Genomic DNA, 230,686 nt, shown 5'->3' on the forward strand with positions numbered 1-230,686 from the left:
GATTTCTAGCTTAGGTGATTTAGGTAAAATTGGTCGAATTGGCGTTAAGACATTGGTTTATTTTGAAGTATTATCAACAATTGCCTTTATTTTAGGGTTAGTTGTTGCTAATATCATCAACTTAGGTTCAATGCTTAACTTGCACCAATTAAGTCATGCAGATATTTCCACTTATATCAAAACTGCTCAAAGCACTAAAGAAAGTGGTCCTATGGCAGAGATTCTTTCAATCATTCCAGCTAATGTTTTTAAAGCACTAACTGATGGAAAAATGATACCAATTGTCTTTTTCTCTGCATTATTTGGTGTAGGGGTTGCTTCAGTTGGAAAAGAAGGTGAAATCATCACCAAATTTTTAAAAGCTGTAGCTAATGTCATGTTCCGTATTACAGGTTGGGTTATGCAGCTATCTCCTATTGGAGTTGCTGGCTTAATTGGCTCAACTATTGCCACTTTAGGATTAGGTTCACTGCGTCCTTTAGCATTATTTATCTTATTAGCTTATGCGACAATGATTGCCTTTGTTTTAGTAATCTTAGGGATCACATCTAAGATCTTTGGTTTTGATATTTTTGACCAACTAAAGGCTGTGAAGCATGAATTAGTCTTAGCTTTTACAACTGCAAGCTCTGAAGTGACACTTCCATTATTGATTAAAAAAACTCAAAAATTAGGAGTATCACCTGCAATTAGTTCTTTTGTAATTCCAACTGGTTACACTTTTAACTTAGATGGTTCTGCTATTTACCAATCACTTGCAATTATTTTTTTGGCGCAAGCTTATCACATTAACTTATCTATCAGCCAGCAAGTAATGCTGTTATTAGTTTTAATGCTGACATCTAAAGGAACAGCTGGAGTGCCTGGTGCTTCATTTGTTGTATTGCTTGCAACAATTTCCACAATTGGAATTCCACCTGCAGGAATTGCTATTATCGCAGGGATCGATCGTTTAGTTGACATGGGACGCACAACAGTTAATGTTATTGGCAATGTAACTGCAACCTTAGTTATCGCCAAAAGCGAAAAAGAATTCAGTCAAACAACTCATGATAAATATTTAAAACAACTAGACTAAGCTTTTGGGGCTTTATCTGACTTCATTGGTAATTTGATAATAAAACTTGTCAGCTTGGGGGTTGATTCGCATGTAATTTCTCCACCATGCCTTTCAACGACACCTTTTACAATTGCAAGTCCCAATCCGGTTCCACCAGTTTTAACATTACGAGAAGTTTCTACACGATAAAAACGACCAAAGATTTTTTCCTTTGCTTGTTTTGGGATTGGTGCCCCATTATTTTCAACTCGCAATTCAACTTCATCATTTTCTATTTTTTTGGCACTTAATCTAATGAAAGTCGCTCCTGTACCATATTTTAAGGCATTAGTGATCAAGTTATTAAACACTCTAACTAATTTTTCTGCATCAGCTACAATTGTTAAGTCTTTAGGAGTTGTTTGAATTTGAAACTTAATGCCTTTTTGTTCAGCTTCTAATTCAAATCCAGCTTCAATTTGCTCTAACATCGAATTTAAATGCAGAGGTGTGAACTTTAGTTTTGTTTTAGTTGAGTTTAAAGTTGTATATTCAAATAAATCATCAGCTAATAACTTCATCTGCTCTGATTTGTTATAAGCAATATTAATATACTTTTGTCTTTCGTCTTCTGGAATATCTTGATTAGTTTTTAATAAGCCCAGATAGCCAATAATTGACGTCAGAGGCGTTCTAATATCATGAGAGACATTAGTCACCAATTCATCTTTTGACTTTTCAATTTGGCGTTCCTCATTCATTGCACGCACTGTACTATCAACTAATGAATTAATTGAATCAACAACTTTTTGCAGGTCTGATTTAACCACAAAATTAATTCGATGATCAAAATGCCCTTCGGCTATATAATGTAGTGCCCTAATCACATGCCGCAATTGCATTTGGTGATATCGCCTGATTAATCGCCAATATACTACAATTACATCAGCGATCGCCATTAATACAATAAATGTGCGCTGCCACGACCAAAGGTGTTGTCCATTTACAAAGGTTAAGTTGCTTTTTAAAAAATAAATTCCATTTTCTAGATTTTTATCATTTAAAATCGCTAAATTTAACAAAATTACTATTGACAAATTTAACAACAAAAGCAAGATAACTGTAATAACACCTTCACCAATTAGCTCACTTTTTTCGCGACCTGTTAATTTAACACGTTGTTTTTTCATATTATGCCTCGACCTTATAGCCGACGCCCCATACAGTTTGGATTACTTCCTCGCCTTCAGTTGCCTTTTGGATCTTATCACGCAAGTGTGATACATGGACCATTACAGTTTTAGCAGAAACAACTGATTCTTGTTGCCAAACTCGTTCAAAAATTTCATCTGCACTAAAGACGCGATTTGGATGACTCGCTAGCAAATATAAAATACCAAATTCCAATGCTGTTAACTGAATGTCTTTACCAGCTAAAGTTTTTACTTCATGTGAATCACGATTGATAACTAATGGTCCGATTTCTAGGACATCTGGTTTATCACTAGTTACTTGCTTTTGGCTGCGGCGCAATAATGAGCGCACTCTAGCCATTACTTCTAGTGGATTAAATGGTTTTGATACATAGTCATCAGCACCAGTGATTAGGCCTTGGATCTTGTCCATATCACCAGTTTTGGCAGAAACCACAATAATTGGAATATCAGAATCTTTTCTAATTTCTTTGATTACATCAATTCCTGACATATGAGGCATCATGATATCTAAGATCATTAAGTCAATATTTGGATTAGTTGATAGCTTAGTTAAGGCCTCTTTGCCACTATAAGCATCAATTGGTTCATAGCCTTCGTTTTTTAAATAGATATTCAATAATTCAACAATTTCTTTATCATCATCAACAACTAGGATTTTCATATAATATATCGTCCTTTATTAAAATCTTATTTTTGTTTACTAAGTATATTGTATCTAATAATACAAAAAGTGCATGTATTGAATACATGCACTTTTAATTTTCTTAAAATTATTCCAATTCTTTTTTGCCAGTATATAGTTCGTAATAGTAACCTTTTTTGGCAAGTAATTGTTCATGATTACCAGATTCAATAATTTGTCCATGATCTAATACTAAGATCAAATCTGAATTAACAATTGTTGAAAGTCTGTGAGCAATTACAAAACTAGTTCTACCAGCAAGTAAATTATCCATCCCCGCTTGAACCATACGCTCAGTTCTAGTGTCAATGCTTGAAGTAGCTTCATCTAGGATCATTACTGGCTTATCTGCAATCATTGCTCGAGCAATTGAGATTAGTTGCATTTGACCTTGAGATAAATCTCCACCTGCACCATCAATTTGAGTGTCATAGCCATCATCTAGTTCATGAATGAATTCATCAGCATGGGCTAATCTTGCTGCTTGATATACATCATCATCACTTGCTTGCAAATTACCAAAACGAATATTTTCCATAATGGTTCCTGTAAACAAATGAGTATCTTGCAAAACTACTGATACAGATTCACGCAGAGAATCTTTTGCAATGTTATCGATATTTATACCATCGTAAATAATTTTTCCTGAACTAATATCATAAAAGCGATTAATCATACTTGAAATTGTCGTTTTACCAGCACCAGTTTCACCAACTAATGCAACTTTCATCCCAGGCTTGGCATCTAAACTAATATTATGTAAGATCTGTTGACCAGGAACATAACCGAAGTTAACATTTTCAAATTGAATATGTCCTTTAACAGGAACTTTGTTAACCTGACCATCTTTAGTTGGTTCAAGCCATAACCAGCTGCCCTTTACACTAGAATCTTTTTCAATGGTAACTATTCCTTGGTCGATCTCTTTTGCTTGATCAAGTAAATTGAAGATTCTGTTTGCCCCAGCTAAAGCTAAAACAATTGAGTTTAATTGTTGTGAAATTTGGGCAATTGGTTGTGAAAATGATTTTGACAATTGCAAAAATGATGCCACAGCACCTAATGTTAATGCAAGTGGAGCCATGAACATACCACCAACTAAGGCAATTAAAACATATAACAAGTTACCCATATTACCCATAATTGGGAACAAGATAGTTGCAAAGGTGTTAGCTTTACCAGAAGCTATCCTTAATTCTTCATTATATTTTTCAAAGCCCTCTTTAGTTTCAGGTTCATGGGAAAAGACCTTGATGACTTTTAGTCCACTTAGCATTTCTTCATTATAACCATTCATTTCACCTAGTTTTTGCTGTTGCAAGTTAAAGTACTTACCAGATTGTGTAGTCAAATAACGCACAATCCCTCCAGATAAAGCAAAAATGATGAATGAAAATAAAGTTAATTGCCAGCTCAAACTAAACATAGCAACCACAACAAATACCAAGCTTAATGTTGAATTGACAAAGTTGGGAATTGATTGTGAGATCATCTGCATTAATGTATCAATATCATTAGTATAGCGACTCATAATATCACCATATTCATTATTGTCAAAATATGATATTGGTAAATGTTGCATGTGGATAAACATATCATTTCTGATATTACGCTGCACTTTTTGAGATAAAATCATCATCAAAATAGTAAATAAATAATTAGCTATAACCCCAATTAAATAAATTCCTGCCATAAACAAGATTGCATGAATTAATGGTGCAAAATTGGTGCTATGTGCTTTAACCATTGGAGTGATATAGCGGTCAATTAATTGTTCAATAAATAATGACCCATAAACTGCAGCCCCTGCACTTAAAATAATAGCCAACATTGAGATAGGAAAAGCAACAGGTCCTGTCTTCATAACATATTTCAATAATCGACTTAAAGTTCGCCCATTAAATTTCTTTGGAGCGATATTTTTTGATTGATCCATTACTTTTCACCTACTTTCTGTTTTCTTCTTGGAACTTAGCAATTGAACTATATAATTCATTGCGTTTCATTAATTCATCATGAGTGCCAATGTCTTGAATCTTACCATGATCCATAACAATGATTCTGTCAGCATCTTTAATTGACACAATTCTTTGCGAAATAATGATCTTAGTAGTGTCTGGCATATCATGTGATAATGAAGCTCTAATTTCACTTTCAGTCTTGGTATCAACTGCAGAAGTAGAATCATCTAAGATCAAGATCTTAGGGTCTTTTAATAAGGCTCTAGCAATTGTGATTCTTTGCTTTTGACCACCTGATAGACTAGTACCACCTTGGGCAATCATAGTGTCATAACCATCTTGCATTTCACTAATAAAACCATCTGCGTGAGCTACTTTTGCTGCAGCAATGATTTGTTCATCAGTTGCGTTTTCATTCCCCCATTTCAAGTTATCTTTAATAGTTCCTGAAAACAGTACGTTCTTTTGTAAAACCATCGCAACTTTGTCACGTAGTGCTTTTAGATCATAACTTTTTACATTATGGCCAGCTACTCGAACAGCACCACCTGTAACGTCATATAATCTTGGAATCATTGAAACTAAAGTTGATTTTGATGAACCAGTTTCACCAATAATACCAATTGTTTCACCAGATTTAATGCGTAAGTTAATGTCATTTAAGGCATTATAGTGTGCTGCTTTTTCATATTTGAAGTAAACATGGTCAAAGACAATTTCACCATTATTAACTTCCATAACCGGCTCTTTTGGATCGCTAATTGTTGGCTTTTCTGCGATAACTGCAGCCACACGCTTAGCTGAAGCTTGTGAAATAGTCAATTGAGTAAAGATCATTGCTAAAATACTCAATCCAAACAATACTGAATTAGAATATGAAAACATTGATACTAATTGACCAGTTTGCATTGTGCCACCGATAATAAATTTGGCACCAAACCATGAAATCAGTAACATTGATGTATCAATCACTAACATCATTACAGGTCCATTTAATGCCATAATTTTTAATGCTTTAGTAAATAACTTATAGATGTGATTTGAAGCTTTTTCAAATACTCCAATTTGTTCTTTTTCATGAACATAAGTTTTAACTTCGCGAATTCCACGAACATTTTCACGGACAACCTGATTTAATCGGTCATATCCTTTAAAAATTCTTGGGAAATAAGGAAAAGCATTTCTAATTATAGTAATAAATATTACTGCTAAAATAGGTGCTAAAATTACGAAAATCAATGCTAATTTAGCATTTACAATAAATGACATGATGATTGAGAATATCAACATTAACGGTGCTCTTACCGCAATTCTGATACTCATTTGATATGCATTTTGGATATTGGCAACATCAGTAGTCAGTCTAGTTACTAAACTTGAACTAGAAAATTTATCAATGTTTTCAAACGAGAAGTCTTGCATGTGATTAAACATATCTTTACGCAAATTAGCCGCAAAACCAGCTGCTGCCATTGATGATACATAACTTGCTGAAGCTCCTAATATTAATGAGATGACTGTCATTACAAGTAAAAACGAACCTATTTTAACAATGTAATGCATGTCTTGTTTCATGATTCCATTATCAATCAAAATACCCATTAAGTAAGGAATGAACATTTCAATGAACACTTCTACTGCTACTAATAATGGTGACAATAATGTGAATCCTTTATATTGTCTTACAGACTTTAAAAGACTTTTTACCATATGAGCCCCCTTCTATAATTAACCAAAATAAAATAGACGTTCTATATTGATCGTCTATTTATATAATGTTATTCCAACTATTCTACTACTTTTTTGTAAGTTAATCACGTGTTTTATTTTGCAATCCTGGATTTAATGCAGAAGTTGTTACATGATAATACCCTCTAAACCAGTGTCTGAATGCAAATGCAACCGCTGCAATAACTAATTCAGCCCATGCTGGCAATACTGGATTTACTGGTGCCATGATTTTTAGTGACAATAATGTAATCCAACCAAATAATGCGGCTACTATAACAACTCCTCCTAAGATTATTAATAGTAGTGATGGGCGCTGTCCGTTCATTAATAAGTCATTATAGTAAGTCATTAATACTCCAAAGATTGCCCCTACTGAAAACAATGTCAAAATTCCCATCTGGCTATTATTTTTTTGATTAGTAAATAAAGTAGTGATCCCAACAATCGCAGTAAAAATCGCTAAATATAATAATGCATTATCAACTGCTCTTTGCCAAAACTTAGTTGGTTCTACCTTTTTAACTGGATTTAACATAGTGTCAGCTTTTTCTAGTGGTGACATCTTATATAAAGTACTTGCTGGAATCCCTTTGCTTTGAGCAATCATAATTTCAACTAATAATGAATCAACCATTTCTTTTGCTTTTGCAGGAGATTCTTTTTCTTGCAAAGCTTTTTCTAAGCGAAAAATATAATCATTATTTTTATTGCTCAAATTAGAACGCAAAGATTTACTATCTTGGCTTTCAATTTCTGAAACTTTTGCTTCCTGATCAGTTTGCTTTTTTAATTTTTCCTGTTGCTTTTTGCTTACTTGTTTATTTTTTTCTTGTGGATCCATTTAATAGCTCCTAAACATTAAATCTAAATTCAATAATATCGCCATCTTGAACTACATAATCTTTTCCTTCAAGACGCAAACGACCAGCTTCTTTAACTTTTTGTAAGGTTTCATATTTGTCTAAATCATCAAATGAAACAACTTCTGCACGAATAAATCCACGCTCAAAATCAGAGTGAATTACACCTGCAACTTGTGGAGCCTTCATCCCTTCATGGAATGTCCATGCTCTTGTTTCAGGTCCACCTGCTGTAAAGAATGTTCTAAGTCCCAAGATATGGTAAGCAGCTTTAATCAAGCGATCTAGTCCTGATTCTTCTACCCCTTCCATTTCTAAGAATTCTTTTCTTTCATCTTCATCCATTGAAGCAATTTCTTCTTCAGTTGCGGCACTAATACCTAAGGCTTCTGCACCTTCTGCTTGCGCATGTTTTTTTACAATTTGATAATATTTATCACTTTCTGGATCAGCCATAGAGCTTTCTGCGATATTTGCAACATAGATTACTGGCTTAGAAGTTAATAAAAATAACCCTTTAACTATTTTTTGTTCATCTTCATTGAAGTCAATTGATCTAGCAGATCCACCTTCTTCAAGCACTGGTTGCAATTTTTCCAAAACTGCCATTTCTGCTTTAGCTTCTTTATCACCTTGTTGGGCTACTTTTTTAACCTTATTAATTCGGCGATTAACTGCATCTAAATCTGCAATCGCTAATTCTAAATTAATTGTATTGATATCTTCTTCTGGATCGACTTTTCCTGTAACAGAAGTAATATTGTCATCATCAAAGGCACGTACAACGTGGATAATAGCGTCTGTTTGGCGGATGTTTTCCAAGAATTTATTTCCTAATCCTTCACCTTTTGATGCACCTTTAACTAATCCTGCAATATCAGTAAATTCAAAAGTAGTATGTACAATTTTTTTAGCAGGGATTAATTCTTGAATTCTTGCTAATCTGCTATCAGGGACTTCTACCATCCCTACATTAGGCTCAATTGTCGCAAATGGATAATTTGCCATCTCAGCTCCTGCCTTTGTGATTGCGTTAAATAACGTGGATTTACCAACATTTGGTAATCCAACAATTCCTGCAGTTAATGCCATTAAAAAACTCTCCTTTTGTTATTCAAAATTTGGTCGAGCAATTTGATCTACTGGAACATAATACTCCAATTTTTTATTAGCTGGATCATTTGCTTTGGTCAAAACTTTTTTTAGTTTTTTGTTAAATTCTGCTCTGGGCATCATGATTAAATGGTTGCAACCCATGCACTTTAACTTAATATCAGCCCCAACTCTCATGACTTCCCAGTCATTTGTTTTACAAGCATGGGGCTTTTTCATCAAGACAGTATCTCCTAAAGATACTTGCTTTTGATTATTAATCATCTAAATCAATTCCCAACAATTCTAATATTCTATTCAGATCTTGAACATTCATAAAGTCAATTGCCAAATGACCCTTGCCTTTTTTGTTTTCCATAATTGAAACAGAAGTGCCAAACTTGTCAGCTAATTTATTTTCACTCGCCTTGATAAATGGTGATTTATTGTTAGTTTTTACAGAAGAATTATTATTATGGTTGTTCATTTGATTAACCATCTCTTCTAGCTTTCTAACTGGGATATTTTCTTTAACTACTTTTTTGGCTAAAGGGTCAATCTTGTCTTTATCTTTTAATCCAAGTAGCGTTCTTGCTTGTCCCATTGATAAATCACCATGTTGCAACAAACGCTTAGTTTTTTGAGGTAGAGTCAATAATCTTAGATAGTTAGCAATATATGGGCGAGATTTTCCCATGCGCTTAGCAACTTCTTCTTGGGTAATACCGAGGTTTTTTTGGAGCATTTCATATGCTTGTGCTTCTTCTAGTGGAGATAAATCTTCACGTTGCAAGTTTTCAAGCACTGCAACTTCCATCATTTGAGCTTCGTCGAATTTTCTAACGATTGCCGGAATAGATTGCTTTTTAGCTAATTTAGAAGCACGAAAACGCCGCTCCCCTGCAATAATTTCATAGCCATTGACAGATTTTCTAACGATGATTGGCTGAAAGACTCCATTTTCTTTAATTGATTCGGATAATTCTTTTAAGCTTTTATCATCAAAGGACTTTCTTGGTTGATAAGGATTAGGGCGAATATCTTTTAAATCTAATTCTTCGATTTCTTCAGTCTGTTCAACTGGAGAATCATCAAATAAGGCTTCAATTCCACGACCTAACCCGCCTTTTTTTCTTAATTCGTTATTTTTTGAGTCTCTTGCCATGGTTTTTAAGCACCTCTTTAGCTAAATCATCATATACTTTTGCACCACGAGAATTAGGTGCATATTCACTAATTGGTTGTCCATAACTTGGAGCTTCTGCCAATTTGGTAATTCTAGGAATGATTGTCTTGTATACTTTCTTTGCAAAATATGATTGAACTTCCTTAACAACTTCAGCTCCTAGATTAGTTCTTGCATCTAGCATTGTTAATAACACCCCTTCAACACCTAAATTGGTGTTAAAGTGCTTTTGCACTAATCTAATTGTATTGAGCAATTGACTAAGCCCTTCCATTGCATAGTATTCACTTTGGACCGGAATCAAAATTGAATTAGAAGCAGTAAATGCATTAATTGAAAGCTGTCCTAAAGAGGGTGGACAATCAATAAATATGAAATCATAATCTTTTTCTACTTCTTGCAAGGCTAGTTTTAACCTAGTTTCACGAGCCATCATACTGATAAGCTCAGTTTCAGCACCAGATAGATTAATTGTTGCTGGAACCATGTCTAATCTTTTAGTTGAAGTATGATGAATTGTTGCCTTGATTGGAATTTCATCAACCAAAACATTATAAATATCTTTGTTAATTGAAGATTTTTCAATCCCCAACCCAGATGTCGCATTTCCTTGCGGATCAATATCTACTATTAAGACCTTATATCCGCGATTAGCAATGCTTGCTGCTAAGTTAATGGTGGTAGTTGTTTTACCAACGCCACCTTTTTGATTAGCAACAGAAATAATATCAACCATTAACAAAACCGTCTACTTTCTGTGTAACTCAATCGTAATCTTATATTCATCAGGACTGTTGTCTTCTTGATATTTGACTTGAATGCCTGAATCTTTTGCCAATTTAATTGCTTTTTTTATAGTATTAATTTGGACTTTTAGATCACCTGAGGTTTTTGCTAGAGCCTTTTTAGTTGTTGGCTTAGCATATTTTTTCTTCAAATATTCATCAAAATTCTGAACCATGTCTTCTGTTTGCTTAACATTTAACTTATCATCCAGAATCTCTTTTAATGCTAATTCTTGCTTTTCAATGGGCAAACTGAGCAGCGCTCTACCATGGCGCGGCGTGATTTCACCACTAACTAGATAGCTTTGCACACTAGGGCTTAGTTTTAATAAGCGCAATTTATTTGCGACATAAGGTTGAGATTTCCCTACGCTTTTGGCAAGAGTTTTTTGAGTTAGATTATTTAACTTCATTAAATTAGCATAAGCATTTGCTTCATCGATGGGGTTAAGATTTTCTCGTTGCAAGTTTTCAATTAATGCTAGACTTGCTGCTTTATTGTCATCAATTTTTTGCACAATTGCAGGGATTGTGTCGTGCCCCAATGACTCAACTGCGCGATACCTACGCTCTCCTGCAACGATTTCATATTTATCATCGACTTCACGCAAGACAATTGGCTGTAATAAGCCATCATTATCAATAGTTCGAGCTAATTCTTGGATCGATTGGTCAGTAAACTTTCTTCTTGGCTGATTTTTGTTTGGGACAATTTCAGATAATGGAATATCTTGAATTTGTTTATCCTTAGGGATTTCTGGTCGGCGACTAAAAAAGAATGCCACGATAATTCACCTCTAATTATTCAATTGGTTGTTTTTTGGGAGTGCCCGCTTGACGGGGGTATTTTTTAGGAGTGGGCTTTATTTTCGTAATTAACACTAATGTCCTTAACTCATCACTTTCAGGTAGCTCCAATTCTTTAACATCATCTATTTGCCCACCTAATGTCGTAATGGCTTTTTTAGCATCTACTAACTCTTGACCTGCCTTTGGACCTTTTAATGCAAAAAAATGTCCATCTTGTCTAACTAATGGCAAGCAATATTCACTTAGAGTTGGCATTGGTGCAACTGCACGAGCAGTAACTAAGTCGAATTGTTCGCGATAGTCAGAAGTTTGCCCAATATCTTCTACTCGACCATGGACTAGTTCTAAATCATCCATACCAAGCTTAGATGTTAAATCTAATAAAAACTTCAATCTCTTATTTAGTGAATCTACAATTGTGACTTTTAAATCTGGCAATAAGATCTTAATAGGAAGAGATGGAAATCCAGCCCCTGCTCCAACATCACAGAGAGTCTTTACATTTGTGAAGATATCTCTGAAATATAATAATGGAGTCAAACTATCATAAAAATGCTTTAAATATACATCACTTTCGCTTGTAATTCTAGTTAAGTTAGTATACTTATTAGCAGTAACTAACTCATGATAATATACTTTAAATTGGTTAAGTTGTTTTTCAGATAAAGAAAAACCATTCTGTGCTAATAATTTAGCGAAAAAAATTGGATCCATATTTTCACCCGTGAAACCTTGTTTCACACTATACAATACCTTAAACTAACTTTATTAGCAAAGGTTTACTGACACTTATTTATACTTAATTTATTATGAAATATTTTTAGACAATCGTCAAAAACAAAGGAAGTTTCATCCATGATCGTATCAATCTTAGTTTTATTATACTTAGGTATGCAAACATATAAAGGCTTTAATACAGGCTTTACGCGCAAGATAGTTAATTTGATTTTATCAGCTATTATCTTTGTAATTGCTATTATTTTTCAAAATCCATTGGGTAATTTTTTATACACACAATTCACTGGTCAGCCTGCAGTAAATACCGCAGCAAATGTCGCAAATGCAGCAGTTAATCAAGGAGAGATGATTGCATATAAGTTCGCAGCATTTTTCATAATCTTTTTCATAGGCCGCTTTGTTATTAAGATCTTCAAGCGTTGGATTCCAGAAAAAAAGCGCGACCAATCTTTTTCTAGTATCTTGGACAGCGTATTAGGAGCAATTATTTCATTTTTTGCAGCGTATTTTTTTGCCTTTGTAATTTTATCAATGCTTAATGCTCTGCAGATTCCTTGGTTTATCCAGCAGACTATTAATTCACATTTTATTCACTTTATCATCTACAGCACCCCTGGGCTTTCTAATGGAATCTTCAATAATATCTTCAGCATTAGCCGTACTGCTGGATAAGGTTAGTAGCTATCTTTTAGATAGCTATTTTTTTGACCTTTGGGGAAGTTAGTGAAGACTAATAATAAACTCATAATTAACGTTAAATAGCAATACCACACCCACGGCATGATTGCTACAGGTGACACATGAGCCATACCAGCCGCCACTAATAATTGACCTGCATATGGAATTGCTCCTTGCACGTTAGTCGCATACATTGAAAGAATAGTTGCTACACGAGTTCTAGATAAGTTGAATTTTTGACCAATATCTGTCGCAAGTGGTCCTACAGTAATAATAGCAATAGTGTTATTGGTTGTTGCCAGACACAATAAAATAATTAATAATCCAATCGAAAACTCAGCGCCATGTTTAGTCTTAGTTTTCTTACTCAGTGTATCTAACAACCACTGAATCCCTCCTAAATAATCCATCATCCCAACAACTCCACCTACAAAAATCGCAATAATTGCCATATCTTCCATATTGCCCATGCCTTTTTGCAAATAAGTCATTGAACTAATCAATGTAAAATTACCTTGCATTATACCAATTATGATCCCTGTCGCAACTCCAATTAACAATACTGGCATCACATTCATCCCAATCAGTGATAAAACAATAACCACTAAATAAGGCAAAATATCAATCAAGTTAAATGAATAATTAGTGTTTAGTGCTAGTCCTTTAATTGGATACAGCGATAATAAAACGCAGTTAATCACAATTGCTGGTAGATCATAAATCATATTCAAGATAAATTTTTTGCGCATTAATACATCTTGAGTCTGCACTGCCGCAATTGCTGAAGCTGAAATAAATGAGTTATTATCGCCAAACATCGCTCCACCAACTACTATTCCTGCAAGTAGTGCTGGATTAATCTGCAACTTAAGTGCCACATCAACTGCCACTGGCATTAATGCAGCTATTGTCCCCATAGATGTCCCCATCGCAAAGCTTAAACAGCACGCAATAATAAAGACACCTGGCAAAATTAAGTTTTGCGGCAGAAGAGATAATCCAATATTAGTAATTGATGATACAGCACCCATTTTGGTCGCAATTCCCTGAAATGCCCCAGCCAAAATAAAGATAACTACCATCATCATTAAGTTAGCATCCCCTGCATTTTTGCAAAAAATCATTACCTTTTCTTGCAGAGTTTTTTGTCCATTGGGGCTAGGCAATGTAAATGAAATAATTGCCGCAATAATCATCCCAACTAATAAAGGCATTGAGTCAAAGCTCTTACTAATAATTGAGCTAATCACATATAACACTAAAAATCCAAGTAGTGGAATTAATCCTATAAAGGAACTTTTCTTTTTTTGGTTTTCCATAATCAGTCTTCTTTCACTTCATTAAGTTTAACTGATTATTGACCATAAAAAAACACTCCTTGTTATAAAGCGCGTCAAGTTTTATTTAAGCTGTTTTTTGTAATTTTAAAAAAAGTAATGCAAAACACAACAATGACAGAATGTATACGGTAGTAATACTACCTACATTTCATTTCTGTTATAGTTTCCATTTAAAAGTCTCAAAAAAGAGATAAATTTAGGTGCAAGGTTATCTATTACAATATCATTACCAATATAGATTTTCCTTCTTTTTTTAAAATGCAAAATTCTTAATGAAGGATTTATTTTATATTCATTCATAATACTAAACTCCTCCTTAATTAAAAAATTAGAGCCAAAAGAAATTACAAAAGCTACCACAATACTTAGCTCTATTGGCCAAAAGCTGTGTTTAGCAGGGCTTTTTCATCAATTCTTTAAAAGTTGCTGCCCCAAATTGAATAATTATTGAAATTGCACCAACTATTGTCAAGACCAGCCAGTTAATTTGCGAGTTACTCGTAACTATTAACGCGCCTATAATTAACAATGGAATACTTATTAACAATCCCAAATTAGACAGCTTAGAATTTTTAGTTATTAAATTTGTCATTTTCTTTCCCACTTTTTCTCTTATAATAGTGCTTGTATTATGCAAATCATAAACTGTAAGTAGGTTGTTTACTAAAGATTAGCTTTTATATCAAAAAATCCAGAAATCACAACGACTTCTGGATTATTTATTATTTAACTTGATAAGTATCCTTATCAACATCAAGTAATGGGCTCATCTGACCACTATAAATGATGTCTAGTTTATACATTGCTCTAGATGTAATTGTATAAACTAATTGAGTTTCATCTAGTCGATGATAATTTTTCTTATCACCATTCCACATCACTACCGCATCAAATTCTAATCCTTTAGCTAGATATGATGGTACTACAATCGTCCCTGGTACTAGTCGCTGGTTTACACTACCGATCAAGGTAGCTTTCATCTCGTGTTTTTCCATATAATCAAACACATCACGCGCCTGCTCTAAATCCTTAGTAATGATCGCAGTAGTTAACTTTTTATCATTATTGACATCAAGGATTCGCTGCAATTTTTCATAGCTTTGTTTTTCATTAGCTGCCTTCCAAATCGTTGGCTTTGGGCCTTGGCGGTTAAATGATTCGATCTTTTCGCCTTGGCGCAAGATCTGCTTAGTAAAGTCAGTTAACTGCTTAGTTGAACGATATGACTTAGTTAATTGCACCACAGAAGTTTTTTCTGGATCAAATAAGGTTGATATCTGCTTTAACAAGTCATGGCTTTGATCTTTAGTAAAAATTGACTGATTCAAATCCCCTAACATAGTAAAGCGAGCTCTAGGAAAATTATATTGCAAATAAGCTATCTGAAATGGTGTATAGTCTTGAATTTCATCAATAAAAGCATACCTCATCTCGATATTAGTCCGTCTACCAGTAATTAAGTCATACAAGTATAGATACGCTGAAACGTCCTCAAAATCGATTTTATGAGTAATGAAATTTTGCTTCACATGTTCAATATTTTCTTGCCAATCAACTTCATCAATTCCATATTTTGATAAGTCAACAATCTTAGGCATTGCTCGCAATAAATTTAAATATTGCGCACGTAAATTCAAGAATTGGTTGCGATTAATTCTACGTCCAATTGGCTTTAAATGCTTAACCACAATTTTTTTAGCCAAGAAGTGCTCTTCTTTTGCACTAGAAGCGAATTCTTGATCTGGACGATCATATAACTCATTTAGCTGTTCTTGGCTCATCCCTTCAATCAATTTTGATACCCATGCTTTACGAGTTTCAGGTTCAATCTTATGATTTAAAGAATCAATTAGAGCTTGCTTAGTTGCATCAATTCGATTTGCCAAAGAATAATTTTGATTAAATGAATAATAGATATCCTTAATCTTTTCTTTAGTAAAAAACGGTTTCTTAGGATCTCTGAAGTAGATATTTTTAAATAAAACTCCAGTCTTTGATAAATGCTTAGCATACTTAGTTACTGCATTAAAAAATGCCAAAGAATTCTTAAATTCACTTACCTTTGATGGTGTTTGGTCTTTTTCAAATTGCTCAACTAAGTTTTCGACTTGCATCTTAGGTACTCTGCGAGCAACGAATTGCCAATAAGTCATCTGTACCATGTTTTGTTCGCCCATTTCAGGCAAGACATTTTTGATATAGTCATTAAACAATTGGTTAGGACTGAACATAATCACATCACTGCTATTTAAGTTGCCACGATATCTATATAATAAATATGCAATCCTTTGCAAAATTGCCGAAGTCTTACCAGAACCTGCTGCTCCTTGAACAAACAACAAATCATCTTTAGTATTTCTAATGATTTTATTTTGTTCACGCTGGATTGTAGTCACAATGGACTTCATTTGAGTACTGGATTTTTCACCAAGTACTTCTAATAACATCTGGTCACCAATTGATTCATTAGTATCAAACATGTTGACAATCTTACCATTTTTAATATCAAACTGGCGCTTTTTAGTCATATCAACTTCGCGCTCACCATCTGGTGCATTATAAGTGACTTTACCTAGTTTTCCATCATAATAAATTGATGAAATTGGTGCACGCCAATCATAAATCAAAAAATGATCATCTTTATCAGCAAAAGATCCTAATCCAATATAGATGGTTTCTGGTTGTTCATCTTTTTCTTGAAAATCAACTCGAGCAAAATAAGGACGGCTTTTTAGACGCTTTATTGTCGATAACTGTCTTGCGGCATGTTGCCAAGCATTTTGTCTTTCAGCAAGTAATTGTTGCTGCTGGCGAATAGACAGTGCAGTTTCCATTGAAGTTGAATATCCATCAAAATCTAACTTAACATCATCAAAAAAGTGTGCATTTAAGTTTCTTGCTTCACCTTTAGCAGATTTAATTGATTTAGTTAGTTCAGCTTCTTTGGTTGTAATTAAGTCCAAAACATTATTCAAATGTTTTTGTTCATCTTTTTTTTGTTCTTCAAAATCGGCCAAAAACTATTCCCCCTATAAAAATCTTGGATACTATTTTAGCATATTTTGAAACAACTATCTTATAATTAATTTAAGAAAAGGAGTTAATTATATGAAAAGAATTTACATTGTTCGACATGGACGCACTTATATCAACCGTTACAACAAGATGCAGGGCTGGTGTGATACACCATTAACTGAAGAAGGAATAGATGGTGCAAAAAAAGTTGCGTCTGTTTTAAAAGATGTTCCATTTGATATTGCATTATCTAGTGATACTAAGCGCGCAAGTGATACATGTGATTACATTATTAATCAAAATGTCAATAAAGATATCTTGCAACATCTAACTTCTCCATTTTTTAGAGAACAATTTTATGGATATTTTGAAGGTATGGATTCTGCGATGGCTTGGCGCATGATTGCAGGACCTGTAGGATATAACAACTTGCAAGAATTATTAGCGCATTACACCATGGATGAAATTAAAGACCTAATCAAAGACGCTGATCCTTATCATCAAGCAGAAAATGCTGAACAATATTGGGACAGAATTAATAAGGGCTTTGATATGATCAAGCAAATGGATGGTGCAGAAAATATTTTATTAGTAACCCATGGTTTCACAATTAGAAGCTTAGTTGCCAGATATGGTAATGGAGAATTCGATATTAAAGTTAGTCCAAGAAATAGTTCAATTACCATGATGAATTTGGGTGAAAAGATGAGAATCACTAGTTATAACAAGTTACATCTATAATTAAAAAAGCCGATAACGCAAATTGCGTTATCAGCTTATTTTTTTGCTTTTATCTAACTCCAGCCATTAATTTATTAATTTTTGGAACTAAGAATAATAATAAGATTCCAAATACTACTGTCATTGCCCCAATAACTCCATAATACATAACTTCATTATTTTGAGTATATAATCTAACAAGTTGTGCATTGAAAGCTTGAGACACTGCATCACTCAAAAACCACAAACTCATCATTTGGGATTGGAAAGCTTTAGGAGCAAGCTTAGTTGTGACAGACAGACCAATTGGAGAGATCAACATTTCCCCTACAATTACTAATGCCCAGCTACTAATTAACCACCATGGACTAACACGAGTATTTACTCCATGCATGATCCCAGGAAGCATCATAATCAAAAATGAAGCCCCTGCAAAAAACAATCCAAATGAAAATTTCATTGGTGAACTTGGCTGTCTGCGTCCCATCTTAGTCCAAATCCAGGCAAAAATAGGAACATAAGCCATAATAAACAATGGGTTAACACTTTGGAACCAACTTGCAGGAATGCTGTAGCCAAATAATGATAATCTGGTTTGATTTTCTGCAAATAATGCTAGAACCACTGACCCCTGCTCTTCGATTGACCAAAATAAAACTGCCGCAATAAACAATGGAATATAAGCCACAACTCTAGAGCGTTCTATCTTAGTGGTCTTATCACTATGCAAGAACTTAACAAAATATGCAATAGGAATTGCAACAGAAACAATTGTAATTAATAAAATAAAGTTTTCTACAGTCAAAACTTTAAATAAATACATTAATCCTAAAACTACTACAGTAGCTAGAATGCCCCATAGAGTTTTTCGAATGATATCTTTTTTCTCATCAGGCTTCAATGGATCAATTGGATGTAAGCTATCTTCTGGCAAATACTTTCTACCATCGATTACATATTGCAATAAACCAAAAAACATCCCAATAGCTGCTAATGAAAAGCCTAAGTGAAAGTTAACTTTTTGTCCTAAATATCCAACAGCAAGCGGCGCAATAAAGGCACCTAAGTTAACCCCAAAAACAAAAATGTTGAAACCTGAATCACGTCTAGGGTCATTTTTACCATATAGTGAACCAACCATTTGAGATACATTAGGCTTTAATAATCCAGTACCTAAAACAATTAGCGCAATTGAAGCAAACAAAGCTGTAGGACCAAATGGAGTTGCTAGTACGATATGTCCTAACATAATTAACACTCCACCTACAAAGACAGTCTTGCGACTTCCCCAAATACGGTCACTAACAAAACCACCCAAAACGCCTGATAAGAATACCATAGCACCATAAATGGCCATAATTGATGCGGCTGTAGTTTGTGAAAATCCTAAGCCGCCTTTTTCAATGCTAAAGTACATATAGTACAGCAAGATAGCTCGCATACCATAGTAACTAAAGCGTTCCCACATTTCAGTGAAAAACAGCGTTGACAACCCTCTAGGTTGTCCTAAAAATGAAGTATCCTTATCCTTTTGATGACCCAATAGGTATCACTCCTTCTAACTTATAAAAAGATTAACACAAATTAATTGAAAATTTAGGTTAACAACTAGTATACCTTATTATAAGATTATTTTGAAGTATTGCATTCTTAAAACTATAATTATTATTTTTTAATAGTTACTAATATTGCACTATTGTTAATGCTTAAAATACATATTGACAAATAAAAAAAGCGACCTTAGCCGCTCTCTTATAATTTTGTTATTATTCTGGATATAATTCATTAATTCTATTATCGTCAACTCCCCAAAACCAAGTTACGATAAATCCACCTATATAAGATATTAATAATGCTAATAAAAACTGTAATTGTTGACCAGGTTGCATAATTAACAATCCGAATAATCCAGATACACCTTGTGATACTGCACCTAAGTGAAATAGCGATGCTGTAACTCCACCAAATCCAGCTCCCACACATGCTGTTACAAACGCTCTACCTAATGGAAGAGTTACTGCATACATTAATGGCTCACCAACTCCTAAGATTGCAACAGGAATTGAACTCATTACAATTTTTTTGAAGCGCTTATTTTTACTCTTTAAAAATAATGCTAAGCCAGCCCCTACTTGGCCACCTCCTGCCATCATTAAAATTGGCAATAAGTAGTTAATCCCATGAGTTGGACCCATTGGATCATTAAGCATAACATGAATTGGAGTTAGGGCTTGGTGCAATCCTACTGAAACTAAAGCTAAGAATGTTGATGATAAAATATATCCACCAAACCAGCTTAATTTTGAATAGAAAAAGTCCATCACTACATAAATTATATTGGTCAACCATGCTCCTACTGGTTGCAAAAATACTACCGCAATTAACATACAGATAATTAATGTTAATAAAGGAGTGATAAAAGTATCTAAGATATTTGGCATCCAGCTTCTAATCCAGCGTTCCATATAAGCAATAAAGATTCCAACAAATAATGCTGTTAATAACCCTCCAATACCTGGAGTATATGGTTTATTAGTTAGTGGCATAGATAATGCAAGAGACGATAATGGAAAGCCAACTACACCAGTTAAGTTTAGACAAAAGACTCCACCAATTCCACCTAAAATTGGACTACCTTTGAATTCTTTAGTTGCATTCATCCCTACAAATACAGGCAAAAATGCAAATAGTCCCCAGCCAATGGTCTTAATAGTTGCATACCACCAGTCATTGGCAAACATATTACTAGTTTGGAAGTCAATTACATTAGTAATTCCGTTAACTAATCCTGCAGCAATAATTCCAGGCAATAATGGAATAAAGACATTTGCAATATGTTGCAACCCTCTTTGCAAAGGTTTATCATGTTTTTTCTTATTTGCTTGTTTATTTTTTTTAGCCGTTTGCTTAACTGATTCAAGTGTATCTGCCTCATCTTCTGGGACATTTTTTAATCCAGTTAAATTAGCAAATGCTTGGGCTACTTTAGTAACCTTCCCAGGCCCTAAAACTATCTGGAGTGAATCTGCATCAACTACTCCTAACACACCATCTAATTTTTTCAAATCATCCATGTCAACTAATTTTTGATCTTTAATATCTAATCTAAGTCTAGTCATACAAGAGATATTTGCCTTAACATTGTTTTTGCCACCAACTAGTTGCAAAATCTTTTCAGCAAGTTCTTTATCATTCATTTTGGTTCACTTCCTAATTCAATTCATTTAGTGCCCATGCATATGCTGTTGGTGCAACTTTGCCCCAATAAGTCCAGTTATGATTATCACCAGTGTCTTTGATATATTTCACACTAATATCTTTTGAGCGTAATTCTTTTACGAATCTGTTTACATCAGATATTGGCACTGTTGTGTCAGAACTGGTAGTTTCTACGAAGAACTTCACATGTTCAGACTTTTTATTAATATAATTAGTTGGGAATAAGCTATTGTAGATTTGATCTGACCAATTAGTTTTTCCATCAGTAAAGGCATGACTATTCATTCTAATTTGATTATTTTTAGGTAAGTTGTACCAGACAGAAGGCGATATTAAGACCGCTCTTCCAAATTGGTTGGGATATTTTAATGCTAATCTAGCAGCACCATATCCACCCATTGAGATACCACCTATACCGCGATGATTTGGATTAGTTGATACCTTATAAGTTTTATTAATTTGTGGAACTAAATCTTTAATAATAGCAGTTTCTACCTGCATCCCACCTTTTTGGTTAATATAAAAGCTATTAAACCCATCTACAAACACTACAATCATCTTCTTATGAGTGCGGTGAATTAATCCATCTAGGATTTGTTGTGAATTAAATCGCTCTAACAAATTACGATGATTACCATAAATACCATGTAACATGTATAAGACAGGATATTTTGAAGTTGATTTAGGATTATATCCTGCAGGTAAATATACATCATAATTCCAATCCATCTTCAGATGCTTAGAATACATGGTTGTCGTTACTACACTACTTTGATTTGAAATATTAGGTTTTGGTTGAGCTTTTGGTTTTTGCTTATTTTGGCTGCAGCCCGCTAATACAAAACAAAGTAAGATTAATACAATTGTTGTAATAATTCGCTTATGTTTCATTTTCTTTTTCCTCCATAAAAGAACTTTTATGTCTATATAATAAACTTTACCAATAACATATTCAATAGCTTATGAAATCGATATCAATGTATATAAACACGCAAATTATTAGCATGTATTGTATTTAGACCAAATATTAAAATCAAATTAAACGATCATGTAAACTAACATATTTTTTTATTACTAACTGTCACATATGTCATGTTACTTAATATAGTTGTAAAGTCCCAGTTGCACTTTTGTAACTTAATTGAAATATTCACCCTGTATTATAGAAACTGTCAATCAGATAAGATTAACTTTTTGTAGCTATAAGCTACATCTATTTATAAAAGGGGAAATTTATTTTGAATAAAGTTAAATCAACCTTGATTAAAGTCTTTGCTGCTATATCAATGGCAGTTATCGGCTTAGTTACATTGAATACAACTACTAATCAAGTACAAGCTGCTACACCTAGTGTAGTCACAATTAATTATGTTCCAGGTTACTCAATTGCAGTTTGGAACAGTCCATCAAATCCACATATGACTGGACAATTATTAAAACACAACAGTTCATGGAAAGTTATCAAAACCACCTACGTAAATGGTGAAACTTGGTATGACCTAGGATTAAACCAATGGATTGAAGCTAAATACACTGTTGCAGGTCAACAAAACTTAGTAAAACCTGCTAGTCAAGCTCCAGTTTCAACAGTTTCTGGTAGTGAAGCTGCTGCTAAAGCATGGATTGCAAACCGTGAATCAGGTGGCAATTACAATGCAAGAAATGGTATCTACATTGGTAAATATCAATTAACTGCAAGCTATTTACATGGTGACTATTCACCAGCTAACCAAGAAAGAACTGCAGATGCTTATGTAAAAGGCCGTTATGGTTCATGGGTTAATGCAAAGAACTTTTGGGTAAGTCATGGATGGTATTAAAACCAATTAAAAATAACCTTCGCAAAATCGCGAAGGTTATTTTTTTGCACTTATTAAACTTTTTTGATTACTCGATAAATTGCAATAACTAATACAATTAATGAACATCCCATTGCCACATATGCCGCAGATCCAATACTAAATGCACTACCTGCGACATTAGCTGGCATTTGATTATCTATTGCATATTGAATGACTAAATGCTTCATTACTATTGGAGTAAGAAATAAAGTAATAGTTGATATAATAGATCCAATTAAACTAGCGTTTCTTGAATAAGGTTCTTTAAAAAATTCTGACAATACACAAATTGCAGGAGCAATCATAAGCAACAATATCCAACTAATAATTAATAAACCTGAGGTATCATTCATCATCTGGGCACTACTTGTTGCATAGCGATATGATCCCCAAAACGATCCACCTGTTAAAGTATTTAATAATCCTAAAATGTATGAACTTTGTTGGCCATATTTACCAGTATTTGATAATAATCCTTGCACTAATTGCAAGCTATCTTGGGTTCCAGCCGCATTGAAGTTAATATTGACAACTTTACGCATATAAGTCGCTAAAAACATTAAAATTGAGGCTCCTAGCTGCATTGCTTTTAACATACTTACTTGTCTAGAAGCTTTTAATTTAAATCCAATGCTTAGAGTTCGATTAGGATGGTGGCTATGTCCAATGACAATAATTCCCACTGAAGTTAATACTACTAGTGCAATTAATCCAGCCCATGTTCCAGTCATAATACATAAAATAGCAACCACAACAATTGATACTGCAATATAAGGTCTATCTGCCCAGATATTCCAAAAATTCAATTTAACTTTATGGGCTTCTTGTTGTTTTTCACGATATTGCTGACGAGTGATATGTTTATTTTCATGATCCATAGGCAATTTCTCCTTTTAGGACTTATATCCTAGCACAGAACAGATTTTATAGAAACTATTTTAAGATTTCTTGATGAAAAATTTATTCATCTAACCTTATGATACAATTGTAAGTAATTATTTTTTGGGGGCGTTTATTTTTGGCAAAGATTGAAGACATGCCAAAAGGCTGGCATAAGTCATTTTATACATTATGGATCGGATGTTTTATTACAGGATTAGGATATTCAATGACAATGCCTTTTGTATCATTATTTATGGCAGAGCTTGGTAATTATTCAAAGCTACAATTGAACTTATATTCTGGACTTGCATTTGCGATGACTTTTATTGCTCAAGCAATTATTTCACCTTATTGGGGTAATTTAGCTGACCGCAAAGGACGCAAACTAATGTGTTTAAGAGCATCTGGAGTTATGGCTATCACTATTGCAGTAACTGGATTTGCGACCAATGCATATTTCATTATTGGAATGCGCTTTTTACAAGGATTGTTTTCTGGATATATTAACAACGCAACTGCACTAATGGCTGGAGAAACTCCCCATAGAAGAAGTGGCTGGGTCATGAGCCAGATGTTAACTGCTGGAACTGCTGGCAACTTAGTGGGACCGCTACTTGGTGGGGCATTATCTAGTGCATTTGGCTATAGAATTCCATTTTTTATTACTGGATTTTTGATGTTTTTGGTTTTCCTAACTACTAAATATTTAGTCCATGAAGAATTCACTCCTATTTCTAGGGAAAAAATGCAGCCAATGAACAAAATTATGCATAACTTGCCTGATTTAAAGCTGATTATCATTATGTTTGTGACAACTTTAATTGTGCAATCTTCAACTATGTCAATTGATCCAATAGTTTCATTGTATGTAAAAGATATGATGCACAATAGTGGCAATATTTCATTTGTGGCTGGGATTGTTGCGGCAACCCCTGGACTTGGAACACTAATTGCAGCATCTAGAGTTGGGCATTTGATGGATAATATTGGACCATTAAAGGTATTAAGAGCTGGACTTGTTTTTGCATTTGTATTATTTGTACCTATGGCATTAACTAACTCACCTTGGATTTTAGCAGGATTAAGGTTTTTCTTAGGGATTGCCAGTGCTGGGATGTTACCAGCAGCCCAAACTGTATTAACTTTAAACACTCCACCTGAATCTTTTGGTAGGATATTTTCATATAATCAGTCCTTCCAAGCAGTTGGCGCAGTCGCAGGTTCATTAATGGGATCTACGATTTCTGGATATTTCACATATTCAAGTGTATTTTGGGCAACTGGTGCTACATTGTTAATCAACTTTATTTTGGTTCTAATTTTTGCTTGGGGTAAATCATATAGTAAATAAAAAAATCGTCTAGTATATTGTACTAAGACGATTTTTAGTTAATTTTTTATTATTTATCAATACTGAACAACAAAAGATATCTCCTTGGTTTACCATTGTATTTCATTACCTTTCGCTGTTCCCCAATCCAATTCATGATCACGGATCCCATCATATTTCCATCCTTCAAATAGATCATGTATATATCCCAAGTATATCTATTTTAGCAAACTTTTGCTTATTCTCTCCTACAATTCAATCAATTGTTCACGTTTATTAAAGTAATCAGAATACGACATATACACTGCAATAATTGATGCTAAACTCGTTGCAGACAATAACATAAATGTAACCATAATTTGATATTTAATTGCTCTCAATGGATCTACTCCAGCAAAAATCAGCCCAGACATCATCCCAGGTAGTGATACAATTCCGATGGTTCTTGCAGAATCGATCGTTGGCTGCATCCCAGTTTTAATGCTTTCTCGAATTAAATTCTGAACAGTTTGAAAAGGAGTTGCACCTAAAGCTAATTTTTCAGTTAATTGTTCACGCTCTTCTTTAAAGCGAGTGTACATATCTCTATAACATAATCCAACAGCCACCATTGAGTTACCAGCAATCATTCCTCCAATAGGAATTACTTGTGCTGGGATTGCCTTAATTGAACCAGATACTATCAACACTCCCATAGTGAACATTGTGCTTACAAAAATTGCGGTCAATGATTTTATAAAGCTCTTGCTATCTTGTTTTAATCTATCACGCTTCATTGCGTTCCAAGAAGCATTAAAGATGATGATAAACAGCAATACTAAAGTTAAGATCCAATTATCAATTCTAAATACATAGCGTAAAATATATCCAACTATAAACAATTGGACAACTGCTCTAATAACACTAATAATTATTTCTTTATTTAATCCTAAATGTTGCTGCTGGCTAATAGCTAAAGATACTATAACTAATACTGTTGACAAAAATAATGTCCAATTAGAAACTGTGAGATTCATTTTGATCGATACTTCCTTTGCTAATAATCATCAAATGCTGAGCTTTTTTTATTTGATCATCATCATGAGTTATCTCAATAATCGTTGTACCTGCTTTACGCTTTTGTTCAATTAAGTTCAACACAATATCTCTTGAAATATTATCAAGTCCTGTTGTAACTTCATCTAATAATAAAGCATTAGGATTGAACAAGATATTTCTAATCATCGCAACACGCTCACGCTCACCACCAGAAATGTCGCCTATTTTTCGATCTAAATAGCTTTTATCTAACGAAACATAGTCCAATGCAGCTAATATCTGTTTTTCATCAACAGTTTGTTTTCTAATTTGATATGGAAAAACTAAATTATCTCTTACAGTTTCTCCAAACAATTGTGGCTGTTGAACACAATATGAAACCTCACGACGATACTTAGTAGGAGCAATATCTAAAGTGTTTTTCCCCTTATATAAAACTTTCCCTGAAGTTTGAGTAAGTAGCGATGCAATAATTTTTAACAAAGTACTTTTCCCAGATCCAGATGGACCTGCAATTGTTAATTCTTCACCTACACTAACTTGAAAGTTGATATTACTTAAAATCTGAAGCTTATCCACTTTATATGACAGATTTTCAACTTGGATAATAGGTTCCATTTATTTTTACGCTTTCTTAATTTTTCATACTTAAGATTTCTCTGATTTTATCTGCGTCTTGGACTTTCCCTGTATAAATTATTTCATCACCAGGTTCAATAATTGTAGTCCCATGTGGTGCAAGCCAATCATTATTTCGTCTGATTCGACTAATTGTAATTTGATCAATAAAAGGCAAATCCATTAACTGACGTCCAGTATAGCGCCTATTTCTGACGACAACATCATATAGCATCGAATCTGTATCAGTAATTACTTGATATAATGCAGGCGATTCAATTAAAGCACGCATTACAGCACCACGGACAGCGAAGTAGTTATATATTTCAACTCCCATATCTTTTAAGTCGTTCAACATCTTAGATGAAGGCTGCTTTAATCTTACAATAATACGTTTGACTTGGTGTTTCTTACCTAGAACTGCTAATTGATAGTTAATTTCATCGTTATCAAAGGCAGCAATAAAGACATCTTTATCAAATGCTCCTATTTTTTCTAAACTAGTTTCAGAAACATCTGGAATTAAATCTAGCTTTTTGAATCGACTTTTATAAGTATCATATTGCTTTTGACTTCTAGTAATTAAAGTCACATCATACCATTTATCATGCAATTCTTGAGCCACAGTAATTGTAAATAAGTTGACCCCAATGACTGCCAAAGTTTCTTTAATCTTATCTTCAGGAGTTAATTCAAAGCATGAATTAAAGACAATTGGTGACACAACGCAGACAATTACTGCCGCTAAAACAAAGGCATCAGATTGGGTATTATCAATTGCATGCAAATTGCGCGCAACTTGCAAAGCTGGCAATACGATAGTAATTGTAGTTGCCGTTAAAAAGCTTCCTGCGAATGCGTTTTTTTGTGTAAAGTGCTTTAAATAAACTAATAATGCAGGTAATTTAGCAATTAATAAACAAAATACTAATACAGGCAATAACATCAAGGCGCGAGGATTAGTAAATAATGTTCTCAAATTTAATTTAACTCCAGTCATAATGAAGAAAATTGGAATAAAAAATCCATAACCAATTGATGTTAACTTATCTTTAGTAGTGTCGCTAGGCTCTAATAACTTCATCACCATCCCAGCTAAGAATGCTCCTAAAATATTTTCTGCACCAACTGTTTCAGCGATTGTAACCAAAGCAAAAATTAGAAAAAATGCTAAACGAATATCTAATTGAGTAGTTGCTTTAGTAATTTTGGCAAACCATAAATATGGTCGTTTAAATCTTCGAAGCAAAATAATTGCAGCAATAAATAATAATACAATTAACCATAATTGCTCAGCATTTCCCCCATTAATTGATGCATAAATAGTTAAACACAATAAAGGAATTACTTCACCTAATACCGCAGTAAGCAAGATCGTCTGCCCAATTGGTCGACTTAAGATTTCTTTTTCTTTTAGTGTGGCAATAACTACACCTAATGCTACAGTCATGAAGATAATTCCTGCTAGCATAGTATCTTTGAATAATCCTACTATATGAACAACTATTGCTAAAATAATTGCAGCGATTGCGATTCCCCCAAAAGCAGCAATTGCAATTGGTAATGGTTTTATTTTTGCCATTTTATTGGATTCTTGTTTTTTGAATAAATCAAAATTAATCTCCATTCCAGACAAAAACATTAGTAAGATAACTCCTAGATCAGATAAAAATTTTAGTTGCACAGTTTGCATGATTACATTAAAACCACTAGCCCCTAAAATAATTCCCACTACAATTTCTGCAACTGCTGTAGGTACGCTAGTTACTTGCAGTCTTGCCATTAATATAGGGATGACAAGGGCTGCTAAAATAACCAAAAACATTGATAATTGTTCCATACTGCCCCTTCTTTCTATTATTGATTATACAAAAAAATAACTCCTTTCGTTCATGAAAGAAGTTATTTTTCAATTATAATTTTATTCAATTACAAGATATTGACCGTCAATCCATTGGTCTCCACCTAAATTGTACCAAACAGATCCATTAGGTAAAGTTGTCTTCTTATATACTTGCCAACGAGATCCTGTTGGTAAATATCTATCTAGCGCACCAGAAGCTGGGTTCTTCCAAATCATAATTCCGTAGCCAGGAACATAATTTACTCGGCCGACACCTCTAAAGTTTTCAGTACTTTGAGTTCCTGTTGAAGGTTTTGAAGCACTAGAAGTATTAGATGACGAAACATTCTTTGATGGAATGCTGCTAAAGCCAGTAACTGATACATACTTGCCAGGAATCCATTGATCGCCACCTAAGTTGTACCACCATTCACCATTATATTGAGTTTTACCTAAAACTCTCCAGTTTGAACCATGTGGTAAATATTTATCTAATGGTTTGGCACCAGGTGTTTCCCAAACTACAATATTTCCATTATATTGAACTGTCGCAATTGGGCTACCATTGTTTGAAGTAGATCCTGCGGCAGCATTATTTGTAGGAGCTTGAGTAGATCCACCATAGTAGTGTTGCACTAATTCAAAGAATTGAGACATTGAATAGCCCCATTTATTGAAATAACCTACTGGGTCAGTATGATCTGTACCACCTAAATATTTAGATACAGCATTATGTGACCAGATTGTTCCAGAACCTGTTCCATCTGCAAGTGATGGTTTCAAACCATATTGTTTTAATAAATTAGCAACATAAATTGCATCGTTATTTACTGATTTAGCAAAAGCATATTGAGTTGGTTCTTCACATAATTCAACTTGAATAAACTTACCATTGGCAACAGGACCTGCACCCCATACACCACGATTAGTTGGATGAATTTGTTGGACACCATATTGGTCAACAAATGCATGAACATAAGCATAAATAGTTTGCCAATTATTTCTAAAATATGATGCTTCATTTGCTGCAGTTGCACCTGGATCGGCAGTTTCGTGAATAACAATTCCTTCTGGGTAGCCTTTATTATATGCAAAGTCTTCAGTAAAGGTTGAAGGCAATACATTTACACCAGAATATTTAAAGCCTTGACTTAAAATATAATTATTCATCGTAGAAGCTGCTTTTACTTCAGTTGGATGAGTTGCTGTTTTTGCTGTTACAACAGTTGCACTAAGTGCAGTTGCACAAGCTAATGCACTAATAAATTTTTTATTTAATTTCATTCATATACCTCGATTATTTAACTTTAATATATTGAGCAGGTACCCATTGATTGCCACCCAGATTGTACCAGGTTTGTCCTTTGTACTCAGTTTTTGCATAAAACTTCCAATTAGTTCCTGTCTTTAAGTATTTACCTAATGGATCAGAACCAGGCTTGCCCCACATCACAATTGAGTAGCCAGGAATATAATTAATAGTTAAAACACCACTAGTTTTTTCAATGTTATCATTTGAAGAACTATTAGTTGAGGCATTAGAACTAGTTGTTTCTCCATCTTCTTTAGCATATTGGCTATCAATCCATTGGTTGCCACCTAAGTTATACCATTTATGCCCATTTACCATAGTGTAGCCCATTGTCTTCCAACGTGATGAATCAGGCAAGTATTTACCAGTTACACCTTGTGCTGGTTTTTGCCATACAGCAATTCCATAACCTGGAACGTAGTTAATTGTAACTACACTTTCATGTTTAGTCATTGATACAGCAGTATTTGATTGTGCTTGACTTGAAGTAGATGGCTTTGAAGTATTTTCAGTTGTATATTGTGCATCAATCCATTGATTGGTTCCTACACGATACCACTTTTTACCATTAACTGTTGCATATCCAGTAATTTTCCAGTTGGTGCCATCTTTTAAATATTGACCAGTAGTATGACCATTAGGAGAGTTCCATACAGCAATTGAGTAACCTGCTACATATTTAATTTGTACAACACCACTAATTGGAGTTACAGAATAATCTGTACTTGAATTACTTGGCTTTGATGGAGCTTGACTTGATGAGCCATTAATCACAGAACCATCAACCCAGCCAGCAGTTGTATGTACACGGCTAGTTCCATCTGTATAAGTAATAGTTTTATCTACTTTAATTGATTGACCTGCAGAAATTGTGCCTGTTTTTTTAGCAAAGCTTGGATCTGCTGGGCTATCATAAGATGTACTAGTTTGACTAACAGTTACAGTTTTAGTAGTTGTTGAAATTTTAGGATCGTATTTTGTTAAATTATTAGTTGCAATACATGAATTTAAGCTAGTTGCATAAGTATGTGAAGTTGCATATCCTCCATCTACCAATCCTTGAGTTGCATCAGTATAAGAATTACAATTTTCAAGCCAAGTTTCAGAATATCTACTTGGTTTGTCTGAAGTTCCAGTACGTAATTTCAATCCATTATCTGCAAATGATGCACTCCAAGATGGATACATTCTAAATGCTGCATCGATATAGTATGAATTACCATTAGAATCTTCTTCGCGAGTACTTACAGTATAAGAGTTACCATTATACGAACCCTTGATACCAAATAAATTATTTGCTTGAGTTGCTAAGGTAGATTGTCCCCAACCTGATTCAACTATAGCTTGTGATAACATAACTGATGGATACACTCCATAATATTTAGCAGCTTGTGCTGCATATGGAGCAGCTACATTCAAAAAGTTACTTTGAGTTGTAGATTCAGCAGAAACCTTTTTAGTAGCAATCGGATTAGTTATATTTGAATGGTTAGCAAAAGGAACAGCCACGGATGACAGTAATACTGCGGTAGCAACACCAGCGAATGTTCTTGTCTTCATAAAATAAAATCCTCCTTAAAATAATACCTAAATGTATTATAAAGGGAGGATTTTTTTCTTTCAATAAATAATAGATTTTGTATCACAATTATAATATTGGAAAGGTTTTCGTAATTGCAAAAAATTATTCAGGAGCGCTAATTTGCCATGGAATTGCTGAAATAATAAACACTACAACACCAACAATTACCGCCTCTAAAAAGATTCCACTAGCTAGCTCCATCCAATAAGCAAATGCTTTTAGTGGCAAAGCTTCCATGTTAATAATAACAGGAACCATCGCTAATGCTCCATAAAAAATCATCATCATAACTCCAGTCCGCATTCCTGCCGCAAAAACGTCATGAATAAGTAGCTTTTTATCAGAACGATTATTCATTTGCTCAATAATTGTATAAAGAGATAATAAACACACAACCACAATGACTATATTAATAAAGAAAAATAATGTTACTATGTTAGCTTCTAGTGTCAAATCAGTTAAGTTAAATGCGTCAATTACAATATATTCTGCATTTTTTGATTGTTTAGCTAATTGATCACGAATATCTTGGGCATTACTTGCTGAATCATCATCTACTGCAGTATTGATAATTCCTAAAATATCTTTAGCAATTCCTAAGTCACTGTTTTTGAACCAGTGAATTCCTAAACTATAGTCATACATTGCATTAGCAATAGGTTGAGTTTGTTTTTGAGTTAATAAATTAGAATTACCGACACTTTTTCCACCAACTAAGGTAGCTAATCGATCAAATTTTTCATTAATTTGTTTTTGAATAATTACTTGACCACTACTTGTTTGAGCTTGTTTTTTCATAAAAGATGGATTCATAAAAGTCGACATAGAAAAAACTAAAGTAATAATAGTAAAAAATATCCAAGTAAGTGATCTTTTATAATTCTTGTTTTGTTCTTGATCAATACGTCGATATTCTGAACGGGCTATAGCCATCCACTACTCACACTCCTTGAATATATTTATTATTTTTATCAAAAAGATGATCAATTGAATAGCGGATACTTATAATATCTACTTTTTCAATAAGGGTATGTGCATGACTTAAGACTTTATCAATCTCTTGTGTATCACATTGCATAAAAGTCGACATTAATGTTGTAGTCATAATATCTGCTATTTGCTCAATATCTAAATTAAGATCTTGTTTGCGCACATATAAACGCCCTCCACCAGTTGTCATAAATGAAATTGCAACTGGCATCATCTTTTTTTGTTGTTCATCTAAATTATCTAAAACATCATGATCAACTAACCATGAATTAACCATATCAGCCCAATAATTTAAAGTTTTATTATTAGTAAATGCATGACGAATTAACCCATCTAATCCTTCATCTGATTGTCCTAATGCTTCAATCACATAAATAAATACCTTAGTTTTTACATAAGTAGTTTCATCTGGTGCAACAACTTTGGCATTGATTTGATCCCATAACAAGTTAAATAAGCTATGCATAATTGCTGCAGTCAAACTTTGCTTATGTGGATAATAAGATTGCAATAATGATTTAGAAATATTTGATTTTTCAGCAATCATTTTTAAAGAAACATTGCTCATTCCATTTTTTCGAATCAGATTAAATGTATTGTCTAAAATAACTCGTCTTCTAGTTATATTCTTACGCCTTGGCATAGATACTCCTCCATTAATTATTACCCAATATAATTAATTCCAAATTATAGCAAATAAAGTTTTTATTATCCAAAAGCATGCAAAAAGCTCATCCTTCAAATTACAGAAGAATAAGCTAACAACACACAATATACTAAGTTAAATTAAACGATTCTGCTCATCAAAAATTTTATGAATTGAACGGTCATTATATACATAATCAATTCCGCGTGCTAATAATTGGTCAACTGAAACGCGAACAATTCTATCTGGATATTTTTCATGTTTAATAGTATCTGTTACCACAATTTGTTCAATCGGTAATTTGTTTAAAGTAGCAGTAGCATTTTGAGATAATAATGCATGAGTTGCTGCTACATAGACTTTTTTAGCACCTGCAGCTAATACTGAATTAGTTGAAGAAGCAATTCTTGTACCAGTATCTATCAAATCATCTACAATAATACATTTCTTACCTTCTACATCACCAATCATGTCATGAACTGAATCATCATAACGAGCTCCGCGCTGATCAACAATTGCAATAGGAGCATTAAAATATTGACCGAATGTTCTAGCAAGCTTAGTTCCACTATGGTCTGGAGATACTACAACAACATTGTCATCATCTTTTGAAGCAATACCATTATCTAAGAAATATTGAGCAATTAATGGCATAGCATGTAAATGGTCAACAGGAATGTTGTAAAATCCTTGAATTTGGGATGCATGTAAGTCAAGGGCAATCAAGCTATCAATTCCAGTTAATTCTAATAAATTAGCAATTAACTTAGCAGTAATTGGTTCTCTTGATCTAGTTTTTGTATCAGAGCGTGAATATGCCAAGTAAGGAATCACACAATTTACAGTATGAGCTGAAGCTCTATGCAACGCATCCAAAACTATCTCTAGTTCCATAAAGTTTTCGTTAACTGGATCTTGAATTGATTGAATAACATATACATCACAACCACGAACAGTTTTATTAATATTTACTTGAATTTCACCATCACTGAAATGATGTACTGCTGTTTCTAGTAATGGTTGGTGTAAAATTGCAGCGATTTTTTCATTAAGAACTTGGTTTCCTCCAAGTCCAATTAACTTCATAGGATGTAACAAGCTGTGAATTTCTTCTTTATTCATTTTTCCTTCTCATCTCTAAATTACGTAACTTTGTAACACAAGTATTCTACCCGTATTTAATAATATTAGCAATTATTATTTAAAGTAGTCTTTTAACACATCAAGCATCTTAAAGCTATGAACTGTATAGCTATCATGGGTTTGTCTTGGCATAATAATTAATCTTCCATGCGCTAAAATTTGACTATACCAGCGTACGTGTTCTACTTTAACCCAATCTTTTTCACCAACAATACATAAAGTTGGTGTCGTTATCTTGGCTAATTTATCTGGTTCAATTAAAGTTTCAGTTAATTCAACTTCACTATCACGGCTACGATTGATAAATCGTTTAACCCCTTCTGTTACATAATGATATGGGCGAATTCCTGCACCATTGACAAAGACACCTGCAACAATCATTTTTTTTATTAAATCAGGCTCTTGACTAGCTAATAACATCGCAACTACTCCACCTGCATCAAAACCATATATATAAGGATGTTCAATGTTTAATTGTTTAATAAATGCTGCTAGATCATCAACTTCTGTTTGATAGTGCTGTGCAGATTGTCCCGTACTCAATCCATGACCTCGCATATCAGGTATATATACTGTGTAATATAGTGATAATGGTGAGATTAATTTATCAAACATCGCCCCATCAAGATGATGTCCATGCATCAAAATTAACGGTTCGCCTTGACCCAATTTTTGATAATATAGCTTAACTCCATTTACTGAAATTTTCATTGATTAGTCCTTTTTATAATCTGTTTACATAAGTTGCAATTGCAACTTTTATCTTATTAACGATTATATCATCATGTGCAAGCAATTTCTTTTTTGTTAGAATTTAAGTAAATGATAAATTTATACAACTTATTTACTTAAGTTTCGTGATTTTATCTCGACTAGGTTATATTATACTAGATATAAAAAGGAGAAAAATCTTATGAAAAAAATTCTAACTCTTTTGTCAGTAGCACTCATTACCTTAGGTACATTTATGATTTCTAATAAAGCAGTTAAAGCCGATGATAACACTCCTGTTGTTACATTAGGGACATCTTTAACAAGTGATCAAAAACAAGGTACAATCAATGCACTAGTTGCTCCATTAAATGGCGCAAACTATCAAACTATTACTATAACTGGTAATGACTTAGTGAAATATTTAAATCCATCTGGTTCTAACTTCAATTCAAACTCTGGAGTATGGTCTAGTGCCATGATCCAAAAAACCACTAGTGGTTCTGGAATTAATGTAAAAATCTTACCCTATGATGGAAAAAACAACATAACAACAATTACTTCTAACCAATATAAAAATGCTGCACTAACTGCAGGAATCAGTGATGCTAATATTTATGTAACAAGTGCTATTCCAATTGATGGATCTGGAGCTTTAGCTGGGGTTTATGCAGCTTATGCACAAAATGGTAATGCATTAAACCAGGCTCAAGTTAATGCAGCTCAAAATGAAATGGGTACTTTAAGCCAAATTACTCAACAAAATAAAAATAAAGATGGATATAGTGATGCACAATTGAACAATGCAATTGCAGGTGCTAAAAGTGAAATGGCTAAAATAGGCCCTAATATATCAAACAACCAAATTCAAAGTATCGTTAATAATCAATTGAACATTAACCATTTGAATAATGTAATTAACAATAATCAAAAGCAACAAATCATTAATATTTTAATTGAAATTCGTGATTCTGGAGCCTTGAAAAATGGTAACTTCAAGCAACAAGCTCAAGCATTATCTGATCAAATCCAACAAAATGCTAAGAATATTTTTTCAAAATTAAATACCCCACAAAATCGTAACTGGCTTCAAAAAATTATTGATAGTATAGTTGCTTGGTTCCGCGGTATATTTGGTGGAACAATAGTTTTATCGAGATAATAAAAATGCACTTCTTTTCAGAAGTGCTATTTTTTTTACATTTGATCCATATATTTGTTCAATTCACTGTCAACAAAATTATTACCATAGTTATTTGCATGACCTTTAGTCCAATCAAACTGTGTATCCGAAAATTGATGCAATAAGTGATACATTTCTTTCCATTGTTTTGCATTTTTTAATGGGCCACTTTTTTTCTTCCAGCCTAATTTATGCCAAGAATCAAGCCAGTGTTTATTAATTGCATTTAATACATATTGAGAATCTAAAACAAAACGTAATTTTTTATCATTATAATTAAGTTCAATTAATTTTTTTAGAGCTTCAATTAAAGCGGTTTGTTCCATTTTATTATTTGTTGCACCAAACTCACCACCTGCTTGATGTATTTTGTTTTGCCCTTGAACAATTAAATATGCCCACGCTGCTTTATCTGTTTTATTCACATGTCCGCCTTTATGTACACCAGTGTTGCGAGAGCCACCATCAGTATAGATAGTTGCATAGTAATTTAAATCAAATTCAACTGACTTAGTAGATTTTTGCTTTAAAGTTTTTGAAGTTTGTTTAATTTTTTTGATTGCATCATCAATATTACTTGGTTTAGTTTCAATTTCAGCAAATTTAATAGCGTCTACAACATTATCAAAAGACTTATGTTCAGCACCGCTAAACCCATCTACTTGTTTTTTAGCTTCATCCCATGTTTTATAGACGCCCTTTTTGCGTCCATTTTTGACTGCATAATATTTCATACTTAATCCTTTATTTTTACTACTTAATGTTAGAATATATAACATAGTAACACGAATTATTGGAAGTGATCTATTGTTTTTCAATTCAAAAAAGTATAAGCAAGAAACAGAAAAAAATATTGATAAAAAAGAACTTGAACAAGAACCTTCAATGTTCAATATGATATCTTTAGCACTACTTGCATCATTTGCTCCAACAAGAATTTTTTTGCGTATGCATCGCAGAAAGATCATCGATCATTCGACCATAGAAAATACTTCACTAGTCCAAGAACCTGTAATCTATATTCATGGTTTCAGAGGTGGGGACTATACTACGCGTATTATGGTTAAACGAGCTTGTGAAGATAAAGGAACAACTAAGTTTTTAAAAGTCACAGTTGATTTATTAGGTAACTTCAAATTTGAAGGCACTTGGACTAATGATAAACATCCAATTGTTCAACTGGTATTTCGCCAAAAAATAGCTGGTATTAACTGCATCAATTACTATCTGAAAATGACCCTACCATTTTTAGCAAAGAAATATAATTTTAAACACTATAACGCTGTTGCTCACTCGTTAGGTGCTCCATGTATTGTTTGGACGCAGATGCGTTATGCAAAAAATAAAAAATTTCCACAATTAAAAAAATGCGCTCTAATTGCAGGACCATTTGATGGAGTGATGTATTTAGGAGATATTCCAAATATTAATCATCTAACTGAAAAAGGACGCCCTGCATTAATGAGTTGGCATTATATTTCTTTATTGCTTTATCGAAAACGCATGGATCCTAATATTCGAATTTTAAATGTTTATGGAAATATTTTAGATGAAACTAATACAGACAGATTTATTTCAGTAGTTTCTGCTAAAAGCATTCGCTACATTCTAGCACCTACTGTACGCTTTTATCGAGAAGTTGAAATCAGAGGAAAAAACGCAGAGCACAGTCAGATGCATGATGATCCCTTTGTAATTAATCTTTTAAGTCACTTTTTGCAACTCAACAAACGCAGGCATCAAGCTGATTTATGATACACTCTTTATTAATAAATTATGTAAAGGAGTAAATTTTATGTTTTTCCCATTCTTTTTTGATCCATATTTTTGGATGATTATTTTAGGTGTAATTATTACAGGTTGGGCATCTTGGAATGTCAATTCGACTTTTAGCCGTTATGATCAAATCGAAAACCATAATGGATACACTGGCAGACAAGCCGCAGAAATTATTTTGAACCAAGCTGGATTAAACAATGTTACCATCCAAGAAGTATCTGGTAGATTAACTGACTTTTATGATCCAAGAAATAAAACCTTGAATTTATCAACTGCTGTCTATAATTCAACTAGTGTGGCGGCAGTTGGAGTTGCTGCACATGAATGTGGACATGCAATTCAAGATGCTAAATCATATTTACCAATGACTATTAGAGCTGGATTAGTACCATTAGTTAATTTAGGATCTAATTTATCAATGCCTCTAATTTTATTAGGAATAATATTTGGGATGAACCAAACTTTAATTAAAGCAGGAATTATCTGCTTTGCTGCAATTGTGTTATTCCAGATTGTGACTTTGCCTGTAGAATTTAATGCATCTCATCGCGCTATGGGTGAATTGAAGTTAACTGGAATTTTAGATAATTCTGAGATCCCAATGGGCAGAAAAGTTTTATTTGCTGCTGCTTTAACTTATGTAGCTGCTGCCTTGAGTACATTTTTACAACTGATCCGTTTAATTTTATTATTTGGAAATAACGACAATCGTTAAAAGGAGGAGCCAAGCATGTCATGGCTAGGAGCTTTATTGCGAATCATTTTAATATTAAATGCCATATCTGCGATTTATGTAGTCTTTCATAGACATCGTTCAGTTGGAACTACATGGGCTTGGCTATTAGTTTTGCTAGTTTTTCCTGTAATTGGCTTCATTATTTATGGATTTTTTGGACGTGGATTATCAGAAGAAAATCTATTTGCAATTAATAAACAAAAACACGTAGGCTTGCGTAATGTACAAAAAATGATTCCCAAAACGCCAAAATTAGCTGGCAATAGTGACACTTCCAAAAAGGCCGATGTGGTTATTGACTATTTCAATGAAAACCATGATGCACCAGTTTCTAAAAATAATAAAATAAGTATTTATACCGATGGTTCTGATCAATTTCTCCATATTTTTGAAGATATTGAAAATGCCAAAGAAACTATAAATATTGAGTATTATTCATTCATGAATGATGATATTGGTAATCAATTTTTAGATTTATTAATCAAAAAGGCAAAATTAGGCATAAAAATACGCTTGCTATATGATCCATGGGGGTCACCTGGTGCCAAACTATCTTGGTTTCGACCATTAATTGATGAAGGTGGCCAAGTATTACCTTTCATCACATCTCGTAATATGATTACCAAATACCGTCTAAACTATCACTTACACAGAAAAGTAATCGTCATTGATGGGCGAATTTCTTGGACTGGCGGTTTTAACGTCGGAGATCAATATTTAGGACGCAAAAAGCGTTTTGGCTATTGGCGTGATACTCAAGTTAGAATAGTTGGATCTGCATCATTATTATTGCAAGAGCGCTTCATTATGGATTGGAATGCTTCTATCACTAAAAAAGAGCAATTGGTAACTTTTGATCATCGATTATTTCCTTATTTAGATGAAGATTCATTAACTAGTGATGATGTAGCCACACAAATAGTTTCAGATGGGCCTGATCGATATTTACCATACATGCGTAATGGGATGATTAGATTAATGATGCTTGCACGCAAAAGATTGTGGATTCAAACACCTTATTTAATTCCAGATGAACCTATGCTTGCAACTTGGGAAATCATTGTTAATTCAGGTGTTGATGTAAGAATTATGATTCCAAGCAAGCCAGATCACCCTTTCATTTATCGCGCCACACAATGGTACGCTAATGAATTAACTAGATTAGGAGTTAAAATATATAGCTATGAAAATGGATTTTTACATGCGAAGACTATTATCGTTGATGATAATTTTGCAACTATTGGTTCAATGAACCAAGATTATCGATCATACAGCTTAAATTTTGAAGCTAATGCTGTCTTTTATGATTCCAAAGTCACTAAAGAAATGGAAAAGATATTCTTAGAGGATGTTAAACAATGCCACTTAATAACTATTCAGGATATTCAAAATCAATCAAGATATATTAGATCATTGCAGAGATTCTCAAGACTGTTATCACCAATTTTATAGCAAAAAATGCGTCAGATTAATTTCTGGCGTTTTTGTTTGTTAATTTTGCTAAATTCTCTAAATTCTCATTCATCCAAGCTAGATATGAAGTATTGTTTGGCATAGTTTCTCGAACATTTAAGATAGGAATATCATATTTTTGTGCTAGACTTACGAAATTATTAACGGTAGAGCTTGAAGCTTGAGTATTATTTACAAAAAATGCGATTTTATGATTAATAATCTTTTGATTCATTTCTTGAATAATTTTTGCACTTGGATCTGTTTCATTTTCTACAGCGTCTTCAAACGCTTTATCATCAATTTGGTAGTCAGTACTTTTTAGCATATAGTCAAATACTGGTTCACTTACAAAAACTGGTTTTGTATGCTTATAGTCTAAAGTCTTTTCTAACTGCTCTAATTTAGCGATGCGTTTTAAATAATTACGTGCATTTTGTTCAAATTGTTTTTTATGCTTTGGATCTAATTTATCTAATCTTCTAACTAAGTAATTAACATATATTCTAGGCATTTTTAAATCATACCAGATATGAGGATTATCCCCAGTCTTTAAGTCCATTAAGTTGTTGCCTACTTTTACAACTTTTTTATTATTAGCATCAGCTAAGCGATCAATCCAGTCATCATAACCTAATCCATTAGCTACTAAAATATTACTTTTGGCAACTAATCTTGCTGTTTCAACAGTTGGTTCAAAATCATGAGGGTCAGTGTCACCATTAGCAATTAATGGAGTTACTTTAGCATATTTACCAGCAACTTGTTTAGCAATGTTAGCATAAATATTTGTACTAGTTACAATATTTATTTGCTTTTGATATGTTGTGGTTTGTTTTTTAGCGCAACCTGCAATTGTAAGTGCAAATATTAATAAAAGAATAGTTGTTAGTATTTTTGTTGTTGTTTTCATTTGTTTGATTCTCCAAAAAACATCATAAACTAAACAACAATTTTTTGCATAAAAAAATAGTCCACATAGTGTGAACTATAATTTTTATTATTTAACAGTTTGCTCATCTTGATGTTTTTTGATCATTGGCAATATCATCCCTAATGCAATCAACACAATAGGTGTCAAAATATTCAAAATCAAAGTAAATGGATCAGGTGAATAAATACCAATTAAACAACAAACCGCTGTTACTGCAAAACACCAAATTCCTGCAATATATGATAGCCATTTTTTCTTGGTCATTTCATAACCGCCTTTGAACTTGTTGCGTTGCTTTCTTAATGCTAGATATGCCGCAAATACCCATAAGTAACGCAGTGGCATTGTAGTTGAATTTAACTTAACTAATTGCGCCATAACATCAGTAGCATTTGGCACTACTACTTGAGCTAATGTTAAGCCACCTGATAAAAAGACCACCATCCAAATACCATTGGTGAAGGCTCCTTTACTATTAGTTTTAAGTAAAGCCTTTGGAATATATTCTTTAGCGATTTTACTACCTAACATCATGCGCAATGGAGCATCAATACTAATAATTAAAGTTGAAAACTGCCCTATCGTATTACACCATGCATAAATATACATTAGAGTATTGCCCATATGATAGTAATTACCTAGTTTTTGAAAGGCCCAGAACTGCCCATTAGCAATGTAATTATTCAAATCAGAATTTACATCTTTAACATTAAACATCATCGCTAATGCAACTGTTCCTAAAATTGCAGAAACAATAACCATCCCTGCAAGCAAATACATAGCTTTAGGAAAGCCTCTTGCAGGGTCTTTTACTTTATTTACATAAGGGGAAATCTTTTCAGCACCACCTACCGCAAACACTAAGATTGATAATGATGTAAAGTATTTAACATTAAAAGTAGGCATTAAGCTCTTCCAATTCCAGCTAATTGAACTAAAACCAGCATGAGGATTAATTGCAGGCGCCGCAAACATCATCACAATAAATAAAATAGACATGATGAACATTGAACCACCAGCAATTGTAGCAACACTTTTTAACACATTGATTCCTCTTGATGCCATCCAACAAAAGACTAAAAAGATCAATAATGTTGCAAATTGCACTTCCCAAGTAGGTAAATGGTCAAATTTAGTAATACTGCCCCAAATTCCCCAGGCCATTGATCTTAATCCACCAGTACCTTTACTTGAAATATACACAATATGACAAGCCCAATAAGTCCAGCCAGCATAATATGCTAGTTTTGATCCCATAGTATATTCTACCCAGGAACTAACACCACCTTCGCTTTCTTTAAATACTGAACCTAATTCTCCCACCATCAATGCATATGGTACAAAATATAAGGCGAACATTAAAATCCAGCTGAAGATAACTTTGGTTCCATCGAAGTAAACATACCCATTTACAACGTTCCCAAAACTCCATACTGTTGAAAATGCCATGACAGCTAATTTCGACCACAACATTTTATTTTTGGTCTTGGTTTGTTCGACCATGCAAAAACCTCCTTGCGAAAATATTAACAATAAATACTATTATACTCGAAAAATTCGGCTATCAATAATCTTTTTTAAATTTTTCTTATGAAAAAACATCCTATGGTATTCCACAAGATGTTTTGACAAAATTATATTTAATTTTCGTAACCATTTGGATGGTTTTTATGCCACTTCCAGGCACTTTGAATAATATCATCTACATTTTCATGTTGAGGTTGCCAATTTAGAACTTTTCTTGCCTTAGTTGAATCAGCAACTAATGTATCTGGATCTCCAGCTCTTCTATCCCCAATAACATAAGCGATATCTTGACCTGTTACTTTCATAGCTGATTTTAAGATCTCAAGGTTTGAATATCCATGAGCAGATCCTAAGTTAAAGACATCACTTGTTTGATTTTTAAGCAGATATTTTAATGCCAAAATATGTGCATCAATTAAATCAACTACATCTACATAATCACGGACATTAGTTCCATCTGGAGTATTATAATCATCCCCAAAAATTGTAAAAGTGCGATCAGGATTTAATACTGATTTCAAAATATTAGGAATTAAATGAGTTTCTGGTTGATGATCTTCGCCAATATTACCATCTACACTAGCCCCTGCTACATTAAAATAGCGTAATGCAACATACTTAATACCATCAGCAATATCTGCGTCATGCATAATTCTTTCCATCATCATCTTAGTTGCACCATATGGGTTGATTGGGTTAAGTGGCGTTTTTTCATCAATAGGTGACACTTTGGGCACACCGTAAGTTGCAGCACTTGAAGAAAAGATAATGTCTTTAACATCATGTTCTTTCATTGCCTTAAGCAAAGATATCATCCCTGAAACATTATTTTGATAGTACTTTAATGGTTTTTGAACGGATTCTCCAACTAATGAATAAGCGGCAAAATGCATTACTGCATCAATATTTTGCTTACTAAATACTTTATCCAAAAATTCCGAGTCTAAAATATCACCTTGATAAAACTTTGCTCTTTTATCAACTGCTGCTTGATGTCCAGTAAATAATGAATCAGCAACTACTACTTCATAATTTTGATCAAGTAATTGTTTTACTGCATTAGAGCCGATATATCCAGCCCCACCTACTACAAGAATTTTCATAACATAACTTCCCCTATTAATTAAGTTAATACTAATTATAAAGCAAATTAATGCATTTTGACCAACTGAATAGGATTTGTTATAATTTTTTTGTCATTAAAAGCCAATTTAGCTCAGTTGGTAGAGCATCTCCCTCGTAAAGAGAAGGTCGTTGGTTCGATCCCAATAATTGGCATTTTTATAGATTTATTGAGTTTTAAGAGTGCTAAAGACGTTGGTTTTACGGCATTCTTATTTTTTTGTAAATGCTATAAAACGCATTTAATTTAAAGTTTGACGCAAAATTGACGCAAAAATTAAAGATTGGGGAGCGTGATAAAATCACTGGTTACAGTGATTTTTTTATTGCTGTCATCTGATAAATTGACGCAATCACAAGACCAAACTTTTAAGATAAAATAGTATCAAAGGGGGATGTATTATATATGGATGATGACAAATCAAATGAAATTATGAACGAGATTAAAGTTTTAGAAGCAATGATTGTAGCTTCATCAATAGGTGTAGTTATTGCAGTAGCAATTTTATTAGCAAGGGTGTAACACGTGTTTGATATTGATTTAGCAAAAACCAGAATTAAAGTGGCTTCTTTTTTTAATCATGATTTAGATAAATTTATGACCATATGCGGTAACTCGGATATAAGTTCAATGAATTTTGATAATACACCAGATAAAAACAGCCGATATACGAATAATTTACCAGATAGATATATTATCATGTTAGAAGCTAAAAGCCTGCTAGCGTGCGTAAATAATGCAATTAACAGGTGCTCAGATAAACCAAAGAAGCCATACAAAAAAATAATTATTGAAAGCATGGTCAACCATAAATTAAGGTGGCAAGTAGCCCAGCTGGTTGGTTATAGTGTTTCAAGGTATGATGACTTAAAGCAAGGCGCACTTGAAGAGTTCGCGGACTTATTCTTATATGAACAATTAGAACACAAAATTACTAAGATTTATGATTTACATGTATACAAATAGGGGTATCCAAAACGGAGACCCCTTTTATTGGTTTTGACCTGAAGTCCCAATTTGGGACTCAAATAGGTGCTACCAATTCGTTACCCCCTTTTATTATGTAATTGCATCCCATTGGAGAACTAACCACCTTTAACCAGTCCATGCAACTGGTTTGGTGGTTTATTACTGGCTCGGCAATTTATCGACTTAGATCCCATTTTGGGATTTCAGGTAGTCGCAATTCGCGACACCCTAATTTCAACTTAGATCGTCTTTTAAGTTAGTTAATAGTTGACCACGGTCAAATGTTACCACCCCCATATCAAAAAGTTAGTAAGATATTGCCCCTCAAAAACGGATACCATATGTGCGCTCTCCCTTTTTGTAAGTCGTGCGGGGGGATGTTTTATTAAAAAGTGGTTATAATCCCACTTTAAAAATCTTTTGTCGCACTTTTTTAAACTTGCTAGCTTTACAGCGCCAAGGCTTTTCCCAATTACCCCAGTTTTTCCAGTTTTTTTTTACCTTACGTTTGTATATGTATATATATACTGTGTGTATATATCTCTCTATATATATTTTTTAAAATTAATAAAAAAACTGGGATAACTGGGATATACCTTGCGAGAGTAAGCATTAACTATTTTTAAAATTGGTGCAAAAACAGAAAGAAGTGGTTACTATCTCGTAAACCCTTGCTACTGTATTAATCTCAAACTTAAAAACTGGGATGTGGTCTACTATCAATAAAAAAAGACAGGTTAAACCTGTCTAACTATTTTCATTATATTATTTTTGTCGTTTGGATTTAAACTCAATCCTTCGGGCATTTTTCATTAATTTTATTTGATAAGTCAATTAAATACTTTAGTCTTGCTTCAATATCATTTGAGTCCGCTATACCAACCATGGAAACACGAAAACCAATAATATAGTTAACTCGTTCTTTAATATTTAAAACCTGTTTATATGTAATGATTGCTAATTCTGATACTTCCGTTAACCATTCATTTAGTTTTGAAATTGAATTGAACCTTACAAATTGTTCTGTATACTTCTTCATATTAAAACCTTTCTATATATTGCTTATTATCAGTTAGTTATATTCGACCACGCATATAGGAGGGACAGGAGGGACACCATAAGAAACTACTGTATCGCCCTCTAATCCCTTGTGGCTCTAAGGATAAGACAGGAGGGACACCACTTTCAAACATTCTATAGACACACACACTATATATATCACTATAAAAAAAGTTTATATAAATATGGTGTCCCTCCGTCCCTCCTATGGTCTAACCTCAATAGTGCCAAGGGGTTTAGGGAGGGACACCAAAGTGGCTTTACTGTCCCTCCTGTCCCTCCTATGGTCTATAAAAACCCCGACTACTTTTATTTTTTCCATTACTTCGTTTACCTAATTTATAACCCAAGTTTTGCATGTAATAACGGATTTTACTAGCCCCTTTAGGGTTTTTAATAAATGCGTCTTGGTCGCCCAATACCGCTAATGCTAATTCTGAGTTAGTGATAAAATCTTTATCTTTAAAATTATTATCTAAAGCATCCATTAAAGTGTCTTCCAAAGCGGTGGTATAATTAAAGTTATACCGAGCTTTGTTTAATAAACCTTCTTGGCGTTTGGTCAACAAAAACGGATCTTTAGCATTTTTATATAACCATACTGCTTCGCCCCATAACTGTTTAACATATTTAGGCGTTAAATCAATTACGGGGTCTTTTTTTCGCTTGTTTTTATCCGCAAGTAGAGGTATAAAACGCCTTGCTCCAGTCTTATCTTTTAGATAATACAAATCGTTTGTTGTTCTTGCAACAATGAACTTTTTAAAATGAGTTTCCATATTGCGCCCATATGGTACGCGATATTGAAGCTTTGTTAAACTCATGAACTTTTTAACCTCTTCAAAAGAAACTTTATCACTTGCATTCATTTCATCATCATTAACAATGAATGCTCCTAGCATTAAAGAATAATCGTCTTTTTCTGCAAAACTATTAACTTGATCAGTATATAAACCAAGTGGGGCGATTTTTTGTAATAGTGTAGTTTTACCAACGCCTTGTGAACCTACTAAATCTAAACAATAGTCAAATTTAATTGTAGGATCATAAACCTTTGCTACCCCACCCATAAACCATAAGCGAGTTATTAAGATTGAAGCTTCATTTTTTTCAACGCCTAAAAACGTTGGAAAAAAATTATCTAACCTGCGTTTTTTATCCCACTTATCATAGGCTTCATCCATATAATCTCTTAAGGGATTGTATGAATTTAAATCCGCAACTTGCATAATTGCAGATAATACATTTTTTTCGCTGAATAAAATATGGTCATATTCATATCTAGTTTCGATATATTGCGCAATATAACTAATATATTTATCTTTAAATTGTCCTTTTTGAATTGAGAAATCTTTGAAGTCTTTCAATACATCAATTTTCTCAGTAAATTCATTAAACTTGAATAAGCCTTTCAAATTAGGATCATTTTCTAATATTTTAATTACATTTAAAACCGAATTTTGCTTTAAATATCCTTTAGAAGTTAAATTAAAATTTAACCTATTTTCTTTAGCTTTTTGCTGTAATTTTTTTACATTTTCAGCGGTTTTTTTATTTAAATGTATCACTGTTTTTGTTTTAGCCAAAATATCACTACCTTTCATGGCTATGGTTATCAATATTATCTGTAATTTTTTTGCCCAATGTTACAAGGTCAAAATTGATATATAAAAGCCGTTTAGCAATGATAGCTAATAATTTGTTAGTATCATTGCTTTCTGTTTTGCATTCTGTTAAAACATCATTTAAAAAATTTTCAAAATTCATTTGAGTTTTTGTATTACTTGGGTCATCTAACAAAAATAAATCTTTATAATATTGCTTTTCTTTGTTTGTCATCATTATTTATTTACCTCATTATTCAATTCTTGGCTAACCTTATCAGCTACTATTACTAGTGAACTGATAACGCCTTGAAGCTGATTAATCTGCTCTTGAGTGTTTTCATTAACTTGTAATTGATATGCCAATCTTTCAGCAACCTGTAAAGTAGCTTGTAAAGTTGCATAATTCATTTTTAAATTATCCATGGTTGTATCTCCTTTCCATAATTGAGATTATTTAATCCCATTACATTAACCATGCTCCCCGCGCGTGGTTATTTTGCTTGCTGTAACATCCAATTATCTAGGGATGTTTTCTTATATCTCTTGACACCATCGACCACAAGGACAGGAAAGTTACTATATTTTTGTTCCCATTTAATTATTGTTGCTGGTGCTACATGTAAATAAGTAGCTGCAATCCTTTGGTTCATGTAAGGCGGAAACTGGTTAGCCTTAGCATTTTCTTTAATGCAAGTATCAAGTGCTCGCCTAACTGTTTCAGTGATTGTATTATTGAGTTCACTAGGCAACTCCATCTTTATAGCATCCATTATTTAGATACCTCGCTATTGATAACCATATGATTAAGCATAAATTTATCAATTTCATCTTTAGTAAATCGTTTTTGTTTTCCAAACAGCACGTATGGCATTCCTGCATTTACTAATTTAGTAAAAGTTGTATAAGTTCTAATATTTAAATAAAGCATAGCTTCTTGTTGCGTTAAATATTTGTTTTCCATGTTTAAATCCTTTCTTTAAATTCTCATATTTGATTATAATTATATAATACTCTCGTTTTTGAGTAAAATCAATTCATTTTATTCATTTGGCAAAAAATATGTTAAAATGCTAAAAGAGAGGTATTACAATAATGAACAATAGAATTAAAGAATTAAGAAAAAAGAAGGGATTAACACTCACCAAATTAAGTAAAGTTGTTGGTATTCCAAGTAATACTATTAACCAATATGAAAATGCAAAAAGACAGGCTCCTATTTCAGCCTTGAAAGCGTTAGCTAACTTCTTTAATGTATCAGTACCATATTTACAAGGTGCATACAGCCAAGATGAAATTTTAGAGATTTTACAGCAATGGTATTTAAATTTATATTCAGATAATAAAAACAAAGATTTACCACCCTTTTTAGCATTAAAACAGCAACTAAGCATAGTGGATGACTACTTAATTACTAGAGGTGTCATCCCTTGGGATGTTAAAAAAAATAGTATTCTAATATCTAGAAAGAATGCTAATGATTTTAATTTTTGGAAAGCTAATTTTAAAGATTTATTTTTTTATAGCATTGCGTTGCAATGGTTAGTAAAAAAGCCAATGGATGTAACCATTGACGACATAAAAAAAGCCCTATTAGACGCTTTAAATGGTGCCTTAGGTGCTTATATGATAGATGTAACAAAAACCGCTACAGATACGCATATTAAACAGGACAATCTACTAGTTAAAAGATATGAGTTTCTAGAAGACCATACACTTAATGTAAAAGCTAGGTATATAGATGGCTACTTAATTATTAACCGTAATTTTGACTGGGATAAGTAACTAACATCCCATTACTAAATAAATATTTATTCTCATTACATTAACCACGCTCCCCAATGGTACAAATTGAAAGAGGTAAATAATTTATGAGTTATACAAAGAAAACAAGTAATGGATACTATGGTTATGCTTATTACTATGATAAAGACGGCAATAGACATCAAAAATCAGCAGGTAAATTTAAACTGAAACGAGATGCACTAAAAGCCTCAGATAAGCTTGAAAGAGAATTAAATAAACTCAATATTGATTTAAAAGATATTAGCTTGGTTGATTATTATAAGCGATGGTATGAAACCTATAAGGGCAATAGCTCGCTTTCTGATGTTACTAAACATAGATATTTAATTATTTATCGAGTAATACAAAATTACTTCAAAGATACTAAAATTAGGACTATCAAAAGGCTAGACTATCAGAAATTTATTAACTGGTATGGTAAAGACCATGCTTTTATAAGTGTTCAGAAGCTAAATGGTGCAATCCGTAAATGCGTTAGCTATGCGATTGATGATGACATACTAACCAAAAATTTTACGCACAATGTACAACTAACACATAACAAAGATAAAGAAGTTAAAGTTGAATATCCAAATATTAGTGAAATTAAGACATTAAAAAAAGCCTTGATTAAAGGCTTAAATCCGAGTAATACGAGCCGATACATGATATTAACAGCAATCTATACAGGAATGCGTAAAGAAGAGATACAGGCGCTCACATGGAACGATATAGACGAAATACACGGACTTATTAATATTAATAGATCTTGGGATGATAAAAAAAAGGCTTTCAAACCAACCAAGACCGTTTCTAGTAAAAGAAGTATTTCAGTTAATCCCGAATTACTTCATTGCTTGGATGATTTAAAAGCTAATAATTCAATTATGATATTTAGAAATGCACTAGGAACTATACCAACTAGCAACGCCCTTAATAAGTGCTTACATCATATTATGGAACAAAAACATATTAGTAAGCAAGGGTTTCACTTTCATTCATTAAGACATGTACACGTTGCATATCTGATAAGTAAGGGCGTTGATATTTATGCAATTAGCAAAAGGTTAGGACATTCTAACGTTTCAATCACATTGAATACTTATTCTTATTTGATTGATGAATACAAGGCAAAAAATGACAGCTTGATAACTGATAAATTGAGTGAGTTATGATATTGACGCAAGTTTGACGCAAAAAGTACTATAAAGCTTGATATACCAATAAGTATGCGCGCCAATAATTGGCATTTTTTATATATAATTAATTATGTATCTATTTTTAATAGATACATTTTTTGTTACTAGTGAAAGCAATTTCATTTAGTGTTATATTAATAGTGTAAATATTCACAAACAATATTATTTTTAAACCTACTGGTTTTATTTTAAGAAAAGAGACGATTTAAAATGCCAGAATTAAAGATAAAAGTTCTCAAACAAATGAGAGATGAGTTTGTTAATAACTCACACAAACAGGCTGTACAAAATGCTGTGATGAAAAACGGTTTGAAAAAATCTGTTACTAATCAAACTTTAATTGATAGTAAACCTTTTATTTTTTCAATTGATGTTGATTCAGATAAAGTCTTAGACCAAAAGAAATCTGGACGTTGCTGGATCTTTTCAGCACTTAACTTTTTACGCTACCATATCGAAAAAGACTTTAATATTAAAAACATGGAGTTATCTCCAAACTATGTTTTCTTTTATGACAAATTAGAAAAATCAAACTACTTCTATCAAAATATTATTGATACTGCAAAAAAGCCCTTATCTAACCGCAGAGTCAATTGGTTATTAACCACTCCTGAACAAGATGGTGGTGATTGGTATCAATTAGTTAGTTTGTTTGAAAAATATGGTGTGGTTCCAAAAGCGTTAATGGACGAAACTTCAGTTAGTGTTAATACTTCTGAACTAAACTTTGTCTTAACTCGCAAGTTGCAAACAGACGCTATCAAGTTGCGTAAAATGGTCAATAACGACGCTTCAAAAGACGATATTAAGAGTACTGTAAAACAAATGAATGCAGAAAACTACAATATTATTTCTGCATCACTAGGTACTCCACCTGAAACATTCAATTATAAATATCGTGATAAAGATAATAAATTTCACTCAACAGGTGCAATTACTCCACAAGAATTTTTTAAAAAATTCGTTAAGATTAATCTAGATGATTATGTAGAGATCTTGAACTTGCCAGGTAAAAATTATCCATTTAATCAAACTTACTTTATTGAATTTGCTGATAATATGGTTAAAGGTGTTCACAATCGTTACTTGAACTTGCCCATGGATACACTTAATGAGTTATCGATTAAGCAATTGAAAGATAACGAACCTGTGTGGTTTGAATGCGATGTATTGCAAGAAGGCTATGGTGAACAGCAAGGCGTTTTAGCTCCAGGAGTATATGATTGGAAGAATGCCTTAGGAATTGACTTAAATGATGACAAGACTAGCAGATTTGAATACCATGAGAGTCTACCATCACATGCAATGTTAATTTGCGGAGTCGATTTAGAAGATGGTAAGCCAATCAATTGGAAGATTCAAAACTCTTGGGGTTCAAAAGTTGGTCATGATGGTTACTTCATGATGTCTAATGAATGGAACAATGCATATACTTATGAAGTAGTAGTCAATAAAAAGTACTTGAATGATACTCAACTTGCTGCACTTGACAAAGAGCCAATTGTTTTACCATATTGGAACAAGATTAATCCAAACTAAAATATACTTGTTTATACGAAAAAATCGGAGCTTATTTAAAAGTTCCGATTTTTGTTTGCGATTTTTTACTTTTCGACATTTGCTCCAGTTAAACACTGCTCCATCAAAATTTTAATTTGTTTGATTTTTGGAGCTACTGGGTTAGTCACAGTATTTTGATCACCATAAGCTTCAATAGCCAAAGTATCAGCTTGTTTTTCAAAACTATCTTCATCAACACCATATTCTGAATATGCTAATTTAATATCCATCGCATGAGCTAAATCAATAATTTTTTGAACTAATCCCTCAATTAATTGTTCTTTAGTTCCGATTAAACCAAGAGATCTGGCAATTGAAGCATAATCTTCATCTGCACGATATACAGAATAATGTGGCCACATTGCTAATTTCAATGGCTTTTGTGCATTAAACCTAATGACTTGAGGTAGTGCAATCGCATCAGTAATTCCACTTGGTACATTAAATGCAGCGCCAACGCTATGTGCAATTGAGTGTTCTACTCCTAAAAATGCATTTGCATAAGCCATTCCGGCAACAGTTGCGGCATCATGCATTCTGTTTCTTGCTTGTAAATCACCGTTATAAGACTTTTCTAAGTTATCAAAAATCAACTTAATAGCCTCTAATGACCACCCACGAGTAAAGTCTGTGGCCATTGTTGAAACATAACTTTCAATTGCATGCCCTAATGCTTCAAAACCAGATTGAGCAATCAAATTTTTAGGCAAAGTCTGGACAAATTGATCATCTACAATTGATACATCTGGGCTTAATGCATAATCACATAATGTGTGTTTAATTCCAGTTGTTGCATCTTGAATAATTGCGACTGGTGATACTTCAGATCCAGATCCTGAAGTAGTTGGGATACATACTAATTTAATTTCATTTTCTTTTGGAAATCTGACCGTTCTTTTGCGAATATCTAGGAATTTTTGATATGCTTCTTCAAAACTCATATCAGGATTCTCATAAAACAGACGCATTGCCTTTGCTGCATCCATCACAGCGCCACCACCTAATGCAATTACAACATCAGGTTTAAAGATCTGCATTCTATGTACACCGTCAGCAACTACATTAGTTGTCGGACCAGTTAATTTGAAGACCTCATATTCTTTATTGTCACGACGTTTACTGATAATATCAGTAATTTCATCTGCAAAGCCTTGTTTTGTAACCCCTTCATCTGTCACAATAAAGAATCGACCCACATTTGGCATGTGTCGTAAGTAATTTGCGGCGTTTTTTTCAAAGTAAGTCTTTGCAGGCACCTTGATCCATTGCATATTGTCACGGCGCATTGCAACAACTTTAATATTTAATAAATCTTGTGCTGAAATGTTATGTGATAAAGAATTAGCTCCATAAGATCCTGTCCCCAACGTCAAAGATGGTGTCATGTTGTTGTACAAATCACCTACACCACCTAAGGCTGTTGGTGAGTTAACAATAATTCGGCAAGCAGACATTGCAAGTGAGAACTTCTTGATCAAAGCTTGGTCGCTAGTATGAATTCCAGCAGTATGGCCACGTCCACCATAATTTAATAAATCTGTACAAATCTTAAAGGCATCTTGTTGACTCTTAGCGCTATATAGTGAAAAGACTGGTGATAGTTTTTCAGCAGATAATGGATAGTTTTTACCTACACCATCTAACTCAGCAATCAAAATCTTAGTGTCTTTTGGCACATCAATATTGCACATTTTAGCAATTTCATATGCTGATTTACCAGCAATTGGCCCACGAACTGTGCCACGCTTTGGATCAATAAATCCATCAGAGAATTTCTTTAACTCATTTGGCTTAATGAAGTAACAATTCCATGATTTAAATAAATCTTTTACTTGATCATAGATTTCATGATCCACAACAACTGAGTTTTCAGAAGCACAAATCATACCATTATCAAACGTCTTTGATAAAACAATGTCATATACAGATTCTGGAATATTAGCTGTCTTTTCAATATAAGATGGACCATTACCAGGTCCTACTCCTAAGGCAGGTTTACCAGATGAATAAGCTGCTTTTACCATACCAGGTCCACCAGTTGCTAAAATAGTTTGGACTCCAGGATTAGTCATTAATGCATTAGTTGCTTCAATGCTTGGATATTCGATCCATTGAATACTATTTTTAGGAGCACCTGCTTTTTCTGCTGCAGCTTCCAATATTTCAGCAGTTTTTACGCAGCATTTTTGAGCTTGTGGGTGAAAGCCAAAGATAATTGTATTGCGAGTTTTTAAAGCAATCATTGATTTAAAAATTACAGTTGAAGTTGGATTAGTCACAGGTGTTACTCCTGCAATAACACCAACTGGTTCTGCAATCTTAATTAATTGCTTTTCTTTATCTTCTTCAATAATTCCAACAGTTTTTTCATGACGCAATGAATTCCAAATGTTTTCACTTGCAAACATATTTTTAATAGCCTTGTCTTCTACAACACCACGACCAGTTTCTTCAACTGCCATTTGGGCAAGCATTAGATTGTTTTGTTCACCTGCTGTTGCAATTGCTTCACAGATTTTATCTACTTGCTGCTGAGTGAAGTTTGCCATTTGATTTAGAGCAACATGAGATTTTTTAACTAGCTCGTCAACCATTTGATTAACATCAACTTGTTTTTTAGGTTGCATTGTTTTTGCTGTCATTGTCCATACCCCTTAAGTTTTATTAATTGTGAAATATTTTACAATGTTTAGTATAACTCATATTTTTTAAAAATAAAGAGAATAACTTCACATATTTTCATTGCACAAACTTTGCAGAAGCATCATGCATTCTGATATATTTAAAATGAAAACGCTATTATTTTTCATATATTGTGAAAAATATAACTTTATTTAAAGCAAATAAGTGGAAAAGTATTAAAGTTCAAGGTGGAAAAATTTTTAAAATATAAAATAACTGTCCATGTAATCCAACTTGCAGCACTTAGTTTGTAATATTGCTAAGCGTTTCACTTAGACTGTGGTATTATTAAAGGGAGAGAAACGGCATATATAAAAAAGTTATGAGGTGAACTGCTATGAAAAATAGCTTATCTAAGCCTAAGAAACTTTCATTTTCGGCGATGTTCTTTCTTGGGATCAACGGGATCATAGGTTCCGGAGCTTTTCTATTGCCACAAGTTATTTATAAAGATATGAACTTACTTAGTGTATTAGTTCTAATTTGTTGCGCAATCACAGTTAGTATGATTGCGTTATGTTATGCCGATTTAGCCAGCAGATTTTCTGCATCTGGGGCCGCTTGGATTTATTCTTATAATGCTTTTGGTAGATTCACAGGCTATGAATTAGGCGTGTTTACCTGGTTCTTAGGCTGTTGTACTATGTCCGCCGAAATCGTGGCGTTATTAACCACGCTAAAAAGCTTTATCCCAATATTTAATAATAATATTGTTTATTATTCATCAGTATTTGGATTAATCATTATTTTTTCAATTATTAATTTCTTTGGTCGAACTTTAGTAAAGATCATTGATAATATTTCTTCAATAGCTAAATTAGCTACTATTTTGTTATTTATTGTTGTAGGTGTATTTTTCATTCACTTTTCAAACTTCACACCAGTAGTTCCTGCAAGTGCAATGAGTGGAGCTGGTCCATTTTTCAAACATTTCGGTAATGCATTTAGTGTAGTATTTTATTTGTTTAGTGGGTTTTCATTTATACCTATTGCAGCTGCACAAATGGTAGATCCCGAAAAAAATATCCCTAGAATTTTAATCAGTGTTATGGCTTGCGTGAGTGTATTGTATTCAATCATGATGCTAGTAGTGATTGGTATTTTAGGTAGTAAAACAGGTAATTTTCCCACTCCTATTGCTAATGCTGCAAAAGTTTTTGCGGGTAAATGGGGGTTTGGGTTCATTATCACAGGTACTTTATTAAGTATCTTAGGTGTGGCGTTCACAACGTCATTTAATACCCCTGTGTTATTATCATCACTTGCAACAGAACATAGAATGCTTCCTAAATGGATTGGTAAAAAGAACAAATATCAAGCTTCTTGGGTAGCAATTATTATGACTGCTGTAGTTTGTGCATTTTTAGTAACTCAATCATATATATTCTTAGTGTCATGTATTGTACTTGCTTCATTTATTCAATATGTCCCATCAATTATTGCGGTAATCAAGTTTAAACACACTGGAGAATTTCCAAACCATGGCTTTAGCTTACCTGGTGGATACACAATTCCAATCTTAGCATTGTTGATATCTACTTACATGGTTACTAACTTCACCTGGAAGACTTTAGTTGTTGGGTTTGGTGCTGCATTAACTGCTGCGGTATTATATATTTTTATAGGGCATCCTAAGATAACTCGTTTAGAAGACGAGGAGCGCATAATTGAAGACAAGCTATTAGATAAACATAGAGAAAAATAATATTTCTAAAAATGTTATATAAAGAAAAAAGAACATCATTCAGTTTTAAACTGTTTGATGTTCTTTTAATACAAAAAATTTTCAGTGTCAGCTTTTTTACGTAACCATTTAACTGATATACTTATTAAATCGACTATTATACCTCCAATTGAAAGGAGGTGAGTTTTATGATAACAATCATTTTCTCAACAGTCATTGCACCACTTTATTGTGGGAATAACTTTAAGGTTATTTGATTATTGGCTGGATAATCACCACAATGATCGTTGACTAATAGTCGACTCCCAGCACTCACGCTTAAATTATAAGAAGTGAAAAGAAAAACCTTATCGTCTCAGGATAAGGTTTTTTGAGTCCTATGATAACAATCATTTTTTGCTTGACGCACATTTAGTATACCATACTTAATGTGCTTTGGAACATTATTTTTCTTTAAGGATAAGCATCAATCCTAGAACTTAATCTTATTATTGATTAGTAAATATATTGATACTAAAGCCAAAACACAAATTGCAATAGCTAATATCAATTCCCATTTAGTAAATATTTTCTCATTAGCTTTTTTATGTTCTTTTCGTGCTAAATAGAAGAAAATTATACCAACAGCATAAATTATAGTTGATATTAACAAATAATTTAGTCCTGCTGCATATAATAACCACAAGCAATAAACTGTTGATGCAATACCTATAAGCATCCCTTTAATACGTTTAGAATCATCATTTTGGTATATCTCTTTATTTTGAGCAGCTTTCCATAAATACATAGAACTTAATAAATACGATGGCAGCAAAATTACACCAGTAATATCAATTGTTGCTAGATATACATTCTTTGCAGTAACAACTACAAACATGAACAATGACATCAGAATACTTGATATATAAAGAGAAGTTGTTGGAACTTTCTTTTTATTTTCTTTGCCAAAAAATTCTGGCAAAACATTACCCTTAGCGGCAGCGTAAGGTAATTGCGCCATCATTAAAGTCCAAGCAACCCATGAACCACCAACTGATATAATTACCGAAATTGTGACAAAGTCAATAAACCAAGAACCTAATAGATTCTTTAATATATATCCAGTTGAAGGATCTGTTAGAGTCGCTAATTGAGGTTGCTTATATATACCATAAGCTAAAATACTAAGTAAGACATAGGCAATTAGCGCTGTAAAGTAACCAATAACCGTTGCTTTACCAACATCTTGAGGGTGTTTGGCGTGATTAGAAATATCTACCGCACCTTCAATACCAATAAATGCCCACAAAGTAACAAGCATTGGTGCCTTAATTTGTGCTCCTAAATTACCTAAATGTAATCCCTGTCCCCAAAAACTTGTAAAAAATGTTGGGAAACGGAAAAAGATCGCCATACAAACTAAGATCGTTACTATACTTACAGCTTTAATTAAGACTGTAATACTATTTACGATAGTAGCTTCTTTAATACCATTTAATACTAAAAAATTATAAAACCATATTAATACAAGACCTAAAATAACAGTTGGCAGTTGGTGTTTCAATAATACTGGAAAATAGCGCCCTAATGAGTCATTTAACATAACTGCAAAGGCAACATTACCAGTTGCACTTGATATCCAATATCCCCATGCAGAATTAAATCCTACATAACGGCCAAAACCTTGACGAGCATAAGAATAAATACCAATATTCAAGTCTGGCTTTTCTTCAGCTAATATCTTAAAAGTATATGCCAAAAATAGCATTCCAATACCAGTAATTACCCAAGCAATTATTACTGCACCTAGTGATGATGAAGCAGCCATATTTTGTGGAATATCAAATAAAGCACCACCAAGGATCGCACCAATAACCATGCCAACTAGCCCTAATAGGCCAATTTTTCTGTTTGAATTAGTTTTAGAATTTGACATATTTCCACCTGACTTTCTAGCTAGAAATATGCATTAATTAACTCGTGCAATTTCATCTTTAACTTTGATGTTGTGTGTATCAAGTCCTGCATTTTGACCATGTAAATTGAATTCTACATTAACTTCAGGTCTGAACAATAAAACATGTGTTGACCCACCAAAGTGGAACATCCCTAATTGATCACCTTTATTCACATGTTGACCCACCAAAGTGGAACATCCCTAATTGATCACCTTTATTCACATGTTGACCAACTTTAACAGTTATTTCATTTCCTGATACTTCAGACATTCCCACTGCAACAAAACACATCAAGCCAATCTTTGGGTTATCAGCTTTAATAAAGATTACAGCTCTTGTAGCAGTTGAAGTCAAAAATGCTTGTGAGTCATTTGCGGCAACTGGTCTAATACCTTGATTGAATTCACGAGTGAAGAAGTCATCCCAAGAAGTAAAGCCAAATTTTTTATCAACGCTTGGATCTTTTAACTTTAATAATCAACTACTTCTCTTCACTATATTGTGCATCAGGCTTATAAGGTCTCTTAATTGGCAATCCCATAGGGTCTTGTCCTTTAGACATTACACTACTTGGCACATTTGAAGTTACTTTTTGTGGTTTATTTAAGCCTTCAATCTCCCAAGTAAATGGGGCAAACTTATTGTTTTTATCAACCCATTCCTTGTGTTTTTTAGAAGCTTGATACATACCAAAACAAATCAAAAGAATAATTGCAACTAAAGCAATAATTGTTACAACGTAAACTATAGGAGATCCAACTTCTGCTTTAACTTGTGCAGGTGGATAAATTGCTAGTGCAATTCCAAAGAAACTTGAAATTAATCCAATTCCTGCAACTAACCATGCACCAAATTCTCCCCAAGGAATTCTGAATGTTCTTGGGCGATTTGGTTGATCATGACGCAACTTCAAAAATGTAGTAAACATCAATACATAATAAAACATGTACAAAATAGTGATAGTTTGTGTTACTAAAACAACGAATCCTTCGACATTAGGGATCAACTTAACTAGATATGCAATAATTGTCATTCCTGCCATTTGCGTAAACATTAAGTGTGATGGCATACCATGTGCATTTTTTCTTTGGAACCAATTTGGTAAAAATCCACTACCACCAGCTTGACCTAACATAAACGAAGGACCTGATAAATTAGTAATGACTAAAGCGACCATACTACATAAGTTAGTCCAAGTTAAAACCATATATAACCAAGGAATACCAATTGTTGCACCTAATTCTCTGAAAACAGATGCTAGAGTATACAGCAAGTTAATCTGCTTTTCTGGAATTATAATTGCAATAATCAATGTACCTACTACGAAGATTAAGAACGCTACAATAATTGAAATAAACATTGCACCAGCGAAGTCTTTTGCAGGACGCTTTAATTTCTTAATATAAGCAGCATTTTCATCAATACCAGTATACGAGAAAAAGACCCCTGCAGCTAATGCTAGTGTCCCCATTCCATTCCATTTAGGAATTAATCCTTTAGGAGTTATTGGAATAGCTGGTTGATGACCTTGAGCTACCCACACAATTGTCAATATGATCATTAATGCAAGTGGAATTAGTGTCCCGATGATAACACCATACTTTGCGATCTTAGAAAATACCTTAATTCCTCGTGTGGCAAAGTAAGCTAAAATCCAATACAAAATAATAAATGCAGTCATTATTAATATTTCATGACTTGGGTGCTGCGCAAATTTCACAGCAGCATTATAGTTTGGTGTAAAAAATAAGATGGTCGCAGCATAACTTGGCATTCCCATACCAAAGTTCAGCATCGTCTGAAACCATAATATTAACAAACAAGTAAAAGCCCAGCCTTTACCTAATCCTTCACCAACCCAGCGAAAGATACCACCACGCTGTCCCCATCCACTAGCAAGTTCAGCAGCAACTAATGCTGTTGGAATAAAGAAACAAATTGCACCTATAGCAAAATATGTAACTGATGACAAACCATAAAATGCTTGTTGAACATCGTTACCTAATCCTGCTACTACTGCAACATTCATTAGCGCTAGTGTGAAAACAGAAACATAGCTTTTAGAAGCTTTACTATCTTCCATAATTATTCACCTCGTTCAATAAGAAAATAACACTAGTTATTTTTGCCTAATCAAGCTCATTAAATCACAAATAATTATATATGTTAAATATAAATACAATATTTGTTATATGAATATTATTTAAAAGCTAGCTTATTGTTGTTTTGACAACATTTGTTTACATAAATGTGCATATTATCATTAATTAACAGGTGTATTTATTATTTTTACTAGCATTGTTTTAGCTTTTAAGTAACATTAGGAATATTTATAGTGCGGTCATTAGCTAAAAATGTTTGTTGTTTGGTTATTTGTTTGAAATATTGACTAATAACACCGATTTTACCAGCTATATATATTTAAAGAATATTATAATTTTCGAATAATTTTTATCATCCAATTTTTAGTCAAGTTTTTTTGCAAAATATTGATGCTTTATTTTAAAAAAGATCCTTAAAAAAGCTATGCTTGTGCTTTATTTCACTTTTGTTTTACTATACACTTTTTTGATTTATATATATTCTTAAAATTAGTAATCGTTAACATTAATAAATAATATAACTATTTTTGTCACATTTTTAATAATCATCATCAAAAAATATGTGCTATATTATCAGTGTAAATATTCCTTTATTTCAAAAATGGGGGGGTGAAATAAATGACATTTTTAAATAAGATATTCTCTAAGTATTTGGTATATACCCTATTTGCCTATGTCATTAGACCGCCAATTATTTAACTATAAATTCATTATAGTTATAACTTATCAAATATTTATGGAAAAGGAGGTTATTTCCATGGACAAAGACGTAGATTTTAAATCACTTTTTATTGGTGATAAATCAGAAAATGGTGATAATTATACAAAAGAGTTAAATCGTTTAATAGTTAGTCACTTAGGTTGGAGAAAAAATTATATTCCAGAAGATGTTGCTGCTATCTCTGATGATGAAAAATCATCAGATAACTATAAAGCTTCCCTAGAAAAGCAACATCAAGTATTAGATGAAATGGATCATCGCTTACGTGCAGGCAGTGTTCCTTGGATGTCAGCTGGTAGATATTGGGGACAAATGCTTTCCGATACTTTGACACCTGCTATGCTTGCATATTCTCAAGCAATGCTTTGGAATGCTAATAATGTAACTTTAGAGTGTTCTATGGCTACTTCTAAGATGGAAGCAGAAGTTGGTGAAGATTTAGCTGGTTTATTAGGATTCAAAAATGGATGGGCACATTTAACCCACGATGGATCTATTGCCAACCTAGAAGGGATATGGTACATGCGTCAATTTAAATCCATGCCATTAGCCTTCAGAGAGGTTGTTCCAGAAAAAGTAAAAGGCTTAAGTGACTGGGAACTTCTTAACATGTCTGTCGAAAAGGTTCTTCAAATCTTGAAAGAACTTACTCCAGATCAAATTGATAAAATCAAAGCACATTCTTCCAGAAGTGGTAAAAACATTCCTAAGTTAGGTAAAGTATTAGTTCCATATACTAAGCACTATTCATGGTTAAAAGCACTTGATATTTCTGGTATTGGATTAGACCAAATGGTTCAAATCCCTGTAAAAAGTGATTATAGAATGGATGTTGATTTCTTAGAAAAAACTATAAAGAAATTAACTGATGAAAAGACTCCTATTTTAGGTGTTGTAGCTGTAGTAGGTACCACTGAGGAAGGACAAATTGATGAAGTTGATAGAATTGTAAAATTCAGAAATGAAATGGAAAAGAAAGGAATTTATTTCTACCTTCATGTTGATGCAGCATATGGTGGCTATGGACGTGCGCTATTTCGTGATGAAAATGGTAATTTTGTTGAATACAGCCAATTAAGTGAAATGCTTAAAAAACATAACGTATTCCATTACCCAATAAAGATTTCAGAACATGTTTATAATAGTTACAAAGCAATCAAAGATGCTGAATCATGTACTATTGATCCTCACAAGATGGGTTATGTTCCTTATGATGCTGGTGGTATTGCTATTAAATATCAAAGTATGCGTAATGTAATTTCTTACTTTGCACCTTATGTATTTGAAAAGAAAACTGCCGAAGCTCCTGATATGTTGGGATCTTACATTATCGGTGGTTCAAAAGGTGGCGCCACTGCAGCTGCTGTATGGGCAGCTCATCGTACTTTACCTCTTAATGTAACAGGGTACGGTCGTTTAATTGGTGCTTCTATTGAAGCAGCACAACGCTTCCGTGACTTCTTGAAAGATCTTAAATTTGAAGTTAAAGGAAAAACTGTTAGAGCATATCCTTTAGATAATCCTGATTTTAACATGGTTGATTGGGTTCTGAAAATTGATGGCGAAACCAGTTTAGAAAAAACTAATGGACTTAATGAAAAGATATTTGACTTATCATCATTCTATGACAGTCATGTATACTCAAACTTATTCTTAACCTCACATACTATTTTTGATAAAAATACTTATGGTGATTCCCCAGTACCTTTTATTGAAAAGATAGGCTTCAAGAAGAGTGATTGGGAAAATGTTGGTTCAGTAACTTTATTAAGAGCTGCAATTATGACACCATTCTTAAACGATACAAAATTATTTAAGAAATATACTGATGGCATTAGTGCTTCAATGAAAGAAAAGCTAAACCAAATTTTATAATTTTAGTACAAATATGAATAAATTTACTAAATTATAAAGGAGGTTGTCTTAAAATGTCGAGCAAAACTTCAAAAGTATCTCAGGTTGGACTAGGTACATTTATTGGAATGACGATTGCTTTAGCAGCAAGTATACGTAATATTCCTGATGTAGCCGGATCTGGCTGGCCTATGATTTTCTTCATGTTTGTAGCTGCATTTTTATTTGCTTTACCAGTTTGTTTGATAGCCGGTGAATTCGGTAGTACTTTCCCCGAAAAAGGTGGTCCTGAACTCTGGGTTAATAAAACTCTAGGTGAAGATTTTGGATTTGCTACATCATGGTTACTATGGGCAATCATGTTTCCTGGTATGGTAATGGTAGCCTCTGCACTTCCACCACTTTTAGCAACAGCTATTAACAGAATTGATTTGGGTAAAAGTAATATATTTACTTTAATTGTAATTCTTGTTGTTTTTTGGACAATGACATTCCTAAATATGCATTTCGATATGGCAAAAATAACTGGTCGAATAGGTGCATGGATAGGTATTTACATTCCGTTAATAATTATGACTGGTTTAGGTATATGGACCGTTATTAAGACAGGTATTCATCCTAACTCTATTTTGGGAAGTTTTTCACCTAATAAATTACTTCCTAATGCTGGGAATATGAAATCATTAGCATTCTTTTCACCAATAATCTTTATATTTACAGGAATAGAAATATCTTCTGTGTATATAACTAGATTGAAAAAGGTAACTTATTATCCTGTTGGTGTCATAGCAACATTAATATTCATGTTTGCTATTAACTTAGTCAATGGTTTCTTAGAAGCATCTGTTGTATCATCATCTGAAATAAATCTTAATAATATTGTGCAACCAGTTATTATTTATAATAGAATATTAGGAATGCCTTCATGGATTAATAATGTCTTTAGTATTTTGGTCTTTATAGGTGTCTGTGTTCAGTTATCTGCATGGATTTCTGGTCCTGGAAAGACTATTATACCTAGCGCTAGAGAAGGTATTTTTCCACCAAAATTCAAATTCTGGAAAACTGATAAATATGGTGATTCAAAGTCAGTATTATATACTCAAGCAATAGTTATTTCAGTATTTGCTTTTGTATATTTGTTAGTACCAGGCATCAATCAAGCCTTCTTAAACTTAGTTAACGCCACAAATGTACTATATTGTACAGTTTATGTATTTATGGCTATCGGCTTTGTTAAGATGCGTGTGAAAATGCCACAGCTAACTAGCCGTTTCACAGTAGGAAATGATTTTACTGCATGGCTTATCTCTATTGTGCTTATTTTGACAATATGTATAACATTAATAGCAACATTTGCTGTTGGTACTTTATCTGACTTCTTCATTGTTGCAATTGTAAGTATTGTGCTTATACTCTTACCATTCTGGATATTCAGAAGAAAAAAGAGCGATTGGATTACAGATATACAAGATGATTTGAAATCAACTAATTAACCCATATTATATTTAAAAAGGTTGATATATCAGCGTTCAAATAGAACGAGGATTATCAACCTTTTTATTATGCATACCTAATATTAAAAGATCTATTATCAAAACTCCTACAATCAGCCATTAGATAATTTCACTATAATAAATCAACTAATTTTATAATAAATTCACTATAGCTCTTACAATTAATTAGTTGTGTAACATTGTTTATATCAGTAACTATATCAGAAAGTTCATCAAAAACATTCCTAAATAATTGCTTGTTCAGTGGGTCAATTGCTAATGCTATTACCAAATATACTTCTTTACCATCACTCCATTTAATGCCCCTGGGATTAATTAATATAAAACCTTGGCTTTTTCTTGATGTCATATCTAAAGAATGTGGGATTGCTATTCTACCAAAAGCTGTACTTGACATCTTTTCACGTTGATAAAGTAGTTTTTTAAAATCAGATTTTACTATACTTTGTTTTTCAAATTTTTTAGAAATTATATTAAATGCCTGCTTATAATTATTAATTTTAGTGGTTTTAATAAAGTTACTACTATCAAAAAATTGTAATAATTGCGCTTGAAATCTTGCCTTCTTTAGTTGATGTTGCTTAGTAGTAATAGCGATGTATAACTTTTGAATATCAGCTGTTACAAAAAACTGGGATATGCCTACAGTACTAATGCTATTATCATTATAGTTAGAATTTACCGCTACAAGAAGATCAATTTTATGACTATAATTTTTTATTTGACTTGGATCATTGATTATTCCTTTTATATTTATTGAACTAAAAAATTCTTTTTCTAACTTCTTTGAAAGAATTGCTGAATTATCATAATACTGTGGAATTAATATCAATACTGATATTTTTTGTTTATCAACTAATTGTTCTGCAATTTCATTACCTATATGTAAAGCTATATATGCAATTTCACTATCTTCAATTTTTATATTTATTTTTTCACTAATCCTATGTGCTATAATTACAGCACATTCATAAATAGTAGGTGAAGAAATTTTGATATTACTAGTTATCGGATTATGTTCGGGTCTTTTATTTTTTGCTCGGTCTATTAATCTATCCAAATGCAAAGAAAATCTATCACGAAAACTGCTACTTTCTAAATTGATACTATAGTTTTTCCAAACATAAGATATTAAATCATTAACAAGTTCCTTTGCTTCTTTACTAATCTTATTTTCAATTTTATTACTTTTAGATATTGAAGACTGTAGAATTAAAGCGAGTTCAATCTGATCAGGTATTTCAATATTTACTGCAAGTTTTTCTTCTACTTTCTGGATTATCTGTGAGGACAATTCATCAATATATTGTTTGTTTTTTATATGTTGTGATACATTGTTTACTTTAATTGTATAACCACTTTTTAATCTGCTAATAACTATAGAAAAATGTAATAATACATTATTTAGGTCAAAAGTATTCAAAAAAATATTATTATCATTACAAATTTTTATAATGATAGTTTTTAATTCATTAACGTTAATATTGGGAAAATTACTTTGAATAATACTTCTATTCATAAAAGTCCCATTTGTTTCTTCATAAATTAATGAACTTAATAATCGTCTTTTTTCTCGTTCATCACCGAATAAATACCAATAGTCACCACCTCTATTTAATTGTATATTAAAGCGATTCACTTTTTTAGCAACTAATTTTAAATCTTGTAAAATTGTAGATTCACTGACAAATAACTTAAGTGCTAAGTCATAAGAATTCAACTTAGAAGACTTATTAATTAAGTGATTAATAATGAAATTAACTCTTTCATTTTGTGTATTTGGTAAACTTTTGAAAGGATTAGTATTGGTTCCTTTTATTACTAATCGGTATCCTTTAGAACTTGATTCAATTTTAAAATTACTATGCTTTAGATCTGAAATATAATTTTTTATTGTCCGTTTTGAAACTCCAAATTGAATAGCAAGATTTTGAGATGTATGCCAACTGGTATTTTTTTGTAAATAATTTAAAAGCATATTCCTTTTAGACATCGACAATCACCTCATTTTCAGTTTTAAATTTGTGAACCATTTGATGCGATTACATTTTTATACCAATAATAACTGTCTTTTAAATATCTATTACCACTTCCATGTCCTACATCATCAAGATCAACATAAATAAAGCCATATCTTTTGGACATTTGCTGAGATGAACAAGAAACTATATCGATTGGACCCCATGCACAATATGCAATTACATCAGCACCATCATGAATTGCTCTACTTACTTGTTCAATATGTGTTGATAAATAATCCATCCTATATGTATCATGAACATGATGATTTTTATCCAACTGATCATATGCGCCTATTCCATTTTCCGCAATAATAATTGGCTTTTGATATCTATCCCAGTATTGTGACAAAGTATTATACAAACCCTGTGGATCGACTGCCCAGCCCCAATCACTTTTCTTTAAATTCGGATTATCACTTGTGTCATTTACAATATATTTATTTTTATTAGAATCTACCATTTTAGAGAAATAATAAGATATTGCCAAGAAATCCATTGGATTATCTTTAACAAGATTCATTTCATCTTTATTGATATTTAAGTGAATATTATTATCTTCAAAATAGTTTTTAGCAAATTTCGGATAATTTCCTCTAAACTGGACATCTGTAACAAAATATTGCATTCTATTTTGTTGCATGGCCAAAACAACATCATCTGACTTACTACTTGCAGGATAAACAGTTCCATCCGCAACCATGGTTCCAACATGAAGATTAGAATTATTTAAAGATTTTGCATACTTTTGAATACCAGCTGCCGCGACAATTTGATTATGCATTGCTTGATATAATGCTTCTTCTTCATTTTTATACTGATCGGAAGCAACACCGACTGACAACCAAGGTTCAATTTGAACCATATTAATTTGATTTACAACTATCCAGTATTTTACTTTATTAGAAAAGCGATCTAATAAAGTTCGACCAAATTTTTCAAACATAGGTATAACTTTCTTATTCGGCCACCCGCCATATTTCAATGTAATATTTATTGGAGTTTCATAGTGATTCATTGTTATAATTGGCTCAATTCCAAGTTCCAACATATAATTGATCATTCTATCATAATGCCGTAAGGCCAATTCATTTGGTTTTTCATCATCACCATTTGGAAATATTCTCGACCAATCTAAAGATGTTCTAAAAGTTTTAAATCCAGCATCTGCTAATAATTTTAAATCTTCTTTATAAGTATGATAAAAATCGATTCCATTCCTTTTAGGATAATACCTATCTTTATCTAAACTATTTTTTCTGACTTCATTTAATGTCATTCCATTCTTTTCTATTTCTTGAATTTCTATATTTGATAACCCTTTTAAAAATGGCTGAACATCAGAAGAGTTTAGTCCTTTACCATCTAATGCATATGCTCCATCAGCTTGACTAGCAGCTTGAGCTCCTCCCCACAAAAACGACTTTGGAAAACATGGATATTTATTTTTTCGCATTTTATTTGGCATCTTTTCTTTCATCTCTTTTCTTAAATACTTCAATTAAGTGAGCTGACAATTTATACTCGCTATTAATTGTCATTAGCGTATCTTGGGCATGAGTAAAAAGAACTGAATACTCTATTTCTTTACCTTCAGCCTCTTCTTGAAGTTTAGCAGTTTGCAATCTATGAGCCATTAATAACTTTTCTTTTGCTTTTTCCATATTTTTTTGAGCATCTTTATAGTTAAAATCAGCAACATTGTCTAAAGCTTTTGAAATCAATTCTCTGGCATCCCCTGCATTGATAATTATATCCATCGTATCTTTAACGGATTTATCTTCATTCATATTTTTCTCCTTATTTTTAAGCATCTTTAACCTCTTCTTTTACCAAACTATTGTCATATACCTTAAGAAATGGATACCAAATTGCTGCGCTAATCACAAACAAGATCACTATTAAAATCATTGAACTTATAGCTGGGCTAACTATCCATGTTACAAATGGGAATGGAATATACCACATTTGCATTAATGAGTGCGGTATTGGCGATAAGCCTGCCTTGAACCAAAATACTGTAATTAATGGTAATACTATTCCATTAAGCCAAAGAGGAATCATCAAATATGGGTTCCATACTACAGTACCAAAAATAACAGGTTCATTAATATTAAAGATAGATGGTAAAATACATGCTTTTCCTAGAGCCTTCATTCTCTTTGATTTAGTTGCAAATAACATCAATAAAACCAATGGCAATGTACATCCTACCCCACCAATCCAAGGAAAACTATAAACTAACTCACTAGTAAATATATGTGTAGCAGCATTTCCTGCTGCAAATTGTCTAGCATTTGCAGCAATTCCTGCTAACATTACTGGTTGATCAATTGCCGCTAAAACCCAACCTGAGATACCCATAGAATAAATAAAACAATCAAAGAATAGAAATAATGTAAATCCCCACCAGGTATCTAAAGAATTAGCTAATGGAGCGAAGACTGTAATTATTAATTGGTAAAAATTAAAATGTAAAATATCCGCTAATAACCAACCTGTAGCTACAACTATAGTAATTGGGAGCATTGAATCAAACCAAGCAATTACAAAATCAGGCATCGATGTTTCATCACTAAAAAATGAAAACTTTCCAAAAAGCTCCATAATTAAGGCAGTATATATCCCCACTATTAGTGCTACAAACATTCCCCCCGCACCAAGTTCAGAAAATTGATAAGAAATAATTGAACCAGTTTTATCCCAAGTTGGATTAGCTAACATCAAAAACAAAGCAACCGATGATAGTCCTGCAATTATTCTCTGTTTTTTTAATTTCTTATGTTCCATAAAATTAAATGGAAACAAAAATGCAATAAATATTGAAACTAGCCCAAAAGTAAAATTACTAATAGGTGATAAATCAGGCCACCATTTCCAAAAATTCAATGGAATATTTAATAAAGTTATGAATGATCCAACAAAAATAAATGGTAATACTTCAAGAATTGAATTTTTTATAGTAACAATCCATCCATTATTCGCAATTTTTTGCGCTTTGGGCGCAAATTTTATATTTAAAAAATTCATAAAACTATTCATTTTTCTACCTCAAAAAAGTTTTAATCTTCAAGTTGTGCTTTTAAATCAGCAATAGCAGATTTTCCATCTAAAACAGAATAATAATCTGGTTTCATTAAAATCACTTTTACTTCAGTTGGGACTTGGGTTTTAATTGCATCAAATTCTGCTTTCAAGTGTGGGCCAACCATTAAGGCATCTATAGAATCTGCATAATCACCCAATTCTGCTTCACTACGTGCTTTAATCTTATAATCAAGACCTGCTTTTTTTGCAGCTTTTCTCATGTTAGCTGCCATAAAACCTGATGAAGCACCTGATCCACAAATTAGCAAAATATTCTTAGTCATTTTAAAAATCCTCCTTATAATTTTTTACTTCTTTACACTTACATATTCTCAAAATACGCTAATACATTACATTTTTGTTTTGCACTACACCGGTGCAAAACAAATTTAAATAAAAAAATATTGAGTTATGAATTATCTCTCCATGACTCAATATTATGTTAATTGTGAGCAACATATTATACTTTAAAATGCAATATTAAATTTTATCATTTCTTGATAAAACCTATTTACTCACATATTTATCTTCACAAGTTTTATAACCATCAATTAATGATAAGCCCTTAAAAATCGCCTGCTTATATGCAATTTCGGCATTCCATTCACTGGTTTCCAATGTCATTGCGGCTCTATGCAAGTCATTAGATGTAATTAGAACACCATGACTATTAAGCAAAAATATATTATCAATTTGTCCATTGCGTTTTTTCAATTCTTCATAGACAATATCGGCTAAATCTTTCGTGCAAGCTTCACGATAAGGTAAACATATAATCTTTCCTAATCCTAGCTGAACTTTAGTAATTTCAGTCACATTTGGATCAGCTCTATATGCCTCTTCATGTAGATTTGTTTCACGTGTCAATCGACCAGATCCATCCATTTTACCTGTTACAAAATCCACAACCAATATTTGTGCCGCTTCTAATTTTCCAAACCAAGCTTCTGACATCATTGTTGGTGTCATAATAATATATGGATGTCCAGCTTCAATATGAGTTTCTCCATAACTAAAATTTTTTTAGGGACAATTTTTTTTGATATATTTCCGCCAGCAATATTTGTTCTATTTCTTTCAAATAACAAATGTGCTACTCGTGCCATATCACGTCTTTTATCTTCGAATATGAATTTTTCAGTTATTTATATTTTCCTTCTTTGCATTTATGTAATTTTATGATTCGTTCTCTATATGCTTTTATTTGAGCTTTGTGCTCACGATCAAACTTTCCGAACATTGTTTCACTACCTTTAAGATGAATTATCGTTGCCAAAATTATTATTAAAATCATAATTGGAATATTAGGAACATATATCATCGCATAAAAGCCTAATAAAGCCGCAGTAAACAATAAAAACCATAAATATTTTTGTAACCTTTTATTCATTGTTAAACGCCTTACGCTAAACTATTTTTTACGATTGCTCAAATTTAGCCCATCTAAGTCATTTAATGATATTTCTTTATAATTATCGTTTTGTAAATTCAAAGACTTTTTATTTGATACTTTACATTTAGATTTTTGTGCAAAATTTTTATCATTTAGTTCATTAAGTGATATCTTTTTATAATTGTCGTCTATAGTATCAGAACCAGTTAAGTGAGAATTATTGGATTTATTATTAATAATATTAGGTTGCAAATATCTTTGACTTGGTAATTTTTCTTTTCTTTCTGTTCTATATAACCAAATGAAGCCAAAAACCAAAAAAATTGTCAAACCTATTGCCACCAAGTTCCTGTAAAAGCCTGACCAAAAAACAACCTGAAATCTGGTCCTTCAAAAGTTGACCAATATAAATTTCACGATCTTTAAAGTGACGTTTCATGAGATCTCCCATAGCAGTTGCAATAGGATTTAGAGCCTCCATAAACAACTTAGAAATCATCGGGAAAAGCACCACTTCTACACCAAGAGTCAATGATTTAGATACTCCATACCCAGCTCCTCCGCCTAATAAAATTCCAATAATAAATCCCATTGTGTCATTACGACCCCAAATACCCAATTTTTTTTGAATTGCATCAGAATTAAATGGTTTATTAAAGATAGGTATAAAGTCTAATAGTTTATCAAGTGGATTTATAAGAACTGCAAATAGTGTAATAAAGTGAGGCACTGTAATTCCTGGTATACCGGTCATATCTTCAATATACCTTTGCCACATGTCACCAGCTTTTAATTCAAAAATAATTTGAATTGTTGAAACAATAAATCCAAAAAGCATGTTACCTGTCATGTAGTAGACTAAAACAAAAGTAAAAATTTTGTTCCAAACATTCCACATATCAACATTTAAAGTCTTGGTTCAATTAAGTGCTAGCATAATAAAGTTAACTATTAATAACAATGGGAAAAATAGAAAGACAACTTTTGATGTCCACGTTATAGTTGCAACACCTGTCCATCCTAAATCGGTAGCAGTTAAAGATACATGCAATGCCTTGGACATTGCCTTACCTGCTGGTGTTATGATACTAGTCATATAATTAACAACTAATGTCATCCCCGCAAAAGCTACACCTAAAGTTAAAGCAGCTACAAAGTTTTTTTGAATTTTAAACCTGCGATCATCCCAATAATAAACATGACCAAAGGAACAAATACACTTGACCCCAAAGTTAATACCCATTGAACGATTGATTGTAAGACCTGCATTTAATTTTACCCTACTTTCTTTAACTCAATTTTTTTAATCCCCATAAAATTTTTTTATAAGAGTCTTCTGCATCATTTCCTGTTAAGATATTGACATCGCTTACATCAATAATTCCATTATCTTTACAAATGTTTTCAATTTCTTGTGTTGGTTTTGCAATCCAAACATAAATATCATACTTTGGTAATACATCGGCCAATTGTTTAAAATCGGTTGTCTCCACATCAACACCACTAAATTTATGCTGTTCCAAAAAAGCTTTTTATTGTACCTACAACTGTTTCATTAGTAGCAACTCCGCTACCACAAGCGACTACAATACTTGCCATTTTTTGTACCCCCATTTAATTTAAAAATTCTTTTGTCATAAATTTATACATAATTTCTTGATCTGTTTGATTTGTTAAATCATCTACAAATTTTTTGTTTTGTAAAAGTTGCATAAATTTTTGTAATAATACAACTTGATATGATGAATCTGTAATACCTAAAAAGAAAAAATATTTAACTTTCATATCTTCATTACTGCCCATTTGCAACATATGAATTGGTTTTGAATTTATTATTGTGGCGATAAAAGGTTTATTTATATGTTCTGGATCCACATGAGATAAAGCAATTGATAAGAATTTTGTTTGTAATCCTGTAGAAAATTCCTTCTCTCTTAACTTTAATGCTCTTACATAAGAATTTTTTACATATCCAAAGTTCATCAACTTACTTGCAACTTGTTCAAATAATTCATCACTATTGTTAGCATCAATGTCTAAAAATATCGTTTCTTGATGCAACATATTTGAATAATTGATTTTTCCCATAACTTTTCTCCCCTCGTATTATTGAAATAGAGTTCTTTTTCTTCCATACTTAAGATATCAAGTTTTTAGCTAAACGCTTTAAAGAATCAACTTTTTTGATAAACATTCAAAATATTGGTCTAAATTTGTTCAAATATTCAAAAAATATTATCATTATATTTGTTAATTACAACTTTTAAGAGAGTTCTATGGTTAAAAAAGATATACGTCTCAGATCAATTCTTTCTATTCTTGAATCTCACCCAATTATTCACATAAATACACTTCAGCAAGCAACAACCTATTCTGTATCTGCATTGCGCAGAGATTTGGTTGATCTAGAAAAAATAGGGCTTATTCAGCGAACATTTGGTACTATTAAATTACCTAATCAAGAAAATTTAGAATACACATGGGGATATCGCAATGAACAAAAGATATTAGAAAAGGAAAAAATTTGTAAAATTGCAGCTCATCTTATTAAAGACAATGATGCACTTTTTATTGACTCATCTACAACTAGCGTAAAAATACTTAATTATTTAGAAAATTTATCAGGTATTAAAGTTATAACTAATAATTTAAAAGCCGCAGAAAAAGCTTCTAATAATAGTCATATCACTACATTTATAAGTAGTGGAGAATGTAAGCCATTATCACAATCAGTTATGGGAATAGACGCAAATAACTATTTAAGCCAGTTTCATGCTCGCCTTGCATTTATTTCTTCAAGTACAATTGATGAATCTAGTCTATATATGACAGATATTACTCAAACACAAATCAAACGTACAATGATTACTAACGCAGATATTGTAATAGCTTTAATTGATCACACAAAATTTACTAATCATAATGATTTTATTAAGTTATGCAAACTAAACAATTTGGATTATCTAGTAACTGATCAAGTTATTCCTAACAAAATGATTCAACGATCACTAAAACAAAATAATGTTAACGTTATTTACAGAAAATTTTTATTAAGCTAAATATTTACGGCTTAATCTTTAATGTTTGTTCCAAAAATTTACAACAAAAAAACAATCTGTCTGATATTAAATCTTGATTTTTCAAAATTCCTATCATTCAGATTGTTATTACCTTTTTGGCTAACTCTTAAATTCTATACTCACTAAATAGTTCTTTAACTTCTTCAGGTGTTGAAGCTTTTTGAAGTCTTTGAATGAAATCTGCATGAGTCAATAACTTAGCTGTATTAGATAAGTATTTCAAGTGATTATTAGAATCAATTTGAGGAATCAAGAATGAAATTACTATATTAATCTTCTTACCATCTAAAGAATTCCATTCAATACCTTTATCTAATTTCAAGATCAGCATAGCAGATTTATTGATCGTGGCAGACTGTGCATGGGGGATTGCAATACCGTCTGTCATTCCAGTAGATCCTTCTTCTTCGCGATTCTTGTAACTATCCAATACTTTTTGTGCATTATTGGCTATCTTATTTTTTACTGCTAAGTTAGCCAAATATTGTAGTGCTTCTTTTTTAGTTGATACATCAACATTCATCTTGATATTTTTCACATCCAAGATTTGATTGGGATTATGAGAATCATTAGTTGTACTTGATACTTCAGATTCTTTTTCATTTGATTGAACATTAGTATCATCGTCAATACCTAAAATATCAACTTTAGTGCCAGAATGATCTTTTGCAGATCTACCTGCAATAATAGCTAGAAGGATTCCAGATACTATTGACCCCAGCAAAATGTAAAAGACCCATAAAAACGGTTTATTCACTAAAGGTAAAATTATGAAACCACCATGTGGTGCTGGCACCTGAATCTTTGATACATATGATAAAGCAGCTGCAATTGATGAGCCAATCATGAATGCTGGAATATTAAGGAATGGGTTCATAGCTGCAAAAGGAATAGCTCCTTCAGTAATATGAGTTGAACCTAACAAGAAGTTTACATATCCTGCAGATCTTTCACTCTTTGTATAGGCTTTTTTGTTTAATAAGACTGCAAATCCTGTTGCTAATGGAGGTGCAATACATGCTGCAGATACTCCTGCCATGAAAAAGTAATTTCCTTGAGCCAATAATGCTGTACCTGTTAGATAGGCAGCTTTATTAACTGGTCCACCAAAGTCAAACGCACACATACAACCAACTATAATGCCTAAAACTACTGGGTTAGAATTTTCTACAGATTTTAACCAGCTCATCATTCCCAAATTTATGCCTTTGATAGGAGTATTCAACAAATACATAATTGCACCTGCTATGAATACACCTAATACTGGATAAAGGAAGATTGCTTTCAACCCTCTAAATTCTTTATCAGGCATAAATTTTAAAACTTTCTGTAATATTAAAATCACTACTCCAGCTAAATAACCAGCAATAATGGCTCCTAAAAATCCGCCACCACCATTAAAAGTTATCATACCCGCAGCAAAACCCACAATTAAACCAGAACGCTTAGCCAGCGCTTCAGCAATATATGCAGCTAAGATTGGAACCATTAATCCCATAGTGGTTCCACCGATCGTATTCAACATTGCTGCAAATTGATTGTATTCTGGGCTCTTAGGATCTGCTGAATAAATTCCCCAGAAAAATGAAATAGCAATTAATACACCACCAGCCACAACAACTGGCAACATATGTGAAACCCCGTTCATTAAAGAAGTATAAATAGTTGTTCCAATTTTCTTTTTATCACCCGTTGGTTCGCTTTCATTTGAAGTGCGGGGCCTTAAGTTTGGCTTATAAACTGTTTTTTCTGCTAACGCTTCTTCAATAAGCTTTTCAGGTTCTTTTATTCCTTTGGTAACAGGAACAATTACTACTTTTTTCCCTGCAAATCTATCACTATCAACATCAACATCAGAAGCTACTACAACAGCTTTTGCATCTTTTATTTCTTCTGGAGTTAATGCATGCTCAACACCTGTTTGCCCATGAGTTTCGATTTTTATCGAATAACCCAATTTTTTAGCAGCTTTTTCTAAAGCTTCTTCTGCCATAAATGTATGTGCTATTCCTGTAGCACATCCCGTGGCTCCAACAATATCATATTTTGTCATTTTTTCTCACTCCTTATATTTATTTGATTCATTAATTCATCTAAATTATCCAAATCACTTAGGCCTACTCCACTAGCTGTATCACTTCCTGCCGCCAATGCATATTTAAGTGCTTCTTTATAAGAATGATTTTTTTTAAGCATCCCTATAAAAGTTGCAAGCATTGTATCACCGGCACCAGCTGTATTTACAGCTGATACTTTAGGTGCATTTCCAATAAATGTACATTCTTTATTTACTAAAACTGCCCCTTTTGATCCTCTTGAAACTAAGATATTTGATGCACCTTGCTCAATTAATTTTTGAGAATAATCTATAATTTCTTTTTCGGACAATTTTTTTGAAATATTAAACCAACTTGCAAGTTCTGATTCATTTGGCTTTAACAAAAATGGATTATATTTCAAAGTTTTCATTGCTTCAGAATAACTTGTATCAATAATTAATTTTCCTTGTTTTTCTGATACAATTTTTGCAATTTCTTTAAGATATAAAGGATTTATACCTTTGGAAAAACTTCCTGAGACAACAATATAATCATCTGGTTCTATTGTAGTTTGCAAATATGTTAAATATTCTTTTTGTACCTCTATATTTATTATTGGTCCTGGATTAACTTCTTTGTATTCTTTGTTTTCAGATATTACCCGCGTAAAAACATTCACTCTTGTAGGTTGCTTGACTTTTAAAAACTTAGTATTTATCTTTTTATTTTTTAATCCTTGACAAACATAATCTAATGTAAAACCACCACCTATTCCTGTAGCAATACTATCAATATTCATCTTTTTCAACATAAATGAAACATTTACGCCTTTACCATTGGGTTGAAGTTCAAAGCTTTTAGTTCTATTAACTACATCTGGCTTTAGTTCATTAGTTAAAATAACTAAATCTATAGCTGGATTTAAAGTCACTGTATATATCATTGTCTCTCCTCCATTTCTGCTTATATTGTAAAGACTTCTATATGAATCTATTTTCTATTTTCTTAAAAATCTGATTATTTTCTGTAAATGTCTTACAATTGACTCATAATCATTAACAAAAGGAGCTCATATGGCAACAAAAGATCTTACATCATCACAATTATATTTATGGTCGTATATTCAAGAACACCAAGAACAAATCTCTAAAATGTCTATTGTTCAATTAAGTCAGCAAACGAATGTATCTACTGCAACAATTGTCAGAACTCTACAAAAAATGGGTTATAGTGGCTTTGCAAGTTTTAAAGATACTTTAGACCATAAAAGTTCTCATTTTGAGATTTTTAATCAAGCTGATGACGCTATAAAAGAAGTTATCAACAAAAATGAAATTGAAATGAATAATACTTTACATAACTTAGATTTTTCCACAATTGAAAAAAGCATTTTTCTAACGAAAAGTGCTCATCTCATATATATTTTTGCACGAGGTCTATCAGAATCCATTGCAGAAGAAATAATGGTTAAACTGCAGCTAGCAGGAAAGTATGTAGAATTTCATTCTGATCCTAATATAATTACTACAATGTCAAAAAAAAATATACATAATAATTGTTTAGTTATCTTTGTTTCACTTAATGGTGAAACTCTTGAATTAGTCAATGCAGCAAAGATTCTTTCTAAAAATAATATAAACTCTATTACTTTTACTACTAATCCTTCAGGAACATTACTTAAATACTCAAGCTTGACATATATTGGTTATAAATCCAAAACAAATTACTTCCCCGATTATGAAGTACGCTCTCGCTTACCACTGCAGATAATGGCTCGAATTTTTTGTGATGCATATTCTGTAAGATCTGGATTTGCAAAAAATTAATACTATATTCCATCAACTGAATTTGGTGTGCTATCTACTTCAAGATTAGATAAATCTAATTTTTGTGTACCAAGTTTTGAGATATTTACTAAATCATCAACATATGACTCTATAGAATCATACTCTTTATAAATAGTTTCTAAAATAGATGCTAGATTACATCCCGCTACAACATATACATTTTTACTATCAAATGCTATCTTAGCCGCTTCTTTATACGGTGTTCCACCCACTAAATCAGTAAAAACAACAGTTGGATTATCTTCTAACAGTGCATTTTCCAACTTTTGATGCAATACTTTTTCATCTATATCTTCTGAAAAGTTGACATACTTAATATTTTCTTGCTTTCCAGCTAATAATTCTATTGCACTTTGCATACCAGTAGCAAAATGACCGTGTCCAGTAACTAATAAATTACATTTTTTCATAAATTCTCCTATTTTCTACATAATGCCAAAGTATGAACAAACGATACATAAAACAAATACTATAACAATAAGCAAAATAGGTGAAACTCTTTTCTTTTTTAATAACCAATATAAAAAGAAAGTAAATGAAAGGGGCAATATATTAGGAAAAATTTTATCCAAAAAGTCTTTTTGTAATGAAACAGATCCTATTTTAACCTTCAAAGATAATGAAACATATGAACTAATTAAGGCACCAATTACAGTAAGTCCCATTATTGTAGCTGTTCTAGCAATGATTTCAGAGTTATCCTGAATAACATCTATTGCTTTTGTACCTAATCCATATCCTAAATGTGCAAATGGTATTCTACAAATGAAGATACCTAAATATACTAGGAAAAAGATAATAGGTCCTAAAATATTACCTTTGGTAGCAAATGAAGCAGCAATACCACCGACAATTGGCATAATCGTGAACCAATAAATTGCATCACCAATGCCTGCCATTGGCCCAAATAATCCGTTTTTTAGTCCTTTGACAGTTTCGCGATTAACATGCTTTTCTTCCAGACTCATTAAAAGACCCATCAAAATTGACACTAATGGCGGTGAAGTATTTATAAATTCTAAGTTGTCTTTCATAGTTTCAGACAACGCTTTTTTATCATCGCCATATATTTTCTTCCAGAATGGCAATTGAGCCCATGTCCATCCACCAGCTTGCATTCTTTCATATGAAAATGATGCTTGTAATAAAGCTGAACGAACGCCTAACATAGTAATGTCGCGATTCTTAAGCTTCTTTTGAGTGTCTTGTTTAGATTCCATCTTCTTCATCTCCAGTGTTGCTACTATTCCTTAGTTCATTAATTTCATCTTGTAATTTCTTATTCTTCTTATCATGGAAGAATTCAATCATAGCAAATACAACACCAATTACGGCTGCTGGTAAAACATTACTATAGTTAATAAATGATGAAACAACAAAGCCTAATAACAAGAATGGTAAATAATTTATCCTTAATAACACTTTTAATAGCATGGCAAAACCAACTGCTGGTAAAGCTGCTCCTGATAATTCAAATCCATGAATTAACCATTTTGGCATTGAACTTACTAAAGCCTTCATAGGTGCTTGTGCGGCATATGCTGACAAAAAAATTACAACGAAGAAAGCTACAGCAACAATTAACATCGTTAAATAATTAACCATTGCAAATTTCTTTGTATCAGATTCATCTGCAGCTTTATCAAGCATTGGCATAAAAAATGAAAATGCTGAATAAAATATAAGCAATATGTATTGCATTAACATTGCAAAAGGCAATGATAAAGACATCGCAGTTGTAGGTGCAACATTGGTAGTATGCGCAATAACAACTGTCATTATCCCACATACTGCAGGATTAGGTGGCTGTGTACCTCCTGCAGGAGTTAAACCCGCAAAAGCCAATTCAGTAATACCACCTGCAATAATACCTAAACGTATATCCCCTAAAATTATTCCTGCAATAGTACAAGAAAGAATAGGTCTAAAAATGTAAAGCACTTCTAGCCAAGAATCTAGACCTGCTATTATTGCAAAAGCACTCAGAAGAATACCTTGTATAAGCGTTATAGCCATTTTGGTAACCTCCAAAAAATAATATTAAAAATCTATATTTGTTTTATGATCTCCTGGGACATCTTGAATATATACATCAATACCCATTTTCACTAACTCATTCAAAGCATTTTTATCGTTTTGATCTACATATACTTTTTTAGTCACTTCTTCTTTGCCTGGAGCAAAATGCATGTTACCAACATTGATTTCTTTTATTGGTACATTACCTTTTACTAAAACTAAAGCATCTGCAGGTGTTTTTACTACAATGAAAATTTTTTGCCTATCAGCTGCTTTATGAATTATGTCAATAGTTTTTTGAAGCGTAAAAAATCTAATTTGTACTCCTGATGAATCAGCAGTTGATTTCATTAATTTTTGTTGTAATGGATCAGAAGCAGCCTGATCATTCGCAACTAAAATTAAATTTGCACTTAAAGTTTTCGTCCATGTAACACCAACTTGTCCATGAACTAGTCTATTATCAATCCTTGTTAACAAAATATGTGGATTAGACATTTTCTTACTCTCCTTATTTTTTACTAAAAAAACTCCTGATCTTGCAGGTGTAACAGCTGTACTCAAGTATGTTACCTTATCATTTTCATCTACATAGGTTGTGGTAGCTTTTATCATAGATTTTCTAGGGGTAGCAGTTAAAAAGTTTTTTAATTCAGATGGAATTAAGTTAACCTGATTAGTTAATGAATGGTGCAGCATCGCTGGAGAAAGTCCATAATGATGCGCAAGATATGGAATAAGTTCAATACCTTGTATTGACTTCACATTTATCATTGGAAATGCATCAAAAGAAATAAATGTAGTTCTTTTAATCAAGGGCTGTCGATCACATATATAAATTTGAACAATCTTATATAAATAATCACTTAAATCCAACTTCATCATTTCTCTAATAGAAGGTTCCTCTCCATCAGCAAAAATAGAAAATTCATGCAATTCTATGTAAACATATCTTCCTTGTGCTTGAAGTGCGTACCCTGGAGTATCTACAAGACCTATTTCTTGATCTGAATTAAGTCTATCTTTGATAAAACTGCCCTGTCCTTGATGTTTTTCAATAAAGTTTCGTTCCTCTAATTCTGATAAAGCTTTTCTAACCGTTATCCTACTAACGTTAAATATGTCACACAATTCTTTTTCTGATGGTAACTTTTGCCCTATTTTAAGTTCACCTGTATTAATTTGACGAATTATTTCAGCTGAAATTTGTTCGTATTGCCACAATGGTTGTCGCATTTTATATACACCTACTTATCATATTCATATGACAACCACGGCTTTAATATATCAGTCATGTTTTTTGTTGTCAACGCTTACATAAAAATACTAATAAGGATTAAAATCTTTGTCAAGCTTTGATTTTATAAGCATCGTAAGATTTATCATATAACATAACAAGTATAGGTAATATGTTTGCATAACTCTCACACTTTCATAACCACTTAGATAAATGAATATAACAAGTTGATTTTTAAAAAATAATTCTGATATTTTTTTATTTTAAATTGTTAGTAAGATTACAAATATAATTATGCATGGCATTTTGATATTCGTGATAATCGCTCAAGCAGAATATATGTTATATTAGTTATATAGATATTAATATATTTATGTATTTTTTAACGCTAATCAGCTAGTGTTATTACTAAATTATTTAATATCTACTAACAATGAAATCCCTACTATAGATCCTCAATAGGTTAGATAGATCTAAAATTATTTTTAGAAAGGATTACTACTATGTCAGAATTAAATATCGATTCACTAAATGAATACAGAACAGAATTTTTAAGCAGCGATCGTAATCATGCAACTCAAGAAGCTGTTATGAAAAACGGTATTAAAAAGTCAATCACCAATCAAAATATTATTGATAATCATCCATTCGTATTTTCTGTAGATGTTGACTCAGATAAAGTTTTGGATCAAAAACAATCTGGTCGTTGCTGGATGTTTGCAGCACTTAACTTCATTCGTCATCACATCGAAAAAGAACACCACATCAAGAATATGGAATTATCTCCTGCATACAATTTCTTTTATGACAAGATGGAAAAATCAAACTACTTCTATCAAAACATTATTAATACAGCTGATAAACCACTATCAGACCGCAAGGTTAACTGGTTATTATCAACTCCACAACAAGATGGTGGTGACTGGAATTTAGTAATTAGCTTGGTTAAAAAATATGGTGTTGTTCCAAAGGAATTCATGGATGAAGATGCAGTAAGTGCAAATACTACTGAATTAAACTTCATGTTAAACCGTAAATTACAAAAAGACGCTATGAAGTTACGTGATTTAGTAAATGGTGATGCTTCACAAGAAAAGATCAACGCTACTTTGCACAGAATGAATGAAGAAAACTACCGTATCGTTTCAATTTCACTAGGTACCCCTCCAAAGGAATTTACTTATGAATACCGTGATGAAAATAATAATTACCACACAACAGGTCCTGTAACTCCTGTAGAATTTTATAATAAGTTCGTAAGTATTGATCCTGATGACTATGTTGAAATTATGAACTTACCTGGTGAAGATTATCCATTCTATCAATCATATGGTATTGAGCTTTCAGATAATATGGTAGGTGGCGCTCCCAACCGTTATGTAAACTTACCAATGAATGAGTTAAATGACTTAATGATCAAGCAATTAAAAGATGATGATCCTGTATGGTTCGGCTGTGACGTATTGCAAGAAGGTTATGGCGAACCTCAAGGCTTACTTGACTTACAAGTCTATGACTGGAAGCGTGCATTTGGCGTTACATTAGGTAATGACAAGACTAATAGATTTGAATATAAGGAAAGCCTCCCTACTCACGCAATGTTAATTTGCGGAGTTGACTTAAAAGACAATAAGCCTATTCGTTGGAAGATTCAAAACAGTTGGGGCACAAAAGTTGGTCATAACGGCTACTTCATGATGACTAATGATTGGAACAATGAATATACTTATGAAATCGTTATCAATAAGAAGTTCTTATCAGATAAGCAAATGAAGGGCTACAACAAAGAACCTATCGTTTTGCCTTACTGGAACGCAATGAACCCTATTTAGTGAAAAGAAGGCAATAGTTATGGCATGTACTACAGTTATTGTTGGTAAAAAAGCAAGCATCAACGGCTCGACCTTTATTGCAAGAGACGCTGATGCAGAAGTTACTAGTGTGCCTGATAAATTCGTCGTAGTTCCTGCAAAAAATGAAAAACAAACCTTCCATTCTTATGTCACTGGATTAGACATTGAACTTCCAGAAACTGCAATGCGGTATCAGATGGCTCCATTTGTAGATTATAAAATCCATGGGCAATTTGGTGAATGCGGTATTAATAGCGATAATGTCGCAATGAGTTCAACTGAAAGTATCTATGGTAATTCTCAAGTTTTAGCACTAGATCCATATGTAGATAAGGGTATTGCAGAAGATGCTTTATTAAGTATCGTTTTGCCTTATATTCATTCAGCTCGCCAAGGCGTTGAATATTTAGGCAAATTAATCAAAAAATATGGTTCTCATGAAGGTAATGCGATTGCCTTTAGTGATAAAGACGAAGTCTGGTATATGGAAATCTCAACTGGTCATTGGTGGGTAGCAGCCAAGCTAGATGATGATAAAGCAGCAGTCTTTGCCAATCAAGTATCACTACAAGAAATTGACTTCGATGATACTAGTCGATTCATGTGGGCGGATGGAATTCAAGAATTTGTAAATGACAATCATTTAAGTCCTGATGAAACTGGTTTTAATTATAGACATATCTTTGGCACTGATAACTCAAGAGATCACGTATATAACACTCCCCGTGTCTGGTTTGCTCAAAATTATCTAGGCAATTATGTAAGTGATCCCGAATCAAATGATATGGACTACAGCTTTAAGCCTAACCGCAAATTAAAGCTAGAAGACATCAGTTATGTATTGTCATCACACTATAATGAAACCAAATATGATCCATTGTCTGATGAAAATGATGAAGATGACCGCATTAAATATCGTCCAATTTCAATGGCAAGATGTATGGAATCACATATTCTTGAAATTAGAAATAATGTTCCTGCACAGATGTCTGGTATTGCATGGTTCACATTTGCACCAACTGCGTTCAATCCTTATGTACCATTTTATTCAAACGCTAATGACACAGCCAAAAGCTACAATAGTACTACTGATGAGTTCAATATTGACGAAGCTTATTGGACACAAAGAACTATTTCTAGCTTAGTTGAACCAAGTTACAATGAGTTAAAGAGCTTATTAATTGGCTTAGGTGGTTATTTACCTGAAGCTGACCAATTGGCTAACCAATTAGTACATAATACTGATGAAAAGGCTAAAAGTTTAAGTGGCGATAAACTAACTGAATTTTTGACAAAGGCTAATGAAGAAAATGCAGGTAAAATGCAAAAATTAGCTTTGAGTACTGTAGGAGAACTAGTTAAGGCACAATTAACTCATTCAAAACTATCGTTTTCGATTAATACTGATCGTACACAATAAAAAGCTGTCATTTAAAAATGCTCTGGAATAATTCCAGGGCATTTTTTCGGTTCTATACTTTATTCTGTTGATGACTTGCATCTTGCGTCACATGCTGCAATTATTGTTCTAACAATTTATCATAATAAATCAATCTTGCAATATTATCTCTAATCTCAAACTTCATTAAGGCACTATTATGCACTTGTTGGAATAATTCCATATTACCATTACTCAAAAAATGTGCTGCCATCATTCTTGAAATTGCTCCATGACATACTACCAGGATTTTTCCATTTTCGTGTTTTTTAATCACATCATCAAAAAATGCAGCTACTCGTTTTTCCAAGTCTTCAAAACTTTCCGCATTTTTTGCATATTTAATATAATTAGGTGAAATTAACCCCCATGGATCAAATGCATCTGGATGTTCTTTCATCAATGGTCTTGGATCTTTTCCTTCCCATGATCCAAAGTCCATTTCATGAATTCTAGGATCCACAATTATTTCTTGCTTGCCTTTAACAAAAATCTCCGCTGTTTGTCTTGCACGTGTCAAAGGGCTTACATAAACTGCATCAAATTGCGTTGGATCAAAATTCATTGCAGCTTTTTTGGAAGTTGTAATACCTATTTCATTTAATGGAGCATCCCCCTTTGCCCCTTGAATCTTAAATTGCTTATTTAAATCTGTTTGACCATGTCTTAATATAACTATTTCCATTTTTACCCTCTCATAAAAGCGATTACATTAAACATTATAGCTAAAATCTACTTCTTTTTGAAACTAAAATCAGTCTTAAACACAAATTCATTATCATTACTTAAATCTTGGTTAAACTTATATCCAAATTCATTAAAGTTTTTTAAATCTTGATAGTCTTCAATTTGGTTTTCACTAACATATCTAATCATACTGCCACGTGCAATTTTTGAATAAGTTCCAATTACTCGGTATTTTGACTGATATTTATTTAAAAACTTAACAGTAATAAACTTTTGATCTTTTTGGACATACTTTTTTATCAATCTTGAATATTCACTAGAGGCTAAGTTAATTATTGCATCATTATTTTGATATAGACTCTGATAAACTTGATCGCCCCAATAACTATATAATGAGCCAAAACTGCTGGGCATCTTGCTTCCAAGCTCTAATCTATATGGTTTAATCCCATCAAATGGCTTCAGTGATCCATATAAACCAGATAAGATCCTAACATGATCTTGTACATATCTTAATGCCTGTTTACTAAACACATCTGGTGCCATATATTGATATTGCAAACCACTAAAAGCAATAATTGCAGGGGTTGTTTGCTTTATTAGATCTTGATTTTTTAGTTGCAATTTATTTTGTTCAAATAATTTATTTTTAGTGTTAAAGATCATTTGCAAAGTCGCATCATCTTGTTGTTGCAAATAAGCTACTAACTCTTGTGCTTTATCAATAAATTCAGGAGTTGATTTGACAGGAAAGCTTTCAAAATCTTCTTTCATGATTTTTGCTGGAGAAATAATTAATCGCATTTTTTTGCCTCGACTAAATAATAAGGTAAACTAGATAAGAATAAATGGAGGAATTTTATGTCCAAAACTGGAATTATTTTAAACTTTAAAATTGAAAATGCTAGCGAAACTAATCCTGATCAATTAGTTAAACTTGCACGCAATATCGGCATTAGACAAGTAAGTGTTGAAAGTAATAACAAAATATTTATCAGTAATTTTCAAAAGGCTTGTCTAATCTATTCACTTGAGTTTGATCCTAAAACAGGTGGCATTATCCCTAAAAAAGAAACTATTATTGATACTATTTTAGAAAATAAACACAACAATGCAGAAACCATCTTACAGATCCCTGTTTTAGAAACTGGAAATATTGAACCTACAATCTTGGATAACTTAGATACTTTTAATCAATGGATGCACTGGTATGGTCATGCTTTTGATGAGGGGGTTAATTCAGATTTAGGTATTGATAATAAGCAAGCCTTAATTTTTGTTAATAAAGTTGCTAGTTATCAAATCTATGTCTTTTTGAAACAGCCTTATCAAAGCAAAATCCAAATCTCGAAAATTACCACTGAACCAAGTTTAGTTGACTGGATTGACAGTCGTGAAGAATTAAAATATGAATTAAATGATCAAATTTTAACTGTCAATTTAACTGAAACTAAAGAAAAATTTAATTGGCGTGGATTAAGAATAATGCTTCACAGACCAGAAGATGATTTACCTACTACTAAATTCTAATAATCTCACTAACAAGTCCATGGTGCTTTAATAGCAACTCTTGGGCTTGTTTTTTATTTACTTGCATTTTGGACATAATGATTGCAGTAGGTACATTATTATCAGCTTGTTTTAAAATGTCACTAGCAATTGTTTGATTAACATTACTTATCGACATAATAATTCTTTGTGCTCGATTGACGAGTTTTTCATTAGTTGGCAGCACATCAATCATAATATTTTGATAGACTTTGCCGTTTTTGATCATGATGCCTGTTGATATCATATTCAAAATCATCTTTTGAGCAGTTCCTGCCTTCATCCTAGTAGATCCAGTTACTACTTCAGGTCCTACAATTGCTTCAATTGCAACTTGTGCTAATTTGCCTATCTCACTATCTTTAGTGCAGGCAATAGATATTGTTAGTGCACCCAATGAATTTGCATAACTCAACCCACCAATCACATAAGGAGTGCGTCCGCTTGCTGCAATGCCAATAACTATATCATTATTAGCTAAATTCAAACCCATTAAGTCTTTTCTACCTAATTTTTCTGAATCTTCTGCACCTTCAACTGCTTTATAAATTGCACTATTGCCTCCTGCAATTAACCCAATTGCTTGATTTGGGTTAATTCCATAAGTTGGCACTAACTCAACCGCATCTAATATGCCTAACCTGCCACTTGTGCCAGCTCCCATATAAATTAATCTGCCACCTTTTTTAAATTTCGAGCTAGCTAAATCAATTGCTTTTGCAATATTATTTACTTGTTTACTAACTGCAATTGCGACTTTTTGGTCTTCTTGATTTATTGTTTTAACCATTTCTAAAGTCGACATTTTATCTAAATTCATTGTATTGGGATTTCTTTGTTCAGTTGTTAAATCTTTTATTGCCATTTTTATTTCTCTTTTTTATTCTTATCATACTATTTTAGGCATAATAAAAGAACCAAGTTTTACCTTGATTCTTTAAAGTTCAGAGTTTTATTTACTTACTTTATCAATTGCAGCAACTACTGCTGATTTTTCAGATTCAATTAATGAAACTCTGGTTTCAATGACATTAATATCCATCTTAATTTCACGAGTTAATCCTGGAGTATTAATTTTTGGTTCAAAGAAAGCTTTAAATTCTTCCAATCGCTCAGGTGTATGGAAGATCTGCGCAGTTACAGTAATAAATGTCGCAAATTCCATATCTCCACCAACAGTCTTATTCAACCAGTCCCATTCATCTCTGATCCAATTCCAGCCAGCTTGTTGTCCTTCTTCATTAACTAATAATCCACGATACCATGCACGCAAGTCTTGAGGTTTGATAATTGAAGCATCTTCTAGTGAATCAACAATTTTCTTGATTTGCTTTTCATCTGGTGTTTGAGTTACTGCAACACTAATATCTCTCTTGAAACTTGCATCAGATGTTTTAACATATGCAGTTAATAATTGGTCAAAGACTTTTTCGCTATTAAAGTTTACAATTTCATTTCTTAACACAAAGCTTCTGATATCTGCAGACAATTGTTCCAACTTGTCAGCATTTCCGACAAATATTTTATGTAAACCATTTTCAGTGTCTTTATTTTCTGCATACAGTGATGCATTAATCACATATGGTCTAGTTAATTGATCTTGAGGTGTATCACTAGATTTTGGCAATACGCCTAGTCTTGTCACTTGATCACTACTTAATTTATTGACTAAATGCTTTAGAGCTTTTTGGTCAGATGTTTTTGGTAAAACAAAATTTTTCAAATTGTTAACTACATGATACATCGCATCATTAACAATATTTGAATAACTACCCGCAAATTGCTCAAGTAATGGCACAATTGATGCATAAGAAATTTGGCTACCATCTGCTAATAAACGCAAATCTTGCAACAGCTGGAGTTGACTTATGTGATCTAATTTTTCAACATCTGCCAAAATATCATTCATCAAAGTTTCATCATACTTAACAATAAAGTGTGAATTATTGCCAATATTTAATCTAAATGGTTTTTGTTCACGTTCGTGCAATTGAGCATAATCGCCTAATTCAAGAGTCTTTGACTCCATAATTTGAGGAGCAGCACTATAATTAGAATTCAAGGGAATATCCCATAGACGTCCTTTATCTACTCCTTGCCCAATAAAGAATTGCTTTTGGCTCAAAACTAGCTTTCCATCAATTACTGATGCAGAAACTACAGGATAGCCTGGTTGATCAAGCCAAGTCGACATAATCTTTCCAATATCTAAGTCAGTTGTAGTGCTTAATGCATCCCACAAGTCATTTCCTGTAGCATTACTATATTTATGTTGAGCAAAATAATACTTCAAGCCTTTACGTAAATTCTCATCGCCAATTAATGATCTAACCATTACCAACATTCTAGAGCCTTTGGCGTAAACAATAGCTCCATCAAATAATGCATCAATTTCTGCTGGGTTATTAACTTGGACGTGGACTGATTGAACTCCATCAGTTGCATCACGCTGCAAGGCTTGTGGGACCTCAGACGTTTGGAATAATTCCCAAATATGCCAATCTGGTTCAATTGCATCAATTGCTACATATTCCATCATATTAGCAAAACTTTCATTCAACCATAAATCATCCCACCAGCGCATAGTTACTAAATCTCCAAACCATTGGTGAGCTAATTCATGGGCAATAACTGTTGCAACTAGTTGTTTAGTAGCTAATGAAGTATTATCTGGATCAAGTAATAGATATGCTTCACGATAAGTTACTAATCCCCAGTTTTCCATAGCACCTGCAGAAAAGTCAGGTAAAGCTAATTGCCATGAATGTGGCAATGGATATGGAGTTTGGTAATATTCTTCATAAAATTCAATTGAACGTTTTGCAATATCTAAAGCAAAGTCTAATTCTTTTGCTTTATGAGCATTTGTAGCAAAAACTCCAACCTTAACTCCTGATTTAGTTGTAGTTTGCTTTGATTGTAATTCTCCAAAGGCAAATGCAATTAAGTATGTTGACATGCGAACAGTTTCTTCAAAATAATGAACTCCATCTGTTACATGGTCTTCAGGCATATTAGCTAAAGTTGTTTCACCTTCATGTTCATCATATTTTAAAGCAAGTGAAAAAGTGGCTTTGGCCTCTGGTTCATCAACTGAAGGAAAAGCTTGTCTAGCAAAAGTAGTTTCAAATTGAGTACCAATGATTTCTTTTTTGACCCCATCAACTTCATAATATGAGGGATATATTCCCATCATTGTGTCTGTTAATGGTGCACTATAGGTAATTGCTAAAGTAGTTTTTCCAGTTTTAGCTAATGCAATTTCAATTGCGTCATTATCATTATCAAGTTTAAAGTCAACTTTTTGACCATCTGCTAAAACCTGATCAATTTTCATATATTTTTGGTGAATTAAGACTTCTGGTTCAATCGCTTCACCAGTAATTGTTGAGACACCATTAATAGTTTTATTTTTACGATTTACATCGATATATAAATCATAATGTTCTGGATGAAATGTACTATAAAAACGTTTAATACTTGGCATAATATCCCCCTCAATTTTTATTAAATATTTACCTTTATGATACCAAAAAAATGCATAACTAAGTGTAGAATACATTTCATTTGATAAAATATAATCAACATAAAATTAATTGGGTGATTGAAAAATGCAAGGCAAACATATTAGCAAAAATCAGTATAGACACAGAAGAATAGTCGCTATCAGTTTAATTGTAATTATTTTGGGCTTAGTAGTAGCTTTTTTTGTTAGACAACAAGTTCAAGCAAAAAACCAGGCTATTATGCAATATACTAGCAAGCATTTTAATAAAAATATTAAAATCTATGGTGTTAATGTAGGTCATATGACTATTGACCAAGCAACCAAAAAAGTTAATGATAATGCACAAAACATGGCTAGTTTACAAGAAAACGAAATTACTACTAGTAAAAATAGTAATGTAACTACTATAAATCAAAAACAAGTCAAGCAATTTTTTGATCAGCAACATACTAATTTTCCAAGTAAAAAAAGCTGGACATTTAAAAATACACCCCTGCAAAATGCTAAAGACAAGTTAAGCCAAATTCAAAATCAAACTGTAATTTATGAACTAGCTAACAAGAAATATAATTTTGTAGCTAATCAAATGTTTGACAAGATAGAATATTACAATAATCAATTTCATTTCATTAATGATATGCCTTTAACTAATAAGCTAAACGAAATTGATAAAAAAGTAGCTACTCTTAAAAAGTCTTACCAATTTAAAACACCTGATAATAAATTAATCACCATTAAAAATGAAAGCTATGGCTGGGCAATTAATGTGCCCAAAACAACCACCGCTATCAAACAAGCACTAATTGATGGAAAAGACATAGTTAATGGCAATCACTTGATTTATGGCGAAGGATACACTACTGGTGGAACTGGTTTTACTACAGTTAATCATGGATTAGGTGAAAATTATGTAGTTGTATCATTAGCTGCTCAAAAACTATGGATTTATAAAAATGGTAAAAATGTTGTAACGATTGATAATGTTGTTACTGGAACTGCTCATGATAATAAAAATAACCAAACACCTCCTGGTGTCTGGTATATCATGTATAAAGAATCTCCTAGTGTTTTGCGTGGATATAATAATGATGGATCAAAATATGCATCCAAAGTCCAATACTGGATGCCATTTACTCTATCTGGATGTGGATTACATGACGCAAGTTGGAGAAACGATTGGAGCAAAACAGCGTATTTAAAAGGTGGCTCGCATGGCTGTGTGAATATTAAGCCAAGTGAAATCAAAAAAGTCTGGGATGCAGTGATAAAAGATGAACCTGTAATTGTTTATTAAAAACTCTAGACCAGCATAATATTGGTTAATACCTGCTTAGAATAGTAAAATTAATATTGCATTGTAATCGATTACATTATTTGAGGTATTTTATGTCTTATTACTATTCTTTACGCTATATGCTTGATCCAAAAACTAACACACAAATTCAAAATGAAAAACTACTAAATTTTGTCAAACAAGCACAAATTGATAATGTAGCTTTTTTTATCAATGGAGAAGAGCTAAATCACAGCCATTTAGATTCTGATGAAGTTGATGTATGGCTTGATACAATTAAACCTATCCAAAAAAGTTTAACAAAAATCAAGGTTTCAACTAGTCTTAATCCTTGGACTACTATCATGCATTCTGATCGTGGCTATCATATAAATCCTGAACTTAAATTTGACACCTTTGTCGATATGGACGGACATAAGGCGCATGACATGGCATGTCCTGCAGATCCCAAATGGCAAAAATATATCAGTGATACTTATGCACATTATGCATCTATTCATCCAAAAGAATTATGGCTAGAAGATGATTTTAGACACTATAATCATTCCCCCTTAAAAATGATGTGTTTTTGTGATCGTCATATGAAAATTTATAATGAAAAACTTGGCAAAAAAGAATCACGAAAAGAGTTTGTGCAAAATCTATTAAGACCTGGTACTCCAAGCATTGAACGGCTAATTTATTTAGAGCAAGCTCGAAAAGAAATGATTGAAGTCGCACACAAAATTGAACAAGCTGTACACAAAATTTCACCACAAACTAATCTTGCATTAATGACTTCTTTTCCTGATTGGCATGCAACTGAAGCTCGCGATTGGCAAACTTTAGTTAAAACTCTAGCCGGAAAAAATCATCCAATCATTGCTAGACCTCATTTGCCTGCTTATAACGAAGTTTCACCTTTAAAATATGGCCGTGATTTTGAAAAATATACTAGAATTACTGCTGCATATCTAGGCAAAGATGCAATTTTATATCCAGAATTAGAAAACTACATGTATTCTCCATTAGTTAAGTCAAATTCGTTTATTAAATTCCAACTAGTAACAACTGCATTAGTTGGAGCAAAAGGAATCTTTTTAAACTTATTTGATATGGCAGGAAATGGAATCAATGAAACTTGGGGTTATGCAAAATTGCTTAAAAATATTAAACCATTTTTGAGTGAACTTGTAGACACACCACTTCATTTAAGCGAAGCATCTGGAATCCAAGTTTTGGTTGATCAGGATTCAAGTTTTTCACTTAAAACAATAGAGGGAATAGGTGCTAAAGAGTTGCTCCCACATGATCAAAATTGGACGTTATTTGCAAGTTTGGGCTTTGCGACTACAATTACACCTGTTAATCAAAAGACTGCGTTTAAAGACAAAATATTGGCAATTAGTGGACAATTGCTGCGCAATTTTAACAATGCACAGATCACAGAATTATTTGCTAATAACTATGTGATTTTGGATGGAGAAAGCATCCAGGTATTAATTGATAAACACTTGGATGATTTATTGCATATTAAAAATGCCAAGTGGCATCCCTACCGTACAGGATATCAATCATATGAACGAGCTGATAATTATACAGTAGAAGGAATCAAAAACCCAAGAATTACTATGTTGCAACACACTGGAAACTATTTACAGCTTGAATATAAAAATAATGCAGACATCAAAATAATATCTTCTGCTTATAATTCTTTGTCTGAAAAATTAGGCAATGTAATGTCGCTAATTGACAAACATATCTTAGTTATGCCCATGGATCAAGATCCAAAATATGGCTGGGAATCTCAGTTTACAACGTATAAACAGGGACTTTACCAGCAAATCCTGCCAGTTAGCTATTTAATTAATATGCCTGGTGTCAAATTAAACATTAAAAATAATATTTTATGGATCAGTAGCTTCACACTTGATTCATATGATCAAATTACACTTGTTTTACATGATCAAAAATATAGTAGTTGCATTTTAACTGCTCAAAGCAAAAATGGATTAACTGAAAAAGTATTACCAATTGATAATTCAAATAATATTTCAACTATTGACTATAAACTACATGGATTAGAAACAGTTCGAATAGAACTACAATAAAATTTATAATGCATAAGAAAAACCAGATCTCAACTTTCGAGATCTGGTTTTTTTAGGATATTAGATTAAATACAGCTTATTTCTTCATACTTGAAAGAGCTTGGTTAACATCAACAATGCCAGCCTTAGCCATTGTAATGTAGTCAGATGGATTGTCGATCATCTTAGAGTTTACCCATTCGATAACCATTGCTAAATTCATACCTGCAATCAAGTGAATGTTGCGACCTGTCATAATTTGTTTTGCAATAGTATTTGCAGGAGTTCCACCCATCAAATCAGCAAACACAATCAACTCATCAGGATCAATGCCATTTACTACTTCATCAAATTTTTTCAAAAATGATTCTTGGCCATCTTCTGGAAGAAGGCTCACAGTGTGAATATGCTCCTGGGGACCCATGATCATTTCACAGCTCTTCTTCATTTCCACACTCAAATTGCCATGACTTATTAAAACTAATTCTGATTCTGCCATTTATATTATCCTTCTTCCAAAAAATTTACTCTTTTAATTCTAAATTATTAAGCTTTCATAAACAAGTATACTGGAGCGCCATTAGCAAAACCAACTTGAATACCACCTAAGATTACGCAAATTACGATAACAATTACGATAGCCTTAGTTGAAGTCATGCCTTTCTTACCTAATAACCAGTAAACAAAACCTACTAGTAATGCAGGCAATAGCTTAGGCAAGATCATATCTAAGTTGTTTTGTAAATCCATTGGAACTTTACCAATCTTAGGAGCCCAACCAATCTTAATGTTAATCATAGTGGCAACTAAAGCACCAACCATGAACACACCTAATACAGTTGCGGCATCAGTTAAAGCATTCAATTGATCACGCATTTCAGAAACTAATGAAGTACCACGCTTGTAAGCAAATCTCAATTGCTTCCAACGGAAGACCATAATTACGATTTGAGCTGCGATCCATAAAAAGATACCCGCTGGGTTACCAACCGCAGCTAGTGATGCTGCGATAGCTCCAAAGATAGCAGGAATTAAAGCGGCAAAGATTGAGTCACCAATTGCGGCAAAGGCACCCATCAAACCAACTTTCAAACCACTAACAGTTTCTTCGCCTTCTACTCCTTCTTGCTCTTCAATAGCTAAATCAATACCAGTAATAATGGTGTTGAAAAATGGTGAAGTGTTGAAAAACTGTGCTTGAGTTTTCATCATTTCTTTTAATTCAGGAGTATTATCACCATAAATCTTACGCAATTGTGGCAAGATAGTCCATAAATATCCTGAACCTTGCATTCTTTCATAGTTCCATCCTAATTGGAATCCAAACAAAGAACGTCTGTTAATTTGATTAAAATCTTTATCTGTTAATTTGTAGTTTGGCTTAGAGTTCGTCATCAGTAATCTCCCCCTCATTGCTTTGGCTTGCAGTTGAGTTGTTAGTTGTTACGGCTGCAGCCTTTGGCTTTGAAATAACACCCTTGTAATGCAAAATAGCTAATGCTAAACCGATGAAGGCAATTGCAAGCATAGGCATTGCATTGAACTTAGTAGCAAAAGTCTTGTTTACAGCAACTAAACCTGTACCCAAAGCTTGAATGTTACCAAATAATACTGTGAATAAAGTAGTAATAGTAAATCCTAAGATCAAGTAAGCGATATGCTTTTTGACTGGTAAGTAGCGAAGCAAAATTGCAAAACCAACTGCAGGTAATGCAGCACCAGCAAATGTTAATCCACTACCAAGCCATGCTAAAGGACCTGTTAAAACTTTAACGATTCTTTGAACTACGCCACCACCAAATGCTAAAGCTAAGAATACTGGCAAGCAGCGTGATAATGCCCAAGGAAGAGCACCATACAAGAAGTTTCTATGAATTCCTCTATAGTTGAATTCATCAATCATCTTGTCAATTCTGTGTGCAAAATAAGTGTTAGCAAATCTTGCTAAAACATCCAATTGAACCATAACTGCAGCTACAGGAACAGCAATTGTTGAAATAGCTAGTTTTGGATCCATATGTAAACCTACTGAAAATGCAGTAGCTAAAACAGTACCAGTAGTTGCATCAATTCTTGAAGCACCACCAAAAGTACCAACACCTAAGATCATTAATTGAAGACTAGCACCGATAACTAAACCAGCTTTCAAATCTCCCATTACTAATCCTGCAATTAAACCAGCTGCAACAGGCTGACTCAATGATGAATAAATTGTCAATTCATCAAGAATTTCATATGCAGCATAAGCAGTTAAAAGAAGTATTTGCCACCATGCAATCATTGTTATATCCCCCTATTTTATCTTCTCATCCATTAATTTCATAAAGTCGCGTGAATCATCACTAGGAGTTAATTGGGCAGTTAATTTAATGCCCTTATCATTTAACTCTTTAAATGTATCAACATCTTGTTTTTCAACGTTGATCTGATTAGTGATTGCTGTAGTATTTTCGCTTTGAGACATAGTCCCAACATTGATAGTACCAAGCTTCACACCATCATTAATCATTTCTAACAAAATTTCAGGTTTTTTAGCAACGATTAACAATCTTTGGTTACCATAACGATCATTTTTCAAATGATCAGCTGCAACTTTTTCAGATAAAACACTTAACCTTGTTGTTGCAGGGGCTGCCATACGCAAACCACTTTTTTCAATATCACTCTTAGCTGCGTTTTCGTCAACCACAATAATGCGGTCAGCTTGCAACTTAGGAGTCCACAGATTGGCAACTTGGCCATGCACCAAGCGTCCATCAATTCTTACACCAACGATATTCATAACTCTCTCCCCCTCAGGAAATTAAACACTATCGCTTTACCAATTTTTTATCATTGGAAAAGTTTGACAAACTCTTCCAAGTTGATAACTTTATTAAGCTTTATATCTTGAAACACCATTTAAATAAGTTTCACTTAAAGTTAGATCTGGGTTCAAAATTAAGAAGTCAGCATCTCGATCTGGCATGATTGAGCCACAACGATCTGCAATATGAGCACTTCTTGCGGCATTGTAGCTAGCCATCATAATAGCTTTTTCTGGAGTAACTATATTCCAGTCAACTATATTTTTAACAGCTTGTTTCAAAAGTAAAATACTTCCAGCCAAATTATTAGTACCTTTTAATCTAGCCATGCCATCTTTTACATATACTGGCAATTCACCTAGCATATAGTCACCATCTGGCATCATCCCAGCTTGCATACAATCAGTGATCAAAACTATATGTTCTGCACCTTTTGTTTCAACTAAAGCCTTAACTACAGGCTCTTGGACGTGGTGGCCGTCGCAGATTAATTCATCATCTACTAAGTTCATTGCCATTGCTGCACCTATAATGTTAGGTGCATGCTGTGACAATCCATTCATCCCATTAAAAGTATGGGTAAACATGCTTGCTCCAGCTTCAACTGCTCTTGCAGCTTCATCAAAGTTTGCACTTGAGTGACCTAGTGAAATAACTACGCCTTCTCTAACTGCTTGCCGAATAAATTCTCTACTACCTTTTCTTTCAGGTGCCATTGAGATTTTAATCAGCAAGTTGTCAGATGCTTTTCTCCACTTGTCTAATAACTTGATATCTGGATCAACCATATATTTAGGATTTTCTGCTCCACCATGTTCTTCAGTGAAGAATGGTCCTTCAAAATGAATCCCTTGAATTTTGGCACCAGTTTCTTGACCTTTATGGGCGGCCAATTTTTCACAAGTCGCAGTCAATTCTTCATCACTTGATGTTAAAGTTGTTGGAAGCCATGAAGTAACTCCAGCTTTTAATAAAGCCTCAGAGATCTTATTCACTCCATTCCAATCACTTTTCATTGTGTCTTCATCAACTAGCCCATGGATGTGAGTGTCAACGTAACCTGGTGCTACCCACTTACCAGAATAATCTAAAATTTTTCCAGCAGGTTTTTCATCTTCAGCATAATAAAAGCCAAACTTACCATTATCTTGGACTTCTAAATATCCTCTACGTTCAGTACGGTTTTTTAAAAAGAACTTGTCTGCATGAATGAAATAAGTCATATTCTAGCCTTCTTACTTTTGAAACTCGTGGATTGTTACACCCTTAACAACACGGTTAACAGTGCCAGAAGGTGAAGGTGTATCTGGAGTGTTACCAATTTTGACAGATGTCATTAATGCAATAGTTTGTGCAAACATAACATCTGGTAATGCTAGATATGCATCTGGTAATAAATCTGCACCTTCAAATGCAAAGAACTTACCGTCAAAGTTTTGACCTTGCTTTGGTTGACCAATTCCCATTACTAATGGAACAATGTCATCATCTTTAATTTCATCTAAGATATCTAAGTCATATTGACGTGTGTAAGTTTCATTAGATACAAAGTCAAATGCCAAAGTCTTAGAATCCAAAAATGACTTAGGACCATGTCTAAATCCCATTGAAGTATCAAAGATTGTGGCAATTTTTCCTGCAGTTAACTCCAAGATCTTCAATTGAGCTTCTTGAGTTAAACCACCTAAACTACCTGATCCTAAATATGCAATACGATCAAAGTTAAGATCAACAATTGATTGCAATTGCTCTTCACGATCAATTACACTATGACCAAAATCAGTAATTGTATCTACATACTTCTTTTTATCTTCATCTGATCTTTCATCAAATACAAACAACGTTGCAAGTGACATACATGAAAATGAACCAGTCATTGCAAAGCCTTTATCTAATGATCTAATAGGCATTAATAATACAAGAGCATTTGGATCATCTTTCAAATCAACTGCTAAATGACCTTGTGGTGCACAAGTAATTGCAATTTGGTATAAGTTCTTAACTAATTTTTGAGCTAATTGCACTGCAGCGACTGATTCTGGTGAATTACCACTACGAGCAAATGATACTAAGATTGTTGGAGTATCTTCTTCTAAATAATCTAATGGACTTGAAACAATCTTAGTTGTATCAATAGCTTCAAACGTAAATTTTGATCTATCACCATGACGGCTTAAGTAAGGAGCTACAGTATTTCCAACATATGCACTAGTTCCAGCTCCTGTAAAAATCACACGAGCTTTTCCCCATTTTTCAATAATTTTATTTAAAAATGAAACAATTTTGGATTTATTTTCTTGATAAATTGACCATGTTTCTTGCCATAATTCTGGTTGTTGTTGAATTTCACGAGTGGTAATAATTGCACCCATTTTTGTTAATTCAGCATCACTTTTTGAATACATTACTTTTTCCCTTTCCTCACTGTTACAGATCATTATATTTACGTGATCGGTAAACAAATTTATCAGCACGAGCTAGCGTTTTTGTAAACTCTATAGCTACGTTTTTGTCGTTAATAGTTCGTCTGATGATTTCTAAACTAGCTGCATTTGGATGAACACTTAAGATTTTTGCTTGCTTATCAGTTAGGTTTTTGGCCATTACATCTTCAAAAGCAATTATTGTCTGTTGGTGATATTTTATTTTTAAAACATCATATAAATTATGATGTTCTAATTCATCTTTAGTTAAGCTAGCAAACAACTTTACTGGCAGATAACTCGTACCATACATCATCGGCTCATCATCAGCTAAACGAAGTCTCACCATGCGGTAGACTTGATCTCCTTGATCTAAATTTAATTGTTTGGCAACTTCATGTTGTGCGGAAATAATTTTGAAGTCCAAATATTTAGTTGAGGGAATCATACCTGCTGCTGTTATCTGATCACTAAACGAGTACATTGAACTTAAATCTGTTTCATTAACAAAGATTGGAGCTACAAAAGTTCCTTTTCCATGAACTCGATATATTAATCCTCTTTCCTCTAATTGATTCAGAGCTATACGAACAGTATTACGGCTAACGTGGTATATCTTCGTCAGTTCTCTTTCAGAAGGCAGTCGATCGTTTGAATGATACGAAGTTAAACTTTGTTTTAAATCAGCGACCAGTTGCTGATACAATGGTGTATCTATCTTCAACTTCTCCTTTATTAAAACTGGTTGGTACCACCTAACAAAATAATAACATGAAACCGCTTTAAGTCAATAGTAAAAAATAAAAAAATATCATCTTTTTTTGGTTATAATATAAGTATTAGGATTTTTTAGAAACTAGAGATGAAGAAAATGACAGAAAATATGCAGCCTGGCAAACACCAATTGGGTCGTTTGACCGGCGTTACAAAAGCAAATAATTATTATGAATTACATTTTTTAACAGGTGAAGTTGCACGTTTATTCATTTTAGATGATGGCATTTTTCGCTTTTATTTAGACCCTACTGGCCGATTTAATGAATCTAATCCTATTATTTCTGATATAAGTAAATTTAACAATGATCTATTCAAAAAAACTACTGCTCAAGCAACAGATGGTGCGTTTATTGTGCATAGCCAAAATATTCGAATTGTTTTTCAAAAAGATCCTGTGTTAATTAGCATCTTTGATGAACAAATTCATCGCTATCGCATGAAAGAAAAAAGTCCTATTGAATTAGGTCTTGGTCAAACTACAGAAATTTTAAACCAACAAGAAAATGAGTTTTATTATGGTGGTGGTCTGCAAGGTGGGCAATTTAGCCATAAAAACAAAAAAATCTTAATCAAAAACACTAATATTGTTGGTGCAGGTGGTGTCATTAATCCTATTCCATTTGTTTGGTCAAATGCTGGATTTGGGATCTTGAACAATACTTATAATCCTGGAGTCTATGATTTTAAATCGGATCACGGGCATGCAGCAACACTAACTCATAGTAGCGAATGTTTTGATGCATTTTATTTAATTGGAGATTCTCCATCACAAATTATTGAGAAGTTTTACACCTTAACTGGAAAGCCCGTAATGCTTCCAAATTATGCATTGAAGTTAGGATTTTTAGGCAATTTTATAGATACTAGTTGGGAAGATAGTAAGCCAAAATTGCGCTCTGCAATTAAATTTGAAGACAATAATTATTATCAAAAAACAATTAATGGACAATATCTATCAAGTCTAAATGGAAAAGATAATTATAATTTTTCTGCAAGGGCTATGATCGATCGTTTCCAAAACTTCCGCTTTAATTTGGGCTGGATTGTGCCCAATTATAATGCCGCTAATAATTCTGATGAATGGCAAGACTTCAATGATTATGCAATTGGTCGAGGAGTAGTGCCTGGAATATATAAAACAGATGATACTGATTTTTTCCAAAATACTGGATTAGTTGCAACTAACCAAGCAGATATTGAATTAGAAGCTAAACTGCTTAAAGCTTCACTTGCTAATAAGCGAGCATTTGTTTTTGCTAATAATGGAAAAACTGGCTCTCAAAATCAAGCTGCTCTGCTTTTTGGTTCAAATGGTGGTGAATGGGACAGCATCCCAGATCAAATTGCAGGATTATTAGGTATTAGTTTATCTGGTCAACCAATAATTGGTGCTAGTGTTGATGGGAATGCTGGAGGTGGCAACGCCCAAGTTAATGTACGTGATTTAGAATGGAAAGCATTTACTCCTATCTTTTTTGAAAACGATACTTCTAGTGAGTATAGTAAAACTCCATTTGCTTTTAATAATAAGATTTCTCGCATCAATCGTGCTTATATCAACTTGCGTGATCAATTCAATGCTTATATTTATGATCTAATTTATCAAGCACAATTTGGCAATCCTGTCATGAGAGCATTATTTGTAGAATTTCCTCATGAAAAAATTAACTACACTGAACAAGTTAGTGATGAATTTTTATTAGGATCAAATATTTTAGTTGCTCCAATTACTAATGGACGCGAAAATCAAGCAGGTATGTCAATTAAAGATAAATTATACTTGCCTGATCACAATACTTTTTGGGTTGATTTATTTACTGGTCAAAAATTCACTGGTGGTCGTGTATATAACAATCTTGAATATTCATTGTGGCATTTACCTGTCTTTATTCGCAGTGGAGCTATTTTGAACCAAGGATCACGTATTTTTACTATTTATCCTCATGGGCACACTTCAACTACTACATACACTGACAGCAGTCAGATCAGCTATAGCAAGCAACATCTAGAAACAAAAATTACTAGTGATTATCTTGAATCTAATTTACATATCATAATTGAAAAAACAGCTGGTACTTTAGCTGGAAATAAAGAAATGCAAGGTACATGGTTGAATTTATTATGTGATGCTTATCCAGGAAGTTTAGAATTGAAAATTAATGATGAAGTAGTTCCATTTGAGGAATTTGGTTCTCCAGAATCATTTGCTCAATCAAAAGAAGGTTATTACTTCAATCCTGAATTTAATCCAACACCTTCGTTTAATTTTTATAAAACTAATAATCAACCTGCCTTGCAAGTTAAGCTTGCTCCAAGAAATATTTTTGAAAACAAAATCGAAATTACAATCAAAAACTTCTCTTATGCAAATTTAGCACATAGTCATGCAATCATTGATTCTGCATTAAAAACTCCTCAGCAAGCAACTATTCTCAAAGAAAAAACTACTGCTCATAGCCTAACTGTTGCTTGGCCACATACATTTGATCGTGTTCAAATTGAAGTAAATGGAATTATCTATGATGGAATCAGTGGAGATAACTTCACCTTCCATGAATTAACCCCTAATACTCGCTACACAATGAGATTGCGCTATATTTATGGCAGTAAAGTATCTGAATGGTCTGATTTTTTTGGTGGAATTACTAAACCTGACCAATTAGATTATGCAGTTGAAAATGTACACTTAATAACCCAACTATCAAGTAAGCCAAATCATCCAAGTTCATATGCGACTGATTTATTGCTTGCTAGTGAATGGATTACAAATGATGAAATCAACGAAGAAAATAATTCTCTGACTTTTGTTTTCCCAGAAGTTGAAGATTTAAGCAGATTAGTTTATATTCCAAGAAGCATTGATGAAACTGGACGTATTTTAAAAGCAAAAGTTAGTGTTTCATTAGATGGAATTAATTTTGAACCACATGGAGATATTATTTCTTGGTCAAATGATGCCAAAAACAAGGTAGTTGGATTAAGAGATGTTCATGCAAAAGCTATTAAACTAGAAGTTTTGCAAACTAGTGATAACTTAGTTGCCGCAAAAGAATTTTATTTCTTTAGACCAAAGAATTAATTAATACAAAAAAGAGGTTCGAGCAAAATCGAATCTCTTTTTTAATGCACCTGTTTTATAAAATATGGTTTAACCATTCAACACTTAACCCAAACCAATGAGCTACATGCGGATTATCTTGCCATTCATTTTCTTTAGTAACTAATTCTTTAGTTGCAAGAGAATAACCATGTCCTCCGCGATCAAATAAATGCGCTTCAAACTTTACATGCTTTGCATTCAATGCCTGAATATATTCAATACTGTTAGCAATTTTTAATGTAGGATCATCCCATGCTTGGAAAATAAAAGTAGGACTTGTCTTACTAGTAACTCCTAAACTTGTATTGCAGATATATTTTTCTTTTGGAAAAGCAGCTTTTTGTTCTGCAGTTAAAGGAAAACCAACTTGCATTACATCAATCAATGGATAACCTAAAATTTCTGCATTAGGGGCAACGTCTGATTCTTTATAATTAAATGCTTTAGCAAAATCACTATTATGTGCAAACAAGTCAATTGCACTGGCTACATGCCCTCCTGCAGAAAAGCCACATACAACGATCTTGTTTAGATCAATATGGTATTTTTCAGCGTTTTGGCGATAATAACTAATTAATGACAATCCACTCAATGCAGCATCTGGATAAACCTTACCAGGATCTTGAACTAAATTGTAATACATTACGGCACAATTATAGCCTTTGCTTGCATATGCAAGAGCTACTGGTTCACCTTCTCTTTTAGCATAATGGTTAAAACTGCCACCTGGCAAAACAATCATTAAGGGGTGTTTTGTTTCAACCAAATCATCATTTTGTTCTTGGGTATAAGTTTCAACTTTAAATTCACGATTATTAAAATTAGTTAGTGTTAAATTTTCAACTTTCATAATTATGCCTTCTTTTCAAGTTTATGTGCTAGTAAAACTGTGGTTAATGGTATTGTCAAAAGTACCGCAATTAATGAATATATGATTATTAACGCTTCATTTACAAACAACTTATCATTCAAGATTGCTCCTAGTGAATAATGAAGTCTAAAGTACCAAATAAACAGGGGTAAAAAACTGCCAAACATCCCAAATAAAATAGTATTCATTGCAGTCCCTAAAATATCACTACCAATTTCATTACCAGTTTCAATTAATCTATCATGTGTTAATACCTTGTGTTTGCTCAATTCTAACAAGCCAGAGCTCATTGCGACTGACGCTTCTGCAATTGCACCTAAAGTACTGAACAATGCTACAGTAACGCTAATTAATGGATAACTCAACCCTGGTAGATCCGACAAGCCAACTAACTCCTCTCCAGCTTCTGAACCAAATCCTGCAGCTTGTGCTAAATACTGCATAAGACCAATAATTACACCTGTGATTAAACATACAATTAGCGCACTTATAAAAGAATTTTTGGCTACTTTATAATCATGTGTTCCTAAAAAAATTATTGTTGCTAATTTTAATGGTACAAACAAAATGGTTAACGCTAAAATATTAATTCCCCAAGAAATTAATATCGCAACCAAAATTAATAATGCAGTATTTATAATCACACTTAAATAGCTACGAAAGCCAGTTTTTCCACCAACTATGATCATCAAAATAAACAAAATTATACATAAGACTATTAATGTACTCATTGTTTCACCTCATTTTTGTGCAAGAAAATAAAACTGCATAAGGTCGCAAATATCACAGTTAATACAATTCCAATAGCAGAGATTACACTCTGGACTGCACCTAATGACAAAGTAAATTGGAAAGTAGAACTTAATGTATTATTATCTCTTAAATATAAAATTGACATCGGCAATGCTTCTGCCATAAAAATTAATACCAGGACATTGATTAATGGTCCCATGATTTCTTGCCCCATGGTTCTACCACTGTTCCATAATTGCTTATAAGTCAGATCAGTTTTTGTTTTAGCAAGCATGGCTAAACTCGACACAATATCCGTTGCTTCATCCATAACTGCACCTAAGACCCCTAAAATACTTTGTGCTAAAAATAATGAACGCGGATTTTGGGTGGCATAGTCAACAGTTTCATATTTCATTCCACTTTCATGAGTTAAATGCATTACTAAATAGCATAAGCCAAATGAAACAAACACTCCTAAGATAGTCGCTATAAATGTCGCAAGCATTTTTTTATTAAATCCTTGAACTATTAATAAAGATATAAAGGCAAAGACAAAGGCAGCTAAACCATAAATTAAGAAAGTCTGGGTTCCATTTTCTTTTACGTCAAAGTAAATTACCATGAAAAATAAAAGCCAATTAAGAATCATTGATAAAATCAAAAAGACTGAATGTTTACCAGTAACTGTGAACATTAATGCCAATAATATTGTCAAAGCTAAAATTAATACCCAATCTCTTTTTGGACTAATTAGATTTGGCTGATTTTTATTAAATGAAACTAGCACTCTTTCATGTGCGCGATATTTTTGTGTAGTTAATTGAGATGGAGAATAGTAATTGTTGACTGTATAAGTTTTATTTTTGTGCTTTCCTGACAAAATTTTTAGATGAATTGTTTGGATCCTTTTTTGGTCATGATTTTGATATGCATCTTCAACTTTAGTATCTAATCTATCTACAATATTGCCTGTAATTGTTGCTACATCATAAGCTCCTTTAGTATTAAAATAAGTAATTGCTGTAGCAACTAATCCTAATATAACAGTAAAAAATATTATCCAAGTTTTAGTTTTTTTTAGGTGCATCATTTCATTATCGCCTTCTTTTCTTCTCTCTATATTTTATAGTCTAAAATAAAAAGGCACCTCAACTAAAGGCACCTTTAAATATTCTTAATTAGTGAAAAAAGATATCCCACCAATGTTTTTTCTTGGGAATCTGCATATCAGCTAAAGTTCGATGTACATTTTCACGTGCTCTTTTAGCTGCATTTTCTTGAGATCTTTGCAGGATCTCTCCTCTAACTTGATCTTCACTTTTATCAAAATCTTTTTGAACTTCTGCACGTTTTTGTTCTTTAGATTTTGGTTCTTTCAGCTCTGTTGCATCAACTATTCCTGAAATATCAGGTAGTTCAGGAGCCGCAAGCTTTTTTTGTTCATCAAGTAAAGTCTTATTTTGATTTTGGATAGCATTTAATTGATTTTGCAATTTAGCAATTGCTTGGTTTTGATTAGCAATTGTTTGCTGCAGTGCTGTTAATAACTTAACTACTTGATGAGTATCAAGCAAAGCTTCTGCTTGTTTTTTTTCAGCAGCAACTTGTTTTTTTTGATCTTCTTGTTTTTTATCAGTAATTCCAAAAATTTGCTGAGCCGCTTCTTTTAAAGTCAATCCACTAGTATGTGATAAGTTGTGAAAAGCCTTTAAATCATCAATATTTTTTTGACTATATAGACGCGCTTTTTGCTTGGTGCGTTCATAGTAATTTGAGTTATTCGCAATTTTTTCTACAATTAGAGAATATTTACGCAGTGTTGCAACACTAATTTTTAATTCTTTAGCAGCAGCAGATGGCGCTAGTAATTCATTATCTTTATTCAATATTATCACTCTTTATTCTGGCTTATGTAGCAAGGTTTTTTTGTGGGCATAACGGGATTGAGCTAGTTCAATCAACTTAGTAATCAGATCTTGATAGCTAATGCCAGCTTGTTCAAATAATTTAGGATACATACTAATATTAGTAAATCCAGGTAAAGCATTTAGTTCATTGAAGATTACTTTATTATCCTTTGTAAGCATTGAGTCGATTCTAGCCATACCGCTACATTCGGTTATTTGGTAAATCTTTAATGCATTATTGCGCACAGTTTGCACTACATCTTCTGGTAAATCTGCAGGGATTTGCAACTTAGTAGTTGATGAAGCATCATATTTGTTTTTGTAAGTATAAAATGTTCCTACTTCATTGATAATCTGACCGACACCCGATACGATTGGCTTATCATTGCCTAAAACTGCAGTTTCTACTTCAGTTCCATCAATTGCTTGTTCAACTAAGACTTTGTCATCATATTTAAAGGCTTCTTGCAAGGCAGGTAAATATTCTTCTTGTTTTTGAACATGACTAATACCAACAGAAGAGCCTTGGTTAGATGGTTTCACAAAAATATTACTGCCTAATTGTTCAACAATATAGTTATAATTAAGCTTTTGATTTGCTTTATCATCAAATTCTGGGCGCTTGATTGCAACCCAATCAGCAACAGGAACGCCTACGCGTTGTGCTAGAATTTTGGTGAATTCCTTATCCATTGTAACGGCAGCAGCTAACACATCATCTCCTACAAAAGGTTTATCAATCAATCTAAATAAGCCTTGCAATGATCCATCTTCGCCCAAATTACCATGAACTATAGGAAAAATCACATCTAATTCTGGTAATTTAGCCATGTTAGCTAAGTTAGAGATATTAGGTTTGTTATGAGGATTTTCTATTGTGTATGATGGATCACTTAATACTCTAAGTGAATCAGCTTCATTTGCTAAATAATTATCATTAGTTAACCACATTGGGTGGACATCATATTTGTTTTTATCGATTTCTTTATAAATATTACGGCCAGAAATAATTGAAACTTCATATTCTGAAGAATTACCGCCAAAAATTAAACCAATTTGGGTTTTTTCAGTCATCTTTTTACTCCTTTAAGTGTTCAACCCCTATATTATACGCAAAGTTTGAATTAATAGCTTCATTAATTTGAAATTCATTGATAAATTTTTAATTTTTATTGATATCAAAAACTAACACAGATAATCTGCTAAAATATTTAATAAGGGGGATTACAATTATGAAAATAAAAAAATCCTTATTGACTATATTAGCTAGTGTTTCTATATTAGCTTCAAGTAGTATTTTATCAACTAATCAACAGCTTATACAAGCTGCAACTTTCACACCTAGTGAAGTTAATTCAATACACCAATTTCAAAATAATTATGCTGCATTAGATAAAACTCCCTATTCTAGCCAAAACTTATATCAAATAAAACCACACTTATCCGCCCCATTTAGTTCAGGCGTTTTAAAGCCAGCTTATATTGATAGTCAATTAGCTTATATTAATTATTACCGCAGCTTATTTAATTTACCCGCAATTGCTGCAGACAAAGTATCTAATGATAACGCCCAAGTCGCAGCCAGCGTTATGGCGTCAATGAACGCTAATCCATTTGTAAATTTGCATGGATTACCTGACCAAAAACAACCTACATGGATTTCTGATTTAAATTGGAATATTGCAAAAGATGCGACTGCTAATTCTAACTTAAACTTTAATGTATCAAATGAATCTGCTGGAGATGTAATTACAGACCTATTAACTGATAGTTATAATTTATCTGGACAAGATACTGGACATAGAGCTTGGTTATTATCGCCTTTTCTTACTACAACTGGGATTGGTGCTGCCTATGGAACTAATGGGTATCGCTATTCAGTCCAGCGCGTTATCAACATCACCGACGCTTTACGTGCTCCTGCAAAGACTACTGTCACATATCCAAGTAATGGATTATTCCCAATTGAGTTGTTGCAAGGATCTAATATTGCATGGTCGTTATATCTAGTCGATCAAGTAATTACCACTACCCCTCAAATTACCATTACCGATTTAGATACTGGGCAAAAGAGTTTTGCAACTAATGTTCAAAACTACAATAAAGAAGGCTTTGGTAATTTTGCAACGATATTAACATATTATCCTGGAAATATTGCCTTAATTTCTGGACATCAATATCAAGTAAATATCAATAATATCTACCAGTATAGCTTTAAATTATTTAATGAAGTTGCACGCAAACAACCTGCCATAACTACACAAATACCAGATAATACTAGGCAAAAAAATGCCACAACACCAACTAACCCTAATCCATTACCAGTAAAGCCTGACTTGCCCAATATAACTGTTCCTAACACTGATATCCCTATATATCAAGCAAATGCTTTGCCTACTGATAGAAAAGACGGGATCATTAAATCAGCTTTATTATTATCTGCAGAACACCTCAGTGACCCACTTAAAAACAGAAAACTATATAATGCATCAGTTTTTGGTAGATCATATCAAGACGGATCATATGTATATAACTTAGGACGCAACCAATGGTTTGCAAGTTTTTATCAAGTAGATAATCCTGACATTCATGCTGGAATTTTAAATGTAGATAATACTATGTTAGACAAGCGCATCTACACAAGTCCATATTGGTACTTGCAAAAACCTACCCCAACTTATCTAGCAAGTAGACATGCATATCCATACGGTCAAAGCATTAAGATTGGTTCAATTACTTGGTATTATTTGGGACACAATCAATGGGTAAAAACATTAAATAAATAATTTGACCAAAGCAAAAAGCCATTTCACAATGAAATGGCTTTTTATTATATAGTTAACCTTTATAATCGTTGCTAGGTCGCTCATCAATTCTAATCATCTTTTTAGTATCTTGGAGCTTTTTTTGCTTGTGTTCAGCTAACAAACTATTAAATACCATTTTCAATATAGTATAGTTAGCTTTAAAATTATCAGGCACCATCTTCAAATTAAAATTATGTACCATGCTATCATCTCGCTGCCAGTAGTGATATCGCGGCTTACTATCGCAATAAAAGCCATCAGTTAAAGATAGATATTTGATATTAAAAATTTGGTCTTCCATAAATGCTAACTTTTCAACGAATTTCAAGTTATACTTTTTCACCACTGAAGTTTTGTACCCTTTATTCCAGGTATAACCTTTTACTGGAGAAACAAAGGCCTTATTCATACACATTGAACCTAGGCCATTGATAATTGAACGATATGTTTCTAACTTTGAAAACATTTGATTTACTAACTTTTTAGAGGCAGGGATAGATTTTTTGCTATTCTTATAATCAATCCAAAAACCACAACAAACCATTGCTGCTTCAGGATTATCATGAAATGCTTGCACAAAAAATTGGGTATAGTCAGGATCAGTCCAATCATCTCCATCATGAAAGGTAAAATATGGAGTTTGAACATTAGCCATACCTACATTTCGAGTATCTGATAAGCCACTATTTTCTTTATTGATTATTCTAAAATGTTTAAATTTATCACGATAACTTTCAGCGATTTCGCGAGTTTTATCTTTTGAGCCGTCATTAACAATTAATAATTCAAAATTGGAATCTGTTTGTTGAGCCAAGTGATCTAGGGCTCTTCCCAGGTATTTTTCCATATTATAAACCGGCATAATTACAGTTAATTCAGGTTGATTTAACATACAATTTTCCCCCATAGCATAATACATTATACCATCTTAACGAACTTGATTGTAATAATTGCCAAGGTTTAGTATATATCAAGATTTTTCATTTTTTATCTATACAGCAACTGTATGTTCCTGCATGATTAAATAGTCATGATATGATGGTGGCAACTTTTTCTTATCTTTGAAAGGGGTTGGTGCTTATGTCTATTCATTCGCCGAATTCTTTTAGAAAGGAGGTTGCCCGTTATCATGTACTTTTGAGGCATTATCGGTTTTCTTGGATTAGACCTTTTGCTGGCAATAAACTTTAGGATTATCAAGAAATCACTAAATAGTTTGATTTCTACAGTTAATCAAATAACTAAATTATATTTAGCTATTCATTTATTGCATAAAGCAAAAAAATTACTTGAATCAGCTGAGAAAAAAGATTCAAGTAAATCCAATAAAAAACACCATCGTTGATGGATGGTGTTTCTTAACTAAACAAATTATCTAAATGCCACCATCATTTAGTGACACGACAAACGTGCGACCATACGGTTGTTTTTATATGCTTATTATACAAATTTTTTGACTACCCTACAATAGTTTTAATTCAATGGTAAAAGTTTACGGTAATTCATAAATAAATAAAACCTCCTTAAAAAGCTGATTTATCAACAGTTATAGGAGGTTTTTTTCAAAAAGTGTCAAATATTTAAAGCATAAACAATTTCAAGTACGCATTTTAAATGTGCTTTATTAATACCTATATGATTTTTCAACACGCGATAACCTCCCACCCACCCAACTATGCTTCAGGCGTGAGCCTGTACAGCATGCTAGATGTTCAGCAAAGAATTACTACCTCGTCAGTCTTATAAGCTGACGTATCTTTGCTCCAATATCTTTGTACATTATGGGCTTATATCTTTTGGAGCCTTATGTCCTATTACATTTTTTATTACACAAGGAGGAAAAGACCACATGAAGAAAAATTTGAAATTCGTTAGCGCTGCTGCTGCTGCTTTACTTACTGTCGCTCCTGTAGTTGCTACCGCAGTGACCCCTGCAGCTACTGTATTCGCAAAAGGTGATAATTCTGGTAAAGATGCTGACAATGCTATTAATGTAAATGTAAGTGCACCTGCAAGCACAACTGTAGATGTTACTGCTAAAGTTGCTGATTACTTAAACAGCTCATCATTCCCAGTAGCTACAAGTTTGGGTACTGCAAACGTATCAAAGGTTACACTTACTCAAAATGATGCTAAGAAAACTCCAGTAGCTCCTACTGATAGTTTCCACAATACATGGATTTACAACCAATCAGCTACTGTTCAATTAAGTGGATTACAAGCTGGTGATTACTACAACATTAATGGTCAAGTAATTGAAGCTAATGCACAAGGTGTTGCTGAATCTCCTGTAACTGTTACAAGACAATTAACAGCTATTGATTCAGCTTTACCAGGCAACCCTTACTTCACTAATAAGCATAACCAAGTTGTTTACTCAGGTATTGTTTCAGTTCCTGGTGATGGTGTAGTAATAGATGGTAGCAAGGGTACTTTAACTCTTGATCAAGTTTTAAATGAAGCTAAGAATCAAGTTAACTTCGTTCCAAACTCTGCAAAAAACCAAAATGGTTGGATTACAACAACAACTGCTGATGTTAAAACCCAATTAGAAAACCAAGGTATTAAAGTTGCTGCAAATGGTAGCTTTTCTGCACCAGAAAATGGTTTCTATGTAAGCTTAACTGGTTACAACCAAGCAAATGGTAAGACAGCTTCTGTTAAGGTTCCATTTGCACCAAGCAATGCTGATTACTCAAGTTACCCATTAATTACAATTGGTGAGGCAGCTGTTGAAGGTAAAAAAGTAGTAAAAGGTAAGATTTCAACACAAACTGTTAAAGTTGGTGACAAGGCCTTTACTGGTACTGAAGGTGTTAAAGCTCAAGTTAACGCCAATAACTCAGATGCTTTGTCAATCTTTGTTACAAGCAACAATGTAAACGTAAATGTACCTGGTACTTACTCAGTTACATTAAGTGCTACTAACCCAGCAGGTTTAACAACTACTGTTACTCGTACAGTTGTAGTTACTGCTTCAGGTCTTAATGGAACAATTAACTATGTACCTGGCTACGCAGTTAACGTTTGGAACGTTTACGGTAACCAAGTAGCTTATGCTAATAAGAAGCTTGCCACTGGTACAGCAGTTAAGACTTTTGATACTAAGACTGTTGATGGTGTATCTTACACTAGACTTAACTCAAAAGATTCTAATGAATGGGTTCAAACCCAATACTTAGATGGTTCATGGAGCCAAAACTCAAACACTTCTTCAAACTCATCAGCACAAGCTGGTCAAGAAGAAGCAATGAGTGGTGTAATCGTTGTTAAGTACAATGGTATGGGTGGCGTAAACTTGTTAAACAACAAGGGTCAATACCAAGACCAATACGTAAAGAACGGTAGTGCATTCAAGGTATTTGGTAAGATGACATTAAACGGTAAGACATACTACCGTTTAGGTACACAAAATCAATGGATCCCAGCACAATACGCTGTAATTCGTTAATTAGACTGAATAAGTCAAAGCAAAAAGACGATGCAAACGCATCGCCTTTTTTGTATGCTCAAGTAAATTATTTATCTTCAATACAATATGACTCTATTGGAGAAATCGATATTTGTAAAAATATTAATTTGCCTGAAATTGTTTTTAGGTTCTGGTTGATTTTATCAAATAAAACTTGAGCTAAGTTTTCAACAGTTGGCTTTTTACCAGCAAATTCTGTCATCCTATTCAAATATTGATTGTCAAATTTTGAAGTTACTTCTTGTATTTTGGAAGTTAATACACTAAATTCTACAAAATCTTTAGTTTGAATCCTGCAGATCACTTCATAAGTATGAGTCTTTTTCTTTCCAAGCATATAACCGACTGAAATAGCAGAAGATGAATTTATAAATGTGATTATTCTATAACTTTTAGTTATCATGATTTAATTTCCTAAATTTATGAAATATCTTTTTAAAAGTAGCTTTTACTTGTTTCATCTCATCAGAAAATGAAGTAGTTGTCCATTGTGCTGATGAATTCATTGAATTTATAATACCAATACTTTGAATGAAGTTGCAAAGAATGTAATACAAAGGTAATGTTGCTAAAATGTACCAGTTCTTCAAATAATACTTACGATTATCAGGGAAATTCTTCAGAAAATGTGCAATATTGATGTAATTAAGTGCAGATAATCCTACATAAAATAAGTAAAGAACTACAAAGGAGATTAACAATACATACCATGAATATCCATAACTTAACATCAAAATAAGCGCAAATAACCAGATCAATCTAATTAATAAGATGGTGTGATCAATCAATAATCTTCTAACTACGAAGTTTTTGAAAAACATATGGATTCCAATAGATTTCTTAGTCATAAATGAACTTAGAGCTTCTAATTCTCCACGTTCCCATCTTTGCCTTTGTGTATATAACTTATTCATATCATCTAAAGGATATACATAAAATAATGCTTGTGGGCACAAGTATACATTACCCTTTAACTGATATCGAATTTGAAAGGTCATGTCGATATCTTCACCAACAGTGCTGATATTATACATTTTAGTTTGAAACAATTTTTCTTTTCTAAAAGCAGAGAAGGCTCCAGACATTGTAAATAAATGATCATTTTGAGATTCTGTTGCTCTTCCTGCAAGAAATGACTGGGCATACTCAAAAAATTCATTTTTTCTAATAAATTTTAAGAATTTACCTTTTGTGGTATCAATCAATTCTTTTTGAGTGAGAATAGTACCAGTTAAAGCATCAATAGATGGATCGTTCTCAAATTCAACTATCATGTTCATTAAAGCATCTTTGTGCAACACACCATCACTATCAATGTGAATTACATATTTACCAATAGAATTATAGATAGCACTATTTAAAGCACGTGCTTTTCCCTTATCAGTAGACAACCACTGCATATTTAGAGTAGAGAATTTTTCTCGAGTCCCTTTATATACTGCTAGACTTGAATCACTACTTTGATTATCAACCACTAGAACTTTTATTAATTTATTAGGATAAGATGACTTATCAATTGAAGCAATACAGTTAAAAATAGTATCTTCAGAATTATAAACAGGAATTATTAAGGTAATAAACGGTAATTTAATTGGTTTAATCAGGTTTTTAAAATGAATATTAGCTGTTAATAAAGTAACGAAGCTATAACAAGCAGGTAAAAATTCAAAAATTATTGGCACAATCAACCATGATATCCAAAAGCTAACTTCAATTAATTCAGTATGCATTAGACTTTACCTCGAATAATTTGTTGCTTAGTAAATATCTCATAAAATAAGCAAATAACTAAGCAATAATATAATAAACGACCAATAATTGCATATGAAATAAAGAATCCTTGCTGACCAATATAGTTTAGAACTAACATAACTTCTATTATTCTGATAAAGTTGAATAGCTCTATTAATAAGATTCCTATTATACTTAAGCTGATTTTTTCAAGAGTGGTAAACAACGGGTAATATACCATAATGCTTACATATGCTAGTGATTCTAAAAATCCAGAACATTCATATTCAAAAAATTGGCTTTGAGAGCCAGAAAACATTAACCTTTGCATAATATTATAACCATTAGGAAGCCAAAATCTATTGAAGCTGAATATTTGTTGTAAGAAATTATGAACAGTACTTTTATTAATTAAATATAGTTTTTGTAAAATAGCTCCAGCTAATAAAAATAGTCCAATACTACCTATCCAAAAATATATACCATTGATAGCTGATTGTTTAAAAAGCACTAATAATCCTATCCAACACACTACTAGTATTACCCAAACTAATAAATCCAATTTACTCCACCATTAATAATGAAACTTTTTCATAAAAAAAGGCGATGCGTTTGCATCGTCTTTTTGCTTTGACTTATTCAGTCTAATTAACGAATTACAGCGTATTGTGCTGGGATCCATTGATTTTGTGTACCTAAACGGTAGTATGTCTTACCGTTTAATGTCATCTTACCAAATACCTTGAATGCACTACCGTTCTTTACGTATTGGTCTTGGTATTGACCCTTGTTGTTTAACAAGTTTACGCCACCCATACCATTGTACTTAACAACGATTACACCACTCATTGCTTCTTCTTGACCAGCTTGTGCTGATGAGTTTGAAGAAGTGTTTGAGTTTTGGCTCCATGAACCATCTAAGTATTGAGTTTGAATCCAAGTGTTAGCAGTCTTTGAACCAACTCTAGTGTAAGATACGCCATCGATCATCTTAGTATCAAAAGTCTTAACTTGAGTACCAGCCAGTTGTTTTGAGTAACCGTTTTTGTTGTAAGCAACTTTGTCACCGTAAATGTTCCATACTAATACTGAGTAACCAGGTACGTAGTTAACAGTTTGGTAGATACCTTGACCGTTAGTTACGTATACAGGGAATGTAAATGAAGTAGTCTTACCTGCTGGGTTAGTTGCCTTAACAGTTACACTGTACATACCTGGAACATCAGTATTTACGTTGTTTGAAGTAACTAAGATGTCAGTGAAGCTGCTCTTGTATTGAGAACTTACTTCAGCTTTGAACAACTTAACTGGGTTGTAATTCTTAGTACCTTGTGCAACTTGTTGTACAGGGTAAGTACCTAAAGTCTTGTCACCTTGTTGTAATGGTGCAAATACTTTACCACTTTGAGCCATGTAACCAATGATTGGGTAATCATCGTTTGAGATAGCTGTGTTGAATGCAATAACAACAGTAGCAGTCTTACCACTAGTGTAGTTCTTAGCAGTCAAAGTAATGTAGTAAGGTGCAGTTGCGTTAAAGCCACCACCATTGTTTACGCTGATACCTTCATTAGCTAATTGAGCCTTGATGTCAGCAGTAGTTGTGATAATTTGACCATTGTTTGCTTTAACAACTTTTTCAGCTTCAGCTAATACAGAGTTAACTGAGTGAATAGCGGTCTTGTTGCCCTTGTCATCGTATGTATTGTTTACGACAGCTGAAGCTTGTCCACCATTAGTAATAGTGTTGTTTGAGCTTGCATTAGTAAAGAATGGCATATCTGCAGCATTTGAGTCATATGCATTAACATTAATCACTACGTAAACAGCACCAATAACACCATCAGATGAAGCTTGTTTAGTAGTCTCTTCTAATTGCTTAGTAGTTGAGTTGTAAGTAGTGTATTTATATGTTTGACCTGGCTTTAAGCCACTAACAGCAACAACAGCACCGATAGAATATGAACTACCTGCTTCTAAAGTATCTGTTAATTCAACAGGACCACCAGCATTGCCTGCAGGTGATGAAGCTTTAATAACTTTAGTAGTACCAGGAACAACAGAACCAACAGTCATAGTTGGAGTTACTTGTACTGAGTTAACTGCAGCACCAGCTTTAACCCATTGGGTAGCGTTAGTAGCTTCCAATTGAATAGATTGTGTAGTTTCTTGTGTAGCAGGTGCATCAGCAGCAAAAACTGGAGCAGTAGTAGAAGCAACTACAGGAGCGACAGTAAGTAAAGCAGCAGCAGCAGCGCTAACGAATTTCAAATTTTTCTTCATGTGGTCTTTTCCTCCTTGTGTAATAAAAAATGTAATAGGACATAAGGCTCCAAAAGATATAAGCCCATAATGTACAAAGATATTGGAGCAAAGATACGTCAGCTTATAAGACTGACGAGGTAGTAATTCTTTGCTGAACATCTAGCATGCTGTACAGGCTCACGCCTGAAGCATAGTCTTATTACTTACCACGTCTTAAATTATACAATGACTTTTTATAAAATCAAAGCTTTTATACGCTTTTTTTGAATTTGTAATATAATTTTTTCGGCTATAAGTTTTTATAAACAATTTTTTGTAATTTTATAAGTGCGTTGGAACCTTATATGCTCTTAGTCTCACAAAGACATTCATTTTTTGTTAATATGCAAGTTCAAACATAAGTTTTCAGTTTTGTAACATATTTGTAACAATATTGTTTAATTATAAGTAACTTTTTATATTAAAAAAGCCACCTTCTTACAGATGACTTTGTCTTATAAAAATTAATTACCAAATTACTACTCGTTTATCAGGATCTAGATACATCCCATCACTTGGTTTAACATCAAATGTCTCATAGAATTTTTCTTGGCATTGTGATTGAACATTGGCACGCAATGGACCTGGCGCATGAACATCAACTGCAACTTGTGTCTTAATTGAATCAGTTAATTGCTTTGTTGCCCATACTCTGGCGAAGTTTTCAAATAATTCTTTGAAATCTCCATCCCCTTCATCAGTTAGCGCTTGAATTGCAGCAGTTAATCCACCTTGGTCAGCAATATTTTCTGACACAATTTGTTTACCATTTAACTTAACTGGACCATATTGAATGCCATTAAACAAATCAATTTCAGCTTGGATTCTCTTTTTAAACTCTGCATAATCTGCCTTAGTCCACCAGTTCTTCATATTTCCATATTCATCAAATTGAGAACCATTATTGTCAAAGGCATGTGAAATTTCATGTGCAATAACTACTCCAATACCACCATAGTTTTCACTACGGGTTTGCTTGAAATCATAAAATGGCTTTTGCAAGATTGCTGCTGGGAATGTTAGATCGTTTCTTGATGGATCATAACATGCATTAACTAAATTACCTGGCATTGCCCAAATAGTGCGATCAACTTCTTTATGCAATTGTTCTAAGTTATATTTAATTGCTTCTATTCCAGCTGCGCGCAAATTGCTATATAGCGTGCCACCTTCTAGTTCTGGAGTTATCTTGTAGCGTTTATAAATTTCTTCAACTTTTTCTGGATAGCCAACTTTTAATACCATTGCTTCTAATTTAACAACGGCTTGTTTTTTAGTAGCCTCTGATAACCAATCATTGTTCATAATACGTTGTTTATAAACTTTGATCATCTTATCAATCATTTCTAAGACATCTTTTTTAGCATCACTGCCAAAATATGTCTTACCATAATAGATCCCAACTACTTCACTAAAGACACTATTTGCAATATGGTAAGCTTGCTTGTCACCGCTACTTAATTCAGGTTGACCTGACAGAGCTTGAGCAAATGGAAATCCAGCTTCACGGAATTTTTGTGAAAGTTTACTTGCTACTGCATTAATGAACTTCACAATCATCCAGCCTTTAATCTCATTAAAGCTAGCTTCATTCAACATACTGTCTGCATTATCTAAGTATCTAGGATCTGCAACGATTACTTTTTCTGGTTGCTTGCCGAATAGTTCATCTAAGAAATAATCCATCTTGAATTCTTTGAACTTAGCTTTAAAGTCTTCAATCTTATATGGATTATAAGCTGCGGGATAGTCTGCCCATTCTTCAGAAGATTTAACAACCTTGGCAATTCTTTGGTCATATTTCAAAGCATCAGACACATATTTTTGTGCTTTTTTAGAATCTACTCCTGCCATTTCTAGCAAGTTAACAGATTGCTTTTGCAAGACACCTAATAATTTTTCGCTAGCTTCTTTATTTTTGTAAGTTGTTGTATCTGGCAAAAATACCGATGGACCTGATGTATTTACAACATTAACCTTAGTATTTTTCATATCAGGTTCTACATCAAAGTCAATTGGAATAGCAAAGCCAGCTTTTGCTAAATCGGGTGCCTTTAAATTAAAGTCGCTAAAATCACGTAGTCCTTCAAGTAATGCAAGATCTGCTTGAATTGGCTTAGCTCCATCTTCATTACGCTTTTTGAAATTACGAGCGATCTTATATAACTCAACACTATTAGCAAGTTCTGCATTATCAGCAGTTTTTTTACCATCGGCAAAATCGGCAAAATCTTGCATCATGTGCTTTTCAACATTTTGATCAATTGTATCAAATGAGCTTGTTCTAGAGCGATCTGATGGGATCTTTGCTTGCTCTAGCCATTTTGAGTTAACAGCTAAATATAAATTATCTTGGATACGAGCAGAAGTATTTGGTTCAATAATATTACCTGCTCCACCACGAACTGTAGGGTTTTGCATCTATAAATCCTCCCTTTATCTATTAATAAAACTGCTTTCATAATAGCATTTTACGAAAATTATAGCTATTCAAAAAATCTGACATAATTTTACAATTACATCAGATTTTAAAAAAGTATTATTAATTCATGTCTTTTTGAAGTTTGTTAATAAACTTGTTGTCTTTATCTATCTCTATTTTACCATTCATAAGATCGATCCCTTGAAGTGCTTATCTAGCTTAGCATGCTTTTGAGTTTCAAAGTCCATATACACAATCCCTAACTTAGGGAAAATTGCCTGCAATAAATGCAAGCAATTATCACCTTTTTCGATAACATTGCGAAATAACAAGTCATCCGTAATACGCGGATTTTCAATCTGTCTTGAAAAAATCTCATTCATTTCCATGAGGTTTCCTCCTAATTATAAAGTAAGGCAAAAATCAAATTTGCCCTCTAAATAATAAGTACGCAAAAAATCTATTTTCAGACCAAATATTTTTGTCAGTTTAGAAAATCTTAATAATCAAAAATTATTGTCTTTATTCCACATTCCACTCACGCATAAATTCATCCACAAAGTCTTTCATATATTGAGTTCTACTATTAGCTAATTTCTTTGCTGAAGGTGTGTTCATCAGTTTTTCTAATCTAAATAACTTTTCATAAAAGTGATTAATTGTAGTTTCTTTATGATGACGATATTGCTGCTTATCAACAAGTTGCACAACAGGCACATTAGGATCATATATACGATCTTGATGACGTCCACTATACACAAATGCCCTAGCAATCCCCATAGCTCCCAATGACTCAATTCTATCAGCATCCTGAACATATTGTCCTTCAATAGATAATTTATGGTGTTTTTCAATATTATGTGAAAATGACATATTTTGAATTGTATATAAAATATTTTCAATATCTGCCATTTCAAAGTTAACTTCTTTTAGTAACTTATTAATTGCAATTAATACTTTTCGAGGATTGTCACAGACTTTTTCATCAATGGTGTCATGAATAAATCCTGCTGTATAAATAATATCGAGTTGTTTTTGTGTATAAGTTTTAATATCTTCCAAAAATAATTTTTGTGCTAATTTTGCAACTCGCATCCCATGCCAATAATCATGTCCTGTCATTTCGTCAGACAGCTGCATTTTTACAAATTCAGAAATTTTCTTACGATCCATTTTATATCCTTTCATCTCAATTAAGTTGATTGAATTATAGCACTTTATTTTTTTAATTTATCCATCAAAAAACATCCCCAAGCTATTTCACTCAAGGATGTCTTATTAATTATGTAACTTTAAAGCAATTATCTCATACAGTTTAACTGTTAATAAATAATACAAAGCATACAGCACTACAAAAATAGTAAAAGGAATCCACAGATTGTGATATGGATTAGGCAAAATCGATTTAAATAATTGTAATCCAAATCCTACATCTATCATTCCTAAAATAGCAGGAGTCGCAAACAAAATTAACAACTCTTTTCTAATTGATCGTTTTAATACTTTAGTTCTGGTACCTAATTTATAAAGCATTTTATAGCGTCTTTGATCACTAGGTGCTCCGCTTAACACTTTAAACATTAAAGTAGAAGCAAGCATTGCCAAAAATGCAAGACTTAAGAAAAATCCCATAAATTCAAAACCAGACACCATACTTGAAACCAGCTCATAACTACTTGCTTTAGTTGTACTCAGCTGCATTTGAAGGCTAGGATTTTTAGCTATTTGGAGTTTATTTAATTTTGATATAGCTTGATAATGTTGTTTAAAATTATTAATTGTGAGCAACTGCAATTGTTTAGTATGCATATTTATTTTAGAAAATTCTGCTTCATTTACTAAATGCAATTTAGTATTTGGTGTGCCATTTTCTATATACTGGTCAAAAAACTTGTAAGCTGTTGAACCTTTTTTAGGAATATCATTAATATTTAAAGTAATAGTTTTATAAGAGATACTGTTATCATTTTTTACATTAAATAGTTGATACTTGACAGGCTGTTTTTTTAATTCAGGTTTTAAAAAGTATGCATCATGACCATTAGTTTTATAAGAATAAGTATTAGTTTTAGTAACTGGAAGTTTATTTATTTGTTGATCAATTTTTTTATCATGAGTTAATACTACTGCATCATAATATTCGGCTTTTAATACTTGATCACGTATACCATTGAAGTTAAGTCCAACTGTTAAAGCACCTAATGCTAGTGCATACATAATTGAAATAATTGACAAAATTCTAGTATAATCATGCAATCTAAACTTTAATTGCCCTAATGTAAAACTACGTAATCCTTTATACAGATAAGCATGCTTTTGACGTAGCCAGTCAATTATTATGACAAACAAAGAATCAAAGATAAAATATGACCCTATAACTATTGTAATTAAAGCAATCCATACACTATTTAATAGTAATAATTTTACCTGCCCCATAGCTATATAGCCACTAACTAACAAAACAATTCCTAATAGCCCTTCAATTATGCGCCATTTTTTATTTTTGATGATTGAGATAGGACGGGAATCTTCGTGAATTAAGTCAATTACATTACTTTTAGTTAATTTTATCGCATTAAAAATTGCGGCTAGTAAAAACAAAATCACAAAAAATAATAGGGTTGCTAAGATGGCTTTTGAAAAAATCGGATTAAAATGAGCAACTGGTAGATTTAATTGTTTAATAATCAAGGTGGCAACTAATTGAGTTAAGAAAAATCCAATTACTATTCCAGCAGCTGTAGCCAATGTACCAACAACTAGAGTTTCTAAAAAGATTAATAATCTAATTTTGGAGCTTTTTGCACCTAACATCATATACATTCCATAATCTTTTTGTCTCATACTAAGCAAGAAGTTATTAGCATATATAACATAGACTAATGTAATAATTGATAGTAACACTTCCCCCATAACAAATATAAATGAAGTAAAGCTAAATTTCATATTCACATCATTTTGTAAAAAGCTAGAATTCATAGCTAATGTTGAAAACATATAAAAAATACTACTAGTGATTACCAAGCCAGAAAATAAGACTAAATAATCTTTAAATCTGCTTTTTAATCCAGTTAAAGATAATTTCCATATCATATTACTTGCACCTACCTTATTCTACAAAGTTACCAAGGTGAGTAATTAATTCTTGATAAAATTGCGCTCTAGATTTTTCGCCTTTAACTAATTGAGAATCAATTTTTCCATCTTTAATAAACAATATTCTATGTGCAAAACTTGCTGAAAATGGGTCATGAGTAACCATTAAAGTAGTAACTTGATCTTCTTTATTTAAAGTTGACATTGTATCTAATAAGCTGCGTGCACTTTTTGAATCTAAAGCTCCTGTTGGCTCATCTGCCATTAAAATTGCAGGATCATGAACTAAAGCTCGTGCTGATGCGACACGTTGTTTTTGTCCACCAGAAATTTGAGCTGGATAATTATCTAAAAGATCAAAAATATTTAATTTTTTGGCAATTTGATCTACTGCAGCGTCTATTTTTTTGGCATTAATATTTCTTAAACTTAATGGTAAAGCAATATTTTCTCTATTAGAGAGGTTTTCTAATAAGTTAAAGTCTTGAAAAATAAAACCAATTTCTTGCCCTCTAAAATCAGCCATCTTATCTTTAGATAAGTCTGCAATGTTTTGTCCATTTACAATAACTTCACCACTTGTAGGTTTATCTAAAGTTGATAAAATATTCAATAATGTAGTTTTTCCAGAACCAGAAGCCCCCATAATCCCAACGAATTCACCTTTATTAATAGTAAAAGAAATTCCTTTTAAAGCTTGATATTGTTTTTGCCCTTTTTTTCCATAAGTTTTAGTGATGTTTCTTACATCTAAAATGCTGTTCATCATTTAGCGCTCCTTTTTCTGCTGTTATATTTCAATAATACAGTAAAACTAAAACAAATGCAAAATAAAACGCATTGCTATCTGCAACACGGTTTACAACTAACTTAAATTTTAATTATCACTGTCATCGCTACTTTCATCAATATGTAGCTTGTTTGATCATTTTCCCAACACCAATAGTTTTAATTTTATCACCATCAGATTTAGAGTATTTGATAATTCCACCTTTGAATTCCATGATCTGAGTCTTTCCTCCGTCATTATTATTAAATGTGTAAGTAACTTTATAGTTTACTTGACTCAAATCATCTCCTGCTGGAAGAATAGATTCAATTTCAACTTTTACTTTATAATCAGAAATATTATCATTATCATTCCAACCATCAGTTAATTTTTTTAAATCACCATAGTCTTTATTTGTTCCTCCATCGACAAAATTCGATGTTATAGGAGATTGAATATTATTTTCTAAAAGACTTCTAGCATTATCTTTGCTGACAAGATTTTTCCATTGAGGAATTACTACATAGTCACCATCTTTTTTTACAACATCTGCACTATCTTGTGCATCAGAGCTATCTAGTACAGGGATCTCATCATTCAATGCATCAGCTAAATCAGTAACTTTTTCAGAATGTTCTTTATTACCATTAAAGATGCCTTCTATATATAAAGTCATATTTCCGATAATTGGATAATCTTTGAATGTCTTTTCTCCCTTGTCATTCAAGGTTCCTACATATTTATTATTAATGTAGACTTTGCTATTTGGAGCAGATTGCACTTTGAAAGTACCAGTTTTAATATTCATATTAACTGTTTTTGATGACCAAATATTTTGGTTTACGTCTGCTTCTAGATTTCTACCAGACACCTTTGATTTAACCTTTAATGAATATTCGCCTGGGAAAATTGTACCCATTTTTAGATAATAATTATTATCATCACCTTTAGCTATACCAACCGACTTTCCATTTATATAAATATTAGATCCAGCGTGGTTAGTCTTAATTTGAGGAGTAACAGCTTTTAACTTCAATTGATATTTAGGAAAAACTAATAAATAATGACCATTTTGCACTAAAGTAACATCTTCATTGCCATCTCTATATTTTAAAGTAGCTCTTAAATCATCAGCTTTAGATGGATTATTTTTATAATACATTTGAGTTGGCTTTAACAATTCATCTGTAGGCTTCACATTTTGATCATCAGTAACTAATTTAGCCATACCTTTTTTGTTTGGATCTTGCAGAGTAGTCATAATTTTATTGACTTGATTATCGCGACTATACACTTTATTTCCAATCACAAAAAATGCAGCAACAACTACAATTATCGCGACAATAGATGCAATAATGGTTTTTTGCTTTTTCGACATTGGCTTTTTAGGTGCTTTTTGGGGCGCTATTGGTCGTTGCATTTGACCCATAAGTGGTACATTTCGCATATCAGTACCATCATTGGGACAAAAGCTTTCAGTTGCAGGTATTTTTTTCCCACACTTAGGACATATCTTCATTTTCTTATTCCCTCCAAAATAACAAAATTACATTTACATTATTCTTACTTCTTTGTATTATAAATTTTAGTTACCTGGCACGCAATACATTTTTATATACTTGCATATTTACTATTTAACTTAAGGGAATTTATTATGTCAAAAAAGCAATTAATCTTTTTATTACTTATTATTTTTGTTTTATCTGGCTGCTCTATCAATAAAAAAGTACACAATAATAGTGCACATAGATCTTCATCTAAAATCATCAAGAAAAAACAGACCAATATTATTGATACCAAAATCAAACACATGTCACTTGATCAAAAAATTGGTCAATTATATCTTTCACCTGTAACTAGCTCTACTAAAATAGATCTTAAAACCTATCATCTAGGTGGTATTTGCTTATTTGCACAAGATTTTGAAAGCCAAACAAAACCGCAATTTATTCAAAAAATAAATTCTTTTCAAAATGATTCAGATAATGGCTTGTTCATTGCTACTGATCAAGAAGGTGGTAGCGTTTCTCGACTAAGTGCAAATCGTGCATTAACTAATAATCGCAATTTTTTAAGTCCATTAGATATTTACAACAAATTTGGTCTTGCAGGAATCAAAAAAGAAGACATAGAAGTTGCACAAATCTTGCATAATTTAGGTATTAATTGGAACTTTGCTCCAGTAGCTGATGTTAGTTTAAACAAAAACAGTTTTATCTATTCTAGAACTATTGGTCAAAATTATGCAGTTACATCAAAATATATCAAAACTGCAATCGAATCCTACCAAAATAATAATATTGCTTGTTCGCTAAAACATTTTCCTGGATATGGAGATTCAGCTGACACTCATAATGACTTTGCGATAAATCAAAAACCATTAAAGCAATATGAAACACAAGACTTATTACCATTTAAAGCAGGAATTGAAGCAAGGGTTGATTCAATTATGGTTTCACACATTATTATTTCTACTATTGATAACAAAAATCCTGCTTCATTATCACCTGCCGTGCATAAGCTATTAACCAAAAAACTGCATTATCATGGAATCATCATCACAGATGATTTACAAATGGGCGCTATTACTAAATTTGCATCCCAAAGCAAAATCAATCCTGATGTATTAGCTCTGCAAGCTGGAAATGACATCTTATTAAGCGACAGCTATAAAACAGGAATTCCCGCTATTAAAAAAGCTATTGTCTCAAATCAATTAAGCATGTCTCAAATCAATCAAAGTGTTAAAAAAGTGCTATTATTGAAGCAAAAATTGGGGATTTTAAAATAAAATTGGCAAAAAGCTTATCCTGATAGCATTTTCATAGCATACTTACTAAATAATAGTTGTATAATGAAAAATGTTAAATTTTTTATTACAAAGGAGTTTTCATCGTGATGAACGAAGCAAAACGAAAACCAATCAGCTGGCCAGTAATCGCCTTGATGGATTTTGTTACTGTTATTGGATTTGATGACATTATCTACAACTTCCAAAATCAAGGTTTAGCTGTTGTTTCAGATTGGGTAATGTTGTTAATCTTATTTGTTATTCCATATGAGATGATGGTTGGACATTTAGGATCAGTCTTTTCAAGTGAAGGTGGAGGTTTAACTTCTTGGATTAGGCATACTTCTGGCGACAAAATGGGTTATATTGCAGCCTGGTCATACTGGGTAGTTTCTTTGCCTTACTTAGTTGATGTCGCAAACACTACAGTAGTATCTTTTGGCTGGCTGATTAATGGTAATAACTCAATGGAAGACCACATGAGTAACCAAATGTTTGCACTGTTAACTGCAGTAATATTTGTAATCTTTATTTTTTTCCAGCACCATTTTACTAACTCACTTCAAGTTTTATCCATCTTAGGTGGGGGAGCTATGTTCATAATGACAATTTTATTTGTGATTATGACAGTTGTATATTTAGGACAAGGGCGTCCCATTGCTACTCAACCTTTTAATTTCAAAAACTTTTTGCCTACTTTTGATATGAAGTTTTTGATGTCACTTGGATTATTAATTTTTGCAATGAATGGTAGTGAATTTATTGCACCTTATGTTAATGAGATGAAAGATGGTAAGCGTAACTTCCCTAAAGCTATGTATATGTTAGCTATTATGACTGGATTTTTGACTATCTTTGGTTCATTTGCATTAGGAGTATTTTTCAATGCACATCACTTACCAAACGACTTAAAAATGAATGGTTCATACTATGCCTTCCAAGCTATGGGTTCAAAATTTGGTATGGGCAATTTCTTTTTATACACATTTACCATTACTCAAGCAATCTATATGATGGCACAACTAGCAGTGTTAGTTGATGGTGGTGCAAGAATTTTCTTATCAGACACTGCTAAAAAGTATCTACCAAAGCAATTAACTAAGTTAGATAAAAATGGTCTTCCTATTAATGGATACTGGTTAACTACATTTATCTGTACTGTAATCTTATTATTAAGTGCAACACTGCCAAGCATGAATGATATTTTTAATCAATTACTTAATTTGAATGGAATTATATCTCCATATGTGACAGGATTAATCTTCTGGGCATTTATTAAAGTTCGCAAAAACCAAGAAAAATTTCCTTCTGAATATGTATTTATTAAAAATAGACATTTTGCGATTTTTGTTGGTTGGTGGTGCTTCATCTTAACTATGGGTGCAGCAACCTTTGGAATCTTGCCTATTGATGCAAAATATGGAACTTCAACTTGGTGGCAAATGTTAATCCTTAACATTGTTGAACCAGTATTTTTGATTGTGTTAGGAATCATTTTACCTTTAATTGCCCGCTGGCAAAAAAATCGTGCAAAATAAATAATCTAAAGCAATTATTTGATCTAATGAGGCGCTGTACAATAATGTTTGCCAAGCATAAACTTATCTTTGACAGTTTTGAAATAAAAAAGCCTACTATCTTTGTTATATCAACGATAATAGGCTTTTTATTTTTTTAAAAGCTGTTTCTATTCTTTTTGCTTTTAATATTTAAACCTTACAAATTTAATTCTTATTGAGATACCATATTAATAGTACGTAAAATCTCGGCCAAAGTTCGTTTTGGAGAATATACTTTAATAGTATTTCCTTTATAGGTTAATGTTATAGCTTGAGGCATTATTGCAAAAACCTTTTTGATCTTAAAAACAATATGATGGAGAAAAGCTTTTTTTTTTATAAAATAGATATGATACACAGAAAGTAGGTGTAAACAATATGATTGATAATCAACCTAAAAAAATAAAAGCCTTCATAGCTGGCGTGAACTTAGATGATAGCAACTTTGACTATCATATGACTGAATTGCGCAACTTAGCTGAGGCAAATAACATGGAAGTTGTTGGTCAAGCTACTCAAAAAGCTGATAAATTAGTTGCTGGAACTTATTTTGGAACTGGTAAAGTTAATGAAATAAAAGCTATGGCACATGGCTTAAAAGCACAAGCTTTGATAATTAACGATGAATTAACCCCTATTCAAATTCGTAACTTAGAAAAAATGACTAAATTACAAGTTATCGATCGAACTGAATTAATTCTTGAAATTTTTGCCAGTCGCGCCAGAACAAAACAAGCAAAATTGCAAGTCCAACTAGCTCGTCTACAATATGAATTACCTAGATTGCATCCTTCTGAAAACAATCTAGATCAACAACGTGGTAATGGTGGTTCAACTGGTGGAGGTTTTGCAAACCGTGGTTCTGGTGAATCCAAGCTTGAAATGAACCGTAGAACCATTGGTAAAGAAATCAGCTCAATTAAAAAGCAATTAAAAGAAATTACTAGCCAAGAAGAAATAAAATCAAAGCAGCGTAATCAATCTCGTCTTCCTAAAGTTGCACTAGTTGGCTACACAAATGCTGGTAAATCTACTACTATGAATGGTTTACTAGATGTTTATAGTGATGAAGCAAATAAAAAATCTGTCTTTGTAAAAAATATGCTATTTGCAACACTAGATACAAGTGTGAGAAGAATCGATTTAAACAATAATTTTAGTTTTATTTTATCTGACACTGTAGGATTTATTTCTAAATTGCCACATAATTTAATTGAATCATTTAAAGCAACTTTGCAAGAAGTTAAAGATGCTGATTTATTAGTTAATGTAGTTGATAGCTCAGATCCTAATATGAATCAAATGATTAGAACTACACAAAATGTCTTAAAAGAAATTGGTGTTGATAATATTCCAATGATTACTGCATATAATAAAGCTGATTTAACTAATCGCAACTATCCACAAATCGAAGGTAATGATATCTTATATTCCGCTTTAGATCGCAAATCAATTAACGAATTAGCTGATTTAATTGTGAAAAGAACCTTTTCATCATATCAACAATATAAACTAGTAATCCCATTATCTGCTGGAAAACAACTTGCATACTTGCATGAAAATGCACAAGTAACACAAGAAAACTATGAAGATGATGGTGTACATGTAACTGCACTACTTGCGCCAAATGATGAACAAAAATACAAGCAATATCAAATTTAAAATTAGCCCTAAAAAGGCTTTTTTTATTATAATAAATGTCTCTGCCATAATTATTAAGTTATAATTAAAGCATAGGAGGGAAAACACCATGAAGTTTCGCAAAAAAATTACATTGCTTTGTGCAAGTGTTTTGTTAACATTACCTGTTGTTAGTTCAACTTCTGTTGAAGCAGCTACTTTTACTAAAAGTGAGCAAGACCAAGTCAAAAACTATCAACAAGACTACGCAAAGCTTGATAAAACACAATATAATAAAAATACTTTATATCAAACAAAGCCTAATTTCGCTGATCCATATAATTCAGGACAGCTTAATCCTCAATTTGTTCAATCAGCTATAGATTATATAAATTATTATCGCAAATTAGCGGGTCTTAATCCTGAAATTACAACTGATCAAGCTAACCAAGATGCCCAAACAGCTGCAGGAGCACTAGCTGCCACTGATGCACCTGCTAGTTTAAAAGATCATGGACTTCAAGGAATTCAAAAACCTGACTATATTGATCAAGCTACTTGGGAACAAGCAGAATTAATTACTTTTGGCAATCTAGCTTTTGATACAAATCAGACTTTTTCGCCTGGTCAAATAATTACTGATCTAGTCCAAGATAATACCAATATCGCTGGTTCAACTAATACTGGACACCGTGATTTAATCTTATCTGCACGAGCAACTAAGTCAGGAATTGGAGCTGCAGTTGGCAATAATGGAACTTTATATGCTGTACAAAATGGTGTTTTTGCTGACGATATTACGCAAACAAATATTTGGGCAAATACCGCATTTCCAAATGCTGGAGTATTTCCAATTGAGCTAATTCAGAATAAAACTGTGCCTTGGTCTTTGTATCTTGGCAATAAAGAAATTGCTGGAACTCCAAATATTACTATCACAGATAACGATACTGGTAGAGTTGTATATGCAACTGATGTCAATAATCGTGGACGTTGCAATTATGCATACGGATATTTATCAACCATAACTTATCTACCAGGTAATGTTAACTTGCTTGTAGGACATCAATACACTGTTAATGTTGGCAATGAATATCAATATTCATTTAAGCTATTTAGTTTAAATCCTGATAATTCTGAAAATTCAGATCCTGTTAATACAAATAAAATTGGAAATACAACTATGATCATTAACAATAAAAAAGATCCAAGTAAATCAAAAGTTGTAGTGTTGCCTACTATGAATTCACAAAACATAAGTCATGCTATCAGTACCCAGGTAACTCATAGTCAAAACAAATTACCAGATACTGGCATTAAACATGACAATCTTTCAATTTTTGGAATGATTGCCTTAGCATTTTCAAGCATTTTATTATTTGTAAAAAAAGAAGAACATTAAAAAAAGGCTCTTGTTAAATTTTAACAAGAGTTTTTTATTGTATTAAAAAAGATAGACCTTGCGATCTATCTTTTAGTTTAGTTGTTTTTCTAATTATTAAAGTACACGCTTTGCAACTGATGGGTAGAAGTAACTAGAAATAGTTTGCTTGATAACACCTTGACTTGGGTTAGCTGCGTGGATGTATTGGTTGTTACCAATGTAGATACCTACGTGGTAAGGAGCAGATGCTGAACCCCAGAATAATAAGTCACCTGGTTGTAAGTTATTCATTGATACAGTAGTTCCGTGAGTTACTTGAGTGTAAGTAGTACGTCCTAAGTTAACGCCAGCATTTGAATATACGTAGTTAACTAAACCTGAGCAATCAAAACCAGGATTCCCATTTCCACCCCATACGTATGATTTACCTAATTGAGCAGAAGCTAATGAAATAATGCTTGATACTTGTGATGAAGCAGTTTTAGTAGCAGGAGCTCCAGATACAGGTTGACCTGCAGCTACAGTATATTTGGCTTCAACCCATTGGTTAGCACCTAAATCATACCAAGTAGCTCCTTTTGAATCAGTAGCTGTTCTAATAACTTTCCAAGAAGTACCATGTGCTAGGAATTGACCAGTTGGAGTGCCGTTGTTGTAGTTGTTCCAAACTGCAATACCATAACCTGGTACGTAGTTTACTTTAACTACTTGAGTTGCAGCTTGTACTTGTTGTACAGGCTTCATGTGGTGAGTAGTTGCAACACCAGTAATTGTTAATGCTGCAGCTGCGGTTAATTTCAATAAGTTACGTTTAATAGTTTTCAAAGTTATATTTCTCCTTAATTTTCGGTAGCGGATGTTAATTGCTACGAGATGTGTTCTCTTATTCAATTGACATGGTCTATACTACCTGTTTTATATTACAAAACTGTTACAAAAAAAATACTATCCTTTTAAAATATCAAACTTTACTTTTCATTTCTGTAAAAAATGTAATGTATGTCATCTTTTCAATTGTGCAACGATGTTATCCACTTTTTGCTTAGTAGTATTCCAGTCATCACTTACTATTATATGAGCATATTTTTTTAATTCAGGAGATAATGTTAAATCACGCAAAAACTCTTTGCTGTGCATTCTAACATCTACTTCTTTTTTACTATCCCCTCTTTTTAAGAGTCGGTTTTTTAAAATTTCTAGATTAGATACAGTCAAATAAATAAAATAAACTTGTGAATGTAATGCGTTAATATATGACTGTGCGCCTTCTGTTTCAACGATTAGTGAAACTAACTTGCTTTTTGCCCAAGCTTTTTGTAAAGCTTCATGACTTGATCCATATTGATATTTATCATATTTCACTTTTTCAAAGAAATGCAATTTTTGAAAACTTTCATTTGTTTCAAAATAATATGCTTCATCTGCCTTTTCACCTGTTCTAATCGGCCTAGTTGTATGAGTAATTACTCTAGGAATATTGAATTTTTCTTGCAGATAATTGGTTAACGTAGTCTTCCCAGCACCACTAGGTCCTGCTATGATAATAATTTTATTCAAAAAACCAAGCCTCCTGCTTGAAATAAAGTTACTTATATAATAATATTTCACTATTGTCAAAAACAAGAATAAATAATACGAGGGAGATTTTTTATGAAAAAATCAGAAGTAAAATTAGGAGCTATTGTTGAAGCTAAATCTGAAGAAGAATTAAAGCATCCCTTCCAAGGCAAGGTAGAAAAGATTTATGAAAATTCTGCTCTTTTAGCAATTACTTCATACAATCCTGAAGATGAGGCAGCTATTGGAGATTTAAATAATAAAATGGTAGTCAACTTTAAAAAATTAAAGGCTATCAAAGCACCTAAAAAAATCAAGACCGCTTCAACTAATAATGTTAAAATATCAAAAATTGATAGTGAGCCTGCTTCAACTAAGAGTGACAAAAAATAATTCTAATATTATTCAAAAAAAGAGTAAATTATTTAAATCTACTCTTTTTTTATATGTTCTTTTTGGTTAAGATAAATACTGAATATTATAGAAACAAATGGAAGGTCTCATCTTGAAAGAAAAAATACGTACCAGTCTTTACTGGTTCATTTTATTACAACCATTTATGGATTTATATTGGTTTTATAATCCTCCTTTATCGACAATGATGCCATTCACAATCCCAACTATTTTAAGAATAGTTGCAGTCATTGCGTTGGTTGGCATGTATTTCAGTCAAAAACAAAGTTGGTTGCAACTAAAAAAACAATGGTGGGTTATTGTTTATATTATTGTTTTAGCTGCATATAGTGCACTGCATTTGTGGCATGTTAAAACTTTTAATTCTGTCGATCCAACAGGATATAACTATTCAACAATGGGAGAATTGTTTTATTTAGTTAGAATGGCAATGCCAATAGCTATTTTATATATAACTAGATATGTTCATATTACCAAAAAGCAATTTACAATTACCATTCAAGCACTAGTAGGAATTATGTCCACGGTGATTGTAGTGTCCAATTTATTGGTAAAATCATTGATGTCTTATGGTAATGAGTTAATTAAAGCTAATATTTTTTCATGGTTCACAAATACTAAATATAGCTATTTTTATTTAGCTTCTAAGGGCTTTTTCAACTTTGCAAATACTACTTCTGCTGTAATGTTCATGTTAATTCCGCTAATGGCATATATTGTGTTTAAATATTTCAACTGGCTAAATGTAACATTATTAGCTATGCAAGCACTAGCTATGTTAATGTTAGGGACTAAAGTTGCAGCATTTGGATTAATTATTGGTTTTGTTAGTTTCTTAATTATCTATTTAATTCATACTTTTATTTTAAAAAATATTTCTTTCAACAAAAAAGCCTTCATTGCTTTTATAGCTATCTTTTTAGTAGCTGGAGCTATTTTGCCTTATGGTCCTGCTATGAGACGGGGAAATTTTGAAGCAAAGGTAAGCCAAGAGCGAAGTAAGAAACAAAGCAAAAAACATGCTAAAGAGCAAAAGAAATTAAATAGACAATTAGCTGCAGGGCTTAAGAAATATCCAAAAGGCTCTAAGCGTGAAGCATTTTTGCGTAACTTCATTAGAAAGCATGCTGATTTTTATTCATTAAATGGGCGTTTTGTATCAAAAAGCTATTCTTATAAATATGACCCTGAATTTTGGTTAAATGTCATGGGCTTGCCTGTAACTACTAAGATGAATAATCGTTATATTGAAACTTTAATGTTAAATAAAGTTGTCGCTAACAATCATAATAAATTAGATAAATACTTAGGTATCTCATATATCCGTGAATCAAATATCTTTAATTTGGAACGAGACTTTATTTCACAAAAATACTCTTTAGGATGGATTGGAATGATTTTATTTTTAGGAGTATATGTAATTAGTCTAATATATGCGGGCTATGAATGGTTGCGTTATCGAGCAAATAAAACATTTTTGACATCTAGTTTGATTTTATCAAGTGGATTTTTAATTGTTGCTGGATTTTATTCAGGTAATGTAATGGACTTTTTGACAGCTAACTTGATACTAGGATTTGTCTTAGGATATTTATTAGAACAAATTAATGAAAATAAAAAACAAAAAATATAGATTCAAAAAAGAGATTCACTACAATGCGATGTGAATCTCTTTTTTATATATAAAATGTCTTTTTAGCACTTGACGCACCATAACCAAATGTTTGAATCACGTGCTTTTGCAAATCTACATTCACAATATAACCACATGCTTCATTCAAATGATCAATTTTACGGTTCCAATTTTTATTATATTTAGTAGTTAATGCATGCTTTTCACCCATAAGAGCTGAACAATTGAATAAGATATATTGAATCCCATTAATTTTAAATCGATCTTCAGCATGACGATGACCGCAAAAATAAGCAACAATTTTGGCGTTCTTAACTTTTGTAAAATCAAACTCATTATTCAACATAAATTCTGCTGGCACATTATGCGAATGCATTTTACCCTTTTCTTTTTGGTTAAATGCCACTAATAATTCATGCAATGAACGTCCATTATATTTTATTGCACTAGTTCCTTTGCGATTAATTGGATTTCCATGGCTCATAAAAATTATTTGCTTATTGCTTGAATCTTGCAGTATTTCAATGATCTCTTCAATTTGATCTTCACGCAAAGCCAATGTCAATTTTACATCATATTTTTTCTTGCCATGACCATCTAAAACATATGGTACATCTGATGTATTGATAAAAATCAATCTCAAATCATCTTTATCATAGTAAGCAACTCCATGTTGTTTAGAAATATAATGTAATTGTTTTTGGGCATACATAGTTGGCCACATTATTTTCCCAAACTCATTTTCTGGAAAAGAAGCTTTTAACTTATGATGTTCATCGAATTTATCATTTTCATCATGGTTGCCTTTGACTATAGCAAAAGGTATCTTAGCTGATTTAAATGCATTTCTTAATTCAATTAGCTCGCTTTCACCCATTAATCCAGGATCAGAGCCATCAATCCAATCACCTAGATGAGCTTTTATATCAAGTAAGCCAGTCTTTTCTAATTCTGAAAATTCCTTAACATGAACTAAACCATTCCAACCATAAAAATCAATGCTATCAGCATCTTTATAATGCGTATCTGTTAAAAGCCCAATATTTACAGAATCCTTACCATTTCTGACTTGAGTTTTAACTTGTTTAGCAAAATGATCAAGATACTGGAGCACTAAATAGCGCTCACCAGTCTTTTTATCTTGAAATGCTCTAAAACACTTAAGCCTTGAATCATATCTTCTTACATATTCAGGAGATAATTCTTCTTTATCATTAGATCGCAATGCTTGGTGCAAGATCCCCCCATTATCTTTATATACTATTAAGGTATAATCTTTATTATTTGGAGTTTTTTCCTGTTTTCCAACTTGATATTCACCTATTTCAGTATATTTTTGCATTGGATCATAGTCTAAGTTATTGACAGGTGATTCTTTTTTATTAAACAGCTGATTTACTATAGCTTGTACTGCTTTTGAAAAAATAAAAGGCATTTTTAAATCCCCATACACAAAAAGAGCCCTACAGGCTCTTTATAAACTATACATTTTGTTTCAATGCATAAGTTGCAAGACCCAGTGATAAAACTGCATCTTTTGATAAAACCTTTTGCAAGTCTTGTGATGCAATTGCTTGAACTGCACCAATTACTTTTAAACTATATGTTAATACATGATAGTCTGTATTTTTGTCATATGAACCATCTTCATAAGGATCTTCATGATTATAAGTTAGATTGATTTCGTCTTTATCAACATATCCATCTACATGATTAGTCAAAATTCTATCATGCAATTGGGTTAGCTTTTGATCCAAGTTCAATAAAGTCAATAGATGATCACTTTCTGTTTGGTAATATTCATCTTCACTCATCGAAAAATAATCTTTAATTGGCTTTTGCAACACGTGCAATGAATCAATCGCCTGATAAATTTGCTTATCGTCTAAGCTTTGTTGACCTTGCAATATTTGATCTTGAGATAAGGCTAGATCGTCAGCAAGTGTCATAATATCAATTTGAGCCATTAATAAAATCCTCCTTGAAATTCATTCTATATTATAGCAAAAATGGGCAGGTATGTATGAATTTTAATTTTTTATTATTACTTTTTTCTACAAAAAAACTACACATTATTTTTCAAATGTGTAGCAAATTTTTATAAAGAGTTAATTTATACTAATTGTTTACGGATCCATCCAGAAATAAAGTCAATGATAACAACCATAACTACTATTCCGATTAATATAATTCCTACGCGGCTCCATTGACGATATTGCAATGCAATAATCAAAGGATATCCAATACCACCAGCTCCTACTAATCCTAATACTGAAGCTGATCTAACCGAAACGTCAAATCTATATAAAGTATTAGAAATCAATTCAGGCATTAAATTAGGTAATGTAGCAAAGGAAATTACATTCATCTTAGATCCACCTGTCGCAATAACTGCTTCATTAGGGCCATCATCTAAGTTTTCAATCGCCTCAGAAAATAGTTTAGCAAGCATTCCTATTGAGTGAAATCCTAATGCCAATACACCAGCTGCAGAACCAGGTCCTACTGCTTTGATAAACATCAAGGCTAAGATGATTTCTGGAAAACTTCTGATAAAAGTTAAAACAAACTTACCGCTGCGAGATGCATACCATTTCTTATGGCGAGTATTAGCTGCCCAAAAAGCAAATGGTAAGGATAATACTGCAGAAATAAACGTACCCAAAAATGCGATACAGATCGTCTGCCACAACTGGGAAATTAAATCTTCACCATTTCCTTGCCATACATATCCCCAGTCAGGGTGCAATAGTCCATTGAAAATTGCTCCAGCAATTGTTGCAGCAGAAGCTTTGATCCCTGTAAAATTAATACCTGTAAATGACCAAGCAACTAATATTATGACAAAAATACTAATACTCCAATAAATCACTTTTTGGCGCATAGTGATGTGTTTTGAAGGTAATTTTGTATTATCCATTATCGCATCAACGCCTCCCTTGACTTAGTAGATACATAATCAATTAACAATACTACAGCAAAGATAACTATAATAATGGTTCCAGTTTTGGCATAATCAAATACTTGCAAGGTTTGTTGTAAGTATAATCCAATACCACCAGCTCCAATATAACCTAAGACTGTAGATGCTCTAACATTAATTTCAAATGCATACAAAACATAAGAAATGAAATATGTTATTACTTGTGGAATTACCGCAAACCAAATTATCTGCAATTTATTAGCTCCAACAGCTACCATTGCATCAATAGGTCCTTGGTCAATAGTTTCAATTGCTTCATAAAACAATTTAACAACTACCCCAAAAGTAAAGATTGATAAAGCTAAAATACCAGCAACAGGTCCAATACCTACGATTGCTACGAAAACAGCACCTAGCAACAAGTCAGGAATAGTTCTAATGATATTCATGATAAACCGTAAAACGCCAGTTACTAGTCTGTTTTTTACAATATTACGGGCAATCAATAAAGCATAAATAAATGCTAGAATTGAACCAATAATTGTTCCAATAACAGCCATTTTAATAGTTTCAAGTAGCAAAGGAAAAGCAATTGCTGCATAACTCCAGTCAGGTTGCGCCATTTCTACAAAAATTTGTGAAAATTGACTAAAGTTTGTAAACAAGACTGAAATATGAGTATTAGTTTCTTGAATAGAAATAAATAACCCAGCAATAATAACTATTATCCAAACAAGGTTCATTATTTTAAATTGCTTTTTTGGCAAATTCATTAAATCTGGTTCGGTCTTATTCATTGCTTGAACCTTTTCCTTTATAAATATCATCAAAGATCACTTTAGGAGTATCTTTCATCAATCCATCATAAACAACTTGTCCAGCACTAATACCTATCACACGTTTTCCATATTTTCTAGCTAATTCAACTGAGTGCAAGTTAGCTACAACAGTCATACCAAATTCTTCATTTAGCATCTTCAAATCATTCATAACTCTAATAGAAGTCTGTGGATCAAGTGATGCAGTAGGTTCATCAGCCAAGATAATCTTAGGATTCTGCATTAAAACTCGAGCAATTGATACACGCTGTTGCTGCCCACCTGATAATTCATCAGCACGAGCATAAACTTTATCAGCTAGATTTACTCGTTGCAAAGCTTCATATGCTTTTTGTTTATCTTGTTTAGAAAACATATTGAAAATAGTTTTAATTGTAGGGTAATATGCTACCCTACCAGTCAAAACATTTCTTAATACGCTTGAACGCTTTACCAAATTAAAGTTTTGGAAAATCATCCCAATATCTCGACGAATCATTCTCAATTCTTTACCGCGTGCTGCAGTAATTGAATTTCCATCAATGATAATTTCGCCCTTTGAAATATTATGCAAACGATTAATCGAACGCATCAAAGTAGATTTTCCAGCGCCAGACAAACCAACAACCACGACGAATTCGCCCTGGTTGATAGTTAAGTTAATATTTTTTAATCCGACGGTGCCATTATCATATATCTTTGACACATTCTTTAATTGAATCATTGGCTTTCCTGTGGAATCTGCCATTAATTATTAACCCCTTAATTATTATTTTTTATCGCTTTCGACAGTTTTGTCATATTGACGAACAATATTAAAGTCGCTGTCTTTAGTAGTTACATATCCTTCATGGTTGTAGACACTTTCGATAACTTTTTTACCTTGTGGTGTTTTAGCAATTGAAATAAAAGCATCTGCTAATTTCTTACGGAATTTCTTAGACATATCACTACGTACAGAAATTGTGTCGTTAGGAATTGGCTTAGTAAAGTAAATAGGTACAACTTGATCCATTATCTTAGGATTATCTTTTTTAACTGTATTACGTGCATCTTCAAATACAAATGCTGCATCAGTATCGCCGTTTAAAACATTTAAAACAGCTTGGTCATGTCCTGTAACTGTAACTAATTTACAATCTTTTGGTACATTTAGACCCTTTTTCTTTAATTCAGCAATTGGGAAAATGTATCCAGCAGAAGAAGTTGGGTTTTGTACAGAAATACTCTTACCCTTCAAATCTTTCCAAGACTTAATCTTTGAACCTTTCTTTACTAAAATTTCTGAACGATAGTCATTGACTAATTTATTAGTCATCTTGCCACCTGGTTGAGAAATTCCAAAACGTTGAGCTTGTAATAATACATCAGCTACTCCACGCTTATGTGCTAAAACATAACCATCAGGTGGTAAAAAGCCAACATCTACCTTCTTTGAAGCCATTGCTTCAACAACAGTATTATAGTCAGTTGACATTGAAACATGAACTGGGATTCCCAATTTCTTTGATAGCATCTTTTCTAGTGGCTTTGCCTTAGCTTCTAGCTTAGTAGCTTGCTGACTAGGTACGAATTGCACTGTCAAAGACTTTGGTGTATATCCATCTTTGGAATTGCTTGCTGACTTGTTATTTGAACAAGCAGTAGCTAAAAATGCCATTCCGACTGCAAAAAGTCCGATCAATACTTTTTTGAACTTTTTCATCTTGCCCTCCTAATACGACAATGAAAAAACAATACTAAACATCAAAAAAGACCTAATACAATATCGAAGATGATATTAATATCAAGCCTTAATTAGTGTTCGATGAAACAAATAGCGAGCTGGAAAAAAAGCACCAATAATCCAATCAATACTTGAAGAAATCATTTTATTAATAATGATTACCAGTTTGTGCATATCAGTACTCCTTACTCCATAAATATGTTCGCTTGAGAGTATTATACAAGAAATATCAACACATTAACAAGTATTGTCATCTGAATGTAAAAATTATTTTTTCACATACATTTGGTTTATACCAATGTTTTTTAGCTAATATATTAAATTTTAAAAGCTATTTATTCTATTTTTTGCTTTTTGGAACCTTTTTATTTTCTAAATCAGTTCTGACAATTAACACATCAGACAATGCATGTTGGTTAACATATTCAGTAACTGACCCCATTAATACTCTTTCAACTGCATTTAATCCAGTTGCTCCCATGACAATTAAATCTTCATCATGGTCTTTGAAAAAGTCATAAGAAATTATTCTCTTTGGACTGCCATAACGGATATGATAGTCAATTTTATCAAATTTATATGTATCTATAGCCCATTTTTTTAGACTCTTGAGGTAATCTTCAGCATCTTGGGTCATTTGATAAATTGTATCGCCTGAAATAAGAGTATCTTGCATTTCTCCCATAAATTGACGTGTATCAATAATATTTAAAATATCAACATGACCTTCATCATCCATTGCAATTTTTACTGCTTTATCATAGGCCAATTCTGCAGATTTTGATCCATCTACTGGCACTAATAAGTTTTTATATTCTTCAGCCATATTTGTCATCCCCCTGTATTGTCTTTGTTAATATTATTTTAACATATATCCTGATAGCCAAACGGCATTTTCTTGTTACTGTAAAAAAATGCTGCTAAAATTAAAGACCACAGCTATTATTAATTTATATAACATAAGGAGAATTTCAGTGACAGAACTTAAGAATCAACTAATTGGTATTAATAGCGGCCGCAATTTTCGTGAATTAGGCGGTTATAAAACTTTAAGTGGGAAAACAATCAAGTATCATAAATTATTAAGAACAGCTATGCTTGCAACTTTAGATGACAATGATTTAGATTTTTTGAAAAACTACGGTGTTAAATATGACATTGATTTTCGCTCTAAACAAGAAGTTACTAAGCACCCTGATCGAGTTCCTGCTGGTGCAAAATATGAATTTGATCCTGTATTTAGTGAAGATTTAACTAACTCTTCTAAAAGCTTAGATGACTTAGAAATTGCAGCAAAAGATAACCCTAACTTTGGTTTTGATCATATGTTATTTGCTTATGAAGATATGGTCAAAAGTGACAGTGCAAAAAAAGCATATCGAAAATTTTTTGATTATTTATTGCAAAATACCAAAGCAGATAATGTTGTTTTATTTCATTGCACTGCTGGAAAAGATCGAACTGGCTTTGCAGCTATCTTGCTTTTAACTGCTCTAGGTGTATCATTAAGGCAAATCAAAAAAGACTATTTATTGACTAATATTACAACAAAAAATTTTGTTAATAATATGATCGAACGTGAAAAAAAGCGTGGATTATCTAAAAATGTTTTGCAATCAATTTATGATATTCAAACTGTCCAACCTGAATATTTTGATCATGTAATCAAAGTAATGAATGATGAATATGGATCAGTTAATAATTACTTGCGTGAAGTGATGAAGTTATCAGGTAGCGACATCATGAAATTGCGTAGTATATATTTAGAGTAAAAATTATTCTTGCATAAATTCATATTCTTTTAAAACGTATTCTTTAAAAAATGGTAATGTAAATGCCACTTCACCATAATCAGTTGACTTGATAACTTGATCATCTAATAATCGTCTGCGATAATTAGCAACAATATTACTTGGGCGATTCATTTTTTCTCTAATGTCTTTGATTGCAACTACATCTTTTTTGCTTTGTGCCATTATAAAGACAAACTTCTTGTCTTGCTTAGATAAGCTTTCAAAAATTTTAGTATATGCGTTTTGAAATAACTCAACTAAATATTCAGGCTTAATTTGATCAATTAATTTTTGATCAATTAGGCCTGTTTTTTTTGCTGCATTCCAAACTAAATATCCTAAAAGTTGAAAAGCATAAGAATATCCGCCTGTCATACGAGTTAGTTCTTTTAGAATTTTATATTCAACTTTATAATTTGCTTGTTTAAATACATTTGCATAGCTATATTCAATTTGTACCAAATTCAATGATGATAATGCTATTCTCTTTCCTCTTAACAAAAAAGTCATTACATCTGAATTTTGTAATTTTGATATATGCTCTGGTAATCCTGTCATCATTAGTGCAACTGGATAATCCTCACGATTTAAGATTTGATAGTATGATGCAAAATTTCTAAGTTCCTTACTACTTTTCACTTCATCAATAGTTATTAAAACTTTCTTTCTGTTGCTTCTTAATTTATCAAACATATTAGTTAAAATTCCTTGATATGTTGACATAGTTTTATTAATATCTGCTGATAGCTGTAAACCAAATGCAGAAAAAGTTAGACCATGAATTGATTCAAAGGCTTTTTTTATTCTAGAATCTGATTTCATGTATAAATTATCAATCAAGGTTGCTAATAAGTCTGATTCCATAGCAAGATTGACCACTATCCAATCAGGCTCCTTTTTAATTTTTCTTCCTACTTCAGTCAAAAAAGTTGTCTTTCCAACACCCCGCATCCCATAAACCATTGAAATTTTATATGGACTATTAGGATTGTTCAATTCATGAATAACATCTTCAACTAATTGCCCACGATTTAAAAAAATTTCTGGAATTCTACCAAAACTTGGATTAAATGGATTATTCATACTTGTTTTACCTATATCTGTATCTCTGTGTATCTTTTACTACAAAAAAGATCTAAGCTTTTACACTTAGACCAAATTCATTATTTTTATTTATTTAAAGGTTTGCCTCGCCAATCGTAATATTTACGACTTAAGCGATTCTTTTTATTATCATAAACGACTAATTGATACAATACATACACCGTTCCAATTCCCGCAAGTGCTTGTGTAAACCAATTTTTAAATAAAATTTGTAGTAAATTAATAATAATTACCACTACTGTCCAAAATAATATTCGTTTACGACGTGCTTTTTCTTTTTGTGTGATTGTATTTTTATCAGTCATTTTGATTCACCTTTATTTCTTTGCTTCAGCTGCCTTGTATGCAGCGTTACGCTTCTTCATTTCACCTGCGTACCAGAAGAAGATCAATAAGTATGCAGCAATTGCTAAGATTGCATACAAGATAAACATACCTTGTTGTTTCCATGCATTACCAACTAAGTAAGCGATGAATTTTTCAATAGGTCCTTCCATAGTGGTGTGTGAAATTAATGTATGTGCTGGAATGCCAGCTGCACCTACTTGGTGTGCAACAGATGTAACAAATGGAGCAACTAGTGTACCTGCCCATAGGAATAATGGTAATTCAATAGCACCAATAATAATCATTCTGATGATCTTACCACGTGTAACAACTAACAACGCAGGTGTTACACCCATAGCGATAATACCACCTAAAGGCATTAATCTATTACCTGGTAATACGATAGCTTCTAACATCATAATAGGAGCTAAGATATTAGCTGCAGCCCAGATTTCTGAACGACCAGCAATAAATGGCCAGTCAAGTCCGATGTTAAATGTACGTCCTTGAAATTTCTTTGTAGCAAAATCTGCGATACCTTGTGATAAAGGTTCAACAGATGCAATAAACCACGCACCAATAACTGAGAACAATTCAATACATGAACCACCAATAAATGATAGTGTCAACATATCTTTCCAGCCTTGTTCAGTAGCAAAGTTATTTCCTGCAAGTAGTGATACGAATACTCCCAAGTAAACACCAATCGCAAATCTTGATCCCCAGAAACCGATTTTTTCGTTTAATTTAGCTGAGTCAAAGTCATATTTATCAAGTCCTGATAAAAATTTATCAAAGAACTTGTCAAAGACCATGATTATCGGATTCATCATGTAATTCATATGCGTCGTCGTCATTGGGTTGGTATCTGGCGCATCTAGCAAATCATTGAACGTAGGCTTCATTAAGTCAGAGTTCATAATCTTCAGCCAACCAATCATGATTACTAATAATACTGATAACCATAATGGTGCGCCACAATACATTGCAAACAATCCAACAAATGACAAATGCCATACATCAAAGATATCGACATCCAATGTGTTAGTTACTTTCAAAACTAACATAATAATGTTCAAAATAACTAAGATTAATAGGAAAAACAAAGTATAAGGAGAACCCCAAGTAATGGTAGCAAGTGGAGCCCAACCCATATCTTGTTCATCCATATGAATTCCAGTATGTGCAACGAATTGCATCATTGGTTTTTGGAAGGCTGTGGTCAACCATCCCATAATATTTCCGATAGCAGTGATCGCAATCGCTAATTTCAAACCACCTTCTAGAGCTTTAGAAAACTTAACTCTAAATAATACAGCAATCAATGTTAAAACAATTAACATGATGCCAGGTGCACCCATATCAATTATTGGTTTGAAAAACGCGTTAGCAACTTGAATTATTCCATTCATCTTTTTACTCCCCTAAGAAAATGAATTCTTTAAGCCTCGTCTTTTACAACAACTTTTTCTATATTGTCATATACTGGCTTTGCCATTGCAGGTATACGATATAAGATTGCTCCAGCATCAATTATAGGAACCTTAGGCGTAAAGGCTAAATCTGTTTTTGCGATGGTTAAATATCCATCATATTTAGACATTAAATCTTCATTAACATCCTTAATCATATATGCATCAACTTTTACATTGTGCCCACGTTTTTTCATTTCTTCTTCAACAGCATCCTTAATTTGGTGTGATGAGTTTACTCCTGCACCACATGCTGCTAAGAATTTAACTTCTTTTGCCATAACAATACCCTCCTATTAGTTTTGAACAAAATTCTCACTTAAAAATTGATAAATTTTTTCATTATCAGTGAGACTAAATAAATAATTAAGCTTATCAACTGGAGTTTTTGCCATGAAATCCATAATCATAGCTAACATATTAGCTTGACCTTCGGGATCGTTATTTAAAATCATGAACAAAAACTTCACCTTAAATTCATGGGAAGGATTTATCATATCATTGAAAACAACAGGTGTCTTCAAAGCAATTGGTACTATCAATCTTGCATTCACAAACTCGCCTTCAGTATGTGGAATAGCAATATTAGGCAACTCTTTTGAAATTGGAGCTGTGCTAAGTCCAGTAGGATATGAATCTTCTCGTTTAATAATTTCTTTTAAGAAATCCCCTTTAACATACCCTTCATCAAGTAATTTTTGGTAGACTTCTTTGAAAATATCATTGCGCTTTGCATCATTTGCAACAAAAACTGCATCTGGTGCAAAAAGGCTTTGAGTTTTCAACATTATGTATTCCTCCCTTTGTCAAGCTATGTTTTATTATGTTTCTTTTTGTTTTTTTGCTTGACTTACTTATATTATATAAAAGCGTTTTCACAAAATCAAGGCTATATTAACATTAAAAATTCACATATTTTAGAGGCTTGTACATTACTTTTTTCGATTTTTGGCCTATTTTATCAAATCGAACATTTTCTAACAAATATATCTTTATAAATTTAGCTGAATTTTTATGTATTATTTGTTAAAGTTATAAGTAACAAAAATAGAAAGGAATTACTAAAATGTCAAAAACAAAAACGTTATATTTTGGAGCTGGCTGGTTTAATGATGAGCAAAATAAAGCTTATGATGAGGCTATGGAAGCATTAAAACTCAATCCAACTATTGATTTAGAAAATAGTTATGTTCCTTTGCAAAACCAATACAAAGGCATCAGAATCGATGAACATCCCGAATACTTACATGATAAAGAATGGTCACAAGCTACATATAACAATGATTTAACTGGAATTAAAACTAGCGATATTATGCTTGGAGTATATTTGCCTAAGCAAGAAGATGTTGGTCTAGGTATGGAATTAGGCTATGCTCAAGGGCAGGGAAAATATATTTTACTAGTAATTCCTGATGAATATTATGGCGAACCTATTAATCTAATGAGTTGGGGAGTTGCTGATAGTGTTATTAAAATGAGTGAATTAAAAGACTTTGATTTTAATAAACCAAGATTTACTTTTTATGATGGTGCTGTATATTAAATTTTTGCGTTAGCTATAAGCTAGCGCTTTTTTGTACACAAAAATACTCAGGTTCTAACAAAACCTGAGTTAATTATTATTTCAAATTATCTAAATGTTCTTTGATCTTATCTGCAGAACTATCTAACTTTTGTCTTTCATCTTCAGTTAAATCTAACTCATATACTTTTTCAATACCATCTTTACCAACAATTGCTGGATAACCAATATAAGTTCCTTCAAATGAAACATAAGTTGACACTGGTGCATATAATTTTGCATCACTAAAGACAGCTTGAGCTAGTCTTACAGCACATGTTGCAATTGCATAGCTAGTATATCCTTTGCCTTGTGCTACTTTAATAGAATTTTTATTAGGTTGTGCACTTAATTGCTCGCGTTCTTGTTCATTAAATAATTCTACTGAAGATTTATTATTTACATAAACTGTTGACCATGCAGTAAATTGAGATGATCCATGTTCGCCTAATACATATCCTTCAACATTACGTGGATCTTGGTTTAATTTTTCACCAACAATTCTTTGCATTCTAGCAGTGTCCAGAAATGTTCCTGTACCAAATATTTTGTTTTGAGCAATTCCACTATATTCTTTTAACAACATAGTAATTGCATCACATGGATTAGAAATATTAATCAAAATACCATCAAACCCAGAATCTTTGATTTGTTTACCCACCTCTTTAGCATTTTTGGCATTAATTTTAAATTCACCAAATCTATCACCAGTATCAACTGTAGATGCAATATCGCCAAATGCAGTAATTAAGACATCTACATTTTTTAATTCATCCCAATCTTGCATTTTGACATCAACATGGTAATCATTTCTAGCTAGTGTATCTCTTAAATCATTGTATTCTGCTTCGCATTTTTTCTGATTTTTATCAATTAATACTAACTCATCTACAATCCCATGAGTAAACAATGTATATGCAACAGTTGAACCTACATGGCCCATCCCAATAATACCTACTTTACGCATTTTTAATCCTCCTTAATAAATTTTTGATATAAATCATAAGTGTACTTATCATATGCACACAAGATTACTTCAATTGGATAATTGTTGTTTTTTAGCCAACTTTTAACCGCACTAACTGCTAAGTTTGCAGCATCAACACTTGGATAACCATATGCTCCCGTTGATATTGCAGGAAAAGCAATTGAATGTAAATCATATTTTTTGGCTAAATCAAGCGAGTACACATAACTTGATTGCAATAATTTAGCATCCATTGATCTGCCTGAATAAATAGGGCCTACCGTATGAATTACATACTTAGCTGGTAAGTTATAACCCTTAGTAATCTTGGCAAAGCCAGTTTTACATTCCTTCAAAGTTATACATTCTGCTAATAACTCAGGACCTGCTGCTCGATGGATTGCGCCATCTACCCCTTCGCCTCCCAGCAAAGAATTATTTGCGGCATTAACAATCGCATCAACATTTAATTTGGTAATATCTCCTTGAATACTTTTTAAACTCATAACAGTGTCATCTTCTTTACCCTAACTTTACAGTTTTATAATATCACAATTGTGATTTTTATCACTATTAAAAAAGCGCCCATTTTAAAATGAACGCTCTATAATTTACTCTATCCTTTATCAGCACCTGCTGTAATTCCATTAACATAAAATTTCTGCATTACTATAAATAGGATAGTAATAGGAATAGCTATAATTACACATCCAGCAATAAATTGCGTGAAGTATGCGGTCGAATTTCCTTTAGCTGAGTGAACCATGTTGTATAGCCCATATGCAACAGTATAATTCTTGGCATTACCTGAAGTTGATAAAATAATTCCTGAAAAAATGAAGTCCACCCAAGGTCCAATGAATGCAGTTAAAGCAGTATATACAATCATCGGCTTTGATAATGGTAAACCAATTTTAGTAAATACCTGCCACTCAGTAGCTCCATCAATTTCTGCAGCTTCGTCAATGGCTCGTGGGATAGTATCAAAGAATCCTTTTGCAACATAAAATCCTAAACCTGCACCACCTACATAAACTAAGAATAAGCCAAACAAGTTTAACATATTCAAGCCTTTTAAGATGTAATACAAAGCAATCATTGCCATAAATCCTGGGAACATTCCCAAAACTAATGCAATTTGTAAAAATGGCTTTCTAAACTTAAAGCGTAATCTAGATAATACATAAGCTACCGAAATTGTAATAAAAGTTGACACTATTGCCGAAGCAATAGATAAGACCAATGTATTAATAATCCAATTGGTGAATGGAAATTGTTGATTATTAAAAATACCAATATAATTAGAAAGCGTAAATTTATCTGGCCAAAATGTAGATACAAAGCCAGTGTTGTTATACGAAAGACTAGCTAACACTATCCAAATAATTGGCAAAATCCATAAAATCGCTAATATTGTTAGCAAAATATACCTAAAGATTAATGCAAGTCGTCTTTGGTTTTTATATGACTTCATTTTTATCCCTCCTTAAAGGCATTCGTACGTCTATATGCAATTAACGATACAGTTGCACTGATAATGAAGATCAAGATACCTAAAACAGCTGATGCATTATAACGTTGCTCTTGACCAAATGTTAAATTATATAGCCACGTTACCAATAAGTCAGTTGACCCTGCACCATTATAGTTATTATTAAATGGTGCACCACCAGTCAACAAGAAGATAACATTGAAATTATTAATATTACCAATAAACTGTTGAATCAAAGCTGGCGCCATTACAAATAAAATTTGTGGGAAAGTGATTGATCTAAAAATTTGTACTGAATTAGCACCATCAATTTTGGCAGCTTCAATTTGATCAGTTGGTAAGTTTTGAATAATAGCAGTTGATATCAACATTGATACTGGGATACCAATCCACATATTAACCGTAATAACTGATAAGCGCGCTATCAATGGTGACGCTTGGTTATCAATAAAGTGAATTGGGTGTGCTATTAAATGCAAGTTCATTAATATGTCATTTAATGGACCTTGATAGTCTAAAAATTGTGCCATCATCAACAATGAAACAAATGATGGAACAGCATAAACAATTACAAAGATTGTTCTCCAGAAATTTTTATGTTTAATTCCTTTCGATTCAATTAGCATTGCAAGTAACACTCCAAAAAAGAATGTTGTTGCAGTGGCAGCCACTGCCCATACTAGGGTCCAACCTAATACTGGGAAAAATGTTCCTGCTAAGTCACCACTTAAGACATTCCCAAAGGCTTGAAATCCAGTCCATGAAAATCCTATTGGGTGCTGGCGATCATAATTAGTAAAGGCCATTGAAATCATGAACACTGTTGGCAAAACTGTAAAGAATAAAATACCTAATAATGGGATAACCATTAGTGTTGCATGCAATCTTGAATCAAGTAAGGATGCAAGTTCTTCTTTATTGGTTGGAATATGTTCACCATCACGCTTCAAAATATAGTTGTGACGTGTTGAACGTAAATTAACTATATATAAATACATCATTCCAATAATCAACAATACTGCCAGTAATCCAAATAATAGAATCAAAACTGAATTATCTGGTTGTTTAGTAACATACACACCTTGTGCTTTATCAAAAACTACTTTTTTGGTTTTTAAAGATCCAAGTGTAGTTAACATATTTAATGCACTAATACCACTGAAGAAAAACCAAAATAAGAAAATAACTTCTGAAATTAAAAGTGATAATCCCTTAACCCATTGCTTATTTGCTAGGGCATTACTACCCATCAAGAAAAACGATAATTTTGTTGCAATATCGCCTTTTGACCATACTTCTCGATAAGTTGCTGTAGGAGATACATGATATTTTCGTTTAAACATAGTTGCTCCTTTTTAAGCCAAAAGGTTGGGATTATCCAACCTTCGCTTTACAAATTAATTATTTCTTTTCAATAGATTTAGCAAATTTTGCAAGTTGTGGTTTGTATTGATCAGGCTTAACCTTGCCATCATATGAACCACTAATTAATGGTGCAGCTCCTTGCCAGAATGCAGCCATTTGTGGAACCTTAGGCATTAATACTGAGTTGCCTTTTTGTGACATTTCGATAACTGCTTCAGCAACCGGATCACTCTTAACTGCCGGATCGTTAATTGCACTCTTAATTACAGGAATTTGGCCTGCTTTTTCATGAACAATTAATTGAGCTTTTTTATTTGTTACATAAGCAGCCAATTCAGCAGCAGCTTTAGCATTCGAAGTATGAGCATTTACGGCAAATCCTTCAATACCTAAGAATGCCTCCATTTGAACTGACTTGCCACCAACCATAATCATTGGGTATTTGGCAACAGCAAAGTCTTTTCCTAAGATACTTTTAATATTTGCAGCATCCCAAGGTCCATCCATAATTGCACTGGCATTACCTTTCTTTAATTGATTTAAAGCATTTGAAGTTTGCATAACACCTTTATTATTCTTTTGTTCAGCAAACCACTTCAACGCATTAACACCATTTTCTGAGTTAAAAGTTGAACCCTTTAAGTCTTCACCATTATTGCCATACAATTTAGTTCCTGCTGAGAAAAATACTGGCCACATAGTGTAGGCATTAGTAAAGTCAGTGGCAACTACACCTTTTTTAGTCATTGTATCCCAGTCTTTTACATCTTCTGGAGATAATTTTGACTTATTGTAATAAATTGTGTCTGCTTGTTGAGCATATGGATATGCATATACCTTGCCTTTCCAAGTAACACCTTCAGCAGCTTCTGGAGTATAGTTATCTTTAATATTTTTTGAATCATCTGGTGATAATGGATTAATGTATCCCGCATCGGCCATTTGTCCTAATTGGTCATTAGGAACTTCAAAAACATCCGCTGCCTTGGTTGCATCTTTACCAACATCAGTTTTGGCATTTGCGGAACCATTAGGGCTTTGAGTTACACGAACGCTAATACCTTTATGAGTCTTTTCAAAATCTTTAGCAATTTGCTTATAATATGGAACTTGTTGAGTATCTACCCATAGAGTAAGTTTTTTGCCATTATTTGCAGAATTTGAGTTACTGCTTCCATTATTCGAACAAGCTGATAATGAAGCTACTGCTAATAAAGCTGCACTTCCTAAAGCTACTTTTTTCCAAAGTTTCATGTTTTTTTCCTCCTAAAAACATATTTAAATTGATAAATTATTTTTTAACAACTGCAACAAACGCTGCATATGGTTGTAAACTTAGTGAATTTAATGATTTGGGTGCTTGATAGTTTGATATAAGCACTTCATCAATCTTATCTGGTAAAGTGATTTCTTGCTTGATACCAGATAAATTAGCTACTATAAGCCATTTTTGCTTATCTAAAATGCGATAATAAGCAAAAACTTCATCTGGTAGATTTTGAATTGCTTTAAAATCACCATTAACCACAATGTCATTTTCATGACGTAATTTAATCAATTTTTGATAAGTATAAAAAATTGATTGTGGATCCTTTAATGCTTGTTTTACATTAATCTTTTGATAATTTGGATTAATATGAAGCCATGGCTTAGCAGAGCTAAAACCTGCATTAGTGAAATCGTTCCATTGCATTGGTGTACGAGCGTTATCTCGACCTTTAATATTAATTGCATTAATTAAAGTTTGCTTATCATAGCCTTTTGCAAGACGCTCATGATACATTCCGACACTTTCAATATCATCTACTTCGCTAATATCCTTAACTTTATAATTAGTCATGCCGATTTCCTCGCCATTATAAATATATGGAGTGCCACGAAGTAAATGGAGTACTATGGCAAACATCTTAGCACTTTGAACACGATATTTAGTATCATTACCCCAACGAGAAACGATTCTTGGTAAATCATGATTATTCCAAAATAAGCTATTCCAGCTTTTTGAAAAATCTAATTGTGTTTGCCACTTTATTAATACTCGTTTCAGATCTCCTAAATTCAATGGCTTCAAATCCCATTTCTCACCATCTTTTTGTTGATCTAAAAGCATTGATTCAAATTGAAAGACCATTGATAATTCATGTCTTGTAGGATTGCTATATAATGCAGCTCGTTCAGGGTTAGCACTCCATGTTTCTCCTACAGTCATAAGATCTGTTTTACCAAATGTATTTTTATTCATTTCCTGTAAATATGGATGAAGCATTGGACCATTTTCACGTATTTTTTTATCAGGATCTTTGCCAATTAAATCAATGACATCCATCCTAAAACCGCCAATGCCTTTATCAATCCAAAAATTCATCATTTGATAAATTTGCTCTCGCAACTTAGGATTTTTCCAATTCAAATCTGGTTGTTTATCTGCAAATAAGTGTAAATAATATTGCTTAGTATTTTTATCAAATTTCCAAGCAGAGCCTGAAAATGCAGACTTGAAATCACTGGGCTCATGCCCATCAACTGGATCTCTCCAAATATAAAAATCACGATAAGAATTGACTTTATTTTTTTTGGATTCAATAAACCAATGATGTTCATCAGATGTATGATTTACAACCAAGTCCATCACAATTCGAATATTGCGCTTTTTTGCTTTAGAAATTAACATTTTCATATCAGCCATTGTGCCATATTCTGGATTAATTGCTTCATAATCAGAGATATCATATCCATTATCTTCACCAGGTGATTTATAAACTGGACAAAGCCAAATTGCATCGATACCTAATTTTTGCAGATAATCTAAACGTTTAATAATTCCTTGTAAATCACCTATTCCATCACCATTACTATCTTGAAATGAACGTGGATAAATTTGATAAACAACTGCTTTTTTCCACCAAGGTATTGCCATAGCATCACTTCCTCGTATTTGTTCAACTTATTTTTCTGCATTAAGAATTGTTACTTTAGTATCTTTATCGAAAAAGTGTGCCTTATTGACATCAAAGCCCATTTTCACTTTATCGCCAGGCTTATGATAATCACGTGCATTAACAATTGCGACAAATTCTGTACCATCAACTTTTTGATATAGTTGACTTGTAGCTCCTAATAACTCAGACACATCAACAGTTGATTCAACAACTGCATTGGGCCAAGTTTCTAAAAATGCTTGCTCACTATGAATGTCTTCTGGGCGAATACCAAAGATTATTTCTTTTCCGTTATAACCTTTTGATTCTAATAATTTTGAGCGACCTTCAGGTACTTTTAGTGTCAATCCTTTATTATCAGTGATCTCGCCATCATGGTATGTCATATTAAAGAAATTCATTTGTGGAGATCCAATAAATCCAGCTACAAATTGATTAGCAGGAGCATTATAGACTTCTTTTGGAGTACCAATTTGTTGGATACGCCCATCATTCATAATGACTATTCTATTTGCCAAAGTCATTGCTTCTGTTTGGTCATGAGTAACATAAATTGTTGTAGTCTTTAAACGTTGATGAATTTTGGCTATTTCAGCGCGCATTGAGACACGTAATTTAGCATCTAAGTTAGATAATGGTTCATCCATTAAAAAGATTGGTGCATCTCGAACAATCGCACGACCTAATGCCACACGTTGTCTTTGACCACCAGATAATGCGGCAGGCCTTCGATCTAATAACTTGTCTAATCCTAGAGTCTTAGCGGCGTTATGCACGCGTTTATCAATATCAGCTTTATTATAGTGACGCAATTTTAGTCCAAACGCCATATTGTCATAAACTGACATATGAGGATATAATGCATAGTTTTGGAAAACCATCGCAATATCACGATCTTTTGGAGCAACATCATTCATAACTTTATGATCAATCTCAAATTCACCTTTAGTAATATCTTCTAGACCAGCAATCATTCTAAGAGTAGTTGATTTTCCACAACCAGAAGGTCCTACAAATACAATAAATTCTTGATCTTTAATATGTAAATCAAAATCAGAGACCGAATAATTTTCAGCTTCAGGATATTTTTTATAAATATGGTTTAAATCAAGTTCTACCATGTTTTTACCTACTTCCTACTTTTTTAAGAAAAATTGTTTCTACTTTATCTAATGATATGTCAGCAGTTGTTGGAACAATATAATCAGCTTCTTTTAACACTTTTTTATTGCCAATTCCTACCGCAAACTGATGAGCCGCTTTAATTGCAGCTACTCCAGATGCTGCATCTTCAAAACTGATTATTTCATTTGCTTTTAGTCTTAATAATTCTTGAGCTTTTACATAAATTTCTGGATCAGGTTTACCTTTATGTAGCGTTGTTGGATCAACAATCGCATCAAACTCATTAATTATCTGAAGTTGGTGTAAAATCTTTGGTGCATTCAGCGAAGCTGACGCTACTGCCATTTTTAAATTTTGTTTTCTAGCCTCTAATAAAAGCTTTGATATCCCAGGTAATAAATCATTGGGTGTCATTTTTTTAATCGATTTTAGATACATAGCATTCTTTTCTGCTGCAAACTTTTGCTTTTCAGTTTCGCTATAACGATCTTGTTGATTACCATATTTTAAAATCAAATTTAAAGAATCCATCCTAGATAATCCCTTTAAAGTATCTTTTGCTTTTGAAGGAAGTTGAATGTCTAATTTTTGTGCTAAGGTATTCCATGCGATCCAATGATATTTTGCAGAATCTGTGATGACTCCATCAAGATCAAAAATTAACCCTTTAAGCATTAGCTTCACCTGATTTCAAATGAAGTATTTTGTCATTTAACTTGATATCAATATCTGGTCCACTAAGTAAAATTATCTTAGTTTTAGATCCAACTTCAACGGCTAACAATCGACCTCTATAGTTGATTTTGAAGCTATATTTTTTCCAACTGTCTGGTAAAAATGGTTTAAAACTAAGTTGATTATTTTCATAACGCATCCCTGCAAAACCTTGAACAATTGCAAGCCAGCTACCACTCATAGAAGTTATATGTAATCCATCACTAGTGTCATTATTATAATTATCTAAATCTAAGCGAGCTGTGCGTTGATACAATTCAACCGCTTTTTCTTTTCTACCAAGATCAGCTGCAATAATGGCATGAATTGATGGACTGAGTGAACTTTCATGAACTGTCATTGGTTCATAAAAATCAAAGTTTTTTTCAACTTGTTCTTTACTAAATTTATCTTTGAAGAAATAAATCCCTTGCATAACATCGGCTTGCTTAATAAATGGTGATCTTAAAATCTTATCCCATGACCAATGTTGATTAATTGGACGTTGATTTTCGGGAATTGCACTAGCAGGCCGTAAGTCTTTATTTAAAAAGTTATCTTGTTGTAAAAATATCCCTAAGTCCTTATCTTTAGGAAAGTACATATTATCAATAATATTTTGCCAATTGTTTTTTTCTTCTTGACTCACTGCAACCCTTGCTTGGGCTTGTTTAGTTGCTTTTGGTAAATGCTCTAGTGTATATTTCAAAACCCAAGTTGCCATTAAATTAGTGAACCAATTGTTATTGACATTATTTTCATATTCATTAGGACCAGTAACGCCCAATATCATATATTTACCAGCGCGTTTTGAAAAACTAACTCGATCAGCCCAAAATCTTGCAGTGCCAACTAAGACATCCATGCCTTGGTCTTTAACATAAGAATCATCGCCTGTATAAGCAGTATATTGTTCAATTGCAAATGGAATATCGCCATTGCGATGAATTTCCTCAAATGTAATTTCCCATTCGTTATGACACTCAATCCCGTTAAATGTAACCATTGGGAATAATGCACCCTTTAGACCTTGTTGTTTAGCATTATGATATGCGCCTGGCAATTGATCATGTCGATATTCAAGCAATGCTTTTGTAACTTGTGGTTTAGTTACTGCTAAATACATTGGTACAATAAATGCTTCGGTATCCCAATAAGTAGCGCCACCATATTTTTCTCCAGTAAAGCCTTTAGGACCAATATTGAGACGTTTATCTTCACCATAATAAGTCATAAATAATTGTAAAATATTATAGCGAATTCCTTGTTGAGCGCTATCGTCGCCTGCAATAATTACATCACTTTGTTGCCAGCGTTTTTGCCATACTTTTTCATGTAACTCAAGGTTTTCATTAAAAGTATGCTGCAATAATTCATCCATTAATTGAGTTGCTTTTGCTTTTTGCTCATCTGGCTTTACATCACGGCTAGTAACTACAATGATATCTTTTTCAAAATTAAGAGTATCTCCTGGATCCATTTCAAAGCTAAATGTTTCAGTTAACTTACCAGGTTTTGTTTTTACATCACCAGTAATAATTTCGTCATTAACTCTAATATCTTGTTTTAACAAAACAGTGAACTGAGGAACATTATACGGATTAGGTTTAGTAATTAATTGAATAGTTCTTTCAATTTTATCTTCTTCAATAGGTTTCCAAAAATGTTCTTCATAATTACTATCTTCATTAACAATTGTTCCATCTAAAGTATTATCAAATTGAATTGTTGCATGACCATGCAATACTTCAATTTCTACTTTGATCAAAGCAGCTTCTTTAATGACATTACTTAAAAATCGCTTAAAGGTGAATTTCACTTCTGCTTCTTTACCATGATAAATAAAACTTCTTGTTAATAATCCTTGATGCATATCAAGTGATAAATAAAAATCACTAAAGTTTACTTTAGCCAAATCAATTTTTTCATTATTAACAGTTATCCCAATTCCAATGAAATTAGGAGCATTTAAAGTTTTACCAAAATATTTAGGATAACCATTTTTCCACCAACCTACACGAGTTTTGTCAGGAAACCAAACTCCTGCAAAATATGTCCCTTGCAGGCTATCACCTGAATAACCTTCTTCAAAATTGCCACGCATCCCCATATAATCATTTCCAATTGCAGTCATACTTTCTTGCAATCGTTTATCTTCTTGTTTGAATTGATGCGTTGTAATTTTCCAAGGATCTATTTCAAAAATTCTTTTCATGTTTTCACTCCCACCTAATAGGGTTGCTTTTTGTTTACAGATCTATAATGCATTATTTGAAAACGCTTTACAATACAACTTTTGATGTTATCGGTATCAAGATTTTAGATTGTCACAACATATCCTTTAGGTAATATCTCTTCATCACAATAACGATGTCCAAAAATAGGATTTATATTTAACTTTATAGGTTTATCTGTTGTATTAAAATATGCAATTAGTGTTTCTTTCCTTGTTCGTTTAACTTTAATTAATCCCGAATCAGTTACTTGAAAATCAGTTTTTCCACGACTCAAAACATCACTATGGTTTCTTCTAAAATGAATAATATCTTTAACTAATTGCCAAATTTCACTACCTTTTTTATCCCAATCCATTGGCTTACGATTATCTGGGTCTTGTTTCCCATTCATTCCCATCTCTGTACCATAGTAGATACATGGAGATCCTGTCTGCATAAACATGAAAAATAATGTTTGCAATGCTAAATCTTTATCATCATGTGCTTCAGTCAATAATCTTGGCGTGTCATGTGAATCAAGCATATTAAGCATTGCTTGATTAGTTTGGCTTCTATATAACATTAATTGATCTGTAAGAAGTTCAATTAATTCTTTAGCACTTCGTTTTTTATTTAAAAAGTGATCTTCAATTTGTTGAGTAAATGGATAGTTCATAACTCCTGAAAATTCATATCCATTAAGCCATGGTTGAGCTGAATGCCAAACTTCGCCAATAATATAAAAGTCTGGCTTAATTTGCTTTACAGTATGTCTGAACATATGCCAAAAATGATGATCAACTTCATTAGCCACATCTAATCTCCATGCATCAATATCAAATTCTTTAACCCAATATTTAGCAATAGATAATAAATAATCACGTACTTCTGGATTTGATGTCTTTAATTTTGGCATTTTTGGTTCAAATGCAAATGTTTCATAAGGTAGTTTAACAATTGCATTATTTTTACTTGGATCAACAAACGGCTGTCTGGGATCATCACTAATATGAAACCAGTTAGCAAATCTTGACTCTCTGCCATTTCTCAATACATCTTGCCATTGCATGGACATATAGCCCATGTGATTAAATACAGCATCTAGCATGACCTTCATCCCACGCTTGTGAGCTTCATTGACCAGTCTTTCAAATAAAGCTTTGTCACCAAAATCAGGATCAATTGAAAAATAATCAATAGTATCATATTTATGATTTGATTCTGCTTTAAATATTGGGCAGAAATATAATCCTGTAATACCTAAATCTTGTAAATAATCTAAATGATCTAATACTCCTTGTAAATCACCACCATAAAAATCTGTGCGACTAGGATGTGCTTTAGGATCCCACGGTTTCACATTTTTTGGATCATTATTTTTATCTCCATTGGCAAATCTTTCAGGGAAAATCTGATACCAAACAGTGGTATGAACCCAATCAGGCGTTTTAATTACATCGATTTCATGGAAATAAGGCATCTTAAAATAATTTCCAAAATCTTCAAAATTATCTTTATTTACATCACGAAATCCTCGATCACCAACTAATACTCGCTCTCCATTTTTTCCTATAACTTCGAATACATATTGAATTCGGTGATACGGTACTCTTAAAGTTATTCCCCAATGATCTTCTACTTGACCAACTCCAATTTTTGATAATTCAGCATGATCATAAGTATTAAGATTAAAATAAGTATCCCCATAATAGACAATTACTTTATCCACATCATTTTTTGAAGTATGGAATCTAACTCGTAAATGATCTCTATCTAAAACAAAGCAGTCTTCACTTTCTGGACGATGACGCATAGCACCTAGTTGCATTTTAAATTCTCCTTTTTAATCACTACACCAGCATGTGGCATTAATATTAATTTATTTTTGTTTAACTTATATTTTCCAGTACTAATTAATTCTTTTTTATAACCATTGGGTATATCGATAGTAATTTCTTTATCAGATAATGAAACAGCTACTAACGCACTTTCATTTTGTAAATCTCGCTGATAAACATATGAATTTTTAGTGGCTAATAAGTAATATGACCCCTCTTGAAACAGACTTAGTTTTTTTAATTTAATTAATTTTTTATAAAAATTAAGCATACTATTTAAATCAATTTCTTGAGTCGCTACATCAGTATGGCTAGTATCTTTTCCATAGATCCACGGCTGATGAGAGCTGAAACCGTTGTATTTACTTTGATTCCACGGCATAAAGCTACGTGCAGTTAATTTATGGGTCTTAGAAACCATATCAAGCGCTTGAGCTTTTGTTTTCCCTGCTTTTTCAGCTTCTTTTATAAAAGCATCTACAGTCGGGTCTTTAAATTGGCTACTAGATTCAAAACTAATATTTTTTAGTCCAAGCTCTTCTCCATAATAAATAATTGGGATTCCCTTTTGTAAATACATGAGCATTGCTAAACTTTTAGCTTGAGTTGAACTAAAAGCATATCTTGTTGATATTCTTGCCATATCATGATTATTCCAATAAAGAACAGGCTGAGAAATACCAGTTAAAGTCTGTTGCCAAATAGCTTGATTTTGTTTAAATGTCAAATAATCCAATGGTTTTTCTTGATATTGATCAGAAAAACTAGGATCAAGATGACTTTTATCTTCTGTAAAATAGCGAAATGTAATAATATTATTCATTAAATGATTTCGTTTTTGAGTGTAGTCAACAGCCAAGTTTACATTAGCACTTGCAGCTTCACCTAATAACAATGCATCAGGGTAATCTTGTCTTATCTGTTCGCAAAATGGCCTCATCCAAGTTTGAACTTGAGGTAAGTTCGCAAAAAATTGTTCTGCAACTACGGGTGTATTTTTATCTGTTGGATAATTTTGTCTTAGATCTGCTTTGGCAATATGAATAAATGCATCTAATCTCAATCCATCTATTCCTTTATCTAGCCAAAATTCTGCAACTTCTAGCATTGCATGACGCACTTCAGGATTTTTCCAATTGAGATCTGGCATTTTTTTATCAAATAAATGAAAGTAAAATTGACCAGTCTTAGCAGGATCTGGTTCCCATACACTACCACCAAAAAAGCTTCCCCAATTATTCGGTCTTTGGTTATCATGACCAGAAAAAATATAGTAATCTCGATAAATGCTCTCTGGATCACTTATCGCATCTTGAAACCAAGGATGTTGGTCTGAAGTATGATTTAAGACGAAATCTAAAATAATTTTTATATTTGCTTGATGAAATGCATCAATTAAGTCTTCCATATCTTTCATTGATCCCATTTTTGAATCAATTGCAAAATAATTCGAAACATCATACCCATTGTCAACTTGAGGAGAAACAAAGATTGGATTCAACCATACTGTATTAATTCCCAATTTTTTTAAATAGGGTATTCGTTTTTTAATTCCATTAAGATCTCCTATACCGTCATTGTTAGAATCTTGAAAAGATTTCGGATATATTTGATAAATAATTGCATGTTCATACCAATGTGTCATATTTTTTCCTCCATTCATTTAGTAAAACATAAAAGAAATCGTTTACAAGGTTGCTTTTGTTGTTATCGGTACCAAGATCCATAAAAAAATAGTTGGCGCTTTTTGCACCAACTATTTGATAACTATTTTGTTGTACCTCGTTTAACAAGTTTAGGATCGACTAAAATATTTCCTTGCGGTGATCCTGATTGATTTATTTTTTGTAATATCATACTTGCTAACATTTCACCTATCTTAAAAATTGACTGTTTGATTGTAGTTAACTTAGGATTAGATACTTGATCTAAAAATACCCCATCAAAGCCTATCACACCAAAATCTTCTGGAATATTGCGATTTTTTCTTAATAATGCACGTTCAATTCCTATTGCAATTCTGTCACTTGCACATATAAAACATGTATTAGCTTTAAATTCATCCCAATGCTTATTAATTAAATCTTGCGCCTTTCTTGAATGATTTGGCACCCGATAAATTTTAGGAATAATTTTATTTTGTTGTAGTGTATTGATATACCCCGCTTCTCTAGAATATTCAAATGGTTCTTTAACATCAATTCCAACAAATATAAGGTATTGATAATGTACTTTTAAGGCATATTTTGTGGCCATTACCTCACCTTGTTGATTATCAGTATCTACAAAATCATAGCCTTGTCTATTTTCACCAAATAATACAAGCGGTTTATTTATCTGATCAAAAAATGCATAGTCTTCATTTCTTGCTCCTGTGACAATATAGCCATCACAATTATTGGGCATTTCATTTTTTGAAGTAACTAATTGCAATGCATATTGTCTTTTATTTAAACCTTGTGCAACACCAAATAATAAATTCATATAATAAGGTTCAGTTGTATCAATATCTTCTAAAATTACAAATTTAATTATATTTGTACGATTATGAACTAATGCTCTTGCAATTGAGTTTGGATGATAATTTAAATCATTCATTGCTTTTTCAACTAAGCAACGTAATTCTTGAGTTACTTGTTCCGGATGATTTATTACCCTTGAAACTGTCATTTTTGAAACATTAGCTTTTTTTGCCACATCGTACAATGTTACCACTTAATTTACTTCCTTTAATCCAAATACATTTGACGAAAAATATCTAAATCATGCTGCTTAAATCCCAGTATTTTGATAAAGAAATTATCGAAACTGCCCCAACCAGCTCTAATTGTTTCAGTAATTCCTAAAATCGCTGTACCTTCGCCCTTAGTCACGTTCATTTGGTTAACCATATTAGCAATCTCATCTTCTGAGGGAGGATTTTCAATTCTAGAAAAACCATACAATTCATTTGTTAATAAATAGTCTCTAGCAATTTGGTCATCACTGACTTTTAATGCCATTAAAATTAGCGCAGCGCACATTCCTGTTCTATCTTTTCCTGCACTACAGTGAAATACCAATGCCTGTTGCTTAGGCAATTTTAATAATTGTTCAAAAACTAAAGCAAACATTTTTTGACTATGCCGATTTAACAAAACTTGCTGATAAATATCTCCTAAATAATTATCTAACTTAGGTATATGATGTAAGAACTTCTCTAATTTATGTTTATTATGAGTAATATCATCAGTATTTTCTGGATAAAGATGCGCATCAATATTCTCAACATTAGGCCACAGTTTATCAGGGCTCATTTCTTGTTCATATGGAGATCTTAAATCACAATCAACGGTAACATTTAACTTTTGCAAGCTATCTAAATCTTTTGAAGATAAGCTGCTAAGTGAGTCCGAACGGTATATTTTTCCCCATTTAACAGTTTTCTTATTTTCATTTTTATAGCCACCAATATCACGAAAATTGGTAGCACCTGTTAATTTAACTAAACGATTATGTGCCATAGGTTTTACCTCGCATTTTGCGTTAATTATACCATGTAAGAATTATATTGACATTTATTTTTTGACTGTTTAATTATTGGTTCTATTTGTTACTATAAAAGCATAAAATAAGAATGAAAACTCTGTTTAGATTAAGAGGAAAAAACATGGATAATTTTTGGCAAAAATTTAAAGCTAATACACCATTACGTAGAATGGTTGTATTATTAGTGATTATTGCTTGCTTATATGAAGCACGTGCAATGATGAATATCATTTTATTAACATTTATTTTTACATATTTAGTTGTACATCTCATAAAACTAATCCAAAAACATTTTCCAAAAGTGCCAACTGGATTAATCGTCAGTATCACTTACATTTTAATTTTATTAGCATTATATTTTGTAATTACAATTTATTTACCAATGCTAGTGAAACAAATTTCCAAAATCTTTACTTCTGTAATAGCCTTTTATGAAAGTGACAAATTGTTGTGGGTGATAAAAGCTGCTAATCGCTATATTAGTCATACTGAACTTCTCAATCAAGCAAAAAAAGGCATGGGAATCATGGTACATACTTTAAGAAATGTAGGTACTTTAACTATTGCCACTTTTATGTCATTAATTCTGAGTTTCTTTTACACAATTGAGCTCAAAAAAACAAATAAATTTTCTAATTTATTTGTTAAAGCTGGCATCTTCAAATGGTTTTTCCAAGATGCTACATATTTTGGCAAAAAATTCAGTAACACCTTCGGAGTAGTATTAGAGGCACAATTTTTCATCGCTATTTGCAATACCGCACTAACCATGATCTGCTTAGCTTTTATGAAAATGCCACAAATAATTGCACTAGGATTAATGGTATTCATTTTAAGTTTAATTCCTGTTGCAGGCGTTCTTATCTCACTAGTACCTTTAAGTATTATCGGCTATTCAGTAGGCGGTATTCGTTATGTGATCTATATATTTGTAATAATCTTAATTATCCATGCAATTGAAGCTTATATATTAAATCCAAAATTCATGTCTAGTAAAACTGAATTACCAATATTTTATACATTTTTAGTCCTACTTGTCGCAGAAAAATTTTTAGGTACTTGGGGATTGATAGTTGGTGTGCCGATTTTTACATTTTTGTTAGATATTTTAAACATCAAAACAGTAAATAAAGAAAAAAGTAGGTAAAAAAATGAAAATAGTAATCGCACCAGATTCATTTAAAGGCTCATTAACTGCTAAACAAGCTGGCAATGCAATATATGCTGGACTTAAAAAAGTCCTACCACAAGCACAATATCAAATAATTCCTATGGCAGATGGCGGCGAAGGCACCATGCAAGCACTAGTCGACGCAACAAATGGAAAAATTTATCGAGCAACAGTTCATAATCCATTAAATAAACTAACTTTCGCAAAATATGGAATATTAGGCGATCATCAAACTGCAATCATAGAAATGGCACAAGCCAGCGGACTGCAATATGTAACTTCTAAAACAGCAAATCCTTTAATAACTACTTCATATGGAACTGGTGAATTAATACTGCAAGCTCTAAATTACCATGTAAATCATATAATTATTGGGCTCGGTGGTAGTGCAACCAATGATGGAGGTGCTGGAGCATTGCAGGCATTAGGGATAAAACTGCTTGACTCTAAATTCAACTCAATCGAATTAGGAAATAATGCACTAAAAGATCTTAAATATATTGATACAACAGATATCAATCCTCAATTAAAAAATGTAAAAATCACTTTAGCTTCAGATGTACAAAATCCATTATTAGGAGCAGCTGGTGCATCATATATTTTTGGAAAACAAAAGGGAGCTAGTGATGATATGTTGAAAATTTTAGATGAAAATCTAGTACATTTTTCTAAGATAGTTGCTAACTTTATTCATAAAGATTTATCAGATATTCCAGGAAGTGGAGCAGCTGGTGGTTTAGGATTTGGGTTATTAGCATTCACTAATAGCAAAATTCAATCAGGAATTGAAACTGTTTTACATGCTATTAATTTTAAAACAGAAGTTACTAATGCCGACTTTGTCTTCACAGGAGAGGGAGCTACAGATTATCAAACAAAGTTTGGTAAAACCCCTTACGGAGTCGCAAAAGCTGCTAAGAAATATGCTCCAAATTCAACAGTTATTTGTTTAACAGGAAACATAGGACAAAATATTGACGTCTTATATGATTACATTGATAGCATTTTTGCAATTGAAACTGGTGCACAAAGTCTTAAAGAAGCAATTATCAAATCAACATCAAATATTACTATTACTGCTGAAAATATTGGCAGCTTAATCAAAAAAGTGCAATAAAAAAAGAAAAGACTCTCATCTTTCCTTCTCACTTTACTCCGGTTGCCAGGTTCGAACTGACGACATCTTGATTAACAGTCAAGCGCTCTACCAGCTGAGCTAAACCGGATTATTAAAAAAAAGCACGGCAGCTACCTACCCTCGCAGGCAGTTTCCCACCAACTACTCTCGGCGTTAAGAAGCTTTACTTCCGTGTTCGGCATGGTTACGGGTGTTTCCTTCTTGCTAGCGCCACCGCACTTTTCTTCCTCTTTTTGAGCTCTTACACTCAAAACTGAATAACAACTTCCTTACCTTACAATCTCTTTGGTCAAGTTCTCGACTGATTAGTACTGGTCTGCTCCAGATATCACTATCCTTCCACTTCCAGCCTATCTACCTCTTAGTCTTAGAGGTGTCTTATTGCTTTACACAAAGGAAATCTCATCTCGAGGGGGGCTTCGCACTTAGATGCTTTCAGCGCTTATCCCGTCCACACTTAGCTACCCAGCGGTGCCATTGGCATGACAACTGGTACACCAGCGGTGTGTCCATCCCGGTCCTCTCGTACTAAGGACAGCTCCTCTCAAATTTCCTACGCCCACGACGGATAGGGACCGAACTGTCTCACGACGTTCTGAACCCAGCTCGCGTGCCGCTTTAATGGGCGAACAGCCCAACCCTTGGGACCGACTTCAGCCCCAGGATGCGACGAGCCGACATCGAGGTGCCAAACCTCCCCGTCGATGTGAACTCTTGGGGGAGATAAGCCTGTTATCCCCAGGGTAGCTTTTATCCGTTGAGTGATGGCCTTTCCATGCAGTACCACCAGATCACTAAGCCCTAGTTTCCTACCTGCTCGAGTTGTCTCTCTCGCAGTCAAGCTCTCTTGTGCCTTTACACTCTATGAATGATTTCCAACCATTCTGAGAGAACCTTTGGGCGCCTCCGTTACTTTTTAGGAGGCGACCGCCCCAGTCAAACTGCCTGCCTGACACTGTCCCTGATTGCGATTTTCAACCTAGGTTAGGGCAACCGTAAAACAAGGGTAGTATCCCACCAGCGCCTCCAGCAAGACTAGCGTCCTGCTTTCTCTGGCTCCTACCTATCCTGTACATCTTTTACAGTTACCCAATATCAAGCTACAGTAAAGCTCCATGGGGTCTTTCCGTCCTGTCGCGGGTAACCCGCATCTTCACGGGTATTATAATTTCACCGAGTCTCTCGTTGAGACAGTGCCCAAATCATTACACCTTTCGTGCAGGTCGGAACTTACCCGACAAGGAATTTCGCTACCTTAGGACCGTTATAGTTACGGCCGCCGTTTACTGGGGCTTCAATTCGCGCCTTCGCTTGCGCTAAGCGTTCCTCTTAACCTTCCAGCACCGGGCAGGTGTCAGCTCCTATACGTCATCTTACGATTTTGCAGAAACCTGTGTTTTTGATAAACAGTTGCTTGGGCCTCTTCACTGCGGCTGATCTTTCGATCAGCGCCCCTTCTTCCGAAGTTACGGGGCTATTTTGCCGAGTTCCTTAACGAGAGTTCTCTCGCTCACCTGAGGATACTCTCCTCGACTACCTGTGTCGGTTTGCGGTACGGGTAATACCTCTCTTGCTAGAAGCTTTTCTTGGCAGTGTGACTACATAACCTTCGCTACTTTAATTTCGCTCCGCGTCACAGCTCAGACTTCCTAAAAATAAGCATTTTACTCATCTTTATCCTTACTGCTTGCACATGGATTCCAGCTCCATGCGTTACTTGCCTCCTGCGTCCCTCCATCGCTATTAACGATTAGTATTAGTACAGGAATCTCTACCTGTTATCCATCGGCTACGCTTCTCAGCCTTACCTTAGGCCCCGACTTACCCTGGGCGGACGAGCCTGCCCCAGGAAACCTTAGTCTTGCGGTGGACAGGATTCTCACCTGTCTTTCGCTACTCATACCGGCATTCTCACTTCTAATTGCTCCACCAGTCCTCTCGGTCTGACTTCTCCGCTATTAGAACGCTCTCCTACCACATACTTTTTCAAGTACATCCACAGTTTCGGTACTATGCTTAGCCCCGGTAAATTTTCGGCGCGGCGTCACTCGACTAGTGAGCTATTACGCACTCTTTGAATGATTGCTGCTTCTGAGCCAACGTCCTAGTTGTCTGCGCAACTCCACATCCTTTTCCACTTAGCATAGATTTTGGGACCTTAACTGGTGATCTGGGCTGTTTCCCTTTCGACTACGGATCTTATCACTCGCAGTCTGACTCCCGTGTATGGATATCTGGCATTCGTAGTTTATCTGGATTCAGTAACCCCTGACGGGCCCCTAGTCCAAACAGAGCTCTACCTCCATTATCCTTTCTCACGAGGCTAGCCCTAAAGCTATTTCGGAGAGAACCAGCTATCTCCAAGTTCGTTTGGAATTTCACCGCTACCCACACCTCATCCCCGCAATTTTTAACTTACGTGGGTTCGGCCCTCCAGCCAGTTTTACCTGGCCTTCAGCCTGGACATGGGTAGGTCACTTGGTTTCGGGTCTACGTCAACTAACTTATTGCGCCCTTTTCAGACTCGCTTTCGCTACGGCTCCGTCTTTTCTGACTTAACCTTGCTAATTAACGTAACTCGCCGGTTCATTCTACAAAAGGCACGCCATTACACTTTAATGTGCTTTGACTATTTGTAGGCACACGGTTTCAGGTTCTCTTTCACTCCCCTTCCGGGGTTCTTTTCACCTTTCCCTCACGGTACTGGTTCACTATCGGTCACTATCGAGTATTTAGCCTTACGAGATGGTCCTCGTCGCTTCAATCGGGATTCCTCGTGTCCCGACCTACTCAGGAGAATACTCACACTTCGCTTCGATTTCGACTACAGGGTTCTCACCTTCTTTGACTTACCTTCCCAGATAATTCGTCTATCTCTGCTCTTATGCTTTATCGTATTTCCTACAACCCCATAAAATAAATCCTATGGTTTAGGCTCTTTCCTGTTCGCTCGCCGCTACTAAGAAAATCGATCTTTCTTTCTCTTCCTGCAGCTACTTAGATGTTTCAGTTCACTGCGTCTCGCCTTTATCAGCTATGTATTCACTGATAAATAATGCATCTCTGCACTGGGTTCCCCCATTCGGATATCTCCGGGTCTTAGCTTACTTACTGCTCTCCGAAGCCTTTCGTGGTTCGTCACGTCCTTCTTCGCCTTATAGTGCCTAGGCATTCACCGTGCGCCCTTTTCTACTTGACCTAACTTTTTCGTTCGATCGCTCTCTATTTACGCTCTCGGTCTTTTCTCTTTGATTGTCTCGGTTTTTTTCGTTGTTATTCAGTTTTCAATGTACTAACTCATGAATGATTTCTCATTCAATGGAGGCTAACGGGATCGAACCGATGACCTCCTGCGTGCAAAGCAGGCGCTCTCCCATCTGAGCTAAGCCCCCAAAAATATACATATAAGATTATTATAGTCCAGAAGTTTTAAAACTTCAATGGGCCTAAATGGACTTGAACCATCGACCTCACGCTTATCAGGCGTGCGCTCTAACCAGCTGAGCTATAGGCCCGACTAACGCTATGCGTTAAATATTCAAATCTGAGAGTTACTACTCTCAAAACTAAACAAAGTTTCTTTAGTGTGCTTCCTGGTCTTTGGATACTTCTCTTAGTATTGCTACTCTCCATATCCTTTGCCTTTTCCTTAGAAAGGAGGTGATCCAGCCGCAGGTTCTCCTACGGCTACCTTGTTACGACTTCACCCCAATCATCTGCCCCACCTTAGGCGGCTGATCCCTTGCGGTTATCTCACCGACTTTGGGTGTTGCAGACTCTCATGGTGTGACGGGCGGTGTGTACAAGGCCCGGGAACGTATTCACCGCGGCATGCTGATCCGCGATTACTAGCGATTCCAGCTTCGTGCAGGCGAGTTGCAGCCTGCAGTCCGAACTGAGAACAGCTTTCAGAGATCCGCTTACCTTCACAGGTTCGCTTCTCGTTGTACTGCCCATTGTAGCACGTGTGTAGCCCAGGTCATAAGGGGCATGATGACTTGACGTCGTCCCCGCCTTCCTCCGGTTTGTCACCGGCAGTCTCATTAGAGTGCCCAACTTAATGCTGGCAACTAATAATAAGGGTTGCGCTCGTTGCGGGACTTAACCCAACATCTCACGACACGAGCTGACGACAGCCATGCACCACCTGTCTTAGTGTCCCCGAAGGGAATGCCCAATCTCTTGGGTTTACACTAGATGTCAAGACCTGGTAAGGTTCTTCGCGTTGCTTCGAATTAAACCACATGCTCCACCGCTTGTGCGGGCCCCCGTCAATTCCTTTGAGTTTCAACCTTGCGGTCGTACTCCCCAGGCGGAGTGCTTAATGCGTTAGCTGCAGCACTGAAAGGTGGAAACCTTCCAACACTTAGCACTCATCGTTTACAGCATGGACTACCAGGGTATCTAATCCTGTTTGCTACCCATGCTTTCGAGCCTCAGCGTCAGTTGCAGACCAGAGAGCCGCCTTCGCCACTGGTGTTCTTCCATATATCTACGCATTCCACCGCTACACATGGAGTTCCACTCTCCTCTTCTGCACTCAAGATTGACAGTTTCCGATGCTATTCTTCGGTTGAGCCGAAGGCTTTCACATTAGACTTATCAATCCGCCTGCGCTCGCTTTACGCCCAATAAATCCGGACAACGCTTGCCACCTACGTATTACCGCGGCTGCTGGCACGTAGTTAGCCGTGACTTTCTGGTTGATTACCGTCAAGTCAAGGGCAGTTACTCCCCTGACCTTTCTTCACCAACAACAGAGCTTTACGATCCGAAAACCTTCTTCACTCACGCGGCGTTGCTCCATCAGACTTGCGTCCATTGTGGAAGATTCCCTACTGCTGCCTCCCGTAGGAGTTTGGGCCGTGTCTCAGTCCCAATGTGGCCGATCAGTCTCTCAACTCGGCTATGCATCATCGCCTTGGTAAGCCGTTACCTTACCAACTAGCTAATGCTCCGCAGGTCCATCCTTTAGCGACAGCTTACGCCGCCTTTTAAGCTTCAATCATGCGATTAAAGCTTTTATCCGGTATTAGCTTCTGTTTCCAAAAGGTATCCCAGACTGAAGGGCAGGTTACCCACGTGTTACTCACCCATCCGCCGCTCGCCTGTATCTATTTCCATTCCGAAGAACTTCTATAGGCAGGCTCGCTCGACTTGCATGTATTAGGCACGCCGCCAGCGTTCGTCCTGAGCCAGGATCAAACTCTCAATTTTAAAAGTTTGAGCTTTTTAGCTCTAGATTTTTTTGATTTGTTTATCTCAAATTTATTGCTTGCGAAATTGACTTCGCTTATTTGTTTTGGGTTCTTACACCCGCACACTATTTAGCGAAACTTTGTTCAGTTTTCAAAGTACTAACTTGCTTTGTAAAAAGCCTTTATTAGTTTATCATAACTCGTTCTTTCTTGTCAAGAACTTTTTGATAAATCTTTTGCGCCGCTCAGCCTTTCAACTGACGACATCTAAATATATTACTAGCTTTGTTTCTCTTTGTCAAGAACTTTATTCTTTATTTTTTAACTTCTTGTTCAAGGCTTTTAAGCTTCTTGTTTTATATCTTGGATATCGTTTTTTGCGACTTAAATAATATATCATTTATCCAGATTTTTGACAAGCTTTTTTCGTAATTATTTTTACAAAATATTTTTATTTCCTATCTAAAGCAATATTGATCGTCGTCATCTTCCTAATCTATACCATTAGCTCGCCTTTTCATTTCTTTGATTGAATTTCGTTCAACTACATAGCTCACTCCTAAAAGCACAAGCAAAGCCAATGCAAGAAATGGATTAATTAATAAAAATGCCAATGAAACAACACAAAAAATAAAAGTAATCAAACTTATCAATCTATAAAAGTGATGATTTCTAATTTTTTGTGCATTAGTAACAAGAACTCAACATCATGGTGCGAAAAATAAATTATATAAAGAAAAGAAGTTGCAACTAAAAAAGCGTAAAAACCGTGAAGGCTCAAAACAAATAAAAAAATATTATAAATTGTGCAAATAATACAAAGAGCAATAAATATTTTCTTCACTCTAATACTATTAATCGGGTTCAGAGTGTGATCGGGATTAACTAAGCAGGTTCTGAGCTATTCCAATTATATTCATCAATAAAAAAGTAAAAACTAGCTACAAAACCTAATTCTTTAAAAAATAAGTCAATACCGCCAAAAATGGGAGTGAAAATAAGAATAATCATCCCTACTACACCTACCCAAGGAAGCACATTTTCAATTTTTCGATTTCGGATGAACTTTTTAGTATGGGGATCCATTTTTGGGCACTTCTTTTCTTTAATATCAACTTGCATTTGACCAGTATAACAGCACCATAATGTCAAAGTTCAACAAAATATACTCAAATTAAAATCAAAACAGCGATCTTAGTCAATATCAAAGTCTAGATCGCTGTTTTATTAATTGTTTTTTTACAGAAACTAATATAAAATTGGGAGTCAACTTCTATTAAATAAGATCAATGCATCTACTTAATATTTTTTAAAATTAAATATGGTTGATGCACTTAGATGCATACCTTAGCTCCTAAATATAACTAAATTTTTTCCATAATAAAGAGGTTTCTAAAATGTTTGGCATAACTTTTAAAAAATTACGAAAAAATCAAAGTATCTCTCTTGCGCATGCAGCTGAAGGTGCAACTTCGGCCTCTACCCTTTCGAGATGGGAAAATGGGCACGGATATATTGACATTGATATTTTCATTACATTACTTGAAAATATTCATATTACTCCAGAAGAATTCTTTTCTATTACTGTTACCTCTTCTAAGATGGCGTTCATCGACTCTTTACAGCCAGCTTATGATTCTAATAATGATAGAGAATTTAAAAAAATTGGCGAAAAATGGCTCAGCATCTATCATAATTCTCATGATTCCGAAGACCTTTTTAAAGCAGCTATCTGTTATCAAACTTATGCAGATATCACTTCCAAAAATATTTTTCCTAAAGATGATGCTAAAAAGTTAGCTGAAATTTTTTCAAATATAACTTATTGGAGTTATCATTACATTGCTATGTTTGGAAATTGTCTATCCTTATTACCTCCAAAAGAAGTATATGGAATAGCTATGATGATAATGAATAATATAGAAGAAATTAAAAAAAGTGGTTTTGAACAATTTGTAGATTGCATAGGTACACTTTTAAATGCAGTCTACTTTCTGATTACTACAGATCTTCATAAAGCAAAGTTACTCTTAAGTAGAATGGAGGACGTCCATCTTTCTTTATACATTTTAGATTATAATATTGAACGTAATTTCTTGAAGAAACTAATTGATTATTGCATAAGTGGCAACAAAGTCCCAGCTCTTAGTTATTTATCTGTAATTAAAGGATTAGACATTCCTGGAATGTATGATCTTTACAAAAAAAGTATGATCATGTAATCAATCCCCAATAAAGTATATCCTTAATATAGGATGAGAAAAAAATATTTTGCAATATTGCAAAATATTTTTTTATTTTTCATTAAAACTATTGTTATATCAATAATCTTTCTAAAAAATTAAATTTATTCTTTCTATTTATTTCACATATGAAATAAATTAAAATATTATTTTATTTTCATGTCATACTTGTTACATAAGATGATTTTAAAAATAGCTTAGTACTTAAGCTAGGGAGGAATAATTATGAAATCGAAAAAAGTCATTACTTTATGTGGTGCATGCCTTATGATGACATCAGTATTACCAACATCTGTAGCTTTTGCAGCAGATAAAGTAATTAGTAAGTCAACTCTATAATTAGTTATATACTATACATGAAATGAGTTTTTTCATTATCGGAGGAATTAACAATGAACTATACAACAATTTTAGCTGCAGGTGTTGCAGCAATAAGTATTGGCGCAGTAAGTACAGGTAATGTTCAAGCTGCATCGTCACAATTTGTAAAAGACTCAAATGTCGTACAAATCACAACTGGAACTAATGTATATACTCATGCAGGTCAAGGCAAAACAAGTAGAATTCTACCAGTCTACTCTAACTGGAAATCATTCGGTTATACTGTGATTAACGGAGTAAAATGGTTTAACTTAGGTGGTAATCAATGGATCAGTGCAGAAGCTACAACATACAGTAAAACCCCTACTTCTTCTACATCATACTATGGCGCTACTCCTAAAAACGGTGTGATTACTGTCCACTACATCCCAGGTTATGGAATTGCAGTATACTCACAACCTGGCAAAAACATCATCCCTGGTCGCTATTTAAAACATGGCACTTCTTGGAAATACTTCCAAACAGCTAATGTTGAAGGAATGCTTTGGTACAACTTAGGTGGTAACCAATGGGTTCCTGCAAAATACACTACCAGCAACGATCCTGAATCAGTTGCTAAATATGTTTACAATAAAGTAAGTATCCAAAAAATCACTAACCCTAAAGGTGCACAAGTATACAGCGATCCTAACTCAGGTGTTTCAACTGGTAGAGTATTGCCTGTAGGTTCTCGCTGGAAGAGCTTCAAAGTAATGAACAACGGGGTTATTTGGTACAACCTAGGTGGTAATCAATGGATTAGTGAAACTGATACATTTTAAACTGCAATATAATTTGACCACATAATTGATTTTTTAGAGCGCGCATTTTTGAGCGCTCTTTTTTTATAAGTTAGTAAATCAGTTGTATAGTCTAGAAAAAATCGATAAAATTATAACTACAGTAATTTAAAGGAGGATTTTTATATGTCACCATTAATATGGATCTTAATTATCTTAGTAGTCTTAATTATCGCAGTTTATATCTCTGCATATAATGGCCTACAAAAATCAAAAGTTTACACAGAGGAATCTTGGAGCCAAATTTCAGTACAATTAAAGCGTCGAAATGATCTAATTCCTAACTTAGTTGAAACTGTTAAAGGTTATGCTGCACATGAAAAAGACACTTTTGCTAAAGTAGTGCAATTGCGCAATCAATTGACTAGCATTCCAACTGATGATCATCAAAAGACAATGGAAGTATCCAATCAATTAAGCGACACATTAAAGAGTATTTTTGCCTTACAAGAAAACTATCCAGATTTAAAAGCTAATCAGCAATTCAACCAATTAATGGAAGAATTAACCAACACTGAAAATAAGATTGCTTATTCACGCCAACTATATAACTCAAGTGCTGCTCAATATAACCAAAAGCTATTGACTTTTCCTTCTAATATTGTGGCTTCAATTCACCACTTTACTAAAGTTGATTACTTACAAGTACCTGAAGCAGAAACTGCAGTACCAAAAGTTTCATTTAAGGAACAATAATGCTGTATCAACAAATTACCAGCAACAAAAGAAAAACTGTTTTAGTAGTTTTCATTTTTACGCTGATTCTAGCTGCCACTGGTGCAGGAATCGGCTTTATTTTTAATAATTGGCTAGGTGGCATCATCGTTGCCTTAATTATGACTGGGATATATCTACTTATTGTCTTGCAAAACCCAGCTAATATGGTAATGGCACTTAATCGAGCCCATCAAGTTAGTGAAAAAGATCATCCAGAGCTATTTCATGTTGTTCAAGATATGGCAATGGTCGCAAGAATTCCCATGCCTAAAATCTATATTATCAACGATAAAAGCCCTAATGCCTTTGCGACAGGGCGCGATCCAAACCATGCAAGTATTGCTGTAACACAAGGTTTACTAGATATGATGAATCGAGAAGAGTTAGAAGGAGTTATTGGTCATGAAGTTTCTCATATTAGAAACTATGATATCTTATTATCTACTATCTCAATTGTAATGGTTGGAGTAATAACTTTTTTGTCAGGATTAGCTACTAGAATTTTGTTTTGGTGGGGCGATGATAGCGATAATGACAATAACAATAATGGCATCACACAAATAATAAAAATAGTCTTATATTTATTCACTATTATTCTAGCTCCACTTGCTGCAAGCTTAGCTCAGTTTGCTTTATCTAGAAATCGTGAATATTTAGCAGATGCATCATCTGTATATTTAACCAGAGACCCTCAGGGATTAATTTCTGCATTAGAAAAAATCCAAAATTCTCAACCTATGAAAAATGTCGACCCAAGTAGTACCGCCCTTTATATTGAAGATCCACTTCATAAAAAAGGTGGCTGGTCACATTTATTTGACACTCATCCATCTACTAAAGACAGGATTGAACGATTAGAACATATGTAAAAAGATTCAGGCAGCTTTCAAAATTGAAAGTCATCTGAATCTTTTTTTATTTTAAGTTAATTCTTTCTTGTCTGAATATCTTACTACGCATCACAGCAGGGGTTGTATCATAATATTGGCGGAATTTTTTATAGAAAAATGACTTACTTGAATAGCCCACTTGCTTGATAATCTCTTCTAGTGAAATATCAGGTTGTGCAAGCAATAATCTTGCTTCTTGCATTCTTTTAGAATCAACATGAGTTACAAAAGTTTGCCCTGTTTCTTTTTTTACTAGATTAGAAAAATAATTAGAATTAAAACCAAAATATTTTGCTGCTTTATCTAATGAAACATCCCGATAATTATTTTCAATATATCTATCTAAATTGCCTTGATTGAACTTGCTTTGTTCTAGCTTAGTTATTGATGCAAACTTAGCTGTCCTCAATGATAAAACTAACATATCAAATAAATAGCTTCTTGCTAAGTCTTGGGCAAACAAGTCTTCATTTAAATATTCAATTAGCATTTGCTGAATGTATTGCACTGAACGCATGACCTCAGTATTTTTCATCCATAAAAATCCCTCTTGGTTCAACCTTTGGATGATTTGTTTTTGTAAATCAATTTCAACAGAATTATATGCGTGTAATTGATTAAACAACTCTAAAAAATTAAAGTTATGAAAATGAAACTTAGTCAAAATACTATCAGATTTTTGTTTAACTTCATATAAAGCTCCTGCTTTGATTAGTAATACATTACCAGCAGTTAAAGCTAAACTTTTATTTTTGATTTTGACTACAGCACTACCTTCATGTAAAAACAATAAGACTGGTACAGTTTCTAAATGTTTATGAACATTAAAATTATGGTTTTCCAAAAAGACTGTAAATAATTTAAAACTCTTGCTAGCAGGCTTTAATCGTAGTTCATCAATATCTTCATGCTGCTCTTTTAGTGTGTTTCGTAAATAACTATTAAGTGCAAATATAGCCATTTTTTATTCTCCGTTAATAATTTTGCTTTCTAATTATTATTATAGCGGTCATTTCATTAAATAGCTTTAATACCTGCCTTCTTTTCTTTAATTCTTGCATAAATTGCTAAAACAGAAGCAATTACAATTAATATTAATGCAGCTATCATAATTTCATGTAAACCTTGATATAAAATCTGGCGCATTTTGGGTAATAAATCAGATGGTAATAATTTGGCAGATTTTGCATCAGATAAATGGTTTAGCATATCAATAGTAATTGTACGATGGGAATTTTTTACACCTCGCATTAATGCTGCATTCATAATCAGTCCATACACACTTGCCGCAACTGCAGAAGCAATCATTCTAATTAAAAATGAAAATGATGTTGCTACAGGCACATCACTTAATTGAGCATCTTGCTGCACTTTAACTTGTAATTCATTAAAGACAACTCCATTACCAAATCCCTGAAACATCCCTGCAACCAAAATTAACCAATAAGGCATCATAATATTACCAGTAGTCATTAAAATATATCCTACTAATAATGCTGCTAAACTCAACAAAATAGCCTGTTGAGCAGTTAATTTGCGTCTAATGCGCTCTACTGATAATGATCCAAATATATCAACAATTGCTGCTGGAATTTGCGTAGCACCTCCAATAAAGGCTGTTGTAGCTAAGATTCCCTGTGCCCACATAGGTGCATAAACACTAAAGGCTACCATTGCAGCCCATATCAAAACAAATAAAGTAAAGTCCATAACTAAGTCATGATTTTTAAATAAACGTCCTGGTATGACTGGATCCGGAGCTCTTTTTTCCATAATAATTAATAAGCCAAAGAAAATAAAAGCTGCCGCAAATAAAACTAATAAAGTGCCTAAGCTTGATTGTCCTATTAATTCAATTGCAATTAACATTAAAATCAATCCTGCAGTTAAACAAATAGCTCCACCAATATCAGTTTTTTGCTTTTTGTATACTTTATGTTTTTCAACAAAAAATAATTGCACCAAAAAAATTGAAATAATCGCAAATGGCACATTCATAAAAAATACCCAGCGCCAAGAAAATGCATCAACAATCCATCCCCCAACCATGGGACCCATGATTGTGCTAGCTGAATAAAATGCAGACACCATACCTAGTGTCTTCATACGCTGCCTTGGGTTTTTATAAAGATCTGAATAAATAATATATGGAATTGATACCATTCCACCATTGCCTAAGCCGCAGATCATTCTCGAAATTAGCAAAAACATCATATTAGGTGCAATTCCTTGCAAAATAGCTCCGATTAAAAACATGAAAGTTGTTAATTGATAAGCTGCCTTATTGCCAATATGTTCACCTAACTTGCTCCATAATGGAGTAGATACTGCAGTCCCTAATAAAAAGATCGCAACCATCCATCCCATATATTCAATTCCTTTTAAATCAGCAATGATTCTAGGAAGAGCAGTATTAATAATTGTATTATCTAAACCAGACATTGCATTAGAGAGTAGTAATGCAAATGTAACTATCATTATTTTTCTTTTTGACATAAAAAATCTCTTTTTTTCTTAGTATTACTCTAGTATAGTGATTGAATCTGATCTTGAATAGACTTTATAAGAGTTTTTTTGTACAATCAAAACGAAAATACCAGTGAAGGGGTGCCAATTTTGGCTGAGATAATACCCATTGAACCTGATCTTGGTTAACACCAGCGAAGGGAAATAATTATGAATGAAATTACAATAAAAAACCTAACATTTACTTATTCAAAAACTCCTATCCTGCAAAATGCTTCTTTAACTATAAATGAAAATAGTTTTGCTTTATTGATAGGTCCGACAGGTTGCGGAAAATCAACTCTATTAAAATTAATTGCTAAACTTTATCCAAAATATGGTGGCAAATTACTATCTGGCACCATTAATCTAAATAACTTATCAATTGCAATGATGTTCCAAGATCCAAGTGAGCAGTTTACAATGACTACTCCTAGACAAGAAATTATTTTTGCTTTAGAAAATATCGGAGTTAGCACGCAATATAGTAAACGGCTACAACAAGCTGTAGAAGATACTGAAATCGAACCTTTATTAGATCGAAATATCATTAACTTATCAGGCGGTGAAAAACAGCGCGTTGCTTTAGCAGTTTTAATTGCAATGAATGTAGATGTTTTTTTGTTAGATGAACCTTTTGCTAGTGTCGACCCTAATGCACGTAAATTTTTGATTAAACAATTAAACAAATTGCATCAACAAGGAAAAACTATCATTATTACCGACCATGTATTATCAGACTATGAGGGAATAGTTAGTGATATATTCCAATTTGATACAGATAAAAATATCACCCAGTTAAATTCATTCCAAATACAAGAGTTGTTCAAAAAATCAGATCAAAAAATCAAGTTACATTTTGAGATTCCTGTTTCTGATCAAAAAACTAATTTTATTTTTCAAAACACTATAATCACTCAAGGGATTCCGCTAATAAGGCAAAACCAACTCAATATTTATAAAAGTAAAATTATTTTATTAACTGGAAAAAATGGAACTGGTAAGTCAACTTTATTCAAAGTTTTGACTAAAATGTTGCCATATCAAGGTAATATCAAATATTGCAAGCGGGAAATTAAATATCGGCGTAGTTTCTCTTATTTACAAAAAGTAGCGCAGATTTTTCAAAATGCAAACGAGCAATTTTTGATGATTACAGTAAAAGAAGAAATCGAATTAAGTAAAAAGCACCGAAAAAATAGCTATTTTACAGATAAAAAAATAGCTGATACTTTGAAATTATTAAAATTAAACACTCACTTAAATCAAGTTGTGTATACCTTATCCGGTGGTCAAAAAAAGAAATTACAAATATTATTGATGCTAATATCAGGTCATGAAACTTTATTAATCGATGAACCATTGAGCGGTTTAGATGAACCGTCAAGTCAACTAGTATTGCAGCTAATTAAAGCTACTCAAAAGCAAATGCACCAAACAATTATTTTAATTAGTCATCAATTTGATCAACTAGAAGATTTTTGCGATTATCATATAAATCTATCTCATCATGCCTTGAAATACACGGAGGATATCATCTATGAATCCTAGTTTAAAAATGCTAATGTGTTTGATTTTTGCCTTAGAATTATCAATTAAGCCAGACTTATGGATGAGTTTAATTGTAATTGTTGGATGTTTATTATATTTATTAATCAAAAAAGTAAAACTAAAAAGTATTTTAATTTTATTAGTTTCACCAATACTTGCAGCAATCGTAGCTTTTGTAACTATTTATTATTTTTCACCAGGACGCAATCTAACGTATGCTTTAATTTTATTTACACGTATTTATGTTTATGTTTTAACTACCGCATGTGTTTTTAAAACAGTTTCCATTGCTAACTTAGTTCGCTCATTTGAACAAAATCTGCATTTACCAAGTAAGTTTGCATATGGAACTTTAGCTGCATTTAATATCTTGCCTAGAATGTTTCAAGCAGTTAAATTAATCCAAACATCTGCAATGATGCGTAATGTGCATTTACATATTTGGTCACCAAGACTGTATTTTAAGGCTATTTTAGTCGCACTAACTTCTGCTGAAAACCTAGCTCAAGGGATGCTAGCACATGGATATGATGAAAATAAACAACGTTCAGTAATCAAAGTAATTTCTATTACAAAAAAGGATTGGTTGATATTTGCAAGCAGTTTAATTTTGTATAATTTTCTTTTATTTTATTTATGATAAGGACTTCCTATGTTAATCATTAAACTACGATAAATCTGCTCAATTAAAACCACCCTCATTAATTGATGAGGCATAGTGAATTTTCCAAAGCTGATTAACTTATCAGCGCGCTTATTGACTTCCTCACTTGTCCCTAATGATCCACCTATTACAAAAGTTAAATCAGAATGACCATAAGTAGTTAAATCTTTGATTTGCTCTGCAAATTTTTCACTAGTTAATTCTGAACCCTTAATTGCTAAGACAAAGACATATTCTTTGTCTTTTATTTTGCTCAAAATTCTTTGACCTTCTATTTCTTTAACCTGTTGCATTTGAGCTGGACTTAATTTTTCAGGTGCTTTTTCATCAGGAACTTCTACTATACTTATTTTGGCATAGCGCGATATTCTTTTTTGATATTCACTAATTGCATCCCTGAAGTACTTTTCTTTTAGTTTACCAACACATACTATTTTGATATTCATTTTTACTTCGTCCTTTTATACACTGAATTGACAACTAATACACATAAGTTATGCACAACTGTTAATAACTTTTTCCTATATTTTGTGATTACCTTGTTTTACCCACTATATTTTGCGGGAACACAATTTCTTTGATTTTTTTCAAAAAACTTACTAACATTTTTTTGTCAATTAATCTCGTTCACAAACTATCTCGTATAATTACTATTATATCAATATTTTAAAAAGAATTAGCAACTTATTGTGAACAGATTATTAAATATATTTCACAGATTTTCCACAATAGATAATTTAGTAAATCGGTTACTTATGCACAATTCACAGTTTTATCCACAGGTGTGCACAAGTACTTTTGTAGATTAGATACTTGACAACTGTTAAATCCGAACTTAATAACGTTTCACATTATTTTAGTTAATAAAAAGCGACAGTAGCGCTATTATAGCACTATTGCCGCTAATATATTTTTCAAATTTATTTATTGCAATCTTACATTCAAGTCCATAGTTTTTCCACCACGTATTATGGTTACCTTGATTTGATCGCCTATTTTATGTTGATACAAATATTTATGCAGTGAAACAACATCGTCAACTTCATGGCCATCTATTTCTACAATAATATCATGAACTTTCATACCTGCTTTTTGAGCACTACTATTTTTAGAAACAGAGTCTACATAAACACCATTTTTAATATTTGAAGGAATCTTCAACTTATCTTTCCCATAAGTGGTTAGCTCATTAACGCCAACTACCATAACTCCAAGTTTAGGACGATTAATCTTACCATCTTTGACAAGTTGATTAATAATATTGACTACTTCATCAGAAGGAATCGCAAAACCCATCCCTTCTATAGAAACCCCATCTGTAGCTTGAGCTAATTTCATAGAGTTAATTCCTATAACTTGTCCTGCTTGATTAACTAATGGACCACCAGAATTTCCTGGATTGATCGCTGCATCAGTTTGAATTACTGTAGCTTGTCCTGTAACTTGACCATTATCATTAGTAATACTAATAGTTCTATTAGCAGCAGAAATAATTCCTTGAGTAACAGAAGTCGCATATTCACTACCTAACGGAGATCCAACTGCAATAACTGGTTGAGCTGGAGCTAAGTTTTTGGAATCACCAAATTGTGCCGTTTGACTGACATATCGACCATCAATTGTTAATACAGCTAGGTCAGTTTCACTATCAGTACCCACAATTTTAGCATTAATAGTTTTACCATTACTTAAAACTACTTGTACTTCGTCACTACCTGAAACCACATGATTATTAGTTACAATATAGCCTTTACCATTATTTTTCATGTAAATAACACCAGAGCCTTCGCTATAAGTCTCTAGTTTATTATTACCTTTAGCATTATCGCTTCCACCAAAAACACTATATGGGTCATCCGATTTTTTGGAGCGTTGTTTTTGTAAGTTAATTACTGAAACTACAGAATTTTTGACTTTTTCAAAAGCTCCTGTCATCTGTCCAGCATTTTTAGCAGCTGTTTTAGAAATTTTGGCATCATTTGAAACAGTGCCAACTTCTGGAGTGCTAGGGGAGACATCAAGTTGTGATAGCCCAAGATATGATGCCCCACCACCTAGCATCCCAGCAATTACACCAACAACAGCAGCTTTCATAATTACTGAATTATTTTTTGAAGGTTGTTGATTATTATCCATTTCATCCTCCTTTTATGGCTATTTTAAATGCAAGATTTGAATATTATATGAACAAAGATTATAAAATTATCTAAAAATCTAAATTTTAACTAATTTAGTAGGATTTTCAGGATTGGTATCAATGATCTTAACATCACTATCAATATCCGCATTACCTTTAACTAAAGTGTCATAAGCTGTTTCATGCGCTACTAGTTGATCATTATTGTGCTGACTGCGATGTGCCAAAAAAATATGCTTAGTATTTTTAGCTACAACATCAATTAACGCTTGAGCTGCATCATCATTTGATAAGTGTCCCACATCAGATAATATTCTTTGTTTTAACGGCCATGAATATGGACCGTTTCTTAACATCATATCATCATAATTAAATTCCATTAGATATCCATCTGCAGCTTTGATAACATCTTCCATTTTTTGTGATACATATCCAGTGTCTGTCAAAAATGCCATTCTTTTTCCACCACTAGAAAACACATAATATTGTGGATCTGCAGCATCGTGGCTTGTCGCAAATGCAGTTACATCTAAATCTCCAAAAGTTTTTGTTTGACCAGGTTCAATATCATTCATTTGAATATGAGGTATTTTGCCAATTTTATTAGAATCTTCCAAATATTTCCAAGTACCATTATTTGTATATGCATTAATTTGCGGATAACGCCTCATTAATACACCTAATCCGCCACTATGGTCTGAATGGTCATGGCTTAAAAATGCCATATCAATGTCTTTGATATCAACATCAATTTTTTTAAGTAAGTTTTGGATCTTTTTTCCAGATAATCCGGTATCCATCAATATCTTATGTTGCCCAGTTTCAATTAAACTGCAATTTCCAGCAGATCCACTTGATAAAACACAAACTTCCAATTATTAATTGCCCCTTTTAGTTTTTATTATCTTGTATTATTTGATCATTAAAAGCATTTACTCTTTTTACAACTACATTAGTATTAGGCTTATTTTCTATTCCAACAATCCACGTCGGCAATAAAATAGTATTTTGGCGCACATCTGTTAATTTAGAATATCCTAAATTAATCCAATCAATTTTAGAATTATTAGGTAATTGACGATAAGTATACAGTGTTTCTATTGCTTTCCAGCTACTAATTGTTGTCTGTAATTCGCGCACCGCGCGCACTTTTCCCAAATATGATTCTTGATAAGAAGTTATTTCATGATTATCAACCGTAATTTCTAATTTTGCACTAGAATCATAGATTTTACCATATTCAGTGTTTTGTACAAAAACAAAAGTATTTGCATCAGATAAATTTGGTTCATAAGTAAATTCTTTACCATATGCTACATAATTTGGATTATTTTTGAAAGCAGTAACTTGTTTTAGAGCCTTTTTGAATTTTTGACTAATTGCAATAGGTTTTTGCAATTTAGCTGATAATATTTTACTATCTTGTGAATAACTAAGAGAAATATTATCTGCTAATTTAACATTTTGTAAATAATCATTGTCTTTAGCAGCTAAATAATATCCAGTTTTTGAATCATCTGAAACTTTTGGCATATTAATATTATCTGCTTTAATTTCGCTTCTAATATTATTAATATTTCCAGTAGCTGCATTATCAGTTAATTGAACAGGAGTTTGAATCAATTCATATACTAAAAAAATATCAATTGCGAAAAAAATAATGAAAAACAGCCACTCTATTCTGCGATAATCCATAACTTATTTCTCCTCTCTAAATTGATCTGCAATTAATTTCACATTACTTTGCTGCCACTGCTCAATTGTCTTCCACTGATTGAATGCCTTGACATAGTAAGTAGGGACTAAATCTACTAAATTATCATGACCTTGATCTTTTTTCAAAGTATAGCCAATAATTATTTTTTGAATATCTTGACTATTAATTTCATTTTCTTTCAAACTAACTATTACATCATTAGTTGCAGGAATTGTTTGAGTTCTACCATCAAAAGGAATTGGTATTTGCAAATTAGTACTATTAAAAGTAGTTACAATACTATCAAAATCATATTGAACATGTACTTGAACATCATTTGCTAAAAATATAGGGGTTCCATCAATATAGTTAGTGTAGCTATATTTGCTATTGGTTCTTTCAAAAAAGCGCAGATCTTGTTGAACAAGCCCTAGCCTGTTGACATAATAAATACTATCTAACAAACGATCCGTTGCAGTTTTAGCAGTGCCTTTTTCATAGCTGACATATTGATAATTATTTGTATCAGGATTTACATCTAAATGTTTTGAATAACCTGAACTATAGACCACGCTATCATCGCGATTTCTAGTAGTAATACCAGAAGTTCCTAATAACTTGCTGACAAAATAAGATGGATTTTGATTATTAGTTAGATAGCTATATATATCAATTTTTATCGGGTGCAAATAAATAGTTGAATACGTATCATTAAACTTTTTCAAAGCTACAGGTTGCTTACTTTGAGCCCTTTCAGCATATGAGCATACTTTAGAAAAATTAACATTAGTTAAATTAACTTTGTAAATAGCATTTGTATCATCATTAGTTATATATAACTGATGCGTTTTTTCGTCAATAAATATTCGATTAATATATGCTTCTTTATATTTACTATTATTATTTACAAAAGTTGCTGTTGTAATTGTGTCAGGATATGCAAATTGTAAATAATTTGGATTAGTCATTAACTTATCATATTGCTTGCTTGATTTAGAAATTAATCGAATTGAATTAAATTTTGCTTGATTTAATTGGTTAGTAATTTCTAATGATAGGTTCTTCTTGGAATCATAAACTTGATATAATTGCTTTTTTTCATATAAATAAGCACTAGTTGGCATATAAATATTATGCAATGACTTATTTATGCGATTGCGGGATGCAATTTTTGAATTAGAAGTTGAATCAACTTGGCTAAAGCGCTGATTACTGGTCAATACAAATATCCATAATACTATCGAAAAAATAATAGCCAAAGTAGTAGCTACATGTAAAAGTAGATCTTTTAGCTTTCTATACTTCATCCCAATCCTCCCCTTCACTTACTGGTTCAAATGGTAAAGAAATATAAAAGGCAGACCCTTTTCCTTCAGCACTATCAGCCCAAATTTTACCATGGTGTGCTTCTACAATTTCTTTAGCAATAGCAAGACCAAGCCCCGTACCACCTTGTGCTCTTGAGCGTGCTTTATCAACTCGATAAAATCTATCAAATATCTTTTGTAAATCTTTTCTAGGTATTCCAAGACCTTGGTCTGCAATACATAAAATCACTTGATTTTGTGTGTTAGTCAACCTAACTGTAATTACTCCACCATCAGGAGAATATTTAATCGCATTATTCATGATATTATCAATTACTTGCATCATCTTATCAGTATCAATTTCAACCCATAAATCTTGGGCAGTAAATTCTTTTTTGATACTATATTTCTTTGAATTTTTGTTCTTATCAGTTTTAACAATCATTTCGAATCGATTCAAAATATGATTTAAAAAGTCATTGAAATTAACTAACTCTAAATCTAATTTTGAAACGCCGCGATCCATCCGAGATAAATTCAAAAGATCATTGATCATCCGAATCATTCGTTCAGTTTCAGCTTGAGTTACTTCTAAAAACTTAGGAGCTATTTTAGGATCTTTCCATGCTCCATCATTTAGTGCTTCAATATATGCTCGCATACTAGTTAGAGGTGTTCTCAATTCATGTGACACATTTGAAACAAATTGTCTTTGTTCATTTTCATTTTTTTGTTGTTCAGTTACATCATGTAACACACAAACTACCCCTGAAACAAATCCAGTAATTCTTTTAATTAACGAAAAGTTAGCATGAAGAATCATTTCATCTCTCGTGCCTTTATTAACTGTGATCATCATCTCTTGTTGATCACTAATTAAATCTTGAGCATCAACCTGCTTGTTAATTCCTAAAACTTCATTCAAAGGCTTACCAATCGCATCTTTAGCATCAATGCCTAAAAAACGCAGAGCCATTTGATTCAAAATCACTACATTTCCATGACGATCAGTTGAAATAACCCCATCAGTCATATGTGATAATACACTATCTAAGCGACGTCGTTCGCTATCTGATTGTTCTTGAGATCGTTCAATTCTAATAGCTAATGTATTAAATGCCTTAGCTAATTGACCAATTTCGTCATTTGCATAGACTTTTACCTGACCTGAATAATCACCATCAGCAATATTTAAAGCTTGTTCACGCATTTCTTCAATTGGCTTAGTAATCGCACGAGACATCAAATAAGCTAAAAATGCACTCATAAATGCGGCAATAATCGAGGCTGTTAAAAACATCAAAGAGATCTGTTTTAAATTATTAAAGACTCCTTGCATACTAGCTTTAACATAGATAGCACCCACTGGTGTACCATTTGCGACGAGTGGTGTAATTTGCACCATATAATTGCCGCGATCATTGACTAATTGCGTCACAGGACGACCTGCAGTTGCTTGTTTAACTTTTACATTAGTTGCACGTTGACCAATTTTGTTTTTGTCATTCAAATTAGACACAGCACGAATAATCCCCTTATTATCAATTACAATAATTTCACTGATTGCATTATTGTTATAATCATTAACTAATTGATTAAGATTATCATTAGTATTTTTATTATTTTTAGCTAATTGGCTAGCTAGTTGATTAGTAATAATATTAGGAATTTGAATTGAGCTTTGAAAGCTATTTACACTGCTTTGTTCCAACTGCCTAGTAAAATATGCCCCAATTATTTCAATTGTGGCTAGTAACAATAGCATAAATACCACAGCAATTTTGGTATTAATTGAATTAAAAATTTTTTTGATTATTTTCATTGCTTTTTTCTACATAATAAAAGCCACTTAATTAGTGGCTCAATAACTTATTCATCATTAGGTTCTTTGACATAATATCCGACACCACGTCTAGTTACCAAAATTTTAGGTTGAATTGGATTGTCTTCAATCTTTTCACGTAATCTATGAACAGTTACATCAACTGTTCTTACATCACCAAAATAATCATATCCCCAAACTGTTTGCAATAAATGCTCACGTGTCATAACTTGACCCATATGTTCTGCTAGATAATGCAATAATTCAAACTCTCTATGAGTTAATTCAATTTTATTACCATCTTTTTCAACAATATATGCATCAGGGATAATAACCAAATTCCCAATTGTAATGTTTTTATTTTCTTGTTCTTGTGCTTGCTCTGATTGTTTTACAATATCTCTACGGCGCAAATTTGCTTTAACACGAGCTACTAATTCACGATTAGAAAAAGGCTTAGTAACATAATCATCTGCACCCATTTCTAATCCTAAAATCTTATCAAGTTCAGTATCTTTAGCCGTAACCATAATTATTGGCATACTATGTGTTGCTCGCACTTCACGAGCTACTTCCAGTCCATCTTTTTTTGGCAGCATTAAGTCAAGAATCATTAAATCTGGGTCGTATTCATCGACTTTTTTTACTGCTTCTTCGCCATCATAAGCCGTTTCGACGTCAAAGCCTTCTTTGGTCAAATTAAATTTGATGATATCTGATATTGGCTTTTCATCATCTACCACGAGGATTTTTTTTGGCATCATCAATGCCTCCTTTTAAAGATATCTATATTATACTTAAATTTTAAGGATTAGTAAAAAAACTCAAACTTTTTTGAAATTTTGCTTGCTTTTTTCCCGAAAATTGTGCATAATATTTTTTGTTGGTTAATTCCCATGGGTGGCTAGCTCAGCTGGCAGAGCAACGGACTCTTAATCCGTGGGTCCAGGGTTCGAACCCCTGGCCACCCATTTAAAATTGCACTGCAAGAGGCGGTGCTTTTTTTGTGCTTTTTTAATTATTAAGAATTTCTAAACCGTGAGCGCGATTAATTATTCAACAAGTGACACAGTGTTACTATTTAGTCAAATAAATATTATTGGTAAAAAAGCGAGGTTTTAGATATGAAAGAATTTACTAAAGAAGAATTGGCAAAATATGATGGTAAAGATGGTCATAAAGCTTATGTAGCGGTTGATGGTAAGGTTTATGACGTTACTACCAATTCACATTGGGCAAATGGCGAACACCATGGCCATAGCGCAGGACATGATTTGAGTAAAGAAATTTTGAATTCACCTCATGGTAAAAGTGTATTATCAAAAATTGAACAAGTAGGTATTTTAAAATAATTTTTTCTACAAATAAAAGCAGCCTTAGGCTGCTTTTTGTTTTGGCTTCACTCCTATATGAATAGCAGCTGCACCTAAGTTTAATTTAGTCACTTGTATTTTTTCAAAACCTGATAGAGCTAGCATTTTAGTTAATGCGTTAGCTGAAACAAAATTAGCTGTAGTTTTAGACAAATATACATAGTCCTTTGTACCAATGCCTACTAATTTTGCAATTTTAGGAAACAGCTTAAAATAGGCTTTCCAACCAATTCTAACAACTGGATCTGTTGGTTTAGACATTTCTAAAACTCCAAATTTGCCACCTGGCTTTAAAACTCTATAAACTTCACTGACTACTTGAGTTGCATCTGGAACATTTCTTAAACCAAAGCCAATAGTTACAATATCAAAACTATTATCTGGATATGGTAATTTCATAGCATCTCCAACAGTTAATTGGATCTCTTTACGCTCATTTGCGGCATCAATTTTTTTCTGGGCAATTTCTAACATATCAGGATTAAAATCAAGCCCTACTACATTTCCACTAGGACCAACTGCTTTAGCTAATGCAATAGTCAGGTCTCCTGTACCCGCACATAAATCTAACCCAAAAACTCCTTTTTTTACATTTAATTGCTTAAAAAATGTTCGCCGCCATCTTTTATGAGTGCCCAAACTTATCACGTTATTCATTAAATCATACTTACTAGAAATTCTAGTAAATAAACTATTAATTTCTTGCTCAGAAAACTTATTTGTTTGTGTCATTTTTAGCCTTCAATTTTTTTACTATTAATTTTATGCATATTAATTAAATAAATTACATAACCAATAAATAAGCCGACTAGCATAGGTATTAGCCATGAAAATCCCACACTCGCAAATGGTAAATAATTTCTTACACTGATAATTCTTTGAATTATTGACAAATTTAAAATGCTTTGCGGCATACTTGCAAGCATATCTAAAATTGCGGGAACTAACGTAAAGCCTACACAAATCACAAAAACATAGCGAGTATTTTTAAATAATGGCGCTAGTAATGCTAAAAATATTAATGCAATTGCGACAGGATATAAGAGCATTAAAATTGGTTTTGACCAAGTAATAATTGTTACTAACCCGAAATTACCAATAATAAATGATACTACACTGGCAAATATTAACCATGCATGGTAGCTAAACTTAGGAAAATGAGTGTGGAAATCTTGAGCAAATGCTGCAATTAAGCCAGCTGCAGTAGTCACACAAGTCAAAGTCATTAACATAGCCAATATCGCTTGTCCAAAAACTCCTGCATAAGATTGGACTATCTGTACAAAGGCAACTCCACCATCAGCTGATACTTTCAAATGACCTAGCGACATTGCACCTAAAATAATTAATAAAAAATAAATCACTGCAATTGCGGACATTCCAATAGCCCCAGCTCGCATAGTAACTACAGTTATTGCTTTGGGCTCTTTTTCACCCATTTGTCTCACTGCACTAATAATGGTAACGCCAAATGCCAGTCCTGCTAGGGCGTCCATAGTATTATAACCTTCTAAAAAGCCATGCAAAAAAGCAGACCCTTGACTCAAATATTCAGCTGTAGGTATAAAATGATTGGGACTTCCCATTGGTTTAATAAAAGCAACTAAGAAGACTAAAAATAATAAAGCTAGAAAAATTGGATTCAAAAACTTGCCTAAACTAGTTAAGATGTCATTTTCGTTATAAGAAATCCAAAAACAAATCGCAAAAAAGACTGCAATATAAATTATAGAAGCTATCTGTTGATAATTTTTAGGCACTAGCGGTGCAATACTAACTGTATATGAAATACTAGCAGTTCTAGGAGTTGCAAAAAACGGACCTAGTGTTGCTTGAATTAATACCATGAACCCCAATGCAAAAGTCTTCCCCATTGGTAAGGCAATATCATATACACCCTTAGATCTAGTTAATGCCATGGCTAATATTGCAAGTAATGGCAATAAAACTGATACTACTATGAACCCAGCTGTCGCAAAAATCCAATTCTTACCTGCTAATTGTCCTAAGTGCAGAGGGAAAACTAAGTTACCAGCACCAAAAAACAAAGCAAATAACATTGAACTAATTATTAGATAGTCCTTCGTAGTTAATTGTCGATCAAAACTTTCAATATTATCCATAAAAATAATTCCTTTATATTTTTTTAGTTCTTAATTATCTCATATTCCTTATCTCTAGCATAATAAAAAATCTCAAGATATCAATCTCGAGATTTTAACTTACTATTTTATTTAAAATTCAGCAGTATCTGGATCTACCGCTAACTTACCTGTTCCATGTAATTTATCTAATTCAGACATTGATTGATCGCTTAATTCAAAGTCAAATATTTCAGTATTTGATTGAATATATTTAGCATGGACTGATTTAGCTAAAGGTAAAAATCCATGTTGTAAACTCCAACGCAATAAAACTTGAGCAGGGGTTTTACCATATTGCTTAGCAATTGCATCGATTTTTGTGTTCTTTAACAAATCACCAGTACCTAATGGACTGTAAGCTTCATTTAAGATATCATGTTCTGCATCCATCTTAGTTACTTGCGGTTGCATATCACTTGGACTTAAGTAAATTTGATTTACTGCTGGAATAATTGTAGCTTCTTTTAACAAAGCATCCATATGGCGACGGCGGAAGTTAGAAACACCTAAAGTTCGGATCTTTCCTGCTTTAACGGCTTCTTCCATAGCTTGCCAACTTTCATTATTTGCTTCTTCCCAGCGATCACGGAAGTCTTTTGGATTTGGCCAATGAATTAAATACATATCAAGGTAATCAAGACCAAGATTTTTCAAGCTGCGATCAATTGCAGCTTTAGTTTTTTGATAGCCATGATCTGTATTCCATAATTTAGTTGTGATAAATAAATCTTGACGGTTAATTCCACTAGCTTTAATACCATCGCCAACACTATCTTCATTTTGATAACCTGCGGCAGTATCGATTAAACGATATCCAGAAGCAATTGCATCTTGCACTACTTGCTTTGCAACATCACCATCTGGTGTTTGCCAAGTACCAAATCCCATTACAGGAATCTTTACACCATTATTTAAAGTATATGTATCAGACATTGATTTAATATTCATATTCTTAACCATCTCTTTCAATTAATATAGTTAATTTCGATACTTTGAATATATTAAACTTATTACTTACTTTTTGCAAGTGGCATATATTTAAAAAAATAAAAGCCACCACTAATTGTGATGACTTAAAGTATATTTAATTAAAATGGAAATATAGATCTAACTGCACTTCCACCAAAGCCAATTAAGACACATACTGCAATAATTAACCCAATTAATAAAATCAAAGTACCAAATACTCGATCTCTCTTAGCTTTTCCATTTCCTATAGCAGGTACAATAATTGCTGCATTGAAAATTAAAACCATCATAAACATGAGGAAAGTTAACAATCCATAACTACTGCCAGTTAGTGAAACTAAGAATGCTAATAAGCTTAAGGCTAAATTATAATTACTGTATTGAGCAACATTATTAATAAATCCAGTAAAGTCTAATTTTTGACCATAAATAAAGATATTAGCAAACATAGCTGCAGCAATCATAATTACTGTTGTTATTACTAAACCAAAAAATAATTGAAAACTAATACTTTGAACTTTTTGGCTAGCATAACTGCTACCCATGCCTCCAAGCATTCCAGTTATAGATCTAGCGCCTGTGTTCATCAACTTACCTAAAGTCAATGTAGTTAATAAAATTTCTACTAACAAATTAACAATTCCATACCATTTTTCAGTATGTTGTTTAGCATCTGGACGCTTCAAAGAATTAACAAACCATTGCCAATAAACACTAAAGCCACTTGGCTGTTGCACTTGATTTTGAACAGGCATTTGAGCATTATTTTGCATAGGTTGAATTGGTTGTTGCATTTGATTTTGATTGACTTGATTAGGTACCTGCATTTGACTATTTGGCTGAACTGATTGTTCAGTTTCACTAGTTGAGTTCATATTAGGCATAGCCTGCTGCATAGGCGTTGGATCAACTTGACTACTGCGCATTTGCTCTACAGGTTTTTCAACTGGAACACTTCTTAAATCAGCTCCACAATTAGTACAAAAATTAGTATCTGCACTCATCATTGCACCACAATTTGGACATCTTTTCATTTTTTATACCCCCCCGATGAATATAAATCTATCATATTTAAAAATATATTTAAAGGGTTGCTATCAAATTAATTTTGGTCAAACAGCATTTCATACATCTGACTAGATAATGGATGTGTCAACAACAAATCCATCCCTACCGCAGTTTTATTTTTCTTTTGACCTAAAATTTCTTCTTTGATTGTGCCTGCTTTAATTTTTGCATTACCTAAATAATAGAATTCTTTACCATAACTATCATCTCTTTTAACAAATAAATGCATTTTTACTTTTTGTTGATTATTTGCAACACCTGCAGTTAAAACCTTTACTTCTTGAGAATCAATATGACGTGGCGTTCTTGTATACCACCGCAGACTAGCTCCGTTTTCTAAAGTGTTTTGATAAATACTATTGCGCTTTTTATCATCTTGTTTTTTATAAGTAATAAATATTGGACATTCATTATTATTAATACGATATCCATACATTGGTGCACTCACATCTAGCGGCCAATTAAGAAGTCGACAGACATCTTTGCGATCATATTGTTTATACAAAGTAAATTGCATATTTGCATGATATTTTTTAGTTAATTTCAAACCTGTTTTAATTAGATCTAAAACTAAATTTTTGAATTGCACATTTTCAAACAATGCTTGCCTTAGTTTGGGTTGCAGCGCATAATCAACTAAATTTTTATTTATTACTAAAGCTAAATCGCCATATTGTTGTTTACGAGTAGCTTTTCCAGCTTTTACATCAAAAAATCTTAATGACAATATATCCATCACTGACTGCAAGACATCGTTATTAATATATGCATCATTGCGTTTTAAAATTTGTTCATAATTATCAAGACTGCAAGTGCCTTTAGCAATAAGTTCTTGCAGCAATAATAATTCATGAGGCCTTTTCCCATTAAGTAATTCTTTGGTCAAAAAAGACAATACTTGTTCTTGATAAGTTGATAAAGAAATTTTTTCATTCATTTTCTTCAAAAATGAAGCATAGCTTGTTAAATTATGATTTTTTGCAAATACTATCGGATCAGTTGACCCATATTGATAAAAATCATATAAAAGTGGCACTCTACCAAGTTTTTGTTTTAATTCATGATATGACTTGCGCAATTCTAATAAGCTATCTAATTTTATTTGATTTAATGAATTTAGAATCTTTTGACTGGCAATTTGTGTAAAGTTAATCGTTGAAATTCCAATTAAATCAGGCAAAACTATTTCTCTTTTCACTTTATCTTTGTTTCTGCTGCTATCACTCATCAGTGCAATTGGAATTAAATAATTATTTTTATAATTACCAATAAAATCAAGCACTAAGGTAAAATCTTTGCCAGGATATTTGCGCAATCCACGCCCTAATTGCTGAATAAATACAATAGAAGATTGTGTATTTCTCAGCATAATAATTTGATTTATTGCTGGAATATCAACCCCTTCATTAAACAAATCAACAGTAATTATATAATTTATCTTTCCTTGCTTTAGAGCCTCTATTCCATTATCTCGAATCTTTTGGCTATCTGAATTAGTTAGAGCAATTGAAGGGTAACCTTTTTTCGTAAAAACATCTGCTAATTCATGAGCTTCTTGTTGTCTAGAACAAAAAATCAGCCCTTTCGCTTGCTTGCCACAATAACCATAATAGTTAATTTCTTTTAAAATATAGTCCACACGCTCATTTGAAACTAATTGTTTTAAATTGCTAAATTCATTAATTAGGTTGCCATTTTGTTCATAATCTTGAATACCAACATAATGAAATGGTGCTAACATATTTTCTTTTAAGGCATCATCTAATCTAATTTCATAAGCTAAATTATAATCAAAAATTTTGTATACATCCTGTTCATCCATTCGCTCTGGAGTTGCCGTCATTCCTAAGCAAAATTTAGGCTTTAAATAATACAAAATCTTCTGATAGCTAGGAGCTGCTGAGCGATGTGCTTCATCAATTATAATGTAGTCAAAACTTTCTGGAGCAAACTGTTTTAATACATTTTCTTGAGAAATTGTTTGCACCGTCGCAAATAAATATTTGGCATTTAAATCATGTTTATTTCCATTTAATAACCCATATTGATTATCCAATCCGCCAATTACTTTTTTAAAACTAGACATAGATTTTTCAGCGATCTGCTGGCGATGGACGACATATAAAAATCTTTTGGGAGCATAATTTTTTACCGCAAAAGCACCTAAATATGTTTTTCCAGTACCAGTAGCTGATACTACTAACGCCCTTTTTTGCTTATTTTCAACTAAATTATCTAGTTGTTTTAAAGCATCTTGTTGCATCATATTAGGGATGATTCTTTGCTTATTATCAATTAATTTATTTTGTTTAACAAGGTGAAAAGAAAGTTTATATTGATTTAACCAATCATCAGATATATTAAAACTAGTATGTTTTAACTGATTAAATTCTGCATTTACTTGATCAATTAATGCTGCATTAGTTGAAGTAGTTATTTTTAGTGACCATTCATAATTAGTTAACAAAGCACTTCTAGTAAAATTAGCACTGCCAATAATCAAGGTCTGGTAATTTTCATGGTCAAATAAATAGCCTTTGGCATGAAAGGCTTTTTTATCTGCAATTTTGACTGTTAAATTAGGAATCTTATTTAGTTCTTCAAATACTTTAGGATCATTAAAATTTTGATAAATACCAGTAATAATAGTTCCATGAATATTTTTCGCTGCTAAATCAGACATTACTACTTTAAATGGAATCAACATATCTTGAGTTATAAAAGCAACCGCCCATGTAAAACTAGTACATGTTAATAACTCATGACGCAATGAAAACCAGATGTTTTGCCCATGATTATTACTTAATAAACTAGGAGTGAATGCTTCATGACCTAAATAGTTTTTATCATAAAGTCCATTTAAAATAGCTTCTTGCAATTCTTGGTTCATCTTAATCAGTCAAATCCATTTCAAGTAATATTGGACAATGATCCGCACGCTTACCAGTATCAATCATTTCAGAGCGCTTTATTTTAGAAGCTAATTGATTGCTGACAAGCCAATAATCAATTCTCCAGCCAGAGTTGTTAATTTTGCTTGTTCTAACTCTTTGAGCCCACCAAGTATAGATATTTGGCACTTGTCCATGAACTTTTCTAAATGTATCAGTGAATCCTGCAGCTAGTAACCTAGTAAAATCGTTTCGTTCTTCATCAGTAAATCCTGCATTATGATGGTTAGAATCTGGATGTTTCAAATCAATTGGTTCATGTGCCACATTATAATCACCACATGCAAGTAGTGGCTTTTTTTCATTCAGTTTTTCTAGATATTGAATATATTTTTGATCCCAAGTTTCACGGTCAGGCAATCTTTTTAAGCCATTCCCAGAATTTGGAGTATAGACTTGTGTTACATAAAATTCTGGAAACTCTAACGTAATTATGCGTCCTTCTTCATCCATTGGCTCTGGAGCACCAATTTTTGGTTTAGTAACTTCAGGGGGCAAATCTTTTTTATACAAAAACATAGTTCCTGCATAACTCTTGCGAGCAGGCTCTTCAGATGAGCGCCAGACATAATTATATTCTGGAAAAATTTCTGCCAAGATTTTTTCATGTTGCTTAGTAGGTCCCGTTGCACGCAACTTAGTTTCTTGCAGTGCAATTATATCAGGGTTATAAGTTTTTAAATTTTTAAGTATTTTATTTGTTTCAATTGCCCTAGTAGAAACTCCAGTTAATGCCGCATTTAGTGAATCAATATTCCAAGAAATAAAAATCATAATTTTGTCCTTTCTATAATCATCTTTTATTATAGTGAAATCTGAATTTATTTATCACAACTATGCCTAACAAAACTATTACTATCAACCAACTCAAAATAGTTAATAAAACAATTATCTTCCACCATTTAGGTGCTATAAAACTTAAAGTTGCAGTATTAACACCTTTTTTGGATTTAACTGTAGGAACACCTATCGCATTTTTTGTGAGATGTTTTTGGAATGCATTATTAACTGTCAGTTGTGAATTGCGATACATCACAATTGGTAGCTGAGTTAATTTATTATTAGTAGTCCATTTTAATTGTAGTTTTCCATTAATTACATTATGTTGGAAATTATTTTTCTTAAGAACAATATCTGAATTATACAGTTCTGCCTTTTTTGAACCAGTCATTTTATTATATTTAGGTAAATAATCTGGTGCTGGAATGTTCAAATATTTAAATAAAGTGTCAGAATAAGGATTTTTGCATGCAGCTTGGATATTTTTGTTAAAAGCAGAATTTACACTGTAAAAAGTATTAACTTGCGTCCAATGACCATAAACTGTCACAAATGTCACAAATAATAATGTCAATATTTCTAATTTCCAAGTTTGTCTTTTTTGAATTAATTGGCTGGCTGTAATCCCAATCCCTAAAAGAATTAATGGCACCGCTAATAACAATAACCTTCTAGGATATTGGAAGCTACTAGTCAATTCTGGAAAAGCTTTTTGCACATGATTCCAAGGAAATAAATTGCTGCCAATCAATAAAAATCCAAATCCAGTTAGAGTAGTAACACTATTTAATTTTGACTTTTTAAAATTAAACAAAACATAGATAAGTTGCAGGATTGCTACTAAGATAAGTAACCAATCAGCAATATCATATTGAATAGTGCCTAAAGCAAGTCCTGTGCTTTCAATTGGATCAGACAAATTATTAATCGAATGGAAATATACTAAAATTGTCCAAACATTTAAAGTTAATAATAAAGTCATTCCAATTGCTGCAAATAAATTTATCAACATTGATTTTTTATTTTTAGTATTAATAAACCCAACTATTGCAAAAGGCACTAGCATTAAACTAGATAAAATCGTACTCATCAAATGAGTTTGAGCTACAATACTCATAATTAAACCAAGTTGTAGCCAAGAAATAGGCTGTTTATGATTTCTGATCATCTTCACGCCACATAATAATACGTACGGCATCATCATTGCACTAATCGAACCAAAGGTAATTCCATTATTTAAAGTGGGTTGATGCGCAATATAAACTAAGCTTAAAATAATACTAATTGGCATATTGTTAGTGACACGATTTACCACATAATACATCCCATAGCTTGCAATTAATAAGCTAATAAAAGCAGAAATTATCTGAAATTTAAAAAATGATCCTGATAACCATAAAATAAATCCCATTATGTAAGCAAATGCTGGTCCATAAACCGCATTAATTATTCGGCCTGATTGATCAAACCCATAATTTGTTTGAAAATAATTAAAATTATGATTTTTGATTTGTTCAGCAACATCAAAAAACCTAGATAGATGAAAATATCCATCTCCAATTACTATTGACGTACCAGTTCTCATTTGATAGCTGAGCATTGTCAAAATTACAATTATAAAACACACGATAGGTATCAAATTAACATACCTATCTTTTTTTAACATTTTTATCCCCTAATCATTAAAGTTTTACTCTTGTTTATTCCTTATAATAGTATAAAATAATTACGATATTGAAAATAGGAATTAATATGAATAAAAAAAATAACTTACTCACACAATCTGAAGTCTTATGGCAACTAATTAAATACATCTTAATAGGTGTAATTGGCTTAGTTGTAGATTTTAGTGTATTTTTTATTTTGACTAAATTTACATCACTAAATGTAGAATTAGCTAATTTTATCAGTTCTAGTTGTGGTTTGATTAACAACTTTTTTTGGAACAGTTATACTAACTTTAAAGTCAGTGACCACATGTGGCGCAGATTTATCGAATATTATATTGTTGGGCAGATAACCACTGTGTTTACAACTTTATGCTTATTCATTTTTGTAACTTGGCTGCATTTTGACAAAATAATTGTTAAAGTAATCTCGACCTTTGTAGCCACACTAATCCAATTTATTATTAACAAATTATTTACTTTTAATAAAAAATAAAGGATATTACCATGCAAAAACTATCAATAATTGTTCCTTGTTATAACGAAGAAGAATCCATACCAATTTTTTATAAAACTGTCCAAAAAGTTGTTACGACGATGAAAAGTCTATCAATTGAATATTGGTTCATAAATGATGGATCAGCAGATAACTCATTAAGTGAAATGCGTAAATTACATAAAGAAAATGAAAATGCACATTATATTTCATTTTCAAGAAATTTCGGTAAAGAAGCCGCATTATATGCAGGACTAAAAGCTGCAACTGGTGATTATGTTGTAGTGATGGATGTAGACTTACAGGATCCTCCAGAGTTTTTGCCTAAAATGTACAACTTATTAAGAAATAGTGATTATGACTGTATTGGAACACGTCGTGTTGATCGCAAAGGTGAAGCTAAAATCAAATCATTTTTAAGTGATATGTTTTATAAGTTTATTAATCGCATTTCTGATACTGAAATTGTGCCAGGTGCTCGCGATTATCGAATGATGACAAGACAAATGGTAAATGCGGTACTTTCAATGACTGAATATAATCGTTTTTCAAAAGGAATTTTCAGTTGGGTTGGATTTAAAACCAAATATCTTGATTATCACAATGTGCAAAGAGTCGCTGGGCAAAGCGATTGGAGCACTTGGAAATTGTTTAAATATGCGATGGATGGAATTGCAGACTTTTCACAAGCACCACTAGATTTAGCAATTTGGGTTGGACTGATTTCATTTATTTTATCAATTATTAGTATTATTTTTGTGATTGTGCGACATTTTGTTGCACCTAGTTCAAGCATCTTCGGTTGGGCTTCAACAATTAGTGTGATTTTACTATTAGGTGGAATGCAGCTTTTAGGGATTGGTATTTTAGGTAAGTATATTGGGCGCATTTATTTACAAGTGAAAAATCGCCCCATTTATATCATCAAAGAGAAAAAATAAGTTTCATGTGAAACATAAAAAGGACATTGAATTTTCAGTGTCCTTTTTTAGCGCTTTAGAATTGCAATAACTTATTTATCATTCACTTTCATTAATTTATTAATATTATCTTGCATCCAGCTTACATATGATACCCCATTAGGCATGGTTTCTCTTACTTCAACAACGGGAATCTTATTTTTCTTTGCCAGTCTAACAAATGAGTTAACTGTACTACTTGAAGCTTGAGTATTATTTACAAAAAAGGCAATTTGTTTATCATTGATCGCTTTGTTCATTTTTTGGATTACTTTGGCACTTGGATCTGTTTCATTTTCAACTGCTTCTTCAAAGTCTTTATCAGCAATCTTAAACCCAGTATCCTCTAACATATAGTCAAATACAGGTTCACTTACAAATACAGGCTTAGAATTTTTACCATTAATTTTTGCTTGATCTTCTTGCAATTTAGTAATCTTTTTTAGATAGCTCATTCCATTTTCTTTAAATTGAGATTTATGCTTTGGATCCATCTTACCTAATTTATTAACTAAATAATCAACATATTTCTTTGGCATTTGTAAGTCATACCAGATATGTGGATTTGAATCCTTTTTAAAATGCATAATATCAGAACCTACATCAACTATTTTTTTATGATTAGCCTTAGCTAATCGATTTGCCCAACCATCATAGCCTAATCCATTTGCGATGACTAAATCTGCCTTATCAATTTGGTGGGCAGTTTTAGTAGTTGGTTCAAAATCATGCGGATCAATATCTCCATTACTAATCAACGGAGTAACTGTTCCATATTTTCCAACAACTTGTTTAGCAATATCACCATAAACATTAGTTGTTGTAACTACATTAACACCTGCATTGTTCTTAGTATCTTTTTTATTACATGCAGTAAATACCAATGCTAGTGTTGCTAGCATTAAAAATAATGACATCTTCTTCCAAAATTTATTCTTCATTGCTTTATCCTTTCATATTCTCTAAAGCCCTTCAGATTATCAGAAGATTTTTCGATTGTAAATAAATATGCTTAATTATCATATTATAATTTATTAATTATACTTTTATATATTAAAAACGTTCTTTATATCAAGCTTCTTAGCATCAATATAAAGAACAATTCTATATTTATTCAATTTTTATAGTTATTTGTCACTAATTCCTATTGTTTGTTTTGAATATAATTTAGGATCAGCAATTCTAGCAATTTGTCCATTAGCACCTAATCATAATACTTTGTCCTTTCTAATTTTATTTACAATTATGCATTAACGCTTTTGATTATTTATTCCATAAAAAGCGAATTAATACTTTATCAACTTGTTTGTTTTCATGTAATTCACTATGTTGCCCCATTTTACCTTTAACTAAATATTCTTGATATGCCTTAGCACGAGTCGATACTAAATATCTTAAACTGCGAGCGGATACTACTGGAACTGGACCATCTGATTTAGTGCCATCTTGCACATCGCCGAAGATATTTAATACTTCAACATTTTTAGGATAAGTTTGGCGAAGTTTTAGAAATTCTTGATATGGTTTTGACATACGTTCAGGTTTCCCTTGTGCATCAAGTGGAGAATTAGACATTGGATACTTATTATTCATCCCATTAATTCCATTAAAGTGTCCTGCTATATCAACTTGTTTTTGCAATCTTGGTAAATCTTTTTTGTTTCCATAATCAAGCATTAAATACATAATAGCCATATTACCCATTGAGTGAGCAACTAAATTCATTTTTTTGAAACCAAATTTTTTAGAAACCGCAGTAATTGCATTATATGCATAAGTTGCAGCTTCTTTGAAAGTTATATTTTTATTGTTTTCAAAACCAACCATAATAATTGGATTTTTGGCATCTTCTGGAATATTTCCATCAATTTTGACTTTGCCATTTTTATTGACTATTGCAGTAATAATTGTATCAGTAACTCCAGCTTTTTTAGCTGCATTTGTCATTTGTTTTTCTGCATTAATGCTTGAACCCCATCCATGTAAGAAAAATGTTGGAGTTTGTTTAGCTAATTTTTCTTTTACTGCAGCTGGTTCTAGTGCTGAACTATTTTTGTTTTGACAGCCTGTAAGTACAAAAAGTATTGCTACAAGTGCTACAATTAGATATCTAAATTTATGTTCCATCTTTTTCCTTTCTAAATACGCTTTCATTTTTTATTATTATATATTAAATCTGGTTGTATCAATGTTATTTTCGCTCAATAATTTTGTATAATTTATATGGTTTTAAAAGGAGGTTTTTATGACAAAGCAAAGACTAGAAGCTTTTAGTGATGGAGTATTAGCAATTATTATCACTATTATGGTTTTAGAAATTCAACCACCTATTCACCCAAGTTTTGCAGCATTATTTGCCAAATGGCATTTAATAGTCAGTTATATCCTAAGTTTTATCTATGTAGGAATTTATTGGAATAACCACACTTATTTAGTCAGCGCTGCAAAATCAATTAGTGCAAGATATCTATGGTGCAATTTATTATTGTTATTTTGGTTATCATTATTACCTGTATCAACAGCTTGGATTGGCAGAGCCTTTTATAGCGTAGCGCCTGCTGTAACTTATGGAGTAGTATTAACAGGATCTGGTTTAGCATATCAATTATTGCAAAGAGAAACTATAAAACAAAATGGTGCACACTCAAAATTAGCAAAATCAATTGGTAAAAATATTAAAGGCAATGGCTCACTGCTTCTTTACATAATAGGAACTATTATTGCATTTTTTGTTCCAGTAATATCTTATTTATTCTATGTTGCAGTAGCTATTTGGTATTTTATTCCTGATAAACGAATTGAAAAGATATTTTAATCATACATTTCTTTTGACCTTTAATAATAGTAAAGGTATAGTTACTAAAGGTAAGTAACTATATTTTAGATAGCAGGAGGCTTCATAATATGAAACAAAGGTTTAAATGGGTTAGTTTATTATTTGTTGCTGTTTTTGCAATAATTGGATTGACAGCATGTAGCAATAGTTCTTCTAGCTCTTCTAAACAACCTCAACTAGTTCATCCAAAGACATTAACAGTTGGATTAGAAGGCACTTACGCTCCATATTCCTATCGCGAAAATGGTAAATTAACTGGATTTGAAGTTGATTTAGCTAGAGATGTAGCTAAAAAAATGGGTTATAAAGTAGACTTTGTACAAACTAAATGGGATTCATTAATTGCAGGTGTTGGTGCAAAGAAATTTGATGTTGCAATTAACAACATTGCAATGACTCCAGAGCGTAAAAAGGCATACGCATTTTCTACTCCATATATTTACTCAAAATCTTCTCTAATTATGAAAAAGAGTAATAATTCAATCAAAAATATTAATGACATAAAAGGTAAGAAAATTGCTGCTGCAACTGGAACTGTCAATGCAGATTATGTCAAAAAATTTGGCGGAGAAAATGTCTCTTCAACTGACTTTGCTACAGCAATGGATTTAATTAGACAAAACAGAGTAGCTGCTGCATTAAATTCAAAAGAAGCCTTCTTATATTATGAAAAGACAAATCATGTAACTGACTTAAAGTACATTGAAATTCCAAGCAATAAAATTCCTGAAGAAGAAATAGGTATCTTAATGGGTAAAAATAATAAAGCTTTGCAAACTAAAATTGACAAGACTTTAGCACAGTTGCGTAAAGATGGTACGTTAAAGGCATTATCTGAAAAATATTTCCAAGGAAATATTACTGAAAAATAAAGATTAATAATTTGAGCCAAGCTAAAAGGGCTTGGCCTTTTTTGTGATTAGAAAGGGTTCGTTATGTGGGAGATCATTAAAACTTCTACTCCAGAAATATTTTGGGCTGGAATTAAATATACTATTCCTATTGCTGTGATTTCATTTATCATTGGATTAATAATAGCTATTATTACCGCTTTAATTAGGATTTCTAAACCTCGTGGCAATAATTTTATCAAGAGTTTTTGGCAACTAGGAAAAATGATATTTTCATTTTATGTTTGGCTATTTCGTTCAACTCCATTACTAGTACAATTATTTATTGTCTTTTTTGGTTTACCAAATATTGGAATTGAACTAAATGCATGGGTTGCAGGAATCATTACTTTTTCATTAAATACTGGAGCATACGCTTCAGAAACTATTAGAAGTGCTATTTTATCAATCCCTTCTAGTCAATGGGACGCAGCATATTCAATTGATATGACTTATTCACAAGCATTATTTAGAATCATTTTCCCACAAGCATTGCGTGTAGCAATTCCACCTTTATCTAATTCCTTCATTAGCTTAGTTAAAGATACCTCTCTTGCAAGCTCTATCACAATTGCAGAAATGTTCATGGTCAGCCAGCAAATAGCATCCCACAACTATCAACCATTATTAATGTATACAATTGTTGCAGCGATTTATGCCCTATTTTGCAGTATTTTAACTATTCTACAACACTACTTAGAACTCCGTACATCACGTTATGTTAACACTACTTCAAGAGGTTAATTTATGATAAAAATTGAACATCTTAATAAACAATATAAAGAAACTATAGGTTTAAAAGACATCTCTGTTACCTTTCCTAAAAATGAAACTACTGTAATTTTGGGACCATCGGGTGCAGGAAAATCAACTTTACTTAGATCAATTAACTATTTAGAACATCCTGAATCTGGTTTAATCACTATTGATAATGACAGTTTTGACTTTTCAAAAAATTTATCTACTAAACAAGTTCTCACATTACGTAAAAAAACTGCTATGGTCTTTCAAAGTTGGAACTTATTTCCACATTTAACTATCTTAGAAAACATTACTGAAGGACCAATCCATGTCCTAAAACAAAATACCAAAAATGCCAATGAAGAAGCTATGAAACTCTTAAAGTCAGTTGAATTAACAAACACTGCTGATAGATACCCTGATCAATTATCCGGTGGACAGCAGCAACGTATCTCAATTTGTAGAGCAATGGCAATGCATCCAAGCTATTTATTATTTGATGAGCCAACTAGTGCACTAGATCCCGAACTAGAAGCTCAAATATTACGAATAATGAAGAATCTAGCTAATGAAAAAAATTCTTTAATTGTAGTTACTCATAACATGAAATTTGCACAAAAAGTGGCAGATAAGATTGTCTTTTTAGAAAATGGACAAGTAGAATTTACTGGAACTAGTAAAGAATTCTTTAATAATCCAGCCCCTAGAATTAAACAATTTTTAGATGCGATGGAATTTTAATTAAGATCAAAAAGCCTTCAGCTGTCGCAAGCTAAAGGCTATTTTTATACACTTTAATCTTCATTGCTAGTGTCAGCAATTTGAGCAAAGGTATCTTTTAATTCTTTATTCTGAGTTTCACCTACTACAGGATCACCAGCACGACTTTGATCAACTAAAACAATAGGTTGTCCGTTATGAAAGGCAAAAAAGTAAGTTATATAGTTGGGTGTAGGTGGTTCAGTCCCATCATGGTTATAAATTGCAACTACGTTATAATCATAACTTCCTACACCTTTTGGACTCCAGCCTATTGATATATGACTGCCATGCATTAATAATTTATCAAAATCTCTTGGATATGAAGTCCCAGTAGATGTTGGAAGTGACCCGACACCATTATATTTAGTATAATCTTGATCCATTTTTTCACTAAAATCATCCATGTAATCTTTTAGTCGACCATCTTTTGCTTCACTCCACACAGCATTGGCTGCTTTTTTAGAAGTAGCCTGATGGCTAAAATTAATAGAATCTGAATTATCTGAAGATTGATCGTCTGATTGACTAGTTTTATCTTCATGAGAATCTTTTTTATCACCAACTATTTTGACATGCTTTTTATGATCTATAGAAGAAGTTGACTGATTAGCTTGTTGTGCAGATTGATTTTGGCAACCTGTTAGAATCGCTAGGCTTACAATCACTACTGTTAAAACGCTTGTTTTTTTCATACATTCACCATTTAATCTAATTACTTTATTTATTTTAGTATGGTTTTTGATTAAATGCTAGTTAACTTGCAAAAATACCACTTCGATAGAAAAACGAGAGTAAGGTCTTTCTATCAATTTTACTCTCGTTTTTTGATTGAAAGATTAATTTGCTAGATATCTCGTAGTTCTTCCATTACCAATCTTTTTTAAATAGCCTTGCTCGATTAATTTGTTAATCAAATATAAAGTTTTTGTTCTACCAAAATCTGTGCTTTTAGCTATTTCCGCAGTTGATTGTATTTTTTTCTTTACACTATCATAAATAATTTTTGCATCTTTAGATAATCCATCAGTCGAAAGTATTAAAATAGGTAGTACTATCTTAATTGAATTTTCAAAAACATAAAACCGTGGTTTGACCATTTTCTTTCCATATGATGCTTTTATGCGTCTAACACCTGTTCCAAATTGCTCAATTAAACCTAATCTAAAAAATACATTAGCAATAATGGGATTACGTAAAATTGATATTTGTCCTGAAAGATACTCAACTTCACTTAAATTAGCAGGTAATCCCCCAGGTGAAACGATTTCTATTCTATCATTAAACATTGATACCTTTATTTGCGCATTAACATCCCAGGTGCGATGAACTAGTGCATTAGCTAAAGCCTCTCTAAATGCTTCTTCTGGGATTTGTGCTATTGTTTTACGCTTTGATCCCTGTATCTCTTCTCTTTGATAATATTGATGATATTTTTTAAGAGCTTTTTTATATTGTGTTAGAAGTGATACTTTATCATATCTAACACGATCAAGCATAATATTAATATTGTCACCAAAACGTACAATATCAATACCAGAAAAGTCATTAGTATCTGCAAGCATTGCGCCTGCATTAGTGTACCCTTTATCTTTTCGATATAGGTCAAGTGTAATTAATAAATCTTGGGTTAACTTATCAATACCAATAGATTTTTTCAATTCTTTTTCTAAGACTGAAAAAGTTAAGTTTTGATTTGAAGAAATCAAACTATCAAAAGTTCTATTTTCTCCAGCTAATATTAATCGTGATAGTTCTATTGGATCAACTTCTATAGTTGAACTATCATTTCTTTTATAGGCTTTAGATTTGTAAAAATATGGTGGATTATCTCCTTGATCAACAAATAATGTTATTACATTATTACTATCTATACTCAATTTATAATCAGGATTGGGCTTAATTGAATCATTGATTTTATTTTCAATATTTAAACATATCTCTACAGGATTTTTAATACCTACTATATTTCCAGTATCTGTAATACCAAACTTTATCTCACCCGCTCCATAATTAGCAAATGCACTTACTGTTTTTAAGAAACTATTGGTTTCTTTTTCTTTAAATTCAATTGTTTTGTTTTCTCTCATATCTATCACCTTTTCATGATATAAATTGTATCATATTTCGATAGAAAAACGAGAGCAAGGTCTTTCTATCACTTTTACTCTCGTTTTTTGATTGAAAGATTAATAAAAAGCTAACCATAACAGCTAACTTTTATCCTTCGATTATTCTAATTTACAAAATTATACATATGCTTTGCAGTATAGAGATGCTCAATCACATCAGACACTCGATTTAAATTCACATTGCCACCAGAGACTAACGCAACGACATTTTTATTTTCAAGCCATTTTTTATCAATTTTTTTAGCTTCTAATGCAGCAATTGGCAACGCTCCTGCACCTTCAGCAACAATTTTAGTTCTTTCAATTAAATCCCTCATTGCAGTGCAGATTTCATCTTCGCTAACCAAAACAATCTCATCAACTAAATTTTCTACAACTGGGAAAGTCAGATCACCTGGCATTGCGACATCAGTACCATCAGCAATAGTAAAATCTTTATGATGGTAAGTTAATCTACCTTTGTTAACTGAATCTGCCATCCCATGGACATTTTCTGATTGTACGCCAACTATGTGAATACTTGGATTAAATGACTTAAGTGCAGTTGCGATCCCTGAAATTAATCCACCCCCACCAATTGACACAATCACTGTATCAACATACCATAAGTCATCTAAGATCTCTAAACCAATTGTGCCTTGTCCTGCCATTACATATTTATTATTGAAAGGATCAACTATGATTTTTCCTTCTTTTTTGGCTCTTTTTAACATCCAATCATGAGCATCATCAAAAGTTGCACCATGAATATCAACACAAGCTCCATATCCTGCTGTAGCATCTATTTTTACCTGTGGAGCTTCTTTTGGCATGACAACAGTAGTATCAATTCCTAATAACTTGCCACTAAGTGCAACACCTTGGGCATGGTTTCCAGCAGAAGCAGTTATAACGCCACGCTTTTTTTTGCCTTTTGATAAGTGTTGCATGCAATTATTTGCCCCACGGAATTTAAATGATCCTGTCAGCTGCATATTCTCTAATTTTAGATAAACTCTGCCATTAGTAACCTCACGCCCCAAAAATAGTGATTCAATTAGTGGCGTTCTGCGGACATATTTTTTTAACCGATGCCTCGCTTCTTCGATATCAGTAATATTTACAATATTTGCAGTTTTTTGAACGAGTGAATTTGTAGCCATTTTTAATACCCCCGTCAATTCTTATATATCTAACTTGTTATATGGTAATTCCAATGAATCAGCCAATCCTTTATTAGTAATTTTTCCTTGATAAATATTGACCCCACTTGCCAAAGATTTATCTGTTTTAATTGCATCATCTATTCCTTTATCTGCAATTTCTAATAAATATGGTAAGTTTCCTTTAGCTAATGCCATTGTTGCTGTTCGAGGCACTGCGCCAGGTTGATTAGGGACTGCATAGTGGATTATTCCATCTCGTCTAAATATAGGATCATCAATAGTTGTTGGTTTATCAATAGTTTCTACAGTTCCTCCTTGGTCAATTGCCACATCGACTATCACACTGCCTTTTTTCATTGATTTAACCATATATTCTTTAACCAATTTTGGAGGGCGTGACCCTGGAATTAAGATTGTTGAGATAAATAAGTCAGCTGTTTTAATTTCTTTAGCCAAATTTTCTTCATTTGATTCAACAATTCTTACATTTTTGCCAGAATATTGTTTTTCTAGTTTTTTAATTGTTTCAGGTTTTTTTTCAATAATTACTACTGAGCAATTCATCCCAATTGCCAAGTCAGCTGCGGCTTGTGCTGCATTTCCTCCTCCAAAGATTACTACATTACCAGCTGGAACTTCTTTTGTTCTTGGTAATAAAATCCCTTCACCACCATGTTGTGCTTCTAAATAATATGCACCCATAATTACAGAACGTCGTCCTGCTATATGACTCATAGCAGCTAATAACTCTAATTTTCCATCTTTAACAATTGTTTCTGCGCCAATTGCGGTGGCTTTTGCAAGCATCATTGCTTCAACTGCCTCTTTTGCTGAAGCCAAATGTTGAAAGCCCCAGATTATTTGTCCCTGTCTAAAATATTGATACTCTTCAAATCCTGGTTCTTTTACTTTAACAATTAAATCAGCGCCCCATGCATCTTCATGAGAAACAATTTTTGCTCCTGCTTTTTCATAGTCGTCATCCAAAAATCCTGACCCCACACCAGCATTTTTTTCGACTAAAACAGTGTTTCCATGTTCTATCATTTTTTGAATATTATAAGGAGTTGCGGCAACTCTGCCTTCTCCTTCTTTTTGTTCCTTAATTATTCCTATTTTCATAGTCATGAGATTTGCCTCCTCTTCCATTGGATACGCTTACATTACAAACTTAAATATAAACTTGTTATTATCAGTTTTCAATATACATTGAATATAAAAATCTTATATTTTCCAAATCAATCGGATGTCGTAATCTATAATTTTTCAGCATTATTCAATTATTAATTGCAGTAGTGGCTTATATCATAGTGTTTATGCTTGCATTATATTTAATTAGAAATAAAAAACTCTCAAAATCAATTGAGAGTTAATTAATAATGATCCTTGCATGAATAAATAGTGATTGTATTATTGCGATAATCATAAATTAATCTATCTTTACTATCTATTCTTCTAGACCATAATCCAGATAATGTGCTTTTTAAACCTTCTGGTTTGCCCATTCCTTCAAATGGATGTCTGTTTATATCTTTAATAAGTCGATTAATTTTTTTAACTTTCTTTTTATCGCCTTCGTTTTGCCAATATAAATAATCGTCCCATCCTTGATCAGTCCACATTAGTATCATAATATTCCTCATCAATATCTATCAAATCATGCTGGTGAGATTTTCCCTCTGTAACTTGTTTGCGTCCACGATTAATTTTATCCATTAGATATTTATTAGATTGAATATTTATTGTCTCAATTAAAGCATCATATTCATCCTTACTTAATACAACAACATTATCTTCAGGATCCTTATTAGTTATAATCATTGGCACACTGCTTTCATTGACTTCTTTAAAATAATGCTTCAAATTTTTTCTAAAATTACTATAATTTACTGCATCCATTAGCCAATTAATCCTTTCTTTTTATTGTACAATTTATAGTACAATGCTTTTAAAAATAATGCCAAATAAAAAGCTTGTAGCAATTAACAAGCTTTAGTTATCTTACTTAAAATAATGTCCAAGGCTCACTAGGTCTGTCTTGTAGATAACCTTTCTGCCAATTCCATTGAGGATGTTGTTGCATAAACGCTTCAGCGTCAAATGGCTCACCATCTGCTCTACCATAAATGCCCCACATACGCAAATTCTTGATATCATTGCTATCTGCACATTTACCATCACAAGAACCACCTGGGAAGAATGGAACGTTCCATACTCCATGAGGATCATCTGCATAATATTGTGGATCTACATCATAATGAGCACAAATATTTCTTGATGATGCACATTGATAACCAAGGTATGGATCGTATTTATCAGCAAGGATCTTTTTTGCCATATCATCATCTATACTGCCTGATACTTGAGGTAATAACTGCTCCAATCTTGCTCTACGGGCTCCTGTTTGCTGGCGTGTATCATTATAACCATTATCTAAACACTCAAGATTGCGAATACGTGGATTATGACAAGCATTACATCCATAATAGAATCCATCTTTTGTGCGCAATAATTCTTGATGTTTTAACCCTTGTTCAAAACGGGCAATTTCATTCGTATTATTATCACATAATAACCAAATATTTGCATATCCACCATTATTACCTTCATTTACTAACTTGACCCACTCATCAATAGTATCTGCATATTGTGTAGCCTTACGTGCACGAACAAATTCAGGAATACCATTTACATCATAGCCAATAAAACCAGCTATCGTAGTTTCAGTAATACCTAATCCACTATCTGCTACATAAAAATCAGTCATTGAATCAATATAACCTGGAATGGTCTGCATCTTAAATGTGTGTCCCTTAGTTGGTTTTACTAATTCACAAACATTAAAATATTGACCACTCCAAAAGTCATCAAAACTTTCATGTGCAATTACTGGTTTCCCATCTTTAGTTGCAGAGCCTGTTGCGACAAATCCAGTACAGTGAGAACCTTTAGGTCCATTTGGCCCAACTGGAGAATTGTTTGAATAATCTGCTGCAACAGTTGGCCACCAATAACCAGTTAATTCCATCCAGTCATTCCAGCCAATTACATCATCAAGTGTCGTTTCAAATCCACCTGCAGTAAAATCATCTGCCATCCCTTGCATTTCATCTAAATATTCTTGTGGAATTTTATTTTTATGTAGTTTAACAGCTGCATCCACAAAAAATGAATAATCCATACCAAATGTTTCTAATGTCATATGCTTATATACTCGAATAGCATCTTTAAATTCATCTACTAATAGATATCCATGTTGGAAACCAATTTCATATGGATTGCCTTGTACAGTTAAATAATACCAGCCGTTTTTGTCAGTACAATTTGCTTTAGATAGAATTTGTGTTTGTTTCTCAGTTAGTGTCATAATTAGCACCTCCATATTATATAAATAAAGCAATTAAAACAATATATATAACAAGATTTTAATAATATTTGTAATATATATTTTTATATCTACACTTATGAGATTAGTTCTTTTATTAGCATAAAGCAAATGAAATCACTTTTATTTTTCTATGAATAATTTAACGTATTTAGTTGTCCGTTTTGGTGATAGAATTTAATTTAAAACAAAAAATAGCAATAAAAAAACCACTATAACCAGTAATTTAATCATGCTACTAAATTTTTTACTTTTGCGTTAATTTTGCGTTAAAAATTAAATTAAATGAGTTTTACAGCATTTATAAAAAAATAAGAATGCCATAAACTCAACGTTTTTAGCACTCTTAAAACTCAATAAATCTATAAAAATGCTGACTAAAGGATTCGAACCTTCGACCCCATCATTACTAGTGATGTGCTCTGCCAACTGAGCTAAGTCAGCGTGTTAATCACTCAACACAATTAATAATTTAACCACAAAAAATCGTATTTGACAAGTACTTTTTAAAAAATGTATGTGTCAATATTTTTGCAGTAAGCTTTTTTACCTTGTTTTTAAATGCCTCTAAGCAAGCTATCGCCTAGCTTTACTTGCTTCAATCCACGTATTACACCATGTTTTACTCCTAGATGTGCTTCATGCACTGTCTTTTTCAATACTTTTCTAATACTTGCATTTAATTCTTTTACTTCTATTTTCTCTACTGGCTTTAATTCTATCCAGTAATCAAAATCTTTATTTTTTAGGGCAGCTATTATCGTACACATGCTTTGTGCACCTTCTTTAGTCCAGTATCTGCTTCATTCACTAGCATGCTCTCTTGCTGTATCTAAATACATCATGGCTTCGTCATAGTCATAGTCATATTTAGACCAGATTGATCTAATTAGTTTTCGCTAATTTCTCCTAAAAATCCAATTCGATTTTTAATCTTTTGGTTGACATGGAAGCTATCCAAAAAGTATTCATGTAAATAATTTGTACTAAACATTTCTTCAAAGGCTTGCTTATTGTATCCAGCTCCACCATATCCATTACTGATAATAATGGTGTGTTTTAAATCATAAGTATTATGTAGATACACTTGTAGTTGAAATTGAGCATTTTTACGATTTAGTGAAACAAAGTCTTTACTATTAATTCGTTCTTTACGTGTTTTACTTGTCTTTTTAGTGCCTTCACAGACCTGATAGCGATGCATTTCAATCCAATGTCCATCTTGACCTTTAACCCAGAAAGCATTACCTTCTACATGCAAAACATCTATTTTCTTTAAGTTTTCAACTACTTTAAAATCTTCTGCTTTAGAAATTTAGCTAAATCAGTTACAATAGAATCCATAAGAGACCAAGCTTTCTATTTAATTTAGTTATGTCAACTAATAGATTACTTGGTCTTTTTGTTTTTATCTAATCCTACCGCAAAATAATTACACTTACTAAAAAAATAGTGTCTTTTATTAGGAAATGCACTAAAATAGTACTATAATTTATAATTTGTATATAGAAAAGAGGGTGATTCATAAGTGACAATATCACAAATATCTTCATTTCCGATGCAATTAGACTGGCTAATGAGAATAATTGTAGCTGCATTATGTGGTGGTGCCATTGGATATGAACGTGCTGTACAAAGAAAAAGTGCAGGTGTTAAAACTCATATTGTTGTAGCTGTCGCAGCTGCATTATTTATGATCGTTTCAAAGTATGGGTTCACTGATATTTTGGATTTACATGATGTTTCACTAGACCCATCAAGAATAGCGGCGCAAGTTGTTACAGGTATTTCATTTATTGGCGCTGGTACAATTTTAGTTCGTCGTGAGCAAATTTCTGGTTTAACAACAGCTGCTGGCGTATGGGCAACAGCTGCAATTGGAATGGCAGTAGGTGCTGGAATGTATATAATAGGAACGGCATCAACAATCTTTGTTTTTATCATTCAAACTTTATTCCATGATGACACTTTAACTAATAAAATTATTCGTCACGTTCGATTTAATGTTCAAATTAAGGCAAGTAACACTCCGAATATTGTTCCAATAATTAAAAAGGCATTATCTGAAAATGGTGTTGAAGCTATATCATTAAAAATTCTTGATGTAGATGATAATCATATTGTTATAAATGCAGATGGAACAATTCAAAATAAATTAGATGAGAATTCTATTATTATGTCACTGCGCACAAATAAAGATATAAAGCGTGTAACATACAGTCGCGATGTTAAATAATTTTAAATTTGGGTACTTTAAGTGCCCCTTTTTTTATATAAAAATATTGTAAAATATAGATAACTAGATTAGAAAGGACTGATGATTATGGCTGGCACTCTTGATTATGTTAGATGGCGTGGTGATTTGCGATTCAAACATAATAAATTTAACAGTATTGATGGTGCTATTTTTGCAACTTTAGCATATTTTCCACTTGATTTTTCTACAGTAGGTCACACTATAGGTGAAACAATTAAAAAAATTAACAATACTGACTACTATAAAACCTTAACGTCTAAATACCAAACCGAATTACAATTACTATTGCAGAGTCCCCGTTTTGCAAAATCAGAAATTCTTGATGTACAAAATGTAACCAAAAAAGAACCTCTATTGCAATTTGCAGCTTTCACTGCGCGCATTAACAAACACACAATTATTGTATCTTACCGTGGTACTGATCATTCAATGATCGGAATTAATGAGGACGCCACTATGTCTTATACTAATGAAATTTATGGTCAAACAGTGGCTGCTGAATACTTAGAAAGAATCGCAAAGATTTTTCCAAAAGATAGAATTCATGTTGTAGGTCATTCTAAAGGTGGCAACTATGCAATTTATGCTATTGCTAATGTCACACCAGGCGTTCAACACAGAATTATTAATGCTACAAGTTATGATGGGCCTGGATATACCAAGCAAGTTTATAATGCACCTGGTTTTAAAAAGATGCTGTCAAAGATGAAAACTTATATTCCTGAAAGTTCGATCTATGGTACAATGTTAGACCATCCAGAGCGTACCATTGTTGTCAAAAGCACCTATCCAATGAGTGAACAACATGATCCTAGACATTGGAGTGTTAGTCGGACTAGTTTTGTATTAGCTCCTGGATTAAGTATTGCATCTAGAGCATTGCGGCATTCTTTCATTCATTTTAATAAATCAATTCCACCAAAAGCACGTGGTAAAATGTGGTCTGCACTTTTTTCAGCACTAGAAGATCAAAATATTACTAACATAACTCAGCTCACACATAATAAATTAATTGGAACACTTCAATTAAGTCGAGCATACTTAACATTATCACCAAAATTGCGTGAAATCGCTAATCATGCTATAAATGATATTTTAAAAGCAACTGGTGATCAAATTAATATTCCTTTTATAGATACCGAAGCTAAAAAATATCCTTTAAGCAACGATTCCAATAAAGCACCTATCTTTTTTGAATACTATGCAGCTGAAGATTAAAAAACAAATAAATAGAACTAGATATATTTTAAAATCTAGTTCTATTTTTATTTCCTGGGAAATATTGTAATTATACAGCTACTGGTGCTTTAATTGCAGGAGCTGGATCATAGTTAATTACTTTAATATCAGACATTTTATACTCATTAATAGAATCTGCTTTATTCAACACTAATTCAGGAGCTGGCTTAACTGATCTATTTAACATTGTTTTAACTTGTTCAATATGGTTTAAATAAATATGCGCATCACCTAAAGTATGGACGAATTCTCCTACCTCTAGATTAGTTTGCTGAGCAATAATATGGGTTAACAATGCATAACTTGCAATATTAAAAGGTACCCCTAAAAACAAATCTGCACTTCTTTGATATAATTGACAGCTTAATTTACCATCATTTACATAAAATTGAAACATAGTATGACATGGAGGAAGTGCCATAGTATCTACTTCTGCTGGATTCCATGCTGATACAATCAATCTTCTTGAATCAGGATGCATTTTTATTTGATCAATAACATTTTGAATTTGATCAATTTGTTTACCATCTGCCCCCTGCCAATGACGCCACTGTGCCCCATATACATTACCTAAGGTTCCATATTTTCTTGCAAATTCATTATTATTTAAAACTAATTCACAAAACTTGTTTTTTTCTTTTAAATATACTTTTTTAAATTCTGGATCTTTTAACCATCTGTGTCCAAAATCTGTCATATCAGGTCCTTGATATTCAGAACTTTCAACCCAATTTTTAAAAGCCCACTCATCCCAAATATGATTATTGTGTTCTAATAAATAGCGAATATTAGTATCACCTCTCAAAAACCACAATAATTCACTTTTTATTAATCCAAATGGAACTTTTTTAGTTGTCAATAACGGAAATCCATCTTGTAGATCAAATCTCATTTGATAACCAAAAATAGACTTTGTACCAGTATTAGTTCGATCAGTCTTCTCATGTCCTTTAGTTAATACTTTTTCAACTAATGTTAAATATTCTTGTTCATTGTGATTTTCAACCATAAATTTCTCCAAAATAAACTCATACAAAATATATTTAATAATTAAACTACCATGATTATTTTTTATTGCAAGTAAAAAATTTACATTAAACTAAACATGAACTATAAGTCTTTTTTTATTGTTCACACAATCTTACAATAAAAGTAGATAGAAGGAATTTTTATGGAAGGATTATTTGAATACCTGCGCTGGCGTGGAGACATAACTTTTAAGCATGATCCTTATAATAATGTTGATGGGGCTATTTTTTCACGTCTTGTATATTTCCCATTTGATGGATCAGAAATTGGACATAACCTTGGAGAATCTTTCAATATCATGATCAACCAAAAAGGTGCACCAGTAATGGGAGACTACAATGTATATTTTGCTAAACTTTTAAGATTAAGTCCTCGCTTTGCCAAGTCAACTGTTTTAGATGTAGAGCAGATGACTAAAAGTGACCCTGCTCTACAATTTGCAGCAATTACAATGCGCATTAATAAAAATTCTATCGTTGTCTCATATCGTGGTACTGACAGTTCAATCATTGGTGCAAGTGAAGATTCAACGATGTCTTATAAAGATGTAATTCAGGGACAAAAAGTTGCAACTGCATATTTAACTAAAATTGCTAATAAATTTCCTAAGGATAAAATTTATGTACTTGGACATTCTAAAGGTGGCAATTATGCTGTATATGCTGCAGCGAATGTTAAAAACGCAATTCAAGATAGAATTATAAGTGCAATCAATTTTGATGGCCCTGGTTACACCGAATTAGTCTATAATGCTGAAGGATTTCAGCGTATTATGCCAAAACTTAGGACATATATTCCTGAAAGCTCACTATTTGGTATTATGTTAGATCATCCTGAAAGAACAATTATTATTAAAAGTTCATTTCCTATTTGGGCTCAACATGATCCTATACGCTGGAGCGTGGCGAGAACTAGTTTTGTTTTAGCAAAAGGTTTATCAAAAACAGCAAGAACTATTCGTCATGCTTTAATTCAGTTTATTGATTCTACAAAGCCCCAAGAGCGTAGCCAAATGTTAACATCATTATTTGCAGCTTTTGAAGAACAAAATATTACTGATATAAATCAGTTTAGCGAACATAAGATAATGAGCGCCCTACATCTGAGTCGTGCTTATCTTTCAATGCCCTCAAAAGAGCGTGATGTTGCAAATCAAATAGTCAAAGATTTATTAGCTAGCACAAAGAAAAACTTATCCTTTAGAAACAATGATACTTATAAATTAAGTAATGATTCAAAAAAAGCACCAATCTTTTTTGAAAACTATTCATTGACTCAATAAAATTTATTTTGCTTTTCTTATTTCAACTCTTTTCAATATTATAAACTTCACTAAAAAAGTCTTAAACTACTGTAAATAAACATTTTTATCTCCAATAATTATTCAATGATAATAATTAAAAAGAGGCATTAAAGTGAATAAAGTAAAACATAAATTTCTAATTGATAGTAGTATATTTGCAATACTATTTATATTACTTGCAATATCTATCAAAGCTAATGCTACATGTATTATTAATATAGATTCTGGCATTCAACATTTATTAACACCCAGTGTTACACAATTTAAGACACATTGGTTAACTACTATTGCTTATTTTGCAGATCCAACAACTGACGTTATATTGACAGTTATTGTTGCGTTAGTAGTTTGGTTTACACATCATCGCTTTGTTGCTTTTTGGGTCTTATGGGTTCAATTAAGTGGTGATGCAATTGCATTTTTATGTAAAAATATTATCCAACGGGTTCGTCCCACTGATCAATTAAGTTTAGAAACAGGCTTCAGTTTCCCCAGTGGTCATATTTTTTGTACTACACTTTTAATGTGTATTTTAGTTTATTTATTAGCTCCAAAAATAAAAACTAATACAGGTAAAATAATTCTCATCTTATTTGCTGCTATCTGGGTTATTTTAATTGCCTATTCAAGAGTTTATTTGCGTGATCATTATCTTACAGATGTCATCGGCAGTTTATTACTTGCAGGGTTTTGGTGGGAGTTGATGCAATATGTTTATTTAAAAATTCCACTGTCACAAAAAAATAGTTGATATCAAATAAGACATCAACTATTTATATATAGTAGATCTATAATATTTATGATTAATAAAATATTTTAGTCTATATATTATTTATAAAGCACCCATCCTACTTTGGCATCTCAATTTCATGAGTTGCACTCAACTTACGCCACCAATATGCACTCTTTTTTGGATAACGCTTTTGTGTATCAAAGTCCACATAAAACAATCCATAACGCTTATTATAGCCATTTGACCAAGAAAACACATCCATCAACGACCATACAAAGTATCCTTTAACATTTACACCATCTTCAATCGCATGAGCTACTGCATCTAAATATTGTGCAAGATACTTAATTCTTGGTGTATCATCAACTTCGCCACAAATAAAGTCATCTTTATAACCCATACCATTTTCAGTGATATAAATTGCCTTATAGTTAGGATAATCACGCTTAATACGCATTAACATATCATATAGGCCTTTAGGATAAATAAACCAATCCCAATCCGTTCTTGGTACATCAACATCATACATAACTTCACCTACACCATGCAATCTAAAGACAGATGTGCCTTTAGCGCCAGTACCATTATGGTGAATATCATTTGGACCATCATATGCTTTAATAAATGAACTTTGATATTGATTGATCCCCAAGTAGTCAAGCATTGGAGCTGCTTTTTTCATTACTTCAAAATCACTGTCGGGAATATCTATTTCAGCATTATTAGCCTTTAAAATATCTTGTATCATTTGCCAAGTATCTGGTTGATATTCGCCTAAAAATCCAGCATCTAAGACAAATTTATTAGTCAAAGCATCCATCATCTTAGCAGCTTTTTGATCATCAGGGTTATCTTTGCGATAAGGATAGCGAGTTTCAAGTGATTGAATAATACCTAATTGACCTTTAAAATGACCTTCTTTAAACGCAATCAAAGCCTTTGCATGAGCATACATCATATTATGAAGTGATTGGACTAATTTACCATAATCAAATCTAATGCCTGGGGGAAAGGCACCAGTTAAATACTGACCTTGTGATACTGGCCAAACTTCATTAAATGTAAACCAGTAATCAACATCATTTTCAAATTCTTTAAAACAAAACTTTGCATATCTAACAAAAGCATCAATTGTATGTCTGTTTAAAAAGTCACCTTTGTTAAATAAAGCTGCAGGCGTATCAAAGTGGTGTAAGGTAACAAATGGAATCACATGATTTTCTTTGCATGAGGCAAACAACTTGTGATAAAATTCAACACCTTTTTCATTTGGCTTTTCATCATCTCCATTAGGGAAAATTCTTGACCAAGCAATTGATACTCTAATTGCATCAACACCAAATTCATGACTTAACTTTAAGTCTTGTGGATATTGATGATAGAAATCACTTGCAGGCTCTGCTTGGAAACGTCCTTGTTTTTTTAACCAGGCATCCCAAGCAACTTCTCCTTTACCATCTTCATGAGTTGCTCCTTCTGCTTGATAAGCAGCAGTAGCGCCTCCTAAGATAAAACTCTTTGGTAATTTGCGCATTTTATTTACCTTCCTTATCTTTTAGCTGACTGATGATATATTTCAATGCTTCTGGGGCATTTCTAGTCATGTCGATATATTGTTTGCCAGTTGTTGTAATCATCACTGCATCATCATGATCCGCTTCTTTTTGAAGCTCATCTTTCATACTTTCCATTTGTGGAGCTAGTACAACCGCATCCATTCCTTTTAATAATTGTGAGTGATTACCATATGCTGTGGCCGCAGCTTCTAGTGGTAAATCTTTATCTTTAGCTAATTTATTTAAAGCTTTAGCTAAGATTCCACTGGTTCCACCTCCTGCACACAATACTAAAACATTTAATTTCTTACCATCTTTAGTTTTGCTTAAATCATAATCTAAGCCATTATCATTAGTAGAATCCTGAGAAGCTTTTGTAGATGTTTCATGTGAAACTTCACCAGCAGCCTCTTCTGATTTTTCTGTTTCTAATTTATCAATAATATATTTCAATGCTTCTGGGGCATTTCTAGTCATACCGATATATTGTTTGCCAGTTGTTGTAATCATCACTGCATCATCATGATCCGCTTCTTTTTGAAGCTCATCTTTCATACTTTCCATTTGTGGAGCTAGTACAACTGCATCCATTCCTTTTAATAATTGTGAGTGATTACCATATGCTGTGGCCGCAGCTTCTAGTGGTAAATCTTTATCTTTAGCTAATTTATTTAAAGCTTTAGCTAAGATTCCACTGGTTCCACCTCCTGCACACAATACTAAAACATTTAATTTCTTACCATCTTTAGTTTTGCTTAGATCATATCCTAGATCTTTGTTTAATTCTCTAGCCTCTTGTTTTTCTAATTTAGCTTCTGCTTTGGGTGATTCTACTGTCTCATTAGTGCCTTCAGCAGCTAATTTTTCAGCATCTTCTTGGTCTTCTTTTTGCTCTTCTTGTGCTAATAACATAGTGTCATATGCTTTGAAGAATGGATAGTAAATTACAAAGTCAATTGCCAAAATTACTATTGCAAAAATCAATGCCATGATTGAAAATCCAGTACCTAAGAATATGTATAAAGGTCCTGGAGTCGTCCATGGTAAGTTGTACATGAAACTATTCATATGGAATACATCAACACAGAACTTGAATAACCAAACATTAACAATTGGTGTAACAATAAATGGAATAAAGAATGTAGGGTTCAAAATAATTGGAGCACCAAATAAAATAGGCTCATTAACTCCGAACGTTACAGGAATAAAACTGGCTCGACCAACTGCTTTGACCTGTTTTGATTTAGCCATAAATGCAAACATATATGCTAGCACCAAAGTTGCACCAGTACCACCCATAGTTGCAACACCTTGTTGTAAACCATAAGTCAAGACCTTGGTTGCTTGATGTCCTGCTTGGAATAAGTGTAAGTTAGCTTCAGCGTTTGCTAAATAAATAGCTACAACAGCAGGTTCCACAATAGATGGTCCTTGAATACCAACGAACCAGAAAAATGCCATCAATCCATAAATAATTGCCAGTCCTGCATAACCATCTGCCGCAGTGAAGATTGGAGATAATACTCTAATAATCCAATCAGCTAAGTTAGTACCAGTTAAAGCTCTAAATCCAATATCTAATAACCAAAATAATGTTAGTGAAAATCCAAATGGAAAGATATTTTGGAAAGCTTCTGAGATGTTTTGTGGTACTACATCAGGTAATTTAATAGTGATGTGGTTTTTAAAACAGAAGTAGTAAATATTAGGAACAATAAAGGCTACTAAGAATGCAGAAATTAATCCTTTAGATCCTAAAAATCCTGCAAATAAAGTAAAACCCATCTTTAAGTTAACTGGATCTGCAACCATCAACAAAAAAGCTATTTGTGCAGAATACATTACAGCAGTTTCAGGAATTTGGTTAGTTTTTGGTAATTCCAAATTCAAGATTCCTGTTAATGCTTTAGCAACAGTTCCTGCAGCAATGAAGGCTAAAATCCCCATTGAATAGTTATAGGCTTTAACTAATGCAGTTTCTACTCCAGCTGGCCAGTGATAACCCCAGATATTTGGGACATAAGCTACCAGCATAAAAATACTTGAAAAGATAATGATTGGCATCAATGAAATGAACCCATCTCTGATTGAACGCAAATATTTATTTTGTGCAATCTTTCTAAAGGCAGGTTGTAATTTCTCGATGCGCTTTACTAGCCCATCCATTTTATTTTTCTCCTAATTTTGCTTCTAATTCGTTAATATGTTTATACATGTCAATGAAATATTCCACTTGATCTTTTAACATCATGGTTGTCATTAAAGTATCTTGACCATGAACCATGATAAAAGTAACATCCATATCTTGACCATCTGCTTCTTGGCTGAGCAATTTAGTTTGTTCATTATGTGCCTCAACAATTGATTCATTAGCTTCTTTAACTAAATTTTCTGCTTCAGCATATTCTCCAGCTTTAGCTTTTTTTATTGCCTTTAATAATGCTGTCTTTGCATCCCCTGCATATGCGACAATTGCAAAACCTGTCATTGATATTTCTTCTTTAGTAGCCATAATAATTCCTCCTACAATAATCTTTGAATATGTATTGTTAAATATAATTGTTCACTTAAAGATAATTCGATATTCAATCGATCCTTTATCAATTGCTTGATAAATTGGGTTATCTTAAACGCTTTAGGATACTCTATCTTTAAGTCATTAGTGATCTTATTTGATACTGTTAAATCATCTTGCTTTGAATCTACTATTCTTTCCGCAAAATATTTAATATGTATCATCAATCGATCATAATAAGAAGCATTTTCTTTAGTCCGATAAATGCCATTGCGCTCCAACTCTTCTTGCATCAATTTTTCAAGTTGCTTATCTAAACCCAACTTAATATTTTGTTGGGCTTGTACATCAAATGCATTAATAAAATGTAATGCAATTGATTTAACTTCATCTAAGGGTAATTCAATTCCTAGCTTGTCTTTTAGTATTTGCACTGCATCAGTAGCAATTGCATAAGGTACAGGGTAGCTATCATGTAAGTCTGGAATATAATTTACTTGCTTGTCTCCGTTTAATAAGCGTTGATATGATGCAAATAAGTGATCAGTTAAAGTAACATAAATATATCTTTGAACTGGATAATTATAATCTTTAACTGCATGATCAATAATTTCATAAGTGGTAGTAACAAAGTCAATTGGGATATCCTTTAATAAATTAGAAAAGTCTTCTATTGATTCTGTTGTTCTCAATTCAAATAACTTATCTATTTGATCCTTAGATATTAAATCTCCTTTTTTCTTATTGAAGATCAAGCCTTTTCCCATTGCGATCGCTTGTTCATTATTTTCATTTTTGACAAGCGCAACATTATTATTGAGAACTTGAATAATTCGATACAAGATTTTCACCTCTTTCTCACTGAATAAAAAAACTGCGAACAACTACACTACTTCCATACATATCTATAAGAAATAGTTAGCAATTCGCAGTTTTGCCTAATTCAATAGTAACAATCCACTTAATGTTTTATTGACATTTTTAGCTTAGCATACGCTTACATAAATGTAAACACTTTCTTTTACAATTATTATTTATTTTTTTCCATTACAATTCGACCTGGAGCATGATGTGTTGCAAGTAACTTCATTCCTTCAATAACTCCTGATAAATTAAGTGGCAATACTTTAAAAACCTTTACTTGTAGATCATTATTAGCCACCATCTGTACTAATTTAGTTAATGCAGTTTTTGTATAACTTGCCTTTAGCGGCATTATTTCTTTAAATGCGATATTCTTGCCTTTTAAATCACCGCTATCACCAACAGAAGCAGCTCGTCCGCCATTTTTTACAACACTGCCAATTAATGCACTATCTGCTCCATTTAATGCAAGATTAATTGCAACATCAACCTTATCTTTATATTTTTCATTAATATTTTCAGTATCATAATAAGCTACTTCATCTAAATTTAAACTCTTTAAGTATTCAGCGTTTTTTGAAGATCCAACTCCAATTACATATGCACCTAATTTTTTAGCAAGCTGAGCTGCAATCGACCCAACTCCACCAGTAGCACCATTAATTAATACCTTGTCATGTGGCTTGATTGATGTAAAAACATTTACTGCATTATAAGCAGTGATTCCAGGAGTTACTAGAGTTACAGCAGCCTCATTTGATATATTATCAGGCTTTTTAGTTAATTTAGCTTCAATCATGCGTACCTTATCTGCATAAGTATGGCTAGCAGAAGCTACTACAACATCTCCAATTTTAATATTTTTTACACCGTTGCCTATTTCAATTACCCTCCCTACAACATCTTTGCCAGGAACAATTGGTAATTTACCACCAAAAGCACCTGTACTTTGAATCAAATCAAAGTTGTTCATCCCTACAGCAAGTGTTTCAACAATAACTTGATTATCTTTTTCAATTTGTGGTTCATCAATATCTAATTCTTCAAAAATTGCAGGTTTACCAAATTCTTTATATCCATATGCTTTCATAATTTGCCCTCACATTCTTAAATTAGTATCACTGACTTCATTATATATCCAAAAATAAAAACCCCTCTATCATTTGATAAAGAGATTTCATACTTATTCTTCATTATGTGCATAATCCAGATTAGAAAATCTGTTGTATGGTTTAGAAAACATTAACTTCACAGTTCCACGGCTACCAGAACGGTTCTTTTCAATAATTACTTCAACTTCACCATTGTCATCTTCTGCACCAACTTCACTATCATCGCCATCATCATTTTCATCACGATAATAATCTTCGCGATATAAAAATGCGACAATATCAGCATCTTGTTCAATAGATCCAGATTCACGAATATCTGATAATACTGGCCTTTTATCTTGTCTTTGTTCAACTGATCTTGATAACTGTGAAAGTGCAATAACTGGTACATGCAATTCTTTAGCTAGTTTTTTTAGTTGTCTAGATATTGCAGAAACTTCTTGCTGGCGGGATTCACCACGAGGGCCTTCGATTAACTGCAAATAATCAATTACGATTAGCCCTAAATTTCCTGTTTCTTTTGCCAGTCTTCTAGCCTTTGATCTGATCTCATTCATTTTAATGCCAGGAGTATCATCAATATAAATTGATGCTTCGGCAAGAGATCCAGAAGCCATAATCAACTTATGCCAATCCTCTGAATCTAATTGTCCTGTCCGCAATTTCTGTGAATCAATTAATCCTTCAGAAGCTAGCATTCTTTGAACTAACTGTTCACCACTCATTTCTAGTGAAAATACAGCGACTGTTTTATCAGTATGTAAGCCAACATTTTGTGCTACATTCATTGCAAATGAAGTCTTACCCACACCAGGTCTTGCAGCGATAATAATTAACTCATCATCGTGCAACCCAGTTGTCATCTTATCCAATAAAACAAAACCGGTAGGTAATCCTGTTACTGAATTACCATCTTCTGGAATAGCATTTATGTCATCAACTGCAGTGTTAACAATATCTTTAATTGACCTAAATCCAGTTGTATTATTTTGAGATGAAACATTTAATATTTCGCTTTCAGCATCATCTAAGATATCAGTTACATCATCTGAGCCTTGGATTGCATTCTGAATGATCTTTTGACTAGCAGAAATAAGACGCCTTAATAGCGCCTTACGATGTACAATTTGTGCATAATAACTAACATGGGCAGATGTTGGAGTTGCAACTGCTAATTCTGATACATATGCAATTCCACCAATATCTTCTAATTGATTGTTTTTTGATAATTGAGCTTGCAATGTTACTGGATCAATTGCATCCCCGCGATCAGATAAGTCCACCATCGCTTGGAATACCAGTCTATTAGCTCGTTCATAAAAATCATCTGGTTCAACAATACTTGTAGCTTCCGCAATTGCTTCTGGATCTATAAAAACAGCTCCCAAAACAGCTTTTTCTGCTTCTGCATCATGAGGTATTTGCGTTGCAACAACATTATCCATTTAATTATCACACCTTATTAATTTTGCTCAGTAATATGAACTCTAATTTTTGCTTCTACACCTTTAAATAATTTAACAGGTACATTAGTATATCCTAATGATTTAATGGGTTCTGGTAAGTTTAATTTGCGCTTATCGATCTTTATACCATATTGCTTGTCTAGTCCTTCAACAATTTTTTTGCTTGAAATAGAACCAAATAATCTAGAATCAGTCCCTGCTTTTGATTGAAACTTAACTACAGTTTCATCTTTTTCTAAAAGCTCTTTTACCTTTTCAGCTTCAGCTTTTTCTGCTTCATAAGCATCGTGTTCTGCTTTTTGAATTCTTTGCAAGTTATGCATATTTGAATCTGTTGCAGGTTTAGCATAACCGTTTTTAATTAAATAATTTTGCGCATAACCTGTTGGGACTTCTTTAACATCCCCACGCTTACCACGACCGTGAACATCTTTAATAAAAATAACTTTCATAATTATTCTCCTCGTATTATAAATTAATTTTCTTTTTCATATTCTTCAATTGCTGCAAGTAATTTATCCGTAGCTTCATCAATTGTAATACCTTTTAATTGAGTAGCTGCGTTTGATAGATGACCTCCACCGCCCAATTTTTCCATGATAACTTGTACATTAATTTTACCCATAGAGCGAGCAGAAATGCCAATAGTATCCTTTGATCTTCTTGTAACCGCAAAACTAGCTCCAACATGTTCTAAAGATAGTGCAGTATCTGCAGCTTGAGCGGTAATAATTGGATCGATAATTTGATTATTTGAACCTTGCAATAATGCAATATCTGGGCGAATCATTTTCAAAGTTGCGACTAAATGAGCCCTTTGCATAAAACTAGAAATATCTTCTTTTAATAAATCCGATACTTCTGATGTACTTGCACCAATTGAACGCAAATAACTAGCAGCATCAAAAGTTCTAGTGCCTGTACGCAATGAAAATTCTTTAGTATCTACTGTGATACCCGCAAGCATTGCAGTAGCTTCTAATTCAGTTAAGATACGTTTTTTATGTTGCGGCTGATATTCAACCATCTCAGTTACTAATTCACAAGTAGATGATGCATATGGTTCAATATAGACCAGCATAGGATTTTCGGGGAATTCTTCTCCTCTTCTATGATGATCAATGATTACTAGCCTATTTTTTAATCGATCATATAATTCTTTATCATAAGTAATAGAATATTTAGAATGATCTACCATAACTAATAATGAACGATCAGTAGCTTGTTTTATTGCATCTTCTGGGCTAATAAAAATATTTTGATCTTGCTTTTTTTCCTGCATTTTTGCAATTAATCTACCAACATCATAATTAGTATGATTAACATCTAAAACTACATGTGCTCTTACATTATTTGCAAGTGCTATCTTAGTTACACCAATACCTCCGCCTATTGCATCCATATCAGGTCTTTGATGTCCCACCACAAAAACTTGATCAGTATCTTTAAATAACTCTTGCAATGCTTGAGTAACCATTCTTGCTCTAACGCGAGTTCTGCGCTCCATTGGATTAGATTTGCCACCAAAAAATCTAGCTTCTTTTCCAGGAGCCCTTAATACAACCTGATCTCCACCACGACCTAATGCTAAATCAAGGTTAGATTGAGCTTGATCTGCTACTTCATTTAATGAATCACTACCAAATGCAATCCCAATTGATAAAGTCAATGGGGTATTGTTTCTGCTAGTTTCTGTTCGCACTTTATCCAACACAGAAAACTTATCTTTTTCAATTTTTTCTAAGTCTTGAACATGGGTCAAAAATATAAAGTGATCTTCATCAATTCTTTTTAAATAAGATTGAAATTTATTTGCATATTCACTTAATGTATTTTGAACATAAGAACTCATAGCAGAGATATCTTGATCGTTCATCGCTTGACTTAACTCATCATAATTATCAATAAAAATTAAACCGATAGCTAGACGTTCTGCTTTATAGCGTTCTTCAATTTTTGCATATTTTGTAATATCTAAGAGATAAATTACTCCCAATTTATCTCTTACAACCATTTCAAATTGTTTTGAGCCCCATTTTATGATATTTCTTTTATCACTTGGCTTTTTTATTGCTTGTTCTACTAACTCATTAAGTTGTGGAGCAACAGACTTAATGCTTCGCCCTATTGGATCACTATCTTTTAAATATAATTGTAAATATGGATTAACCCATTGAATACGATGATCACTATCATAAAGCATAATCCCCAAAGGCATTTTTATCATTGCCTCTTGCTCACTACGCTTGATTCGATAAGATAGATTAGCTGCAAAGTTGTTTGCATTTCCCGCTAGAACATATATACCATAAACAGTAAACGCGCAAATCAAAATAAAGATTAAAGTCATTGCTAGCCCAAATAATGGGCTAATTGCAATACCTATTATTGCGCTAAGCAGGGCTAAAACCACTACCATGATTAGTGAAGCTGTCAGACGTGAATCTTTAATAAATTCCGGTAGTTCAAGTTTACGTAAAAAATCTTTCATGAAGATCCTCTCTTGCTTGAAAATCAATATATCGCTTTTATTATACTCTATCTTTTAATACGATTTCAGTAGAAAACACAAAAAAAGTCGTCCCTTCAATTATGAGGGGAACGACTTATATGTCAATCTGTTTATTTTTTATTAATCTTCAGCTACGAACGGTAATAATCCCATAATACGAGCTCTCTTAATAGCAATAGTCAACTTACGTTGATTCTTTGCACTAGTACCAGTGACACGACGTGGTAAAATTTTACCTCTTTCTGAGATAAAACGTTTCAACAGATCAATATCTTTATAATCAACATAATCGATATGATTAGCAGCGATAAAGTCTACCTTACGGCGACGATGTCCACCTCTTCTTTGTTGTTGAGGCATGTCTTCAGATCCTTTCTTTTAAAGATTAAAATGGTAAATCATCATCAGAAATATCAATAGTATCACCAGAACCCGCAAATGGATCTTGCGGTTTTTGTTGATTATCATTGTTATTATTTGCATCATTTACTGGTGCGCTATTTCCCTGGAAATTATTCGTATTTGGCGCATTATTTCCAAATGAATTACCGTTATTTGGTGCATTATATCCACCATTTTGATTACGAGCTTCACGATCTCTACGCGACTCAAGAAGTGTAAAATTATCTACTATCACTTCAGTCACATACACACGTTGCCCATCTTTATTATCATAGCTCCTGGTTTGGATTCGGCCGTCAATGCCCACAAGTGAACCTTTGGATGCAAAGTTGGCAAAATTTTCTGCTGCTTTACGCCAGATGACACAATTAATAAAATCCGCACCACGCTCGCCTTGAGCATTAGAAAATTGCCGATCTACGGCTAATGTGAATGTTGCGACTGAAATCCCACTTCCAGTAGTGCGCAAATCAGGATCACGTGTTAAACGGCCAACAAGTACAACTCTATTAATCATACAAAACTGTCCTTTCTTTTCCTAATTTACGAAAATTAACTATTTTTCTAATTTAACAATCATTGAACGCAAAACTTGATTATCAATCTTAGTTAAACGACCAAATTCATCAACTGCATTAGCGTTGTCTGCAGTAAACACCATAATATGGTATGTACCTTCGCGATACTTATTAATTTCGTATGCGAAACGACGCTTACCCCAGTCTTTTGATTCAACCATTGAACCACCATTATCAGTAATTACTTTATCGTATTTATCAACAACAGCAGCTTTTGCTTCTTCATCAATATCTGGTTTGATGATGTATGTAATTTCATACTTAGTTTGCATATGTATGCACCTCCTTCTGGACTAAATGGTTCTTGTCTTTATGCAAGAACAAGGAGTAATATAACTTACTCACAAGTTTAGATTCTAACATAAAAAAAAGAAAATACCAAACTAAAAACACGTGATCCTAGGAAGATTAATTATCCCCCTATATATTAATTACTACATTTTAGTCGATAATTTCTTTTTTATTATTATTTTTATTCAGCAGGAACTTCTTGTTGTTCAGCTTCGGTTGGAACAATTGCTAAACTAGCAACAGTATTTTGTTGATCAATTCTAATCAATCTCACACCTAATGTAGCACGACCAGTTTGAGAAATATCATTTACATCAAATCTAATCATGATTCCATCAGTAGTTATAACCATAATATCTTGATCACTAGATACTACTGAAACACTAGCTAAAGGTCCATTTTTTTCACTAATTTTAGCAGTCTTGATTCCTTTACCGCCGCGACCTTTAACTGGATATTCGCTAGCTTTAGTCCGTTTTCCATAACCTTTTTCTGAAATAACTAACACTTCATCATCAGGTTTCAAAATATCACTGCCAACAACATAATCGTTTTCACGTAATTTAATCCCACGTACACCAGTTGCAGTTCTTCCCATCACACGAACATCATTTTCATTAAATGTTACAGCATATCCCAAATGAGTACCAATTAAGATGTTTTGCTTACCATCTGTCAAAATTGCATTAGTTAATTCATCATTTTCTTTTAAATTAAGTGCAATTAAGCCACTATTTCTAATATTACTAAATTCATTTACAGAAGTGCGCTTTACAATTCCTAATTTTGTAACAAAGAATAAATAATTATCACTAGTTTCTTGAGGAATATTTATAATTGCTTGAATCTTCTCACCATTATCTAGTTGTAATAAATTAACTATTGGCAATCCTTTAGCAACTCTTCCAAATTCAGGAATTTCATAGGCCTTTTTAGAATAAACTTTTCCTTTATTAGTAAAAAACAATAAATAATCATGACTATTTGAATAAATTAAATGTTCAATAAAGTCACCATCTTGGACACCCATTCCTTTGATACCTTTGCCTCCACGGTTTTGTGATTTGAAATCAGCAACCGGCATTCTCTTAATATAGCCAGAATGAGTCATAGTTAAAATCACATTTTCTTTTTCAATTAGATCTTCGTCTTCAATTGAAATCACTTCACTAGCAGCTATTTGAGTTCTACGAGCATCCCCAAAGCGCTTTTGAATATCAAGTAATTCATTATAAATTATTTGATCAATTCGTTCAGGCTTAGCCAAAATATCTTTATAATCAGCAATTTTTTCTAGTAATTCATTGTATTCAGCTTCAATTTTATCGCGTTCTAATCCAGTTAAACGAACTAAACGCATATCTAAAATTGCTTGAGCTTGCTTATCATCTAATTCAAATCTACTAATCAAAGTAGCTTTTGCTATATCACTGCTATTAGATGATCTGATAATTTTAACTATTTCATCAATATGATCTAATGCAATTCGCAATCCTGCTAAAATATGAGCTCTTGCTTGAGCTTTGCGCAATTCAAACTTGGTTCTTCTAGTTACAACATCTTCTTGATGATCCAAATAATATTGCAACATTTGCTTTAAATTGAGAATCCTTGGTGCACCATCAACAATTGCAACCATATTCATACCATAGTTTGTCTGCATTTGCGTATTTTTAAATAAGTTATTCAAAACTACACTTGCACTCGCATCGCGACGAATATCAATTGTAATACGCATCCCATGCTGATCGGATTCATCTCTTAATCCAGTAATCCCATCAATTCGTTTATCACGAGCAAGCTCAGCAATTTTTTCAACTAAACGCGCTTTGTTTACCATATATGGAATTTCAGTAACAGCAATTATTTGGCGACCACTTTTTTCAGTTTCGATATTAGTTTTTGCACGAACAACAATATTTCCACGACCTGTTTCATAAGAACGCAATATTCCACTACGTCCCATAATTACACCACCTGTTGGAAAATCAGGGCCTGGAATAGCCTTCATTAATTCAGGAATTGTAACATCTGGATTTTTCATCAATAAGTGTAATCCGCTAATTACTTCATCCAAATTATGTGGAGCAATATTAGTCGTCATACCAACTGCAATACCAGTGGCTCCATTAACTAATAAATTAGGAAATCTTGCAGGTAATACACTAGGTTCACGTTCTGTATCATCATAGTTTGGCTGCCAATCAATTGTATCTTTATTGATATCTCGCAACATCTCTAAAGCCATCTTGCTCATTCTCGCTTCAGTGTATCGCATAGCAGCAGGACTATCACCATCAATTGAACCAAAGTTTCCATGTCCATCAACTAACATATAGCGATAACTAAAGTCTTGTGCCATGTGAACCATAGCTTCATAAATAGCTGAATCTCCATGTGGATGAAATTTACCCATAACTTCACCAACTATTCTGGCAGATTTCTTATATGGTTTATCAGGAGTTACCCCTAATTCACTCATTCCATATAGTATTCTACGCTGCACTGGTTTTAATCCATCACGTACATCTGGCAATGCACGTGCGACGATAACACTCATTGCATAATCTAGAAATGAACTACGCATTGTGGATGTTAAATCAACATTCCTAATTCTATGGTCTTGTGTTTGATTATCCATTCTTTATCCCTTCCTAAGCGTCTAGATTTTCAACATATTTAGCGTTCTTTTCGATAAATTCTCGTCTTGGTGAA

The 230,686-nt window shown here is 32.8% G+C and carries 204 protein-coding genes, 6 tRNA genes, 3 rRNA genes, 5 pseudogenes and 1 riboswitch (2 of these 219 cut by a window edge); of the genes and pseudogenes, 56 read left to right on the top strand and 162 right to left on the bottom strand.

The window, feature by feature from the left end; genetic code table 11:
- Positions 1 to 1,078, top strand: partial view of a dicarboxylate/amino acid:cation symporter gene (locus tag AC38BG_RS00960; RefSeq protein ID WP_489937317.1) — the 3' portion only. Its footprint begins 188 nt before the window's first position; only the last 1,078 of its 1,266 coding nucleotides appear in the window; its start codon lies beyond the left edge, outside the window; its stop codon occupies positions 1,076 to 1,078.
- Here AC38BG_RS00960 and AC38BG_RS00965 read toward each other — a convergent pair.
- The 11 genes from AC38BG_RS00965 to rsmG form a co-directional block, all read right to left on the bottom strand.
- Positions 1,075 to 2,229, bottom strand: a complete 1,155-nt coding sequence (locus tag AC38BG_RS00965) for a sensor histidine kinase (RefSeq protein ID WP_489937318.1) — start codon at positions 2,227 to 2,229, stop codon at positions 1,075 to 1,077. The genes AC38BG_RS00960 and AC38BG_RS00965 overlap by 4 nt on opposite strands.
- A gap of 1 nt (position 2,230) precedes the next feature.
- Positions 2,231 to 2,917, bottom strand: coding sequence for a response regulator transcription factor CroR (gene croR, locus AC38BG_RS00970; protein WP_489937319.1), 687 nt, complete (start codon positions 2,915 to 2,917; stop codon positions 2,231 to 2,233).
- 109 nt (positions 2,918 to 3,026) lie between these two features.
- Positions 3,027 to 4,874 (bottom strand): ABC transporter ATP-binding protein, encoded by a 1,848-nt coding sequence (locus tag AC38BG_RS00975; RefSeq protein WP_489937320.1) that lies wholly within the window; start codon positions 4,872 to 4,874, stop codon positions 3,027 to 3,029.
- 10 nt (positions 4,875 to 4,884) lie between these two features.
- Complete coding sequence (locus tag AC38BG_RS00980; RefSeq protein WP_489937321.1) at positions 4,885 to 6,609, bottom strand: ABC transporter ATP-binding protein; 1,725 nt, start codon at positions 6,607 to 6,609, stop codon at positions 4,885 to 4,887.
- Between the two features lie 100 nt (positions 6,610 to 6,709).
- Positions 6,710 to 7,471 carry a DUF1129 family protein gene (locus AC38BG_RS00985; RefSeq protein WP_489937322.1) on the bottom strand — a complete coding sequence of 254 codons (762 nt, stop codon included), beginning with the start codon at positions 7,469 to 7,471 and terminating at the stop codon, positions 6,710 to 6,712.
- A gap of 10 nt (positions 7,472 to 7,481) precedes the next feature.
- On the bottom strand, positions 7,482 to 8,582 hold the full coding sequence (gene ychF / locus AC38BG_RS00990; RefSeq protein ID WP_489937323.1) for a redox-regulated ATPase YchF: 1,101 nt from the start codon (positions 8,580 to 8,582) through the stop codon (positions 7,482 to 7,484).
- An 18-nt stretch (positions 8,583 to 8,600) separates the two neighbouring features.
- Positions 8,601 to 8,867, bottom strand: coding sequence for a DUF951 domain-containing protein (locus tag AC38BG_RS00995; RefSeq protein ID WP_489937324.1), 267 nt, complete (start codon positions 8,865 to 8,867; stop codon positions 8,601 to 8,603).
- Entirely contained in the window at positions 8,860 to 9,747 is an 888-nt protein-coding gene (locus AC38BG_RS01000) for a ParB/RepB/Spo0J family partition protein (protein WP_489937325.1), read from the bottom strand. The genes AC38BG_RS00995 and AC38BG_RS01000 overlap by 8 nt, the downstream gene beginning before the upstream one ends.
- Positions 9,725 to 10,504, bottom strand: a complete 780-nt coding sequence (locus AC38BG_RS01005; protein WP_489937326.1) for a ParA family protein — start codon at positions 10,502 to 10,504, stop codon at positions 9,725 to 9,727. The genes AC38BG_RS01000 and AC38BG_RS01005 overlap by 23 nt, the downstream gene beginning before the upstream one ends.
- A gap of 12 nt (positions 10,505 to 10,516) precedes the next feature.
- A complete protein-coding gene (noc, locus tag AC38BG_RS01010) occupies positions 10,517 to 11,338 on the bottom strand; it encodes a nucleoid occlusion protein (protein ID WP_489937327.1) in 822 nt (273 codons plus the stop codon).
- 16 nt (positions 11,339 to 11,354) lie between these two features.
- Complete coding sequence (gene rsmG, locus AC38BG_RS01015) at positions 11,355 to 12,077, bottom strand: 16S rRNA (guanine(527)-N(7))-methyltransferase RsmG (RefSeq protein WP_489937814.1); 723 nt, start codon at positions 12,075 to 12,077, stop codon at positions 11,355 to 11,357.
- Positions 12,078 to 12,218: 141 nt separating this feature from the next.
- Between rsmG and AC38BG_RS01020 the strand changes: the two genes are divergently transcribed.
- The gene (locus AC38BG_RS01020) at positions 12,219 to 12,773 is read left to right on the top strand and encodes a CvpA family protein (protein WP_489937328.1); all 555 of its coding nucleotides are present in this window, start codon (positions 12,219 to 12,221) and stop codon (positions 12,771 to 12,773) included.
- A 2-nt stretch (positions 12,774 to 12,775) separates the two neighbouring features.
- Here the strand turns inward: AC38BG_RS01020 and AC38BG_RS01025 are convergent, their stop codons facing one another.
- From AC38BG_RS01025 to helD, 4 genes are all read right to left on the bottom strand, one after another.
- Positions 12,776 to 14,098 (bottom strand): Na+/H+ antiporter NhaC family protein, encoded by a 1,323-nt coding sequence (locus tag AC38BG_RS01025; RefSeq protein ID WP_489937329.1) that lies wholly within the window; start codon positions 14,096 to 14,098, stop codon positions 12,776 to 12,778.
- A 162-nt stretch (positions 14,099 to 14,260) separates the two neighbouring features.
- Positions 14,261 to 14,419 (bottom strand): hypothetical protein, encoded by a 159-nt coding sequence (locus tag AC38BG_RS01030; RefSeq protein WP_489937330.1) that lies wholly within the window; start codon positions 14,417 to 14,419, stop codon positions 14,261 to 14,263.
- A 91-nt stretch (positions 14,420 to 14,510) separates the two neighbouring features.
- Entirely contained in the window at positions 14,511 to 14,711 is a 201-nt protein-coding gene (locus tag AC38BG_RS01035) for a hypothetical protein (RefSeq protein ID WP_489937331.1), read from the bottom strand.
- 130 nt (positions 14,712 to 14,841) lie between these two features.
- Positions 14,842 to 17,136 (bottom strand): RNA polymerase recycling motor HelD, encoded by a 2,295-nt coding sequence (helD, locus tag AC38BG_RS01040; protein ID WP_489937332.1) that lies wholly within the window; start codon positions 17,134 to 17,136, stop codon positions 14,842 to 14,844.
- Between the two features lie 91 nt (positions 17,137 to 17,227).
- Between helD and AC38BG_RS01045 the strand changes: the two genes are divergently transcribed.
- The gene (locus AC38BG_RS01045) at positions 17,228 to 17,875 is read left to right on the top strand and encodes a histidine phosphatase family protein (protein WP_489937333.1); all 648 of its coding nucleotides are present in this window, start codon (positions 17,228 to 17,230) and stop codon (positions 17,873 to 17,875) included.
- Between the two features lie 49 nt (positions 17,876 to 17,924).
- Here AC38BG_RS01045 and AC38BG_RS01050 read toward each other — a convergent pair whose 3' ends face one another.
- From AC38BG_RS01050 to AC38BG_RS01060, 3 genes are all read right to left on the bottom strand, one after another.
- Positions 17,925 to 19,397, bottom strand: a complete 1,473-nt coding sequence (locus tag AC38BG_RS01050) for a peptide MFS transporter (RefSeq protein ID WP_489937334.1) — start codon at positions 19,395 to 19,397, stop codon at positions 17,925 to 17,927.
- A 223-nt stretch (positions 19,398 to 19,620) separates the two neighbouring features.
- Positions 19,621 to 21,051, bottom strand: coding sequence for a PTS transporter subunit EIIC (locus AC38BG_RS01055; protein ID WP_489937335.1), 1,431 nt, complete (start codon positions 21,049 to 21,051; stop codon positions 19,621 to 19,623).
- A 13-nt stretch (positions 21,052 to 21,064) separates the two neighbouring features.
- Positions 21,065 to 21,964, bottom strand: coding sequence for an alpha/beta hydrolase (locus tag AC38BG_RS01060; protein ID WP_489937336.1), 900 nt, complete (start codon positions 21,962 to 21,964; stop codon positions 21,065 to 21,067).
- Between the two features lie 395 nt (positions 21,965 to 22,359).
- Between AC38BG_RS01060 and AC38BG_RS01065 the strand changes: the two genes are divergently transcribed.
- Positions 22,360 to 22,893: an aggregation-promoting factor C-terminal-like domain-containing protein gene (locus AC38BG_RS01065; RefSeq protein ID WP_489937815.1), complete on the top strand. Its 534-nt coding sequence runs from the start codon at positions 22,360 to 22,362 to the stop codon at positions 22,891 to 22,893.
- 53 nt (positions 22,894 to 22,946) lie between these two features.
- Here AC38BG_RS01065 and AC38BG_RS01070 read toward each other — a convergent pair whose 3' ends face one another.
- A complete protein-coding gene (locus AC38BG_RS01070; protein ID WP_489937337.1) occupies positions 22,947 to 23,792 on the bottom strand; it encodes a cytochrome C5 in 846 nt (281 codons plus the stop codon).
- Between the two features lie 158 nt (positions 23,793 to 23,950).
- Here AC38BG_RS01070 and AC38BG_RS01075 point away from each other — a divergent pair, with 158 nt between their 5' ends.
- The gene (locus AC38BG_RS01075; RefSeq protein ID WP_489937816.1) at positions 23,951 to 25,147 is read left to right on the top strand and encodes an MFS transporter; all 1,197 of its coding nucleotides are present in this window, start codon (positions 23,951 to 23,953) and stop codon (positions 25,145 to 25,147) included.
- A gap of 227 nt (positions 25,148 to 25,374) precedes the next feature.
- On the opposite strand, the gene AC38BG_RS01080 is transcribed toward AC38BG_RS01075, so the two are convergent.
- The 9 genes from AC38BG_RS01080 to AC38BG_RS01120 form a co-directional block, all read right to left on the bottom strand.
- Positions 25,375 to 26,142, bottom strand: a complete 768-nt coding sequence (locus tag AC38BG_RS01080) for an ABC transporter permease (protein WP_489937338.1) — start codon at positions 26,140 to 26,142, stop codon at positions 25,375 to 25,377.
- Positions 26,123 to 26,782 (bottom strand): ABC transporter ATP-binding protein, encoded by a 660-nt coding sequence (locus AC38BG_RS01085; RefSeq protein ID WP_489937339.1) that lies wholly within the window; start codon positions 26,780 to 26,782, stop codon positions 26,123 to 26,125. The genes AC38BG_RS01080 and AC38BG_RS01085 overlap by 20 nt, the downstream gene beginning before the upstream one ends.
- A 16-nt stretch (positions 26,783 to 26,798) precedes the next feature.
- The gene (locus tag AC38BG_RS01090; protein WP_489937340.1) at positions 26,799 to 28,622 is read right to left on the bottom strand and encodes a monovalent cation:proton antiporter family protein; all 1,824 of its coding nucleotides are present in this window, start codon (positions 28,620 to 28,622) and stop codon (positions 26,799 to 26,801) included.
- An 81-nt stretch (positions 28,623 to 28,703) separates the two neighbouring features.
- Positions 28,704 to 29,909 (bottom strand): peptidoglycan recognition protein family protein, encoded by a 1,206-nt coding sequence (locus tag AC38BG_RS01095; protein WP_489937341.1) that lies wholly within the window; start codon positions 29,907 to 29,909, stop codon positions 28,704 to 28,706.
- A 13-nt stretch (positions 29,910 to 29,922) separates the two neighbouring features.
- Positions 29,923 to 31,497 carry a glucosaminidase domain-containing protein gene (locus AC38BG_RS01100; protein ID WP_489937342.1) on the bottom strand — a complete coding sequence of 525 codons (1,575 nt, stop codon included), beginning with the start codon at positions 31,495 to 31,497 and terminating at the stop codon, positions 29,923 to 29,925.
- A gap of 124 nt (positions 31,498 to 31,621) precedes the next feature.
- Positions 31,622 to 32,452, bottom strand: coding sequence for a hypothetical protein (locus AC38BG_RS01105; RefSeq protein ID WP_489937343.1), 831 nt, complete (start codon positions 32,450 to 32,452; stop codon positions 31,622 to 31,624).
- Between the two features lie 7 nt (positions 32,453 to 32,459).
- On the bottom strand, positions 32,460 to 33,152 hold the full coding sequence (locus AC38BG_RS01110; RefSeq protein ID WP_489937344.1) for a TetR/AcrR family transcriptional regulator: 693 nt from the start codon (positions 33,150 to 33,152) through the stop codon (positions 32,460 to 32,462).
- Between the two features lie 138 nt (positions 33,153 to 33,290).
- On the bottom strand, positions 33,291 to 34,277 hold the full coding sequence (locus tag AC38BG_RS01115; protein ID WP_489937345.1) for a ribose-phosphate diphosphokinase: 987 nt from the start codon (positions 34,275 to 34,277) through the stop codon (positions 33,291 to 33,293).
- Between the two features lie 75 nt (positions 34,278 to 34,352).
- Positions 34,353 to 35,009 (bottom strand): alpha/beta fold hydrolase, encoded by a 657-nt coding sequence (locus AC38BG_RS01120; protein ID WP_489937346.1) that lies wholly within the window; start codon positions 35,007 to 35,009, stop codon positions 34,353 to 34,355.
- A 202-nt stretch (positions 35,010 to 35,211) separates the two neighbouring features.
- Between AC38BG_RS01120 and AC38BG_RS01125 the strand changes: the two genes are divergently transcribed.
- On the top strand, positions 35,212 to 36,171 hold the full coding sequence (locus AC38BG_RS01125) for a DUF1002 domain-containing protein (RefSeq protein WP_489937347.1): 960 nt from the start codon (positions 35,212 to 35,214) through the stop codon (positions 36,169 to 36,171).
- Between the two features lie 35 nt (positions 36,172 to 36,206).
- Here AC38BG_RS01125 and AC38BG_RS01130 read toward each other — a convergent pair whose 3' ends face one another.
- Positions 36,207 to 36,926, bottom strand: a complete 720-nt coding sequence (locus tag AC38BG_RS01130; protein ID WP_489937348.1) for a ribonuclease H family protein — start codon at positions 36,924 to 36,926, stop codon at positions 36,207 to 36,209.
- Positions 36,927 to 36,999: 73 nt separating this feature from the next.
- On the opposite strand from AC38BG_RS01130, the gene AC38BG_RS01135 reads away from it, so the two are divergent.
- Genes AC38BG_RS01135 through cls form a run of 3 tightly spaced genes read left to right on the top strand, consistent with a single transcriptional unit; the run spans position 37,000 to position 40,159 of the window.
- A complete protein-coding gene (locus AC38BG_RS01135; protein ID WP_489937349.1) occupies positions 37,000 to 37,947 on the top strand; it encodes an alpha/beta hydrolase in 948 nt (315 codons plus the stop codon).
- 40 nt (positions 37,948 to 37,987) lie between these two features.
- A complete protein-coding gene (locus tag AC38BG_RS01140) occupies positions 37,988 to 38,686 on the top strand; it encodes a zinc metallopeptidase (protein ID WP_489937350.1) in 699 nt (232 codons plus the stop codon).
- Positions 38,687 to 38,701: 15 nt separating this feature from the next.
- Positions 38,702 to 40,159: a cardiolipin synthase gene (cls, locus tag AC38BG_RS01145; RefSeq protein ID WP_489937351.1), complete on the top strand. Its 1,458-nt coding sequence runs from the start codon at positions 38,702 to 38,704 to the stop codon at positions 40,157 to 40,159.
- Between the two features lie 16 nt (positions 40,160 to 40,175).
- Here cls and AC38BG_RS01150 read toward each other — a convergent pair whose 3' ends face one another.
- The 3 genes from AC38BG_RS01150 to galE all read right to left on the bottom strand — a co-directional run bounded on the left by AC38BG_RS01150 (position 40,176) and on the right by galE (position 43,723).
- Positions 40,176 to 41,072: a metal ABC transporter solute-binding protein, Zn/Mn family gene (locus AC38BG_RS01150; RefSeq protein WP_489937352.1), complete on the bottom strand. Its 897-nt coding sequence runs from the start codon at positions 41,070 to 41,072 to the stop codon at positions 40,176 to 40,178.
- Between the two features lie 87 nt (positions 41,073 to 41,159).
- On the bottom strand, positions 41,160 to 42,596 hold the full coding sequence (locus AC38BG_RS01155) for an APC family permease (RefSeq protein WP_489937353.1): 1,437 nt from the start codon (positions 42,594 to 42,596) through the stop codon (positions 41,160 to 41,162).
- A gap of 137 nt (positions 42,597 to 42,733) precedes the next feature.
- Complete coding sequence (galE, locus tag AC38BG_RS01160) at positions 42,734 to 43,723, bottom strand: UDP-glucose 4-epimerase GalE (protein ID WP_489937354.1); 990 nt, start codon at positions 43,721 to 43,723, stop codon at positions 42,734 to 42,736.
- Between the two features lie 102 nt (positions 43,724 to 43,825).
- On the opposite strand from galE, the gene AC38BG_RS01165 reads away from it, so the two are divergent.
- Together AC38BG_RS01165 and AC38BG_RS01170 are read left to right on the top strand one after the other, a co-directional pair.
- Positions 43,826 to 43,898, top strand: a tRNA-Thr gene (locus AC38BG_RS01165).
- A gap of 475 nt (positions 43,899 to 44,373) precedes the next feature.
- The gene (locus AC38BG_RS01170) at positions 44,374 to 44,709 is read left to right on the top strand and encodes a hypothetical protein (protein ID WP_489937355.1); all 336 of its coding nucleotides are present in this window, start codon (positions 44,374 to 44,376) and stop codon (positions 44,707 to 44,709) included.
- A 793-nt stretch (positions 44,710 to 45,502) separates the two neighbouring features.
- On the opposite strand, the gene AC38BG_RS01175 is transcribed toward AC38BG_RS01170, so the two are convergent.
- The 6 genes from AC38BG_RS01175 to AC38BG_RS01200 all read right to left on the bottom strand — a co-directional run bounded on the left by AC38BG_RS01175 (position 45,503) and on the right by AC38BG_RS01200 (position 48,339).
- Positions 45,503 to 45,751 (bottom strand): hypothetical protein, encoded by a 249-nt coding sequence (locus tag AC38BG_RS01175; RefSeq protein WP_489937356.1) that lies wholly within the window; start codon positions 45,749 to 45,751, stop codon positions 45,503 to 45,505.
- Between the two features lie 301 nt (positions 45,752 to 46,052).
- Positions 46,053 to 47,357 (bottom strand): VapE domain-containing protein, encoded by a 1,305-nt coding sequence (locus AC38BG_RS01180; protein ID WP_489937357.1) that lies wholly within the window; start codon positions 47,355 to 47,357, stop codon positions 46,053 to 46,055.
- 7 nt (positions 47,358 to 47,364) lie between these two features.
- Entirely contained in the window at positions 47,365 to 47,613 is a 249-nt protein-coding gene (locus AC38BG_RS01185) for a hypothetical protein (RefSeq protein WP_489937358.1), read from the bottom strand.
- Positions 47,613 to 47,801: a hypothetical protein gene (locus tag AC38BG_RS01190; protein ID WP_489937359.1), complete on the bottom strand. Its 189-nt coding sequence runs from the start codon at positions 47,799 to 47,801 to the stop codon at positions 47,613 to 47,615. The genes AC38BG_RS01185 and AC38BG_RS01190 overlap by 1 nt, the downstream gene beginning before the upstream one ends.
- Before the next feature lie 68 nt (positions 47,802 to 47,869).
- Positions 47,870 to 48,148 carry a helix-turn-helix domain-containing protein gene (locus AC38BG_RS01195; RefSeq protein ID WP_489937360.1) on the bottom strand — a complete coding sequence of 93 codons (279 nt, stop codon included), beginning with the start codon at positions 48,146 to 48,148 and terminating at the stop codon, positions 47,870 to 47,872.
- Entirely contained in the window at positions 48,148 to 48,339 is a 192-nt protein-coding gene (locus AC38BG_RS01200) for a helix-turn-helix domain-containing protein (RefSeq protein ID WP_489937361.1), read from the bottom strand. Before AC38BG_RS01200 ends, AC38BG_RS01195 begins: the two co-directional genes overlap by 1 nt.
- Positions 48,340 to 48,470: 131 nt before the next feature.
- Here AC38BG_RS01200 and AC38BG_RS01205 point away from each other — a divergent pair, with 131 nt between their 5' ends.
- From AC38BG_RS01205 to AC38BG_RS01215, 3 genes are all read left to right on the top strand, one after another.
- Positions 48,471 to 49,160: a helix-turn-helix domain-containing protein gene (locus AC38BG_RS01205; protein ID WP_489937362.1), complete on the top strand. Its 690-nt coding sequence runs from the start codon at positions 48,471 to 48,473 to the stop codon at positions 49,158 to 49,160.
- Between the two features lie 86 nt (positions 49,161 to 49,246).
- Positions 49,247 to 50,335 carry a site-specific integrase gene (locus tag AC38BG_RS01210; protein ID WP_489937363.1) on the top strand — a complete coding sequence of 363 codons (1,089 nt, stop codon included), beginning with the start codon at positions 49,247 to 49,249 and terminating at the stop codon, positions 50,333 to 50,335.
- A 234-nt stretch (positions 50,336 to 50,569) separates the two neighbouring features.
- Complete coding sequence (locus tag AC38BG_RS01215; RefSeq protein ID WP_489937364.1) at positions 50,570 to 51,898, top strand: C1 family peptidase; 1,329 nt, start codon at positions 50,570 to 50,572, stop codon at positions 51,896 to 51,898.
- A 65-nt stretch (positions 51,899 to 51,963) separates the two neighbouring features.
- Here AC38BG_RS01215 and adhE read toward each other — a convergent pair whose 3' ends face one another.
- Positions 51,964 to 54,561, bottom strand: coding sequence for a bifunctional acetaldehyde-CoA/alcohol dehydrogenase (adhE, locus tag AC38BG_RS01220; protein WP_489937365.1), 2,598 nt, complete (start codon positions 54,559 to 54,561; stop codon positions 51,964 to 51,966).
- A 377-nt stretch (positions 54,562 to 54,938) separates the two neighbouring features.
- On the opposite strand from adhE, the gene AC38BG_RS01225 reads away from it, so the two are divergent.
- Entirely contained in the window at positions 54,939 to 56,306 is a 1,368-nt protein-coding gene (locus tag AC38BG_RS01225; RefSeq protein WP_489937366.1) for an APC family permease, read from the top strand.
- 195 nt (positions 56,307 to 56,501) lie between these two features.
- Positions 56,502 to 56,576, top strand: a complete 75-nt coding sequence (locus tag AC38BG_RS01230; protein ID WP_489937817.1) for a type I toxin-antitoxin system Fst family toxin — start codon at positions 56,502 to 56,504, stop codon at positions 56,574 to 56,576.
- A 181-nt stretch (positions 56,577 to 56,757) separates the two neighbouring features.
- On the opposite strand, the gene AC38BG_RS01235 is transcribed toward AC38BG_RS01230, so the two are convergent.
- The 3 genes and pseudogenes from AC38BG_RS01235 to AC38BG_RS01245 all read right to left on the bottom strand — a co-directional run bounded on the left by AC38BG_RS01235 (position 56,758) and on the right by AC38BG_RS01245 (position 60,305).
- On the bottom strand, positions 56,758 to 58,200 hold the full coding sequence (locus AC38BG_RS01235) for a basic amino acid/polyamine antiporter (RefSeq protein ID WP_489937367.1): 1,443 nt from the start codon (positions 58,198 to 58,200) through the stop codon (positions 56,758 to 56,760).
- 33 nt (positions 58,201 to 58,233) lie between these two features.
- Positions 58,234 to 58,618: pseudogene (locus AC38BG_RS01240) on the bottom strand (phosphatidylserine decarboxylase); the annotation flags it as partial.
- An 85-nt stretch (positions 58,619 to 58,703) separates the two neighbouring features.
- Entirely contained in the window at positions 58,704 to 60,305 is a 1,602-nt protein-coding gene (locus AC38BG_RS01245; RefSeq protein WP_489937368.1) for an APC family permease, read from the bottom strand.
- A 776-nt stretch (positions 60,306 to 61,081) separates the two neighbouring features.
- Between AC38BG_RS01245 and AC38BG_RS01250 the strand changes: the two genes are divergently transcribed.
- Together AC38BG_RS01250 and AC38BG_RS01255 are read left to right on the top strand one after the other, a co-directional pair.
- Positions 61,082 to 62,920: a pyridoxal phosphate-dependent decarboxylase family protein gene (locus AC38BG_RS01250; RefSeq protein ID WP_489937369.1), complete on the top strand. Its 1,839-nt coding sequence runs from the start codon at positions 61,082 to 61,084 to the stop codon at positions 62,918 to 62,920.
- A gap of 53 nt (positions 62,921 to 62,973) precedes the next feature.
- Positions 62,974 to 64,395, top strand: a complete 1,422-nt coding sequence (locus AC38BG_RS01255) for an amino acid permease (protein WP_489937370.1) — start codon at positions 62,974 to 62,976, stop codon at positions 64,393 to 64,395.
- Between the two features lie 133 nt (positions 64,396 to 64,528).
- Here AC38BG_RS01255 and AC38BG_RS01260 read toward each other — a convergent pair whose 3' ends face one another.
- The 10 genes and pseudogenes from AC38BG_RS01260 to AC38BG_RS01305 all read right to left on the bottom strand — a co-directional run bounded on the left by AC38BG_RS01260 (position 64,529) and on the right by AC38BG_RS01305 (position 73,002).
- The gene (locus AC38BG_RS01260) at positions 64,529 to 66,409 is read right to left on the bottom strand and encodes a BglG family transcription antiterminator (RefSeq protein ID WP_489937371.1); all 1,881 of its coding nucleotides are present in this window, start codon (positions 66,407 to 66,409) and stop codon (positions 64,529 to 64,531) included.
- 23 nt (positions 66,410 to 66,432) lie between these two features.
- The gene (locus AC38BG_RS01265) at positions 66,433 to 67,890 is read right to left on the bottom strand and encodes a glycoside hydrolase family 1 protein (protein WP_489937372.1); all 1,458 of its coding nucleotides are present in this window, start codon (positions 67,888 to 67,890) and stop codon (positions 66,433 to 66,435) included.
- A 1-nt stretch (position 67,891) separates the two neighbouring features.
- Positions 67,892 to 68,224 carry a PTS lactose/cellobiose transporter subunit IIA gene (locus tag AC38BG_RS01270; RefSeq protein WP_489937373.1) on the bottom strand — a complete coding sequence of 111 codons (333 nt, stop codon included), beginning with the start codon at positions 68,222 to 68,224 and terminating at the stop codon, positions 67,892 to 67,894.
- 16 nt (positions 68,225 to 68,240) lie between these two features.
- Complete coding sequence (locus AC38BG_RS01275; RefSeq protein ID WP_489937374.1) at positions 68,241 to 69,476, bottom strand: PTS sugar transporter subunit IIC; 1,236 nt, start codon at positions 69,474 to 69,476, stop codon at positions 68,241 to 68,243.
- 20 nt (positions 69,477 to 69,496) lie between these two features.
- A complete protein-coding gene (locus AC38BG_RS01280; protein ID WP_489937375.1) occupies positions 69,497 to 69,805 on the bottom strand; it encodes a PTS sugar transporter subunit IIB in 309 nt (102 codons plus the stop codon).
- A 223-nt stretch (positions 69,806 to 70,028) separates the two neighbouring features.
- A pseudogene (locus tag AC38BG_RS01285) lies at positions 70,029 to 70,666 on the bottom strand (class II aldolase/adducin family protein).
- On the bottom strand, positions 70,663 to 70,911 hold the full coding sequence (locus AC38BG_RS01290; RefSeq protein WP_489937376.1) for a hypothetical protein: 249 nt from the start codon (positions 70,909 to 70,911) through the stop codon (positions 70,663 to 70,665). The pseudogene AC38BG_RS01285 and the gene AC38BG_RS01290 overlap by 4 nt, the downstream one beginning before the upstream one ends.
- Positions 70,912 to 70,932: 21 nt before the next feature.
- Positions 70,933 to 72,183, bottom strand: a pseudogene (locus AC38BG_RS01295) (PTS transporter subunit IIC).
- Positions 72,184 to 72,203: 20 nt separating this feature from the next.
- A pseudogene (locus AC38BG_RS01300) lies at positions 72,204 to 72,513 on the bottom strand (PTS sugar transporter subunit IIB).
- A 15-nt stretch (positions 72,514 to 72,528) separates the two neighbouring features.
- Positions 72,529 to 73,002 (bottom strand): PTS sugar transporter subunit IIA, encoded by a 474-nt coding sequence (locus AC38BG_RS01305; RefSeq protein WP_489937377.1) that lies wholly within the window; start codon positions 73,000 to 73,002, stop codon positions 72,529 to 72,531.
- Positions 73,003 to 73,190: 188 nt separating this feature from the next.
- Between AC38BG_RS01305 and AC38BG_RS01310 the strand changes: the two genes are divergently transcribed.
- Positions 73,191 to 73,973 (top strand): DeoR/GlpR family DNA-binding transcription regulator, encoded by a 783-nt coding sequence (locus tag AC38BG_RS01310; RefSeq protein ID WP_489937378.1) that lies wholly within the window; start codon positions 73,191 to 73,193, stop codon positions 73,971 to 73,973.
- A 127-nt stretch (positions 73,974 to 74,100) separates the two neighbouring features.
- Here the strand turns inward: AC38BG_RS01310 and AC38BG_RS01315 are convergent, their stop codons facing one another.
- Both AC38BG_RS01315 and pfkB read right to left on the bottom strand, forming a co-directional pair.
- Positions 74,101 to 76,047 carry a fructose-specific PTS transporter subunit EIIC gene (locus AC38BG_RS01315; RefSeq protein ID WP_489937379.1) on the bottom strand — a complete coding sequence of 649 codons (1,947 nt, stop codon included), beginning with the start codon at positions 76,045 to 76,047 and terminating at the stop codon, positions 74,101 to 74,103.
- Positions 76,044 to 76,976, bottom strand: a complete 933-nt coding sequence (gene pfkB, locus AC38BG_RS01320) for a 1-phosphofructokinase (RefSeq protein WP_489937380.1) — start codon at positions 76,974 to 76,976, stop codon at positions 76,044 to 76,046. Before pfkB ends, AC38BG_RS01315 begins: the two co-directional genes overlap by 4 nt.
- Positions 76,977 to 77,106: 130 nt before the next feature.
- On the opposite strand from pfkB, the gene AC38BG_RS01325 reads away from it, so the two are divergent.
- Positions 77,107 to 77,859 carry a MurR/RpiR family transcriptional regulator gene (locus AC38BG_RS01325; RefSeq protein ID WP_489937381.1) on the top strand — a complete coding sequence of 251 codons (753 nt, stop codon included), beginning with the start codon at positions 77,107 to 77,109 and terminating at the stop codon, positions 77,857 to 77,859.
- 2 nt (positions 77,860 to 77,861) lie between these two features.
- Here the strand turns inward: AC38BG_RS01325 and AC38BG_RS01330 are convergent, their stop codons facing one another.
- Genes AC38BG_RS01330 through agaB form a run of 4 tightly spaced genes read right to left on the bottom strand, consistent with a single transcriptional unit; the run spans position 77,862 to position 81,135 of the window.
- Positions 77,862 to 78,290 (bottom strand): PTS sugar transporter subunit IIA domain-containing protein, encoded by a 429-nt coding sequence (locus AC38BG_RS01330; protein WP_489937382.1) that lies wholly within the window; start codon positions 78,288 to 78,290, stop codon positions 77,862 to 77,864.
- Between the two features lie 15 nt (positions 78,291 to 78,305).
- A complete protein-coding gene (agaD, locus tag AC38BG_RS01335; RefSeq protein WP_489937383.1) occupies positions 78,306 to 79,109 on the bottom strand; it encodes a PTS galactosamine transporter subunit IID in 804 nt (267 codons plus the stop codon).
- Positions 79,090 to 79,896, bottom strand: coding sequence for a PTS galactosamine transporter subunit IIC (gene agaC, locus AC38BG_RS01340; protein WP_489937384.1), 807 nt, complete (start codon positions 79,894 to 79,896; stop codon positions 79,090 to 79,092). The genes agaD and agaC overlap by 20 nt, the downstream gene beginning before the upstream one ends.
- A 24-nt stretch (positions 79,897 to 79,920) precedes the next feature.
- Positions 79,921 to 81,135 (bottom strand): PTS galactosamine transporter subunit IIB, encoded by a 1,215-nt coding sequence (gene agaB, locus AC38BG_RS01345; RefSeq protein WP_489937385.1) that lies wholly within the window; start codon positions 81,133 to 81,135, stop codon positions 79,921 to 79,923.
- Between the two features lie 504 nt (positions 81,136 to 81,639).
- Between agaB and AC38BG_RS01350 the strand changes: the two genes are divergently transcribed.
- A complete protein-coding gene (locus AC38BG_RS01350; protein WP_489937386.1) occupies positions 81,640 to 82,968 on the top strand; it encodes a C1 family peptidase in 1,329 nt (442 codons plus the stop codon).
- 19 nt (positions 82,969 to 82,987) lie between these two features.
- Entirely contained in the window at positions 82,988 to 84,409 is a 1,422-nt protein-coding gene (locus tag AC38BG_RS01355) for a C69 family dipeptidase (protein WP_489937387.1), read from the top strand.
- Between the two features lie 100 nt (positions 84,410 to 84,509).
- Here the strand turns inward: AC38BG_RS01355 and AC38BG_RS01360 are convergent, their stop codons facing one another.
- Positions 84,510 to 85,112 carry a histidine phosphatase family protein gene (locus AC38BG_RS01360; protein ID WP_489937388.1) on the bottom strand — a complete coding sequence of 201 codons (603 nt, stop codon included), beginning with the start codon at positions 85,110 to 85,112 and terminating at the stop codon, positions 84,510 to 84,512.
- 47 nt (positions 85,113 to 85,159) lie between these two features.
- Positions 85,160 to 85,918, bottom strand: coding sequence for a peroxide stress protein YaaA (gene yaaA, locus AC38BG_RS01365; protein ID WP_489937389.1), 759 nt, complete (start codon positions 85,916 to 85,918; stop codon positions 85,160 to 85,162).
- Between the two features lie 57 nt (positions 85,919 to 85,975).
- Here yaaA and AC38BG_RS01370 point away from each other — a divergent pair, with 57 nt between their 5' ends.
- Complete coding sequence (locus AC38BG_RS01370; RefSeq protein WP_489937390.1) at positions 85,976 to 86,644, top strand: hypothetical protein; 669 nt, start codon at positions 85,976 to 85,978, stop codon at positions 86,642 to 86,644.
- Here the strand turns inward: AC38BG_RS01370 and murQ are convergent.
- Positions 86,634 to 87,527 carry an N-acetylmuramic acid 6-phosphate etherase gene (murQ, locus tag AC38BG_RS01375; RefSeq protein ID WP_489937391.1) on the bottom strand — a complete coding sequence of 298 codons (894 nt, stop codon included), beginning with the start codon at positions 87,525 to 87,527 and terminating at the stop codon, positions 86,634 to 86,636. The genes AC38BG_RS01370 and murQ overlap by 11 nt on opposite strands.
- Before the next feature lie 87 nt (positions 87,528 to 87,614).
- Positions 87,615 to 90,149: a M1 family metallopeptidase gene (locus AC38BG_RS01380; protein ID WP_489937392.1), complete on the bottom strand. Its 2,535-nt coding sequence runs from the start codon at positions 90,147 to 90,149 to the stop codon at positions 87,615 to 87,617.
- Between the two features lie 124 nt (positions 90,150 to 90,273).
- On the opposite strand from AC38BG_RS01380, the gene AC38BG_RS01385 reads away from it, so the two are divergent.
- Together AC38BG_RS01385 and AC38BG_RS01390 are read left to right on the top strand one after the other, a co-directional pair.
- Positions 90,274 to 91,464 (top strand): L,D-transpeptidase family protein, encoded by a 1,191-nt coding sequence (locus tag AC38BG_RS01385; protein WP_489937393.1) that lies wholly within the window; start codon positions 90,274 to 90,276, stop codon positions 91,462 to 91,464.
- 92 nt (positions 91,465 to 91,556) lie between these two features.
- Complete coding sequence (locus AC38BG_RS01390; RefSeq protein WP_489937394.1) at positions 91,557 to 93,554, top strand: hypothetical protein; 1,998 nt, start codon at positions 91,557 to 91,559, stop codon at positions 93,552 to 93,554.
- 76 nt (positions 93,555 to 93,630) lie between these two features.
- Here AC38BG_RS01390 and AC38BG_RS01395 read toward each other — a convergent pair whose 3' ends face one another.
- The 7 genes from AC38BG_RS01395 to AC38BG_RS01425 all read right to left on the bottom strand — a co-directional run bounded on the left by AC38BG_RS01395 (position 93,631) and on the right by AC38BG_RS01425 (position 99,481).
- Complete coding sequence (locus AC38BG_RS01395) at positions 93,631 to 94,032, bottom strand: PTS sugar transporter subunit IIA (protein ID WP_489937395.1); 402 nt, start codon at positions 94,030 to 94,032, stop codon at positions 93,631 to 93,633.
- Between the two features lie 47 nt (positions 94,033 to 94,079).
- Positions 94,080 to 94,931, bottom strand: coding sequence for a PTS system mannose/fructose/sorbose family transporter subunit IID (locus AC38BG_RS01400; RefSeq protein WP_489937818.1), 852 nt, complete (start codon positions 94,929 to 94,931; stop codon positions 94,080 to 94,082).
- The gene (locus AC38BG_RS01405) at positions 94,915 to 95,814 is read right to left on the bottom strand and encodes a PTS mannose/fructose/sorbose/N-acetylgalactosamine transporter subunit IIC (RefSeq protein ID WP_489937396.1); all 900 of its coding nucleotides are present in this window, start codon (positions 95,812 to 95,814) and stop codon (positions 94,915 to 94,917) included. The genes AC38BG_RS01400 and AC38BG_RS01405 overlap by 17 nt, the downstream gene beginning before the upstream one ends.
- A gap of 12 nt (positions 95,815 to 95,826) precedes the next feature.
- Positions 95,827 to 96,315 (bottom strand): PTS sugar transporter subunit IIB, encoded by a 489-nt coding sequence (locus AC38BG_RS01410; protein WP_489937397.1) that lies wholly within the window; start codon positions 96,313 to 96,315, stop codon positions 95,827 to 95,829.
- Positions 96,316 to 96,408: 93 nt separating this feature from the next.
- On the bottom strand, positions 96,409 to 97,563 hold the full coding sequence (gene nagA / locus AC38BG_RS01415; protein ID WP_489937398.1) for an N-acetylglucosamine-6-phosphate deacetylase: 1,155 nt from the start codon (positions 97,561 to 97,563) through the stop codon (positions 96,409 to 96,411).
- A 12-nt stretch (positions 97,564 to 97,575) separates the two neighbouring features.
- On the bottom strand, positions 97,576 to 98,745 hold the full coding sequence (locus AC38BG_RS01420; RefSeq protein WP_489937399.1) for an SIS domain-containing protein: 1,170 nt from the start codon (positions 98,743 to 98,745) through the stop codon (positions 97,576 to 97,578).
- A 22-nt stretch (positions 98,746 to 98,767) separates the two neighbouring features.
- Positions 98,768 to 99,481, bottom strand: coding sequence for a GntR family transcriptional regulator (locus tag AC38BG_RS01425; RefSeq protein WP_489937819.1), 714 nt, complete (start codon positions 99,479 to 99,481; stop codon positions 98,768 to 98,770).
- Positions 99,482 to 99,634: 153 nt separating this feature from the next.
- On the opposite strand from AC38BG_RS01425, the gene AC38BG_RS01430 reads away from it, so the two are divergent.
- The gene (locus AC38BG_RS01430) at positions 99,635 to 102,619 is read left to right on the top strand and encodes a TIM-barrel domain-containing protein (protein WP_489937400.1); all 2,985 of its coding nucleotides are present in this window, start codon (positions 99,635 to 99,637) and stop codon (positions 102,617 to 102,619) included.
- A gap of 55 nt (positions 102,620 to 102,674) precedes the next feature.
- On the opposite strand, the gene AC38BG_RS01435 is transcribed toward AC38BG_RS01430, so the two are convergent.
- The 5 genes from AC38BG_RS01435 to AC38BG_RS01455 form a co-directional block, all read right to left on the bottom strand.
- Positions 102,675 to 103,490 (bottom strand): alpha/beta hydrolase, encoded by an 816-nt coding sequence (locus AC38BG_RS01435; protein ID WP_489937401.1) that lies wholly within the window; start codon positions 103,488 to 103,490, stop codon positions 102,675 to 102,677.
- A 2-nt stretch (positions 103,491 to 103,492) separates the two neighbouring features.
- On the bottom strand, positions 103,493 to 104,242 hold the full coding sequence (locus tag AC38BG_RS01440; RefSeq protein ID WP_489937402.1) for a YibE/F family protein: 750 nt from the start codon (positions 104,240 to 104,242) through the stop codon (positions 103,493 to 103,495).
- Positions 104,239 to 105,336, bottom strand: a complete 1,098-nt coding sequence (locus AC38BG_RS01445) for a YibE/F family protein (protein ID WP_489937403.1) — start codon at positions 105,334 to 105,336, stop codon at positions 104,239 to 104,241. The genes AC38BG_RS01440 and AC38BG_RS01445 overlap by 4 nt, the downstream gene beginning before the upstream one ends.
- 88 nt (positions 105,337 to 105,424) lie before the next feature.
- Positions 105,425 to 106,138, bottom strand: a complete 714-nt coding sequence (locus tag AC38BG_RS01450; protein ID WP_489937820.1) for a transcriptional regulator — start codon at positions 106,136 to 106,138, stop codon at positions 105,425 to 105,427.
- A 6-nt stretch (positions 106,139 to 106,144) separates the two neighbouring features.
- Positions 106,145 to 107,227: a D-alanine--D-alanine ligase family protein gene (locus AC38BG_RS01455; protein ID WP_489937404.1), complete on the bottom strand. Its 1,083-nt coding sequence runs from the start codon at positions 107,225 to 107,227 to the stop codon at positions 106,145 to 106,147.
- Positions 107,228 to 107,385: 158 nt separating this feature from the next.
- Here AC38BG_RS01455 and AC38BG_RS01460 point away from each other — a divergent pair, with 158 nt between their 5' ends.
- Positions 107,386 to 108,939: a CAP domain-containing protein gene (locus tag AC38BG_RS01460; RefSeq protein ID WP_489937405.1), complete on the top strand. Its 1,554-nt coding sequence runs from the start codon at positions 107,386 to 107,388 to the stop codon at positions 108,937 to 108,939.
- A 52-nt stretch (positions 108,940 to 108,991) separates the two neighbouring features.
- On the opposite strand, the gene AC38BG_RS01465 is transcribed toward AC38BG_RS01460, so the two are convergent.
- Positions 108,992 to 109,852, bottom strand: a complete 861-nt coding sequence (locus AC38BG_RS01465; protein WP_489937406.1) for a glycosyltransferase family 2 protein — start codon at positions 109,850 to 109,852, stop codon at positions 108,992 to 108,994.
- A gap of 957 nt (positions 109,853 to 110,809) precedes the next feature.
- On the opposite strand from AC38BG_RS01465, the gene AC38BG_RS01470 reads away from it, so the two are divergent.
- Positions 110,810 to 112,411 (top strand): immunoglobulin-like domain-containing protein, encoded by a 1,602-nt coding sequence (locus AC38BG_RS01470; RefSeq protein WP_489937407.1) that lies wholly within the window; start codon positions 110,810 to 110,812, stop codon positions 112,409 to 112,411.
- A gap of 67 nt (positions 112,412 to 112,478) precedes the next feature.
- Here the strand turns inward: AC38BG_RS01470 and AC38BG_RS01475 are convergent, their stop codons facing one another.
- The 10 genes from AC38BG_RS01475 to AC38BG_RS01520 form a co-directional block, all read right to left on the bottom strand.
- Positions 112,479 to 112,835: a 6-carboxytetrahydropterin synthase gene (locus AC38BG_RS01475; protein ID WP_489937408.1), complete on the bottom strand. Its 357-nt coding sequence runs from the start codon at positions 112,833 to 112,835 to the stop codon at positions 112,479 to 112,481.
- Positions 112,825 to 114,162 (bottom strand): TIGR03111 family XrtG-associated glycosyltransferase, encoded by a 1,338-nt coding sequence (locus AC38BG_RS01480; protein ID WP_489937409.1) that lies wholly within the window; start codon positions 114,160 to 114,162, stop codon positions 112,825 to 112,827. Before AC38BG_RS01480 ends, AC38BG_RS01475 begins: the two co-directional genes overlap by 11 nt.
- The gene (xrtG, locus tag AC38BG_RS01485; protein WP_489937410.1) at positions 114,162 to 114,725 is read right to left on the bottom strand and encodes an exosortase family protein XrtG; all 564 of its coding nucleotides are present in this window, start codon (positions 114,723 to 114,725) and stop codon (positions 114,162 to 114,164) included. Before xrtG ends, AC38BG_RS01480 begins: the two co-directional genes overlap by 1 nt.
- Before the next feature lie 86 nt (positions 114,726 to 114,811).
- Complete coding sequence (locus tag AC38BG_RS01490; RefSeq protein ID WP_489937411.1) at positions 114,812 to 116,446, bottom strand: hypothetical protein; 1,635 nt, start codon at positions 116,444 to 116,446, stop codon at positions 114,812 to 114,814.
- A gap of 489 nt (positions 116,447 to 116,935) precedes the next feature.
- The gene (locus AC38BG_RS01495; protein WP_489937412.1) at positions 116,936 to 118,888 is read right to left on the bottom strand and encodes a M13 family metallopeptidase; all 1,953 of its coding nucleotides are present in this window, start codon (positions 118,886 to 118,888) and stop codon (positions 116,936 to 116,938) included.
- 186 nt (positions 118,889 to 119,074) lie between these two features.
- Positions 119,075 to 119,278 carry a hypothetical protein gene (locus tag AC38BG_RS01500; RefSeq protein WP_489937413.1) on the bottom strand — a complete coding sequence of 68 codons (204 nt, stop codon included), beginning with the start codon at positions 119,276 to 119,278 and terminating at the stop codon, positions 119,075 to 119,077.
- 133 nt (positions 119,279 to 119,411) lie between these two features.
- Positions 119,412 to 120,062 carry an HD domain-containing protein gene (locus tag AC38BG_RS01505; protein ID WP_489937414.1) on the bottom strand — a complete coding sequence of 217 codons (651 nt, stop codon included), beginning with the start codon at positions 120,060 to 120,062 and terminating at the stop codon, positions 119,412 to 119,414.
- Positions 120,063 to 120,167: 105 nt separating this feature from the next.
- Positions 120,168 to 121,982, bottom strand: coding sequence for an FtsX-like permease family protein (locus AC38BG_RS01510; protein WP_489937415.1), 1,815 nt, complete (start codon positions 121,980 to 121,982; stop codon positions 120,168 to 120,170).
- A 16-nt stretch (positions 121,983 to 121,998) separates the two neighbouring features.
- Positions 121,999 to 122,751, bottom strand: a complete 753-nt coding sequence (locus tag AC38BG_RS01515; RefSeq protein WP_489937821.1) for an ABC transporter ATP-binding protein — start codon at positions 122,749 to 122,751, stop codon at positions 121,999 to 122,001.
- A gap of 139 nt (positions 122,752 to 122,890) precedes the next feature.
- Positions 122,891 to 124,273 (bottom strand): TcaA 3rd/4th domain-containing protein, encoded by a 1,383-nt coding sequence (locus tag AC38BG_RS01520; RefSeq protein WP_489937416.1) that lies wholly within the window; start codon positions 124,271 to 124,273, stop codon positions 122,891 to 122,893.
- A 135-nt stretch (positions 124,274 to 124,408) separates the two neighbouring features.
- On the opposite strand from AC38BG_RS01520, the gene AC38BG_RS01525 reads away from it, so the two are divergent.
- The 4 genes from AC38BG_RS01525 to AC38BG_RS01540 all read left to right on the top strand — a co-directional run bounded on the left by AC38BG_RS01525 (position 124,409) and on the right by AC38BG_RS01540 (position 130,126).
- Positions 124,409 to 125,545, top strand: a complete 1,137-nt coding sequence (locus AC38BG_RS01525) for a glycoside hydrolase family 3 N-terminal domain-containing protein (protein WP_489937417.1) — start codon at positions 124,409 to 124,411, stop codon at positions 125,543 to 125,545.
- 107 nt (positions 125,546 to 125,652) lie between these two features.
- Complete coding sequence (locus AC38BG_RS01530; protein ID WP_489937418.1) at positions 125,653 to 127,083, top strand: APC family permease; 1,431 nt, start codon at positions 125,653 to 125,655, stop codon at positions 127,081 to 127,083.
- 399 nt (positions 127,084 to 127,482) lie between these two features.
- Positions 127,483 to 128,766, top strand: a complete 1,284-nt coding sequence (hflX, locus tag AC38BG_RS01535; RefSeq protein WP_489937419.1) for a GTPase HflX — start codon at positions 127,483 to 127,485, stop codon at positions 128,764 to 128,766.
- A gap of 88 nt (positions 128,767 to 128,854) precedes the next feature.
- Positions 128,855 to 130,126, top strand: coding sequence for a CAP domain-containing protein (locus AC38BG_RS01540; RefSeq protein ID WP_489937420.1), 1,272 nt, complete (start codon positions 128,855 to 128,857; stop codon positions 130,124 to 130,126).
- Positions 130,127 to 130,222: 96 nt separating this feature from the next.
- Here AC38BG_RS01540 and AC38BG_RS01545 read toward each other — a convergent pair whose 3' ends face one another.
- On the bottom strand, positions 130,223 to 130,933 hold the full coding sequence (locus AC38BG_RS01545) for a C40 family peptidase (protein ID WP_489937421.1): 711 nt from the start codon (positions 130,931 to 130,933) through the stop codon (positions 130,223 to 130,225).
- A gap of 177 nt (positions 130,934 to 131,110) precedes the next feature.
- Positions 131,111 to 131,665, bottom strand: coding sequence for a guanylate kinase (locus AC38BG_RS01550; RefSeq protein ID WP_489937422.1), 555 nt, complete (start codon positions 131,663 to 131,665; stop codon positions 131,111 to 131,113).
- 93 nt (positions 131,666 to 131,758) lie between these two features.
- Here AC38BG_RS01550 and AC38BG_RS01555 point away from each other — a divergent pair, with 93 nt between their 5' ends.
- The gene (locus AC38BG_RS01555) at positions 131,759 to 132,058 is read left to right on the top strand and encodes a DUF2187 domain-containing protein (protein ID WP_489937423.1); all 300 of its coding nucleotides are present in this window, start codon (positions 131,759 to 131,761) and stop codon (positions 132,056 to 132,058) included.
- 112 nt (positions 132,059 to 132,170) lie between these two features.
- Complete coding sequence (locus AC38BG_RS01560) at positions 132,171 to 133,712, top strand: O-antigen ligase family protein (RefSeq protein WP_489937424.1); 1,542 nt, start codon at positions 132,171 to 132,173, stop codon at positions 133,710 to 133,712.
- Between the two features lie 43 nt (positions 133,713 to 133,755).
- On the opposite strand, the gene AC38BG_RS01565 is transcribed toward AC38BG_RS01560, so the two are convergent.
- The 7 genes from AC38BG_RS01565 to AC38BG_RS01595 all read right to left on the bottom strand — a co-directional run bounded on the left by AC38BG_RS01565 (position 133,756) and on the right by AC38BG_RS01595 (position 140,005).
- Positions 133,756 to 135,147 (bottom strand): metallophosphoesterase family protein, encoded by a 1,392-nt coding sequence (locus AC38BG_RS01565; RefSeq protein WP_489937425.1) that lies wholly within the window; start codon positions 135,145 to 135,147, stop codon positions 133,756 to 133,758.
- Positions 135,148 to 135,193: 46 nt separating this feature from the next.
- Positions 135,194 to 135,679 carry a hypothetical protein gene (locus AC38BG_RS01570; RefSeq protein ID WP_489937426.1) on the bottom strand — a complete coding sequence of 162 codons (486 nt, stop codon included), beginning with the start codon at positions 135,677 to 135,679 and terminating at the stop codon, positions 135,194 to 135,196.
- 146 nt (positions 135,680 to 135,825) lie between these two features.
- Positions 135,826 to 136,632 (bottom strand): phosphonate ABC transporter, permease protein PhnE, encoded by an 807-nt coding sequence (gene phnE, locus AC38BG_RS01575; RefSeq protein ID WP_489937427.1) that lies wholly within the window; start codon positions 136,630 to 136,632, stop codon positions 135,826 to 135,828.
- A complete protein-coding gene (gene phnE / locus AC38BG_RS01580; protein WP_489937428.1) occupies positions 136,632 to 137,432 on the bottom strand; it encodes a phosphonate ABC transporter, permease protein PhnE in 801 nt (266 codons plus the stop codon). Before phnE (AC38BG_RS01580) ends, phnE (AC38BG_RS01575) begins: the two co-directional genes overlap by 1 nt.
- The gene (gene phnC / locus AC38BG_RS01585; protein WP_489937429.1) at positions 137,425 to 138,201 is read right to left on the bottom strand and encodes a phosphonate ABC transporter ATP-binding protein; all 777 of its coding nucleotides are present in this window, start codon (positions 138,199 to 138,201) and stop codon (positions 137,425 to 137,427) included. Before phnC ends, phnE (AC38BG_RS01580) begins: the two co-directional genes overlap by 8 nt.
- 21 nt (positions 138,202 to 138,222) lie before the next feature.
- Complete coding sequence (locus AC38BG_RS01590; RefSeq protein WP_489937430.1) at positions 138,223 to 139,158, bottom strand: phosphate/phosphite/phosphonate ABC transporter substrate-binding protein; 936 nt, start codon at positions 139,156 to 139,158, stop codon at positions 138,223 to 138,225.
- A 361-nt stretch (positions 139,159 to 139,519) separates the two neighbouring features.
- Positions 139,520 to 140,005 (bottom strand): universal stress protein, encoded by a 486-nt coding sequence (locus AC38BG_RS01595; RefSeq protein ID WP_489937431.1) that lies wholly within the window; start codon positions 140,003 to 140,005, stop codon positions 139,520 to 139,522.
- 148 nt (positions 140,006 to 140,153) lie between these two features.
- Here AC38BG_RS01595 and AC38BG_RS01600 point away from each other — a divergent pair, with 148 nt between their 5' ends.
- Positions 140,154 to 140,951: a tyrosine-protein phosphatase gene (locus tag AC38BG_RS01600; RefSeq protein WP_489937432.1), complete on the top strand. Its 798-nt coding sequence runs from the start codon at positions 140,154 to 140,156 to the stop codon at positions 140,949 to 140,951.
- Positions 140,952 to 140,954: 3 nt separating this feature from the next.
- Here AC38BG_RS01600 and AC38BG_RS01605 read toward each other — a convergent pair whose 3' ends face one another.
- From AC38BG_RS01605 to AC38BG_RS01625, 5 genes are all read right to left on the bottom strand, one after another.
- Positions 140,955 to 142,055: a DUF8462 domain-containing protein gene (locus AC38BG_RS01605; protein ID WP_489937433.1), complete on the bottom strand. Its 1,101-nt coding sequence runs from the start codon at positions 142,053 to 142,055 to the stop codon at positions 140,955 to 140,957.
- An 86-nt stretch (positions 142,056 to 142,141) separates the two neighbouring features.
- A complete protein-coding gene (locus AC38BG_RS01610; RefSeq protein WP_489937434.1) occupies positions 142,142 to 142,381 on the bottom strand; it encodes a hypothetical protein in 240 nt (79 codons plus the stop codon).
- 12 nt (positions 142,382 to 142,393) lie between these two features.
- Complete coding sequence (locus tag AC38BG_RS01615) at positions 142,394 to 143,815, bottom strand: PTS transporter subunit IIC (protein ID WP_489937435.1); 1,422 nt, start codon at positions 143,813 to 143,815, stop codon at positions 142,394 to 142,396.
- A gap of 29 nt (positions 143,816 to 143,844) precedes the next feature.
- Positions 143,845 to 144,156 carry a PTS sugar transporter subunit IIB gene (locus tag AC38BG_RS01620; protein WP_489937436.1) on the bottom strand — a complete coding sequence of 104 codons (312 nt, stop codon included), beginning with the start codon at positions 144,154 to 144,156 and terminating at the stop codon, positions 143,845 to 143,847.
- Between the two features lie 15 nt (positions 144,157 to 144,171).
- Entirely contained in the window at positions 144,172 to 144,663 is a 492-nt protein-coding gene (locus AC38BG_RS01625) for a PTS sugar transporter subunit IIA (protein ID WP_489937437.1), read from the bottom strand.
- A gap of 278 nt (positions 144,664 to 144,941) precedes the next feature.
- Here AC38BG_RS01625 and AC38BG_RS01630 point away from each other — a divergent pair, with 278 nt between their 5' ends.
- On the top strand, positions 144,942 to 145,418 hold the full coding sequence (locus tag AC38BG_RS01630) for a nucleoside 2-deoxyribosyltransferase (protein ID WP_489937438.1): 477 nt from the start codon (positions 144,942 to 144,944) through the stop codon (positions 145,416 to 145,418).
- A 76-nt stretch (positions 145,419 to 145,494) separates the two neighbouring features.
- Here the strand turns inward: AC38BG_RS01630 and AC38BG_RS01635 are convergent, their stop codons facing one another.
- The 13 genes from AC38BG_RS01635 to AC38BG_RS01695 all read right to left on the bottom strand — a co-directional run bounded on the left by AC38BG_RS01635 (position 145,495) and on the right by AC38BG_RS01695 (position 161,595).
- On the bottom strand, positions 145,495 to 146,403 hold the full coding sequence (locus AC38BG_RS01635) for an L-lactate dehydrogenase (RefSeq protein WP_489937439.1): 909 nt from the start codon (positions 146,401 to 146,403) through the stop codon (positions 145,495 to 145,497).
- A 2-nt stretch (positions 146,404 to 146,405) separates the two neighbouring features.
- The gene (locus tag AC38BG_RS01640) at positions 146,406 to 146,909 is read right to left on the bottom strand and encodes an O-acetyl-ADP-ribose deacetylase (RefSeq protein ID WP_489937440.1); all 504 of its coding nucleotides are present in this window, start codon (positions 146,907 to 146,909) and stop codon (positions 146,406 to 146,408) included.
- A gap of 110 nt (positions 146,910 to 147,019) precedes the next feature.
- Positions 147,020 to 147,877: a sugar ABC transporter permease gene (locus tag AC38BG_RS01645; protein ID WP_489937441.1), complete on the bottom strand. Its 858-nt coding sequence runs from the start codon at positions 147,875 to 147,877 to the stop codon at positions 147,020 to 147,022.
- Between the two features lie 2 nt (positions 147,878 to 147,879).
- A complete protein-coding gene (locus tag AC38BG_RS01650; RefSeq protein ID WP_489937442.1) occupies positions 147,880 to 149,238 on the bottom strand; it encodes a carbohydrate ABC transporter permease in 1,359 nt (452 codons plus the stop codon).
- A gap of 58 nt (positions 149,239 to 149,296) precedes the next feature.
- Positions 149,297 to 150,514, bottom strand: coding sequence for an extracellular solute-binding protein (locus AC38BG_RS01655; RefSeq protein WP_489937443.1), 1,218 nt, complete (start codon positions 150,512 to 150,514; stop codon positions 149,297 to 149,299).
- Positions 150,515 to 150,551: 37 nt separating this feature from the next.
- Positions 150,552 to 152,177, bottom strand: coding sequence for a glycoside hydrolase family 13 protein (locus tag AC38BG_RS01660; RefSeq protein ID WP_489937444.1), 1,626 nt, complete (start codon positions 152,175 to 152,177; stop codon positions 150,552 to 150,554).
- A 27-nt stretch (positions 152,178 to 152,204) separates the two neighbouring features.
- Complete coding sequence (locus AC38BG_RS01665; RefSeq protein ID WP_489937445.1) at positions 152,205 to 153,320, bottom strand: ABC transporter ATP-binding protein; 1,116 nt, start codon at positions 153,318 to 153,320, stop codon at positions 152,205 to 152,207.
- Positions 153,321 to 153,324: 4 nt separating this feature from the next.
- On the bottom strand, positions 153,325 to 153,999 hold the full coding sequence (gene pgmB, locus AC38BG_RS01670; protein ID WP_489937446.1) for a beta-phosphoglucomutase: 675 nt from the start codon (positions 153,997 to 153,999) through the stop codon (positions 153,325 to 153,327).
- Positions 153,992 to 156,253 (bottom strand): glycoside hydrolase family 65 protein, encoded by a 2,262-nt coding sequence (locus AC38BG_RS01675; protein WP_489937447.1) that lies wholly within the window; start codon positions 156,251 to 156,253, stop codon positions 153,992 to 153,994. The genes pgmB and AC38BG_RS01675 overlap by 8 nt, the downstream gene beginning before the upstream one ends.
- A gap of 104 nt (positions 156,254 to 156,357) precedes the next feature.
- The gene (locus tag AC38BG_RS01680; RefSeq protein WP_489937448.1) at positions 156,358 to 158,082 is read right to left on the bottom strand and encodes a glycoside hydrolase family 13 protein; all 1,725 of its coding nucleotides are present in this window, start codon (positions 158,080 to 158,082) and stop codon (positions 156,358 to 156,360) included.
- Positions 158,073 to 159,737 carry an alpha-glucosidase gene (locus tag AC38BG_RS01685; RefSeq protein ID WP_489937449.1) on the bottom strand — a complete coding sequence of 555 codons (1,665 nt, stop codon included), beginning with the start codon at positions 159,735 to 159,737 and terminating at the stop codon, positions 158,073 to 158,075. Before AC38BG_RS01685 ends, AC38BG_RS01680 begins: the two co-directional genes overlap by 10 nt.
- Before the next feature lie 122 nt (positions 159,738 to 159,859).
- The gene (locus AC38BG_RS01690; RefSeq protein ID WP_489937450.1) at positions 159,860 to 160,807 is read right to left on the bottom strand and encodes a LacI family DNA-binding transcriptional regulator; all 948 of its coding nucleotides are present in this window, start codon (positions 160,805 to 160,807) and stop codon (positions 159,860 to 159,862) included.
- Positions 160,808 to 160,821: 14 nt separating this feature from the next.
- On the bottom strand, positions 160,822 to 161,595 hold the full coding sequence (locus AC38BG_RS01695) for a tyrosine-protein phosphatase (RefSeq protein WP_489937451.1): 774 nt from the start codon (positions 161,593 to 161,595) through the stop codon (positions 160,822 to 160,824).
- 146 nt (positions 161,596 to 161,741) lie between these two features.
- Here AC38BG_RS01695 and AC38BG_RS01700 point away from each other — a divergent pair, with 146 nt between their 5' ends.
- Entirely contained in the window at positions 161,742 to 162,767 is a 1,026-nt protein-coding gene (locus AC38BG_RS01700; RefSeq protein ID WP_489937452.1) for an AI-2E family transporter, read from the top strand.
- A gap of 4 nt (positions 162,768 to 162,771) precedes the next feature.
- Positions 162,772 to 163,908: a glycerate kinase family protein gene (locus tag AC38BG_RS01705; protein WP_489937453.1), complete on the top strand. Its 1,137-nt coding sequence runs from the start codon at positions 162,772 to 162,774 to the stop codon at positions 163,906 to 163,908.
- A gap of 36 nt (positions 163,909 to 163,944) precedes the next feature.
- On the opposite strand, the gene AC38BG_RS01710 is transcribed toward AC38BG_RS01705, so the two are convergent.
- The 7 genes from AC38BG_RS01710 to AC38BG_RS01740 all read right to left on the bottom strand — a co-directional run bounded on the left by AC38BG_RS01710 (position 163,945) and on the right by AC38BG_RS01740 (position 170,138).
- A tRNA-Asn gene (locus tag AC38BG_RS01710) sits at positions 163,945 to 164,017 on the bottom strand.
- A 13-nt stretch (positions 164,018 to 164,030) separates the two neighbouring features.
- A 5S ribosomal RNA gene (rrf, locus tag AC38BG_RS01715) occupies positions 164,031 to 164,147 on the bottom strand.
- A 67-nt stretch (positions 164,148 to 164,214) separates the two neighbouring features.
- Positions 164,215 to 167,128 (bottom strand): 23S ribosomal RNA (locus tag AC38BG_RS01720).
- 120 nt (positions 167,129 to 167,248) lie between these two features.
- Positions 167,249 to 167,321: transfer RNA gene (locus AC38BG_RS01725), tRNA-Ala, on the bottom strand.
- Positions 167,322 to 167,370: 49 nt separating this feature from the next.
- Positions 167,371 to 167,444: transfer RNA gene (locus AC38BG_RS01730), tRNA-Ile, on the bottom strand.
- Positions 167,445 to 167,582: 138 nt separating this feature from the next.
- Positions 167,583 to 169,146 (bottom strand): 16S ribosomal RNA (locus AC38BG_RS01735).
- Together the 16S, 23S and 5S rRNA genes with 3 tRNA genes alongside form the textbook arrangement of a ribosomal RNA operon.
- 866 nt (positions 169,147 to 170,012) lie before the next feature.
- Complete coding sequence (locus tag AC38BG_RS01740; protein ID WP_489937454.1) at positions 170,013 to 170,138, bottom strand: hypothetical protein; 126 nt, start codon at positions 170,136 to 170,138, stop codon at positions 170,013 to 170,015.
- 386 nt (positions 170,139 to 170,524) lie between these two features.
- Here AC38BG_RS01740 and AC38BG_RS01745 point away from each other — a divergent pair, with 386 nt between their 5' ends.
- The 4 genes from AC38BG_RS01745 (at position 170,525) to htpX (ending at position 174,116) form a co-directional block, all read left to right on the top strand.
- Positions 170,525 to 171,349, top strand: a complete 825-nt coding sequence (locus tag AC38BG_RS01745; protein WP_489937455.1) for an Rgg/GadR/MutR family transcriptional regulator — start codon at positions 170,525 to 170,527, stop codon at positions 171,347 to 171,349.
- Positions 171,350 to 171,762: 413 nt separating this feature from the next.
- A complete protein-coding gene (locus tag AC38BG_RS01750; RefSeq protein WP_489937456.1) occupies positions 171,763 to 172,512 on the top strand; it encodes an SLAP domain-containing protein in 750 nt (249 codons plus the stop codon).
- A gap of 144 nt (positions 172,513 to 172,656) precedes the next feature.
- A complete protein-coding gene (locus AC38BG_RS01755; RefSeq protein WP_489937457.1) occupies positions 172,657 to 173,226 on the top strand; it encodes a LemA family protein in 570 nt (189 codons plus the stop codon).
- The gene (gene htpX / locus AC38BG_RS01760; protein ID WP_489937458.1) at positions 173,226 to 174,116 is read left to right on the top strand and encodes a zinc metalloprotease HtpX; all 891 of its coding nucleotides are present in this window, start codon (positions 173,226 to 173,228) and stop codon (positions 174,114 to 174,116) included. Before AC38BG_RS01755 ends, htpX begins: the two co-directional genes overlap by 1 nt.
- Positions 174,117 to 174,162: 46 nt before the next feature.
- Here htpX and AC38BG_RS01765 read toward each other — a convergent pair whose 3' ends face one another.
- On the bottom strand, positions 174,163 to 175,098 hold the full coding sequence (locus AC38BG_RS01765; protein WP_489937459.1) for an AraC family transcriptional regulator: 936 nt from the start codon (positions 175,096 to 175,098) through the stop codon (positions 174,163 to 174,165).
- 56 nt (positions 175,099 to 175,154) lie between these two features.
- Positions 175,155 to 176,633 carry an MFS transporter gene (locus tag AC38BG_RS01770; RefSeq protein WP_489937460.1) on the bottom strand — a complete coding sequence of 493 codons (1,479 nt, stop codon included), beginning with the start codon at positions 176,631 to 176,633 and terminating at the stop codon, positions 175,155 to 175,157.
- A 97-nt stretch (positions 176,634 to 176,730) separates the two neighbouring features.
- Positions 176,731 to 176,824: riboswitch (TPP riboswitch) on the top strand.
- Between AC38BG_RS01770 and AC38BG_RS01775 the strand changes: the two genes are divergently transcribed.
- Together AC38BG_RS01775 and AC38BG_RS01780 are read left to right on the top strand one after the other, a co-directional pair.
- On the top strand, positions 176,814 to 178,193 hold the full coding sequence (locus tag AC38BG_RS01775) for an ATP-binding cassette domain-containing protein (RefSeq protein ID WP_489937461.1): 1,380 nt from the start codon (positions 176,814 to 176,816) through the stop codon (positions 178,191 to 178,193). (Overlaps the previous riboswitch by 11 nt.)
- Positions 178,183 to 178,833 (top strand): energy-coupling factor transporter transmembrane component T family protein, encoded by a 651-nt coding sequence (locus AC38BG_RS01780; protein WP_489937462.1) that lies wholly within the window; start codon positions 178,183 to 178,185, stop codon positions 178,831 to 178,833. The genes AC38BG_RS01775 and AC38BG_RS01780 overlap by 11 nt, the downstream gene beginning before the upstream one ends.
- Here the strand turns inward: AC38BG_RS01780 and rlmH are convergent.
- The 7 genes from rlmH to yycF form a co-directional block, all read right to left on the bottom strand.
- Positions 178,824 to 179,303 carry a 23S rRNA (pseudouridine(1915)-N(3))-methyltransferase RlmH gene (gene rlmH, locus AC38BG_RS01785; protein ID WP_489937463.1) on the bottom strand — a complete coding sequence of 160 codons (480 nt, stop codon included), beginning with the start codon at positions 179,301 to 179,303 and terminating at the stop codon, positions 178,824 to 178,826. The two genes, AC38BG_RS01780 and rlmH, sit on opposite strands and share 10 nt — an antisense overlap.
- A 478-nt stretch (positions 179,304 to 179,781) precedes the next feature.
- Positions 179,782 to 180,993, bottom strand: coding sequence for a S1C family serine protease (locus tag AC38BG_RS01790; protein ID WP_489937464.1), 1,212 nt, complete (start codon positions 180,991 to 180,993; stop codon positions 179,782 to 179,784).
- A gap of 78 nt (positions 180,994 to 181,071) precedes the next feature.
- Positions 181,072 to 181,869 carry an MBL fold metallo-hydrolase gene (locus AC38BG_RS01795; RefSeq protein WP_489937465.1) on the bottom strand — a complete coding sequence of 266 codons (798 nt, stop codon included), beginning with the start codon at positions 181,867 to 181,869 and terminating at the stop codon, positions 181,072 to 181,074.
- A 16-nt stretch (positions 181,870 to 181,885) separates the two neighbouring features.
- Complete coding sequence (locus AC38BG_RS01800; RefSeq protein ID WP_489937466.1) at positions 181,886 to 182,689, bottom strand: two-component system regulatory protein YycI; 804 nt, start codon at positions 182,687 to 182,689, stop codon at positions 181,886 to 181,888.
- Positions 182,690 to 182,692: 3 nt separating this feature from the next.
- A complete protein-coding gene (locus tag AC38BG_RS01805; protein ID WP_489937467.1) occupies positions 182,693 to 183,997 on the bottom strand; it encodes a YycH family regulatory protein in 1,305 nt (434 codons plus the stop codon).
- On the bottom strand, positions 183,987 to 185,819 hold the full coding sequence (walK, locus tag AC38BG_RS01810; protein ID WP_489937468.1) for a cell wall metabolism sensor histidine kinase WalK: 1,833 nt from the start codon (positions 185,817 to 185,819) through the stop codon (positions 183,987 to 183,989). The genes AC38BG_RS01805 and walK overlap by 11 nt, the downstream gene beginning before the upstream one ends.
- A gap of 47 nt (positions 185,820 to 185,866) precedes the next feature.
- On the bottom strand, positions 185,867 to 186,580 hold the full coding sequence (yycF, locus tag AC38BG_RS01815) for a response regulator YycF (protein ID WP_489937469.1): 714 nt from the start codon (positions 186,578 to 186,580) through the stop codon (positions 185,867 to 185,869).
- A 137-nt stretch (positions 186,581 to 186,717) separates the two neighbouring features.
- Here yycF and AC38BG_RS01820 point away from each other — a divergent pair.
- Positions 186,718 to 186,790, top strand: a tRNA-Lys gene (locus AC38BG_RS01820).
- 153 nt (positions 186,791 to 186,943) lie between these two features.
- Positions 186,944 to 187,171 (top strand): cytochrome b5 domain-containing protein, encoded by a 228-nt coding sequence (locus AC38BG_RS01825; protein ID WP_489937470.1) that lies wholly within the window; start codon positions 186,944 to 186,946, stop codon positions 187,169 to 187,171.
- A gap of 24 nt (positions 187,172 to 187,195) precedes the next feature.
- Here the strand turns inward: AC38BG_RS01825 and ubiE are convergent, their stop codons facing one another.
- The 7 genes from ubiE to AC38BG_RS01860 all read right to left on the bottom strand — a co-directional run bounded on the left by ubiE (position 187,196) and on the right by AC38BG_RS01860 (position 196,770).
- The gene (gene ubiE / locus AC38BG_RS01830; RefSeq protein ID WP_489937471.1) at positions 187,196 to 187,924 is read right to left on the bottom strand and encodes a bifunctional demethylmenaquinone methyltransferase/2-methoxy-6-polyprenyl-1,4-benzoquinol methylase UbiE; all 729 of its coding nucleotides are present in this window, start codon (positions 187,922 to 187,924) and stop codon (positions 187,196 to 187,198) included.
- Positions 187,925 to 187,926: 2 nt separating this feature from the next.
- Positions 187,927 to 189,315 (bottom strand): branched-chain amino acid transport system II carrier protein, encoded by a 1,389-nt coding sequence (gene brnQ, locus AC38BG_RS01835; RefSeq protein ID WP_489937472.1) that lies wholly within the window; start codon positions 189,313 to 189,315, stop codon positions 187,927 to 187,929.
- A gap of 111 nt (positions 189,316 to 189,426) precedes the next feature.
- Positions 189,427 to 190,284 carry an aldo/keto reductase gene (locus AC38BG_RS01840; RefSeq protein WP_489937473.1) on the bottom strand — a complete coding sequence of 286 codons (858 nt, stop codon included), beginning with the start codon at positions 190,282 to 190,284 and terminating at the stop codon, positions 189,427 to 189,429.
- Between the two features lie 140 nt (positions 190,285 to 190,424).
- Complete coding sequence (locus tag AC38BG_RS01845) at positions 190,425 to 191,339, bottom strand: DUF6574 domain-containing protein (protein ID WP_489937474.1); 915 nt, start codon at positions 191,337 to 191,339, stop codon at positions 190,425 to 190,427.
- A 68-nt stretch (positions 191,340 to 191,407) separates the two neighbouring features.
- A complete protein-coding gene (locus AC38BG_RS01850) occupies positions 191,408 to 194,263 on the bottom strand; it encodes a DEAD/DEAH box helicase (RefSeq protein ID WP_489937475.1) in 2,856 nt (951 codons plus the stop codon).
- Position 194,264: 1 nt separating this feature from the next.
- Positions 194,265 to 195,098 (bottom strand): exodeoxyribonuclease III, encoded by an 834-nt coding sequence (locus AC38BG_RS01855; protein ID WP_489937476.1) that lies wholly within the window; start codon positions 195,096 to 195,098, stop codon positions 194,265 to 194,267.
- 19 nt (positions 195,099 to 195,117) lie between these two features.
- Entirely contained in the window at positions 195,118 to 196,770 is a 1,653-nt protein-coding gene (locus AC38BG_RS01860; RefSeq protein ID WP_489937477.1) for a hypothetical protein, read from the bottom strand.
- Positions 196,771 to 196,856: 86 nt separating this feature from the next.
- Between AC38BG_RS01860 and AC38BG_RS01865 the strand changes: the two genes are divergently transcribed.
- Both AC38BG_RS01865 and AC38BG_RS01870 read left to right on the top strand, forming a co-directional pair.
- The gene (locus AC38BG_RS01865; RefSeq protein WP_489937478.1) at positions 196,857 to 197,267 is read left to right on the top strand and encodes a GtrA family protein; all 411 of its coding nucleotides are present in this window, start codon (positions 196,857 to 196,859) and stop codon (positions 197,265 to 197,267) included.
- 11 nt (positions 197,268 to 197,278) lie between these two features.
- On the top strand, positions 197,279 to 198,208 hold the full coding sequence (locus tag AC38BG_RS01870) for a glycosyltransferase family 2 protein (RefSeq protein WP_489937479.1): 930 nt from the start codon (positions 197,279 to 197,281) through the stop codon (positions 198,206 to 198,208).
- Between the two features lie 71 nt (positions 198,209 to 198,279).
- Here the strand turns inward: AC38BG_RS01870 and AC38BG_RS01875 are convergent, their stop codons facing one another.
- Together AC38BG_RS01875 and AC38BG_RS01880 are read right to left on the bottom strand one after the other, a co-directional pair.
- Positions 198,280 to 199,167 carry a metal ABC transporter solute-binding protein, Zn/Mn family gene (locus AC38BG_RS01875; protein WP_489937480.1) on the bottom strand — a complete coding sequence of 296 codons (888 nt, stop codon included), beginning with the start codon at positions 199,165 to 199,167 and terminating at the stop codon, positions 198,280 to 198,282.
- A 322-nt stretch (positions 199,168 to 199,489) separates the two neighbouring features.
- On the bottom strand, positions 199,490 to 200,353 hold the full coding sequence (locus AC38BG_RS01880) for an alpha/beta hydrolase (RefSeq protein ID WP_489937481.1): 864 nt from the start codon (positions 200,351 to 200,353) through the stop codon (positions 199,490 to 199,492).
- 118 nt (positions 200,354 to 200,471) lie between these two features.
- Between AC38BG_RS01880 and AC38BG_RS01885 the strand changes: the two genes are divergently transcribed.
- The 4 genes from AC38BG_RS01885 (at position 200,472) to AC38BG_RS01900 (ending at position 203,434) form a co-directional block, all read left to right on the top strand.
- Entirely contained in the window at positions 200,472 to 201,041 is a 570-nt protein-coding gene (locus AC38BG_RS01885) for a TMEM175 family protein (protein WP_489937482.1), read from the top strand.
- 89 nt (positions 201,042 to 201,130) lie between these two features.
- Positions 201,131 to 201,934 (top strand): transporter substrate-binding domain-containing protein, encoded by an 804-nt coding sequence (locus AC38BG_RS01890; RefSeq protein ID WP_489937483.1) that lies wholly within the window; start codon positions 201,131 to 201,133, stop codon positions 201,932 to 201,934.
- 63 nt (positions 201,935 to 201,997) lie between these two features.
- Positions 201,998 to 202,696, top strand: coding sequence for an amino acid ABC transporter permease (locus AC38BG_RS01895; protein WP_489937484.1), 699 nt, complete (start codon positions 201,998 to 202,000; stop codon positions 202,694 to 202,696).
- Between the two features lie 3 nt (positions 202,697 to 202,699).
- Positions 202,700 to 203,434: an amino acid ABC transporter ATP-binding protein gene (locus tag AC38BG_RS01900; protein WP_489937485.1), complete on the top strand. Its 735-nt coding sequence runs from the start codon at positions 202,700 to 202,702 to the stop codon at positions 203,432 to 203,434.
- 53 nt (positions 203,435 to 203,487) lie between these two features.
- On the opposite strand, the gene AC38BG_RS01905 is transcribed toward AC38BG_RS01900, so the two are convergent.
- The 10 genes from AC38BG_RS01905 to AC38BG_RS01950 all read right to left on the bottom strand — a co-directional run bounded on the left by AC38BG_RS01905 (position 203,488) and on the right by AC38BG_RS01950 (position 211,429).
- Entirely contained in the window at positions 203,488 to 204,147 is a 660-nt protein-coding gene (locus AC38BG_RS01905; RefSeq protein WP_489937486.1) for a DUF4767 domain-containing protein, read from the bottom strand.
- Between the two features lie 144 nt (positions 204,148 to 204,291).
- Positions 204,292 to 205,542 carry an RNA-binding domain-containing protein gene (locus AC38BG_RS01910; RefSeq protein WP_489937487.1) on the bottom strand — a complete coding sequence of 417 codons (1,251 nt, stop codon included), beginning with the start codon at positions 205,540 to 205,542 and terminating at the stop codon, positions 204,292 to 204,294.
- A 146-nt stretch (positions 205,543 to 205,688) separates the two neighbouring features.
- Positions 205,689 to 206,726, bottom strand: a complete 1,038-nt coding sequence (gene tdcB / locus AC38BG_RS01915) for a bifunctional threonine ammonia-lyase/L-serine ammonia-lyase TdcB (RefSeq protein WP_489937488.1) — start codon at positions 206,724 to 206,726, stop codon at positions 205,689 to 205,691.
- 21 nt (positions 206,727 to 206,747) lie between these two features.
- Positions 206,748 to 207,851 carry an alanine dehydrogenase gene (locus AC38BG_RS01920; protein ID WP_489937822.1) on the bottom strand — a complete coding sequence of 368 codons (1,104 nt, stop codon included), beginning with the start codon at positions 207,849 to 207,851 and terminating at the stop codon, positions 206,748 to 206,750.
- Between the two features lie 251 nt (positions 207,852 to 208,102).
- Entirely contained in the window at positions 208,103 to 208,360 is a 258-nt protein-coding gene (locus AC38BG_RS01925; RefSeq protein WP_489937489.1) for a Txe/YoeB family addiction module toxin, read from the bottom strand.
- Positions 208,341 to 208,628: a type II toxin-antitoxin system Phd/YefM family antitoxin gene (locus AC38BG_RS01930; RefSeq protein ID WP_489937490.1), complete on the bottom strand. Its 288-nt coding sequence runs from the start codon at positions 208,626 to 208,628 to the stop codon at positions 208,341 to 208,343. Before AC38BG_RS01930 ends, AC38BG_RS01925 begins: the two co-directional genes overlap by 20 nt.
- Before the next feature lie 106 nt (positions 208,629 to 208,734).
- Positions 208,735 to 210,096: a C45 family autoproteolytic acyltransferase/hydrolase gene (locus tag AC38BG_RS01935; protein WP_489937491.1), complete on the bottom strand. Its 1,362-nt coding sequence runs from the start codon at positions 210,094 to 210,096 to the stop codon at positions 208,735 to 208,737.
- Positions 210,097 to 210,485: 389 nt separating this feature from the next.
- A tRNA-Thr gene (locus AC38BG_RS01940) sits at positions 210,486 to 210,558 on the bottom strand.
- A gap of 113 nt (positions 210,559 to 210,671) precedes the next feature.
- On the bottom strand, positions 210,672 to 210,884 hold the full coding sequence (locus AC38BG_RS01945) for a hypothetical protein (protein WP_489937492.1): 213 nt from the start codon (positions 210,882 to 210,884) through the stop codon (positions 210,672 to 210,674).
- Between the two features lie 119 nt (positions 210,885 to 211,003).
- Positions 211,004 to 211,429, bottom strand: coding sequence for a UPF0236 family transposase-like protein (locus AC38BG_RS01950; RefSeq protein ID WP_489937823.1), 426 nt, complete (start codon positions 211,427 to 211,429; stop codon positions 211,004 to 211,006).
- Positions 211,430 to 211,648: 219 nt separating this feature from the next.
- Between AC38BG_RS01950 and AC38BG_RS01955 the strand changes: the two genes are divergently transcribed.
- Complete coding sequence (locus tag AC38BG_RS01955) at positions 211,649 to 212,350, top strand: MgtC/SapB family protein (RefSeq protein WP_489937824.1); 702 nt, start codon at positions 211,649 to 211,651, stop codon at positions 212,348 to 212,350.
- A gap of 87 nt (positions 212,351 to 212,437) precedes the next feature.
- Positions 212,438 to 213,589, top strand: a complete 1,152-nt coding sequence (locus tag AC38BG_RS01960; protein ID WP_489937493.1) for an Mbeg1-like protein — start codon at positions 212,438 to 212,440, stop codon at positions 213,587 to 213,589.
- 70 nt (positions 213,590 to 213,659) lie between these two features.
- Here AC38BG_RS01960 and AC38BG_RS01965 read toward each other — a convergent pair whose 3' ends face one another.
- Positions 213,660 to 214,619 (bottom strand): thymidylate synthase, encoded by a 960-nt coding sequence (locus tag AC38BG_RS01965; protein ID WP_489937494.1) that lies wholly within the window; start codon positions 214,617 to 214,619, stop codon positions 213,660 to 213,662.
- 162 nt (positions 214,620 to 214,781) lie between these two features.
- Here AC38BG_RS01965 and AC38BG_RS01970 point away from each other — a divergent pair, with 162 nt between their 5' ends.
- Together AC38BG_RS01970 and AC38BG_RS01975 are read left to right on the top strand one after the other, a co-directional pair.
- Entirely contained in the window at positions 214,782 to 215,921 is a 1,140-nt protein-coding gene (locus tag AC38BG_RS01970; protein WP_489937495.1) for an Mbeg1-like protein, read from the top strand.
- 133 nt (positions 215,922 to 216,054) lie between these two features.
- Positions 216,055 to 216,693, top strand: coding sequence for a phosphatase PAP2 family protein (locus tag AC38BG_RS01975; protein ID WP_489937496.1), 639 nt, complete (start codon positions 216,055 to 216,057; stop codon positions 216,691 to 216,693).
- A gap of 97 nt (positions 216,694 to 216,790) precedes the next feature.
- Here AC38BG_RS01975 and lacG read toward each other — a convergent pair whose 3' ends face one another.
- From lacG to gyrB, 14 genes and pseudogenes are all read right to left on the bottom strand, one after another.
- Positions 216,791 to 218,209 carry a 6-phospho-beta-galactosidase gene (gene lacG / locus AC38BG_RS01980; protein WP_489937497.1) on the bottom strand — a complete coding sequence of 473 codons (1,419 nt, stop codon included), beginning with the start codon at positions 218,207 to 218,209 and terminating at the stop codon, positions 216,791 to 216,793.
- A 1-nt stretch (position 218,210) separates the two neighbouring features.
- The gene (locus AC38BG_RS01985; protein WP_489937825.1) at positions 218,211 to 218,684 is read right to left on the bottom strand and encodes a PTS sugar transporter subunit IIB; all 474 of its coding nucleotides are present in this window, start codon (positions 218,682 to 218,684) and stop codon (positions 218,211 to 218,213) included.
- Positions 218,661 to 220,397: pseudogene (locus tag AC38BG_RS01990) on the bottom strand (PTS transporter subunit EIIC); the annotation flags it as partial. The gene AC38BG_RS01985 and the pseudogene AC38BG_RS01990, both read right to left, overlap by 24 nt.
- Before the next feature lies 1 nt (position 220,398).
- Complete coding sequence (locus AC38BG_RS01995; RefSeq protein WP_489937498.1) at positions 220,399 to 220,743, bottom strand: PTS lactose/cellobiose transporter subunit IIA; 345 nt, start codon at positions 220,741 to 220,743, stop codon at positions 220,399 to 220,401.
- 11 nt (positions 220,744 to 220,754) lie between these two features.
- Entirely contained in the window at positions 220,755 to 221,597 is an 843-nt protein-coding gene (locus AC38BG_RS02000; RefSeq protein WP_489937499.1) for a PRD domain-containing protein, read from the bottom strand.
- A gap of 179 nt (positions 221,598 to 221,776) precedes the next feature.
- Positions 221,777 to 222,700: an NADP-dependent oxidoreductase gene (locus tag AC38BG_RS02005; RefSeq protein WP_489937500.1), complete on the bottom strand. Its 924-nt coding sequence runs from the start codon at positions 222,698 to 222,700 to the stop codon at positions 221,777 to 221,779.
- A 93-nt stretch (positions 222,701 to 222,793) separates the two neighbouring features.
- Positions 222,794 to 224,167 carry a replicative DNA helicase gene (gene dnaB, locus AC38BG_RS02010; RefSeq protein ID WP_489937501.1) on the bottom strand — a complete coding sequence of 458 codons (1,374 nt, stop codon included), beginning with the start codon at positions 224,165 to 224,167 and terminating at the stop codon, positions 222,794 to 222,796.
- A 17-nt stretch (positions 224,168 to 224,184) separates the two neighbouring features.
- Positions 224,185 to 224,640 carry a 50S ribosomal protein L9 gene (gene rplI, locus AC38BG_RS02015; protein WP_489937502.1) on the bottom strand — a complete coding sequence of 152 codons (456 nt, stop codon included), beginning with the start codon at positions 224,638 to 224,640 and terminating at the stop codon, positions 224,185 to 224,187.
- 23 nt (positions 224,641 to 224,663) lie between these two features.
- Positions 224,664 to 226,679, bottom strand: a complete 2,016-nt coding sequence (locus AC38BG_RS02020; RefSeq protein ID WP_489937503.1) for a DHH family phosphoesterase — start codon at positions 226,677 to 226,679, stop codon at positions 224,664 to 224,666.
- A 141-nt stretch (positions 226,680 to 226,820) separates the two neighbouring features.
- A complete protein-coding gene (gene rpsR / locus AC38BG_RS02025) occupies positions 226,821 to 227,060 on the bottom strand; it encodes a 30S ribosomal protein S18 (RefSeq protein ID WP_489937504.1) in 240 nt (79 codons plus the stop codon).
- 25 nt (positions 227,061 to 227,085) lie between these two features.
- Positions 227,086 to 227,619 (bottom strand): single-stranded DNA-binding protein, encoded by a 534-nt coding sequence (ssb, locus tag AC38BG_RS02030; protein WP_489937505.1) that lies wholly within the window; start codon positions 227,617 to 227,619, stop codon positions 227,086 to 227,088.
- Between the two features lie 39 nt (positions 227,620 to 227,658).
- A complete protein-coding gene (gene rpsF / locus AC38BG_RS02035; RefSeq protein ID WP_489937506.1) occupies positions 227,659 to 227,952 on the bottom strand; it encodes a 30S ribosomal protein S6 in 294 nt (97 codons plus the stop codon).
- A gap of 200 nt (positions 227,953 to 228,152) precedes the next feature.
- On the bottom strand, positions 228,153 to 230,612 hold the full coding sequence (gyrA, locus tag AC38BG_RS02040; protein WP_489937507.1) for a DNA gyrase subunit A: 2,460 nt from the start codon (positions 230,610 to 230,612) through the stop codon (positions 228,153 to 228,155).
- A gap of 13 nt (positions 230,613 to 230,625) precedes the next feature.
- Positions 230,626 to 230,686, bottom strand: the 3' portion of a protein-coding gene (gene gyrB / locus AC38BG_RS02045; RefSeq protein WP_489937508.1) for a DNA topoisomerase (ATP-hydrolyzing) subunit B. The gene runs 1,898 nt beyond the window's last position; the window shows 61 of its 1,959 coding nt (coding positions 1,899–1,959); its start codon lies beyond the right edge, outside the window; its stop codon occupies positions 230,626 to 230,628.

Source organism: Lactobacillus sp. M44 (assembly GCF_058130005.1).

Coding starts and splice junctions, on each gene's coding strand:
- AC38BG_RS00965 (WP_489937318.1), bottom strand. CDS start 2,229: ATGAAAAAACAACGTGTTAAATTAACAGGTCGCGAAAAAAGTGAGCTA.
- croR (WP_489937319.1), bottom strand. CDS start 2,917: ATGAAAATCCTAGTTGTTGATGATGATAAAGAAATTGTTGAATTATTG.
- AC38BG_RS00975 (WP_489937320.1), bottom strand. CDS start 4,874: ATGGATCAATCAAAAAATATCGCTCCAAAGAAATTTAATGGGCGAACT.
- AC38BG_RS00980 (WP_489937321.1), bottom strand. CDS start 6,609: ATGGTAAAAAGTCTTTTAAAGTCTGTAAGACAATATAAAGGATTCACA.
- AC38BG_RS00985 (WP_489937322.1), bottom strand. CDS start 7,471: ATGGATCCACAAGAAAAAAATAAACAAGTAAGCAAAAAGCAACAGGAA.
- ychF (WP_489937323.1), bottom strand. CDS start 8,582: ATGGCATTAACTGCAGGAATTGTTGGATTACCAAATGTTGGTAAATCC.
- AC38BG_RS00995 (WP_489937324.1), bottom strand. CDS start 8,867: ATGATTAATAATCAAAAGCAAGTATCTTTAGGAGATACTGTCTTGATG.
- AC38BG_RS01000 (WP_489937325.1), bottom strand. CDS start 9,747: ATGGCAAGAGACTCAAAAAATAACGAATTAAGAAAAAAAGGCGGGTTA.
- AC38BG_RS01005 (WP_489937326.1), bottom strand. CDS start 10,504: ATGGTTGATATTATTTCTGTTGCTAATCAAAAAGGTGGCGTTGGTAAA.
- rsmG (WP_489937814.1), bottom strand. CDS start 12,077: ATGGATCCAATTTTTTTCGCTAAATTATTAGCACAGAATGGTTTTTCT.
- AC38BG_RS01020 (WP_489937328.1), top strand. CDS start 12,219: ATGATCGTATCAATCTTAGTTTTATTATACTTAGGTATGCAAACATAT.
- AC38BG_RS01025 (WP_489937329.1), bottom strand. CDS start 14,098: ATGGAAAACCAAAAAAAGAAAAGTTCCTTTATAGGATTAATTCCACTA.
- AC38BG_RS01030 (WP_489937330.1), bottom strand. CDS start 14,419: ATGAATGAATATAAAATAAATCCTTCATTAAGAATTTTGCATTTTAAA.
- AC38BG_RS01035 (WP_489937331.1), bottom strand. CDS start 14,711: ATGACAAATTTAATAACTAAAAATTCTAAGCTGTCTAATTTGGGATTG.
- AC38BG_RS01045 (WP_489937333.1), top strand. CDS start 17,228: ATGAAAAGAATTTACATTGTTCGACATGGACGCACTTATATCAACCGT.
- AC38BG_RS01055 (WP_489937335.1), bottom strand. CDS start 21,051: ATGAATGATAAAGAACTTGCTGAAAAGATTTTGCAACTAGTTGGTGGC.
- AC38BG_RS01060 (WP_489937336.1), bottom strand. CDS start 21,964: ATGAAACATAAGCGAATTATTACAACAATTGTATTAATCTTACTTTGT.
- AC38BG_RS01065 (WP_489937815.1), top strand. CDS start 22,360: ATGGCAGTTATCGGCTTAGTTACATTGAATACAACTACTAATCAAGTA.
- AC38BG_RS01070 (WP_489937337.1), bottom strand. CDS start 23,792: ATGGATCATGAAAATAAACATATCACTCGTCAGCAATATCGTGAAAAA.
- AC38BG_RS01075 (WP_489937816.1), top strand. CDS start 23,951: ATGCCAAAAGGCTGGCATAAGTCATTTTATACATTATGGATCGGATGT.
- AC38BG_RS01080 (WP_489937338.1), bottom strand. CDS start 26,142: ATGAATCTCACAGTTTCTAATTGGACATTATTTTTGTCAACAGTATTA.
- AC38BG_RS01085 (WP_489937339.1), bottom strand. CDS start 26,782: ATGGAACCTATTATCCAAGTTGAAAATCTGTCATATAAAGTGGATAAG.
- AC38BG_RS01090 (WP_489937340.1), bottom strand. CDS start 28,622: ATGGAACAATTATCAATGTTTTTGGTTATTTTAGCAGCCCTTGTCATC.
- AC38BG_RS01095 (WP_489937341.1), bottom strand. CDS start 29,909: ATGAAATTAAATAAAAAATTTATTAGTGCATTAGCTTGTGCAACTGCA.
- AC38BG_RS01100 (WP_489937342.1), bottom strand. CDS start 31,497: ATGAAGACAAGAACATTCGCTGGTGTTGCTACCGCAGTATTACTGTCA.
- AC38BG_RS01105 (WP_489937343.1), bottom strand. CDS start 32,452: ATGGCTATAGCCCGTTCAGAATATCGACGTATTGATCAAGAACAAAAC.
- AC38BG_RS01110 (WP_489937344.1), bottom strand. CDS start 33,152: ATGCCAAGGCGTAAGAATATAACTAGAAGACGAGTTATTTTAGACAAT.
- AC38BG_RS01115 (WP_489937345.1), bottom strand. CDS start 34,277: ATGAATAAAGAAGAAATTCACAGCTTGTTACATCCTATGAAGTTAATT.
- AC38BG_RS01120 (WP_489937346.1), bottom strand. CDS start 35,009: ATGAAAATTTCAGTAAATGGAGTTAAGCTATATTATCAAAAATTGGGT.
- AC38BG_RS01125 (WP_489937347.1), top strand. CDS start 35,212: ATGAAAAAAATTCTAACTCTTTTGTCAGTAGCACTCATTACCTTAGGT.
- AC38BG_RS01130 (WP_489937348.1), bottom strand. CDS start 36,926: ATGAAATATTATGCAGTCAAAAATGGACGCAAAAAGGGCGTCTATAAA.
- AC38BG_RS01140 (WP_489937350.1), top strand. CDS start 37,988: ATGTTTTTCCCATTCTTTTTTGATCCATATTTTTGGATGATTATTTTA.
- cls (WP_489937351.1), top strand. CDS start 38,702: ATGTCATGGCTAGGAGCTTTATTGCGAATCATTTTAATATTAAATGCC.
- AC38BG_RS01150 (WP_489937352.1), bottom strand. CDS start 41,072: ATGAAAACAACAACAAAAATACTAACAACTATTCTTTTATTAATATTT.
- AC38BG_RS01155 (WP_489937353.1), bottom strand. CDS start 42,596: ATGGTCGAACAAACCAAGACCAAAAATAAAATGTTGTGGTCGAAATTA.
- galE (WP_489937354.1), bottom strand. CDS start 43,723: ATGAAAATTCTTGTAGTAGGTGGGGCTGGATATATCGGCTCTAATGCA.
- AC38BG_RS01170 (WP_489937355.1), top strand. CDS start 44,374: ATGAATTTTGATAATACACCAGATAAAAACAGCCGATATACGAATAAT.
- AC38BG_RS01175 (WP_489937356.1), bottom strand. CDS start 45,751: ATGAAGAAGTATACAGAACAATTTGTAAGGTTCAATTCAATTTCAAAA.
- AC38BG_RS01185 (WP_489937358.1), bottom strand. CDS start 47,613: ATGATGACAAACAAAGAAAAGCAATATTATAAAGATTTATTTTTGTTA.
- AC38BG_RS01190 (WP_489937359.1), bottom strand. CDS start 47,801: ATGGATAATTTAAAAATGAATTATGCAACTTTACAAGCTACTTTACAG.
- AC38BG_RS01195 (WP_489937360.1), bottom strand. CDS start 48,148: ATGGATGCTATAAAGATGGAGTTGCCTAGTGAACTCAATAATACAATC.
- AC38BG_RS01200 (WP_489937361.1), bottom strand. CDS start 48,339: ATGGAAAACAAATATTTAACGCAACAAGAAGCTATGCTTTATTTAAAT.
- AC38BG_RS01205 (WP_489937362.1), top strand. CDS start 48,471: ATGAACAATAGAATTAAAGAATTAAGAAAAAAGAAGGGATTAACACTC.
- AC38BG_RS01210 (WP_489937363.1), top strand. CDS start 49,247: ATGAGTTATACAAAGAAAACAAGTAATGGATACTATGGTTATGCTTAT.
- AC38BG_RS01215 (WP_489937364.1), top strand. CDS start 50,570: ATGCCAGAATTAAAGATAAAAGTTCTCAAACAAATGAGAGATGAGTTT.
- adhE (WP_489937365.1), bottom strand. CDS start 54,561: ATGACAGCAAAAACAATGCAACCTAAAAAACAAGTTGATGTTAATCAA.
- AC38BG_RS01225 (WP_489937366.1), top strand. CDS start 54,939: ATGAAAAATAGCTTATCTAAGCCTAAGAAACTTTCATTTTCGGCGATG.
- AC38BG_RS01235 (WP_489937367.1), bottom strand. CDS start 58,200: ATGTCAAATTCTAAAACTAATTCAAACAGAAAAATTGGCCTATTAGGG.
- AC38BG_RS01245 (WP_489937368.1), bottom strand. CDS start 60,305: ATGGAAGATAGTAAAGCTTCTAAAAGCTATGTTTCTGTTTTCACACTA.
- AC38BG_RS01250 (WP_489937369.1), top strand. CDS start 61,082: ATGGACAAAGACGTAGATTTTAAATCACTTTTTATTGGTGATAAATCA.
- AC38BG_RS01255 (WP_489937370.1), top strand. CDS start 62,974: ATGTCGAGCAAAACTTCAAAAGTATCTCAGGTTGGACTAGGTACATTT.
- AC38BG_RS01260 (WP_489937371.1), bottom strand. CDS start 66,409: ATGTCTAAAAGGAATATGCTTTTAAATTATTTACAAAAAAATACCAGT.
- AC38BG_RS01265 (WP_489937372.1), bottom strand. CDS start 67,890: ATGCGAAAAAATAAATATCCATGTTTTCCAAAGTCGTTTTTGTGGGGA.
- AC38BG_RS01270 (WP_489937373.1), bottom strand. CDS start 68,224: ATGAATGAAGATAAATCCGTTAAAGATACGATGGATATAATTATCAAT.
- AC38BG_RS01275 (WP_489937374.1), bottom strand. CDS start 69,476: ATGAATAGTTTTATGAATTTTTTAAATATAAAATTTGCGCCCAAAGCG.
- AC38BG_RS01280 (WP_489937375.1), bottom strand. CDS start 69,805: ATGACTAAGAATATTTTGCTAATTTGTGGATCAGGTGCTTCATCAGGT.
- AC38BG_RS01290 (WP_489937376.1), bottom strand. CDS start 70,911: ATGAATAAAAGGTTACAAAAATATTTATGGTTTTTATTGTTTACTGCG.
- AC38BG_RS01305 (WP_489937377.1), bottom strand. CDS start 73,002: ATGGGAAAAATCAATTATTCAAATATGTTGCATCAAGAAACGATATTT.
- AC38BG_RS01310 (WP_489937378.1), top strand. CDS start 73,191: ATGGTTAAAAAAGATATACGTCTCAGATCAATTCTTTCTATTCTTGAA.
- AC38BG_RS01315 (WP_489937379.1), bottom strand. CDS start 76,047: ATGACAAAATATGATATTGTTGGAGCCACGGGATGTGCTACAGGAATA.
- pfkB (WP_489937380.1), bottom strand. CDS start 76,976: ATGATATATACAGTGACTTTAAATCCAGCTATAGATTTAGTTATTTTA.
- AC38BG_RS01325 (WP_489937381.1), top strand. CDS start 77,107: ATGGCAACAAAAGATCTTACATCATCACAATTATATTTATGGTCGTAT.
- AC38BG_RS01330 (WP_489937382.1), bottom strand. CDS start 78,290: ATGAAAAAATGTAATTTATTAGTTACTGGACACGGTCATTTTGCTACT.
- agaD (WP_489937383.1), bottom strand. CDS start 79,109: ATGAAGAAGATGGAATCTAAACAAGACACTCAAAAGAAGCTTAAGAAT.
- agaC (WP_489937384.1), bottom strand. CDS start 79,896: ATGGCTATAACGCTTATACAAGGTATTCTTCTGAGTGCTTTTGCAATA.
- agaB (WP_489937385.1), bottom strand. CDS start 81,135: ATGCGACAACCATTGTGGCAATACGAACAAATTTCAGCTGAAATAATT.
- AC38BG_RS01350 (WP_489937386.1), top strand. CDS start 81,640: ATGTCAGAATTAAATATCGATTCACTAAATGAATACAGAACAGAATTT.
- AC38BG_RS01355 (WP_489937387.1), top strand. CDS start 82,988: ATGGCATGTACTACAGTTATTGTTGGTAAAAAAGCAAGCATCAACGGC.
- AC38BG_RS01360 (WP_489937388.1), bottom strand. CDS start 85,112: ATGGAAATAGTTATATTAAGACATGGTCAAACAGATTTAAATAAGCAA.
- yaaA (WP_489937389.1), bottom strand. CDS start 85,918: ATGCGATTAATTATTTCTCCAGCAAAAATCATGAAAGAAGATTTTGAA.
- AC38BG_RS01370 (WP_489937390.1), top strand. CDS start 85,976: ATGTCCAAAACTGGAATTATTTTAAACTTTAAAATTGAAAATGCTAGC.
- murQ (WP_489937391.1), bottom strand. CDS start 87,527: ATGGCAATAAAAGATTTAACAACTGAACAAAGAAATCCCAATACAATG.
- AC38BG_RS01380 (WP_489937392.1), bottom strand. CDS start 90,149: ATGCCAAGTATTAAACGTTTTTATAGTACATTTCATCCAGAACATTAT.
- AC38BG_RS01385 (WP_489937393.1), top strand. CDS start 90,274: ATGCAAGGCAAACATATTAGCAAAAATCAGTATAGACACAGAAGAATA.
- AC38BG_RS01390 (WP_489937394.1), top strand. CDS start 91,557: ATGTCTTATTACTATTCTTTACGCTATATGCTTGATCCAAAAACTAAC.
- AC38BG_RS01395 (WP_489937395.1), bottom strand. CDS start 94,032: ATGGCAGAATCAGAATTAGTTTTAATAAGTCATGGCAATTTGAGTGTG.
- AC38BG_RS01405 (WP_489937396.1), bottom strand. CDS start 95,814: ATGATTGCATGGTGGCAAATACTTCTTTTAACTGCTTATGCTGCATAT.
- AC38BG_RS01410 (WP_489937397.1), bottom strand. CDS start 96,315: ATGAATATCGTTGGTGTAAGAATTGATGGACGCTTGGTGCATGGCCAA.
- nagA (WP_489937398.1), bottom strand. CDS start 97,563: ATGACTTATTTCATTCATGCAGACAAGTTCTTTTTAAAAAACCGTACT.
- AC38BG_RS01420 (WP_489937399.1), bottom strand. CDS start 98,745: ATGTATTCAAAAAGTGATGCTGAATTAACAAAAATGGGTGCAATTATT.
- AC38BG_RS01430 (WP_489937400.1), top strand. CDS start 99,635: ATGACAGAAAATATGCAGCCTGGCAAACACCAATTGGGTCGTTTGACC.
- AC38BG_RS01435 (WP_489937401.1), bottom strand. CDS start 103,490: ATGAAAGTTGAAAATTTAACACTAACTAATTTTAATAATCGTGAATTT.
- AC38BG_RS01440 (WP_489937402.1), bottom strand. CDS start 104,242: ATGAGTACATTAATAGTCTTATGTATAATTTTGTTTATTTTGATGATC.
- AC38BG_RS01445 (WP_489937403.1), bottom strand. CDS start 105,336: ATGATGCACCTAAAAAAAACTAAAACTTGGATAATATTTTTTACTGTT.
- AC38BG_RS01455 (WP_489937404.1), bottom strand. CDS start 107,227: ATGACTGAAAAAACCCAAATTGGTTTAATTTTTGGCGGTAATTCTTCA.
- AC38BG_RS01460 (WP_489937405.1), top strand. CDS start 107,386: ATGAAAATAAAAAAATCCTTATTGACTATATTAGCTAGTGTTTCTATA.
- AC38BG_RS01465 (WP_489937406.1), bottom strand. CDS start 109,852: ATGTTAAATCAACCTGAATTAACTGTAATTATGCCGGTTTATAATATG.
- AC38BG_RS01470 (WP_489937407.1), top strand. CDS start 110,810: ATGAAGAAAAATTTGAAATTCGTTAGCGCTGCTGCTGCTGCTTTACTT.
- AC38BG_RS01475 (WP_489937408.1), bottom strand. CDS start 112,835: ATGATAACTAAAAGTTATAGAATAATCACATTTATAAATTCATCTTCT.
- AC38BG_RS01480 (WP_489937409.1), bottom strand. CDS start 114,162: ATGCATACTGAATTAATTGAAGTTAGCTTTTGGATATCATGGTTGATT.
- AC38BG_RS01490 (WP_489937411.1), bottom strand. CDS start 116,446: ATGAAGAAAAATTTGAAATTCGTTAGCGCTGCTGCTGCTGCTTTACTT.
- AC38BG_RS01495 (WP_489937412.1), bottom strand. CDS start 118,888: ATGCAAAACCCTACAGTTCGTGGTGGAGCAGGTAATATTATTGAACCA.
- AC38BG_RS01500 (WP_489937413.1), bottom strand. CDS start 119,278: ATGGAAATGAATGAGATTTTTTCAAGACAGATTGAAAATCCGCGTATT.
- AC38BG_RS01505 (WP_489937414.1), bottom strand. CDS start 120,062: ATGGATCGTAAGAAAATTTCTGAATTTGTAAAAATGCAGCTGTCTGAC.
- AC38BG_RS01510 (WP_489937415.1), bottom strand. CDS start 121,982: ATGATATGGAAATTATCTTTAACTGGATTAAAAAGCAGATTTAAAGAT.
- AC38BG_RS01515 (WP_489937821.1), bottom strand. CDS start 122,751: ATGAACAGCATTTTAGATGTAAGAAACATCACTAAAACTTATGGAAAA.
- AC38BG_RS01520 (WP_489937416.1), bottom strand. CDS start 124,273: ATGAAGATATGTCCTAAGTGTGGGAAAAAAATACCTGCAACTGAAAGC.
- AC38BG_RS01525 (WP_489937417.1), top strand. CDS start 124,409: ATGTCAAAAAAGCAATTAATCTTTTTATTACTTATTATTTTTGTTTTA.
- AC38BG_RS01530 (WP_489937418.1), top strand. CDS start 125,653: ATGAACGAAGCAAAACGAAAACCAATCAGCTGGCCAGTAATCGCCTTG.
- hflX (WP_489937419.1), top strand. CDS start 127,483: ATGATTGATAATCAACCTAAAAAAATAAAAGCCTTCATAGCTGGCGTG.
- AC38BG_RS01540 (WP_489937420.1), top strand. CDS start 128,855: ATGAAGTTTCGCAAAAAAATTACATTGCTTTGTGCAAGTGTTTTGTTA.
- AC38BG_RS01555 (WP_489937423.1), top strand. CDS start 131,759: ATGAAAAAATCAGAAGTAAAATTAGGAGCTATTGTTGAAGCTAAATCT.
- AC38BG_RS01565 (WP_489937425.1), bottom strand. CDS start 135,147: ATGCCTTTTATTTTTTCAAAAGCAGTACAAGCTATAGTAAATCAGCTG.
- AC38BG_RS01570 (WP_489937426.1), bottom strand. CDS start 135,679: ATGGCTCAAATTGATATTATGACACTTGCTGACGATCTAGCCTTATCT.
- phnE (WP_489937427.1), bottom strand. CDS start 136,632: ATGGATAATACAAAATTACCTTCAAAACACATCACTATGCGCCAAAAA.
- phnE (WP_489937428.1), bottom strand. CDS start 137,432: ATGAATAAGACCGAACCAGATTTAATGAATTTGCCAAAAAAGCAATTT.
- phnC (WP_489937429.1), bottom strand. CDS start 138,201: ATGGCAGATTCCACAGGAAAGCCAATGATTCAATTAAAGAATGTGTCA.
- AC38BG_RS01590 (WP_489937430.1), bottom strand. CDS start 139,158: ATGAAAAAGTTCAAAAAAGTATTGATCGGACTTTTTGCAGTCGGAATG.
- AC38BG_RS01595 (WP_489937431.1), bottom strand. CDS start 140,005: ATGGCTGAAGAATATAAAAACTTATTAGTGCCAGTAGATGGATCAAAA.
- AC38BG_RS01605 (WP_489937433.1), bottom strand. CDS start 142,055: ATGAATAATCCATTTAATCCAAGTTTTGGTAGAATTCCAGAAATTTTT.
- AC38BG_RS01610 (WP_489937434.1), bottom strand. CDS start 142,381: ATGACTGATAAAAATACAATCACACAAAAAGAAAAAGCACGTCGTAAA.
- AC38BG_RS01615 (WP_489937435.1), bottom strand. CDS start 143,815: ATGAATGGAATAATTCAAGTTGCTAACGCGTTTTTCAAACCAATAATT.
- AC38BG_RS01620 (WP_489937436.1), bottom strand. CDS start 144,156: ATGGCAAAAGAAGTTAAATTCTTAGCAGCATGTGGTGCAGGAGTAAAC.
- AC38BG_RS01625 (WP_489937437.1), bottom strand. CDS start 144,663: ATGTTGAAAACTCAAAGCCTTTTTGCACCAGATGCAGTTTTTGTTGCA.
- AC38BG_RS01630 (WP_489937438.1), top strand. CDS start 144,942: ATGTCAAAAACAAAAACGTTATATTTTGGAGCTGGCTGGTTTAATGAT.
- AC38BG_RS01635 (WP_489937439.1), bottom strand. CDS start 146,403: ATGCGTAAAGTAGGTATTATTGGGATGGGCCATGTAGGTTCAACTGTT.
- AC38BG_RS01640 (WP_489937440.1), bottom strand. CDS start 146,909: ATGAGTTTAAAAAGTATTCAAGGAGATATTACCAAATTAAATGTTGAT.
- AC38BG_RS01645 (WP_489937441.1), bottom strand. CDS start 147,877: ATGAAGTCATATAAAAACCAAAGACGACTTGCATTAATCTTTAGGTAT.
- AC38BG_RS01650 (WP_489937442.1), bottom strand. CDS start 149,238: ATGTTTAAACGAAAATATCATGTATCTCCTACAGCAACTTATCGAGAA.
- AC38BG_RS01655 (WP_489937443.1), bottom strand. CDS start 150,514: ATGAAACTTTGGAAAAAAGTAGCTTTAGGAAGTGCAGCTTTATTAGCA.
- AC38BG_RS01660 (WP_489937444.1), bottom strand. CDS start 152,177: ATGGCAATACCTTGGTGGAAAAAAGCAGTTGTTTATCAAATTTATCCA.
- AC38BG_RS01665 (WP_489937445.1), bottom strand. CDS start 153,320: ATGGTAGAACTTGATTTAAACCATATTTATAAAAAATATCCTGAAGCT.
- pgmB (WP_489937446.1), bottom strand. CDS start 153,999: ATGCTTAAAGGGTTAATTTTTGATCTTGATGGAGTCATCACAGATTCT.
- AC38BG_RS01675 (WP_489937447.1), bottom strand. CDS start 156,253: ATGAAAAGAATTTTTGAAATAGATCCTTGGAAAATTACAACGCATCAA.
- AC38BG_RS01680 (WP_489937448.1), bottom strand. CDS start 158,082: ATGCAACTAGGTGCTATGCGTCATCGTCCAGAAAGTGAAGACTGCTTT.
- AC38BG_RS01685 (WP_489937449.1), bottom strand. CDS start 159,737: ATGACACATTGGTATGAACATGCAATTATTTATCAAATATATCCGAAA.
- AC38BG_RS01695 (WP_489937451.1), bottom strand. CDS start 161,595: ATGGCACATAATCGTTTAGTTAAATTAACAGGTGCTACCAATTTTCGT.
- AC38BG_RS01700 (WP_489937452.1), top strand. CDS start 161,742: ATGGATAATTTTTGGCAAAAATTTAAAGCTAATACACCATTACGTAGA.
- AC38BG_RS01705 (WP_489937453.1), top strand. CDS start 162,772: ATGAAAATAGTAATCGCACCAGATTCATTTAAAGGCTCATTAACTGCT.
- AC38BG_RS01740 (WP_489937454.1), bottom strand. CDS start 170,138: ATGATTATTCTTATTTTCACTCCCATTTTTGGCGGTATTGACTTATTT.
- AC38BG_RS01745 (WP_489937455.1), top strand. CDS start 170,525: ATGTTTGGCATAACTTTTAAAAAATTACGAAAAAATCAAAGTATCTCT.
- AC38BG_RS01750 (WP_489937456.1), top strand. CDS start 171,763: ATGAACTATACAACAATTTTAGCTGCAGGTGTTGCAGCAATAAGTATT.
- AC38BG_RS01755 (WP_489937457.1), top strand. CDS start 172,657: ATGTCACCATTAATATGGATCTTAATTATCTTAGTAGTCTTAATTATC.
- htpX (WP_489937458.1), top strand. CDS start 173,226: ATGCTGTATCAACAAATTACCAGCAACAAAAGAAAAACTGTTTTAGTA.
- AC38BG_RS01765 (WP_489937459.1), bottom strand. CDS start 175,098: ATGGCTATATTTGCACTTAATAGTTATTTACGAAACACACTAAAAGAG.
- AC38BG_RS01770 (WP_489937460.1), bottom strand. CDS start 176,633: ATGTCAAAAAGAAAAATAATGATAGTTACATTTGCATTACTACTCTCT.
- AC38BG_RS01775 (WP_489937461.1), top strand. CDS start 176,814: ATGAATGAAATTACAATAAAAAACCTAACATTTACTTATTCAAAAACT.
- AC38BG_RS01780 (WP_489937462.1), top strand. CDS start 178,183: ATGAATCCTAGTTTAAAAATGCTAATGTGTTTGATTTTTGCCTTAGAA.
- rlmH (WP_489937463.1), bottom strand. CDS start 179,303: ATGAATATCAAAATAGTATGTGTTGGTAAACTAAAAGAAAAGTACTTC.
- AC38BG_RS01790 (WP_489937464.1), bottom strand. CDS start 180,993: ATGGATAATAATCAACAACCTTCAAAAAATAATTCAGTAATTATGAAA.
- AC38BG_RS01800 (WP_489937466.1), bottom strand. CDS start 182,689: ATGGATTATCGCAGAATAGAGTGGCTGTTTTTCATTATTTTTTTCGCA.
- AC38BG_RS01805 (WP_489937467.1), bottom strand. CDS start 183,997: ATGAAGTATAGAAAGCTAAAAGATCTACTTTTACATGTAGCTACTACT.
- walK (WP_489937468.1), bottom strand. CDS start 185,819: ATGAAAATAATCAAAAAAATTTTTAATTCAATTAATACCAAAATTGCT.
- yycF (WP_489937469.1), bottom strand. CDS start 186,580: ATGCCAAAAAAAATCCTCGTGGTAGATGATGAAAAGCCAATATCAGAT.
- AC38BG_RS01825 (WP_489937470.1), top strand. CDS start 186,944: ATGAAAGAATTTACTAAAGAAGAATTGGCAAAATATGATGGTAAAGAT.
- ubiE (WP_489937471.1), bottom strand. CDS start 187,924: ATGACACAAACAAATAAGTTTTCTGAGCAAGAAATTAATAGTTTATTT.
- brnQ (WP_489937472.1), bottom strand. CDS start 189,315: ATGGATAATATTGAAAGTTTTGATCGACAATTAACTACGAAGGACTAT.
- AC38BG_RS01840 (WP_489937473.1), bottom strand. CDS start 190,284: ATGAATATTAAATCAATGTCTGATACATATACTTTAAATAATGGTGTA.
- AC38BG_RS01845 (WP_489937474.1), bottom strand. CDS start 191,339: ATGAAAAGATGTCCAAATTGTGGTGCAATGATGAGTGCAGATACTAAT.
- AC38BG_RS01850 (WP_489937475.1), bottom strand. CDS start 194,263: ATGAACCAAGAATTGCAAGAAGCTATTTTAAATGGACTTTATGATAAA.
- AC38BG_RS01855 (WP_489937476.1), bottom strand. CDS start 195,098: ATGATTTTTATTTCTTGGAATATTGATTCACTAAATGCGGCATTAACT.
- AC38BG_RS01860 (WP_489937477.1), bottom strand. CDS start 196,770: ATGTTAAAAAAAGATAGGTATGTTAATTTGATACCTATCGTGTGTTTT.
- AC38BG_RS01865 (WP_489937478.1), top strand. CDS start 196,857: ATGAATAAAAAAAATAACTTACTCACACAATCTGAAGTCTTATGGCAA.
- AC38BG_RS01870 (WP_489937479.1), top strand. CDS start 197,279: ATGCAAAAACTATCAATAATTGTTCCTTGTTATAACGAAGAAGAATCC.
- AC38BG_RS01875 (WP_489937480.1), bottom strand. CDS start 199,167: ATGAAGAATAAATTTTGGAAGAAGATGTCATTATTTTTAATGCTAGCA.
- AC38BG_RS01880 (WP_489937481.1), bottom strand. CDS start 200,353: ATGGAACATAAATTTAGATATCTAATTGTAGCACTTGTAGCAATACTT.
- AC38BG_RS01885 (WP_489937482.1), top strand. CDS start 200,472: ATGACAAAGCAAAGACTAGAAGCTTTTAGTGATGGAGTATTAGCAATT.
- AC38BG_RS01890 (WP_489937483.1), top strand. CDS start 201,131: ATGAAACAAAGGTTTAAATGGGTTAGTTTATTATTTGTTGCTGTTTTT.
- AC38BG_RS01895 (WP_489937484.1), top strand. CDS start 201,998: ATGTGGGAGATCATTAAAACTTCTACTCCAGAAATATTTTGGGCTGGA.
- AC38BG_RS01900 (WP_489937485.1), top strand. CDS start 202,700: ATGATAAAAATTGAACATCTTAATAAACAATATAAAGAAACTATAGGT.
- AC38BG_RS01905 (WP_489937486.1), bottom strand. CDS start 204,147: ATGAAAAAAACAAGCGTTTTAACAGTAGTGATTGTAAGCCTAGCGATT.
- AC38BG_RS01910 (WP_489937487.1), bottom strand. CDS start 205,542: ATGAGAGAAAACAAAACAATTGAATTTAAAGAAAAAGAAACCAATAGT.
- tdcB (WP_489937488.1), bottom strand. CDS start 206,726: ATGGCTACAAATTCACTCGTTCAAAAAACTGCAAATATTGTAAATATT.
- AC38BG_RS01920 (WP_489937822.1), bottom strand. CDS start 207,851: ATGAAAATAGGAATAATTAAGGAACAAAAAGAAGGAGAAGGCAGAGTT.
- AC38BG_RS01925 (WP_489937489.1), bottom strand. CDS start 208,360: ATGATACTAATGTGGACTGATCAAGGATGGGACGATTATTTATATTGG.
- AC38BG_RS01930 (WP_489937490.1), bottom strand. CDS start 208,628: ATGGATGCAGTAAATTATAGTAATTTTAGAAAAAATTTGAAGCATTAT.
- AC38BG_RS01935 (WP_489937491.1), bottom strand. CDS start 210,096: ATGACACTAACTGAGAAACAAACACAAATTCTATCTAAAGCAAATTGT.
- AC38BG_RS01945 (WP_489937492.1), bottom strand. CDS start 210,884: ATGTGTACGATAATAGCTGCCCTAAAAAATAAAGATTTTGATTACTGG.
- AC38BG_RS01960 (WP_489937493.1), top strand. CDS start 212,438: ATGGCTGGCACTCTTGATTATGTTAGATGGCGTGGTGATTTGCGATTC.
- AC38BG_RS01965 (WP_489937494.1), bottom strand. CDS start 214,619: ATGGTTGAAAATCACAATGAACAAGAATATTTAACATTAGTTGAAAAA.
- AC38BG_RS01970 (WP_489937495.1), top strand. CDS start 214,782: ATGGAAGGATTATTTGAATACCTGCGCTGGCGTGGAGACATAACTTTT.
- lacG (WP_489937497.1), bottom strand. CDS start 218,209: ATGCGCAAATTACCAAAGAGTTTTATCTTAGGAGGCGCTACTGCTGCT.
- AC38BG_RS01995 (WP_489937498.1), bottom strand. CDS start 220,743: ATGGCTACTAAAGAAGAAATATCAATGACAGGTTTTGCAATTGTCGCA.
- AC38BG_RS02005 (WP_489937500.1), bottom strand. CDS start 222,700: ATGAAAGCATATGGATATAAAGAATTTGGTAAACCTGCAATTTTTGAA.
- dnaB (WP_489937501.1), bottom strand. CDS start 224,167: ATGGATAATGTTGTTGCAACGCAAATACCTCATGATGCAGAAGCAGAA.
- rplI (WP_489937502.1), bottom strand. CDS start 224,640: ATGAAAGTTATTTTTATTAAAGATGTTCACGGTCGTGGTAAGCGTGGG.
- AC38BG_RS02020 (WP_489937503.1), bottom strand. CDS start 226,679: ATGAAAGATTTTTTACGTAAACTTGAACTACCGGAATTTATTAAAGAT.
- rpsR (WP_489937504.1), bottom strand. CDS start 227,060: ATGCCTCAACAACAAAGAAGAGGTGGACATCGTCGCCGTAAGGTAGAC.
- ssb (WP_489937505.1), bottom strand. CDS start 227,619: ATGATTAATAGAGTTGTACTTGTTGGCCGTTTAACACGTGATCCTGAT.
- rpsF (WP_489937506.1), bottom strand. CDS start 227,952: ATGCAAACTAAGTATGAAATTACATACATCATCAAACCAGATATTGAT.
- gyrA (WP_489937507.1), bottom strand. CDS start 230,612: ATGGATAATCAAACACAAGACCATAGAATTAGGAATGTTGATTTAACA.